This is a genomic window from Streptomyces sp. NPDC042336 (assembly GCF_055581985.1).
The window spans coordinates 331,079-531,042 of sequence record NZ_JBVJEA010000001.1; the positions used below are offsets into that span (position 1 = coordinate 331,079).

General features: G+C 72.8%; 163 protein-coding genes, 3 tRNA genes and 4 pseudogenes (1 of these 170 cut by a window edge). 88 read left to right on the forward strand and 82 right to left on the reverse strand.

Translation table 11 applies throughout. The features are described from left to right. A protein-coding gene (locus ACZ6IM_RS01690) for a beta-N-acetylhexosaminidase (RefSeq protein WP_469553794.1) crosses the window boundary here: on the forward strand, positions 1-895 show its 3' portion. It extends 713 nt beyond the left edge of the window; the window shows 895 of its 1,608 coding nt (coding positions 714-1,608); its start codon lies beyond the left edge, outside the window; its stop codon occupies positions 893-895. Positions 896-974: 79 nt separating this feature from the next. On the opposite strand, the gene ACZ6IM_RS01695 is transcribed toward ACZ6IM_RS01690, so the two are convergent. From ACZ6IM_RS01695 to ACZ6IM_RS01740, 10 genes are all read right to left on the reverse strand, one after another. After that, the gene (locus ACZ6IM_RS01695; RefSeq protein ID WP_052838020.1) at positions 975-2,747 is read right to left on the reverse strand and encodes an IucA/IucC family protein; all 1,773 of its coding nucleotides are present in this window, start codon (positions 2,745-2,747) and stop codon (positions 975-977) included. Then, positions 2,744-3,298, reverse strand: coding sequence for a GNAT family N-acetyltransferase (locus ACZ6IM_RS01700; RefSeq protein ID WP_052838021.1), 555 nt, complete (start codon positions 3,296-3,298; stop codon positions 2,744-2,746). The genes ACZ6IM_RS01695 and ACZ6IM_RS01700 overlap by 4 nt, the downstream gene beginning before the upstream one ends. Next, a complete protein-coding gene (locus ACZ6IM_RS01705; protein ID WP_469553797.1) occupies positions 3,295-4,575 on the reverse strand; it encodes a lysine N(6)-hydroxylase/L-ornithine N(5)-oxygenase family protein in 1,281 nt (426 codons plus the stop codon). Before ACZ6IM_RS01705 ends, ACZ6IM_RS01700 begins: the two co-directional genes overlap by 4 nt. Then, a complete protein-coding gene (gene desA, locus ACZ6IM_RS01710; protein ID WP_469553799.1) occupies positions 4,559-6,001 on the reverse strand; it encodes a lysine decarboxylase DesA in 1,443 nt (480 codons plus the stop codon). Before desA ends, ACZ6IM_RS01705 begins: the two co-directional genes overlap by 17 nt. A gap of 146 nt (positions 6,002-6,147) precedes the next feature. After that, positions 6,148-7,017 (reverse strand): siderophore-interacting protein, encoded by an 870-nt coding sequence (locus ACZ6IM_RS01715; protein WP_469553801.1) that lies wholly within the window; start codon positions 7,015-7,017, stop codon positions 6,148-6,150. Between the two features lie 26 nt (positions 7,018-7,043). Then, positions 7,044-8,093, reverse strand: coding sequence for a siderophore-binding protein DesE (gene desE / locus ACZ6IM_RS01720; protein ID WP_052838024.1), 1,050 nt, complete (start codon positions 8,091-8,093; stop codon positions 7,044-7,046). A gap of 140 nt (positions 8,094-8,233) precedes the next feature. Beyond that, complete coding sequence (locus tag ACZ6IM_RS01725) at positions 8,234-9,394, reverse strand: acyl-CoA dehydrogenase family protein (RefSeq protein ID WP_469554237.1); 1,161 nt, start codon at positions 9,392-9,394, stop codon at positions 8,234-8,236. 5 nt (positions 9,395-9,399) lie between these two features. Beyond that, the gene (locus tag ACZ6IM_RS01730; protein WP_469553803.1) at positions 9,400-10,347 is read right to left on the reverse strand and encodes a hydroxymethylglutaryl-CoA lyase; all 948 of its coding nucleotides are present in this window, start codon (positions 10,345-10,347) and stop codon (positions 9,400-9,402) included. After that, on the reverse strand, positions 10,344-12,299 hold the full coding sequence (locus ACZ6IM_RS01735) for an acetyl-CoA carboxylase biotin carboxylase subunit (protein ID WP_052838279.1): 1,956 nt from the start codon (positions 12,297-12,299) through the stop codon (positions 10,344-10,346). The genes ACZ6IM_RS01730 and ACZ6IM_RS01735 overlap by 4 nt, the downstream gene beginning before the upstream one ends. A gap of 38 nt (positions 12,300-12,337) precedes the next feature. After that, positions 12,338-13,954 (reverse strand): carboxyl transferase domain-containing protein, encoded by a 1,617-nt coding sequence (locus ACZ6IM_RS01740; RefSeq protein ID WP_052838026.1) that lies wholly within the window; start codon positions 13,952-13,954, stop codon positions 12,338-12,340. Positions 13,955-14,059: 105 nt separating this feature from the next. On the opposite strand from ACZ6IM_RS01740, the gene ACZ6IM_RS01745 reads away from it, so the two are divergent. The 4 genes from ACZ6IM_RS01745 to ACZ6IM_RS01760 all read left to right on the forward strand — a co-directional run bounded on the left by ACZ6IM_RS01745 (position 14,060) and on the right by ACZ6IM_RS01760 (position 17,818). Beyond that, positions 14,060-14,689, forward strand: a complete 630-nt coding sequence (locus tag ACZ6IM_RS01745; protein WP_469553804.1) for an SACE_7040 family transcriptional regulator — start codon at positions 14,060-14,062, stop codon at positions 14,687-14,689. Between the two features lie 99 nt (positions 14,690-14,788). Then, positions 14,789-15,946: an acyl-CoA dehydrogenase family protein gene (locus ACZ6IM_RS01750; protein ID WP_052838028.1), complete on the forward strand. Its 1,158-nt coding sequence runs from the start codon at positions 14,789-14,791 to the stop codon at positions 15,944-15,946. 10 nt (positions 15,947-15,956) lie between these two features. Continuing rightward, entirely contained in the window at positions 15,957-16,829 is an 873-nt protein-coding gene (locus ACZ6IM_RS01755) for an acyl-CoA thioesterase (RefSeq protein WP_052838029.1), read from the forward strand. A 5-nt stretch (positions 16,830-16,834) separates the two neighbouring features. Next, on the forward strand, positions 16,835-17,818 hold the full coding sequence (locus ACZ6IM_RS01760; protein ID WP_052838030.1) for a cation diffusion facilitator family transporter: 984 nt from the start codon (positions 16,835-16,837) through the stop codon (positions 17,816-17,818). A 23-nt stretch (positions 17,819-17,841) separates the two neighbouring features. On the opposite strand, the gene ACZ6IM_RS01765 is transcribed toward ACZ6IM_RS01760, so the two are convergent. Further along, positions 17,842-18,630 (reverse strand): phosphatase, encoded by a 789-nt coding sequence (locus ACZ6IM_RS01765; RefSeq protein ID WP_030179842.1) that lies wholly within the window; start codon positions 18,628-18,630, stop codon positions 17,842-17,844. Between the two features lie 209 nt (positions 18,631-18,839). Here ACZ6IM_RS01765 and speB point away from each other — a divergent pair, with 209 nt between their 5' ends. From speB to ACZ6IM_RS01785, 4 genes are read left to right on the forward strand one after another with little or no spacing between them, the layout of a single operon-like run. Beyond that, entirely contained in the window at positions 18,840-19,808 is a 969-nt protein-coding gene (gene speB, locus ACZ6IM_RS01770) for an agmatinase (protein WP_052838031.1), read from the forward strand. Next, entirely contained in the window at positions 19,805-21,490 is a 1,686-nt protein-coding gene (locus ACZ6IM_RS01775; protein ID WP_469553806.1) for a thiamine pyrophosphate-binding protein, read from the forward strand. The genes speB and ACZ6IM_RS01775 overlap by 4 nt, the downstream gene beginning before the upstream one ends. Positions 21,491-21,549: 59 nt before the next feature. Next, positions 21,550-21,969, forward strand: a complete 420-nt coding sequence (locus tag ACZ6IM_RS01780; RefSeq protein ID WP_052838033.1) for a hypothetical protein — start codon at positions 21,550-21,552, stop codon at positions 21,967-21,969. Next, the gene (locus ACZ6IM_RS01785; RefSeq protein ID WP_469553808.1) at positions 21,966-24,239 is read left to right on the forward strand and encodes a tetratricopeptide repeat protein; all 2,274 of its coding nucleotides are present in this window, start codon (positions 21,966-21,968) and stop codon (positions 24,237-24,239) included. Before ACZ6IM_RS01780 ends, ACZ6IM_RS01785 begins: the two co-directional genes overlap by 4 nt. On the opposite strand, the gene ACZ6IM_RS01790 is transcribed toward ACZ6IM_RS01785, so the two are convergent. Then, positions 24,202-25,014 carry an endonuclease I family protein gene (locus ACZ6IM_RS01790; RefSeq protein WP_469553810.1) on the reverse strand — a complete coding sequence of 271 codons (813 nt, stop codon included), beginning with the start codon at positions 25,012-25,014 and terminating at the stop codon, positions 24,202-24,204. The two genes, ACZ6IM_RS01785 and ACZ6IM_RS01790, sit on opposite strands and share 38 nt — an antisense overlap. A 135-nt stretch (positions 25,015-25,149) precedes the next feature. Then, positions 25,150-25,524 (reverse strand): hypothetical protein, encoded by a 375-nt coding sequence (locus ACZ6IM_RS01795; protein ID WP_469553812.1) that lies wholly within the window; start codon positions 25,522-25,524, stop codon positions 25,150-25,152. Positions 25,525-25,614: 90 nt separating this feature from the next. On the opposite strand from ACZ6IM_RS01795, the gene ACZ6IM_RS01800 reads away from it, so the two are divergent. From ACZ6IM_RS01800 to ACZ6IM_RS01815, 4 genes are all read left to right on the forward strand, one after another. Continuing rightward, on the forward strand, positions 25,615-26,613 hold the full coding sequence (locus ACZ6IM_RS01800; protein WP_469553814.1) for an esterase-like activity of phytase family protein: 999 nt from the start codon (positions 25,615-25,617) through the stop codon (positions 26,611-26,613). 100 nt (positions 26,614-26,713) lie between these two features. Further along, a complete protein-coding gene (locus ACZ6IM_RS01805; protein ID WP_469553815.1) occupies positions 26,714-30,454 on the forward strand; it encodes an ABC transporter ATP-binding protein in 3,741 nt (1,246 codons plus the stop codon). Positions 30,455-30,538: 84 nt separating this feature from the next. Next, the gene (locus tag ACZ6IM_RS01810; protein ID WP_469553817.1) at positions 30,539-30,931 is read left to right on the forward strand and encodes a hypothetical protein; all 393 of its coding nucleotides are present in this window, start codon (positions 30,539-30,541) and stop codon (positions 30,929-30,931) included. A 63-nt stretch (positions 30,932-30,994) separates the two neighbouring features. After that, complete coding sequence (locus tag ACZ6IM_RS01815) at positions 30,995-32,419, forward strand: S28 family serine protease (RefSeq protein ID WP_052838039.1); 1,425 nt, start codon at positions 30,995-30,997, stop codon at positions 32,417-32,419. A 37-nt stretch (positions 32,420-32,456) separates the two neighbouring features. On the opposite strand, the gene ACZ6IM_RS01820 is transcribed toward ACZ6IM_RS01815, so the two are convergent. From ACZ6IM_RS01820 to ACZ6IM_RS01830, 3 genes are all read right to left on the reverse strand, one after another. Beyond that, positions 32,457-33,080 (reverse strand): hypothetical protein, encoded by a 624-nt coding sequence (locus ACZ6IM_RS01820; RefSeq protein ID WP_469553819.1) that lies wholly within the window; start codon positions 33,078-33,080, stop codon positions 32,457-32,459. A gap of 150 nt (positions 33,081-33,230) precedes the next feature. Beyond that, positions 33,231-35,078: a glycoside hydrolase family 3 protein gene (locus tag ACZ6IM_RS01825; protein WP_469553821.1), complete on the reverse strand. Its 1,848-nt coding sequence runs from the start codon at positions 35,076-35,078 to the stop codon at positions 33,231-33,233. A 197-nt stretch (positions 35,079-35,275) separates the two neighbouring features. Further along, a complete protein-coding gene (locus tag ACZ6IM_RS01830) occupies positions 35,276-36,217 on the reverse strand; it encodes a LysR family transcriptional regulator (protein WP_052838042.1) in 942 nt (313 codons plus the stop codon). Positions 36,218-36,326: 109 nt separating this feature from the next. On the opposite strand from ACZ6IM_RS01830, the gene ACZ6IM_RS01835 reads away from it, so the two are divergent. Further along, positions 36,327-37,262 (forward strand): EamA family transporter, encoded by a 936-nt coding sequence (locus ACZ6IM_RS01835; RefSeq protein WP_469553823.1) that lies wholly within the window; start codon positions 36,327-36,329, stop codon positions 37,260-37,262. Beyond that, positions 37,259-37,906, forward strand: coding sequence for a GNAT family N-acetyltransferase (locus tag ACZ6IM_RS01840; protein WP_052838044.1), 648 nt, complete (start codon positions 37,259-37,261; stop codon positions 37,904-37,906). Before ACZ6IM_RS01835 ends, ACZ6IM_RS01840 begins: the two co-directional genes overlap by 4 nt. On the opposite strand, the gene ACZ6IM_RS01845 is transcribed toward ACZ6IM_RS01840, so the two are convergent. Further along, positions 37,890-38,690, reverse strand: a complete 801-nt coding sequence (locus tag ACZ6IM_RS01845) for a sugar phosphate isomerase/epimerase family protein (RefSeq protein WP_469553825.1) — start codon at positions 38,688-38,690, stop codon at positions 37,890-37,892. The genes ACZ6IM_RS01840 and ACZ6IM_RS01845 overlap by 17 nt on opposite strands. A 169-nt stretch (positions 38,691-38,859) precedes the next feature. Beyond that, the gene (locus tag ACZ6IM_RS01850) at positions 38,860-39,906 is read right to left on the reverse strand and encodes a LacI family DNA-binding transcriptional regulator (RefSeq protein ID WP_469553827.1); all 1,047 of its coding nucleotides are present in this window, start codon (positions 39,904-39,906) and stop codon (positions 38,860-38,862) included. Positions 39,907-40,111: 205 nt separating this feature from the next. Here ACZ6IM_RS01850 and ACZ6IM_RS01855 point away from each other — a divergent pair, with 205 nt between their 5' ends. The 3 genes from ACZ6IM_RS01855 to ACZ6IM_RS01865 are packed head-to-tail and all read left to right on the forward strand — an operon-like array spanning position 40,112 to position 43,280. Next, positions 40,112-41,263, forward strand: a complete 1,152-nt coding sequence (locus ACZ6IM_RS01855) for a Gfo/Idh/MocA family protein (protein ID WP_469553829.1) — start codon at positions 40,112-40,114, stop codon at positions 41,261-41,263. Then, a complete protein-coding gene (locus ACZ6IM_RS01860) occupies positions 41,260-42,429 on the forward strand; it encodes a dihydrodipicolinate synthase family protein (RefSeq protein ID WP_469553831.1) in 1,170 nt (389 codons plus the stop codon). The genes ACZ6IM_RS01855 and ACZ6IM_RS01860 overlap by 4 nt, the downstream gene beginning before the upstream one ends. Then, entirely contained in the window at positions 42,426-43,280 is an 855-nt protein-coding gene (locus ACZ6IM_RS01865; RefSeq protein ID WP_469553833.1) for a sugar phosphate isomerase/epimerase family protein, read from the forward strand. The genes ACZ6IM_RS01860 and ACZ6IM_RS01865 overlap by 4 nt, the downstream gene beginning before the upstream one ends. A gap of 167 nt (positions 43,281-43,447) precedes the next feature. Here ACZ6IM_RS01865 and rbsD read toward each other — a convergent pair whose 3' ends face one another. From rbsD to ACZ6IM_RS01895, 6 genes are all read right to left on the reverse strand, one after another. Then, entirely contained in the window at positions 43,448-43,837 is a 390-nt protein-coding gene (gene rbsD, locus ACZ6IM_RS01870) for a D-ribose pyranase (protein WP_052838049.1), read from the reverse strand. Continuing rightward, on the reverse strand, positions 43,834-44,754 hold the full coding sequence (locus ACZ6IM_RS01875; protein WP_052838050.1) for a ribokinase: 921 nt from the start codon (positions 44,752-44,754) through the stop codon (positions 43,834-43,836). Before ACZ6IM_RS01875 ends, rbsD begins: the two co-directional genes overlap by 4 nt. A 48-nt stretch (positions 44,755-44,802) precedes the next feature. Beyond that, positions 44,803-46,758, reverse strand: a complete 1,956-nt coding sequence (locus ACZ6IM_RS01880) for an ABC transporter permease/substrate-binding protein (RefSeq protein ID WP_469553835.1) — start codon at positions 46,756-46,758, stop codon at positions 44,803-44,805. After that, entirely contained in the window at positions 46,748-48,283 is a 1,536-nt protein-coding gene (locus ACZ6IM_RS01885) for a sugar ABC transporter ATP-binding protein (RefSeq protein WP_052838052.1), read from the reverse strand. The genes ACZ6IM_RS01880 and ACZ6IM_RS01885 overlap by 11 nt, the downstream gene beginning before the upstream one ends. Continuing rightward, positions 48,280-49,323, reverse strand: coding sequence for a LacI family DNA-binding transcriptional regulator (locus tag ACZ6IM_RS01890; protein ID WP_052838053.1), 1,044 nt, complete (start codon positions 49,321-49,323; stop codon positions 48,280-48,282). The genes ACZ6IM_RS01885 and ACZ6IM_RS01890 overlap by 4 nt, the downstream gene beginning before the upstream one ends. Before the next feature lie 160 nt (positions 49,324-49,483). Beyond that, positions 49,484-49,969: a carboxymuconolactone decarboxylase family protein gene (locus ACZ6IM_RS01895; protein WP_052838282.1), complete on the reverse strand. Its 486-nt coding sequence runs from the start codon at positions 49,967-49,969 to the stop codon at positions 49,484-49,486. 134 nt (positions 49,970-50,103) lie between these two features. Between ACZ6IM_RS01895 and ACZ6IM_RS01900 the strand changes: the two genes are divergently transcribed. Then, positions 50,104-51,051, forward strand: a complete 948-nt coding sequence (locus tag ACZ6IM_RS01900) for an RNA polymerase sigma-70 factor (protein WP_469553838.1) — start codon at positions 50,104-50,106, stop codon at positions 51,049-51,051. A gap of 9 nt (positions 51,052-51,060) precedes the next feature. Here ACZ6IM_RS01900 and ACZ6IM_RS01905 read toward each other — a convergent pair whose 3' ends face one another. Continuing rightward, positions 51,061-51,852: an ArsR/SmtB family transcription factor gene (locus tag ACZ6IM_RS01905; protein WP_469553840.1), complete on the reverse strand. Its 792-nt coding sequence runs from the start codon at positions 51,850-51,852 to the stop codon at positions 51,061-51,063. 41 nt (positions 51,853-51,893) lie between these two features. Beyond that, entirely contained in the window at positions 51,894-52,322 is a 429-nt protein-coding gene (locus tag ACZ6IM_RS01910; protein WP_052838056.1) for an ATP-binding protein, read from the reverse strand. A 212-nt stretch (positions 52,323-52,534) separates the two neighbouring features. Here ACZ6IM_RS01910 and ACZ6IM_RS01915 point away from each other — a divergent pair, with 212 nt between their 5' ends. After that, positions 52,535-53,374, forward strand: coding sequence for a helix-turn-helix domain-containing protein (locus tag ACZ6IM_RS01915; RefSeq protein WP_469553843.1), 840 nt, complete (start codon positions 52,535-52,537; stop codon positions 53,372-53,374). 6 nt (positions 53,375-53,380) lie between these two features. Beyond that, on the forward strand, positions 53,381-53,578 hold the full coding sequence (locus tag ACZ6IM_RS01920) for a DUF397 domain-containing protein (RefSeq protein WP_052838058.1): 198 nt from the start codon (positions 53,381-53,383) through the stop codon (positions 53,576-53,578). Here the strand turns inward: ACZ6IM_RS01920 and ACZ6IM_RS01925 are convergent. Together ACZ6IM_RS01925 and ACZ6IM_RS01930 are read right to left on the reverse strand one after the other, a co-directional pair. Beyond that, positions 53,535-54,086: a hypothetical protein gene (locus ACZ6IM_RS01925; RefSeq protein ID WP_052838059.1), complete on the reverse strand. Its 552-nt coding sequence runs from the start codon at positions 54,084-54,086 to the stop codon at positions 53,535-53,537. The genes ACZ6IM_RS01920 and ACZ6IM_RS01925 overlap by 44 nt on opposite strands. 32 nt (positions 54,087-54,118) lie before the next feature. Further along, complete coding sequence (locus ACZ6IM_RS01930; RefSeq protein ID WP_469553845.1) at positions 54,119-54,691, reverse strand: Uma2 family endonuclease; 573 nt, start codon at positions 54,689-54,691, stop codon at positions 54,119-54,121. Positions 54,692-54,757: 66 nt separating this feature from the next. Here ACZ6IM_RS01930 and recD2 point away from each other — a divergent pair, with 66 nt between their 5' ends. Together recD2 and ACZ6IM_RS01940 are read left to right on the forward strand one after the other, a co-directional pair. Further along, positions 54,758-57,019 carry an SF1B family DNA helicase RecD2 gene (gene recD2 / locus ACZ6IM_RS01935; RefSeq protein WP_469553847.1) on the forward strand — a complete coding sequence of 754 codons (2,262 nt, stop codon included), beginning with the start codon at positions 54,758-54,760 and terminating at the stop codon, positions 57,017-57,019. Between the two features lie 237 nt (positions 57,020-57,256). Further along, positions 57,257-58,555, forward strand: a complete 1,299-nt coding sequence (locus ACZ6IM_RS01940; protein WP_052838062.1) for a citrate synthase — start codon at positions 57,257-57,259, stop codon at positions 58,553-58,555. 637 nt (positions 58,556-59,192) lie between these two features. On the opposite strand, the gene ACZ6IM_RS01945 is transcribed toward ACZ6IM_RS01940, so the two are convergent. Continuing rightward, on the reverse strand, positions 59,193-60,239 hold the full coding sequence (locus ACZ6IM_RS01945; protein WP_469553849.1) for a LysR family transcriptional regulator: 1,047 nt from the start codon (positions 60,237-60,239) through the stop codon (positions 59,193-59,195). 138 nt (positions 60,240-60,377) lie between these two features. Here ACZ6IM_RS01945 and ACZ6IM_RS01950 point away from each other — a divergent pair, with 138 nt between their 5' ends. Together ACZ6IM_RS01950 and ACZ6IM_RS01955 are read left to right on the forward strand one after the other, a co-directional pair. Further along, the gene (locus ACZ6IM_RS01950; RefSeq protein WP_052838284.1) at positions 60,378-61,217 is read left to right on the forward strand and encodes an NAD(P)H-binding protein; all 840 of its coding nucleotides are present in this window, start codon (positions 60,378-60,380) and stop codon (positions 61,215-61,217) included. Further along, a complete protein-coding gene (locus tag ACZ6IM_RS01955) occupies positions 61,214-61,813 on the forward strand; it encodes an anthrone oxygenase family protein (protein ID WP_469553851.1) in 600 nt (199 codons plus the stop codon). The genes ACZ6IM_RS01950 and ACZ6IM_RS01955 overlap by 4 nt, the downstream gene beginning before the upstream one ends. A gap of 12 nt (positions 61,814-61,825) precedes the next feature. On the opposite strand, the gene ACZ6IM_RS01960 is transcribed toward ACZ6IM_RS01955, so the two are convergent. The 4 genes from ACZ6IM_RS01960 to ACZ6IM_RS01975 all read right to left on the reverse strand — a co-directional run bounded on the left by ACZ6IM_RS01960 (position 61,826) and on the right by ACZ6IM_RS01975 (position 65,302). Further along, a complete protein-coding gene (locus ACZ6IM_RS01960) occupies positions 61,826-64,093 on the reverse strand; it encodes a heavy metal translocating P-type ATPase (RefSeq protein ID WP_052838064.1) in 2,268 nt (755 codons plus the stop codon). 34 nt (positions 64,094-64,127) lie between these two features. Continuing rightward, positions 64,128-64,370: a heavy-metal-associated domain-containing protein gene (locus ACZ6IM_RS01965; RefSeq protein ID WP_052838065.1), complete on the reverse strand. Its 243-nt coding sequence runs from the start codon at positions 64,368-64,370 to the stop codon at positions 64,128-64,130. Between the two features lie 117 nt (positions 64,371-64,487). Further along, positions 64,488-65,051 (reverse strand): GNAT family N-acetyltransferase, encoded by a 564-nt coding sequence (locus ACZ6IM_RS01970; protein ID WP_469553854.1) that lies wholly within the window; start codon positions 65,049-65,051, stop codon positions 64,488-64,490. A gap of 59 nt (positions 65,052-65,110) precedes the next feature. Continuing rightward, entirely contained in the window at positions 65,111-65,302 is a 192-nt protein-coding gene (locus tag ACZ6IM_RS01975) for a helix-turn-helix transcriptional regulator (protein ID WP_052838066.1), read from the reverse strand. Between the two features lie 564 nt (positions 65,303-65,866). Here ACZ6IM_RS01975 and ACZ6IM_RS01980 point away from each other — a divergent pair. The 7 genes and pseudogenes from ACZ6IM_RS01980 to ACZ6IM_RS02010 all read left to right on the forward strand — a co-directional run. Then, positions 65,867-66,073, forward strand: a pseudogene (locus ACZ6IM_RS01980) (hypothetical protein); the annotation flags it as partial. A gap of 14 nt (positions 66,074-66,087) precedes the next feature. Continuing rightward, entirely contained in the window at positions 66,088-67,590 is a 1,503-nt protein-coding gene (mmsA, locus tag ACZ6IM_RS01985; protein ID WP_052838068.1) for a CoA-acylating methylmalonate-semialdehyde dehydrogenase, read from the forward strand. Positions 67,591-67,903: 313 nt separating this feature from the next. Then, on the forward strand, positions 67,904-69,325 hold the full coding sequence (locus ACZ6IM_RS01990; RefSeq protein ID WP_052838069.1) for an APC family permease: 1,422 nt from the start codon (positions 67,904-67,906) through the stop codon (positions 69,323-69,325). A gap of 182 nt (positions 69,326-69,507) precedes the next feature. After that, positions 69,508-72,159 (forward strand): alpha/beta fold hydrolase, encoded by a 2,652-nt coding sequence (locus ACZ6IM_RS01995; protein ID WP_052838070.1) that lies wholly within the window; start codon positions 69,508-69,510, stop codon positions 72,157-72,159. Next, positions 72,156-73,052 carry an ABC transporter permease gene (locus tag ACZ6IM_RS02000; protein WP_052838071.1) on the forward strand — a complete coding sequence of 299 codons (897 nt, stop codon included), beginning with the start codon at positions 72,156-72,158 and terminating at the stop codon, positions 73,050-73,052. The genes ACZ6IM_RS01995 and ACZ6IM_RS02000 overlap by 4 nt, the downstream gene beginning before the upstream one ends. Positions 73,053-73,198: 146 nt before the next feature. Further along, positions 73,199-74,809, forward strand: a complete 1,611-nt coding sequence (locus tag ACZ6IM_RS02005) for a vWA domain-containing protein (RefSeq protein WP_052838072.1) — start codon at positions 73,199-73,201, stop codon at positions 74,807-74,809. A gap of 119 nt (positions 74,810-74,928) precedes the next feature. Beyond that, positions 74,929-76,857 (forward strand): AMP-dependent synthetase/ligase, encoded by a 1,929-nt coding sequence (locus tag ACZ6IM_RS02010; RefSeq protein ID WP_469553858.1) that lies wholly within the window; start codon positions 74,929-74,931, stop codon positions 76,855-76,857. Positions 76,858-76,929: 72 nt separating this feature from the next. Here the strand turns inward: ACZ6IM_RS02010 and rdlB are convergent, their stop codons facing one another. Next, positions 76,930-77,331, reverse strand: a complete 402-nt coding sequence (gene rdlB, locus ACZ6IM_RS02015) for a rodlin RdlB (protein ID WP_003976081.1) — start codon at positions 77,329-77,331, stop codon at positions 76,930-76,932. Between the two features lie 262 nt (positions 77,332-77,593). Between rdlB and rdlA the strand changes: the two genes are divergently transcribed. The 3 genes from rdlA to chpA all read left to right on the forward strand — a co-directional run bounded on the left by rdlA (position 77,594) and on the right by chpA (position 79,435). Next, a complete protein-coding gene (rdlA, locus tag ACZ6IM_RS02020) occupies positions 77,594-77,989 on the forward strand; it encodes a rodlin RdlA (protein ID WP_052838074.1) in 396 nt (131 codons plus the stop codon). 287 nt (positions 77,990-78,276) lie between these two features. After that, complete coding sequence (gene chpD / locus ACZ6IM_RS02025; RefSeq protein ID WP_052838075.1) at positions 78,277-78,504, forward strand: chaplin ChpD; 228 nt, start codon at positions 78,277-78,279, stop codon at positions 78,502-78,504. Between the two features lie 151 nt (positions 78,505-78,655). After that, a complete protein-coding gene (chpA, locus tag ACZ6IM_RS02030) occupies positions 78,656-79,435 on the forward strand; it encodes an LAXTG-anchored chaplin ChpA (RefSeq protein WP_469553860.1) in 780 nt (259 codons plus the stop codon). A gap of 89 nt (positions 79,436-79,524) precedes the next feature. Here the strand turns inward: chpA and ACZ6IM_RS02035 are convergent, their stop codons facing one another. After that, positions 79,525-80,835, reverse strand: coding sequence for an ATP-grasp domain-containing protein (locus ACZ6IM_RS02035; protein ID WP_052838077.1), 1,311 nt, complete (start codon positions 80,833-80,835; stop codon positions 79,525-79,527). Positions 80,836-81,008: 173 nt separating this feature from the next. On the opposite strand from ACZ6IM_RS02035, the gene ACZ6IM_RS02040 reads away from it, so the two are divergent. Beyond that, entirely contained in the window at positions 81,009-82,196 is a 1,188-nt protein-coding gene (locus ACZ6IM_RS02040; RefSeq protein WP_052838078.1) for a glycoside hydrolase family 26 protein, read from the forward strand. A gap of 37 nt (positions 82,197-82,233) precedes the next feature. Here ACZ6IM_RS02040 and ACZ6IM_RS02045 read toward each other — a convergent pair whose 3' ends face one another. The 8 genes from ACZ6IM_RS02045 to ACZ6IM_RS02080 are packed head-to-tail and all read right to left on the reverse strand — an operon-like array spanning position 82,234 to position 92,247. Further along, entirely contained in the window at positions 82,234-83,382 is a 1,149-nt protein-coding gene (locus ACZ6IM_RS02045) for a GNAT family N-acetyltransferase (RefSeq protein ID WP_052838079.1), read from the reverse strand. Next, the gene (locus ACZ6IM_RS02050; protein ID WP_469553863.1) at positions 83,379-84,092 is read right to left on the reverse strand and encodes a YveK family protein; all 714 of its coding nucleotides are present in this window, start codon (positions 84,090-84,092) and stop codon (positions 83,379-83,381) included. The genes ACZ6IM_RS02045 and ACZ6IM_RS02050 overlap by 4 nt, the downstream gene beginning before the upstream one ends. Next, the gene (locus tag ACZ6IM_RS02055) at positions 84,089-85,267 is read right to left on the reverse strand and encodes a glycosyltransferase (protein ID WP_052838286.1); all 1,179 of its coding nucleotides are present in this window, start codon (positions 85,265-85,267) and stop codon (positions 84,089-84,091) included. The genes ACZ6IM_RS02050 and ACZ6IM_RS02055 overlap by 4 nt, the downstream gene beginning before the upstream one ends. Positions 85,268-85,277: 10 nt before the next feature. Continuing rightward, complete coding sequence (locus ACZ6IM_RS02060) at positions 85,278-85,967, reverse strand: polysaccharide deacetylase family protein (RefSeq protein ID WP_052838287.1); 690 nt, start codon at positions 85,965-85,967, stop codon at positions 85,278-85,280. A 31-nt stretch (positions 85,968-85,998) separates the two neighbouring features. Beyond that, complete coding sequence (locus tag ACZ6IM_RS02065; protein ID WP_469553865.1) at positions 85,999-88,227, reverse strand: lipid II flippase MurJ; 2,229 nt, start codon at positions 88,225-88,227, stop codon at positions 85,999-86,001. Next, complete coding sequence (locus ACZ6IM_RS02070; protein ID WP_052838080.1) at positions 88,224-89,540, reverse strand: O-antigen ligase family protein; 1,317 nt, start codon at positions 89,538-89,540, stop codon at positions 88,224-88,226. The genes ACZ6IM_RS02065 and ACZ6IM_RS02070 overlap by 4 nt, the downstream gene beginning before the upstream one ends. A gap of 5 nt (positions 89,541-89,545) precedes the next feature. Further along, a complete protein-coding gene (locus ACZ6IM_RS02075) occupies positions 89,546-90,994 on the reverse strand; it encodes an exopolysaccharide biosynthesis polyprenyl glycosylphosphotransferase (protein ID WP_469553867.1) in 1,449 nt (482 codons plus the stop codon). Then, a complete protein-coding gene (locus ACZ6IM_RS02080) occupies positions 90,991-92,247 on the reverse strand; it encodes a glycosyltransferase (protein ID WP_469553869.1) in 1,257 nt (418 codons plus the stop codon). Before ACZ6IM_RS02080 ends, ACZ6IM_RS02075 begins: the two co-directional genes overlap by 4 nt. 277 nt (positions 92,248-92,524) lie before the next feature. Here ACZ6IM_RS02080 and chpG point away from each other — a divergent pair, with 277 nt between their 5' ends. The 6 genes from chpG (at position 92,525) to ACZ6IM_RS02110 (ending at position 96,480) form a co-directional block, all read left to right on the forward strand. Next, a complete protein-coding gene (chpG, locus tag ACZ6IM_RS02085; RefSeq protein WP_030179666.1) occupies positions 92,525-92,764 on the forward strand; it encodes a chaplin ChpG in 240 nt (79 codons plus the stop codon). Between the two features lie 277 nt (positions 92,765-93,041). Further along, positions 93,042-93,776: a hypothetical protein gene (locus ACZ6IM_RS02090; RefSeq protein ID WP_052838083.1), complete on the forward strand. Its 735-nt coding sequence runs from the start codon at positions 93,042-93,044 to the stop codon at positions 93,774-93,776. A 191-nt stretch (positions 93,777-93,967) separates the two neighbouring features. Further along, positions 93,968-94,270 (forward strand): hypothetical protein, encoded by a 303-nt coding sequence (locus ACZ6IM_RS02095; RefSeq protein ID WP_052838084.1) that lies wholly within the window; start codon positions 93,968-93,970, stop codon positions 94,268-94,270. Positions 94,271-94,356: 86 nt separating this feature from the next. Then, complete coding sequence (locus tag ACZ6IM_RS02100) at positions 94,357-94,872, forward strand: hypothetical protein (protein ID WP_052838085.1); 516 nt, start codon at positions 94,357-94,359, stop codon at positions 94,870-94,872. A 119-nt stretch (positions 94,873-94,991) separates the two neighbouring features. After that, positions 94,992-95,630, forward strand: a complete 639-nt coding sequence (locus ACZ6IM_RS02105) for a tyrosinase family oxidase copper chaperone (RefSeq protein ID WP_052838086.1) — start codon at positions 94,992-94,994, stop codon at positions 95,628-95,630. Continuing rightward, a complete protein-coding gene (locus ACZ6IM_RS02110) occupies positions 95,614-96,480 on the forward strand; it encodes a tyrosinase family protein (RefSeq protein WP_052838087.1) in 867 nt (288 codons plus the stop codon). Before ACZ6IM_RS02105 ends, ACZ6IM_RS02110 begins: the two co-directional genes overlap by 17 nt. 113 nt (positions 96,481-96,593) lie before the next feature. Here ACZ6IM_RS02110 and chpF read toward each other — a convergent pair whose 3' ends face one another. Next, on the reverse strand, positions 96,594-96,866 hold the full coding sequence (gene chpF, locus ACZ6IM_RS02115; RefSeq protein WP_052838088.1) for a chaplin ChpF: 273 nt from the start codon (positions 96,864-96,866) through the stop codon (positions 96,594-96,596). A gap of 373 nt (positions 96,867-97,239) precedes the next feature. Between chpF and ACZ6IM_RS02120 the strand changes: the two genes are divergently transcribed. Then, positions 97,240-97,818, forward strand: coding sequence for a DUF2087 domain-containing protein (locus tag ACZ6IM_RS02120; RefSeq protein ID WP_052838289.1), 579 nt, complete (start codon positions 97,240-97,242; stop codon positions 97,816-97,818). Between the two features lie 6 nt (positions 97,819-97,824). Here ACZ6IM_RS02120 and ACZ6IM_RS02125 read toward each other — a convergent pair whose 3' ends face one another. Continuing rightward, positions 97,825-98,802, reverse strand: coding sequence for a D-2-hydroxyacid dehydrogenase family protein (locus tag ACZ6IM_RS02125; RefSeq protein ID WP_052838089.1), 978 nt, complete (start codon positions 98,800-98,802; stop codon positions 97,825-97,827). 197 nt (positions 98,803-98,999) lie between these two features. Beyond that, a tRNA-Arg gene (locus ACZ6IM_RS02130) sits at positions 99,000-99,072 on the reverse strand. Between the two features lie 330 nt (positions 99,073-99,402). Between ACZ6IM_RS02130 and ACZ6IM_RS02135 the strand changes: the two genes are divergently transcribed. From ACZ6IM_RS02135 to ACZ6IM_RS02165, 7 genes are all read left to right on the forward strand, one after another. Beyond that, positions 99,403-101,010: a dynamin family protein gene (locus ACZ6IM_RS02135; RefSeq protein ID WP_052838090.1), complete on the forward strand. Its 1,608-nt coding sequence runs from the start codon at positions 99,403-99,405 to the stop codon at positions 101,008-101,010. 3 nt (positions 101,011-101,013) lie between these two features. Then, the gene (locus ACZ6IM_RS02140; RefSeq protein WP_469553873.1) at positions 101,014-103,440 is read left to right on the forward strand and encodes a YfjP family GTPase; all 2,427 of its coding nucleotides are present in this window, start codon (positions 101,014-101,016) and stop codon (positions 103,438-103,440) included. A gap of 181 nt (positions 103,441-103,621) precedes the next feature. Further along, positions 103,622-104,137 (forward strand): single-stranded DNA-binding protein, encoded by a 516-nt coding sequence (locus tag ACZ6IM_RS02145; RefSeq protein ID WP_052838290.1) that lies wholly within the window; start codon positions 103,622-103,624, stop codon positions 104,135-104,137. A gap of 271 nt (positions 104,138-104,408) precedes the next feature. Next, a complete protein-coding gene (locus ACZ6IM_RS02150) occupies positions 104,409-105,827 on the forward strand; it encodes a Cys-Gln thioester bond-forming surface protein (RefSeq protein WP_052838092.1) in 1,419 nt (472 codons plus the stop codon). Positions 105,828-106,106: 279 nt separating this feature from the next. Further along, positions 106,107-107,771 (forward strand): energy-dependent translational throttle protein EttA, encoded by a 1,665-nt coding sequence (ettA, locus tag ACZ6IM_RS02155; RefSeq protein WP_052838093.1) that lies wholly within the window; start codon positions 106,107-106,109, stop codon positions 107,769-107,771. Between the two features lie 2 nt (positions 107,772-107,773). Then, the gene (locus ACZ6IM_RS02160; RefSeq protein ID WP_052838094.1) at positions 107,774-108,184 is read left to right on the forward strand and encodes an acyl-CoA thioesterase; all 411 of its coding nucleotides are present in this window, start codon (positions 107,774-107,776) and stop codon (positions 108,182-108,184) included. Beyond that, the gene (locus ACZ6IM_RS02165) at positions 108,181-108,882 is read left to right on the forward strand and encodes a DUF8185 domain-containing protein (protein WP_052838095.1); all 702 of its coding nucleotides are present in this window, start codon (positions 108,181-108,183) and stop codon (positions 108,880-108,882) included. The genes ACZ6IM_RS02160 and ACZ6IM_RS02165 overlap by 4 nt, the downstream gene beginning before the upstream one ends. A gap of 18 nt (positions 108,883-108,900) precedes the next feature. Here the strand turns inward: ACZ6IM_RS02165 and ACZ6IM_RS02170 are convergent, their stop codons facing one another. The 4 genes from ACZ6IM_RS02170 to ACZ6IM_RS02185 form a co-directional block, all read right to left on the reverse strand. Beyond that, the gene (locus tag ACZ6IM_RS02170; protein ID WP_052838096.1) at positions 108,901-109,860 is read right to left on the reverse strand and encodes an ABC transporter ATP-binding protein; all 960 of its coding nucleotides are present in this window, start codon (positions 109,858-109,860) and stop codon (positions 108,901-108,903) included. 52 nt (positions 109,861-109,912) lie between these two features. Next, positions 109,913-112,645 carry an ABC transporter permease gene (locus ACZ6IM_RS02175; RefSeq protein ID WP_052838097.1) on the reverse strand — a complete coding sequence of 911 codons (2,733 nt, stop codon included), beginning with the start codon at positions 112,643-112,645 and terminating at the stop codon, positions 109,913-109,915. 178 nt (positions 112,646-112,823) lie between these two features. Continuing rightward, positions 112,824-116,132, reverse strand: a complete 3,309-nt coding sequence (locus ACZ6IM_RS02180; protein ID WP_469553876.1) for an FtsX-like permease family protein — start codon at positions 116,130-116,132, stop codon at positions 112,824-112,826. Between the two features lie 165 nt (positions 116,133-116,297). Beyond that, positions 116,298-116,711 carry a globin gene (locus ACZ6IM_RS02185; protein ID WP_052838099.1) on the reverse strand — a complete coding sequence of 138 codons (414 nt, stop codon included), beginning with the start codon at positions 116,709-116,711 and terminating at the stop codon, positions 116,298-116,300. Positions 116,712-116,797: 86 nt separating this feature from the next. Between ACZ6IM_RS02185 and ACZ6IM_RS02190 the strand changes: the two genes are divergently transcribed. Further along, on the forward strand, positions 116,798-117,772 hold the full coding sequence (locus ACZ6IM_RS02190) for a methyltransferase domain-containing protein (RefSeq protein ID WP_052838100.1): 975 nt from the start codon (positions 116,798-116,800) through the stop codon (positions 117,770-117,772). A gap of 15 nt (positions 117,773-117,787) precedes the next feature. On the opposite strand, the gene ACZ6IM_RS02195 is transcribed toward ACZ6IM_RS02190, so the two are convergent. The 14 genes from ACZ6IM_RS02195 to ACZ6IM_RS02260 all read right to left on the reverse strand — a co-directional run bounded on the left by ACZ6IM_RS02195 (position 117,788) and on the right by ACZ6IM_RS02260 (position 137,183). Next, complete coding sequence (locus tag ACZ6IM_RS02195) at positions 117,788-119,353, reverse strand: FHA domain-containing protein (RefSeq protein ID WP_052838101.1); 1,566 nt, start codon at positions 119,351-119,353, stop codon at positions 117,788-117,790. A gap of 46 nt (positions 119,354-119,399) precedes the next feature. Then, positions 119,400-120,746 (reverse strand): vWA domain-containing protein, encoded by a 1,347-nt coding sequence (locus ACZ6IM_RS02200; RefSeq protein ID WP_052838102.1) that lies wholly within the window; start codon positions 120,744-120,746, stop codon positions 119,400-119,402. 114 nt (positions 120,747-120,860) lie between these two features. Further along, entirely contained in the window at positions 120,861-122,267 is a 1,407-nt protein-coding gene (locus ACZ6IM_RS02205) for a PP2C family protein-serine/threonine phosphatase (RefSeq protein WP_052838103.1), read from the reverse strand. A 3-nt stretch (positions 122,268-122,270) separates the two neighbouring features. Beyond that, positions 122,271-124,967, reverse strand: a complete 2,697-nt coding sequence (locus ACZ6IM_RS02210) for a serine/threonine-protein kinase (protein ID WP_469553880.1) — start codon at positions 124,965-124,967, stop codon at positions 122,271-122,273. A 22-nt stretch (positions 124,968-124,989) separates the two neighbouring features. After that, entirely contained in the window at positions 124,990-126,324 is a 1,335-nt protein-coding gene (locus ACZ6IM_RS02215) for a coiled-coil domain-containing protein (protein WP_052838105.1), read from the reverse strand. A gap of 55 nt (positions 126,325-126,379) precedes the next feature. After that, complete coding sequence (locus ACZ6IM_RS02220; protein ID WP_052838106.1) at positions 126,380-127,426, reverse strand: glutamate ABC transporter substrate-binding protein; 1,047 nt, start codon at positions 127,424-127,426, stop codon at positions 126,380-126,382. 92 nt (positions 127,427-127,518) lie between these two features. Next, positions 127,519-128,883 carry a hypothetical protein gene (locus ACZ6IM_RS02225; RefSeq protein ID WP_052838107.1) on the reverse strand — a complete coding sequence of 455 codons (1,365 nt, stop codon included), beginning with the start codon at positions 128,881-128,883 and terminating at the stop codon, positions 127,519-127,521. A 190-nt stretch (positions 128,884-129,073) separates the two neighbouring features. Continuing rightward, positions 129,074-130,045 (reverse strand): BadF/BadG/BcrA/BcrD ATPase family protein, encoded by a 972-nt coding sequence (locus ACZ6IM_RS02230; RefSeq protein ID WP_052838108.1) that lies wholly within the window; start codon positions 130,043-130,045, stop codon positions 129,074-129,076. Next, positions 130,036-131,301, reverse strand: a complete 1,266-nt coding sequence (locus tag ACZ6IM_RS02235; RefSeq protein WP_052838109.1) for a 6-phospho-beta-glucosidase — start codon at positions 131,299-131,301, stop codon at positions 130,036-130,038. Before ACZ6IM_RS02235 ends, ACZ6IM_RS02230 begins: the two co-directional genes overlap by 10 nt. A gap of 7 nt (positions 131,302-131,308) precedes the next feature. Beyond that, positions 131,309-132,199, reverse strand: coding sequence for a carbohydrate ABC transporter permease (locus tag ACZ6IM_RS02240; protein WP_052838110.1), 891 nt, complete (start codon positions 132,197-132,199; stop codon positions 131,309-131,311). Then, positions 132,196-133,140: a carbohydrate ABC transporter permease gene (locus tag ACZ6IM_RS02245; RefSeq protein ID WP_469554240.1), complete on the reverse strand. Its 945-nt coding sequence runs from the start codon at positions 133,138-133,140 to the stop codon at positions 132,196-132,198. Before ACZ6IM_RS02245 ends, ACZ6IM_RS02240 begins: the two co-directional genes overlap by 4 nt. 17 nt (positions 133,141-133,157) lie before the next feature. Then, positions 133,158-134,495: an ABC transporter substrate-binding protein gene (locus ACZ6IM_RS02250; protein ID WP_052838112.1), complete on the reverse strand. Its 1,338-nt coding sequence runs from the start codon at positions 134,493-134,495 to the stop codon at positions 133,158-133,160. A 72-nt stretch (positions 134,496-134,567) separates the two neighbouring features. After that, on the reverse strand, positions 134,568-135,785 hold the full coding sequence (locus ACZ6IM_RS02255) for an ROK family transcriptional regulator (RefSeq protein WP_052838113.1): 1,218 nt from the start codon (positions 135,783-135,785) through the stop codon (positions 134,568-134,570). 222 nt (positions 135,786-136,007) lie between these two features. Continuing rightward, complete coding sequence (locus ACZ6IM_RS02260; RefSeq protein ID WP_469554242.1) at positions 136,008-137,183, reverse strand: mechanosensitive ion channel family protein; 1,176 nt, start codon at positions 137,181-137,183, stop codon at positions 136,008-136,010. A gap of 256 nt (positions 137,184-137,439) precedes the next feature. On the opposite strand from ACZ6IM_RS02260, the gene ACZ6IM_RS02265 reads away from it, so the two are divergent. After that, positions 137,440-137,976, forward strand: a complete 537-nt coding sequence (locus ACZ6IM_RS02265; protein WP_030399972.1) for an HNH endonuclease — start codon at positions 137,440-137,442, stop codon at positions 137,974-137,976. Positions 137,977-138,014: 38 nt separating this feature from the next. Here ACZ6IM_RS02265 and ACZ6IM_RS02270 read toward each other — a convergent pair. The 5 genes and pseudogenes from ACZ6IM_RS02270 to ACZ6IM_RS02290 form a co-directional block, all read right to left on the reverse strand. Beyond that, a pseudogene (locus ACZ6IM_RS02270) lies at positions 138,015-138,254 on the reverse strand (Uma2 family endonuclease); the annotation flags it as partial. 11 nt (positions 138,255-138,265) lie between these two features. Beyond that, the gene (locus tag ACZ6IM_RS02275; RefSeq protein WP_469553885.1) at positions 138,266-138,931 is read right to left on the reverse strand and encodes a class I SAM-dependent methyltransferase; all 666 of its coding nucleotides are present in this window, start codon (positions 138,929-138,931) and stop codon (positions 138,266-138,268) included. Beyond that, entirely contained in the window at positions 138,928-140,289 is a 1,362-nt protein-coding gene (locus ACZ6IM_RS02280) for an FtsX-like permease family protein (RefSeq protein ID WP_469553887.1), read from the reverse strand. Before ACZ6IM_RS02280 ends, ACZ6IM_RS02275 begins: the two co-directional genes overlap by 4 nt. Then, positions 140,286-140,999 carry an ABC transporter ATP-binding protein gene (locus ACZ6IM_RS02285; protein ID WP_469553888.1) on the reverse strand — a complete coding sequence of 238 codons (714 nt, stop codon included), beginning with the start codon at positions 140,997-140,999 and terminating at the stop codon, positions 140,286-140,288. The genes ACZ6IM_RS02280 and ACZ6IM_RS02285 overlap by 4 nt, the downstream gene beginning before the upstream one ends. Continuing rightward, the gene (locus tag ACZ6IM_RS02290; RefSeq protein ID WP_052838117.1) at positions 140,996-141,529 is read right to left on the reverse strand and encodes a PadR family transcriptional regulator; all 534 of its coding nucleotides are present in this window, start codon (positions 141,527-141,529) and stop codon (positions 140,996-140,998) included. Before ACZ6IM_RS02290 ends, ACZ6IM_RS02285 begins: the two co-directional genes overlap by 4 nt. A gap of 338 nt (positions 141,530-141,867) precedes the next feature. Here ACZ6IM_RS02290 and ACZ6IM_RS02295 point away from each other — a divergent pair, with 338 nt between their 5' ends. The 3 genes from ACZ6IM_RS02295 (at position 141,868) to ACZ6IM_RS02305 (ending at position 144,667) form a co-directional block, all read left to right on the forward strand. Continuing rightward, a complete protein-coding gene (locus ACZ6IM_RS02295) occupies positions 141,868-142,173 on the forward strand; it encodes a hypothetical protein (RefSeq protein WP_052838118.1) in 306 nt (101 codons plus the stop codon). 9 nt (positions 142,174-142,182) lie between these two features. Next, positions 142,183-144,294, forward strand: a complete 2,112-nt coding sequence (gene malQ / locus ACZ6IM_RS02300) for a 4-alpha-glucanotransferase (RefSeq protein ID WP_052838119.1) — start codon at positions 142,183-142,185, stop codon at positions 144,292-144,294. 85 nt (positions 144,295-144,379) lie between these two features. Then, positions 144,380-144,667: a hypothetical protein gene (locus ACZ6IM_RS02305; RefSeq protein WP_052838120.1), complete on the forward strand. Its 288-nt coding sequence runs from the start codon at positions 144,380-144,382 to the stop codon at positions 144,665-144,667. Between the two features lie 132 nt (positions 144,668-144,799). Here the strand turns inward: ACZ6IM_RS02305 and ACZ6IM_RS02310 are convergent, their stop codons facing one another. Beyond that, a complete protein-coding gene (locus ACZ6IM_RS02310) occupies positions 144,800-145,318 on the reverse strand; it encodes a MarR family winged helix-turn-helix transcriptional regulator (protein WP_052838121.1) in 519 nt (172 codons plus the stop codon). 116 nt (positions 145,319-145,434) lie between these two features. On the opposite strand from ACZ6IM_RS02310, the gene ACZ6IM_RS02315 reads away from it, so the two are divergent. Genes ACZ6IM_RS02315 through ACZ6IM_RS02325 form a run of 3 tightly spaced genes read left to right on the forward strand, consistent with a single transcriptional unit; the run spans position 145,435 to position 148,278 of the window. After that, positions 145,435-146,388 carry an EamA family transporter gene (locus ACZ6IM_RS02315; protein ID WP_052838122.1) on the forward strand — a complete coding sequence of 318 codons (954 nt, stop codon included), beginning with the start codon at positions 145,435-145,437 and terminating at the stop codon, positions 146,386-146,388. A gap of 33 nt (positions 146,389-146,421) precedes the next feature. Further along, a complete protein-coding gene (locus ACZ6IM_RS02320) occupies positions 146,422-147,363 on the forward strand; it encodes a DMT family transporter (protein WP_052838123.1) in 942 nt (313 codons plus the stop codon). Between the two features lie 9 nt (positions 147,364-147,372). Beyond that, positions 147,373-148,278, forward strand: coding sequence for a LysR family transcriptional regulator (locus tag ACZ6IM_RS02325; protein WP_052838124.1), 906 nt, complete (start codon positions 147,373-147,375; stop codon positions 148,276-148,278). Between the two features lie 91 nt (positions 148,279-148,369). On the opposite strand, the gene pepN (ACZ6IM_RS02330) is transcribed toward ACZ6IM_RS02325, so the two are convergent. Beyond that, positions 148,370-150,943: an aminopeptidase N gene (gene pepN, locus ACZ6IM_RS02330; protein ID WP_469553890.1), complete on the reverse strand. Its 2,574-nt coding sequence runs from the start codon at positions 150,941-150,943 to the stop codon at positions 148,370-148,372. Positions 150,944-151,056: 113 nt separating this feature from the next. Here pepN (ACZ6IM_RS02330) and ACZ6IM_RS02335 point away from each other — a divergent pair, with 113 nt between their 5' ends. Next, positions 151,057-151,536, forward strand: coding sequence for a DUF1203 domain-containing protein (locus tag ACZ6IM_RS02335; protein ID WP_052838126.1), 480 nt, complete (start codon positions 151,057-151,059; stop codon positions 151,534-151,536). Between the two features lie 8 nt (positions 151,537-151,544). Here the strand turns inward: ACZ6IM_RS02335 and ACZ6IM_RS02340 are convergent, their stop codons facing one another. Beyond that, positions 151,545-152,561, reverse strand: coding sequence for an aspartate-semialdehyde dehydrogenase (locus ACZ6IM_RS02340; protein ID WP_052838127.1), 1,017 nt, complete (start codon positions 152,559-152,561; stop codon positions 151,545-151,547). Between the two features lie 356 nt (positions 152,562-152,917). Here ACZ6IM_RS02340 and ACZ6IM_RS02345 point away from each other — a divergent pair, with 356 nt between their 5' ends. Both ACZ6IM_RS02345 and ACZ6IM_RS02350 read left to right on the forward strand, forming a co-directional pair. Continuing rightward, complete coding sequence (locus ACZ6IM_RS02345; RefSeq protein ID WP_052838128.1) at positions 152,918-153,448, forward strand: RNA polymerase sigma factor; 531 nt, start codon at positions 152,918-152,920, stop codon at positions 153,446-153,448. Between the two features lies 1 nt (position 153,449). Further along, positions 153,450-154,193: a hypothetical protein gene (locus ACZ6IM_RS02350; RefSeq protein ID WP_052838129.1), complete on the forward strand. Its 744-nt coding sequence runs from the start codon at positions 153,450-153,452 to the stop codon at positions 154,191-154,193. Positions 154,194-154,289: 96 nt separating this feature from the next. Here ACZ6IM_RS02350 and ACZ6IM_RS02355 read toward each other — a convergent pair whose 3' ends face one another. Continuing rightward, a complete protein-coding gene (locus ACZ6IM_RS02355) occupies positions 154,290-157,586 on the reverse strand; it encodes a S8 family serine peptidase (protein WP_469553892.1) in 3,297 nt (1,098 codons plus the stop codon). Positions 157,587-157,918: 332 nt separating this feature from the next. Here ACZ6IM_RS02355 and ACZ6IM_RS02360 point away from each other — a divergent pair, with 332 nt between their 5' ends. After that, complete coding sequence (locus ACZ6IM_RS02360; RefSeq protein ID WP_469553893.1) at positions 157,919-159,058, forward strand: serine hydrolase domain-containing protein; 1,140 nt, start codon at positions 157,919-157,921, stop codon at positions 159,056-159,058. A 7-nt stretch (positions 159,059-159,065) separates the two neighbouring features. Here ACZ6IM_RS02360 and ACZ6IM_RS02365 read toward each other — a convergent pair whose 3' ends face one another. Together ACZ6IM_RS02365 and pepN (ACZ6IM_RS02370) are read right to left on the reverse strand one after the other, a co-directional pair. Then, positions 159,066-160,136, reverse strand: a complete 1,071-nt coding sequence (locus ACZ6IM_RS02365) for a hypothetical protein (RefSeq protein ID WP_052838132.1) — start codon at positions 160,134-160,136, stop codon at positions 159,066-159,068. A gap of 227 nt (positions 160,137-160,363) precedes the next feature. Beyond that, positions 160,364-162,946, reverse strand: a complete 2,583-nt coding sequence (pepN, locus tag ACZ6IM_RS02370) for an aminopeptidase N (RefSeq protein WP_052838133.1) — start codon at positions 162,944-162,946, stop codon at positions 160,364-160,366. 171 nt (positions 162,947-163,117) lie between these two features. Between pepN (ACZ6IM_RS02370) and ACZ6IM_RS02375 the strand changes: the two genes are divergently transcribed. Continuing rightward, positions 163,118-163,756 (forward strand): mycothiol-dependent nitroreductase Rv2466c family protein, encoded by a 639-nt coding sequence (locus ACZ6IM_RS02375; protein ID WP_052838134.1) that lies wholly within the window; start codon positions 163,118-163,120, stop codon positions 163,754-163,756. Positions 163,757-163,873: 117 nt separating this feature from the next. Here the strand turns inward: ACZ6IM_RS02375 and ACZ6IM_RS02380 are convergent, their stop codons facing one another. Next, a complete protein-coding gene (locus ACZ6IM_RS02380; RefSeq protein WP_052838135.1) occupies positions 163,874-164,515 on the reverse strand; it encodes a superoxide dismutase in 642 nt (213 codons plus the stop codon). Between the two features lie 155 nt (positions 164,516-164,670). Next, positions 164,671-166,056, reverse strand: a complete 1,386-nt coding sequence (locus ACZ6IM_RS02385) for an amino acid permease (RefSeq protein WP_469553896.1) — start codon at positions 166,054-166,056, stop codon at positions 164,671-164,673. Between the two features lie 331 nt (positions 166,057-166,387). Here ACZ6IM_RS02385 and ACZ6IM_RS02390 point away from each other — a divergent pair, with 331 nt between their 5' ends. Next, on the forward strand, positions 166,388-166,972 hold the full coding sequence (locus ACZ6IM_RS02390; protein ID WP_052838137.1) for a biotin transporter BioY: 585 nt from the start codon (positions 166,388-166,390) through the stop codon (positions 166,970-166,972). 76 nt (positions 166,973-167,048) lie between these two features. Here the strand turns inward: ACZ6IM_RS02390 and ACZ6IM_RS02395 are convergent, their stop codons facing one another. Beyond that, complete coding sequence (locus tag ACZ6IM_RS02395) at positions 167,049-168,491, reverse strand: amino acid permease (protein WP_052838138.1); 1,443 nt, start codon at positions 168,489-168,491, stop codon at positions 167,049-167,051. Positions 168,492-168,698: 207 nt separating this feature from the next. Here ACZ6IM_RS02395 and ACZ6IM_RS02400 point away from each other — a divergent pair, with 207 nt between their 5' ends. Together ACZ6IM_RS02400 and ACZ6IM_RS02405 are read left to right on the forward strand one after the other, a co-directional pair. Beyond that, a complete protein-coding gene (locus ACZ6IM_RS02400) occupies positions 168,699-169,184 on the forward strand; it encodes a ribose-5-phosphate isomerase (RefSeq protein WP_469553898.1) in 486 nt (161 codons plus the stop codon). Positions 169,185-170,045: 861 nt separating this feature from the next. Continuing rightward, complete coding sequence (locus tag ACZ6IM_RS02405; protein ID WP_469553899.1) at positions 170,046-170,876, forward strand: Fpg/Nei family DNA glycosylase; 831 nt, start codon at positions 170,046-170,048, stop codon at positions 170,874-170,876. 16 nt (positions 170,877-170,892) lie between these two features. On the opposite strand, the gene ACZ6IM_RS02410 is transcribed toward ACZ6IM_RS02405, so the two are convergent. Then, a complete protein-coding gene (locus ACZ6IM_RS02410; protein WP_469553900.1) occupies positions 170,893-172,164 on the reverse strand; it encodes a GNAT family N-acetyltransferase in 1,272 nt (423 codons plus the stop codon). A 162-nt stretch (positions 172,165-172,326) separates the two neighbouring features. On the opposite strand from ACZ6IM_RS02410, the gene ACZ6IM_RS02415 reads away from it, so the two are divergent. Next, entirely contained in the window at positions 172,327-173,514 is a 1,188-nt protein-coding gene (locus ACZ6IM_RS02415) for a SpoIIE family protein phosphatase (RefSeq protein ID WP_052838141.1), read from the forward strand. A 23-nt stretch (positions 173,515-173,537) separates the two neighbouring features. Then, positions 173,538-174,029, forward strand: a complete 492-nt coding sequence (locus ACZ6IM_RS02420) for an HD domain-containing protein (protein ID WP_052838142.1) — start codon at positions 173,538-173,540, stop codon at positions 174,027-174,029. Between the two features lie 10 nt (positions 174,030-174,039). Here the strand turns inward: ACZ6IM_RS02420 and ACZ6IM_RS02425 are convergent, their stop codons facing one another. Further along, positions 174,040-175,212 carry an acyltransferase family protein gene (locus tag ACZ6IM_RS02425; protein WP_469553902.1) on the reverse strand — a complete coding sequence of 391 codons (1,173 nt, stop codon included), beginning with the start codon at positions 175,210-175,212 and terminating at the stop codon, positions 174,040-174,042. Between the two features lie 723 nt (positions 175,213-175,935). Between ACZ6IM_RS02425 and ACZ6IM_RS02430 the strand changes: the two genes are divergently transcribed. Beyond that, the gene (locus ACZ6IM_RS02430) at positions 175,936-176,130 is read left to right on the forward strand and encodes a hypothetical protein (protein ID WP_052838144.1); all 195 of its coding nucleotides are present in this window, start codon (positions 175,936-175,938) and stop codon (positions 176,128-176,130) included. Between the two features lie 111 nt (positions 176,131-176,241). Here ACZ6IM_RS02430 and ACZ6IM_RS02435 read toward each other — a convergent pair. Further along, positions 176,242-176,312 (reverse strand) — tRNA-Gly (locus ACZ6IM_RS02435). Positions 176,313-176,476: 164 nt separating this feature from the next. On the opposite strand from ACZ6IM_RS02435, the gene ACZ6IM_RS02440 reads away from it, so the two are divergent. From ACZ6IM_RS02440 to clpX, 5 genes are all read left to right on the forward strand, one after another. Beyond that, positions 176,477-176,553 (forward strand) — tRNA-Pro (locus ACZ6IM_RS02440). 169 nt (positions 176,554-176,722) lie between these two features. Next, entirely contained in the window at positions 176,723-178,129 is a 1,407-nt protein-coding gene (tig, locus tag ACZ6IM_RS02445; protein ID WP_052838145.1) for a trigger factor, read from the forward strand. 361 nt (positions 178,130-178,490) lie between these two features. Then, a complete protein-coding gene (locus ACZ6IM_RS02450) occupies positions 178,491-179,096 on the forward strand; it encodes an ATP-dependent Clp protease proteolytic subunit (protein WP_030186848.1) in 606 nt (201 codons plus the stop codon). A gap of 50 nt (positions 179,097-179,146) precedes the next feature. Continuing rightward, positions 179,147-179,827 carry an ATP-dependent Clp protease proteolytic subunit gene (locus ACZ6IM_RS02455; protein ID WP_052838146.1) on the forward strand — a complete coding sequence of 227 codons (681 nt, stop codon included), beginning with the start codon at positions 179,147-179,149 and terminating at the stop codon, positions 179,825-179,827. Between the two features lie 191 nt (positions 179,828-180,018). After that, positions 180,019-181,305, forward strand: a complete 1,287-nt coding sequence (gene clpX / locus ACZ6IM_RS02460) for an ATP-dependent Clp protease ATP-binding subunit ClpX (RefSeq protein WP_052838147.1) — start codon at positions 180,019-180,021, stop codon at positions 181,303-181,305. Positions 181,306-181,381: 76 nt separating this feature from the next. Here the strand turns inward: clpX and ACZ6IM_RS02465 are convergent, their stop codons facing one another. After that, positions 181,382-182,389, reverse strand: coding sequence for a hypothetical protein (locus ACZ6IM_RS02465; protein ID WP_052838148.1), 1,008 nt, complete (start codon positions 182,387-182,389; stop codon positions 181,382-181,384). Positions 182,390-182,527: 138 nt separating this feature from the next. On the opposite strand from ACZ6IM_RS02465, the gene ACZ6IM_RS02470 reads away from it, so the two are divergent. The 14 genes and pseudogenes from ACZ6IM_RS02470 to ACZ6IM_RS02535 form a co-directional block, all read left to right on the forward strand. Further along, entirely contained in the window at positions 182,528-185,152 is a 2,625-nt protein-coding gene (locus tag ACZ6IM_RS02470) for a valine--tRNA ligase (protein WP_052838149.1), read from the forward strand. A 283-nt stretch (positions 185,153-185,435) separates the two neighbouring features. Continuing rightward, on the forward strand, positions 185,436-186,959 hold the full coding sequence (gene folC, locus ACZ6IM_RS02475; protein WP_052838150.1) for a bifunctional tetrahydrofolate synthase/dihydrofolate synthase: 1,524 nt from the start codon (positions 185,436-185,438) through the stop codon (positions 186,957-186,959). A gap of 6 nt (positions 186,960-186,965) precedes the next feature. Next, entirely contained in the window at positions 186,966-187,322 is a 357-nt protein-coding gene (locus ACZ6IM_RS02480; protein WP_052838151.1) for a DUF4233 domain-containing protein, read from the forward strand. A 115-nt stretch (positions 187,323-187,437) separates the two neighbouring features. Beyond that, positions 187,438-187,851 (forward strand): nucleoside-diphosphate kinase, encoded by a 414-nt coding sequence (gene ndk / locus ACZ6IM_RS02485; protein WP_402547949.1) that lies wholly within the window; start codon positions 187,438-187,440, stop codon positions 187,849-187,851. Between the two features lie 319 nt (positions 187,852-188,170). Further along, positions 188,171-189,190 carry a rod shape-determining protein gene (locus ACZ6IM_RS02490; RefSeq protein WP_052838153.1) on the forward strand — a complete coding sequence of 340 codons (1,020 nt, stop codon included), beginning with the start codon at positions 188,171-188,173 and terminating at the stop codon, positions 189,188-189,190. A 236-nt stretch (positions 189,191-189,426) separates the two neighbouring features. Continuing rightward, positions 189,427-190,470: a rod shape-determining protein MreC gene (mreC, locus tag ACZ6IM_RS02495; RefSeq protein WP_469553906.1), complete on the forward strand. Its 1,044-nt coding sequence runs from the start codon at positions 189,427-189,429 to the stop codon at positions 190,468-190,470. A gap of 13 nt (positions 190,471-190,483) precedes the next feature. Continuing rightward, positions 190,484-191,155 (forward strand): rod shape-determining protein MreD, encoded by a 672-nt coding sequence (gene mreD, locus ACZ6IM_RS02500; RefSeq protein ID WP_052838155.1) that lies wholly within the window; start codon positions 190,484-190,486, stop codon positions 191,153-191,155. A gap of 67 nt (positions 191,156-191,222) precedes the next feature. Beyond that, positions 191,223-193,523: a penicillin-binding protein 2 gene (gene mrdA, locus ACZ6IM_RS02505; protein WP_469553908.1), complete on the forward strand. Its 2,301-nt coding sequence runs from the start codon at positions 191,223-191,225 to the stop codon at positions 193,521-193,523. After that, entirely contained in the window at positions 193,520-194,716 is a 1,197-nt protein-coding gene (gene rodA, locus ACZ6IM_RS02510) for a rod shape-determining protein RodA (RefSeq protein WP_052838157.1), read from the forward strand. The genes mrdA and rodA overlap by 4 nt, the downstream gene beginning before the upstream one ends. 89 nt (positions 194,717-194,805) lie before the next feature. Beyond that, the gene (locus ACZ6IM_RS02515) at positions 194,806-196,764 is read left to right on the forward strand and encodes a TIGR03960 family B12-binding radical SAM protein (RefSeq protein ID WP_052838158.1); all 1,959 of its coding nucleotides are present in this window, start codon (positions 194,806-194,808) and stop codon (positions 196,762-196,764) included. Between the two features lie 90 nt (positions 196,765-196,854). Next, entirely contained in the window at positions 196,855-196,980 is a 126-nt protein-coding gene (locus ACZ6IM_RS02520) for a hypothetical protein (RefSeq protein WP_469553911.1), read from the forward strand. 208 nt (positions 196,981-197,188) lie between these two features. Continuing rightward, positions 197,189-198,259 (forward strand): annotated as a pseudogene (locus ACZ6IM_RS02525) (hypothetical protein). A gap of 48 nt (positions 198,260-198,307) precedes the next feature. Then, on the forward strand, positions 198,308-199,084 hold the full coding sequence (locus tag ACZ6IM_RS02530) for a TIGR03936 family radical SAM-associated protein (RefSeq protein WP_052838159.1): 777 nt from the start codon (positions 198,308-198,310) through the stop codon (positions 199,082-199,084). Positions 199,085-199,354: 270 nt separating this feature from the next. Beyond that, positions 199,355-199,964 (forward strand): annotated as a pseudogene (locus ACZ6IM_RS02535) (Rne/Rng family ribonuclease); the annotation flags it as partial.

Genomic DNA, 199,964 nt, shown 5'->3' on the forward strand with positions numbered 1-199,964 from the left:
CGGCTCCACCGAGGTCGGCGGCGGACCCGGCGGTTACTACACCAAGGCGGACTACAAGGAGATCGTCCGCTACGCGGCCTCCCGCCACCTGGAGGTCGTGCCCGAGATCGACATGCCGGGCCACACCAACGCCGCCCTCGCCTCCTACGCCGAGCTGAACTGCGACGGGGTGGCACCCCCGCTCTACACGGGCACCAAGGTCGGCTTCAGCACGCTGTGCGTGGACAAGGACGTCACCTACGACTTCGTGGACGACGTCCTCGGCGAACTCGCCGCGCTCACCCCCGGCCGCTACCTGCACATCGGCGGCGACGAGGCGCACTCCACGCCGAAGGCCGACTTCGTGACGTTCATGAAGCGCGTGCAGCCGATCGTCGCCAAGTACGGCAAGACGGTCGTCGGCTGGCACCAGCTGGCGGGCGCCGAACCGGCCGAGGGCGCGCTGGTCCAGTACTGGGGCCTGGACCGCACCAGCGACGCGGAGAAGGCCGAGGTCGCCGAGGCCGCCAGGAACGGCACCGGGCTGATCCTCTCCCCGGCCGACCGGACGTACCTGGACATGAAGTACACCAAGGACACCCCGCTCGGCCTGTCCTGGGCCGGCTACGTCGAGGTGCAGCGGTCCTACGACTGGGACCCGGCCGCCTATCTGCCGGGCGCCCCGGCCGACGCGGTGCGCGGGGTCGAGGCCCCGCTGTGGACGGAGACCCTGTCCGACCCGGACCAGCTGGACTTCATGGCCTTCCCCAGGCTGCCGGGCGTCGCCGAGCTGGGCTGGTCCCCGGTGTCGACGCACGACTGGGACACCTACAAGGTGCGGCTCGCCGCGCAGGCACCGCACTGGGAGGCGATGGGGATCGACTACTACCGCTCGCCGCAGGTGCCCTGGACCTGATCCGACGCCACGACGGGCACCCCGGAGGACCGTCTCCGGGGTGCCCGCCCGTCTGCTGGGGCCCTTGGGGCCCGGCCGCCTACAGGCCGGCTATCGGGTTCCTCAGGTTCCCGATCAGCTGGAGCGCGCCGGACGGGTCGGCCAGGTCCACCATCTGCCGGTTGTCGCGCAGCTGGAGCCGGTTGAGGCAGGACAGCGCGAACTCCGGCGCGAACATGTCGTACCGCTCGAACTTGTCGGCCAGCTCGGGCACCGACTCCTGGTACTCGCGGGTGGCCTCCGCGACCGTCCGCCAGAAGGTGTCCTCCTCCACGATCCCCTCGTCCGCGAGGTTGGCGGCGAGGAACCGGAAGAAGCAGTCGAAGACGTCCGTGAAGATCGACAGCAGCTTCTTGTCGTCCGGTACGTCCACCGCGATGCGGGAGACCTCCGGCGGCAGCACGGCGTCCGGGTCCATCACCGCGATCTCCTCGGCGATGTCCTTGTAGACCGCGCGCCGCACCACGCCGTCCGCCAGCACGAGGATCACGTTCTCGCCGTGCGGCATGTACACCAGGTCGTAGGCGTAGAAGCTGTGCAGCAGCGGGACGTAGTAGGCGCGCAGGTAGTGCCGCAGCCACTCGGCCGGCGTGAGCCCGGACCGCTCGATCAGCGCGCCCGCGAAGGAGGCGCCCTCGTGGTCCACGTGGACGAGGGAGGCCATGGTGGCGAGCGTCTCGCCCTCCTGGAGGGACGGCACCGGGCTCTCCCGCCACAGCGCCGCCAGCATCTTGCGGTACGGCGAGTAGCGGTCGGTGGCCTGCTCGTACTCCAGGTGCCGGTAGCCCACGGCAGCCCGCTCCCGGATGATGCTCAGCCCCGTCCCCTTCAGCACCGGGTCGCCCTCGATCAGCCGGGCGAGCCAGTCGTTGATGGCCGGGGTGGCCTCCATGTACGCCGCCGACAGACCGCGCATGAAGCCCATGTTGAGGACGGACAGGGCCGTCTTCACATAGTGCTTCTCGGGGTGCGAGGCGTTGAAGAAGGTGCGGATGGACTGCTGGGCCAGGTACTCGTCGTCGCCCTCGCCCAGGCACACCAGATACCCGCGGGCGACCTCGGCGGCGAAGGTGACGGTGAGCTTGTTCCACCACTGCCAGGGATGGACCGGGATGAGGAGGTAGTCGTCCGGGTCCAGGCCGCGCTCGCGCAGCACGCCGTGGAAGCGCTCGACGGTGGCCGCGCCCAGTTCGCCCCGGACGAAGGACTCGTACTCGATGCCCACGCCCGCCGTGAACGCCGCCCGCGAGCGGTGCGCCGCCAGCCACACCAGCCGGACCGGGCTCGCGGTCTCGGGCGCGTACGACAGGTACTCGTGGACGCCGAAGCCGAGGCGGCCGTTGTTGGCGACGAAGCAGGGGTGGCCCTCGGTCATGCCGGTCTCGACGGCCTGGAAGTCGCTCCGGGCCAGCTCGGCGGAGGTGAGCTGCGGCTTGGTCAGCTTGTAGCAGGTCCCGGAGAGGGTGGAGGAGATCTCCTCCAGGTAGACCGGGAGGATCTCGTCGCTCAGACCCAGGGTCTGCTTCAGTTCGACGAAGAAGTCCAGGGCGGCGAGCGGTAGTTCGGCGCCCTCGCGGTGGCGGGTGATCGAGGCGGCGTCCACCTGCCAGTGGTCCAGGGCGCGGACGGTGGCGGTGAAGCGGTAGGCGGTCTTGCCGTCGTCGCTGCGAACGGCGTACGCCCCCTGCCCCTCGGACTCGGGGGTCAGCAGCCGCTCGTGCGTGAACTCGGCCAGCGCCTTGCGGACCAGCAGGCGGTTGGCCCGCTCCCAGCGCTCGGGGGTCAGATGGGCGACGGCGTCGGCGAGGCTCATGCGGACACCGCCTTCTCGAACTGCTCGCGGGTGCAGAAACTCAGCAGGGCCTTCTTCTCCGGCTTCTGGATCTCGCGCTCGGGCACGAATCCGACGGCCGCGTTCAGGGCGTGGACGGCGGTGTTGGCGACGTCCGGTTCGACGACGACCCGCCGGGTCGCCGGGTCGGCGAACAGCTCGGCCATGACGGTGGTGATGACGGCCCGGGTGAAGCCGTGCACGGGCCGGTCGGTCGGCGCGACCAGGAAGTGCATGCCGACGTCGCCCGGCTCGGGCTCGTACAGCCCGACCAGCTCGCGGTGGGCGGGGTCGTAGCGCTCCGTCAGGAAGGCCGGGACACCGTCGTGCAGACCGAGGTGGGCCTGCTGGTGCTCGTCGGCGGCCAGCTCCATGTACGCCCGCTCCACGTCCACCAGCGAGGCGTCCTGCATCATCCAGAACGCGGACTTGGGGTGGGTGAGCCAGCCGTGCAGCAGCACGGCGTCCTCGAGGGGGTCGACGGGGCGCAGGGTCAGTGCCCCGACGGCGGTGCCGGTGCTCATACGGCTCATACGGCGAACTCCTGGAACGCGATCGTCTTCTCCACCGGGTAGTACTCGCGGCCGAGCAGCTCCCGGACGATGCAGCTGTTGCGGTAGGCGCCCATGCCCAGGTCGGGGCTGGTGACGCTGTGGGCGTGGACTCCCGCGTTCTGCAGGAACACGCCGCCTCCCGTGACGTCCACGGCGTAGTTGCGGGCGATGTCGAAGTTGCCCCGGGAGTCGTAACGCAGCCGGTCGCGGACGGGCTTGAGGAACTCCGGCTCGGTGTACCGGTAGCCGGTGGCCAGCACCAGGCCCTCGGTCTCGATCTCGAAGTCCTCGCCCTGCTCCTCCTGGCGGAAGCCGAGCGTGTAGGTGCCGTCCGCGTACCGGGCCTGTCTCAGCGCCGAGTTGGTCAGCAGACGGGTGGGGACGGGACCGGCGAGTCCCTTCTGGTAGAGCAGGTCGAAGATCTCGTTGATCAGGTCGCCGTCGATGCCCTTGAAGAGGCCCTTCTGCTCGGCCGTGAGGCGGTAGCGGGTGTCCTCGGGCAGCGCGTGGTAGTAGTCCACGTATTCCGGGGAGGTCATCTCCAGGGTGAGCTTGGTGTATTCGAGGGGGAAGAAGCGGGGGGAGCGGGTCACCCAGTTCAGCCGGTAGCCGTGGACGTCGATCTCGCTCAGCAGGTCCTGGTAGATCTCGGCGGCGGACTGGCCGCTGCCGACCAGCGTGATCGACTTCTTCTTCACCAGCTCGGCCCGGTGCCGCATGTACCTGGAGTTGTGGAGGAAGTCGCCCGCCAGGCCCCGGCAGGCCTCCGGGATGTGCGGCGGGGTGCCGGTGCCGAGGACGAGGCGGCGGGCGCGGTAGGTGTCGCCCGAGGTCGTGGCGACGGCGTACAGCTCCGCCCGCTCGTCGTACGTGACCTCGGTGACCGTGGTGGAGAAGCGGACGCTGCCCAGCTTGTGCGCGGCCCAGCGGCAGTAGTCGTCGTACTCGACGCGCAGCGGGTAGAAGTTCTCCCGGATGTAGAACGAGTACAGCCGGCCCTTCTCCTTCAGGTAGTTGAGGAAGGAGTACGGCGAGGTCGGGTCGGCGAGGGTGACCAGGTCCGACATGAACGGGGTCTGGAGGTGGGCGCCGTCCAGGAACATCCCGGCGTGCCACTCGAAGTCGGGCTTGGACTCCAGGAAGACGCCGTTCAGCTCGGCGATGGGCTCGGTGAGGCAGGCGAGGCCGAGGTTGAAGGGGCCGAGGCCGATCCCCACGAAGTCGTACGCGGCGCTGGCTTCAGGAAGCGCGGTCAAGGGAGTCTCCCAGGTACTGCTCGGCGTGGCCGGCGATCAGGTCGAGGACGGCGGCGATGTCGGCCGTGGTCGTCTCGGGGTTGAGCAGGGTGAACTTCAGGTAGTGGCGTCCGGCCACCTTGGTGCCCGCGACCACGGCGTCGCCGGAGGCGAACAGGGCCTTGCGGGCGTACAGGTTGGCGCGGTCGATCTCGGCGGGGCCGGTGACGGCCGCCGGGACGTAGCGGAAGACCAGGGTGGAGAGGGACGGCTGGACCACGACGTCGAAGCGCGGGTCGGCGGCGAGCAGTTTCCAGCCCTCGGCGGCCAGGTCGCAGACCTCGTCGAAGAGCTGCCCGATGCCGTCGGCGCCCATCACGCGCAGGGTCATCCACAGCTTGAGCGCGTCGAAGCGGCGGGTGGTCTGCAGGGACTTGTCCACCTGGTTGGGGATACGTTCCTGCACCATGCGGCGGGGGTTGAGGTACTCCGCGTGGTAGGTGGCGTGGCGCAGCGTGGCCGCGTCCCGGACCAGCACGGCCGACGAACTCACCGGCTGGAAGAAGGACTTGTGGTAGTCCACGGTGACCGAGTCGGCCCGCTCGATGCCGTCGATGCGGTCCCGGTACTTCAGGGAGGCCAGCAGCCCGCAGCCGTAGGCCGCGTCGACGTGCAGCCACACGCCGTACTGCTCGCACAGCCCGGCGATCTCCGGAAGGGGGTCGATCGAGCCGAAGTCGGTGGTGCCGCCGGTGGCGACGACGGCCATGGGGACCAGGCCGTCCGCCGCGCAGCGCTCCAGCTCACGGGCGAGGGCGACGGTCCGCATGCGCTTGTCCCGGTCGACGGGGACCGACACGACGGCGTCGGGGCCGAGGCCGAGCAGTTTCGCGGACTTCCTCACGCTGAAGTGGCTGACCTCGGAGGCGAAGATCCTGAGGTCGGCGAGTGATTCGGCTTTCGCCTCCTCGCGGGCCAGAAGCAGCGCCTGGAGGTTGGACTGGGTGCCGCCGGAGGTGAACACGCCGTCGGCGGCCGGGCCGAGGCCGATGCGGGCGGTCGTCCAGTCGATGAGCTTGCGCTCGATGAGGGTGCCGCCGGCCGACTGGTCCCAGGTGTCCAGGGAGGAGTTGACGGCGGACAGGACCGCCTCGCCGAGCACCGCCGGTATGGCCACCGGGCAGTTGAGGTGCGCGAGGTAGCGGGGGTGGTGGAAGTAGACGGCGTCGCGCAGGTAGACGTCCTCCAGCTCGTCGAGGACCGCGGCCGTGTCGTGCAGGGGCCGGTCGAGATCGATCCCGTCGATGCGGGGGGAGAGGGCGTCGACCGTGACACCGGTGAACGGGCGGTCGGTGGTGGCGATTCTGGCGGCCACCCGCTCGACTCCTTCGGTCACGGAGCGGCGGTACTGCTCCGCGGTGGTGTCGTTGAGCAGGTGCGAGCGCATGTGGGGGTCCTCCGGTGGGGACGGTCCGAGAGGGGCGGAGAGGGGCGGAGCCCTCGCTTCGACTTAGGTTAGCCTAACCTAAGGCAAGTCGATCAAACGCGCACCGGTGGGTGACCGCTGTCACTGCGGCTTCATGGGGCCGGAGGTCAGCTCCGCTCGCGGAGTTGCTCCTCCGTCAGGCCCCGGCGCCAGTAGCCGACGAAGGTGACGCGCCGGCGGTCGATGCCGCGCTCACCCACGAAGTGCCGCCGCAGCTCCTTGACGCACCCGGACTCGCCCGCGATCCAGACGTAGGGGTGGCCGGCGGGCGGGAGCCGGGCCTCGCGGAGAGCGGCGAGGGTCGCCCCGGGGCCGCCGGCGGCGTCCCTGACCAGCCAGGTGACCTCGGCGTCCGCGGCCGTCTCCAGGTCCTGCACGTCCTCGGCGTGCGGCACCTCCAGCCAGACCCGGGCGGGGGTGCCGGCCGGCAGCGCCTCCACGATCGCGCAGGCGGCCGGTACGGCGGTCGCGTCGCCCCAGATCACCACCAGGTCGGTGTCCTCGGGCGGCCGGAAGCGGATCGCCCGGTTGTCGGCCACCGCCGGGCCGAGCAGCAGTACGCGGTCGCCGGGGGCGGCGTCGGCGGCCCAGCGGGCGGCGGGACCGGGCTCGCCGTCCGTGCCGGTCCCGGCCGGGCCGACGCCGTGCAGGACGAAGTCGACGTCGATCTCGGCGGTGTGCCCGTCAGCGTCCCGGCGCAGCGCCCGCAGGGTGTACGAGCGCATCACCGCCCGTACGTCGTCCGGCAGTTCGCGCCAGCCCTGCCACCAGCCGTCGCCCAGCTCGACGGGCACCGCGGGCTCCGCCTGCCCCGGGTGCGGCAGGAACAGCGACAGCGACTGGTCGAGGCCGTCGGAGTGGAAGGCACGCAGATCGGGTCCGGCGAAGGTGACCCGGGCCAGGGACGGGCCGAGCCGCCTCGTCCGTACGACCCGGAGGGAGAAGAAACGGAACGGGGCGGCGACGGCCGTCGTCATGAGGGGCTCCGGGGAAGGGTGGTGGGTCAGCCGACCTTCTTGGCGTTCTCGATCGCCTCTGCCAGGTTGTCCAGCAGGGGAGTGCACTTGTCGTAGGACAGGATCGGCTCGGGGGAGCGGGAGATGACCTGGCCGGCCTTGACCGCGGGGAGCTTCTTCCAGGTGCCCTCGGTGATGTCCGCGGGCTGGATGGTCGAGGCGCGGTCGTCCATGATGATGACGTCGGCGGGGTACTTGTCGACGTTCTCCCAGCTCAGGCTCTCGAACCAGCCGCCGGTCGCCTTCTTGGCCGCCTCGGAGGGCTCGACGAAGTTCACGCCGAGGGCCTTGAAGTACTCCAGGTCCACCGAGAGGTTGGTGCCGGAGACGTAGAACAGGTCGGGGCTCGCGGAGCCGGCCAGCACCCGGATCTCGGGCCTGGCCTTGGCGGCGGCGCGCAGCCGGGCGGCGGCCTTGTCGAAGGCGGCCTTGGCGTCGGTGACCTTCTTGGCCTTCATGTCCCCGCCGAGCGACTCGGCCAGCTCCCACATGCGCTGGAGCGGTTGGGTGAGCTGGCGGTCGAAGACCGAGATCGCCACGCTCGGGGCGAGCTTGGCGATCTTGTCCTTCGACTCCTCCGGGACGGACCACAGGGTGCCCGCGGTGTCGAAGGTCGTGGTGATGAGCACCTCGGGGGCGAGCGAGGCGTACTTCTCGACGTTGAGCTTGCCCCACTCGTTGCCGAGGACGGTGACCTTGTCCACGTCGAGGTCGCCGGCCTGCACGTCGGGCTTGCCGTCCTTGGTGGTGGTCGGGCCGAAGACGCCCTTGACCTGGACGCCGTAGTCGAAGAGGGCGGCGGCGACGCCGGTGAAGGCGACGATGCTCGCCGGCACCCGGTCCAGCTTCACGGTCGTACCGCGGTCGTCCTTGAAGGACCAGGGGCCGGACTTGCCGGCGCCGCCCGACCCGTCGCCCGAGCCACCGCTCTTGCCGTCGTCGTCCCCGCAGGCCGCGAGCACGGCGCCGAGGCCGAGGGCGCCGCCGGCGGCGAGGATTCCGCGGCGGGTCGGGTGGGTAGCGCTGGCGTTGGACATGGTGGTGGCTGCCTTCGAACGGTGCGGAGCGTCGTGCGCTGCGGGACAATTCGAAGGTAGGTTAGCCTAACCTCAGATCTTGTCCAGGGGCGGGGTCCGCGCGACCCCGACCCCACGGACTTCCGCGCGGCGTCCGGGTCTCAGCTCACCAGCCCCAACTCCCGTGCGATCAGCATCCGCTGGACCTCGCTGGTGCCCTCGCCGATCTCCAGGATCTTCGCGTCCCGCCACATGCGGGCCACCGGGTACTCGTTCATGAAGCCGTATCCGCCGTGGATCTGGGTGGCGTCCCGGGCGTTGTCCACCGCGACCGTCGACGAGTACAGCTTCGCCAGCGCCGCCTCCTTCTTGAACGGCTCGCCCGCCACCAGCCGCGAGGCCGCGTCCCGCCAGGCGAGGCGGGCCGTGTGGGCCTTCATCTCCATGTCGGCGATCTTGAACTGGATGGCCTGGTTGGCCCCGATCGGCTTGCCGAAGGCGTGACGTTCCTTCGCGTAGGCGACCGACTCGTCCACACAGCCCTGTGCGAGCCCCGTGCCCAGCGCGGCGATGGCGACCCGGCCCTCGTCCAGGATGCGCAGGAACTGCGCGTAGCCGCGCCCCCGCTCGCCCAGCAGGTTCGCCGCCGGCACCCGGACGTCGGCGAAGGACAGCTCACGGGTGTCCGAGGCGTTCCAGCCGACCTTCGAGTACGGGGCGGCCACCGTGAAGCCGGGGGTGCCCGACGGGACGATGATCGACGAGATCAGGGGCCGGCCGTCGGGCTTGCGGCCGGTGACGGCCGTGACCGTGACCAGGCCCGTGATGTCCGTGCCGGAGTTGGTGATGAAGCACTTGGTGCCGTTGATGACCCACTCGTCGGTGGCCTCGTCCAGCCGGGCCGTCGTCCGGGTCGCGCCCGCGTCGCTGCCGCCGTCCGGCTCGGTGAGGCCGAAGGCGCCCAGTATCTCGCCCGAGCACAGCCGGGGCAGCCACTGACGCTTCTGCTCCTCGGTGCCGAACAGGTGGAGCGGCATCGCGCCCAGCGAGACGCCCGCCTCCAGCGTGATCGCCACCGACGAGTCGACCCGGGCCAGCTCCTCCAGGGCCACGCCGAGGGCGAAGTAGTCGCCGCCCATGCCGCCGTACTCCTCCGGGAACGGCAGCCCGAACAGGCCCATGCGGCCCATCTCGCGGACGATCTCGTACGGGAACTCGTGCCGCTCGTAGAAGTCGCCGATCTTCGGCGCCACCACGTCGTGCGCGAACTGTTCGACCGTGCGGCGCAGTTCTTCCAGTTCGGGGGAGAGCTTGTGGTCCATGGTGTTCACGACTCCTGGTGGGAGAGGGCTCGAACGGTGCGGGACGGGCTCGGCCGGCCCAGATGCGCGGCCATCCAGACGCTTGTGGCGACGAGACGGCCGAGGTCGACCCCGGTGTCGATGCCGAGGCCCCGCAGCATCCACACGAGGTCTTCGGTGGCGAGGTTGCCGGTGGCGGACTTGGCGAAGGGGCAGCCGCCGAGGCCGCCGGCGGAGGCGTCGACCGTGGTGACGCCCTGCTGGAGCGCGGCCAATGTGTTGGCCAGGGCCTGGCCGTAGGTGTCGTGGAAGTGCACGCCCAGCGCGGAGACCGGCACGCCCGCCCCGGTCAGCGCGGTGAGCAGGGCCGTCACATGGCCCGGGGTCGCCACACCGATGGTGTCGCCCAGGCTCAGCTCGTCGCACCCCAGGTCCAGCAGGGCCCGGCAGACCCGCACCACCTGGGGGACCGGGACCGGGCCCTCCCAGGGATCGCCGAAGCACATGGAGAGGTAGCCGCGGACGTGGACGCCGCTCGCCTTCGCCCGGGACACCACCGGCTCGAACATGGCCAGCGATTCGTCCACCGTGCGGTTGAGGTTGGCCTTGGCGAAGGACTCCGTGGCGCTGGCGAAGACCGCGACGCGGCGCGCGCCGAGCGAGAGGGCCCGGTCCAGGCCGCGTTCGTTCGGCACCAGCACCGGCAGCTCGACGGGCAGGTCGGCCACCGCCGGGAACAGCTGCTCCGCGTCCGCCAACTGGGGGACCCACTTGGGGTGGACGAAGCTCGTCGCCTCGATGGTGGTCAGGCCCGTGCCGGCCAGGCGGCGGACGAACTCCGCCTTGACGGCCGTGGGCACGGTCGCCTTCTCGTTCTGCAGTCCGTCGCGCGCGCCGACCTCGTGGACGCGGACCCGGGCGGGCAGGCCCTCGGCCGGCACGGGCATGGGCAGACCCTGTTCCGGGGTGTTCACGCCGTCTCCTCCTTCGGGTCCGTCGCGTCGTCGGCGGGTGCGATGACCGCGAGCACCTGGTCCATGGCGACGGTCGTGCCCGGCGCCACGTCCAGCTCGGTGACGGTCCCCGCGTGCGGGGCGGAGATGACGTGCTCCATCTTCATCGCCTCCACCACCAGCAGGCTCTGCCCGGCGCTCACCTCGTCGCCGACGGCGACCTTCACCACCGTCACCGTGCCCGGCATCGGCGCGGTCAGCGAGTCGGCGCCCGCGTGGGCGGCCCGGTCGAGGGAGGCGGCGACCGGGTCGTGGTCGCGCACCTGCCAGGCGTCGCCGTCGCGGCCCAGCCAGTCGGCGGCGCGGTGGAAGGTGTGCCGGACGCCGTCCAGCGTCACGGCGACCTGGTCGTCGGTGACGGTGTGGGTGCCGCGCGGGGTGTGCGTGACGGGTTCGAGTCCCGGCGCACGCAGCGGGAAGGAGACCGGCTTCGGCTCACCGCCGGTGCGCCAGCCGCTGGGCACCGAGAACGGGTCCGTCCAGCCGTCGCCGCCGGGGCGCAGCGCCTGAAGCCGTACGGCCGCCGCCGCCTCGTACACCGCCTCCGGTACGCCGGTGGTGACCAGGCCGTCGACCTCGCGCTCCACCAGCCCCGTGTCCAGCTCGCCCGCGACCACCGCCGGGTGCGCGAGCAGCCGCCGCAGGAACCCGGCGTTGGTCTGCACGCCCAGGGTGACCGTCCCGGCGAGCGCCGCCCGGAGTCTGCGCAGCGCGGTCTCCCGGTCGGGGCCGTACGCGATCACCTTGGACAGCATCGGGTCGTACAGGCTGCCGACCTCGGTGCCCTCGCTGAGCCCGGAGTCGGTGCGCACGCCGTCGCCCTCGGGCTCGCGCAGCCGCAGCACCGTGCCTCCGGAGGGCAGGAAGCCACGGGCCGGGTCTTCCGCGCACAGGCGGGCCTCGATCGCGTGCCCGGTCAGCCGTACGTCCTCCTGCGTGAACCCCAGCGGCTCACCGGCCGCCACCCTCAGCTGCCACTCCACCAGGTCCAGGCCCGTCACCAGCTCGGTCACCGGGTGCTCGACCTGGAGGCGGGTGTTCATCTCCATGAAGTAGTACTGGGAGGGGTCGCTGCCGGGGACGATGAACTCCACCGTGCCCGCGCCCCGGTAGCCGCAGGAGCGGGCCGCCTGCACGGCCGCCTCGCCCATCGCCGCCCGCGTCGCCTCGTCCAGCAGGACGCTCGGCGCCTCCTCGATCACCTTCTGGTGCCGGCGCTGGAGCGAGCACTCGCGCTCGCCCAGGTGCACCACGTTCCCGTGACCGTCGGCCAGCACCTGGATCTCGATGTGCCGGGGCCGGTCGATCCACCGCTCCACCAGCAGCGTGTCGTCGCCGAAGGAGGCGCGGGCCTCGCGCCGCGCGGCGGCGATCTCGTCGGCCAGCACGGCCGTGTCCCGCACCAGCCGCATGCCCTTGCCGCCCCCGCCCGCCGAGGGCTTGAGCAGCACCGGTGTGCCGATCTCGCGGGCGGCGTCGGCGAGCTGTTCGTCGGTGAGCCCGCTGCCGCTGCTGCCGGGGACGACCGGCACCCCGGCCGCCCGCACCGTCTCCTTGGCCCGGATCTTGTCGCCCATCAGGGCGATGGCGTCGGCGGACGGCCCGATGAAGACCAGCCCCGCCTCCTCGCAGGCCCGCGCGAAACCCGCGTTCTCGGCGAGGAAGCCGTACCCCGGGTGGACCGCCTGCGCGCCCGTCCGGGCAGCCGCCTCCAGCAGCCGCTCGACGGACAGATAGCTCTCCGTCGCCGGCGCCGGGCCGATCCGTACCGCCTCGTCGGCCTCCCGCACGTGCCGCGCGTCCGCGTCGGCGTCGGAGAAGACCGCCACCGAGCGCACGCCCATCGAGCGCAGGGTCCGCACGACGCGGACGGCGATCTCACCGCGGTTGGCGACGAGCACGGTCTCGAACATGCGCGGCGTGTCGTTCGTGTTCTCCATAAGTCCCCTCCTCACATCCGGAAGACGCCGAACCGGGGCTCGCCCAGCGGCGCGTTGGCACACGCGGTCAGGGCCAGGCCCAGCACCTGCCGGGTGTCGGCGGGCTCGATGACCCCGTCGTCCCACAGGCGGGCGGTCGCGTAGTAGGCGTTGCCCTGCCGCTCGTACTGGGCGCGGACCGGCGCCTTGAAGGACTCCTCCTCCTCGGCCGGCCACTCCTCCCCGCGCGCCTCCAGCTGGTCCCGCTTGACCGTGGCCAGTACGGAGGCGGCCTGCTCGCCGCCCATCACGGAGATCTTGGCGTTGGGCCACATCCACAGGAAGCGCGGCGAGTACGCCCGCCCGCACATCGAGTAGTTCCCCGCGCCGTACGACCCGCCGACGACCACCGTCAGCTTCGGCACGCGCGTGCACGCCACCGCCGTCACCATCTTGGCGCCGTGCTTGGCGATGCCCCCGGCCTCGTAGTCCCGGCCCACCATGAACCCGGAGATGTTCTGGAGGAACACCAGCGGGATGCCGCGCTGGTCGCACAGCTCGATGAAGTGGGCGCCCTTCTGGGCCGACTCGGAGAACAGGATGCCGTTGTTGGCGACGATCCCCACCGGGTGGCCGTGGATGCGGGCGAAGCCGGTGACCAGGGTCTGCCCGTACTCGGACTTGAACTCGGCGAAGCGGGAGCCGTCCACCACGCGCGCGATGACCTCGCGCACGTCGTAGGGGGTGCGGGAGTCGACCGGCACCGCGCCGTACAGCCCCTGCGGGTCGACCTTGGGCTCGACCGCGGGCTCCACGCCCCAGGGGAGCGCGCCGCGTTCCGGCAGGGTGGAGACGATCTGCCGGACGATGCGCAGGGCGTGCGGGTCGTCCTCCGCGAGGTGGTCGGTCACGCCGGACACGCGGGAGTGGACCTCGCCGCCGCCCAGCTCCTCCGCCGTGACCACCTCACCGGTGGCCGCCTTCACCAGCGGCGGGCCGCCCAGGAAGATCGTGCCCTGGCCCCGGACGATGACCGCCTCGTCGCTCATCGCCGGGACGTACGCGCCGCCCGCCGTGCAGGAACCGAGGACGGCGGCGATCTGCGGGATGCCCGCGCCCGACATCCGGGCCTGGTTGTAGAAGATCCGCCCGAAGTGGTCGCGGTCGGGGAAGACCTCGTCCTGCATCGGCAGGAAGGCACCCCCCGAGTCGACCAGGTACAGGCACGGCAGCCGGTTCTCCAGCGCCACCTCCTGCGCCCTCAGGTGCTTCTTCACGGTCATCGGGTAGTACGTGCCGCCCTTGACGGTGGCGTCGTTGGCGACGATCACGCACTCCCGGCCGCTGACCCGGCCGATGCCGGCGATGACGCCGGCGGCCGGGGCGGCTCCGTCGTAGAGCCCGTCGGCGGCGAGCGGCGCCAGCTCCAGGAACGGCGAGCCCGGGTCGAGCAGCGTGTCCACGCGGTCGCGCGGCAGCAGCTTGCCGCGCGCGGTGTGCCGGGCCCGCGCCCGCTCGCCGCCGCCCAGCCGGGCCGCCGCGAGCTTGGCGCGCAGTTCCTGAACGAGGACGGCGTGCGCCTCCTCGTTGGCCCGAAAGGCCTCCGACGCGGGATCCGCCGCCGTCGTCAGCTCCGGTGCCTCGTGCATCCTGCGGTCCCCTCACCCGATGGTCGATCGGTCGATCGGTTAATGAGCGTTAACGCATTTCCCTCAGGTTAACGACCGCTAACCGCCCTGTCTAGAATTGGTCCCATGGCCACCAGAACCGACGCCCCCACCCGCCGCGAGCAGATCCTCAAGGAGGCTGCCCGGCTCTTCGCCGAGCGCGGCTTCCACGGGGTGGGCGTCGACGAGATAGGCGCCGCGGTCGGCATCAGCGGCCCCGGCCTGTACCGGCACTTCCCCGGCAAGGACGCGATGCTCGCCGAGCTGCTGGTCGGGATCAGCGACTCGCTGCTGACCGGGGCGAAGCGGCGGCTGGCGGAGGCGGACGGGGCGGCCGGGTCCGGGGCGGGTGCCGGTGCGGCCGGACCCGAGGCGGTCCTCGACTCGCTCATCGAGGGGCACATCGACTTCGCGCTCGACGACCGCCCGCTCATCACCCTGCACGACCGCGAGCTGGACCGCCTCCGGGACGCCGACCGCAAGATGGTGCGCCAGTTGCAGCGGCAGTACGTCGAGCTGTGGGTCGGGGTGCTCCGGGAGGTCTACCCGGCGGTCGCCGAGCCCGCCGCCCGCTCCGCGGTCCACTCGGTCTTCGGCCTCCTGAACTCCACCCCGCACCTGGGCCGCCCCGGCTCCCTGCCCGGCCGCGCGGTGACGGCGTCCCTGCTGCACCGGATGGCACGGGGGGCCTTCGCGGCGGTGGGAGCCGGGGAGTGACGAGCGTTACCCGCGTCCCGGTCTGGACGCCCCTGGCTACCCGCCGGTACCGTTGAGTCTGAGCAAGCGCTTAGATATTCGTACCCTGGAGGTGGCGCGGTGCGCCGTACGGTGTTCAACGAGGACCACGAGGCGTTCCGGGAGACCCTCCGCGCCTTCATCGAGGCCGAGGTCGTCCCCGTCTACGACGACTGGTTCGCCGCGGGCCAGGCGCCGCGCGAGTTCTACTACAAGCTCGGCGAGCTGGGCATCTTCGGCATCAACGTGCCCGAGGAGTTCGGCGGCGCCGGCATGGACAGCCACAAGTTCGAGGCCGTCCTCTACGAGGAGACCGCCCGCGCGGGCGTCCAGTTCGGCGGCTCCGGCGTCCACGTGCTGCTCGCCCTGCCGTACATCAACATGCTGGCGACCGACGAGCAGAAGAAGCGCTACCTGCCGAAGTTCGTCACCGGCGAGGAGATGTGGGCCATCGCGATGACGGAGCCCGGCACCGGCTCCGACCTCGCGGGCATGAAGTCCACCGCCAAGCTCTCCGAGGACGGCACCCACTACGTCCTCAACGGCGCCAAGACCTTCATCACCGGCGGCGTGCACGCCGACCGCGTCATCGTCTGCGCCCGCACCGCCGCGCCCACCGCCGAGGACCGCCGCCACGGCATCTCCCTGTTCGCCGTGGACACCAAGTCCGAGGGCTACTCGGTCGGCCGCAAGCTGGACAAGCTGGGCCTGCGCACCTCCGACACCGCCGAGCTGGCCTTCGTCGACGTCAAGGTCCCCGTCGAGGACCTGCTCGGCGAGGAGAACAAGGGCTTTTACTACCTCGGCCACAACCTGGCCTCCGAGCGCTGGGGCATCGCCTTCGGCGCCTACGCGCAGGCCAAGGCCGCCGTCCGGTTCGCCAAGCAGTACGTGCAAGACCGCACCGTCTTCGGCAAGCCGGTCGCCCACTTCCAGAACACCAAGTTCGAGCTGGCCGCCTGCCAGGCCGAGGTGGACGCCGCCGAGGCCGTCGTCGACCGCGCCACCGAGGCCCTGGACGCCGGTGAGCTGACCCCCGCCGAGGCCGCGTCCGCCAAGCTGTTCTGCACCGAGGTCGCCCACCGCGTCATCGACCGCTGCCTCCAGCTGCACGGCGGCTACGGCTACATGAACGAGTACCCGATCGCCCGCCTGTACGCGGACAACCGCGTCAACCGCATCTACGGCGGCACCAGCGAGATCATGAAGTCGATCATCGCGAAGAACATGGGCCTGTAGACCACAGGACATGAGCGAAGCACTCCAGTCCCTCCTCGATCTGCTCGACCTCGAGCGGATCGAGGAGGACATCTACCGCGGCCGCTCCCGGTCCGCCGTCGTCCCCCGGGTCTTCGGCGGGCAGGTGGCGGCCCAGGCCATGGTCGCCGCCGGCCGCACGGTCCCGGCGGACCGGCACGCGCACTCCCTGCACGCGTACTTCCTGCGCCCCGGCGACCCGGGCGCGTCCATCGTCTACAACGTGGACCGCCTGCGCGACGGCCGCTCCTTCACCACCCGCCGCGTCGTCGCCGTCCAGCACGGCAAGCCGATCTTCACCCTGTCGGCGTCCTTCCAGACGTACGAGGAGGGCCTCGACCACCAGGCCCCGATGCCGCCCGCACCGGACCCGGCGACCCTCCCCACCGGCGAGGAGCGGCTGCGGAGCTACCCGCACCTGCCCGCCGAGACCGTGGAGCGCTTCCTGGAGGCGCGCGCGGCCGTCGACCTGCGCTATGTCGACGACCCGCCCTTCGGGAACTTCGGCGAGCCGCGCGAGCCGCACTCCCAGGTGTGGTTCCGCACCAACGGCAAACTCGCGGACGACCCCCTGCTGCACGTCGTCCTCGCCACCTACGTCTCCGACATGACCCTGCTCGACTCGGTGCTGCTCGCGCACGGCCGCGGCGGCTGGGCCGTCGGCGACGTCGTCGGAGCCTCGCTGGACCACGCCATGTGGTTCCACCGGCCCTTCCGCGCCGACGAATGGCTGCTGTACGACCAGCAGTCCCCGTCCGCGTCCGGCGGCCGGGGCCTCGGCCAGGCCCGCATCCACACCCAGGACGGACGGCTCGCCATATCGGTCGTCCAGGAAGGCGTGGTCCGCGTCCCTCGGGAACACTGAGGAGCATGGCGGACACAGGGGACACGGCGGACGGGAAGAACGGCGGCGGCGACAGCACCTTCACGGTGCTCGTCGCCGCCTTCGCCAATCTGGGCATCGCCGTCGCCAAGGCGGTGGCCGGCGTGATCAGCGGCTCCAGCGCCATGCTGTCCGAGGCCGCGCACTCGGTCGCCGACACCGTCACCGAGGTCCTGCTGCTGACCTCGCTCAAACGCAGCGTGCGCCCCGCCGACGAGGACCACCCCCTGGGCCACGGCCCCGAGCGCTACATCTGGGCGCTGCTCGCCGCCGTCGCCACCTTCGTCGGCGGCGCCGTCTTCTCCCTCTACGACGGCATCCACACCCTCACCCACGGCGAGGACCTCGGCGACCCGCTGGTGTCGTACATCGTCCTGGCCGTGGCCTTCGTCCTGGAGGGCTACTCGCTGCGCACCGGCCTCAGACAGGTCCGCGGCGAGGCCGCCCACCACCGGGTGTCCTTCGGCCGCTATCTGCGCCGCACCCCCGACACCGCCGTGAAGGCCGTCGTCATGGAGGACTCCGCCGCGCTGGCCGGACTGCTGCTGGCCGCGGGCGGGCTGCTCGGCGGGCAGCTCACCGGCTCAAGCGTCTGGGACGCCGTCGCCTCGCTGTGCATCGGCGCCCTGCTGCTGTACGTCGCCTGGGTGCTGGGCCGTTCCAACGCCGAGTTCCTGGTCGGCCGCCCGCTGCCGCGCTCCGTCCGGGACCGGATCAGGGCGGAGCTGGTGGCCGTCGAGCACATCGAGGCCGTACTGGAGCTGACCACCCTCGTGCAGGGACCACGGGAGGCGCTGGTCGCCGCCAAGGTCGACTTCCGGGACGTGTCGACGGCGGCGCAGATCGAGTGGGCCTGCGAGCGGGCCGAGCAGCGGCTGCGTGCCCGGTTCCCGAACGTGCGCCGGGTCTACCTGGACCCGACGCCGGGCTTCGCGCAGCGCCGCTCGGAGGGGCTGAACCCCTGGCCGTAGGAGCCGGGCCGCGGGGGCGCGGGCTACTTCAGCCCGGCCTCCGTCAGCAGGTACGCCGTCATCGGGTCGTAGTGGCGCGGGCTGACCACGTGGTCGTCCAGCGGCACCGCCACCTGGAGGGTGCCCTCGGACTCGGCGAGGAAGAGGGCCGGGTCGTTGCAGTCCGCGTAGCCGACCGAGTCCACGCCGTGCTGGGCGGCGTAACCGGCCCAGCCGTGGTCGGCGACGACCAGGTCGGGCAGGGGACGGCCCTCGCGCTCCAGACCGGTCAGGATCGCCTTCATCGGCTCGCCGGAGTGGGTGTGCCACAGCGAGGCCCCGTGCTCAAGGACCGAGACGTCCGCGAACTGCTGGACGTACCCCTCCTCCGTGGTCAGCCCCTCCGGGATCACCACGATCTCGCAGCCCGCGGCCCGCAGCGCGGCGGCCGTGGCGCGGTGCACGTCGAGCAGCCCGCCGGGGTGACCGGTCGCGAACAGCACCCGTTGTCCGCCGTCCGCCGCCTTGCGCAGCCGCCCCGCCATCCGCTCCAGCGCCGAGACGGTCAGCTCGGGGTCGATGGTGTCCTGCCCGTAGCGGTGCTCGGGGTCGTCGTTGACACCGACCCGCTCCGCCATCACCGCGAGCACGTCCTGCTCGTCGCTCCAGCGGTCGCCCAGCTCCAGACCGAGCCAGAAGCCCCGGTCGCCGTTGGCCAGTTTCCGGTAGTGGGAGAGGTTGTTCTCGCGGGGCGTGGCGACGTCGCCCGCGATACGCGTCCTGACGAGGTGCTCGGCGAGTTCGGCGCGGCTGGGTGTCCCGGGTATCGGCATGGCTCCATTGTGGGGCAGCCGGGCGGCGGGCAGCAGCCGGTCCCGGCGGGATAGCCGATTCCTCCAGTCCCCGGTGCCCGTATGGACGGAATGTACATATCGCGGCCGCGTTTGGGCCATCTAGTCTGCGAGGACCGGCTGCCCGGCCCACCAGTACAGTCGGACAGAAGCAGTACATGCGCGACGAAGCGCACGAAGGAAGGCAGTGCATGAGCGGCAACGAGACGCCCCGCGGTCCCGTCGACTCCTCCCGGATCCCGCGCTACGCCGGGCCCGCGACCTTCGCCCGGCTCCCGCGCCTGGACGAGGTCGGCGCCGCCGACGTCGCCGTCGTGGGCGTGCCGTTCGACTCGGGCGTCTCCTACCGGCCCGGCGCCCGCTTCGGCGGCAACGCCATCCGCGAGGCCTCCCGCCTGCTGCGCCCCTACAACCCGGCGCAGGACGCCGCCCCCTTCGCCCTCGCCCAGGTCGCGGACGGCGGCGACATCGCCGTGAACCCGTTCAACATCCACGAGGCCGTCGAGACGATCGAGGCCGCCGCCGACGACCTCCTCGGCACCGGTGCCCGCCTGATGACCCTGGGCGGCGACCACACCATCGCCCTCCCGCTGCTCCGCTCGGTCGCCAAGAAGCACGGGCCCGTCGCCCTGCTGCACTTCGACGCCCACCTGGACACCTGGGACACCTACTTCGGCGCCGAGTACACGCACGGCACCCCCTTCCGTCGCGCGGTCGAGGAGGGCGTCCTCGACACCTCCGCGCTCTCCCACGTCGGCACCCGCGGCCCCCTGTACGGCAAGAAGGACCTCACCGACGACGAGAAGATGGGCTTCGGCATCGTCACGTCGGCCGACGTCTACCGCCGCGGCGCCGACGAGGTGGCCGACCAGCTGAGGCAGCGCATCGGGGACCGCCCGCTGTACATCTCCATCGACATCGACTGCCTCGACCCGGCCCACGCCCCCGGCACCGGCACCCCCGAGGCCGGCGGCATGACCTCCCGCGAGCTGCTGGAGATCCTGCGCGGCCTGGCCTCCTGCAACCTGGTCTCCGCCGACGTCGTCGAGGTCGCCCCGGCCTACGACCACGCGGAGATCACGTCGGTGGCCGCGTCCCACACCGCCTACGAACTGACCACCATCATGTCCCGCCAGATCGCCGAGGCCCGTTCGCGGTGACCCACGACCACGACCTGGTGCTCCGTCCCACCGCCGCCCAGACGGAGGCCGCGCTGAACCCGCCCGGCGGGCGCACCGGCGGGGACCTGGTCGTGGAGTCCCTGGCCGCGCTCGGCGCGACCACCGTCTTCGGCCTGCCCGGCCAGCACGCCCTCGGGGTGTTCGACGCCCTGCGCCGCTCCGGCCTGCGCTACATCGGCCTGCGGGTGGAGAACAACGCCGGGTTCGCCGCCGACGCCTACGGCCGCGTCACCGGCGAGGCGGCCCCGCTGCTGCTGTCGACCGGCCCCGGCGCGCTCACCTCGCTGGCCGCGCTCCAGGAGGCGCGGGCCGCCTCCGCGCCCGTCCTGGCCATCGGCAGCCAGGTCCCCGCGGCGGGCCTCGGCGGCGGCCGCCACGGCTACCTGCACGAACTCCCCGACCAGGCCGCCTCCTTCCGGGGCGTGGTCAAGTCCGTGCACACCGTCCGCACCCAGTCCCAGATCCCGTCCGCGATCGCCCAGGCGTGGACGTCGGCGCTGACCGTCCCGCACGGCCCGGTCTGGGTGGAGATCCCGCAGGACGTCCTGCTGGCCGAGACCTCGATCCCGGTCGTGTCCGGCGGCGACACCTTCCCCGAGGAACTGCCCCCGCGCCCCGAACTCACGGCCGTGGCCGGCGACCTGCTCACCCGCGCCGAGCGCCCGGCGATCATCGCGGGCGGGGGAGTGGTCCGCGCGGACGCCGCCAAGAAGCTGCGGCAGTTGGCCGAGCGGCTCGACGCCCCCGTCGTCACCACCTTCGGCGGCAAGGGCGCGTTCCCCTGGACGCACCCCCTCTCCCTCCAGTCCTGGCTGGAGGACCGCCACACGACGGACTTCCTCCAGGACGCGGACGTCCTCCTCGTGATCGGCTCGGGCCTCGGCGAACTCTCCTCGAACCACCACACGTTCACCCCCCGCGGCCGGGTGATCCAGATCGAGGCCGACCTCGGCAAACTGGAGTCCAACCACCCGGCCCTCGGCATCCACGCCGACGCCCGCCTCGCCCTCCAGGCCCTGCTGGAGACGGCGGGGGAGCGCACCGACCCGGCCGCCCCGGAGCGCGTACGGGAGGTGCTGGACCGGGTCCGCGCACGCATCGCCGCCCAGGGACTCACCCTGGAACAGGACGTCCTGGCCGCCGTACGCAAGGCACTCCCGCCCCGGGCCCCCTCCTTCTGGGACATGACCGTCCTGGCCTACTGGGCCTGGTCCGCCTTCGACCCGAAGGCCCCGAACACCATGCACTCCGCCCAGGGCGCGGGCGGCCTCGGCTACGCCTTCCCGGCGGCCCTGGGCGCCGCCGCCGCCGACCCCACCCACCCGGTGCTGGCCGTCTCCGGCGACGGCGGCGCCCTGTACTCGATCGCCGAGCTGGCCACCGCCCGCCAGTACGGCCTGAACGTCACCTGGCTCGTCGTCGACGACGGCGGCTACGGCATCCTGCGCCAGTACATGACCGACGCCTTCGGGCAGCCGACGGCGACGGACCTGCCGGGACCCGACTTCGTCGCCCTGGCGGAGTCGTTCGGGGTGCCGGGGGTGCGCACTCGCCCCGAAACGCTGGAGCAGGACCTCGCGAGGGCCCTGAGCGCGCCGGGCCCGGCGGTCGTCGTACTCCCGGCCGTCCTGCGGATGTTCGCGCCGACGCACGTGGACTGAAACCCTGTGCCGCAGGCCGCCCGGGAGCCTAGGATCGGGAGCCGGCCGTAGGGGGGACCGTGGATCCGGAGATCGCCGCACTCGCAGGGACGGCGGGCACGACCGTCGTCACGCTGATGGTCACGAACGCCTGGGAAACGGCGAGGGACGGCATGGTCGCCCTGTGGCGCCGTGTCCAGCCCGCCAGGGCCGAGAGCGTCGGCGAGGAGCTGGAAGCGGGCCGCGAGGAGCTGCTCCTCGCGCGCCAGGCCGGTGATGACGACGCCGAGGCCGAGCTGACCGCCGAATGGCAGGGACGCGTACGGCGCCTGCTCCTGGCCCGCCCCGATGTCGCCGACGAACTGCGCGCCCTCCTGGACGAGTTGGCGCCGTCGGTGCCGGAGGAAGCGGACGCCCGGCACATCCGCCTGCGGGCCCGCGCGTCGGGCAGCGCCCGGATCTACCAGGCCGGCCGCGACCAGCACATCAGCGAACGATGAGCGTGCCGCGGCCGATGGAGGGCCGTGCCTCCGGCAGCGCCCGGATCTACCAGACCGGTGGCGACCAGTACATCGAGGAGCACGTCCACCACTGGGCCCCGGGCTCGGCCCCGATCTTCGGACAGCCGTGGACGGGCCCGGCCGACCCCCGGGAGTCCGCCCCCGACTCCGTCCGCATGCCCCTGGTCGGTCGCGCTCCCGGCGTCCTGCGGGACCGCACCGACCTCATGGCGCGTCTGCGGGCCGCCGTGGCCGGACCCGGCGGCGACATCCAGGTCCTGCACGGCCTGGGCGGCTGCGGCAAGACGGCCGTCGCCCAGGCCCTGTTCCACGAGGCCGTACGGGACCACGGCCGCGTCGGCCTGTGGGTCAACGCCTCCGAACGCGTCTCCCTGCGCGCGGGCATGCTCGCCGTCGCCGGTGACCGCGGTGCCACCGCCGGCGAACTGGCCGCGGCGGCCGGCGGCCGGCGCGCCGCGGCCGACCTGGTCTGGCACTACCTGGACCACTCGGCTCAACCCTGGCTGCTGGTCCTCGACAACGCCGACGACCCCGCCGTCCTGGAGGAGGGCGCCTGGCTGCGCCCGAGCCCCTCGGGCACGGTGCTGGTCACCACCCGCCACGCGACCTCTCCGCTGTGGCGCGCCCCGGCGACGAGCAGTCACCGGCTCGGGGTGCTGCCCCTGGAGGACGCGACCCTGGTCCTGTGCGATCTGGCTCCGGACGCGGGCACGCGGGAGGCCGCGCGGAAGGTCGCCCGGCGCCTGGGCTGCCTGCCCCTGGCGCTGACCCTGGCCGGGGCCCATCTGGCCCACCAACTGCTGGAGTCGTGGTCCATGGACGAGTACGACCGGAAACTGACCGAGGAGTCGACGGCCCTGGTCGACCGGGGGGCGTCGGCGACCGGCGGGGGACCGTCCCGCCACCTCGTGGGCCGCACATGGCAGCTGTCGCTGGACAGCCTGGCGGAGGGCGGCCTGCCGGAGGCCACGGCGCTGCTGCGGCTGCTGTCCTTCTGGGCGGCGGACCCCGTGCCGCTGTCCCTGCTCATGCCTGCGGCACAGGGCGGGGCCGGCCTCGAACGCCTCGAACCGCCGCTGGCCGCGCCCCGGGTCGAACCGGCCCTGCGCGCGCTTCTCGACCATTCGCTGATCGAGACGGTGGAGACGGACGGGCACCGCTGTGTGAAGGCCCACGGGGTCCTGCTGGACAGCGTCGCCGCGGGCGTGCCCGACGCGGAGCGCGGACTCCTGGCGGCAGCGGCGGGCCGGCTGCTGCGGGCGGCACTGCCGCAGGAGGGCGCCGGGTCGCCGCGGGCCCGCTCCCAGGTGCTCCTCCTGGCACCGCACGCGAGGGGCCTGCTGCACCGGTCCGGTCGCCACGGCCTGGTGACGGCGGACTCCGTGGGGATCGCGGTCCGTGTCGCTCGGCTGGTGTACGAGGCGGGGGACTGGACCGCCGCGCTGGCCCTGGCCTCCACCGCCGCGAGGACGGCCGCGGAGCACCTGGGGGACGAGCACCCCGCCACGATCGAGGCCCGGTCGGGGCAGGGCACCGTCCTGTTCCGGCTGGGCCGGTACGCCGAAGCCGCCGACCTGCTGCGGCCGGTCCACCAGGACGCGCTGCGCACGCTCGGCCCGCATGACGCGCGCACCCTGGACGCGGCTTACGAACTGCAGCGGGTACTGCACCGCCTGGGCGACCTGGAGCAGGCGCGTACGCTGCTGGACACCGTCCTGGACGGCCGCCGCCAGGCGCTCGGCGAGGACCATCTCGCCACCCTCAAGACCCGCTGCGAGATGCTGGAACTCCGCCTCGCACGGGACGAGTTCGACGGCTACACGGTGGCGGCCGGGGAACTGGCGGAGGACTGCGAACGCCGTCTCGGCCCCGACCATCTGGTGACGGTCTGGGCGCGCGACGCGCTGGCGCGAGGGCTCCTGCGCTCCGGCCGGGGCGCCGAGGCCGAGGACCTCTTCCGCCGGGTGCTGGCCGGGCAGCGGGCGGGGTACGGGGACGACCACCCCCTGGTCCTCGGGGTGCTCATCCAGCTCAGCCGCGCCCAGTATGCGCAGGGCAAGCGGGAGCGGGCCGCCGGGACCGCGCGCGAGGTGGCCGACGGGCGGGCCCGGGTCCTGGGCGAGGACCACCCCGAGACCGTCGCGGCCCGCGCCTGGTACACCGAGGTCCTGGCGATGCCGCCCGAGCCGGACGACGCCGTGGGCCGACCGCCTACCAGATCGACTCCACCCACTCCGGGTGGTCGATGAACGGGTTGCGGTTGTGCTGGTAGTCGTCGTAGACGACCTGGTTGCGGTGTTCCTCGAAGGCGTCCGGCGGGTCCTCGTCGTTCCAGGCCTTCAGTACGGAGAGCTTGCCGATGTACGGGTTGCTGCCGTTGTCGACCCGGCCGTTGACCTCCAGGTCGGCGAAGCCGTCGCCGCCCTCGTAGCGGACCGCCATGTAGAAGATCATGCGGGCCACGTCGCCCTTGACGGCGTCGCGGGGCTCGAAGGAGTCGGAGTCGGTGAGGCTGCCGCCGCCCTCGCTGACGGCGCTGCCGCCGTTGTCGAAGTCCTTGTTGCCCCGCACGCTGTTGACACCGACGTCCGAGGGGCGCAGGTGGTGCAGGTCGGTGCCCGGACCGGTGGCGGTGCCGAAGTCGCCGTGGGACTTGGCCCACACGTGCTCGCGGTTCCAGTCGCCGGTGTCGCCGCCGTTGAGTGACTTGCTGCGGGAGACGCCCGAGTAGAGCAGGATCACGTTGCCGGTGTTGTCCGGGTCCTCGTCGGTGGCTTTCAACGCGTCCCAGACCGCCGAGTACGACAGCTTCGTCTGGTCGCTGATGATCGTGTGGAGGGACGACTTGAGGCTGGTGCCGGTCTTGCCGACGGCGTCCTTGTAGTACGTCGAGTCGTAGTCCGTGTTCGTCGTCGTGGTCGCCGTGGCGGGGCTCGCCGTGAGGGAGGGTGTGGCGAGTCCGGCCAGGACGGCGGCCGTGGCGAGGACGACCGCCTTCCGGCGCAGGGTGCGTATCGCGAGCATGTGGGGTGTCCGATCTACGCGTGTGGAGTCGTGCGGTAGATCGAGCGTGACATGGACATGTAGGAGGTGGGGTGTGCAGAGGGTGACGATTGCGTGACGGTGGCCGCGCGCCGGCTCGGTCGACGGGCGCGGGGTTCAGCCGAGCAGTCGGGGCAGCGCCTCCTTGAGGGCCGCGAGCTGGGCCCGGTAGCCCGCGTTGAACTCGGCCAGTTCGCGCACGCCGAGGTTGTGTCCCAAGTCGCCCTCCCGCAACGGCACCATGGCGGGCATCGCGCCGAACACCTCGGCCATCGCCTTGGCGTGCCGGCCCTTCTGCACGGCGGTCACCAGGTCCTCGAAGAGGTCGAGCTTCAGGGCCTGGATCCGTTGCCGCGGACTGTCCTTGTCCTTGAACTCGTCCCGCACGGTCGGCTTGGGACTGCCCCCGGGGTCCGCGATGAACTTCAGCACCCGCAGCGTCGCGTACAGCCGCCCGGCCAGCCTCTGACCGTTTTCCTTCTGCTCTGGCATGAGGCATTACTTGCCATCCCGGCGCTCCCGCATCCCAGCTTTCGAAAAGCGGTCAACTTCCGTCCATCCCACCGCCCTAGGGTGACCGGCATGCGCTCGAGAACCTTCCGTACCGCCCTCGCCACCCTCACCGCGGGCCTCGCCGCGGCCGGCTGCCTGACCGCCGCGGGGCCGGCCACCGCCGCGCCGGAGCGGCACCCGGCGAACGCCTGCTCGTCCGCCGTCTCCCTCACCGGCTTCACCGACGCCCTCGACAAGACGGCGTACGACGGCACCTACGTCGGCAACCTCTCGGCCCTCGCCCCGGACCGGCACGGCGCTCTGGCCGCCCTCTCCGACCGCTCGTCCCTCTTCCGGCTGGACGCGCGCACCCTGAAGCCGCGCGACGTGATCACACTCGCCGACGAGAAGGGCGCCGCGCTCGACTCCGAGGCACTGGTCGCGGACCGGGACGGCGGCTACCTGGTCTCCTCCGAGACCGAGCCGTCCGTCCGCCGCTACTCCCGCACCGGCGAACTGCTCGGCCGCCTGCCCGTGCCGGAGGACCTGCGTACGGCCCCCGCGGGGCGGGCCCGGGCCAACGGAAGCTTCGAGGGGCTCACGCTGCTCCCCGGCGGCCGGACCCTGCTCGCCTCGATGGAGTACCCGCTCGACGGCGACCCCGCCGACCTGGTCCGCTTCCAGACCTGGCAGCGGACGCGGCACGGCGACTTCCGGCCGGGCGCCCGGTACACCTACCGGACCGACCCCGGCCTCGGCGTCTCCGAGGTCACCGCGACCCCCGACGGCCGCCTCCTCGTCCTGGAGCGCGGCTTCACCGCCGGCGTCGGCAACACCGTCCGCCTCCAGCTGGCCGACCGGCCCGGCCGCGGCACCGCGCTGCACAAGAGGCTCCTCGCCGGCCTCGTCGACTGCCCTTCCCTCGGGGCCACCGCCAGGCAGCCGCAGCCCAATCCGCTCCTCGACAACTTCGAGGGGATGGCCGTGACCGGTCGTACCGGGGGCCGCCTGGAGGTCCTGATCGTCAGCGACGACAACCAGAACGACGCACAGACCACCCGCTTCCTCAGGCTCCGCGTACGCGCCTGATCACCCGGCCGATTGTTTCGGCGGGATGAAATCCCCGCTCGCACGCGTTGGTGCCTTCCGGTAGATCAGGTGAGCAGGACGACCGACCGGAGGGCACGGCGTGGAAGCGCAACGGGGCTGGGTGCGACGACTGGCGGGCTACGCCTGGCGGAATCCCAAGGATGTCGTCCTCGCACTCGGGGCCTCGCTGGGCGGCATGGCCGTCATGGCCTTCGTCCCGTTGATCACCAAGGTGATCATCGACGACGTGATCGGCACCAAGACCCGGGACATGGCCGTCTGGGCCGGCCTCCTGATCGCCGCCGCGCTCGTCGTCTACGTCCTGACCTACATCCGCCGCTACTACGGCGGCCGGCTCGCCCTCGACGTCCAGCACGACCTGCGCACCGACATGTACGGGACGATCACCCGGCTCGACGGCCGGCGGCAGGACGAGCTGTCCACGGGACAGGTGATCGGGCGGGCGACCAGCGACCTCCAGCTGATCCAGGGCCTGCTCTTCATGCTCCCGATGACCATCGGGAACGTCCTGCTCTTCCTGATCTCCCTGGTGATCATGGCGTGGCTGTCCCTGCCGCTCACCCTGGTCGCGCTGGCCGTCGCCCCCGCGCTGTGGTTCATCGCCCGCCGCAGCCGCACCCGGCTGCACCCGGCCACCTGGTACGCGCAGGCGCAGGCCGCCGCCGTCGCCGGGGTGGTCGACGGTTCGGTGAGCGGCGTGCGTGTGGTGAAGGGCTTCGGGCAGGAGGAGCAGGAGACCGGCAAGCTCCGGGAGGTCGGACGCAGGCTCTTCGCCGGGCGGCTGCGCACGATCAGGCTGAACGCCACCTACACCCCGGCCCTCCAGGCCGTTCCCGCGCTCGGGCAGGTCGCCATGCTCGCCCTCGGCGGCTGGCTGGCCGTACGCGGGCACATCACCCTCGGCACCTTCGTCGCCTTCTCCACCTACCTCGCCCAGTTGGTCGGCCCGGTGCGGATGCTGGCCATGGTGCTCACCGTCGGCCAGCAGGCCCGGGCCGGCACCGAGCGCGTCCTGGAGCTGATCGACACCGAGCCGGCCATCGCGGACGGCACCAAGACCCTGCCGGCCGACGCGCCCGCGACCGTCGAGTTCGACGACGTCGCCTTCGGCTACGACACCGGCGACGGGGAGCCGCGGACCGTACTGGACGGGCTCTCCTTCGAGATCCGCGCCGGTGAGACCCTCGCCGTCGTCGGCTCCTCGGGCTCCGGCAAGTCCACCGTCTCGCTGCTCCTGCCGCGCTTCTACGACGTGACGCGCGGCGCCGTCCTCGTCGGCGGCCACGACGTGCGCGAGCTGACCCTCGACTCGCTGCGGGCCGCCGTCGGCCTGGTGCCCGAGGACTCCTTCCTCTTCTCCGACACCGTCCGCGCCAACATCGCCTACGGCCGCCCGGACGCCACCGACGAGGAGATCGAGGCCGCCGCGCGGGCCGCCCAGGCGCACGGATTCATCACCGAACTGCCCGAGGGCTACGACACGACCGTCGGCGAGCACGGGCTGACCCTCTCCGGCGGCCAGCGCCAGCGCGTCGCGCTCGCCCGGGCGATCCTCACCGACCCCCGGCTGCTGGTCCTCGACGACGCCACGTCCGCCGTGGACGCCAGGGTGGAGCACGAGATCCACGAGGCGCTGAAGCAGGTCATGCGGGGCCGCACCACGCTCCTGATCGCCCACCGCCGCTCCACCCTCGGCCTCGCCGACCGCATCGCCGTCCTGGACCGGGGCCGCCTCGCCGACCTCGGCACCCACGAGGAGCTCCAGGCCCGCTCTGCCCTCTACCGGCGGCTGCTCACCGACCCCGACGAGCTGGGCGGCGTCTCGCCCGGCCACACACGCCCCGCCGCGAAGACGGAGGACACGTCGGTACGCGACGAGCTGGACGCCGAGTTCGACGCCGAGCGCGGGGTCACGCCCCGGCTGTGGACCGGCGACCGCGCGCCCAAGGACACCGCTCTCGCCGGCACCCCGGCCACCCCGGAGCTGCTCGCCCAGGTCGACGCGCTGCCCCCGGCGAACGGCACCCCGGACATCGACGAGGCGCGGGCGGTCCGGCCCGAGTCGTCCTACGGCCTGCGACGTCTGCTGCGCGGCTTCCGTACGCCGCTGCTGATCAGCCTCGCCCTGGTGGCGATCGACGCGGGCATGGGCCTGCTGCTGCCGGTGCTGATCCGCAACGGCATCGACGACGGCGTCACCCAGGTCGCCCTCGGCGCGGTGTGGGCGTCCTCGTTGCTCGGCCTGGTCGCCGTACTCGCCCAGTGGGCGGCCCAGACCGGCGAGATCCGGATGACCGGCCGGACCGGCGAGCGGATCCTGTACTCGCTGCGCCTGAAGATCTTCGCCCAGCTCCAGCGGCTCGGCCTCGACTACTACGAGCGCGAGCTGACCGGCCGGATCATGACCCGGATGACGACGGACGTGGACGCGCTGTCGACGTTCCTGCAGACCGGACTCGTCACCGCGTTCGTCTCGGTCGTCACCTTCTTCGGCATCATGGTCGCCCTGCTTGTGATCGACGTGCAGCTCGCGCTGATCGTCTTCGCGACCCTGCCGCCGCTGATCATCGCCACGTACTACTTCCGCCGGGCCAGCGTGAAGGCGTACGAACTCGCCCGCGAGCGGGTGTCCACGGTCAACGCCGACCTCCAGGAGTCGGTGGCGGGCCTCAGGATCGTGCAGGCCTTCCGGCGCGAGCGGGACGGCGGGCGGCGGTTCGCCGAGCGCAGCGACAGCTACCGGCAGGCCCGCATCCGCGGACAGTGGCTGATCTCGGTCTACTTCCCGTTCGTGCAGCTGCTCTCCTCGGCCGCCGCCGCGGCCGTGCTGGTCGTGGGCGGCGGGCGGATCGACGACGCCACGCTGACGACCGGCGCGCTGGTGGCGTACCTGCTCTACATCGACCTGTTCTTCGCGCCGGTCCAGCAGCTCTCCCAGGTCTTCGACGGCTACCAGCAGGCGTCCGTCTCGCTGGGCCGCATCCAGGAACTGCTGCGCGAGCCGACCTCGACCCGGGCCGCCGACAAGCCGTCCGAGGTCACCTCGCTGCGCGGCGAGATCGCCTTCGAGGACGTGCACTTCTCCTACGGCGGCGAGGACGCGGCGGACACCGCGCTCACCGGCATCGACCTGCGCATCCCGGCCGGGCAGACCGTCGCCTTCGTCGGCGAGACCGGAGCGGGCAAGTCGACCCTGGTGAAGCTGGTGGCCCGGTTCTACGACCCGACCGCGGGCCGGGTCACCGTCGACGGGCGGGACCTGCGCACCCTAGACCTCACCTCCTACCGGCACCGGCTGGGCGTCGTGCCGCAGGAGGCGTACCTCTTCCCCGGCACCGTCCGGGACGCCATCGCCTACGGCCGTCCGGACGCCACCGACGCCGAGGTGGAGGCGGCGGCGCGGGCGGTCGGCGCGCACGAGATGATCGCCACGCTCACCGGCGGCTACCTCCACGAGGTCGCCGAGCGGGGCCGCAACCTCTCCGCCGGGCAGCGGCAGCTGATCGCGCTGGCCCGCGCCGAGCTGGTCGGCCCGGACGTGCTGCTCCTCGACGAGGCGACCGCGGCCCTCGACCTGGCCACCGAGGCACAGGTCAACCGGGCCACCGACCGCGTCGCGGGACGCCGTACCACGCTCGTCGTCGCGCACCGGCTGACCACGGCCGCCCGCGCGGACCGGGTCGTCGTCATGGACGGCGGGCGGGTCGCCGAGGACGGCACGCACGACGAACTGCTGGCCCTCGACGGGCGGTACGCGCGGCTGTGGCGGACCTTCGTGGGCGCGTCCGAACCCGAGGAGCCGGTCGGCGCGCTGCACTGACGCGTTCGCGCAACCGTGCGACACGTGTCCTGCGTCCGTACATCCGTACGTCGTCAGTGATCGCCCGAGGGAGGGGGACCGCCAGTGGGCCGGGCCGGTGCCGCAACCCGCCGTCGGCTGGCGCTCGGCACGGCCGTGCTGAGCGTCACCGCGCTGCTCGCCGTCGCGATGCCGCAGGAGGCGCAGGCCGCCGCGGGCTGCGCCGGCCGCAAGGTGCGCACCCTCCACTTCGCCACCGGCTCCGTCCTGGTGCACAAACGCGGTGGCTACGTCTGCGCCGTCACCGTCCCCGGGAAGCCGGGCACCAAGCGGCAGATGTCCGTGAGCGTGCGGGCCCGCGGCGGCCGGGCGGTCGTGGACGCGGGCCGGTTCGCCTACCGCGCCGGTCCGGTGACCGTGCACGCAGGGAAGCGCTGCGTGTGGGTGACCGGAAAGGTGGCCGGTGGCTCGGTCAGCTCCGGCTGGATCCTCTGCTGACTCTGGTGTCGCGGGAGTTGCTCCGATAGCTTCCGGCGGACATCGGTTTCACAGGGAGGGTGCATGCGCAAGGCGCTCAGATGGCTGCTGGCGCTCGTGGTGCTCATAGGCACCGTCAGCACGGCGGGGGCGGCCACCGCCGCCGAGCCGAAGGCCGTCGACATCAAGGACCGGCTGCTGTCCGTACCGGGCATGAGCCTGATCGAGGAGAAGCCGTACCCCGGCTACCGCTTCTTCGTCCTCAACTACACCCAGCCGGTGGACCACCGGCACCCGTCCAAGGGCACGTTCCAGCAGCGGATCACCGTGCTGCACAAGGACGTGAACCGCCCGACGGTCTTCTACACCGGCGGCTACAACGTCTCCACGAACCCCAGCCGGCGCGAGCCGACCCAGATCGTGGACGGCAACCAGGTCTCCATGGAGTACCGCTACTTCACGCCGTCCCGGCCCGCCCCGGCCGACTGGTCCAAGCTGGACATCTGGCAGGCCGCCAGCGACCAGCACCGCATCTTCGAGGCCCTGAAGCCGGTCTACTCGGAGAACTGGATCTCCACCGGCGGCTCCAAGGGCGGCATGACCGCCACCTACTACGAACGCTTCTACCCGCGGGACATGGACGGCGTCGTCGCCTACGTCGCCCCCAACGACGTGGTGAACAAGGAGGACTCGGCCTACGACCGCTTCTTCGCCCGGGTCGGCACCGAGGAGTGCCGCGAGAAGCTGGGCGGCGTGCAGCGCGAGGCGCTGGTGCGCCGCGCGCCGCTGGAGAAGAAGTACGCGGCGTACGCGGCGGAGAACGGCTACACCTTCGACACCATCGGCAGCCTCGACCGCGCCTACGAGGCCGTCGTCCTCGACTACGTCTGGGGCTTCTGGCAGTACAGCACCCTCGCCGACTGCGCGGACATCCCGGCCGACGCCGAGAACGCCACCGACGAGGCGATCTGGGACTCCGTCGACACGATCTCCGGCTTCTCCGCCTACACGGACCAGGGCCTGGAGACCTACACGCCGTACTACTACCAGGCGGGCACCCAGCTGGGCGCGCCGACGATCCACTTCCCGCACATCGAGAAGAAGTACATCCGCTACGGCTACCAGCCGCCGCGCAACTTCGTGCCCCGCTCGATCCCGATGAAGTTCGAGCCGTGGGCGATGCGGGACGTCGACACCTGGGTGAAGCACAACGCCCGTCAGATGCTGTTCGTGTACGGCGAGAACGACCCGTGGGGTGCCGAGCCCTTCCGACTCGGCCACGGTGCCCGTGACTCCTACGTCATGACCGCGCCCGGCATGAACCACGGCGCGAACGTGGCCGGTCTGGTGCCCGACCAGAAGGCCCTGGCCACGGCCCGCATCCTGGACTGGGCGGACGTCGCCCCCGCCAAGGTCCAGGAGAACCCGTCGGCGGCCAGGCCGCTGGCGGCGTTCGACGCCAAGCTCGACGCGCGGGACGTCCAGCGCGAGCCGGCGCTGCGCCCGTAAGGGCGTCCCGTCCACCGCGGTGACCGTGCCCGGCCGCTCACAGCGGCCGGGCACAGCCCACCGGGCGCGCGCCGCCGAGCCGGACGTACAGACCCGTCGAGGCGGGGCAGTCCGCCCGGTCGGCGACCGCGTCGACCACCTTGAACCGCACCCCGCGCCCGCCCTCACCGTCGCACACGGCCTCGCGGACCCTGCCCGCGCCGGTCTCGCGGACGCAGTCGCCGACGATCGTGCGCGGGCCGCCCCCGCCGCCCGGATCGCCGGGGTGCGGCGGTCGCAGCTTGCGCATGCAGGCGTAACCCCGGGGCACGGCCCCGTCGCCGTCCTCGTCGGCGGACGGCCGCCGCTCACTGATGTGCAGGACGAAGTCGGTGGTGGCGGGGCACGGCGGGCCGTTGCTCGCGCGCCCGTCCTCCCGGGCCACCACCCGGGCCGCCGCCCGCTCGCTGGCGCAGGGCACCTCGGTGGGGGCGACGGCGCCGAACGAACTGCACTCGCCGACCGCCAGGAACACCGCCCCGTACCCGGACGGCCGTACCGGGGCCGCCGCGGAGCCCGCCACCTCGCCGCTTCCTGACGGGCCGTGACAGCCCGTGAGGAGGGTGGCACCCAGCACGGCACACAGCAGGGCGTGCACCCCCGCGGCCCCTCGCTCACGCATCGCCGTCCCCCCGGATTCCCCCGCCCAGCGTGGCCCGCCGGAGCGGGCGCACGCCAGACGCGCGGGAGGCTTTGGGCGCGGCCGCCGGGGCGCCCCCGGCGCGTGTGGCGGGCCGCGCTACGACCGGCCGCGACCGGACCGCGACCCGGGCTACGACCGGTAGGTCAGCCCGTGCCCGAGCGGGAGGAGCACCGTGTCCGGATCGTTGGCCCGCACCACCGGCACCGGCAGCTTCCCGCGCGGCCGCACCCGCCCGGCGATCACCCGGGCCGCCGCCCGCACCTCCACGTCGGTCCAGGAGTAGGCGGCGAGGAAGGCGGGGACGCCGGGCAGCTGGGCGACGTCGTACGGATTGCGGACGGCGACCGCGACGACCGGCTTCCCGGTCTCCAGCAGCCGCGTGACCAGGGTGCGCTGGCTGCTGCCCGCGGTCACGTTGTACGTGGCGACCACCACCGCGTCGGCGTCCCCGGCCGCCGCGACGGCGCGGTCGATCACGGTGGCCGACGGCGCGGTGCCGGTGGACAGGGCGGTGGCCGTGAAGCCCAGCTCCGTCAGCGCGCCCGCGAGGACGCCGGTGGGCGGCCCGGTGGTGCCCGACGGCGAGGCGGGGTCGGCGCCCACGACCAGCAGCCTGGGGTGCTCCCGGCGCGAAAGCGGCAGCAACTGCCCCTCGTTGACCAGCAGCGTGGTGCTCCGCTCGGCGATCCGGTCGGCCGCGGCCAGGTGCGCCCGGGTGCCGACGGTCCGGTCGACGTCCCGGCGGCTGGTGTACGCGTCCCGGAACAGCCCCAGCTTGGCCTTCAGCCGCAGCACGCGCAGGATCGATTCGTCGAGCCGCGCCTCGGTCAGCTCGCCGTCCTTCACGGCCGTCAGGACGGCGTTCCAGGCGAGCGGCAGGTCGGGCGGGTTGAGCAGCTGGTCGACCCCGGCCTTCAGCGCCAGCACCGGCACCCGCTCGTCGCCGTACTTCGTGCGTACGCCCTCCATGCCGAGGGAGTCGGTGACCACGACCCCGTCGTAGCCCAGCTCCTCGCGCAGGATGCCGGTCAGGATGGGACGCGAGAGGGTGGCCGGGTCGCCGGAGTCGTCGAGCGCCGGGACCACCAGGTGCGCGGTCATGATCGCGTCGATGCCCGCCTCGATCGCGGCGCGGAAGGGCGGCGCGTCCAGCTCCTCCCACTGCTCGCGGCTGTGCGTGATCACCGGGAGGCCGGTGTGGCTGTCGGTGGCGGTGTCGCCGTGCCCGGGGAAGTGCTTGGCGCACGCGGCGACCCCGGACCGCTGGAAGCCCGTCACCTCGGCGGCCACCAGCCCCGCCACGGCCTGCGGGTCGGCGCCGAAGGACCGTACGCCGATCACGGGGTTGGCCGGGTTGACGTTGACGTCGGCGTCGGGGGCGTAGTCCTGGCGGATGCCCATGGCGTGCAGCTCGGCGCCCGCGATCCGGCCGAGGGTGCGGGCGTCGGAGCGCGACCCGCCCGCGCCGACGGCCATGGCGCCCGGGAAGAGGGTGGCGGGCTCGCCCACGCGAGCCACTATCCCGTGCTCCTGGTCGGTCGAGATGAGCACCGGGAGGCCGCGCGGCTGCTCCAGGGAGGCCTTCTGGATGCCGTTGGACAGGTCGGCGATCTGGTGCGGGTCGCGGGTGTTGTGCGCCCAGGCGAAGTAGATGACGCCGCCGACCCGGTACCTGGCGACCAGCTCGGCCGCGGTGCGGACGCCGATCTCCTTCAGGTTGGCGTCGATGTCGGCCTGGTCGGGGTCGGTGGCGGAGTGGCCGTAGACCCGCATGACGAAGAGCTGGCCGACCTTCTCCTCCAGCGTCATGCGGGAGATCAGGCCGCGGAGCTTGTCGTCGTCGGGCCTGCGGGCGTCGGCGTACGCGGTGCCGCCCCCGGCCGCGAGGGCCGCGGTGACGACCGCGGTGGCGGTGAGGACGGTACGTCTGGAGGGCTGTGCGGTGCTTCCCGTGCCGGCCGTGCTGCTGTGGTGCACGTGCGCTCCTTCCGGAGGGCTGGTGAAGGAAACTGCCAAGGAGTCACCAATATCCGGGAAGTTTCTGCCAGTCAAGGGACCGCACAGGAGTCACCCGAAGCGAGGGCGGGACGCCCGCCGGGGAGACCGCGGGCGCGGTCGAGCGCTCGGAAGGCACCTGCTCCGCGAAGCTCTGCCGGGTGCGCGCCCGGTGCGGGTCAGGCTGGGCCGGCGGCCTGGAGTGTCGGGACTCCGTGGGCCGAGGCGGCCGGCCAGTGGGCGCGCAGGGTGCGGACCGTTTCGGCGATGGCCGGGCGGCGGGCCGCGCCCGTGCGCCACAGGGCGTACAGGCGCCGTACCGGCATCGGGTCGAGCGGGACCTCCACCACCCCGGGCGGCAGCGGCCCCCGTCCCAGCCGGGGGATGAGGGCGACGCCGAGACCGGCCGCGACCAGCGCGACCAGCGTCGGGTTCTCGTCCGCCTGGTGGACGACGTCCGGCTCGTGCCCGGCGCCCCGCAGGGTGCGCATCAGCCAGTCGTGGCAGACCCGCCCGGGCGGCTGGCAGATCCACCGCTCCCCGCCCAGCTCCGACCGCCGTACGGCGCTCCTGCCCGCGAGGCGGTGCCCCTCGGGCACCAGCAGGTCGCACAGGTCCTCGCCGATCGCCGCCTGCTCCACCCCGGCCGGGGCCGGCAGCGGGGCGATGTCCCAGTCGTGCGCCACCACCAGATCGACGGCCCCCTTGGCCACCAGGTCCACGGACAGGTGCGGGTCGACCTCGGTGAGCCGCGCGTCGAGGGCCGGATGGCGTACCGCCAGGTCGGCCAGCACCGACGGCAGCAGCCCGCGCGCCGCGGACGCGAACGCGGCGACGGTCAGCCGCCCCGAGGGCAGCCCGCGCCGCTCCTCCAGCCGGGTCTCCGCCCGCTCCACCAGGGCCAGCAACTCACCCGCCACGCCGACCAGGTGCCAGGCCTCGTCGGTGAGCCGCACCCCACGCCCCTCCCGCTCCAGGAGCACCGTCCTGGTCTCCCGCTCCAGCTTGGCGATCTGCTGGGACACGGCGGACGGGGTGAAACCGAGCGCGGCGGCGGCCGCCCCGACGGTCCCGTGCACGGACACGGCATGCAGGGCGCGCAGACGCTGGAGGTCGAGCACGGCGGCTCCCGGGAACGAGACGGCGAGTGGAAACAGTTAGCAACGCTTCATCCAACCATGCAGCAATCATCGCTGGTGCTACACAGTCCTTTCGGTCGATCCTCGACGCATGCGACCTTCCCACCTCCTCCTCGCCGTGCTCGTCGCCGCCGTCTGGGGCGTGAACTTCACGGTCATCGAGATCGGCCTCGACCACTTCCCGCCGCTCCTCTTCTCCGCCCTGCGCTTCCTGGCGGCCGCGCTCCCGGCCGTCTTCTTCGTGGGCCGCCCGAAGGTGGCGTGGAAGTGGATCGTGGCGGTGGGACTGGTACTGGGTGTGGCCAAGTTCGGCCTGGTCTTCGTGGGCATGGACGCGGGCATGCCGGCCGGCCTGTCGTCCCTCGTCCTGCAGATCCAGGCGGTGTTCACCGCGGTGACCGCCGCCGCGGTCCTCGCCGAACGCCCCTCCCGCGTCCAGGCCCTCGGCATGCTGGTCGCGCTGGCCGGCATCGGCGTGGCGGCGCTGGACGAGGGCACCTCGGGACCGCTGGGCGCGTTCCTGATGGTCGTCGGCGCGGCGGCGGCCTGGGGCGTGTCCAACGTCCTCACCCGCAAGGCGTCCCCGCCCGACGCGCTGAACTTCATGGTGTGGGTCTCCACCGTCCCCGTGCTCCCCCTGCTGGCCCTCTCCCTGCTCACCGAGGGCCCCGCCGAGGACCTCGCGGCCCTGCGCGCCCTGGACTGGCAGGGGACGGGCACGATCCTCTTCGTCGCCTGGGTCTCTACCGTCTTCGGCTTCGGCGCCTGGGGCTGGCTGCTGCGCCGTCACCCCGCCTCGACGGTCGCGCCGTTCTCCCTCCTGGTCCCGGTCTTCGGCATGTCGTCGGCGGCCCTCTTCCTGGGCGAGTCGGTGACGCCCCTGCGCTGGTGCGCGGCGGCCCTGCTGGTGGGCGGGGTGGCGCTGACGACGCTCACCGCCCGCAGGCGGATGCCGGGGATCACCGTGCGCACGTCCCCGGAATTCACTGGACGGCCCCCCGCCCCGGCTGAAGAATCCCTCCGGTGACGTTCACACTGAAGTCCCCGGTCCTCGAAGGCACGCTGGTACGACTGGAGCCGCTGGGCCACCGGCACGCGGCCGACCTGGCGAGGGCGGCGGAGGAGGACCGCGGCACCTACGCGTTCACCTGGGTCCCGGGAGCCGACGAGGTCGGCGCCTACATCGACGCCCAGCTGGCCAGGGCGGCCACCGGACGGCTGGCACCCTACGCCCAGGTGTCCCTCGCCACCGGCCGGGCCCTGGGCACCACCGCCTACTGGGAACCCCGCTGCTGGCTCACGGAGGACGCGCTCGACGCCGTCGAGGTCGGCTTCACCTGGCTGGCCCGGTCCGCGCAGGGCACGGGTGTGAACGCCGAGGCCAAGCTGCTCCTGTTCCGCCACGCCTTCGAGGTCTGGGACGTGTCCCGCGTCGACCTCAAGACCGACGCCCGCAACCAGCGCTCCCGCGCCGCGATCGAGCGGACCGGCGCCCGCTTCGAGGGCGTGCTGCGCAACTGGTCCCGCTCCTGGACGCCGGGCGAGGAGGGCCGGCTGCGCGACTCCGCGATCTACTCGATCACGTCGGACGAGTGGCCGCGGTGCCGGGAGCGGCTGGAGGAGAGAGTGCGCTCCGCCGCGGCGCCGCCCGCGCTCACGCCGCGTCCGTGAGCAGCCGGGCGAGGTGCTCGCGCCCCTGCTCCAGCAGTTCGGGCAGCGGGGCCGCCGACTCGTACCACCGCTTCTCGTACTCCCAGCACAGCCAGCCGTCCCAGCCGTGCCGGGACAGCACGTCCACCACCTCGGTGAGCGGCAGCACCCCGGTCCCCAGCGGCAGCGGGGTGGTGTCCTCGGCGGAGGCGATGTCCTTGACCTGGACGTAGCCGAGGTGCGGGGAGAGCGCCGCGTAGGTGTCGGAGGGCTGCTCGCCGCCCAGCCAGGTGTGCATCACGTCCCACAGGGCGCCGACCTGCCGGTGCCCGACCAGTCCGAGGACGCGCATCGCGTCGGCGCCCGTGCGGTGCGAGTCGTGGGTCTCCAGGAGGATGCGCACGCCCAGCTCGCCGGCGTACTCGGCGGCCGTGCCCAGCCGTCGCGCGGCCACCGCGTCGGCCTCCTCCGCGCTCTGCTCGGTGCCGCCGCCGGGGAACACCCGGACGTACGGGGCGCCCAGATCCCGGGCGAGGTCGAGCAGGCCCCGCATCTCGGCGATCACGGCGTCGTCGTCACCGGGCGCGGCGACCCGCGCGTACCCCGCGAGCCCCAGCGGCTCGACACCGGCCGCCTTGAACTCGGCGGCCACCGCGGCCCGTTCGTCCGGGCCCAGGCCCGGGTGGACCGGTTCCTCCGGATGGGCGCGCAACTCGACGCCGTGGTAACCGTGCGCGGCAGCGAGCCCCAGCACGTCGTTCAGGGGCAGTCCGGGAACACCGAGGGTGGAGAACGCCAGCTTCATGCCCACGGAGCGTACCCGCGATCACGCGTTTTACCTGTCGACGCGGGCAGCGCCTCTTAGCCGTCCGGCGTTTGAGGACGAGGCCGTCCAGGCCGAAGCGGGGTCTGGGGGCGCAGCCCCCAGGGCGGCCCACACCGACGCGGGCCCACCGTGTCACCAACGGTCCGTCTCAAGACCGCGGCCGTCCGGAGGACCCCCGCACCATCAACTCCCCCCGCACCGTGGCGATCCCGCCCACCGGCGCCTCCTCGCGCCCCATCGCGACCCGCCCCGCCCGCGCCCCCGCCTCCGCCAGCGGCAGCCGCACCGTCGTCAGCGCGGGCACCGCATCGATGCTGAACGGCAGGTCGTCGAAGCCGGCCACGGACACGTCGTCCGGGATCCGCAGCCCCGAGTCGCGCAGCGCCGCGCACGCGCCCAGCGCGACGGTGTCGTTCGCGGCGACGACCGCGGTCAGCGTCGGGTCCCTGCGCAGCAGCTCCAGCGTCGCCTCGTACCCGGCCTGCCGGTCGTAGCGGCCGTGGACCGTCCAGCGGGGGTCCTCCTCGATGCCGTGCGCGGCGAGCGCGGTGCGGTGGCCCTCCAGCCGGTGCCGGGTCGTGGTCCGTTCCTCCGGCCCGGCGATGTAGCCGAGCCGCCGGTGCCCGAGCCCGATCAGGTGCTCGGTCAGCTCCCGGCCGCCCCCGCGGTTGTCGAAGGTGAGCGCGATCGCCCCGGTGCCGGGCGCCGGCGGCCGCCCGCACAGCACCACCCGCGTACCGGCCTCCGTGAGCCTGCGCAGCTTCGCCGCCACGGCCGTCTGGTGGGCCTCGTCCTCCATCGCGCCGCCGGTCAGCACGACCGCGGCCGCGCGCTGGCGCTGGAGCAGCGTGAGGTAGGTCAGCTCGCGCTCCGGGGTGCCGCCGGTGTTGCAGACCACGGCGAGTCTCTCGCCGCCCGCTCTGCCGCCCGGCCCGCCGATCTCGGACTGGACGGCGCCGGCCATGATGCCGAAGAAGGGGTCGGCGATGTCGTTGACGAGGATGCCCACCAGGTCGGACGTGGCCGCCGCCAGCGCGCTCGCGGGGCCGTTGAGCACGTAGTCCAGCTCGTCGACGGCCTTGAGCACCCGCTCCCGGGTGGAGGCGGCCACCGGGTAGTTGCCGTTCAGTACGCGCGACACCGTCGCGGGGGAGACCTGGGCGCGGGCCGCCACGTCCGCCAGTGTCACCGTCATGTCCTCGTCCTCCGCCTCGCGCGTGTCCGAACGCCGTCCCGGGTGACCTTACGGCCACCGCCCGCCGTCGTTCGTCCCCTCGAACAACTCGCCCCGATCGCGGTCTTGTCCAGACCACCGTTCACAGGCTAGCTTCGTTCTACATAGAAAGCGCTTGCTGTGTGGCTCGGGCGACGTGCCGTACGGCTCGTACGAAGGGAATGACGTGACACGCAAGACGGTGCGTATCGCCATGAACGGTGTGACCGGGCGCATGGGCTACCGCCAGCACCTCGTCCGCTCCATCCTGGCCCTGCGCGAACAGGGCGGCCTCGACCTCGGCGACGGCACCGTGCTGTGGCCGGAGCCGGTCCTGGTCGGCCGCCGTGAGCACGCGCTGAAGGCGCTGGCGGAGCGGCACGGACTCGCGAACGTCTCCACGGACCTCGACGCGGTCCTCGCCGACGACACCATCGACATCTACTTCGACGCCCAGGTGACCTCGGCCCGCGAGGAGGCGATCAGGAAGGCGATCGCCGCGGGCAAGCACGTCTACACCGAGAAGCCGACGGCCACCGGCCTCGACGGCGCCCTGGAACTGGCCCGCCTGGCGAACGCGGCCGGCATCAAGCACGGCGTCGTCCAGGACAAGCTCTTCCTCCCCGGCCTGCTCAAGCTGAAGCGCCTCATCGACGGCGGCTTCTTCGGTCGGATCCTGTCCGTGCGCGGCGAGTTCGGCTACTGGGTCTTCGAGGGCGACTGGCAGGAGGCCCAGCGCCCGTCCTGGAACTACCGCAGCGAGGACGGCGGCGGCATCGTCGTCGACATGTTCCCGCACTGGGAGTACGTCCTGCACGAGCTGTTCGGCCGGGTGAAGTCCGTCCAGGCCCTCACCGCCACCCACATCCCCGAGCGCTGGGACGAGAAGGGCAAGCCCTACGACGCCACCGCCGACGACGCGGCCTACGGCGTCTTCGAACTCGACGGCGGCGCGATCGCCCAGATCAACTCCTCCTGGGCGGTCCGCGTCAACCGCGACGAACTGGTCGAGTTCCAGGTCGACGGCACCGAGGGCTCCGCCGTCGCGGGGCTGCGCAACTGCCGCGTCCAGCACCGCTCGGCCACCCCGAAGCCGGTCTGGAACCCGGACATCCCCGCCACCGAGGTCTTCCGCGACCAGTGGCAGGAGGTCCCGGACAACGGCGAGTTCGACAACGGCTTCAAGGCCCAGTGGGAGCTGTTCCTCAAGCACGTCTACGCCGACGCCCCCTACCACTGGGACCTGCTGGCCGGCGCCCGCGGCGTCCAGCTCGCCGAGCTGGGCCTGAAGTCCTCGGCCGAGGGCCGCCGCCTCGACGTACCGGAGATCGCGCTGTGACCCTCCACCTCCCCGACGCGCACGGCACCCTGCGCGCCTACGAACCGCGCACCGAACCCCTGCCCGTCGCCCGGCCGGGCGCGGGAAGCGCTTTCACCTCCCGTACGGTCTTCTCGGCCGCGCACGTCGTCGCCGACCCGTACGCGGATACCACCCCCGACGGGCCGGCCGCCGTCGACTGGGACGCCACCCTCGCCTTCCGCCGCCACCTGTGGTCCCACGGGCTCGGCGTCGCCGAGGCGATGGACACCGCCCAGCGCGGCATGGGCCTGGACTGGGCCGGAGCCGCCGAGCTGATCCGCCGCTCCGCCGCCGAGGCGAAGTCGACCGGCGGCCGCATCGCCTGCGGCGTCGGCACGGACCAGCTGACCGCGACCGCCGGCACCACCCTCGCGGAGGTCCGCGCGGCCTACGAGGAACAGCTCGCCGTCGTGGAGGAGTCGGGCGCCCAGGCCATCCTCATGGCCTCCCGCGCCCTCGCCGCCACCGCCGAGGGCCCGGACGACTACCTGGAGGTCTACGGCCACCTCCTCCGCCAGGCCGCCGAACCGGTGATCCTGCACTGGCTGGGCCCGATGTTCGACCCGGCCCTGGAGGGCTACTGGGGCACCTCCGACCTGGACGCGGCGACCGACACCTTCCTGGAGGTCATCGCCGCCCACCCCGACAAGGTCGACGGCATCAAGGTCTCCCTCCTGGACGCCCAGCGCGAGATCGACCTGCGCCGCCGCCTCCCGCAGGGCGTGCGCTGCTACACCGGCGACGACTTCAACTACCCGGAGCTGATCGCGGGCGACGACCAGGGTTTCAGCCACGCCCTGCTCGGCATCTTCGACCCGCTGGGCCCGCTGGCCGCCGAGGCGGTCCGCGTCCTCGACACGGGGGACACGGACGGCTTCCGCGCCCTGCTCGACCCCACCGTGGCGCTCTCCCGGCACCTCTTCCAGGCGCCCACCCGCTACTACAAGACGGGCGTGGTCCTGCTGGCCTGGCTGTCCGGCCACCAGAGCCACTTCACGATGGTCGGCGGCCTCCAGTCGGCCCGTTCCCTGCCGCACCTGGCCCGCGCCTACCAACTCGCCGACCGGATCGGCCTGTTCCCGGACCCGAAGCTGGCCGAGGAGCGGATGCGGAACCTGCTCGCGCTGTACGGAGTGAACCGATGAACGACCCCGGCCTGACGCGTTGCAGCATCAACCAGATGACGGTCAAGCAGCTCTCCCTGCCCGAACTGACCGCCGCCTGCCGCGACCTGGGCGTCGGCAACGTCGGCCTGTGGCGCGAACCCGTGCAGGCCTACGGCGTCGAGGCGGCCGCCAAGCTGGTCCGCGACGCGGGCCTGACCGTCACCACCCTGTGCCGCGGCGGCTTCCTCACGGCCGTCGACCCCGGCGAACGCGCCAAGGCCCTCGCCGACAACCGCCGCGCCGTCGACGAGGCCGCCACCCTCGGCACCGACACCCTCGTCCTGGTCTCCGGCGGCCTCCCGGCCGGCGACAAGGACCTGCGCGCCGCCCGCGAACGCATCGCCGACGCGCTGGCGGAGCTGGGCCCGTACGCCGAGCGGCACGGTGTACGCCTCGCCATCGAGCCGCTCCACCCCATGTTCGCCTCGGACCGCTGCGTGGTCTCCACCCTCGCCCAGGCCCTGGACCTGGCCGAACGCTTCCCGGCCCAGCAGGTCGGCGTCACCGTCGACACGTACCACATCTGGTGGGACGACCGGGCGCCCGAGCAGATCGCCCGGGCCGGCGCGGGCGGCCGCATCCACACCTTCCAGCTCGCCGACTGGACGACGCCGCTGCCCGAGGGCGTCCTCAACGGCCGCGGTCAGATCGGGGACGGCGCGATCGACATGCGGGAGTGGAAGGGATACGTCGAGGCGGCGGGGTACACCGGTGCCATCGAGGTCGAGCTGTTCAACGAGGGGCTGTGGGCGCGCGACGGACGGGAGGTGCTCGCCGAGACGGCGGCCCGGTTCGCCGCACACGCCGGGGACACGCCGCCCGGAAAATAATCCCGGCGCCCCGTGCAACCCTTCCGCCCTCCGGTGGGTCGTACCTGGCATCGGAACTCCCGTGGGGGTACCCGGGGGGGGAAAATCCACGGAGTCCCGAAGGGGAGGGGAACCCGGGAGGGCCCGGTCGACGACCGGGCCCTCCCGAGCTTTTTCCACGCAGGCCCTCAGAAGAAGACCCCGCACCGCAGCAGCACGTTGGCGTACGGCCGCGCCTCCCCGGTGCGCACGATCAGCCGCGCGCCCGCCGACAGCTCCTTGAGCCGCTCGTGCGGGACCAGTTCGAGGGCGGGGAAGAGCCCGTCGAGCAGCTCGGCGCACGCGGCGTTCGCCGCCCGGACCTCCGTCGCGGCCGTGGCGCCCTCGACGACCAGCTCGGCCAGCAGGCCGTCCAGCACCTCGGCGAAGGCCGGCACTCCGGCGCGGAAGGCCAGGTCGACGACGCGCGGCCCGTCCGGCACGGGCATGCCCGCGTCGCAGACCAGCACGCCGTCCCCGTGCCCGAGTTCGGCGAGGGCGCCCGCGAGGTGGCGGTTGAGTATGCCCGTCTTCTTCACAGCGCCCCGGCCTCCAGTGCGTCGGCCTCGGCCGCCGTCGGGTACGACTCCTGCGCCCCCGCCTTCGTGACCGCCGCCGCGCCCACCCGGGCCGCGTACGCCGCCGCCCCGGCGAGCGACTCGCCGGTGCCGAGCCGCCAGGCCAGCGCCGCGGTGAAGGCGTCGCCCGCGCCCGTCGTGTCCACCGCCGCCACCTTCACGGACGGCACCCGCACCACGCCCTCGGCCGCCGACGCGACCAGCGCGCCCTCGGCGCCCAGCGTCACGACCACCGAGCGCGGCCCCTTGGCCAGCAGCACGCGGGCCCAGTCCTCGGGACGCTCGCCGACCAGCGAGTCCCCGAGGATCACCTTCGCCTCGTGCTCGTTGACGATCAACGGGTCGCAGGCGGCCAGCACCTCCTGGGGAAGCGGCCGGGGCGGCGACGGGTTCAGCACGAAGCGGCTGTCCGGCGCGAGCGAGCGGACCACCTCCACGACCGTCTCCAGCGGGATCTCCAACTGCGTGGAGACCACCCGGGAGGCGTGGAAGAGGCTCGCCGCGGCGCGGACGTCACCCGGTGCCAGCCGGCCGTTGGCGCCCGGCGAGACCACGATGCTGTTGTCCCCGGACGGGTCGACGGTGATCAGCGCGACGCCGGTCGGGGCGCCACCCACCAGCACACCGACCGTGTCCACACCGGCCGCCCGCTGCGAGTCCAGCAGCAGCCGGCCGTAGTCGTCGTCGCCGACCCGGGCCAGCAGGGCCGTACGGGCGCCGAGCCGGGCGGCGGCGACGGCCTGGTTGCCGCCCTTGCCGCCCGGGTGGACGGCCAGGTCGGAGCCGAGCACCGTCTCGCCGGCCGCCGGCCGCCGCTCGACACCGATCACCAGGTCGGCGTTGGCCGACCCGACGACCAGCAGGTCGTAGTCGTACATCAATCGTTCTCCGATTCGAGTGGTTCCCGCTGGTTGCCGGGGCCGGTCTCAGCCCTCGAAGCCGGCCACGTTCTCCTGGGTGACGACCTTCACGGGCACCTTCACCGTCCGCTCCACCTTCTTGTCCTCGGCAGCCCGCAGCGCGTTCTGTACGGCGATCCTGCCCAGTTCCTTCGGCTGCTGCGCCACGGACGCGTACAACGTGCCGTCCTGGACCGCCTTCAGCCCGTCCGGGGTGCCGTCGAAGCCGACGACCTGGACCGACTTGCCGGCCTTCGAACCCAGCGCCTTGATCGCGCCCAGTGCCATCTCGTCGTTCTCCGCGAAGACGCCGTCGACGTCCGGGTGTGCCTGGAGCAGGTTGGTCATCACGTCCAGGCCCTTGGTGCGGTCGAAGTCCGCGGGCTGCTTGGCGACGACCTTGATGCCCGGGTACTCCTTCAGCCCGGCCGCGAAGCCCGCCCCGCGCTCCCGGCTGGCGGAGGTGCCGGCCTGGCCCTGGAGGATGACGATGGTGCCATTGCCGCCGAGCTTCTCGGCGAGCGCCCGGGCGCCCAGCTTGCCGCCCTCGACGTTGTCGGAGGCGACCAGCGCGGACGTGTCCGCCTTGTTGACGCCGCGGTCCACGGCGATGACGGGGATGTCGTCCTTGTTCGCCGAGCGCACCGAGGGGCCGGCCGCGTCGGAGTCCACCGGGTTGACGACGACCGCGGACAGGCTGCCGCTGACGAAGTTCTGCAGCTGGTTGGCCTGCTGGGAGGCGTCGTTCTGGGCGTCCGTGACCGTCAGGTCCACGCCCAGCTTCTTCGCCTCCTCCTGCGCGCCGTTCCTGATCTGCACGAAGAACGGGTTGTTGAGCGTGGACAGCGACAGCCCTATCTTCTGGTCCTTGCCGCCGGAGGAACCGTTGTGCAGCAGCGAGGTGGCGCCGACGACGGCCACCGCGACGACGGCCGCGATCACGTACGTGAGTGCCTGCTTGCCCCGGCCACCGCCGCCGGACGCCCCGGCCGCCGGTGTGACCGCGCCCGCCTTGCGGCGCAGCGTGTCGAAGAGCACCGCCAGCGCGATGACGACACCGATGACGACCTGCTGCCAGAACGCGGAGACGGACAGCAGGTTGAGGCCGTTGCGCAGCACGGCGAGGATCAGCGCGCCGATCAGCGTGCCCGAGGCCTTGCCGGTGCCGCCCGCCAGCGAGGCACCGCCGATGACGACGGCGGCGATGGCGTCCAGCTCGTAGCCCTGCGCGGCCTGCGGCTGTGCGGAGGAGAGCCGGGAGGCGAGCACGATGCCCGCGGCGGCGGCGAACAGCCCGGAGAAGGCGTAGATGGCGAGCTTCTGCCGCTTCACCCGCAGGCCGGACAGCCGCGCGGCCTCCTCGTTGCCGCCGATGGCGTACACGGAGCGGCCGATGTAGGTCCGACCGAGGACGAACGCGGTGATCAGACCCATCACGATCATCACGAGGACCGGCACCGGCAGCCACCCGCCGAGCGTGTCACCGAGGTGGGAGACCGAGTCCGGGAAGGCGATCGGCGAGCCCTGCGAGATGACCAGCGACAGACCGCGGCCCACCGACAGCATGGCGAGCGTCGCGATGAACGGCGGCAGTTTCCCGTACGAGATGAGGAAGCCGTTCACCAGACCGCAGGCGATGCCCGTCAGGACGGACAGCAGCACCGCGAGGACGACCGGCATGCCGGCCTCGGTGGCGCTCCAGGCCAGCACGGTGGCCGACAGCGCGGCGACCGAGCCGACCGACAGGTCGATGCCCGCCGAGACGATGACGAAGGTGACGCCGAAGGCGAGGATCGCGGTGACGGCGGCCTGCACGCCGACGTTGAGGAGGTTGTCGGCGGTCAGGAAGTCCCCGGACAGCGCCGACATGGCGATGACGAGGACGATCAGCGCGGTCAGCGCGCCGTTGTCGAGCAGCAGGCGGCGCAGACCGCCCGTGGCGCCCTGCGCGCCCGGCTTGCTCTTGAGCGTGTCAGTGGCCACGGGGGGCCTCCGTTCCGGTTCCGTTGGTGTGGGGGGTGCTGACGGCGAGCGCCATGACGGCGTCCTGGGTGGCCTGTTCGGCGGTGAGTTCACCCGCGACCCGACCCTGCGCCATGACGACCACGCGGTCGCTCATGCCGAGCACCTCCGGCAGATCGCTGGAGATCATGAGCACGGCGGCACCGGCGGCCGTCAGTTCGTTGATGAGCTGGTAGATCTCGACCTTGGCACCGACGTCGATGCCGCGCGTCGGCTCGTCGAGGATCAGCACCTTGGTGTCGGCCAGCAGCCACTTGCCGATGACGACCTTCTGCTGGTTGCCGCCGGACAGCGTCCGCACGTGCTGCCCGAGCCCGGCCATCCGCACCCCGAGCTGCCCGGCGATCCGCTCGGCCGCCGCGTGCTGCCCCTTGAGGTCGACGAGCCCGGCGCGGGCGCTGGAGCGCAGGGTGACGAGTCCGAGGTTCTCCTCGACGGACGCGTCGAGGACGAGACCCTGCCCCTTGCGGTCCTCGGGGACGAGACCGATCCCGGCGGCCATGGCGGCGTTCACGTCGTGCCGCCGCAGCGGCGCGCCCGCGACCCGCACGGTTCCGGCGTCGTACGGATCGGCGCCGAACACCGCCCGCACCACCTCCGTGCGTCCGGCCCCGACCAGCCCCGCGATGCCGACGACCTCACCGGCCCGCACCTCGAAGCCGACGTCGTGGAAGACACCGTCCCTCGTCAGCCCCTCGACCTTGAGCAGCGCCTCACCGGCGTCGGTGCGCTCGCGCGGGTACTGCTGCTCGATCGACCGACCGACCATGAGCCGGACCAGTTCGTCCTCGGGCGTGGAGGCGGGCACCTGCCCGACACTCCGGCCGTCCCGGATGACGGTGACCCGGTCTCCGAGGGCGGCGATCTCCTCCAGGTGATGGGTGATGAAGACGATGCCGACGCCGTCCTCGCGCAGCCGCCGCACGATGGCGAACAGCTTCTCGACCTCGTCGGAGGTGAGGACGGCGGTCGGCTCGTCCATGATGAGCACCCGCGCGTCCAGGCTGAGCGCCTTGGCGATCTCGACCATCTGGAGCCGGGCGATGCCGAGTTCCCGCACCCGCGCCCGCGGGGAGACCTTGACCCCGACCCGCTCCAGCAGCACCTCGGCGTCGGCGTCCATCCTCTTCCGGTCGATCATGCCGAACCGGCGGGGCTGGCGCCCCAGGAAGATGTTCTCGGCGACCGTCAGGTCGGGGACGAGGTTGAACTCCTGGTAGATGGTGGCGATCCCGAGGCGCTCGGAGTCCTGCGCACCGTGGACGCGCACCTCCTCACCACCGGCCAGGATCCGCCCGGCGTCGGGCGTGTAGGCGCCGGAGAGCATCTTGATGAGCGTGCTCTTTCCCGCGCCGTTCTCACCGAGGAGCACGTGCACCTCGCCCCGGCGCAGGTCGAAGTCGACGCTGTCGAGCGCGACCACGCCGGGGAAGGTCTTGCGGATGCCCTCGATGCGCAGCAACTCGTCCGGACTGCGGCTGCTCACGGCGTACTCCTTCGTACGGGGGACGGGGACGGGGGGTGTGGTGCGGGGGGCGGCTCGCCGCATGAGCGGCGTACGACGAGCCGGGCCGGAAGGGCGACGGACTCACCGGCGCGCCCCGCGATCCGCTCCACGAGGGCGCGTACGGCGGCCCGCCCCAGCTCGCGGGTCGGCTGGGCGATCGCGGTGACCGGCGGATCGGTGTGCACGAACCACGGGATGTCGTCGAACGCGGCCAGCCCGATGTCCTCGGGGACCCGCAGCCCGCGCGCGCGTACGGCGTCCAGCGCGCCGAGCGCCATCAGGTTGTCGGCGGCGAAGACGACCTCGGGCGGCTCGGGCAGGTCGAGGAAGCCCTCGGTGACCCGGCGTCCGCTGCCGGCCTGGAAGTCGCCCTGGCCGATGTAGGCGTCCGGGAGGGGGAGCCCGTACGCGGCGAGCGCCTCGCGGAAGGCGTCGACGCGCTCGCGTCCGGTCGTGGTGGCGGCGGGCCCGGCGATGATCGCGAGCCGCCGGTGCCCGAGCCCGTGCAGATGCGCGACGAGGTCCCGTACGGCCGCCCGCCCGTCCGACCGCACCACGGGCACGTCCACGCCGGGGATCCAGCGGTCGACGAAGACCATCGGCGTCCCGGCCCGCGCGGCGTCCAGCATGCGCGGCGAGCCGCCGTCGGTGGGGGAGACGAGGAGCCCGTCGATCCGCCGGTCCAGCAGCGTGGTGACGTGGTGGTCCTGGAGGTCGGGCCGCTCGTCGGCGTTGCCGATGATGACGCTGTAGCCGAGCGCGCGGGCCTCCTCCTCGACGGAACGGGCCAGCTCGGTGAAGTACGGGTTCATGACGTCGCTGATGACCAGGCCGAGGGTGCGGGTCTGGTCGGTGCGCAGCGACCGGGCGACGGCGTTGGGGCGGTAGCCCAGCGTCTCGACGGCGGCCAGCACGCGGGCGCGTGCGGCGGCGCTGACCGACGGGTGGCCGTTGAGCGCCCGCGAGACCGTCGCGACGGACACACCCGCCTCGGCGGCGACGTCCTTGATGCTCGCCATCGTCGTTCCACCTCCTCGTGGAATCGATTACACGGAGGATTGGAAACGATTACACGGGCGGATTCAAGGGGTCGGCCGGGGCCGAGACGGAATCGTGACCGGAGAAAAGGGCGGCACCCGGGGATGTCACCCCGGGTGCGGCCCCTACCGCTTGCGGCGCTCAGCCCACCGCCGCCGCGAACATCCCCGCCTCGTACGAGCCGCCCTTCTGGTGGGTGATCACGGCGAGCCGGTTGGCCGCGTTGATCATGGCGACCTCGCAGACCAGCGCGGCGACCTCGTTGTCGTCGTAGTGCTTGCGCACCTGGGCCCAGGTCTCGTCGGACACGCCCTGGTGGGCGTCGGCGAGCCGGGTGCCCTCCTCGGCGAGGGCCAGTGCGGCCCGCTCGGCCTCCGTGAACACGGTCGACTCGCGCCAGGCGGCGACCAGGTGGAGCCGTACCGCGCTCTCGCCCGCGGCCGCGGCCTCCTTGGTGTGCATGTCGATGCAGTGCCCGCAGCCGTTGATCTGGCTGGCCCGCAATGCCACCAGTTCCTGCGTGGAGTGCGGCAGGGTCGACTGCTGGAGGATCATCGCGGTGCCCGCGAACCGCTTGGCGAACCGGCTGCCGACCTCGTTCTCGAACAGGTTGAATCGGGTGTCCATGGTCTCGTCCTCGCTCGCTCTCGGTGTCTCGGTGACGAACACAAGACGCCGCCGCCCCGCACCCTGTGACAGGGCGGGAACGTGACCCAGGACACCACCGGCGGGTGTCACAGAACCCCGGCGGCCGGTGTCCCGTGCACGAGACACCGCCGGAACCGAACGAACGGGAGAAGCTGGTGACCAGCGAGAACAGCGGCCGCGAACAGGACGGCGCCACGGAGGCCTTCGTTGCCCACCGCAATCTGCTCTTCACCGTCGCCTACGAGATGCTCGGCTCGGCCGCGGATGCCGAGGACGTCCTCCAGGAGACCTGGCTGAAGTGGGCGGGAGTCGACCTCGACACGGTGCGCGACCGCCGCGCCTACCTGGTGCGCATCACCACCCGCCAGGCCCTGAACCGGCTGCGCACGCTCGGCCGCCGCAAGGAGTCCTACGTCGGCTCCTGGCTGCCCGAGCCGCTGCTCACCGCGCCCGACGTGGCCGAGGACGTCGAGCTGGCCGACAGCGTGTCGATGGCGATGATGCTGGTCCTGGAGACGCTGACGCCGACCGAGCGGGCGGTGTTCGTGCTGCGCGAGGTGTTCGACCTCGGCTACGACGAGATCGCCGAGGCGGTGGAGAAGAGCCCCGCCGCCGTCCGCCAGATCGCCCACCGGGCCCGCGCGCACGTCGCGGCACGCCGCCCGCGCGGGGAGGTCTCGGCGACCGAGTCCCGCGAGGCGCTCACCGCGTTCCAGCGGGCCGTGGAGACGGGCGACCTGCAAGGGCTGCTGGACGTGCTCTCCCCGGACGTGGTCCTGCTCGGCGACGGCGGCGGCATCAAGCAGGCGGTGCTGCGGCCCGTCGTCGGCGCCGACAAGGTGGCCCGCCTCATGCTGGGCGGCCTGGTCAAGCTGGACATGGAGATGAGGATGGACCCGGCCCAGGTCAACGGACACCCGGCCCTGGTCATCCGGCTCGACGGCGAGCTGGACACGGTGGTGGCGGTCCGTTTCGAGGCCGGGCGCATCACGGGGCTCTACGCGGTGCGTAATCCGGAGAAGCTGTCGCGCATGCGTGAGGAGACGGCCCTGAGCCGCTGAACGATCGGCTCACCGAGGTTCCGGGAGCGTCTCGCCGGTCTCCAGCAGCGTCTTGAGGCTGGAGACCAGGGCCGGCCAGCCGTGCCGGATCATCTCGCGGGCGGTGCTGCCGGGCTCGAACCCGTCATGGACGACGGTCAGTCTCACCGACCCCCCGAGGTCCTCGATCTCGAAGGCGACCTTCGAACGCCGCTCGGCGGAGAGCCTGGCGAAGGTGTCGCCGTCGATCCCGTTGGCCGCGGCCCACTCGGGCGTGAAGGTGTGCCAGGTGTACGACAGCCGCCGGTACGGGTCGGACTCGAGCACGACCTGCTCGGGGTCGGCGGTCTCCGCCCCCCGCTCCCGCCACACCACCGGCGACCCCACCGCCCAGTCGGTACCGAACTCCAGCCCCCAGTAGCGGCGCGTGAACGCCGGGTCGGTCAGGCCCTGCCACAGCTTCTCGGGCGTGGTCCTGACGTAGGTCGTGTACACGAACGCGTTGCTGTCCATGGCGGTGTTCTCCAGCGCGTGCTTGAGGTCGGCGAGTGCGTGCACCCGCTCCCGGTCGTAGCGGCTGATCCAGCGTTCGGTGATGGCGTTGATCGGTTCGGCGTTGAGGTAGTGCAGCTTCTCCCGGCCCCGCCGCACGGTGGTGACCAGGCGGGCCGCCTCCAGCACCGCCAGATGCTTGCTGACCGACTGCCGGGCCATGTCCAGCCCGGCGCACAGCTCGCGCAGGCTCTGCCCGTTGTGCGCGTTGAGACTGTCCAGCAGCCGACGCCGACTGCCGTCCGCCAGCGCCTTGAAGACCTCGTCCATCTCCGCCCCTCTGACATGCAGCCCATTGGCTGCCTATTACGTTAGGCAGCCAGGTGGCTGCCTGTCAATCGCAACTCGCACCACACGTACTTGCCCCGGTTGCCGTGCCTGGCCAGCGGGTGCCAGCCCCACACGTCCGCACAGGCCCGCACGAGCGCCAGCCCGCGGCCCTCCTCCAGCTCCGTCACCTTCTCGAACCGCGCCGGCGGCTCGGGCGGTTCCGGGTCCGCGTCCCACGCCCCGATCCGCAGGGTGCCCGGCGGCGACCAGCGGATACGGAGGGCGGCGGGGCCCTTGGTGTGCCGTACGGCGTTGGAGACCAGCTCCGTCGCGAGCAGCTCGGCGACGTCGACGAGGCGGATCAGTCCGTGCATGGTGAGGACCAGACGGAGGGTGCGGCGGCTGATGGTGACGGCGCGCAGGTCGTTGGGGATGTAGAGGGAGTACTCCCAGGGTTCGTTTTCGGGCATGCGTAATTTCCTTGTCTATGGGGGAAGTTGGGGGCGGGTCGGTGTCATTGCCGGAGCCGTCGTGGCAGGACGGAACGGTGCGCTTCCGGTTTCGCACGGTGTGCGCCGCGTCACTGACGGTAGACCTGAAAGTTTCGGCGAGGCAAGCTGATCGCGTAATCTTCACCCCGAACGAGTCGTGTCTGTAGACGCGTTGAGGTGAGGAGCCGTCATTGCCCACGAGGCGCGAACCAACGGCGCGTCAACTGCGCCTGGCTGTGGAGCTGCGCAAACTCCGTGAGGCGGCCGGCCTCACCGCTCGGCAGGCCGCGAGCATGCTTGGTGTCAGCAACGTCCAGATCAGTCAGATCGAGGCAGGACTGTCGGGAGTCAGCGAGCAGCGGCTCAGGCGGCTCGCTTCCCATTACGCCTGCACGGACGAGGAACTCGTCGATGCCCTGGTGGAAATGGCCACCGACCGCACAAGGGGTTGGTGGGAGGAGTACCGAGAGCTGCTTCCCACGCCGTTTCTAGATCTGGCCGAACTGGATCACCACGCCACCTTCCAGCAGGATGTGGCCATCTTGTATGTGCCGGGGCTCTTGCAGACGGAGGACTACGCCCGGGCCGTCTTCTCGTCGAGGATTCCCGAACTGACCGACGAGGAGTTGGAGCTGTGGGTGCGTCATCGGCTGACGAGGCAGGGGAGAGCCACGTTCCCCCACGAAATCGTGATCCACGAGTCCGCCCTCCGCATCAGGGTCGGTGATCGCGCTGCCACGCGGGCCCAACTCGTCCACCTTCTGGAGATGTCCGAGGCCGACCGAATCACCTTGCGGGTTATCCCGTTCGACCTGGACGGGTTCGCAAGGGCCTCAAGCACGATGACGTACATCGGTGGGCCTGTACGCAAGTTGGATACGGTCGCGCGCGATGCGCCGCACGGTGCGTTCCTCATTGACTCCGAAGCCCAGCTCGGCGCCTATCGAACGCGCTTCCGTAAGGTAGAAGCAGTCTCGCTCGACCCGGATCGATCGCGTGTCTTCATCCACCGGCTGACGAAGGAGCTGTGAGCACCCATGGACAACTGGCGCAAGTCGTCCTACTCCGGCGAGGGCGACGGCAACAACTGCGTGGAGATCGCAACCCGCCCAGCCCACGTCGCCGTCCGCGACTCCAAAGCCCCCGCCCGAGCCACTCTCACCTTCCCCCGCGCCGCCTTCACGCGCTTCCTCACGACGGTGGAGGACCCGGAGGGAACCCCGCGTCCCCGCTGACCCAGCACACCTCCCCGGGGCCGCCGTCGCCCACGTCGAACTGGCAGCACTCGGCGTCGACGGCGGCGGCGAGGTCGGTGAACGTCCTCCTGATGCTCGCCGACCGCTCGAACAGGCGGCTCATGCCCGACGTCGCCGCCCAGAACTCCATGGAGGTGTACCGGGGATCGAGGAAGGAACGGAACCGGACCGTCAGGTAGACGTACCCGATCCGGACCCGTCCGTCCTCCTCGGGCGGCAGACCGTACGCCTCCCCGTACTCCCGCACCGCGTCGTCGACCGGGAACATGAGGGACGTGTCCAGGTCGAACGTGTCGATCGAGGAGCAGTCGACCGGCTCGCTGCGGAAGCCGGACGTGAACGGGAGGGTGATCCGCTCGCCGCCGGGCAGCGTGACGTCGAGCGGCGGCACGTCACGGGACGGCGCCGCCAGCTCTGCCACGGCGGCCAGCGCCCCCGCGACGTTCCGCGGACGCAGATAGACGTCGTAGCCGTAGGTCAGCCCCATGTTCCCCTCCGCCGCCCCATGGACAACTGGCCTCAGCCGTCCCTGCCGTACCGGCGGAACTCCGACGTCTCCACCGTCCACGGACCGAACGGCACCGTGTCGCCGAAGATGTACGGCTCCTTGCTGCTGTAGCGGCCCTTGCACGGCTCGGAGTGCACCTCGATCGTGCCGGTGCGAGGGTCGACGATCATGTAGTGCGGGATGCCCATGGCCGGATAGTCGGCCAGCTTCTCGTCGTAGTCGTTACTCGGGTTGGACGGCGAGACGATCTCGACGGCAGCCAGCACCTGCGTCGCGTCGACGGCCAGGCCCTCTTCGTCAAGGGTGGCTTCGGGGATCACGACGGCGTCCGGGCGGCGCATGCGGCCGAGTGCGGGGTGCTCGATCTCGGGGCCGTTCGGGCAGATGTAGCCGGGGTGGGTGCCGGGCAGTTGCGCGTCCAACTGCTTGTAGATGCGGCGGACCGTGCCCTCGTGTCGTTTCGACGAGCACATCATCGCCAGTACCGGACCGGAGGGCCCGATCTCGACGCTCCACGCCCCCTCGAGCTGCTCCGAGTAGGCCCCGAGCTCCGCGGCGATGGCGCGCATCTTGGCGTACTCCATGAGCCCAGAGTACTGAGAAGGCGACTCTCCGACCTCCCTGTCAGTCCCCACCGGTACCGTCGGATCATGCCCAACCAGCCCCCCGCGGCCCCCGGTGAGAGGCGGCTCGCCACCCTCGAAGGCGTCCTGGAGCGTGTCACGTACGCCAACGAGGAGAACGGCTACACCGTCGCCCGCGTCGACACCGGCGGAGGCGCCGGCGACCTGCTGACCGTCGTCGGCGCGCTGCTCGGCGCGCAGGTGGGGGAGTCGCTGCGGATGGAGGGGCGCTGGGGGTCGCACCCCCAGTACGGCAAGCAGTTCCACGTGGAGAACTACACGACGCTGCTGCCCGCCACCGTGCAGGGCATCCGGCGCTATCTGGGGTCCGGGCTGGTCAAGGGCATCGGGCCGGTCTTCGCGGACCGGATCACGCAGCACTTCGGGCTGGACACGCTCACCATCATCGAGGAGGAGCCCAAGCGGCTCATCGAGGTGCCCGGTCTCGGGCCCAAGCGGACCAAGAAGATCGCCGACGCCTGGGAGGAGCAGAAGGCGATCAAGGAGGTCATGCTCTTCCTCCAAACTGTCGAGGTGTCCACCTCCATCGCCGTGCGGATCTACAAGAAGTACGGCGACGCCTCGATCTCCGTCGTGAAGAACCAGCCCTACCGGCTCGCCGCCGACGTCTGGGGCATCGGCTTCCTCACCGCCGACAAGATCGCCCAGTCCGTCGGGATCCCGCACGACAGCCCGGAGCGGGTCAAGGCCGGGCTGCAGTACGCGCTGTCGCAGGCCACCGACCAGGGGCACTGCTACCTCCCCGAGGAGAAGCTGATCGCCGACGCGGTCAAGCTGCTCCAGGTGGACACCGGGCTCGTCATCGAGTGCCTGGCGGAGCTGGCCGCCGAGCCGGAGGAGCCGGACGGCGACCCCGGGGTCGTGCGGGAGAAGGTGCCCCATCCCGAGGGCGGGGAGCCCGTCACCGCCGTCTACCTCGTGCCCTTCCACCGCGCCGAGCTGGCCCTGGCCGGACAGCTGCGGCGCCTGCTCCACACGGACGAGGACCGGATGCCCGGCTTCCGGGAGGTGGCCTGGGACAAGGCGCTCGGATGGCTGAAGCGGCGCACGGGCGCCGACCTCGCGCCCGAGCAGGAGGAGGCCGTCAAACTCGCGCTCAGCGAGAAGGTCGCCGTGCTCACCGGCGGACCTGGCTGCGGCAAGTCCTTCACCGTGCGGTCCATCGTGGAGCTGGCGCGGGCCAAGAAGGCGAAGGTCGTGCTGGCCGCGCCCACCGGCCGGGCCGCCAAGCGGCTGTCCGAGCTGACCGGCGCCGAGGCGTCCACCGTGCACCGGCTGCTGGAGCTGAAGCCCGGCGGCGACGCCGCCTACGACCGGGAGCGGCCGCTCGACGCGGACCTGGTGGTGGTGGACGAGGCGTCGATGCTCGATCTGCTCCTCGCCAACAAGCTCGCGAAAGCCGTCCCGCCCGGCGCCCACCTGCTGCTCGTCGGCGATGTAGACCAGTTGCCCAGCGTGGGGGCGGGGGAGGTGCTGAGGGACCTGCTGGCGCCCGGCAGCCCGGTTCCCGCCGTCCGTCTCACGCGCGTCTTCCGGCAGGCCCAGCAGTCCGGCGTGGTCACCAACGCGCACCGGATCAACGCCGGACAGCATCCCGTCACCGACGGGATGAAGGACTTCTTCCTCTTCGTCGAGGACGACACGGAGGAGGCCGGGCGGCTCACCGTCGACGTCGCCGCCCGCCGCATCCCCGCGAAGTTCGGGCTCGATCCGCGCCGGGACGTCCAGGTGCTGGCGCCCATGCACCGGGGCCCCGCCGGCGCCGGGACGCTGAACGGGCTGCTCCAGCAGGCCGTCACGCCGGGCCGCCCGGACGTGCCGGAGAAGCGGTTCGGCGGACGGGTGTTCCGGGTCGGCGACAAGGTCACCCAGATCCGCAACAATTACGAGAAGGGCGAGAACGGCGTCTTCAACGGCACCGTGGGCGTCGTCACCTCGCTCGACCCGGTGGACCAGCGCCTCACGGTGCTGACCGACGAGGACGAGGAGGTGCCGTACGACTTCGACGAACTCGACGAGCTGGCCCACGCCTACGCGGTCACCATCCACCGTTCCCAGGGCAGCGAGTACCCGGCGGTGGTGATCCCCGTGACGACCGGCGCCTGGATGATGCTCCAGCGGAACCTGCTGTACACGGCGGTCACCCGGGCGAAGAAGCTGGTCGTCCTCGTCGGCTCGCGCAAGGCGATCGGGCAGGCGGTGCGCACGGTCTCGGCCGGAAGACGCTGTACGGCGCTCGACTTCCGGCTTGCCGGGCCCCGGCCGTGAAACCTTGCGGTAAACCTCTCCGCCCGTGTGAAAAAAATGATCGATCAAACGAGTCGGAAAGGTCACACAGCACTTCCGGATGGGCCCCGAAGGGGGCAGGATGAGCAAGTTGGCGGCACTGAGTGCCGCCGATAGGCCCGATGGTCGACCCCGAGTGCACTCTCCTGAGCCAAGTGGGGGATGGTAGAGACAGTCAGGGCACCTCGAAGATGAGGCACTACGTCGGTGAGGGAAGACGTGAGCGAGCACACCAACAACTCGGTAGTACTGCGGTACGGCGACGGCGAGTACACCTACCCGGTGATCGACAGCACCGTCGGTGACAAGGGCTTCGACATCGGGAAGCTCCGCGCCCAGACCGGTCTGGTGACGCTGGACAGCGGTTACGGCAACACCGCCGCCTACAAATCCGCCATTACCTATCTGGACGGCGAAGCCGGCATCCTCCGGTACCGCGGCTACCCGATCGAGCAGCTGGCCGAGCGCTCCTCCTTCGTGGAGGTGGCCTACCTGCTGATCAACGGTGAGCTGCCGACCGTCGACGAGCTGTCCGCGTTCAAGGACGAGATCACGCAGCACACCCTGCTGCACGAGGACGTCAAGAACTTCTACAAGGGCTTCCCGCGCGACGCCCACCCGATGGCCATGCTGTCGTCGGTGGTCTCGGCGCTGTCCACCTTCTACCAGGACAGCCACAACCCGTTCGACGAGCGGCAGCGCAACCTCTCCACGATCCGGCTGCTCGCGAAGCTCCCGACGATCGCGGCCTACGCGTACAAGAAGTCCATCGGCCACCCGTTCGTCTACCCGCGCAACGACCTCGGCTACGTCGAGAACTTCCTGCGCATGACGTTCTCGGTGCCGGCGCAGGAGTACGAGCTGGACCCGACGGTCGTCGCGGCGCTCGACAAGCTGCTGATCCTGCACGCGGACCACGAGCAGAACTGTTCGACCTCCACGGTCCGCCTGGTCGGCTCCTCGCAGGCGAACATGTTCGCCTCGATCTCGGCCGGTATCAACGCCCTGTGGGGCCCGCTGCACGGCGGCGCCAACCAGTCGGTGCTGGAGATGCTGGAAGGCATCCGCGACGCGGGCGGCGACGTCGACTCCTTCATCCGCAAGGTGAAGAACAAGGAGGACGGCGTCCGCCTGATGGGCTTCGGCCACCGGGTCTACAAGAACTTCGACCCGCGCGCCAAGATCATCAAGGCCGCCGCGCACGACGTGCTCTCCGCCCTGGGCAAGTCCGACGAGCTGCTGGACATCGCCCTGAAGCTGGAGGAGCACGCGCTCTCCGACGACTACTTCGTCTCGCGCAGCCTCTACCCGAACGTGGACTTCTACACCGGCCTGATCTACCGGGCCATGGGCTTCCCGACCGAGATGTTCACGGTCCTGTTCGCCCTCGGCCGGCTGCCGGGCTGGATCGCCCAGTGGCACGAGATGATCAAGGAGCCGGGTTCCCGCATCGGCCGCCCGCGCCAGATCTACACGGGCGTCGTCGAGCGCGACTTCGTCCCCGTCGAGGAGCGCTGAGCCGCAAGACACCCCCGCGGCGCACCTGGTGAGTCCCGTATCGCCCCGAGCGGTACGGGACTTCTCCGTGCCGTGGGCCTGCCGGCCGCGCGGACCCGGACAGCAGAAGGCGCCCTGGCGCCGGTCCCCCCACGGGCCGACGAACCAGGGCGCCTTCCCATGTCCCGGTGCGGATTCCCCCCACGGGATCCGGCCGGGCGTCTGTGAGGACAGCGCCTGAATCGCTGTTGTGTCGTACTCGTCGTGCTCTTCGTACTCGTCGTGCGGTCTGCCGGGACAGCGCACGCCCGGGAGGGCCGCTCAAAGCTTCCCGGTGTACGTGTCCCGGCAACGCAGCTCTGGGAAAGTCCCCCAAGACATCCCCAGATGCCAGGTGGCGCCCCCCAAGACGCTGCCTGACATCGCCAACTTAGACCTTCGAACCCCTTAGATGGTTACGTTCGCATCACTGTGATCTGCGTCTCTTGCACGTGTCCGTTAAGTGCGCAAGAGCCCCGTACGTCGCGCGGGACTCAAGCGTAAGGAAGATGCGCGAGCCTTGTGAAGAGCTTATGTGAGGTGAGTGCCGGACTCCATAGGCGCAGCCCCTCGACCTGCGTGAAATGCGGACCACCGCCGCGGTACGCGCGGCCCGGCCTCAGTTCGCCCGTGCGGCCCGCGTCAGCGGATCGGGATGGGCCGCCGCGTAGTCGCGGGCCGCCTCGGAAAAGGCGCGGATACGGTGGTTGTCCGCCGCGGAGAGCCAGATCAGGCGCCACTCGTACGCCGGAGCGCCCTCGACCGGGACGAAGGCGACGTCGGGGCGGGCGTCGTACACGCTCGCGTGCGACGGGACGGGGAAGACCCCGTGACCCGCGCCGACCAGCGCCCACATCTCCTGGACACTGCCGAACTCCGTGTTCCGCCCGGCCCCCCGGCCCCCCGGCGCTCCGCCGAGCCCGGACGGCGACTGCGGGCGTCCCGCGGGGAACAGCCGCTCCGCGCCCTCGGGAGCGGCCCACCGTGGCGTCTGCCCGGGGACGGAACTCCCGGCCGCCTGCCCGGGGGCGGAAGTCCGCTCCGCCCCTTCCGAGGACGCCCGCGGCCGCAGCATCTCGTACCGCGCGAGCTCGGACACGTCCACCGCCTCCCGCCGCGCCAGCGGATGCCGCGCCGAGACGGCGAGCACGGGCGCCTCCCGGAACAGCACCGGGCCCGCGCTGTGGCCGGGTGCGAGCGTCGACACCGGTGCCGCGAAGTTGTCGATGAGCAGGACGTCGATCACGTCGTCGCGCAGCGGCGCCGTCCCGTCCGTGAAACGGCTCTCGTGCAGCCGCACCTCGCATCCCGGATGCCGGGTCCGCAGCAGCTCCGCCGCACGCATCACGAACTCCGCGGTCACCGTTCCCAGGAACCCGACCCGCAGCACGCCGTCCAGTCCCCGGCCCGCGGCCACCGCCCGCGCGAAGGCGTCCTGGATCTCCTGGTACGCGGGCTTCAGGTCCTCGAACAGGCGCCGGCCGGTCGCGGTGAAGGCCACCCGTCTGCTGGTCCGCTCGAAGAGGTTCGTGCCGACCGAGCGTTCCAGTTTCCGCACCGTCTTGCTGACCATGGCCACCGAGACGTGCAGCCGCTCGGCGCTGCGTCCGAAGTGCAGCTCCTCGCCGACCGTCAGGAAGATCTCGATCTCACGCCGCTCCACCACGCCCCCCCATCGACAACCCAGAGGTCAACGATCCTTGCAGGAATGGCCGTTGATGACCACACGCGGACGGCCGAGGCTGGGACCACACCACAGAAGGCGGGCACCGAAGCGCCCACCACGAAAGCCGAGGCGATCACCATGACATCCCCCGCACTCACCCTGGTCCTGGGCGGAACCGGAAAGACCGGACGCCGTGTCGTACGTCGGCTGACCGATCGCGGCCACCAGGTCCGGATCGGCTCACGGAACGGCGGAATCCCCTTCGACTGGAACGACGCCACGACATGGCAGCCGGCCCTGGCCGGCGTCGACGCCGTCTACGTGTCCTACCAGCCGGACCTCGCCGTGCCGGGCGCCCCCGAGGCGATCGGCGTCTTCGCCGAACTCGCGGTGCGGACCGGAGCACGCCGTCTGGTGCTGCTCTCCGGGCGCGGCGAGCCGGAGGCCGAGGCCTGCGAGAGGGCGCTGGCGGCCCAGGGCGCGCAGTGGACGGTCCTGCGTGCCTCCTTCTTCGCGCAGAACTTCAGCGAGGGCGACTTCCTCGGCCCGATCCTCGACGGGGAGCTCGCGCTGCCGGTCGGGGACGTCGAGGAGCCGTTCGTCGATGCCGACGACATCGCGGAGGTCGCCGCCACCGTCCTGGCCGAAGGCGGACACACCGGCCGGACCTACGACCTGACCGGCCCGCGGCTGCTCACCTTCGCGCAGGCCGCGGCCGAGATAGGAGCGGCGACCGGACGCGAGATCGGCTACGTCACCGTCCCCGCGGAGGCCTACGCCGCCGAACTCGCCGCGCACGGCGTCCCCGCCGACGTCACCGGCCTGCTGACGTACCTGTTCACGGAAGTCCTCGACGGCCGCAACGCCCATCTCGGCGACGGCGTCCGCCAGGTCCTCGGCCGCCCGGCCCGCGACTTCACCGAGTATGCCGCCGAGGCCGCGGCCACCGGCGTCTGGAGCCCGGGAGCCACCTCGTGAAAGCCACCCAGACCGGCACCCTGCTCGCCTCGGTCATCGCCTCCGGCCTGATGGCGGGGCTCTTCGCGGCCTTCGCCTACGCCGTGATGCCGGGACTGCGCGGTACCTCCGACCACACGTTCACGGCGACGATGCAGGGCATCAACAAGTCGATCGTCAACCCCGTGTTCATGCTCCCGTTCATGGGGTCGATCCCACTGATCGCCCTGGCGGTGTTCCTCGCCTGGCGCGGACACGGCCGGCCCGCGTTGCCCTGGCTCGTGGCCGCGCTCGCGCTCTACCTGGTCGCGTTCGCGGTGACCGTCACGGTGAACGTGCCGCTCAACGACCAGCTGGAGCGGGCCGGCGACCCGGACTCCATCGGCGATCCGGCCGCCGTCCGCGAACGGTTCGAGGCGGCCTGGGTCACCTGGAACATCGTGCGCGCGCTGCTGCACACGGCGGCCTTCGCCTGCCTGGCCTGGGCCCTGGTCCTGTACGGCGCGGACCGGCTCTCCGCCGACCGGGCGGCGGCGTCCACCTCCCGCGAGACCGGCGCCCCGTTCCGGACGGCCACCCCGCAGTACGCGTACGACGGTCGCGGGGCCGGCCACTGACAGGGCCGGGCGTCAGCGAAAGGCGCGCAGCCGGAGGCTGTTGGTGACCACGAAGACCGAGGAGAAGGCCATCGCCGCCCCCGCGATCATCGGGTTCAGCAGCCCGGCGGCGGCCAGCGGCAGCGCGGCCACGTTGTAGCCGAAGGCCCACACGAGGTTGCCCTTGATCGTGGCCAGGGTGCGCCGGGACAGCCGGATCGCGTCCGCCGCCACCCGCAGGTCCCCGCGCACCAGCGTCAGGTCGCCCGCCTCGATCGCCGCGTCCGTCCCCGTGCCCATCGCCAGCCCCAGATCGGCGGTGGCGAGGGCGGCCGCGTCGTTGACGCCGTCCCCGACCATGGCGACCGTACGGCCCTCGGCCCGCAGCCGCTCCACCACCGCGACCTTGTCCTCGGGCAGTACCTCGGCGATCACCTCGTCGATGCCGACGGCCGCCGCGACCGACTCGGCCACCCGGCGGTTGTCGCCGGTCAACAGGACGGGGGTCAGGCCGAGGCGGCGCAGTCCGGCCACCGCCTCGGCGCTGGTCTCCCTGACCGCGTCGGCCACGGCGACGACCCCGCGCGCCTCACCGTCCCAGCCGACGACGACGGCCGTACGGCCGTTCCTCTCCGCCTCGTCCCCGGCCCGGGCGATCTCGGGCGGCAGGGTGTCGTAGAGGCGCCCCACGGCCACCTCGCGGCCCTCCACGCGGGCGCGTACACCGCGCCCGGGAACGTTCTCGAAGTCCTCGACGCCCGGCAGCGCGCCGAGCCGTTCCTCGGCCCCGGCCGCGACGGCGCGGGCCACCGGGTGCTCGGAGGCGTGCTCGACGGCGCCCGCGAGCCGCAGCAGCTCCTCCTCGTCGACGCCCTTCGCGGCGTACACCTCGTGCAGGGTCATGCGGCCGGTGGTGACGGTGCCGGTCTTGTCCAGGACGACGGTGTCGACGCGCCGGGTGGACTCCAGCACCTCGGGGCCCTTGATGAGGATGCCGAGCTGGGCGCCGCGCCCGGTGCCGACCAGCAGCGCGGTCGGGGTGGCCAGCCCCAGCGCGCACGGGCAGGCGATGATCAGGACGGCGACTGCGGCGGTGAACGCGGCGACCGTGTCACCGGTCGCGCCGAGCCAGCCGCCGAAGGTGGCGACCGCGATCAGCAGCACGACGGGCACGAAGACGCCGGAGATCCGGTCGGCGAGCCGCTGCACCTCGGCCTTGCCGCTCTGCGCGTCCTCCACCAGCTTCGCCATCCGCGCCAGCCGGGTGTCGGCGCCGACCCGGGCCGCCTCGACCACCAGCCGGCCCCCGGCGTTCACCGTGGCGCCGGTGACGGCGTCGCCGACGGTGACGTCCACCGGCACGGACTCGCCGGTCAGCAGGGAGGCGTCCACGGCCGAGGCGCCCTCGGTCACCGTGCCGTCGGTGGCGATCTTCTCGCCGGGGCGGACGACGAACCGGTCGCCCACCGCGAGCCGGGCCACCGGTATCCGCACCTCGCGCCCGTCCCTCAGCACGGCCACGTCCTTGGCGCCCAGCTCCAGCAGCGCCCGCAGCGCGGCCCCGGCACGCCGCTTGGAGCGGGCCTCCAGCCAGCGGCCGAGGAGGAGGAAGGCGGTGACCCCGGCCGCCGCCTCCAGGTAGATCGTGGAGGCGCCGTCCGTGCGGGAGACGGTGAGGTCGAAGCCGTGCCGCATGCCCGGCATGCCCGCGTCGCCGAAGAACAGCGCCCACAGGGACCAGCCGAACGCCGCGAGCGTGCCGAGTGAGACCAGCGTGTCCATGGTGGCCGCGCCGTGCCGCACGCCCGTCCAGGCGGCGCGGTGGAAGGGCAGCCCGCCCCACACCACGACGGGCGCGGCCAGGGTGAGCGAGAGCCACTGCCAGTTGTCGAACTGGAGCGCCGGGACCATCGCCAGCAGGACCACGGGGGCGGCCAGGAGCACCGAGACGACCAGGCGCTGACGGAGGGCCGACAGCTCCGGGCCGTCGCCGCGCTCCCCGGGGCCGTCCTCGTCCGGGTCCGAGGGCTCCGGGGGCGGCGCGGGCTCCTCGGCGGTGTACCCGGTCTTCACGACGGTGGCGATCAGGTCGGCGACCTCGGTGGTCGCCGGGTAGCTGACCCGGGCCTTCTCCGTCGCGTAGTTCACCGTGGCGGTCACACCGTCCATGCGGTTGAGCTTCTTCTCGACGCGGGCCGCGCAGGAGGCGCAGGTCATCCCGCCGATGAGCAGCTCGACCTCGGCGAGGCCGGGGTCGGCGGCCGTCGCGGTGGTGCGGGTGTCCGCGGTGGTGCTGGTCATGGTCCTGACTCCGCAACGGTGGGTGCGCCGGGGCTCAGACCCGGCCGACGAGCTCGAAGCCCGCCTCGTCCACGGCGGCGCGCACGGCCGCGTCGTCGAGGGGGGCCTCGGAGACGACGGTGACCTCGCCCGTGGAGGCGACGGCCCGCACCGAGCCGACGCCCGCGATCTCGGAGATCTCGCCGGAGACGGCGCCCTCGCAGTGGCCGCAGCTCATCCCGCTCACCTTGTAGACGGTGGTGACGGAGCCCTGGGCGGTGTCGGTCTGGGCGGTCATGTCGTTACTCCTCGTCGGGGGACGTGCGTGGGCGGGTACCCGTGGCCCGCGGTCCGGACCACACAACCCACCTTACCCCTAGGGGGTATAAAGGCGAGGTTCGCCCCGTCACCCGCGTCACCCCGCGTCGCGTCCGTGTGCGGCCCACTCGTGGTCGAGGACCGCCATCAGCACGTCGTCCACCCACACGCCGTACCGCAGGGCGGCCTCCCGCCGCACGCCCTCCACCACGAAACCGGCCTTCTCGTACACCCGCCGCGCCCGCGGGTTGTCGGCGTAGACCTCCAACTGGACGCGGTGCAGGCCGACCTGCTCGAAGGCGTGCCCGACGATGAGCCGCGTCGCCTCGCTGCCCAGCCCGCGGCCGCGGCCCCGGGGCCCGATCAGGGTGCGGAAGGTGCAGCTGCGGGCCGACGGGTCCCACTCGTACAGGACGACCTCGCCGACGAGTTCCCCGGTGGCCCGGTCGGTGACGGCCAGGTCGAGCCGGTCGGGGGCGGCGGTGCGCACGCCGTACCAGGAACGCAGTCCGTCCAGGGTGAGTTCGGTGGTCGGCTCGAAGGTGAAGCGGACGACCTCGGGGTCGTTGACGATCTCCCACATCGCGTCGGCGTCCTCGGCGGTGAACGGGCGCAGGACGGCTTTGTCGCCGGTGAGGACGGGTTTCACGGAGAAGTCCATGCACGGCACTGTGCCCCACGCCGGCGTGGGGCACAGAACGGTTTTCCGGCGGTGCCCCGCTACTTGTTCCGGTTGCGCGGGCGGGACGCCACCCAGGTCCGGACCGTGTCCGCGTACCAGTACGGCTTTCCGCCCTCCACGTGGTCGGGCGGCGGCAGCAGCCCGTGCTTGCGGTACGACCGCACGGTGTCCGGCTGGACGTGGATGTGGGCCGCGATGTCCTTGTAGGACCAGAGCCTTCGGTCGGTCACTCGTTGCACCTCCCCGCGCGCGCCGCGGCGGCGACCGGGGACGGCCGCCGGGGGGAGCCGGGCGCTGCGCTGGCGATCACCAAGCCTGTTCCGGGTGAACGACGCGGGGTGAGGGGCGGTCAGGGGCCGTGCCCGGGTGTGACGGAAGCCCCGTGCGCCCGTGACATGTGTGACGCGGAGGGTGCTTTTGTGACACGAGTGCCACACAGGCGTACGCCGTCGTTCAGGCGTGGCGCGTTGACTGTGGCGACCGGCCGCGTTCCGCCGTACGTCCCCCTGCGCCCGCGGGCGGCCCCCGGACCGCCACTCGGACCAAGTCGTCCGAATGTCCGGACAAAACATTGACAGGCCGCACGCGCGGGGCTAGAAACCGGGGTGACGCAAGGGCGCGGGCAAGAAGGGAACGCGATGGCGCACGACCCGATGGCACACGGCCCGGTCGCCGGTTCCCCCACCGAACGCCTCCGGCGCGGGAAGGCGGCCTCGCCCTGGCAGGAGCGAGGCACGAGCGCCAACTCCCCGCTCGCACCGGCTCCGCGCCGGAGGTTCCCGCGTCGCGTCCCGGCGCGGACCGACCACACTGCCCCACGTGTCTACGCGGACGCCCAAACCGCAGACACAGTGTCGGGCGCGCCCGCGGCACCCGGCTGCTGGGATGGAGTCATGGCCGAGACCGCGACCCGACCGGCGCCGGTCCCGGCCCGTGAGCAGCAGCACGAGCAGCGCGAGCTGCACCAACGGCACGTCTCGACCCGTCGCCGCCATCTGTGAAGGAGTTCTCGGTCATGACGAACATCGTCAACCACTGGATCGGCGGCAAGACCGCCGAAGGCGCCTCGGGCACGTACGGTCCGGTGACGAACCCGGCGACCGGCGAGGTCACCACCAAGGTCGCCTTCGCCTCCGTCGACGAGGTGGACGCCGCGGTCGCCGCCGCCAAGGAGGCGTACCTGACGTGGGGTCAGTCCTCGCTGGCCCAGCGGACCTCCATCCTCTTCAAGTTCCGGGCGCTGCTGGACGCCCACCGCGACGAGATCGCCGAGCTGATCACCGCCGAGCACGGCAAGGTGCACTCCGACGCGCTCGGCGAGGTCGCCCGCGGCCTGGAGATCGTCGACCTGGCCTGCGGCATCACCGTGCAGCTCAAGGGCGAGCTGTCGACGCAGGTCGCCACCCGCGTCGACGTGTCCTCCATCCGGCAGCCGCTCGGCGTGGTCGCCGGCATCACGCCGTTCAACTTCCCGGCGATGGTGCCGCTGTGGATGTTCCCGATCGCCATCGCCTGCGGCAACACCTTCGTGCTCAAGCCGAGCGAGAAGGACCCCTCGGCCGCCGTGAAGGTCGCCGAGCTGCTCTCCGAGGCCGGTCTGCCGGACGGCGTCTTCAACGTCGTGCACGGCGACAAGGTGGCCGTGGACCGCCTCCTGGAGCACCCGGACGTCAAGGCGGTCTCCTTCGTCGGCTCGACCCCGATCGCCCGCTACATCCACACCACCGCCTCCGCGGCCGGCAAGCGCGTGCAGGCGCTCGGCGGCGCCAAGAACCACATGCTGGTGCTGCCCGACGCCGACCTCGACGCGGCGGCGGACGCGGCCGTGAGCGCCGCCTACGGCTCGGCCGGGGAGCGCTGCATGGCGATCTCCGCGGTCGTCGCGGTCGGTGCCGTCGGCGACGAGCTGGTGGAGAAGATCCGCGAGCGCGCCGAGAAGATCAAGATCGGTCCCGGCACCGACCCGTCCTCCGAGATGGGCCCGCTGATCACCAAGGCGCACCGCGACAAGGTCGCCTCCTACGTCGCGGGAGCGGCGGCCGAGGGCTGCGAGGTCGTCCTGGACGGCACCGGCTACACGGTCGACGGCCACGAGGACGGCCACTGGATCGGCATCTCCCTGCTCGACCGGGTGCCGACCACCGCCAAGGCGTACCAGGACGAGATCTTCGGCCCGGTGCTGTGCGTGCTGCGCGCCGACACCTACGAGGAGGGCCTGGCCCTCATCAACGCCTCGCCGTTCGGCAACGGCACCGCGATCTTCACCCGGGACGGCGGCGCGGCCCGCCGCTTCCAGCTGGAGGTCGAGGCCGGCATGGTCGGCGTGAACGTGCCGATCCCGGTCCCCGTGGGCTACCACTCCTTCGGCGGCTGGAAGGACTCGCTCTTCGGCGACCACCACATCTACGGCAACGACGGCACGCACTTCTACACCCGCGGCAAGGTCGTCACCACCCGCTGGCCGGACCCGGCCGACGCCCCGGCGGGCGTGGACCTGGGCTTCCCGCGCAACCACTGAAGCAGCCGTGGCTCCAGGGTGCCGTGGTCCCGCCGGGACCGCGGCACCCTCGTGCGTGGCAGGTTTTTTTGCCCCGCCCCCTACGGTTCCCGCACGGCCCAAAGCCCCGTCGCGTCAAGGAGCATGTTGCCGTTTCCGGATGTACCGACGGTAGCGATCAACGGTTTCCGTAGGTAAACACCCATTGACGCAGCGGTTTTCGTCGCGATTCCATGCGGCGTCGGGAGCGAAACAGAACGACGTACGACCCAGCCTCCGGAGGCGATAGCGCTCCCTCGCGAACCACGCCGCACGAGTCGATCGGAACCGCTCCATGACCGACACGCTCCGCCCCGTCGAGACCGCCGCCGCGCCCCCGGACACCCCGGCACCTCCGGAGCCGAGGACGCTCAAGCGTTCCATCGGGGTCGTCGGCGGCACACTGCTCACCCTCTCGTGCGTGACCCCCGCCTCCACGCTGTTCGTGGTCGTCCCCGACCTCTTCGGCTCGCTCGGCACCGCCACCGCGCTGACCATCGCCATCGGCTCCCTGCTCTGTGTCGCCGTGGCGTTCTGCTACTCGGAGCTGGGCACCCTGGTCCCCAGCGCGGGCGGCGAGTACGCCATGGTGTCGACGATGGCCGGGCGCCTGGCGGGCTGGCTGGTCTTCGTGCTGTCCCTGCTGGTCGTCATGATCGTGCCGCCGGTGATCGCCATGGGCACGGCCGACTACCTCGAACCGGTCCTGCACCTCGACCCCTCCCTGGCGGGCGCCGGCGTCATGCTGCTCGCCACCCTCGCCGGACTGCTCGACCTGCGTGCAAACGCCTGGATCACCGGCGTCTTCCTGGTCCTGGAGGTCATCGCCGCGGCCGTCGTCGCGGTGCTGGGCTTCACCCACGCCGAGCGCGGACCCGGCAGCCTCGTGTCGATGGAGGTGGGCGGCGCCGGCGGCGGAGTGGACCCCGTGACCGCCATGCTGGTCGTCTCCGGCCTCGCCATCGCCCTCTTCATCACGCAGGGCTTCTCCACCGCCGTCTACCTCTCCGAGGAACTGGAGAACCCGCGCCGCAACGTCGCCCGCACGGTGCTGGCCACCCTCGCCATCTCCACGGTGATCATCCTGGTCCCGGTCGTCGCCATCACCTTCGGCGCCTCCGACCTGACCGAGCTGACCGGCGGCGACATCGGCGCCATGGTCACCGCCTGGTCCAACTCGGCCGTCGGCACCTTCGTGAGCCTCTGCGTGGCGCTCGCCATCGTCAACGCCGGCATCGTCATGGTCATCCAGAACTCACGCGTGCTGTTCGCCTCCGCCCGCGACAAGGCCTGGCCCGCCCCGGTCAACGGGCTCTTCGCGAGGCTCGGCCGGTTCGGCTCACCGTGGGTCGCCACCCTCGCCGTCGGCGTGCCGGGCGCCGCGCTGTGCTACGTCAACCTCGACACCCTGTACGGCGTCACCGGCGTCTCGGTGACCGCGATGTACCTGCTGGTCGCGGTCGCCGCCCTGCTGTCCCGGCGCGGCGCCCACCGGCACGCGCACGCGTGGCGCATGCCCCTGTGGCCGGTGGTGCCGGTCCTGCTGATCGCGGTCCTCGCCTACATCCTGACCCAGCAGGAGGCGGGCCACCTGCTGCTGACCGGCTCCATCGCGGCCGTCGCCACCCTGTACTGGGCCCTGTACCTGCGCCCGCGCCGCGACACCCGCTGGCTGGTCACCGTCCCGCAGGACGTCCGCGAGCCCGCGGGACAGTGACCGGCCGCGGGACCCGTGACCGCCGCCGGGCCTGACGGCCCGCACGACGTGACGGCCCTGCGGACCCCGGCCGGCCTACCGCGTCCGTGGTACGCGCGAGTGGCGCCGTACTTCCGTGGGAGGGCCGCCGGTTCAGCCCCGGGGCGGCCTCCGTTGTCGGCGGCGGCCCGTACCGTTGACACATGGATCTTCGACTGCCCCGCGTGCGAGGGCTGCTACGGGGGCCGCGGCGGTTGCTCTCCGCCGCGGCCGCCGTCGTCGTGCTCGCCGGCGCCGGGACGTGGACGGCCGTCGCCGGTGACGACCCGGCCCAGGTGCGGCGCGCCGACCAGGTCATGGCGGTGGGCGACGGCGTGCGCCTGGACACCTCGTACTTCACGGCGGGCCCCGGCGGCCGCCGCCCGGCCGTCCTGCTCGCGCACGGCTTCGGCGGCAGCAAGGACGACGTACGGGAGCAGGCCGAGGACCTGGCGAGGGACGGGTACGCGGTCCTGACCTGGTCGGCGCGCGGCTTCGGCAGGTCCACCGGGAAGATCGGGCTGAACGCGCCGGACGGCGAGGTCGCCGACGTGTCCCGGCTGATCGACTGGCTCGCCCGGCAGCCCCAGGTGCGGCTGGACAAGGACGGCGACCCCCGCGTCGGCGTGGCGGGCGGCTCCTACGGCGGCGCGGTCGCGCTGCTCGCGGCGGGGCACGACACCCGGGTGGACGCCGTCGCCCCGGCGATCACGTACTGGAACCTGGCGGACGCGCTCTTCCCGAACGGCGTCTTCAAGAAGCTGTGGGCCGGCATCTTCGTCAACTCCGGCGGCGGCTGCGACCGGTTCGAGGCGGACCTGTGCCGCATGTACCAGCGGGTCGCCGAGTCCGGCACGCCCGACGCCGCGGCCGCGAAGCTCCTGGAGGAGCGCAGCCCGCAGGCGGTGGGCGAGCGCATCAAGGTGCCCACCCTGCTGGCGCAGGGCCAGACCGACTCCCTGTTCCCGCTCGGCCAGGCCGACGCCGCGGCGAAGGCGATCCGGGCCAACGGCGCCCCCGTCGACGTCGACTGGATCGCGGGCGGGCACGACGGCGGCGACCTGGAGGGCGACCGCGTCCAGGCACGCGTCGACGACTGGTTCGACCGCTACCTGAAGGACGACGAGGGCGCCGACACCGGCCCGGCCTTCCGTGTCACCCGCACCGGGGGCGTCGACTCCACCGACGGACAGGCCCAGTTGCGCGGCGCGAGCGCCGACCAGTACCCGGGTCTGGCCGACGGGCAGCGGTCCGTGCCCCTGCGCGGCCGCGAGCAGAGCGTCGACAACCCGGCCGGGGCCAACCCGCCCGCCGTCTCCGCCCTCCCCGGCATCGGCGGCGCCGGAGGACTCTCCCAGCTCTCCTCGCTCGGCGTCGGGATCTCCCTGGACTTCCCCGGCCAGTACGCCGCGTTCGAGTCCGCCCCGGTCGGCGACGACCTGCGGATCACCGGCTCGCCGACGGCCACCGTCCACGTCCGCTCCACCACCGAGGACGCCGTCCTCTTCGCCAAGGTCTACGACGTCGGCCCCGGCTCCACCGCGCCCGTACTGCCGTCGCAGCTGGTCGCCCCCGTCCGCGTCGAGGACGCCAAGGCGGGCAAGGACGTGACGGTCACCCTCCCGGCCATCGACCACGAGGTGGAGAAGGGCCACCGCCTCCGCCTGGTGCTCGCCTCCACCGACCTCGGCTACGCCTCCCCGGCCGCCCCGGCGACCTACACCGTCTCCCTCAAGGGCGGCCTGTCGGTGCCCACCGCCCCCGGCGTGACGACCGCCGCCGCGCCGCTGCCCGCCTGGGTGTGGTGGCTGCCGCCGGCCGGTGCCGCCGTCGCCCTGGCCCTGCTGTGGACCGGCCGCCGCCGCACCGCCGCACCCGCACCCGACCCCGCGCTGACCGACGTACCCCTGCAGATCACCGGCCTGAGCAAGCGCTACGCCGGGTCCGCCGAGCGGTACGCGGTGCGGGAGCTGTCGTTCCGCGTCGAGAAGGGGCAGGTGCTCGGCCTGCTCGGACCCAACGGCGCGGGCAAGACGACCACCCTGCGGATGCTGATGGGCCTGATCAAGCCGGACGACGGCGAGATCCGCGTCTTCGGCCACGCCATCCGTCCCGGTGCCCCGGTGCTGTCCCGGGTCGGCGCCTTCGTCGAGGGCGCGGGCTTCCTGCCGCACCTGTCCGGCCGGGAGAACCTGGAGCTGTACTGGCGGGCGACGGGCCGCCCGCCCGAGGACGCCCACCTGGACGAGGCCCTGGAGATCGCCGGTCTCGGCGACGCGCTCGCCCGCGCCGTGCGCACCTACTCCCAGGGCATGCGCCAGCGCCTGGCCATCGCCCAGGCCATGCTCGGCCTGCCCGACCTCCTCATCCTCGACGAGCCGACCAACGGCCTGGACCCGCCGCAGATCCGCGAGATGCGCGAGGTGATGATCCGCTACGCGGCGGCCGGGCGCACCGTGATCGTCTCCAGCCATCTGCTGGCCGAGGTCGAGCAGTCCTGCACCCACCTCGTGGTCATGGACCGGGGCCGGCTGGTCCAGGCGGGCCCGGTCGCCGAGATCATCGGCTCCGGCGACACCCTCCTCGTCGGCACCGGCCTGCCCGTGGACGAACCCCTGGTGGACAAGGTCGCCGCCCTGCCCGGCGTGGCCTCGGTCGTGCACACCGACGACGGGCTCCTGATCCGCCTCGACCCCGGCGGCACCGCGCCGGGCCTGGTCGCCGAACTGGTCCGGCTGGAGATCCCGGTGGCGTCGGTCGGACCGCACCGCCGCCTGGAGGACGCCTTCCTCACCCTGATCGGAGGTTCCGCATGAGCACGCCCACCAAGCCGGCCACGACCGGGCCCGCGCCCGGAGCGGCGGCGTCCGACTCCGCGTACGGCTACCGGGCGGGCCGCACCCTCCCCCTGCGGGTGGAGCTGGTGCGCCAGCTCAAGCGGCGCCGCACCCTGGTCATGGGCGCGATCCTCGCCGTGCTGCCGTTCGTCCTCGTCGTCGCCTTCGCGATCGGCGGCGAGCCGGAGGGCCCCGGCGACCGCATCACCCTGATGGACACCGCCACCGCCTCCGGCGCCAACTTCGCCGCGGTCAACCTCTTCGTCTCGGCGGGCTTCCTGCTCGTCGTCCCGGTCGCCCTGTTCTGCGGGGACACCGTGGCGTCCGAGGCGAGCTGGTCCTCCCTGCGCTACCTGCTCGCCGCGCCGGTGCCGCGCGCCCGGCTGCTCGCGTCGAAGCTGGCCGTCGGGCTCGGGCTGAGCCTGGCCGCGATGGTGCTGCTGCCCCTGGTGGCGCTGGCCGTGGGCACGGTCGCCTACGGCTGGGGGCCGCTGGCCATCCCCACCGGCGGTTCGCTCTCCCCGGGCACGGCCGCGCAGCGCCTGGTGGTGGTCGTGGCGTACATCTTCGTGTCCCAACTGGTCACCGCCGCCCTCGCGTTCTGGCTGTCGACCAGGACCGACGCACCGCTCGGCGCGGTCGGCGGCGCCGTCGGCCTCACCATCGTCGGCAACGTCCTGGACGCCGTGACCGCGCTGGGCCACTGGCGCGACTTCCTGCCCGCGCACTGGCAGTTCGCCTGGGCGGACGCCGTCCAGCCGAACCCGGAGTGGTCGGGCATGATCCAGGGCACGGCGGTCTCGGTCACGTACGCGCTGGTGCTGTTCGCCCTGGCCTTCCGCGGTTTCGCACGCAAGGACATCGTGTCGTAGGCCGGCGCAGGACCACCCACCGGTCTCGGCGCCCCGCCCCGTGCCCGCTTCGAGACCCAGCCGTAACACCCCGTGCCGCACGTTTCGCCCCGCCGCGCCGTCACAGTCACGTACACCGGCGCCGACGAAGCACAGGGGGACGGACGATGAACCGGTACGGGACCGACGGGAAGCGGGGGCGGCACGGCGCGACCGCGCTGCTCGCGCTGACCCTGGCGGGCGGCCTGCTGCTCACCGGCTGCGGAGGGACGGACGACGCGTCGCACGGGGCGAAGGACACCGCGGCCGACTCCCGGGACGGCTCGGCCCCGATGCCCGCACCCGACCGCCCGCGCGGCGAGGGCGAGCAGCGCCACGACGGCGGCACGAGCAGCGGCGAGGGCGAAAAGAACGGCGACTCCCGCGAGATCGCGCCCGACCCGGACTACCTGTCCACCTTCGCCCTCGACGTCGACACCGCCTCCTACGGCTACGCCCGCCGCACCCTGGCCGAGGGCCGGCTGCCCGACCCGGCCACGGTCCGCCCCGAGGAGTTCGTCAACAGCTTCCGCCAGGACTACGACCGCCCCGACGGCGACGGCTTCTCGGTGTCCGTGGACGGCGCCCGCACCGAGGACGAGGACTGGTCCCTGCTCCGCGTCGGCCTGGCCACCCGCACCGCCGCGCGGGAGGACGAACGCCCGCCGGCCGCCCTGACGTTCGTCATCGACACCTCCGGCTCCATGGGCGAACCCGGCCGCCTCGACCTCGCCCGGGAGGCCCTCGGCACCATGACCGACCGGCTGCGCGACGACGACTCCGTCGCGCTCGTCACCTTCAGCGACGAGGCCGAGACCGTCCTGCCCATGACCCGGCTCGGCGACCACCGCGACCGCGTCCACGACGCGATCGACGGCCTGGAGCCGACGGATTCCACCAACCTCGGCGCGGGCGTGGAGACCGGCTACGAGACCGCCGTCGAGGGCCGCCGCGAGGGTGCCACCAACCGCGTCGTCCTCGTCTCCGACGCCCTCGCCAACACCGGCGACACCGACGCGGACACCATCCTCGAACGCATCGCCGCCGAGCGCCGCGAGCACGGCATCACCCTCTTCGGCGTCGGCGTCGGCAGCGACTACGGCGACGCCCTGATGGAACGCCTCGCCGACAAGGGCGACGGCCACACCACGTACGTCTCCACCACCGAGGACGCCCGCGAGGTGTTCTGCGAGCAGCTCCCGCGCCACATCGAGCTGACCGCGCGCGACGCCAAGGCCCAGGTCGCCTTCGACCCGGAGACCGTCGCCGAGTTCCGCCTCGTCGGCTACGACGACCGCCAGGTCGCCGACGAGGACTTCCGCGACGACCGCGTCGACGGCGGCGAGGTCGGCCCCGGCCACACCGTCACCGCCCTCTACGCCGTCCGCACCAGGCCCGGCGCCGACGGCCACCTCGCCACGGCCACCGTCCGCTGGCTCGACCCCGACAGCCGCACCCCGCACGAGGAGTCCGGCGCCGTGGAGAGCGACGCCCTCGACGACTCCGTCTGGGAGTCGGACCGCGGACTGCGCGTCACGGCGACCGCGGCCTACTTCGCCGACGCGCTGCGCTCCTCGGGCGGCGGCCACGGCGACGACCACGGCGACGGCGGCTCCCTGCCCGGAGCGCCCGGCCTCGCCGAACTGTCCGAGCGGGCCGACGGCCTGGCGGACCGCACGCGGGACGAGGACCTGCGCGAGCTGGCCGAGGCGATCGAGGAGGCGGACCGGCTGGCCTGAACCGGCGGGGTGCGTCCGCCCATTGACGTTTCCTTACGCGTGGGTAAGTTTACTCTGAAGTAAGTTCGCAGCGAGTACACGCGACAGCGCATCAGTCCGATCCGCGACCGGGAGCCGTCATGGGCGTACGCAGGGACCTGAAACGGGCGAGGGGACGCGGTGACCTGGCGTCCCGCACGAGGACGGAGACCGTCAGGGACGCGCACGGCACCGTCCGCGAGGCCCGCACCGCCGCCCTCGCGCCCCGCCCCACCGAGGGCAGCACCGCCGACATCCCGTTCACCAACGCGGCCGAGGCCCCCGACGCGGTGGTCCTGCGCCGCGAGGTGGACGGGGCCTGGCGGCCCGTCACCGCCGCCGAGTTCGCCCGCGAGGTCACCGCCGTGGCCAAGGGCCTGATCGCGGCCGGCCTGGAACCCGGCGGCCGGGTCGCCGTCATGTCCCGCACCCGCTACGAGTGGACGGTTCTGGACTTCGCGATCTGGGCGGCCGGCGGCCAGACCGTCCCGGTGTACGCCACCTCCTCGGCCGACCAGGTCGAGTGGATCGTGCGCGACTCGGGCGCCCGGTACGCCGTCACCGAGACCGCCGCGAACACCGCCATCGTCCGGACCGGCACGGCCGGGCACCCCGAGCGCCCACAGGTCTGGGAACTGGACGCCGGTGCCCTCGCCGACCTCACCGCCCTCGGCCGGGGTGTGAGCGACGACGAGGTCACCAAGCGCCGCACCGCCCTCACCCCGGACACGGTCGCCACCGTCTGCTACACCTCCGGCACCACCGGCCGCCCCAAGGGCTGCGTCCTCACCCACGCCAACCTGCACGCCGAGGCCGCCAACACGGTCGAACTGCTGCACCCGATCTTCAAGGAGGTCACCGGCCAGCGGGCCTCGACCCTCCTCTTCCTGCCGCTCGCCCACATCCTGGGCCGCACCATCCAGATCTCCTGCCTGCTGGCCCGCATCGAGATCGGCCACTTCCCGAGCATCAGGCCCGACGAACTGCGCCCCGCGCTCAAGTCGTTCCGCCCGACCTTCCTGGTCGGCGTCCCCTACCTCTTCGAGAAGATCCACGACACCGGCCGGGCGACCGCCGAGAAGATCGGCCGCGGTGCCTCCTTCGAACGCGCCCACCGCCTCGCCGTCCGCTTCGGCGCCGCGCACCTGGAACGCTTCCTGGGCCGCGGCAAGGGCCCCACCCCGGGCCTGTGGGCGGGCTGGGCCCTGTACGACCTGCTGGTCTACCGCCGGGTTCGGAGGGAACTGGGCGGCCGGATGCGCTACGCCATCAGCGGCGGCTCCCCGCTGGAGCGCGACCTCAACCTGTTCTTCTACGCCGCCGGAATCATGGTCTACGAGGGCTACGGCCTCACCGAGACCACCGCCGCCGCCACCATCGTCCCCCCGCTCGGCCCCCGCCCCGGCACCGTCGGCCCGCCGGTCCCCGGCACCGCCGTGCGCATCGCGGACGACGGCGAGGTGCTGGTCAAGGGCGGCATCGTCTTCGGCTCCTACCGCGGCAACCCCGAGGCCACCGACGCGGCCCTCACCGACGGCTGGTTCGCCACCGGCGACCTCGGCTCCCTCGACGCCGACGGCTACCTCACCATCACCGGCCGCAAGAAGGACCTCCTGGTCACCTCCGGCGGCAAGAACGTCTCCCCGGCCGTCCTGGAGGACCGCCTGCGCAGCCGCCCGCCCGTCGCCCAGTGCCTGGTCGTCGGCGACAACCGCCCCTTCGTCGCCGCCCTGGTCACCCTCGACCCGGACGCAGTCGCCCACTGGCTGGCGGTGCGCGGGCTGCCCCCCGGCACACCGATGTCCGAGGTCGTAGGGGACCCGAGGATGCGCGCCGACGTCCAGAAGGCCGTGGACCATGCCAACGCGGCCGTCTCCCGGGCCGAGTCGATCCGGGCCTTCCGGCTGGTCGAGGGCGAGTTCACCGAGGAGAACGGGCTGCTGACCCCGTCCCTGAAGGTGAAGCGGCACGCGGCCGTCGCGGCGTACGCGGACGAGATCGAGGCGCTGTACGCGACACCGCGCGACTGACCCGGGCGACGGCCCGGGCATGCGAAAGGGGCGGGCCGCCGAAGTGCTCGGCGGCCCGCCCCCGGGGCGATGTCAGCCCTTGCCGCCCTCACCGTTGGACGACAGGATCGAGACGTCCTCCAGCAGGTGGGCCAGCGCACCGTCGCGCTTGGCCTGCGTCGAGTTCTCGGCACACTGCTGGTTCATGTCGTCGCCCAGGACGTTGAGGTCCTGGATCGGCACCAGACCGATGACGCTGACCGGGATGTCGCTGACCGCGATGCACGGCTTGTTGAACGAACCCTGGATGAGCGCCATCTGCGGGCTCATGTTGCCCGTGGTCATCGAGTTGCCGAAGTACTGCGAGGCGCCGTTCCCGTTGGCGGAGACGGGCCCGCTGTCGTCGCCGATCGCCATCGCCTGCGGTGCCGCGGCAGCGGAGGCGCCCATGACGGAGGCGGCGATCGCCGCGTAGGCAACTACCTTCTTGATCACTGGCAAGTCCTTTCTGAGGAAACCCCGTCCACCGGAGCGCTCTGGTCAACTCCGTGAGTCCGGTCGGGTTTCTCCCGTTCACTCCGTCGGCGGACTACGGGAAATGTGTACGGGTCCGCGTTTTCCCCCGGGATTCCGGCGATTCCTGCTGCCTTTTGGCGACCCCGTGCGGGCCAACCGGGTGAACGCCCGCAACCAATCATGGCGCACCGGGTTGATGAGGCCGTAGGACAGTGCGTCGCTACGACGAAAGGAACGCGAAGTGCTCAAGAAGGCAATGGTCGCCGCGGCGGCTGCCGCTTCTGTGATCGGCATGTCCGCCGCTGCCGCCCCCCAGGCCCTGGCCATCGGGGACGACAACGGGCCGGCCGTGGCCAACGGCAACGGCGCCGAGTCGGCGTTCGGCAACTCGGCCACCAAGGGCGACATGAGCCCCCAGCTGTCGCTGGTCGAGGGCACGCTGAACAAGCCGTGCGTCGGCCTCGAGGACGTCAACGTCGCCGTCATCAACCTCGTCCCGATCCAGGACGTCAACGTCCTGGCGGACGACCTGAACCAGCAGTGCGCGGACAACTCCACGCAGGCCAAGCGGGACGGCGCCCTGTCGCACGTCCTGGAGGACCTGTCGGTGCTGTCGGCGAACGGCGAGGGCCGCTGAGCCCAGCCCAGCCCGGTGCGGGCGGCCCGCTGACTTCCGCGTGGGCCGCCCGGCCGTGAACGGGACGGGATTTCGCCGGGGAGCGGAACGACGTCGTCGCTCTCCTGGGGGAACGGCCGGGCCGTGTCGTGAGGCATCCGAGTGAATTCCGGGGTGTCCCACGTTCGGTAGTTTCCCCGGCTGTCAATTCCTCGTTTGCAGGCTGCAGGTCATGGTGCGAGCCGTCAATGCTGTGCTCGCGCGGTTTCGGCCGTCATTCAGGCATGACCGCAGAGAAGGGAAAGTTCATGAAGAAGAGCGCTGCTGTCGTCGCGGGCGCGATCATGGCCCTCGGCATGGCCGCCCCGGCCTTCGCCGACGCCGGCGCCGAGGGTGCCGCCGTAGGCTCCCCGGGCCTCCTGTCCGGCAATGTCGTCCAGGTTCCCGTGCACGTTCCCGTCAACGTGTGCGGCAACAGCATCAACGTCGTTGGTCTGCTGAACCCGGCGTTCGGCAACAAGTGCGAGAACGACTGACGTCGTTCCGCACCGACCGGCTGCGTCACGGCCGGCCTTGGCCAACTCGTTTGGTTCGGGGCCGGCTTTTCCCCTTTCTGCAGCAGGTCCCCCCGGATCGTTCTCCGGCCATCTCTCATCTCTCATCTCTCCAAGCAGGAAGACAACCAGAGTGCGACAGACCCTGAGCAGGGGGATGGTCGCGGCTGCCGCCGCGACCGGCATCCTTTCCCTGTGCGGCAGCCCCGCCCTTGCCGACTCACACGCGGACGGAGCCGCCACGAACTCGCCGGGCGCCGTGTCCGGAAACGCCCTCCAGGTCCCCGTCGACGTGCCCGTGAACGCCTGCGGCAACACCGTCGACGTGATCGCCGCCCTGAACCCGGCCTTCGGCAACGAGTGCGAGAACACCTCGGACGAGCAGACCGACGGCAACGGCAAGGGCGGCGGGTACGGCGAGGACACCTCGTCGACGTCCTCGTCCACGTCCTCGTCGTCCGGTGCCCACGCGGACGGGGCGACCGAGGGCTCGCCCGGCGTCGATTCCGGCAACACCACGCAGATCCCGGTCGACGTGCCGGTCAACCTCTGCGGCAACACCGTCGACGTGATCGCCGCGCTGAACCCGGTCTTCGGCAACGAGTGCGAGAACGCCTCCGAGGAGCCCCCCGGCTACGGCGAGGAGGAGCCGCCGCCCCCGACCACGCCGCCCGGCTACGGCGAGGAGGAGCCCCCGCCGCCCACCCACGAGGAGCCGCCGCCCTCCGGTGAGGAGGAGCCCCCGCCGCCGTCCGAGGAGGAGCACACCCCGCCGGCTCCCCAGACGGAGCAGCCGCCCGTCCTGGCCGAGACCGGCAGCGAGGGCACCCTGGGCGCCGCGGCCGCCGGCGCCGTCCTGATCGCGGGCGGAGCGATCCTGTACCGCAGGGGCCGGGCCCTCTCGGGCCGCTGAACCCACCTCCGCTCACCCCGGCGCCCCCGCCGGCCCTCTCCACGGGCCGCCGGGGGCGCCGTTGCGACAGATGCCGGGCGCGCGGGGCCTCAGTGGCTGCCCGCCCGGTCCTCGTCCGGGCGGTCGAGGGCGCCGGTGCGGTCCGTGGCGGGGGCGGAGGCCTGGCGTACGACGCGGGCGCGGGCCGGGGGCGCGGTGTCCGGGCGGCCGTCACGGCCCCGGTGGACGCGGTCCCGGAGCCGGGCGCCCACATGGCGGCCCCACAGCGCCCACAGCGCCCGGCCCGGCGCCCGGTCGTCCCGGGCGTGCCAGGCCAGCTCGCGACCCCCCTGTGCCTCGCGGGCCGGACGCAGGGCACTCAGCGGCGCGTAGTTCTCCACCACGAACACCCGCCCCGGCCGCGGCAACCCCTGAGGCAGCGGGCGGTGCGTCAGATCCAGGTGCAGGGCCCGTACGACGTCCAGTCCCGCGGTGTCGGTGAACAGCCGGAACTGGGCGCCGGGGCGCGGGTTGAAGTCGAGCAGGTGATAGCGGCCCGTCGTGCCGCAGCGGCGGAAGTCGAGGTCGAAGACGCCCCGGTAGCCCAGCTCCACGGTGACCCGCTCGGCGAGCGCCCGCACCCGCGGGTTCGGCGTCCAGCGGCCCACCGCCGTCAGACCGGCGCCGCGCGGCCTGGCCCGCGTCTTGCGGCCGGGACCGCCCGCCCGGACCGCGCCCGAGCGGTCGGCGTATCCGTGGAAGAACCAGTCCCGGTCGACACCCGGCGGCAGGAACGCCTGGAGCAGCAGCCGGCTGCCCGCCTCCTCCGCCCGCAGGTACAGCTCCCCGGCCTCCCGGGCGGAGCGCACCAGCACCGTGCTGCGCAGCCCGCCGCCCGGGGGCACCAGCCAGGGCCGGCTCCACTTCGCCACCACCGGCAGGCCCAGCCGCCACGCCGCCCGCGCCGCCTCCGCCGCGCCGTCCGGCACCAGGGTCTGGGGGTGCGGGACGTCCAGGGCCGCGCACACACCGGCCAGTTCCGCCTTGTCGGCCACGCGGGCGGGCAGCTCGCCCGGCTGGTCGGGCAGCAGGTAGGCGGGCGCCAGTTCCGCCCGCGCCCGGCCCACCGCCACGGCGCACGCGTCGTCCATCGCAATCAGCACGGCGGGCCGCCCGATCCGCCCGGCGACGCGGCGCAGGACCGCCGCGATCTCGGCGGGCGACGCGCCGGGCGGCGGCGGGGTGTGCAGCCCGCTCAGGTAACGGGAGGCGCGGACCGGGCTCTGATCGCAGTCGGCGACCACGTGCACGTCCACCCCCGCGCGGCCGAGCGAGCGCACGGCACCCAGCGTTCCGTGGTGAAAGGGGTTCCGGTCGGTCCGCAGCACAACGGCGGGGACACGGGTGTCGAACAGCGACACGGGAGACTTCCTTCGGATTCGGATGAGGTTCACCGGTGCGGGCGATCGGCGCACTCGAAAGCCGTAACAGCGGTGGCGTGATGGCAGGTCATATGACTGAGTGTCAGTAAGAAGGAGCGATTCACGGCGACCGAAGACCGGACGACGGACCACAGACCACTAAGGAGGCCGGCATGGCCGCACGGCAGTCACGGACCCGGTCCAGGCGGCGTCCGGCGCACGCCGCGGCCGCGGCGATCGCGGCGGCGGCGTTCCTCGCCGCGGGCCCCGGTGTCGCCGCCGGCGAACCGGCCGCGCCCGAACCCACCCCCGCCTTCGGCGCGTACCTCGACTACGGCCCCCGCGGCGTGGCCCGGATGGCCGCGCTGAGCCGCTGGCTGGGCGGCGCCGAGCTGCGCGTCGGCCACACCTACCTGCCCGGCGACCGCTGGAGCAACATCGAGGGAGCCCCCGGCTTCCTCGACGTGTGGGCCGACTGGCGCACCCGCGAGGCCGACCGGATGCTCGTCCTCAACGTGCCCATGATGGAGCGCAACGAGGAGCACGTCGACGACGACGAGGTGCGCGAACTGCTGCGCCAGGGCGCCGCCGGACGCTTCGACCACCACTTCCGCGCCCTCGCCGAACGCCTGGTCGCCCTCAAGGTCCCGGACACGGTCCTGGTGCTCGGCTGGGAGATGAACGGCACCACTTACACCCACCGCTGCGGACCGGACCCCGAGGCGTGGAAGACGTACTGGAACCGGATCGTCACCACCATGCGCGCGGTGCCCGGCCAGAAGTTCCGGTTCGACTTCGCGCCGAGCCGCGGCCGGGACGCCGTGCCCTGGACGCAGTGCTATCCCGGCGACGCCACCGTCGACATCGTCGGCATGGACTCCTACGACCAGCCGCGCGGGATGTCGTTCGACGAACAGGTGAAGGAACCCTACGGACTCCAGGCGCACGTGGACTTCGCGAAGGCGCACGGCAAGCCCGTCTCCTACCCGGAATGGGGACTGTTCCGCAACGGCGACAACGCCGCCTACATGCGGCGCATGCTCGCCTGGATGGACGAGCACAAGCCCGTGTACAACACGGTCACCGACTACTGCCCGCACGGCGTGTGGCAGTGCGACGACAATCCCCGGTCCACGGCCGTCTACCGGTCCGTGCTCTTCGGCCGCACCGACGCACCCGAGCCGACGGTCCCCACACCCACGGAACCCACCACGCCCACCGCGCCGCCCGTGCCCCCGGAGCCGTCCACGACACCCGAGCCCCCGGCCGGCTGCTCGCCGCTGGAGCTGGGCGACTGGGTCGAGTACTGGCTCGGCGGGAAGCTGTGCATGCGCCTGGACTGGTACGCGCGCGACAAGTAGCGGCACCCGCAGGGCGCCACGGTGGCGGCGGGCCCGGTCAGGCGCCGCCACCGTCGCACCCCTTCCGCTCCGCCCGCCGCCGCAGCAGCTCCTTGCCCCGCCGCCGGGCGGCGGCGTCGGCCAGGGCCGCCGCCAGCAGCGGTGCCGTGCGGCGGCGGGCCAGCAGCAGCCGCTGGTTCGGCACCGGCTCCGGGCGCCAGCGGTGCTTGTACGGCTCGTCACCCCGCAGCAGGCTCAGCGTGGAGCGCCCCGGGGCGCGGGCGAGCTGGGCGCACGCGGCCAGCAGCATCACCGCCACGTCCGCCTTCGACTCCCGCAGCCGGGGGTGCGCGCCGTACAGGTAGCCCCCGGCCAGCCGGTGCGACAGCAGCGTCACGTCCACGGCCACCACCTCGTCGGCCATCCGGAACTCGGTGACCACCGCGTCCCCGTTCCGGACCATCGGCCCCACCGCCCGCACCAGGTGCTCGCGGAAGCGGGGGCGCAGGTGTTCGCCGGTCACCTTCCGCCCCTGCCACTGCATCCGGTGCAGGTCGAGGAGCCGGCGCAGCGCCGCGTCGGTCTCGTCGGGCAGGACGGGCCGGGCCTTGACGCCGAGCGCGTCCAGCCGGCGCAGCTGGGCGCGGACCCGCTGCCTGGCCTTGGCCGAGGGCAGCCGGGCGGCCAGTTCGTCCACGGGGAGGGCGGGCAGCTCCAGGCAGAGCGAGTCCGCGAGCCGGTGCCGGGGGCCGCGCCAGCGTGCGTAGACCCGTTCGGCGGCCGCGCCCGGCCGGACCTCGCGCAGGTCGACCAGCGCGGTGCGGGCCGCCGCGGCCAGGCCCGCGGCGAGCGCGGTCTCCGCGTCCGGGCCCCGCTCGTCGTCGAGCAGGACGTCCCCGTAGTCCGAGATCGCCCCGCCCAGCGGCACCAGCGCGGGCACCGGGCGCCGTACGAGCGTCAGCGGCGCCGCGGCGACCAGTTCGCCGCCCGCGCGGGCCAGCACCAGCCGCAGCCGCCCGGCCGCACCGTACGAGCGCCACCAGGAGAGCAGCCAGGCGTGGCTCTGGAACGGGGTCGCGGCGGCGCACCGGTCGTACAGCCGCCTCCACTGCGGGGCCAGCTCCGCGAAGGCGGCCTCGTCGGTGACCAGTTCGAGGGTGTGACCGGGCGGGAGCGCGCCCGGGTGCGGCGGCCTCGGGTACGTCACAGCTGTCCGCGGCCGTCGGCCGCCGACGCCGGTCCGGGCACCGCCGCGCGACCGGGCTCCCGTACGCCGCGGCGCGGCCGGACCAGCAGGGCCAGCCCGCCCAGCAGTCCGCCCGCGCTCGCGCCCACCAGGCCCGTCACGGCGGCGGACGCCGAGGACGCCTCGGTGGGTTCGGTGGCCCGGGCGAACTGCCGCAGCTCCACGTGGGTGTCGTCGGCGGACGCCGCCGCGTGCCGGGTCAGGGCCCGGGTGACGGCGTTGGCCATGTCGGCGGCCTCCTCGGGGTCGGCGGAGGTGGCCGTCACGGAGACCATCGGCGCGTCCGGCGAGGTCGCGGTGCGGACGCTCCGCTCCAGGGTCGCCACCGGTACGTGGGCCCACATCTGCGCGTCCCCGAGCACCGCGAGCTGGGTGGCGACCCGGCCGTAGGCCTGCGCGAAGCCCAGCGCGGACGCCGGGTCGGAGGCGTCGGCGGGGACGGCGACGACGTAACTCGTCGCCGTGTACTGCGGGGTGGCGAGCAGGCCGTACCCGGCGCCGAGCAGCCCGCCGGCGAGGACGCCGGCCGCCAGCGGGGACCAGGGCGGCAGGGAGCGCAGTCGGCCAGGGACGCGGCGCAGGGCGGCCCGGACGCGGTGCCGGCGCGCGGGGGGTGCGGGCCCGTCGTCCGTCGCGGTCTCGGCCGGGGACTGGGTGAGGGGCTCGGTCATGTGGAGGTGACTCCCTGGGATGCCGGGGACGAGGACGGGGGCGGGGGCAGCGGTTGCGCGAGGGTGGTCGCGTACACGTCCATCAGCCGGGCGGCGCTGCGGGTGACGCAGTAGTGGCGGGCCGCTTCGGGCGCCGGGCGCCTGCCGGGGACCGGGCCGTGGGCCGCGCGGGCCCCGGCGAGGGCGCGTGCGAACTCCCCGGCGCCGCCCACGACCCGCCGTGCCGTGGGCGCGGACCCGGGGGGCAGGTCCTCGATCGCCGGGCAGGAGGCGTACAGCACGGGCAGCCCGGACGCGAGCCCCTCCACGGCGGCCAGGCCGAAGGCCTCCTCCGGGGACGGCGACGCGAGGACGTCCATCGCGGCGGCGAGGGCGGGCAGGTCGGGGCCGGGGGATCCGTCGGGGAGGTAGGGGCGTTCGCCGGTGAGCAGGACGCGGTCGGCGACCCCTGCCTCGTGGGCGGTGCGGCGCAGCAGGTGCTCCTGGGGGCCGCCGCCGACCAGCAGCAGCCAGCAGTCCGCCGGCAGCAGGGCCAGCGCGCGGACCAGGACGTCGAAGCGCTTGGCCGCCGTCAGCCGGCCGACGCCGCCCACGACGTACGCGCCCTCGGGCAGGCCGAGGCGGCGCCGGGTGCGCAGCCGCAGCACCGGGTCGAAGCGGAAGCGCTCCAGGTCGATGCCGTTGGGCACGACCTCGATACGGGGCGCGGGCACGCCCCAGCGGCGCAGCCGGTCGGCGACTGTGGGGGAGACGGCGACCGTGGCGCTGCCGAGGCGCTCCCCGGCCAGGTACAGGGCGCGGACGCCCGGGGTGAGCGGGCGGCCCTCCATCTGGGAGTCGCCGAGGGAGTGTTCGGTGGCGACGACCGCGCGTACCCCGGCCATGCGGGCGGCGAGGCGGCCGTAGAGGCAGGCGCGGTAGAGGTGGGTGTGCACGAGGTCGTAGCCGCCGGTGCGGATCAGGCGGGCCAGGCGGGGCAGCGCGGACAGGTCGCGGTTGCCGGTCATGCCGAGGTGGACGACGTGCACGCCGTCGGCCAGCAGCCCGTCGGCGACCGGACCGGGGTTGGTGAGCGTCACGACGTCGCAGTCGACGGGGAGGTGACGCAGGAGCAGCCGCAGCTGCTGCTCGGCGCCGCCGACGCCGAGACCGGTGATGATGTGCAGGGCCTTCACGTCGGTCACCTCACACTCCCGCCGGGGCCCGGCGGCGCAGGCGGTGCAGCCGCATCTTCAGCAGTAGCCGTACGGAGGTGTCGTTCTGGCCCACGTGCACGCGCGGCAAGGCGTACGGGCCGGTCAACGGCCCGGGATCGATGGCGCATGCGTAGGTGTAGCCGGCGGCGCGCACGGCGTCGGCGGCGCGGGCGTCGACCGTGCCGTACGGGTAGCAGAAGCCGGCGACCTCGGCGCCGGTCAACTCCGCGAGCAGGGCCCTGCTCCCGGCGGTCTCGGCGGTCAGCGTGGCGTCGTCCGCCGTGGTGAGGTCGACGTGGGTGAGACCGTGCGAGCCGATCTCGACGCCCTCGGCGGCGGCGCGGCGGACGCCGTCGGCGGTCAGCAGGGGCTTGCGCGGGCCTAGCGGGTCCCAGGCGTTGTCGCCGCCGAGCCGTCCGGGCAGCACGAAGAGGGTCGCCCCGCAGCCCCAGCGGCGCAGGCACGGCAGCGCGTGCTCGACGAAGTCGGCGTAGCCGTCGTCGAAGGTCAGCCCCACCAGGTCCCGGCCGCCGCCCCGGGCGCGGGCGGCCAGCAGCTCGCCGACCGGCACGCCGCGCAGCCCGCGCCGCCGCAGCCAGCCCAGCTGCGCGTCCAGCCGGCCGGGCGTGACCGTGATGCGGTACGGGTCGTCCGAGCAGTCGCCGACGGAGTGGTACATGGCGACCCAGGGGACGGGGCCGGGGCGGGGGTCAGCGATGGTGGTGGCGGAAGGGGAACCGGTAGCGGGAACGGCCATGAGGGAGCCTTCGTGTGACGGGGTGGGGGAAACGTACGGAGCGGACCGACCCCAGAGCGGGACCGAGACCCTGGACGCCCAGGGCGAGGCCCAGGACGACGAAGACGCCGCCGACGGTCGCGGCGCCGGCGGCCAGCGAGAGACCGGCCCGCGTGACGTCGGCCGCCGGGCCCCCGGAGCCGGTGACCCGGTCCGCGGCCAGCGCGCCCGCGCCGGTCGCCACGACCGCGGCCAGCAGCGGCCGGCCCAGGTCGGCCAGGACCCGCCGGACCCGCACCGGCACGCTGCGCGGGCCCATCCCGGCGAGCAGCAGGGCGGCGGTGACGGTGATGCCGGCGGCGTTGGCGGCGGCGATGCCGGACACGCCCCACGGGCCGACCGCGCGGACGCCCACGACGCCGGTGACGACGACGCCAACGGCCATCGCGCCGAACGGGTACCAGGAGGCGTGGCCCGCCGAGAAGTAGGAGCGGGCCAGCGCGCCCACCACCGTCTGGCCGAGCAGCCCCAGCGCGTACACGCGCATGACGTCCGCGGTCGCCGCCGTGTCGGCCGCCGTGAACGCGCCGCGCTGGAAGAGCAGATGGACGATCTGCGGCGCGCAGGCGACGACGGTGGCCGCGCCGACGAGCACCAGACCGGCGGCCAGCGCCACGTCCCGCTCGACCCGGTCGCGGGCCCGCTCCGTGTCGCCGTCGGCCAGCGCGCGGGCCACCACCGGGAAGGTGACCGTGCACAGCATCAGCGACAGCGTCATCGGGATCTGGGCGACCTTCTGCGCGTAGTTGAGGTGCGAGATGGCCCCGGAGGGGAGCCCGGAGGCCAGGAAGCGCTCGATGAGGACCTGGGACTGACGGCACAGGGCGAACAGCAGCACGGTCCCGAACAGAGCGAGGGCGAGGGGACGCGCACCGTCCACGACGCCCGACGGGCGTGCGCTGTCCGTGGTGCCCGACGGGTGTGCGTTGTCCGTGGTGGCTGATGGGCGGGTGCTGTGCGTGGTGGCCGATGGGTGTGCGCTGTGCGTGGTGGCTGATGGGTGTGCGCTGTGCGTGGTGGCCGATGGGTGTGCGCTGTGCGTGGTGGCTGATGGGCGGGTGCTGTGCGTGGTGGCCGACGGGTGTGCGCTGTGCGTGGTGGCTGATGGGCGGGTGCTGTGCGTGGTGGCCGACGGGTGTGCGTTGTCCGTGGTGGCTGATGGGCGTGCGCTGTGCGTGATGGCTGGAGGGGGTTCTCCGGCCGCGGCGCCCACTGCGCCCGCGCCGTCCGTGGTGACCGGCGGGTGCTCCGCGTCCGTGATGCGCGGCCGCGGGTGCTCCGCGTCCGTGGTGCGGGGCGCGCACTCGTCGCCGTCCCGGCGTCGCATCTGGCCCAGCAGCGACGGCAACTGGGCCGCCACCATCAGAACCCCGCCCACCGCGACACCGGCCGCCGCCGAGCGCACCCCCCAGCGCCCGCCGAGCACGAACATCGCCGTGATGATGCCGGTGTTGTAGGCGACGTAGATCGCCGCCGGTGCGGGGAACCGGCGGTGCGCCCGCAGCGCGGCGCTGCAGTACCCGGCGAGCCCGAAGCTGACGACGCAGGTGGCGGTGAGCCTCGTGCAGTCCACGGCGAGGGCGTGGTCGGCCAGCCCCGGCGCCAGGGCCCGCACCAGCACCGGCGCGGCGGCGGCGACCAGCGCACCGGCCGCGGCGAAGGCCAGGGCCAGCCGGGGCAGGGTCGAGGCGACCAGCGCGCGGACCGGGTCACCGGGGGCGCCCCGCGCGCGGCGGGCCAGCGCCAGGCTGAACATCGGGACCAGCGCGAAGGCCAGCCCGTCCTCGATCAGCAGCGTCGCCGCGAACTCGGGCACCGTCCACGCCACCAGGAAGGCGTCCGTCTCGCTCCCGGCCCCGAACAGCCGGGCCAGCGCCTGGTCCCGGGCCAGCCCGAGCACCGACCCGGCCACCGAGAACACGGCCGTGACGAAGGCGGCGCGGGCGAGGAAACGCCCCGAGGAGCGGCTCTCCACGCCGGGTGCGGTCTCCGCCTGCGGGGCCTCGGTCCGGGGGCCCGCGTGCCGCGTGGAGGCCGCGGTATCGGGAGCCCGCGCGGGTGCCCAGGCCGGTGGGGAGTCGGCCGGGCCCGCACCGTGGGGTGCGCCCGCTTCGCCCGTCGTGTGCGGCGAGGCCGTGGTCACCGCTCCGGCACCTCCCGCGCGGCGGAACCCAGCGCCCACCAGGCCGCGAGCCCCAGGCACACCGCCGTCAGCACGGTCGACGGGCCGCCGATGTCGGCGTACGCGAAGTCGGTCAGCTGCCACACGAGCAGCCCGCAGGCGACGAACGCGCAGTCCGGCACCGAGCCCCGGTCCCGCCGCACGGCGATCAGCCCGCGCAGGCCCAGCACGAGCAGCGCCAGCCAGCTCCCGGCCAGCGCCACCAGCCCGATCAGCCCCTGCTCGGCCAGCACCAGCAGGTACATGTTGTGCGGGGACAGCAGCGGCTGCCTGCGGTACCCGGCGCCCGCGCCGTCGGTCTCGCTGCCCGAGGACAGCGCCAACGAGGCGTGCGCGTCCCGGTGTTCGGGAAAGCCCTTCAGCCCCACCCCGGTCAGCGGCCGCTCCCGCCACATCCCGGCCGCCGCCGCCCACATCGTGTAACGGTCGGTCACCGACTGGTCGGGGGCGTCGGTGACCTCCGTGATGCTGCCGACCCGCTCCTGGAGCATCGCCGTACCGACCCCGAAGCCGCCCACCAGCACCACCGCCGCCGCGACCACGGCCGCGCCCACCGCCAGCGCCCTGCGCGCCCCCGCGAGCAGCAGCTGCACCGCGCACGTCACCGCCGTCGCGATCCACGCCCCGCGGCTGAACGACAGGGCGAGCGGCAGCAGCAGGGCGAGCGCGCACCCGGCGGCGAGCAGCCGCTGCCGCACCGGTGTCCGGCCCAGCGCCAGCCCCACCGCGCAGACCAGCCCCAGGGAGACCACGGTCGCCATCCCCATCACGTCCTGCGGCCCGAAGGTGCCCACCGCCCGGATCCGCTCGCCCTGGTAGGAGGCGCCGGTCCCGGTCACGTACTGGTGCGCCCCGACCGCCCCCTGCCACAGGGCCAGCCCCACCATCGACCAGGTGAGCAGCCGTACGTCGCCCCGGTCGCGGACGAGCAGCAGTACGGCCGCCGGGACCAGGACGAAGACCTGGAGGTAGCGGCCGAGTCCGGCCGGCCCCGCCCCGGGCGACAGCGCGCCCGCGGCGGCGACGGCCAGGCCCAGCACGGGCAGACCGAGCACCACGGCCGCCGTACGGGACAGCGGGCGCCGCCGGTCCCGCACCAGCCGCAGCGCGCAGTACAGCACGGCCAGCGCCGAGACCGCGTCGGCCGGGTGCGCGCCGCCCCCGTCGTCCGGGGCGAGGGGCAGCGCGAGCAGCGCGACGACGGCGACCACGGCCAGCACGGGCGGCGGCCGCCGTACGCGCGCCGTCGGCCGCAAGGGCAGGGCGTGGGCCACCTGGGTCAGCTCCCCGTGGGGCGCACGAGCGCGGCGGCCGTGCGCAGCAGGATGCACACGTCCCGCCACAGCGACCAGTCGTCGATGTAGGCGTTGTCGAAGCGGGCCCGGTCCTCGATGGACGTGTCCCCGCGCAACCCGTTGATCTGAGCCAGGCCGGTGATCCCGGCCGGCATCCGGTGGCGGGCCGCGTAGCCGGGGTGGGCCTGGCTGAACCGGGCCACGAAGTACGGGCGTTCGGGCCGCGGGCCGACCAGGCTCATGTCGCCCCGGAAGACGTTCCACAGCTGGAGCAGCTCGTCCAGCGAGGTGCGCCGCAGGAAGCGGCAGAACCACGGCATCCGGCGTTCGTCCGCCACGCTCCACCGGGTCGCCGACTCGTGCTCGTCCGCCGGTCGGTGGGTACGGAACTTCAGCAGCGTGAACGGCCTGCCGCCCTCCCCGACGCGCTCCTGCCGGAACAGCACGCCGGGACCGCCCACCACCCGCAGCACCGCGGCACAGGCCAGCAGCAGGGGGCTCAGCAGCAGCAACAGCGCCCCGGACACCGTCACGTCCAGGACCCGCTTGCCGGCGCCGCCCGGCCGCCGCGCCGCCGGTTCCAGACGCCGGCAGGAGAACCCGGCGATCCGGTCCCCGCCCGGGCGGGCGGGAGCGTCGGCGTACGCGGGGGCCTCGGCGTCCAGCTCCCACACCGCGCAGCCCGACTCGGCCGGCGCCCGCAGCAGCGCCGCCTGCCCGGGCCGTGCCGAGGGGGCCACGGCCAGGACGTCCCGTACGCCGTTCTGCACGACCGCCCGCCGCACCTCCTCGCCCGTGGACAGCACAGGCAGGCCCGCGGTGCCACCCGGGTCGTCGGTGACGATCCCGACCGGGCGCATCCCGCAGCGCGGGTGGCGCAGCAGCGCCGAGGCCACGCGCTGCGCGGTGGCGGCGGGGCCGACGACGAGGACGGCGCGGGGGTGGTCCAGCAGCGCCGTACGGCGTCTGCGGTGCACGGCACCCCGCCCGGCGCAGCCCGTCACCGTGTGCAGCAGGAAACCGGCGCACAGGGTGCCCACGGACAGCGCGTGCGGCGGGGCGTACGCCGCGACGAGCGCCGCGAGCGCCAGCCACACCACCGCGGTCCGGCCGCACAGGGCGGGCAGGTCGTCCAGCGCGCCGGTCGTCCAACGGGCCGGGCGCGGCCGGGGACGCAGCAGCAGCGAGGCGGCCACCAGCAGGACCGCGAGCAGTGGTTGGTGCGGGGCGCCGGTGAGGACCAGCGAGCCCGGCAGGGCCGCCGTGCCGTCCGCGAGGAGCAGCGGCAGCGGTGAGTCCGGCCGTGGGGCGGGGCGCCGGGCGGGCTGCCGCGGGCCCGCGGTGCCGTCGCGCCGCGGCAGCACCGCGACGGGGGAGGAGCCGAGGTCGCGCGACTGGCCGGCGGGGGAGGGAACGGTGCTTTCCGCGGTCACGGGTGGGTGGACTCCCTGCACTCGATGGGCACGACGGCCGACCGCCCCGCGGCCGCGGGCCGGTCGCCGATGTCGCCGATGCGGTCGGCGACGCCGTCGCCGGTGTCCGCCGCGGTCGTGGGCCGTACGCCGGCCAGGAGGTCGCCGTACAGGCCCGCGACCGCCGCGGCCGTGTGCCGTACGTCGTGCGCGGACCGGACGTGTGCCCGCGCCCGGCGGCCGAGCGAGGCGCGCAGCGGCGCGTCGAGCAGGAGCGCGGCGGTGGCGTCGGCCAGCGCCGCGGGATCCTCGGGCGGCACCAGGCAGTGCGGTACGAGAGCGGGCGACAGACCCTCGCGGGCGCCGTCCACGTCGGTCACCACGACGGGCCGCCCGCAGGCCATCGCCTCCAGCGGGGCCAGCGCCATGCCCTCCCAGCGCGACGGCAGGACGACCAGGTCGGCGGCCCGGTACCAGGCGGCGGCGTCGGCGACGGCCCCGGTGAACAGCACGGACGCGGGGGCCCGTGCGGCCAGCCGGGCGCGGTCCGGGCCGTCGCCGACGAGGACCAGCCGGGCGCCCGGCACCCGCGCGAGGACCGGTTCCCAGGCGCTCAGCAGGACGTCCTGCCCCTTCTGCCGGCACAGCCGCCCCACGCAGACCACCAGCGGGGTGCGGGAGCCGACGCCGTGCCGCTGCCGCACACCGGCCACGTCGCCGGGGGCGTCGGCGGACACGCGGGTGACGTCGACGCCGTTCGGGATCACCGCCCAGGGCCCGCGCAGCCCGACCCGCACCCCCCGCAGCCGTTCGGCCTCGCTCACGCACACCGTCCGCGCCGTCCACCGCGCCGACCACCGCTCCCAGCCCAGTGCGAGGCGCGCGGCGGCCCCACCGACCGCCTCGAACGACCAGGCGTGCGGCTGGAACACGGTCGGGACCCGGCCCCGCACGGCGAGCCGCCCGGCCAGGCCGGCCTTGGCGCTGTGCGCGTGCACCAGGTCGGGCCGTACGTCCTCGACCACGCGGACGAGCCGCCGTACCTCCGGCACCAGCGACGGGCCCGGCGAGCGGGTCGCCGGCCAGTGCCGTACGTCGGCGCCGAGCGCACGCAGCCGGTCGGCGAGGTCCCCGCCGGGGCAGGCGACCGCGACGCGCAGTCCGGAGGCGAGCTGAGCCCGCGTCAGATCCGTCACCACCCGGGCGACCCCGCCGTCCACCGGTTGGGTGAGGTGCAGAACCCGTGGCCGTAAGCCGGTCGGTGGCAGGTGCATGCGCGTTTCCTCGCTCACGGAGAATGCTCGGGACGGGCGGGAACGCGCCCGGCCGCGGGGCGCCGGCCGCGACGCGGCATACGGGTGCGTCGAATGGTGTGGGACTCTAGCTGCTATCCGTACTAATACGGCGAAACCGGGTAACTGTGTTGGATTTGTGAACGCCGGTCCTTCGCGAGATCACCCCTTTGGCGGCACAACTCGCGCCCGTGCCACGCGTTGACACTGCGCCGGGCAGCCGCCCGGATGTGTGTACAACCCCAAGGAGCACTTCTCCATGTCGCGTATCGCGAAGGGCCTGGCCCTGACCTCCGTCGCCGCCGCCGCGGTGGCGGGCACCGCCGGTGTCGCCGCCGCCGACAGCGGCGCGCAGGCCGCCGCCGCCCACTCCCCGGGCGTCCTGTCCGGCAACGTGGTGCAGGTCCCGGTCCACATCCCGGTCAACGTCTGTGGCAACACCATCGACATCATCGGCCTGCTGAACCCGGCGTTCGGCAACGAGTGCGAGAACGACTGACGTCGGCTCACCACTTGCCGCACCGGCCGTCCGCACCGCGGTTCCTCCGCGAGCGGGCGGCCGGTTCGCGTTGCCGCGCGGACGGCGGTGTGCTGCCCCGAATGGGGGGACCCGGCCGCGACACGGCGCACGGACCTTGACAGGGCGTCTCACCAGGTAAGACGCGGCCCGCGAGCAGGGTGGCCGGGGCGCACGGAGTGGGCGCCTGCGTTGCAGAGCGCCGAGGGCGATTCCACGGTGGGCACAACATCCGACGCACCACCGAAAGGAACCCCCCATGCGTCTGCCCGCACGGCGAATCGCCACCTCCGCTCTCTGCGCCGGCCTGCTGATCGGCCTCTCCGGCCCGGCGGTGATGGCGGCCGACGGCGACTCGGTCCGGGAACGCACCCACACGGCGTCCCGCGCCCCCCTCCCCGACGCCGAGGAACTGCAGAGCCAGGTCGGCAGCCTGGCCGGCCTGGGCGGGGTGCTCACGCCCGTCACCGACATGCTCAGCGCCGTCCTCAAGGCCGACAACGGCCGGCTCTCCGCCACGGACGCCGACAAGCTCTCCGCCGCCGTCAAGGACGCCCTCGCCAAGGCGGAGGCGGCGGACACGGACGCCGGCGACGCGGCGACCACCCCCGGCACGAGCACCCCGGCCCAGCCGCCGGCCGCGACCACGCCGGAGGCCGGCACCGACACCCCGGTCACCCTCCCCGCGCCTGTCACGGCGCAGAGCGACGACGGCACGGTGGCGGCGTCCGACCTGTCCGCGGCCGCGAACGCCGCCCTGCAGAAGCAGGTCGACGCCCTGGTCAAGGCCACCACCTCCGGCACCGCCGAGCAGGTGAGCCCGGCCGTCAAGGACCTGATGACCGGCGTCGTGAACGTCGTCGCCGCCACGCTGGTCGGCAACGGGCTGCCCGCCGCGGACCTGGCAGGGCTGCCCGGCGTAGCCACCACGCCGGAAGCCACCACGCCGGATGCCGCGGCGCCGGATGCCGCCGCGCCCGCGGACCCGTCCTGACGCCGAGCAGGCCACCGGGCCGTCGCGCCTCCCCTCCCGGAGGTGCGGCGGCCCTTTCGGTGTCCGGAGATCTCATATGTCTTCCGGTGTCTTCCGGACGGCGGAGTTTCCGGGTCCGGCGCAGGTCGTTAGGGAGGGCGTCAGCAACACCTCCGGTGACACGGATCGCCGGGAGAAAGGAAAGGAACACGATGAAGTCCCTCAAGGCCGCCGCCGTCGTCGCCGGTTCCCTGGTCGCCGCCGGCTCCGCCGTGCCGGCGTTCGCCTACGACGCCTCCGACGCCGCCGCGCTCACGCCCACCAGCCTCAACGGCGCCGTGAACGCGCTGACCGCCGAGCCCATCGACGTCATGCCGATCAAGCACCAGTCGGAAGCGCGGTCCGACGCGCTGGACACCGAGAACAAGGACTCCGTGCTGCACACCGTGAAGGGTGCGACCACGAAGCTGAACTCCGCGAGCGGCCTGCTGGGCGGCCTCCCGCTCGGCGGCTGAGCCACCCCGCTCCCCGCCGTACCGAAGCCGTACCCCCGCCCTCCCGAAGCCGTACCCCCGCCTTCTCGAAAGGGACCGTGCCTGTCATGAAGCCGACCACCAGACGAACCCTGGCCGCCGTCGTCACCGGTGTGGCCGCCGCCGTGGGCGTGGCCGCGACCCCCGCCGCCGCGGCACACGCGGTTCCCGTGCCGGTGCCGCTGGGCGGCGCGGAGACGGCGCTCGGCATGGAGCTGCCCGAGGTGGCCGGCGAGCTGCCCGTGCCGACGGCGGGCGCGCCGGAGGGGCCGCAGTACGTCGAGGGACGGCTGCTGCCGGAGCGGACGCTGCCGCAGCTGCCGGTGCGCGGCGGGCTGCCCGGCGCCGACGTGCGCCAGCCGCTGCCGCACGTCCTCGGCGACGAGTTCGACCACGCCGGCGTCGACGCCCCCGCCGCCGAGGTGCGCACCCTGGCGCCGGGGCTGTCCCTGGACGCCCCGCTCACCGCGCCGAACCCCGAGACCCTCGGCCTGCCCGCGCCCAAGCTTCCGGAGGTCGGCGTGCTCGCCCCGGTGGTCCAGACGGTCCCGGTGGCCGACCTGGGTGTCGGACCGGGGCTGTAACCCTCCGGCGACCTCGCCCGGCCGAGCGGCCGTGCTCCGACTGGCCCTGCGCGCGGTGACCGCGGGGCCCGCCGCTCGGTTAGCGGTGCGGACCAACGGAACCTGACGAGGAGTGAGCCATGGTCGGCAACGCGGGCACGACAGCGAACGAAGCGCCGGGGAGCGGCGCGGAGCGGAAGCGGGAACACGCGGCGGACGATTCGGCGAGAGGCGGGCCGGGGTCCGGCGCCCCCGGCACCCGGCGGCAGGTGATGCGGGGGCTGCTCGCCCCCGCCCTCGCCGTCGGCCTGGCGCCCCTGATCGCCGCCTCGCGCCCCTCCCGGGCGGCGGAGGCCGCCGAGACCGCCGAGGGCGCACAGGCCGCCCTCGCCGGACCGCGCCCCGCCCACCCCGGACCGCGCCCCGCCCACCCCGGACCGCGCCCCGCCCACCCCGGGCCGCACGCCGCCGAGCCCGTCGAGGGAGCCGCCTTCGACGAGACCTACCGCGGCCGGCGCATCCGGGGCATCCGCTCCGCCGCGGGCCGGGCCGTGGGCGCCGGCACCTGGCAGGTCACCGTGGACGGCCGCCCGCTGCACCTGATGCGCCGGGCCGACGGCAGCTGGCTGAGCATGGTCGACCACTACCGCTCGTACCCCACGCCGCTCGAAGCGGCCCGCGGCGCCGTCGACGAACTCGGCCCCGGCGAGCACCTGCGCGACACACCGTCCACCGGTCACGGCCGGCACTCCGGGGGGCGGCATGGCGTACACGCGTAAGGACGTCAGCACGCTGACCCGCACCGAGAAGCGACGGTTCGTCAACGCGCTGCTGGAGATCAAACGACGCGGCGAGTACGACGAGTTCGTGCGCACCCACATCGAGTACTACGTCTCCGACGGCGAGGACGGACTGCGTACGGCGCACATGGCCCCGTCCTTCCTGCCCTGGCACCGCCGGTTCGTGCTGGACCTGGAGGAGGCGCTCCGCCGGGTCGACTCGTCGGTCACCGTGCCGTACTGGGACTGGACGAAGGACCGCAGCGCCAAGTCGACGCCCTGGACCGCGGACCTCCTGGGCGGCACCGGGCGGCGTTCCGACCACCGGGTCACCACCGGTCCGTTCGCCCACGCCGGGGGCAAGTGGACCATCAAGGTGAATGTCACCGACACGGAGTACCTCACCCGGGACCTCGGACGCGCCGGCGACCCCCTCGCCCTGCCCTCGAAGAGCGACCTGGAGTGGGCGCTGGACGACCCGACGTACGACACCTCGCCCTACGACTCCACGGTCCGCAAGGGGTTCCGGAACAAGCTGGAGGGGTGGGGGTCCGGCCGGGGCAGCGTCTCCTGGCGCAACCACAACCGCGTGCACCGCTGGGTCGGCGGGGCCATGGTCGGCGGCGCCTCCGTCAACGACCCGGTGTTCTGGCTGCACCACGCCTTCGTCGACCTCCAGTGGTCGCGCTGGCAGGCCCGTCACCGCGGCGCCCGCTACCTGCCCGCCGAGCCGCCCGGCCGGGGCAGCGCGCAGCGCGGGCGGATCGTCGCACGGCACGAGCGGCTGCCGCCGTGGGACGTGACGCCGGACGAGCTGGAGGACGTCGGCCGGATCTACCGGTACGCCTGAGCCGACCGCCCGGCGTCCGGCGCCGGGACCGTCGGTCCCCGGGGCCGTCGGTCCCCGGACACGGGAGGAGCCCCGGCTGGGAAGGCCGGGGCTCCTCGGGTGCCTTTGCGGACTCAGCCGCCGTAGCCGCCGCTCTTGTCGTCGTCGTCGCCGTTTTCGCAGCTGTTGCCGAATGCCGGGTTCAGCAGGCCGATGACGTCGATGGTGTTGCCGCAGACGTTGACCGGCACGTGCACGGGGACCTGGACGACGTTGCCGGACAGGACACCGGGCGAGCCGACGGCCGCGCCCTCCGCGCCCGCGTCCGCCATGGCCATGCCGGTGCCGCTGAGCACTACGGCACCGGCGCCGAGGGCGATGCCGGCGGCCTTCGCGATGCGAGACATCACGTTCTCCTTCTGACTCGGGGAGCACGGCGGCAGGACGCGCCACCGCACTGCCGGTTCAACGCACTCGGTCGCAGCGAGTCACGGGGGGAATGTACGGATCACCCTTTTTGAGCGGGCGGGATACGGCGGATGGCGGCCCGCGGAAAACCGTTCCCGTGCGCGCCGGTGTGTCCACTAGCCTCCCGGCATGCCGAATGACCGATCCGACTCGTCCGCCGAGGATTCCGAGTCTTTCCAGCCGTCTCAGTTGCCCCAGCCGTCTCAGTCGTCGCCTCAGCGGTCTCCGTCGCCTCAGCGGTCTCCGTCGCCCCAGTCGGGCCGGTGGCCTCAGCGGGCTCAGCCGTCCCGGTCGGCTGCGGAGGGTTCGCCACTGCCGTCCGCGCTCGCCGCGCTGCCCGCCCTCTTCGCCGAGGAGAGCCGGGTCCGGGCCTTCGCGGCCGTGGCGCTGGGCGCGGGCGACGCCGCGCAGGTGGCCCGGGCGGCCGGCCTCTCCGCGAAGGAGACGTCCGGCGCGCTGCGCCGACTGCGGGAGCAGGGCGTGGTGGCCTCCGGGGAGGACGGCGGACTCGTCGTCGTCCACGACCGCTTCAGGGAGCTGGCCCGCGCCGGCCGCCCGGCGTCGCAGGCGTCCGAGGACCCCGCCGCGGCGGACGACGACGGCCGGGCCGGCATGATCGTGCGGACCTTCGTCAGGAACGGCCGGCTGGTCCGCCTCCCCGCGCGCTGGACGCGCAAGAAGGTGGTGCTGCGGCACATCGCCGAGCAGACCTTCGCACCCGGTGTGGAGTACCCGGAGCGCACCGTCGACGAGAAGCTGCGCGCCTGGTGCGAGGACGGCGAGGTCGACCATGTGACGCTCCGGCGCCACCTGGTGGACTTCGGCCACCTGCGCCGGAGCGAGGGCATCTACGCGCGCCCGGCGGACGCCGCCCGGACGGGCACCGCCTGAGCCTCTCTACGCCGGGGCGGGAGGCACGGGCAGCCGCCGTACGGGGGAGCCCGCGAGGTAGGCCGCGATCGCCTCGACGGCCTGGCCGTAGTACGTGGCGTAGTTGGCGTGCGAGACGTAGCCCAGGTGGGGGGTCGCGAGCAGGCGCGGAGCGGTGCGCATCGGGTGACCGGCGGGCAGCGGCTCGGTGTCGAAGACGTCCACGCCCGCGCCGGCGATGCGGCCCCCGTGCAGCGCGGCGAGCAGCGCCTCCTGGTCGACGATCGCCGCGCGCGAGGTGTTGACCAGGTAGGCGGTCGGCTTGAGCAGGGCCAGTTCGGCGGGGCCCAGCAGGCCGCGGGTGCGCTCGCCCAGCGCCAGGTGGACGGAGACGAAGTCGGCGCTCCGCAACAGCTCCTCCTTGGAGGGGGCCAGTTCGACGCCGACCTCGTCGGTGCGCTCCCGGGTGAGGTTCTGGCTCCAGGCGCTCACCCGCATGCCGAAGGCCAGGCCGACCCGGGCCACCCGGCCGCCGATCCTCCCCAGGCCCAGCAGTCCGAGCCGGCGGCCGTGCAGGTCGGCGCCCACCGTCTGCTGCCAGGGCCCGCCCTCGCGCAGTCCGTTGCCCTCCTGGACGATGCCGCGGGCCAGAGAGAGCAGCAGGGCCCAGGTCAGCTCGACGGGCGGGGTCGAGGAGGAGGCCGTACCGCAGACGGTGACGCCGTGCGCCTCGGCGGCGGCGTAGTCGATCACGCTGTTGCGCATGCCGGACGCGACGATCAGCTTCAGCCGGGGGAGCCGGGCGAGCAACGAGCCCGGGAACGGCACGCGTTCGCGCAGGGTGACCACGATGTCGGCGTCCGCGAGGGCCGCGGCGAGGGTGTCCTCGTCCGGGAAGTGGGTGTCGTGGGACACGACGTCCACGGAGTCCGCGACCGGCGACCAGTCGGCCATCTCGGTGGCCACCCGCTGATAGTCGTCGAGCACGGCGCAGCGCAGTCGCACGGTGGGGGTCCCTCTCGCCGAACGGGCAGTGGCGGCCGCCGAGTCTACCGAGGCGGGCGGGACGCCGGTGGGCGAGCGGTGCGGGTGGCGGGCGGGACGCCGGTGGGCGAGCGGGGCTCCGGTGATCGACGCCCGCGCCGAAGGGACCGGTGGTGCCCGCGCCGGAGAAGGGGCCCTCCCGGAGGGAGGGAGTCCGGCGCCCCCGGCAGGACTCGAACCTGCGGCCAAGCGCTTAGAAGGCGCCTGCTCTATCCACTGAGCTACGGGGGCCAGATGTGGTGGCCTCGGTCGTGGTGCCCGGGTGTGGGCCGGTCCGTGACCTCGCCGGGGACAAGGATAGGGCTCCCGGCTCCATGTCCCGGATGCTTCCCCTCCGTGGCTCGATGTGGAGGTTCGGTGAAGCGATCCCGATAATCGCAGGCAGTTACGAATCGTGCATCGCTTTTGGTGCCTCGCGCATCGGGTGTTGTCCACTCGTTATGCCTGGACTGTCCTCGCGTCCCAGTAGTCCCTTCCGTCCGGAGTGTCCGGTCAGGGCGCAGACATGCTCATCATGCTCATATGCTTCAGAATTCCCTCAAAATTGGGCATTCTTCACATGTGGTGACCTTGGACGTACGGCCTCAGCTGCTCGACGCACTCTCCGCCCTGCGCGACCGTGTCGCGGCCGCACGCTTCCCGCTGCCTCTCGCGGGGGCTCCACGCGCGCGTGCCAACCGCGACGAACTGCTCGCGCAGCTCGACGACTACCTGATGCCCCGCCTGAAGGAGCCGGAGGCGCCCTTGCTGGCCGTGGTGGGCGGGTCCACCGGTGCCGGGAAGTCGACCCTGGTGAACTCCCTGGTGGGACGCCGGGTCAGCGAGGCGGGTGTGCTGCGGCCCACGACCCGCACGCCGGTCCTGGTGTGCCACCCGGAGGACCACCACTGGTTCAGCGGCATGCGGGTGCTGCCCGACCTCACGCGCGTGTGGGTGCCCCACCGGGACCCGGACGACGATCTGCTGCTGCCCGGCGAGAACCCCGCGCGCGTACTCCGGGTCGAGACCGCCGACACCCTGCCGCCCGGCATCGCCCTCCTGGACGCGCCCGACGTCGACTCCCTCGTCGCCGACAACCGGGTCCTGGCGGCCGAGCTGATCTGCGCCGCCGACATCTGGGTGATGGTCACCACGGCCGCGCGGTACGCCGACGCGGTGCCCTGGCACCTGCTGCGCACCGCCAAGGAGTACGACGCCACCCTGGTCACCGTGCTCGACCGGGTGCCCCACCAGGTGGTGTCCGAGGTGTCGCGGCAGTACGGGGCGCTGCTCACCAAGGCCGGACTCGGCGACGTCCCCCGCTTCACGGTCCCCGAGCTGCCCGAGTCGGCCTGGGGCGGCGGCCTGCTGCCGGCCAGCGCCGTGGCGCCGCTGCGCTCCTGGCTCGTCCACCGGGCGCAGGAACTCGAGGCCCGGCACCACGCCATGGCCCGCACGGCGCACGGCATCCTGGACTCGCTCAAGTCCCGGATGCCGGAGCTGGCCGGTGCCACCGCCGCCCAGTACGCCGCCGCCTTGCGGCTCACCGCCGCCGTCGACGGCGCCTACGACGGGGAGCTGGCGCGCGTACGGGGCCGGCTGCAGGCGGGCGCCGTGCTCGCCGGGGACGCGCTGAAGCGCTGGCGGGCCTTCCCCCTCGACTGCACTCCGGAAGAGCTCCTCGACTCGCTGGTGGAGAGCCTGACCGCCCTGCTGCTGTGCGCCGTCACGGCGGCCGACGAACGCGTCGACGAAGCATGGCGGCACGAACCGGCGGCGGACGCCCCCGAACTCGCGGAGCGCGCCCCCGCCCCGGAGAGCGCCGAGCATCGCATCGGGATGGCCGTACGGCGCTGGCGGCGCGAACTGGAGGAGTACGCCGAGGACGAGGTCCGCGAGCTGGACCGGAACCTGGCACCGGACCCCGGGGTGGTGGCCGGACTGGTCGCCACCGTGCTGCTGGGCGGGCGGCGCGCGCGCGTCGCCGGGGAGCGGCTCGCCGAGCGGATCGGCGCCCACGGCGCGCTGCGGCTGCGCGACCGGGGCGGGCGGCTGCTCGAAGAACACGTCGACCGGGTCATGCACGTCGAGCGGGAGCGCAGGCTGGCGCCGCTCGACGGTCTCGAGGTGCACCCCGAGCCGCAGGCAGAGCTCATCGCCGCGCTGTCCGTACTGCAGAAGGAGAGGTGACCGGTGACCGCCGTCACTGACCAGGACCCCACCGAGCACACCGAGCACACCGACCCCGCGCCGAAGGAGGCGGAACGCGCGGACCGGGCGGCCGACACACCGGACTCCCGGGACGACCGCGACGACCGGGGCCGGCGGACTGCTGCCGGGGAGGGGCGGGACCGCCGGGAGGGGGACGACCGGGACCGCACGGACGGCCAGAGCGGGCGGGGCTCCCGCGAGCGGCGAGACGGCCGGGACGGGCAGGACGACCGGGACCACTGGGACGATCAGGAACCGCGCGACGGCCAGAGCCGGCGGGGCGACCGGAGGCAGCGAGACGGCTGGGACCAGCGGGGCCGGCCGGACGAGCGGGATCAGCGGGACCGACAGGTCCGGCAGGATCGCCGGGACGGGCAGGACGGCCGGAGTCACCGGGACGGTCAGGGCGGGCAGGACGGCCGGGGCCGGGAGGACACCGCCGGGCAGGCCGCGGCCCGCGAGCGCGCCGCCCGTGAGCGTGCCCCGCGTGAGGACGCGGAGGGCGAGGCGGGCGAGGCCGAGGACGCGGGGCGCGGGAGGCGTCGGCGGGAACGCGGGAGCGACCGCTCGGGCGGCTCTCACGCGCGCGTGGAGGACGGGGCCATCGGGGCGCATCCCCGCGCGGACCGTACCGAGGGCTCGACCGGCGGTGCGGGAGGTTCGGGCGGTGCGGGCGGTTCCGGGGACGGGGAGGCCGCCTGGGGCGACGGACTGATCGCACGGCGGGTGGACGAGAACGCCCCGGCCGAGCAGTTCGCCGTCCTGCCGAGCAGGCCCGCCGCCTCCTCGGCGGCCCTGATGCCGCTCGCCTACGACGGGAACCTCAGGTCGCGCCTGGACGCGCTGCGCGAACTGGTGGGACTCTCCCGGACCCGGCTCGACAGCGGCACCCTGGCCGAGGCGGGCCGGGTGCTGGACGAGGCCGCCGCGCGGCGCAGGCTCTCCGGACAGCACACCGTCGTCGCCATCGCCGGTGCGACCGGCAGCGGCAAGTCCCAGCTGTTCAACACCCTCGCCGGGGTGACGATCTCCGAGACCGGCGTCCGCCGGCCGACCACCGCCTCGCCCATCGCGTGCAGTTGGAGTGACGGCGCCGCCAGCCTCCTCGACCGACTCGGCATCCCGGGCCGGCTGCGCCGACGTCCGCTCCAGCACCCGGACTCCGAGTCGCCGCTGCGCGGGCTGGTCCTGATCGACCTGCCCGACCACGACTCGGCGGCCGTGCAGCACCGCGAGCAGGTGGACCGCATCCTGGCGCTGGTCGACGCCGTCATCTGGGTCGTCGACCCGGAGAAGTACGCCGACGCCCTGATCCACGAGCGCTATCTGCGGCCGATGGCGGGCCACGCCGAGGTCACCTTCGTCGTCCTCAACCAGGTCGACCGGCTGCCCGGGGAGGCCGCCGAGCAGGTCCTCGACGATCTGCGGCGCCTGCTCGACGAGGACGGCATCGCGCTGGGGGAGTACGGCGAACCGGGGGCGACCGTGCTCGCCCTGTCCGCGCTCACCGGCGAGGGCGTCGGCGAACTGCGCGAGACGCTCGGCCAGTTCGTCGCCGAACGGCAGGCCCCGGCCCGCCGGATCGCGGCCGATGTGGACGCCGCCGCCCGGCAGCTGCGCCCCGTGTACGTCACGGGGCGGCGCACCGGGCTCAGCGAGGAGGCGCGGGACGAGTTCGCGGACCGGCTGGCCGACGCGGTGGGCGCCACCGCGGCGGGCGAGGCCGCCGAACGCGCCTGGCTGCGCAACGCCAACCGCGCGTGCGGGACTCCCTGGCTGCGGCTGTGGCGCTGGTACCACGACCGGCGCGATCCCGTCACGGGACGGCTGTCCGCCCGCGCCCAGGCGGACGAGGAGATCACGGCCCGTCAGCGCGTCGAACAGGCGGTGCGTACGGTCTCGGACCGGGCGTCGGCCGGGCTGCCGGCGCCGTGGGCCCTGGCCATGCGCGAGGCGGCCGTCCGCGGCGCCCAGGGGCTGCCCGAGGCCCTCGACGAGCTGGCGGTGCGCGCGGGCCTGCCCCCGGGACGCCCGCCCCGGCCCGGATGGTGGCCGGTGGCCGTCCTCGCCCAGGCGACCATGACCCTGCTCCAGGTGGTGGGCGGCCTGTGGCTGCTGGGCCAGATCATCGGCGTCGTGCCGCCGAACCTGGGGGTGCCCGTGCTGCTGATGCTGGCCGGCATCGTCGGCGGCCCCCTCATCGAGTGGAGCTGCCGTCTGGCGGCCCGCGGACCCGCCAGACGCTACGGCCACGAGGCGGAGCGCCTGTTGCGGGAAGCGGCCGCGGGGTGCGGCCGGGCCAGGGTGCTGGACCCGCTGGCGGCGGAACTGCTGCGGTACCGCGAGGTGCGCGAACAGTACGCGCGGGTCACGGGGGCGGGGCTGGGGGTCGGAGCGGCGACGAGGTAGCGGCGCCCGTCCACGGCTGCCACCCGCGCGGGTGGCGGAGTTCTCCACAGGCGCTGGGCCGGTCCACAGCCCTCAGCGGACCGGCCCGGCCGCGGGCAATCTGGCCTTCACGGCGATCGCGACGGACGCGGTCGCCCCGGCCGCCGTACGGGACACGCCCGTGCGGGAGGGAGGACTCGCGATGAACGAGACGATGATCTGCGCGGTGGGGAACGTGGCCACCCAGCCGGTCTTCCGGGAACTGGCGAACGGACCGTCGCTGCGCTTCCGGCTCGCGGTCACCGCGCGCTACTGGGACCGCGAGAAGAGTGCCTGGACGGACGGACACACCAACTTCTTCACGGTGTGGGCCAACCGGCAGCTCGCCGCCAACGCCTCGGGGTCACTGGCGGTGGGCGACCCCGTCGTCGTGCAGGGCAGGCTGAAGGTGCGCACCGATGTGCGCGAGGGGCAGAGCCGGACCTCGGCCGACGTCGACGCGGTGGCGATCGGCCACGATCTGGCCCGCGGCACGGCGGCGTTCCGGCGCACCGGCAGGGCGGAGGCCTCGGCCTCCCCGCCCCAGCCGGAACCCAACTGGGAGGTCGCGTCCGGGGGACGGTCCGGGGAACCGGCAGGGGAAGCCACGGGGGAGCCGGCTGGGCAGGCGGCCGGTCAAGTCCCCGAACAGCGGCCGGAGCCCGTCCCGGTGGGATGACACAGAGGCCGGCCGGCCCCGCCGAAACCGCCCGAAGTGCGGCTTGTCCCCGCTTGCGTCCGGTGCGAGGGCGGGTGGATTTGTCGATAAGTCCTGCTCGAAGAGGCTCTCGGCGATAACGATTCCGATTCGGATCACCGCGCGGGCGACGATCACCGGCAAGCCCGGTCCGCCACGTCCTTAGGATGCCGAACGAGCCTTGTGTGGCTGCTGATTCTGCTGGTGGGACCGTTCCCCCCACGCCAACGGGTCCTGCTCGAAGGGGAATTTGGTGTTTTCTTCGCTCGCTGCGCCGTCTCTGCCCGGTCGAGGGGCGGCACGTCTCGCCGCCGGGGCGCTGGCGTCCGCGCTCGCCGTCGCCGGTGTGGTGACCGGTGCGGCACCGGCCGCCGCCGCCCAGGACGGCGCGCGGGACGGAGTGCGGGGACAGGGCGGGGCGACGGCCACGATAGGCGGCCTGAAGGCGCACGGCACCGCGGTCATCCACGGGGAGGACGGCGACCAGCAGGTGTCGGCCGGCCTGTTCGAGATGTCCGTCGAGGGCGGCGGCATGCTGCAGACGTACTGCGTCGACATCCAGAACCCGACGCAGAAGGACGCGAAGTACCAGGAGACTCCCTGGAGCGGCACGTCGCTGGGCACCAACAAGGACGCAGGCCGCATCCGCTGGATCCTGGGGAACTCCTACCCGCAGGTCAACGACCTGGCCGCGCTCGCGAAGAAGGCGGGCGTGCGGGGCGGGCTCACCGAGGAGGACGCGGCGGCCGGTACCCAGGTCGCCATCTGGCGGTACTCGGACGACACGGACGTCGAGGCCGTCGACCCGCAGGCCGAGCGGCTCGCCGACTACCTGGAGAAGAACGCCCGCGACCTGGCCGAGCCCGCGGCCTCCCTCGCCCTCGACCCGCCGGCCGTCTCGGGCCGCCCCGGTGAGCGGCTCGGCCCGGTGACGGTCCACACCAACGCGGGCGGCGTGACGGTGACGCCCCCGGTGGACGCCGCCGCCAAGGACGCCGTACGGATCGTCGACAAGAAGGGCGAGCCCGTCACCGACGTCACCGACGGTACCCAGATCTTCTTCGACGTTCCCGAGGACGCGGAGGCCGGCACCGCCCGGCTGTCCGTCCAGGCGTCGACGACCGTGCCGGTCGGCCGCGCCTTCGCCTCCGAGAGCCGCAGCCAGACGCAGATCCTGGCCGGTTCCAGCGAGTCGACGGTCGCGGCGACGGCGACCGCCACCTGGGCCGCCGAGGGCGCGGTACCCGCCCTGTCCGCCGAGAAGAACTGCGCCGAGGGCACCCTCGACATCACCGCGCTCAACAAGGGCGACGAGCCCTTCACCTTCGAACTGCTGGACGCCGAGTACACCATCGCGCCGGGCGAGACCCGGACGGTACCGGTCCCGCTGCCGGAGGACCGCGCCTACGACTTCACGATCCGGGGCCCGGCCGGCTTCGAACAGCGTTTCAGCGGCGTCCTCGACTGCCGCACCCAGAGCGCCACCCTGTCCGACACCACCCACACCCTCAGCGAACCGGCCCCCGCCACGGTCGTCACCCCCTCCGCCGGCCCCAACCTCGCCGAAACCGGCAGCTCCGACGCGACCCCTCTGATCGGCGGCGCGGCCATCGGCCTCGTGGTCATGGGCGGCGCGGTCCTGCTGTTCGTCCGCCGAAGGAACGAGCAGTGACGGCGAGCACGGTGAAGTCGGCGCCGGTGAGACCCTCCGCCGGATCGACGCCGTGGAACAGATACGGACCGGGCTGCGTTGGCCTCCTCCATCCACGTCGTCGCCCAGATGAGGTCACAGCCCAACGCCATGAGGCGCGCCCCACGGCGGCACGGTAGCGCGGCGTACGAAACCCCAGGTCACAGGCCCCGCCCGGAACGCGTTTCCTCCCAGGGGTGGCGGTGCGGCAAGATGGGGTGTATCTGCCCACTGCCTGATCAAGCTGCCGGACGGTTTCTCTTGGCTGAGTACATTTACACCATGCGCAAGGCGCGCAAGGCGCACGGCGACAAGGTGATCCTTGATGACGTCACCCTGAGCTTCCTGCCCGGCGCGAAGATCGGTGTGGTCGGACCGAACGGTGCCGGTAAGTCGACCGTTCTGAAGATCATGGCGGGGTTGGAGCAGCCGTCGAACGGGGACGCCTTCCTGTCTCCCGGTTACACCGTCGGCATCCTGCTCCAGGAGCCCCCGCTCAACGAGGAGAAGACCGTCCTGGAGAACGTCCAGGAGGGTGTCGCCGAGGTCAAGGGCAAGCTCGACCGGTTCAACGAGATCGCCGAGCAGATGGCGACCGACTACTCGGACGCGCTGCTGGAGGAGATGGGCAAGCTCCAGGAGGAGCTGGACCACGCCAACGCCTGGGACCTCGACGCCCAGCTGGAGCAGGCCATGGACGCGCTGGGCTGCCCGCCCGGCGACTGGCCCGTGGTCAACCTGTCCGGTGGTGAGAAGCGGCGTGTGGCGCTGTGCAAGCTGCTGCTGGAGGCCCCCGACCTGCTGCTGCTCGACGAGCCCACCAACCACCTCGACGCCGAGTCGGTGAACTGGCTGGAGCAGCACCTCGCCAAGTACGAGGGCACCGTCGTGGCCGTCACCCACGACCGGTACTTCCTGGACAACGTCGCCGGCTGGATCTGCGAGGTCGACCGCGGCCGCCTGCACGGCTACGAGGGCAACTACTCCAAGTACCTGGAGACCAAGGCCACCCGCCTCAAGGTCGAGGGCCAGAAGGACGCCAAGCGGCAGAAGCGCCTCAAGGACGAGCTGGAGTGGGTGCGCTCCAACGCCAAGGGACGCCAGGCCAAGTCCAAGGCCCGCCTCGCGCGGTACGAGGAGATGGCCGCCGAGGCCGACAAGATGCGGAAGCTGGACTTCGAGGAGATCCAGATCCCGCCGGGCCCGCGCCTCGGCAACGTCGTCGTCGAGGTGAACAACCTCAGCAAGGCCTTCGGGGAGAAGGTCCTCATCGACGACCTCTCCTTCACGCTGCCGCGCAACGGCATCGTCGGGGTCATCGGGCCCAACGGCGCCGGCAAGACCACCCTGTTCAAGATGATCCAGGGCCTCGAGGAGCCGGACTCCGGCGAGATCAAGGTCGGCGACACGGTCAAGATCTCCTACGTCGACCAGAGCCGCGAGCACATCGACCCGAAGAAGACGCTGTGGGCCGTCGTCTCCGACGAGCTGGACTACATCAACGTCGGACAGGTCGAGATGCCCTCCCGCGCCTACGTGTCCGCCTTCGGGTTCAAGGGGCCGGACCAGCAGAAGGCGGCCGGCGTCCTCTCCGGCGGTGAGCGCAACCGCCTGAACCTCGCGCTCACCCTCAAGCAGGGCGGCAACCTGCTGCTCCTCGACGAGCCGACCAACGACCTCGACGTCGAGACGCTCTCCAGCCTGGAGAACGCGCTGCTCGAGTTCCCCGGGTGCGCCGTGGTCGTCTCCCACGACCGGTGGTTCCTGGACCGGGTCGCCACCCACATCCTCGCCTACGAGGGTGAGTCCAAGTGGTTCTGGTTCGAGGGCAACTTCGAGTCGTACGAGAAGAACAAGGTCGAGCGGCTCGGCGCCGACGCCGCCCGCCCGCACCGCGCCACCTACAAGAAGCTGACCCGGGGCTGATCTTGCGGCACATCTACCGCTGCCCACTGCGCTGGGCGGACATGGACGCGTACGGCCACGTCAACAACGTGGTCTTCCTCCGCTACCTGGAGGAGGCCCGTATCGACTTCCTGTTCCGCCCGGAGAAGGACTTCAAGCAGGGGTCCGTGGTGGCACGCCATGAGATCGACTACAAGCGGCAGCTCGTCCACCGGCACCACCCGGTCGACATCGAGCTGTGGGTAACGGAGATCAGGGCCGCCTCCTTCACCCTCACCTACGAGGTCAAGGACGGGGACGAGATCTACGTCCGCGCCTCCACGGTGATCGTGCCGTTCGACTTCGAGGCGCAGCGGCCCCGGCGGCTCACCGCCGAGGAGCGGGAGTTCCTCCGGGAGTACACCGACGCCAAGGAGGAGGCCGTCGCCGCATGACGGTGCTCCACCTCGCCGACGAAGGGGAGGCCGCGGATCTCGCGGCCTTCCTCTCCCGGCTGCTCCACTACGACCGTTCCGCCGCGGTACGCCTCCAGGCGGCCGGCACCGCCCTGGCCGTCTTCGGGCGGCCGCCCTCCTTCGAGGTGCTGGCCGTGCGCGCGGTACGGCTGGCCAAGCCGTACGAGAACGGGCTCGACGCCACTCTCGACGTGACCGTCTCCGCCGGTGAGCTGCTGGAGACCGTGGACGAGCGGACGGCCACCTCCGGCGTGCCGGACACGGTGACCGGGCCGCCCTGGGCCGGGGTGCTGCCCCCGCGCGGGGGCTGGCGGACCGAGGTGGGACTGCCCGCTCCGGACGCGCTGCGCGCGCTGGTCGCCGCCGCGGTGGCGGAGTTCCGCACGCGGACGGGCGAGCTGGCCCCCGAGGCCCGTACGCGGGCCGAGCTGGACCGGGTCGGGCGGGAGATCTGGTCCCGGAGCGTCGGGGACACCGGGCTGCCGGTGCGGGCCGTGCACGCGGCCCAGTCGCTCGGGTTCCTGCGGCCGCGCGGAGCACCGGCCTCCGGTTCCGGTTCCGGCGAGGACGCGCCGAAGCTGCTGTCCTCCGGTGCGTGGCTGCGGCTGCGCACGCCCTTCGGGTCCGTCGCGCTGCGGCGGGCGGGGACCGGAGCCCTGGGCATCAGCGTGCGCTGAGGCCGTCCGGGCCGCCGCTCAGTGCTGTGGCTCGCTGTCGTCCGGCCGTACGGCGATGTGGTCCGACTCCAGTTCCAGGGCGACGCGGTCGCGCATGCCGAGGGCCGCGGTGTAGTCGGCGGGCAGCTGGAGCCGGCCGGCCCGGTCCAGCATGGCGTACTCGCGGGCCACCACCGTCTCGTGGCCGGTCTCCGCGTCCACCTCGCTGCGGCGCAGCACCTCCGTGGAGGTGCGGCCGTCGCGGATGGCGACGGTGCGGCGGACCTCACCGGCCACCGCCTGGTCGTGGGTCACGATGACGACCGTGGTGCCCAACTGCTCGTTCGCCGTACGGAACGCGGCGAAGATCTGTTCCGCGGTGTGGGAGTCCAGCTCGCCCGTCGGCTCGTCCGCGAGCAGCACGGACGGGTCGCTCGCGAGGGCCACGGCGATGGCGACCCGCTGCTGCTGCCCGCCGGACAGCTCCCGTGGGCGCCGGTCGCGGCAGTCCGCGACGCCCATCAGGTCCAGGAGTTCCAGCGCGCGCTCGGTGCGTGCCGCCCGGCGTCCGCCGGTGCCGGCCAGCTGCATGGGCAGCGCCACGTTCTGCGCGGCCGTCAGGTACGGCATCAGGTTCCGGGACGTCTGCTGCCACACGAAGCCGACCACCGTGCGGCGGTAGGCCAGGCGGTCCTTCGCCGTCATCGTGAGCAGGTCGCGCCCCGCGACCCGGGCCGCCCCGGCGGTCGGTGTGTCCAGACCGGCCAGGATGTTCATCAGCGTGGACTTGCCGCTGCCCGAGGCGCCGACCAGCGCCATCAGCTCGCCCTCCCGGACCAGCAGGTCGAGTCCCTGGAGGGCCTGCACCTCCACCCCGTCCGCGCTGAAGATCCGTACCAGGCGGTCGCAGGTGATCAGGGCGTCGTGGCCGTACGCGGGCCGGTCCCGGGACGCCGCGACGCGGTCGGCCAGGTCCGCGAGGGTGGGGTCGGTCGTCATCGGGTCTCCTCCGTGTCTGCGTCCGCGGTCCGCCGCGTCGTCGGCCGGGCCTTCACCGGGCGTCACCCGCCCGGAGCTCCGCCACCGCTCCGCGCCGGCCCGACCACCATGCCTGGAGCGCCGCCACCCCCACCGTCAGGACCAGCACCGCCACCGCCGGGACGGCCAGCGACCAGGGGTCGGCGCTCAGTTCCGCGCGCCCCGCCGGGGACGTCGCTGCCGACACCGCGATGGTCGTCAGGTCGATGCCGGGGGAGAGGAGCCGGACGGCCGCCCAGCCGGTCAGGATGCCGCCCAGTGCCGCGGGCAGGGCCTGTGGGAGGGACTCCAGGACGAGCAGGCGGCGGCCCTGGGCGCGGGTGAGGCCCATGGTGCGCAGCCGGGCGAGGAGCGCGGCGCGTTCGGGCGCGGTGCCGGCCAGGGACAGCAGCAGGGCCAGGGCGGCGTAGCCGGCGGCGGCGGCCACGGCGGCCGTGTAGATGTGCTCCGCGCCGGACTGCAGCGGCGAGTCCACGTACCTGCCGCGCTCCTCGGACCGCAGCTCGACGGTGCCGGCGTCGTCCGCCGCCCGGTGCACCGCGCCCGCGTCCAGGTCGTCGCCGGTGAGCAGCAGGACGTTCGGCCGGACGGCCCCGGCCGGCAGCCCGGCCCGGTCCACGACGAGGAAGTCGTCGCCGGTCACGGCGGGGGTGTGGTCGCGGACCAGCACGATCCGCAGTGTGGCGACGCTGCCGTCGGCCACGCGCACCTGGAAGGTGTCGTTGCCGAACCGTTCGGCGACCGTCGGCGAGGCCAGCGCGGGCAGCACGGCGTCCTCGGAGCCGCCCTCGGCGCCGTCCGGCCGCGTCAGCTTCCCCGCGGGGAACGCGCCGAGGTCCGTCCGCCCGGCCAGCGCCGCGTAGTCGCCGGGGTCCACCGTCGCGAGCGGCAGCGACTGGCGGCCGTCGTTCGTCCTGGCCTGGTAGTCGAGGCCGACCTCGGTGACCTCCCGCACCCCGGGCGCCTTCCCGAGCCGGCCGGACAGCCCGGCGGGCAGCGCGGCCTCCGCCTCCACCCGGCCGTCGGCGCCGACGGAGAGCAGCGCCGCCCGGTCGCGCGCGTCGGCGACGCCGCTGAGGACCGAGCCGCCGAACGCCGCCACGGTGAACGCCGTCAGCAGCGCGAGCAGGGGCAGTACGGCGGAGGCGGAGCCGCGCCCGGCCCGGGCCAGCGCGAGCGGTCCGACGGCACCCCGCAGTCGCCGGGCCGGGCGGGCCAGCCCGCGCAGCGGCAGCGGATACAGCCGCACCAGCACCAGCGCGGCGATCACCCCGACCAGCACCGGAGCCATCGCCACCAGGTCACCGGCGCCGTTCGTAGCCCCGCGCCGGCGCAGCATCTCGACCGCGCCGAGGGCGAGGACCACGACGGTCAGTTCGGCGACCGTACGGCGCCGGGAGGCGCGCGGGGAGACCGCGTCCCGGCGGCCGTCGTGGACCCGTACGGCGTGGTGCGCGGCGGCGGCCCGCAGCGGCAGCGCCAGGCAGGCCACGGCGGTGACCGCGACGGCGGCCCAGAGCGCGGGGAGCAGCCGGCCGCCGGGCAGCGCGAGCAGGGCCACGGCGCATCCGAGGGCGCCCGCGGGCACCGCGACGACCGCCGTCTCGGCCAGCAGCCGGCCGATCAGGCCCCGTACGGAGGCGCCGCGGGCCCGCAGCAGGGCCAGTTCGGCGCGGCGCCGTTCGGTGGCCAGGCCGCCCGCCATCAGCAGGACGACCGCGGCGACCGTGCCCGCGCCCGAGGCGGCGACGACGATCAGCGGGCCGATGTCGCCGCGGAGTTCCTCGTACGTGGTGAAGGCCGAGTCGAGTCCGGTCGCGACGTCGGTGAGCGGGCTGATCGACGAGTGCAGCTTCTCCAGACCGGGACCGGACTCCAGGGAGGCCACGGCGGAGGCGAGTTCGTCGAGGTCGCGGCTGTGCAGGGCGTCCGGGTCCGGGGTCAGGTGCCAGTAGCGGACCGTGGGGGTCGTGCTCAGCAGCGCGGGGGCCGCCTCGGGGGCGAGCAGCAGGCCGCCGACCCAGTAGCTGGGGTTGGACGCTCCCATCGGTCCCGGCGTGCGCCGCAGGGAGGGGGTGCGCAGCAGGGAGTCGACGGACCAGTAGGGGCTGTCGGGTTCCTCGGGAGTGACGATGCCGGTGACGCGGACGGTGAGGCCCTGGCGGCCGGGCAGGTGGATGACCGAGCCCGCCTCGATGTGCAGGGTCCGGGCCGTCTCCTCGGTCACCGCGGCCTGCACCTCGGAGGTCGAGGCGGTCGCCTCCTTGCCGGGGACCTCGGGCAGCCGGCCGGAGCGCAGCCGGGTGTGGTCGGCGAGACCGTGCGGGGCGGCGAGGAGCATCTCCGCGGGGAGGCCGTCGGGCCGGGGCAGCCACTTGTCCGGCGAGGGCAGGGTCTCGGTGGTGCGGACGCCGTAGGAGGAGCGCTTCTCGTCGATGACGAGCGGACGCTCGACCGTGCCGAGGGCGGACTCGTAGAGGCTGGTGAGGCGTTCGGGCCGGACGCTGTCCTCCGCGTGGGCCACCTCTCCGTCGAGGTCGGGCCCGGCGGTCACCAGGATGCTGCTCTCGTCGACCGGGGCGTGCTCGACGGCCTGGCGCAGACCGGCGTCCGTGTACCGGTCCAGCGCCCGGGGGAACGCGGCGGCCAGACACGCGGTCAGCGCCACCAGCACCGCCAGCGCCACGGCGGCGCCGGGCGCGGCCCGCAGCCGGGTACGCACCCAGGGCGCGGTCACGGGGTTCACCGGCCGGTACCTCCCTGTCCTTCGGGGGTCGCCGTCGTGCGGGTGGAGTGCGGTGCCCGTGCGGTGGCGGTCGTCGGCGTGGTCGTCCCGGACGGGGACGGCGGGGTCGTCGTCGCGGGCGCCGGCGGGGTGGTCCGGTGGCGCGGGCGGGTGGGGGTCCGGGGCGCGGTCACGGGGTTCACCGGCCGGTACCTCCGTCCTTGAGGGTCACCGTCGTGTCGGTGCGGCGCAGGGCCAGTGCCGCGGTGACCAGGAGCGGGACGACGGCCATGCCGGCCAGCAGCAGGGCGATGCGGTCGCCCGGCAGGGACACGTGGACGTCCGGCACGGGGCGGGTGGCCTGCGGGGTCAGTACGGTCAGCGGGATCACCGCCCGGGTCAGGACCGCGCCCAGGGCGGCGCCGGTCAGCAGGGCCAGGCCGGTCAGCACGCCCTGCTCGGCGGCGACCGTGCGGGCCAGCCGGCGGCGCGAGGCGCCCAGGGCGCGCAGTACGGAGAACTCGGTGCCGCGCTCGCGCAGCGACCCGGCCGCGCTCACCGCGAAGCCGACCGCGGCGAGCGCCGCCGCCACCAGGGTCGCCGCGGCGAACGCCGCCCCGGGACCGGCGCCGAACGGGTCGTCACGCAGCCGCTCGGCGACCTCGTCGCGGACCAGGACCTGGGCCGGCGCGGTGTCCGGGAACGCCCGCAGGCCGGCCGCCGCCTCGTCGGTCTTCCCGGGCCCGGTCCGCAGCCACCACTCGGTGGGCGCGACGGCGGCGCCGTACTTGCCCTGCAACTGCCGGTTGACCGCCGGCAGGTCGACCAGCAGGGCGCCGCCGAACTGCGCCGAGGGGGTCTCGGGACCGGTGCCCGGCAGCTCGCGCACCGAGCGGACGATCCGCACCGGGACGTCGTGGCCGCCGATCAGCACCGGGACGCGCTGCCCGGTGCGGGCGCCCGAGGAGTCGAGGAAGCGGTCGGTGGCCACGGCGGTCACCTCGGCCGGCTTCGGCTGCGCGACCCGCAATCGCACGGACAGCGTGGTGATCTTCCAGCCGGCCTCCGAGCGGCCCGTGGCGTACTCGACGGCGAGCGGACCCGAGCCGAGCACACGCGGCTCGGAGGGGGCGCCGCCCGGGACCGGTGCTGCCGGCGGCGGCGCCAGTTCCGAACCGGCCGTCCAGGCGCCGGGCAGCGGGACCGGGCGTACGGTCCCGTCGGCGGCCGTGGCCGTCACCCGCCGTACGGTCAGCCGGTGTTCCTCGCCCCGGCCGCCGGGCTGGACCACCGTGGACTCGACGCCGGTCAGGGTGAGCGGACCGGCGGAGACGTCCAGGCCGAGCGTGTGCTCCCGGCCGTCGGCGGCCAGCGAACCGGCCTCCAGCCGGTACGGGGTGCCCCAGCGGTCCTCGACGGTGACCGCCACGTCCGCCGACTGGGAGCCGGCCGGGGCCGGGCCGGCGCCGCGGACGGTCAGGGTCGCCGCCAGCGCGAGGCGGGCCGTGCCCGCCGGGATCCTCGCGCCCTTCGACGGCTGACCCGGCGCCATCCCGGACAGCAGCGCCCCCGGCGACTCGTCGGCCAGGTCCGGCCGCATCAGCATCAGACCCGCCGCGTGCGAGGTGTCCAGCGCGAGCACCGTCGCCGTCCGGTCGCCGGACAGGGAGACCTCGGACCGGGCCACGGGGGCGACCTCCGCCACCCCCGGGACGCCCGCGACCAGGTCGGTGCGGCCCGGGCCCGGCGTTCCCGAGGCCTGCACCCGGACCGGCGCCCCGGTACGGAAGTCGGCCTGGTCGTCCTGCGAGCGGGACCACGAGGCGCCCTGCCCGATCGCCATCGTGCCCAGCGCCACGGCGAGCACCAGCAGCAGCACCGGACCCGCCCCGCGCATCGGACGGCGGCTCAGCTGCCAGCCCGCCAGCGCCGCCGCGAGACCGCGCCCGCTCGCCGCCCGGCGCTCCGCGAGCCGCGCCACCAGCGGCAGCAGCCGCAGCGCCAGCACCGTCCCGGCGAGCAGGGCCAGCGTGGGCGTCGCCACGAACAGCGGATCGACCCCCAGGCCGCTCGCGCCGTCGGCCTCGCCCGTCCCGGCGGCGGAGGAGGTCTGCTGGTCCAGCTGCCAGTAGGCGATACCGGCGATCACCAGCAGACCCACGTCGGCGCCGGCCCGCAGCCAGCCCGGCAGCGCCCGGGGCCGTCCGCCGGCCTCCGGCGCGAGGGTCAGCGCGGGCAGCGTCACGGCCAGCGTGCACCCGAGCGCCGCGACCGCCGCCACCAGCCACACCGTGCCGCCGCCACCGGCCGCCGGTTCCCAGCCGAGCCCGATCCGGGCCAGCGCCCCGTGCCCGGCCAGCAGCCGGACCAGCGGCCCGGCCAGCAGCGGCGCGCAGACCAGCGCGGGCACGGCCAGCAGCAGCGCCTCCAGCGCCGAGCCCGCCGCCAGCCGGGCCCGGGAGGCGCCGCGCGCCCGCAGCAGCCGCAGCTCGCCCGCCCGCTCCGCGCTCAGCAGCCGTGCCACCAGCAGCAGCGCCCCGCCCGCGAGCAGCACCAGCTGCAAGGCGATCACCAGGAGGGTGGAACGGGAGACCTCCAGCGAACGGTCGAGACGCTCCAGGATCGTCGGCAGCTCGGTGGTCGCCGCGGTGGTGCCACTGAGCACCTGCTGCTCGCGCAGCCACGCCAGGCCGCCCCGGGCCGCCTCCCCGAGGGCCTGCGTCCGTCCGGTCGTCAGCGAGGAGTAGTCCGCCGTCACCAGCCACCCGGAGGACCCCGCGCTCACCCGCCCACCGCTCAGCGCACCGGGCGGGGCGAGCAGCGGCCCGTACGTCGTGAAGCCGCCCTGCTGGAGGCCGCGCCCGGCCAGGTCGTCCAGGCGCCAGTACGGTGACCCCGCGTCGACCGGCCGGTACAGGCCGCTCACCACGATGTCGACGGCCGGGCCGTCGAGCCGGTCGGTGAGGGTGAGCCGGTCGCCGGTACCGACGCCGATGCGTTCGGCGGCGGCCACCGGCACCGCCACCTCGACGGCGCCGTCGGCGTCCCCGCCCGCGCCCTCGCCTCCGTTCGCGGGCATCCGGCCCTCGTCGATGCGGACCTGCGCCGGGTCGAGCGCCGCGAAGAACGTCAGATCGGGGTCGCCGGACCGCTCGGTGGGCGGCCGCAGGGAGCCGGGCAGCGCGTACGGGCCCGAGCGCACCAGGGTCCGTACGGTACGCGGCAGGCCCTCGAAGGTCTTGGCGGCGCCCTCGCGCACGGTGGCGCCGGCGGCCGACCGCTGCTCGGCGGGTACGTCGGCCTTCACGACCAGCGCGGCGTCCGCCCCGGTGCGCGGGTCGGCGAGGGCGTGCCGCAGGGCCGCGTCGCCGATGGCGCCCGAGTAGGCGGTCAGGGTGGCCAGCACCGTGGTGGTCAGCAGGACGGTGAGCAGGGCCGCGGCCAGCAGCAGGCGGTGCGCCCGCGCACGCAGCAGCACGAACCCGACGAGCCCCCCGTACCCTGCCACCCGGCCCCCCGCCGCTGTTGTCCAGACCTCTCCCGGATGTTGTCAGAGGTGGAGGTGCGGAAGTAAGCGCTCGGGAGGTGTACTTGACCGGATCGTGACCGGATTCCGGCGTCGGCTGACCGGAATGCGCCCGTCAGCCAGTCAACCCTGTCAGCCGGTCCGGTATCAGCCCTGGGTGTTGATCATCGAGGCCGCCGCGTACGTCAGGTACTTCCACAGCGTCTGCTCGTGCTCCTCCGAGAGGCCCAGCTCGTCGAGCGCGACCCGCATGTGCTTCAGCCAGGCGTCGTGCGCGGCCCGGTCGACGGCGAAGGGCGCGTGCCGCATCCGCAGCCGCGGATGGCCGCGGTTGTCGCTGTACGTCGTCGGGCCGCCCCAGTACTGCATGAGGAACAGCGCGAAGCGGTCCTCGGCCGGGCCGAGGTCCTCCTCCGGGTACATCGGCCGCAGGATCGGGTCCTCGGCGACCCCCTCGTAGAAACGGTGGACGAGCCGGCGGAAGGTCTCCTCCCCGCCGACCTGCTCGTAGAAGGTCTGCTCCTGAAGCGTGCCGCGCCGAATCTCGTTCACGCCGTCCATGGTCTCAGACAGGGGGGCATAGGACTCAAGACCTAGGACCGCTCCGGGACCCTGCCCGCCGTGCGCCCGGCCCGTACTGTGGACGCATGGGCGGGTACGAGGACCTGGACAGCCTCGCCGCCTCCGCGCGGGCGGAGCTGGTGCGGGAGATCGAGCTGAGCGGCGCCTGGGCGGCCGACCCGGTGTGGCGGGAGGCGTTCCGGGAGGTCCCGCGCCACCTGTTCGTGCCGTACTACTACGTCGGCGTCCGGGGTGGCTACGAACGCCGGTGGGGCGAGGACCCCGACCCCGGCGCCCGCGAGCGCTGGGTGCGCGGCGCGTACGCCGACGCCCCGCTGGCGACCCGGATGCGCGACGGCGAACTGCTCTCGTCCAGCAGCCAGCCCTCGCTGATGGCGATGATGCTGGTGGAGCTGGACGTGCGGGACGGCGACCGGGTCCTGGAGATCGGCGCCGGCACCGGCTACAACGCCGCCCTGCTCGCCCACCGCCTGGGCGACGACGACCTGGTCACCACCGTCGACCTGGAGCCCGAGATCACCGAGTCGGCCCGCCGGCACCTGGACACCGCCGGGTACCACCCGGCCGTCGTCACGGGCGACGGCGCCCGCGGCGTCCCCGAGCGCGCCCCCTACGACCGGATCCTCGCCACCTGCACGCTGCCCTCGGTACCGCGCGCCTGGCTCGCCCAGTGCCGTCCCGGTGGCCGGATCCTGACCCCGCTGGCCACCGGCCTCGTCGTCCTCACCGTCCGCGACGCAGGGCACGCCGAGGGGCGCTTCCTGCACACGCCCGCGTACTTCGTGCCGCTGCGCGGCGCGGACCGCGCCGAGCCCGAGACGCCGGGACTGGGCGGCGTACCGCGCCGGGCCCGCGAGAACGACCGGTTCCGCTTCCTGCTGGCGCTGAGCCGGGGCGGACTCGACCCGCAGGAGGCGTACGCGCTCTGGGACCGCGAGGACGCCCCGGGCCGCGAGCGCTACGGCATCACCGTCAGCGGCGAACGGGCCTGGGCGTGGCTGGACGACCCCGAGGGCCCCTACGCCTGGCCGTTCGCCTGACGGTGCGTGCCGCGCCTAGCCCCGGCGGATCGTGATCGTCGTCCAGGCGCCCACGTGCACCCGGTCGCCGTCCTGGAGCGGCACCGGTACGAAGGGCTGGATCGGCTCCTCGCCGCCGTTGACCGTGGTGCCGTTCGTCGAGTTCTGGTCGACGACCGCCCAGCTGCCGTCCGGCTGCTGCACCAGCACCGCGTGCTGGTGCGAGACGCCCGGGTCCTCCGGCGGCACGGCCAGATCGATGTCCGGGGTGTCGCCGGTGGAGTGCCGGCGGCGGCCGATGGTGATCTGGTTGCCGGTGAGCGTGCGCTGCTGCTCGGGCGAGTACGCGGGCAGGTTCAGGCCCGCGGCCTCGGGACCGGAGCGCTGCATCATCGCCATGAAGTACTCGCGGTCCGGACCGATCGTCGCCGACCAGGTCGTCGGCTGCTGGGGCCGCTGCGGCTGCTGCGGGAAGCCCGGTCCGGGGCCGGGCGGTGCCTGGGTGGCGCCGGGCTGCGGGTAGCCGTAGCCGCCGCCCTGGGCCGGGCCCCGGCCGTTCGGCCCGCCGGGGCCCGCCGGGCCGCCGGGGCCCCCCGGGCCGGTGGACGACGGCGGGGAGAGCACCCAGTCGTCGTCGCCGCCGAAGGACGGGCCGCCCTGCTGCGGGCGGTTGGTCTCCTGTGGGAAGGCGGGCGGGGCCGGAGGACCGGACTGGAACCCCTGCGGGGCGCCACCGGGGCCACCGGGGCCGCCGGGCGGGGGCCCGGGCGGCGGCGGAACCGGCCGCGAGGGATCGCCACCGAAACCGGGAGGGGCCGGGGGACCGGAGGGACCGCCCTGACCACCGGGACCGCCGGGACCGTTCGGGCCGCCGGGAGCGTGCGGGTTGGCGGGCCCGCCAGGGCCGCCGGGCCCACCGAAGCCGCCACCGGGTCCACCAGGACCATTGGGCCCACCAGGCCCACCCGGACCGCCGAAGCCGCCGGAGGGACCACCCGGGCCACCAGGCCCGCCGGGTCCACCGGGACCACCAGGCCTGCCAGGACCACTGGGGCTGTAGGGGCCGTTCGGACCGCCGGGGCCGCCCGAGGGGCCACCGGGGCCACCGGGGCCGCCAGGGCCACCGCGGCCCGACGGGTCGGCGCCGAAGGGCGGCGGACCCGGGGGGATCGGTTCTGCGGGACGGTTCATCTGGGACGGGCGGGAGCCCTGGTAGTCGTACGAGTCACCGCCGCCGTACGACGGACCGGCCTGAGGCGGCTGGAAGTGCGGCGCCGGGCCGCCGGAGGCCGGCGGGCGCGGGGCGGCCGGGGTGTACGAGGTGGCGGTGTTGGTCAGGAAGTTCCACCGGCACTCCTCGCAGAACGGCGCACCGCCCTCACGCGGCGTGCGGCACTGCGGGCACAACTGCGGCTCGCCGCCGGGACCGCCGGGACCGCCCGGCCCACCCTGCCCAGCCGGACCGGCGGGCGGAGGGAAGCCGTAGCCGCCGCCGGGCGGCGGGGGCGGCGGAGGGGGCGGCACGGCACCGGCCATGCGGTGACCGCAGACCTCGCACCAGTCGTCGGAACCCGACTGGTGTCCGTTCGGGCAGGTCGGCATGTCGGAGCTTCCCTCTCTTGCGGGCGTGTCGCGCGGTTGTTGTGCGTCACTTCTTTACACGAACTGTCTTGGTCGACCGGGTCTCGAGAGTCATCTCGTCGGCCTCCTCGACCTTCGCTTTCAGTCGCACAGTACCTGCCGCCGCGTCCACTACGTCCACCACCTTCGCAAGCAGTTTCGCCGTATCGGCGTTTCCGGAGGCTCCGGCGAGCTGAACCGCGCGGCCCAGTTTGGCCGTTGCTCCGTCGATGTCTCCCGCTTTGCGCAGATCCAGCCCTTGCTGGATGGCTTGTGCCAGTTCGGCCTGCCCGGTGTAGTGGGCGACTTGCGGGTTGATCGACGTGGAGGCCGTCATGTCGTCCGTCCACACGGCCCGTACGAGACCCTGCGCGCCGAGGTTCTGGACGGACCCGTCGGGCTCCGGGATGACCAGCGAGACGCGGGCGGCCAGCATCTCCTGGCCGATGCCCGCGGCCGGTACCTCCACGCAGACGTGGTAGTCACGGGACTCGTCGCCCCAGGAACCGGTGGGGTAGTCGCCGGCCCGCGGTCCCGCCTCGGTGCGCCGGCCGGTCAGCTCCTCGACCGTAGGGGCGACCTGCTTGACGAACTTCACCGTGGTGCCGACCGGGGTCCACAGGCGCAGCGCGACGTCCGCGACCTCCTTGCCCATGGCCGTCTCCATCATCCGCGTGAAGTCGGCGGCCAGGCCCGCCGGATCGGCGACGATGTCGGCGGTGCCGAGCAGGGCGGAGGCGATCCCTGTGACTTCTTTCACTTCCCAGTCGGTGCCCACGCCACGGGCGTCGCAGGTGAATCGCCCCGCGCAGGCGTCGAGCGCGGCCCTGAGGTCCTCGGGCGACTCGTGCTCGTTGCGGCCGTCGGTGAGCAGGATGCCGTGCCGGATGGCGACGTCCGCGGTGGACAGCAGCCGGTCGGCCAGCCGCAGCCAGGTGCCGATGGCGGTGCCGCCGCCCGCACCGAGTCCGCGCAGCGCCTGCTTGGCCTGCGCCCGGGTGGTGGCGTCGGCGACCGCGAGCCGGCCGCCGCCCGGGTAGACCTCCTTGGCCACGTGCGTGCCGCCGACCACGGCGAAGTGCACGCCGTCGCGCAGGGTGTCGATCGCGGCGGACGTGGCGTCGCGGGCGTTGCGCATCTTGGTCGGCGGGTAGTCCATCGAGCCCGAGCAGTCGACCATCAGCGCCACGGCGGCGGACGGGCCCTGACCGGGCGAGTACAGGTGGGGCGCGGCGACCGCGCTCCCGACCGTGCCGCCGCCGGTCGCGGTGACCGTGACGATGGCGTTGACCTCACGGCCGCCCTCGGGCAGGTACTCGTTCTGGTAGACGTCCACCGCGAACTGCGGCACGTTCGACTTCGAGAAATTGGCCATGCCGGATCGCATCCCCCTCTACGTCCCCACAGCGGTGGGGGTCTTGGCTTGCTGGCGCGGACCGCCCCCTGCGGTCCGCGAGGCCGCCCCTCCACCCGTGTCCGTGCGGGGGCCTCAGGCCGATCCTGCCCCCTGCGGCGGGGCCGGGAACGGCAGGAGGGCCACTGTTACGTTGTCGTGGCCCCCGCCGTCCAGGGCGTGACCGACCAGGACGCGGGCGCCGTGCAGCGGGCGGGCGGCCGCGTCCAGGGGCATCGCCTCGGCCATCTCCTCGGCGGACTCCGCGTAGTTCCACAGGCCGTCCGTGCAGACCACGACCACACCGGCGCGGTCCGGCTTGAAGGACGCGGTGTGCGGCTCCAGTTCGTAGGCGTCGGCGCCCAGCCAGCCGGTGATCGCGTGGGCGCGCTCGTCGGCGTAGGCCTCCGCCTCGCTCATCAGACCGGCGGCGACCATCTGCGCGGCCCACGAGTCGTCCTCGGTGAGCCGGGCGGGCGGGGTGGTGCGGTCCGCCGGGACCCAGTAGACGCGGCTGTCGCCGACCCAGCCGACGACCAGCAGGCCCGCGGTGACCACGGCACCGACCAGGGTGCAGGCGGGCGCGTTCTGGTGCGGGGCCTGCTCGCGGGCGGTGGCGGGCTCGTCGGCCAGCGCGTTGACGGCCTGCGAGGCGGCGAGGATGGCGTCGTGCATGGCCTGCTGCGGATGCGTGCCGCGCGGCAGGGCGCCGAGCAGCGACTCGCCGGCCGCCCGGGACGCGGCGAGGGAGGCGTCGTCGGGGCGGGTCGCCGAGGACACGCCGTCGCAGACGATCGCCACGGAGGCGGGGGCCCCGTCGGGCAGCGCGGTGCAGCCCACCGAGAACGCGTCCTCGTTGCGGTGGTGGCGCAGGCCGCGGTCGCTGACGGCCGCCACGGGACCCGACTCCTGCTCCATGTGGTCGCGTTCGCGGGGCTGGGCGTGCCCGCAGTTCTCGCAGTAGCCGTCGTCGTCGACCCGGCCCGCGCGGCAGGCCACGCAGGCCTTCTCGGCCGCGGCCGGAGCGGCGGGAGCGAACTGGGGCGGAACCGCGGGCGGTTCGGGCGCCGGGGCCTGTTCCGCGGTCAGCCGCGGGTCGGGCGCCTGCAAAGGGTACTCGTCGGGCTCGCCCGGCCGGTCGAACCGCACCCCGGGCGCGGACGACCCGGCCGGAGCCGCCGGAGCCGAGGGCGGCGCCGCGGGCGGGGGCGGCGGGGGCGATGGCAGCAGCGGGGAGCCGCCCGAGTCGGTACCCGGCAGTTCGGCGGCCGCGTGCACCGGGGCGGGACGGCCGTGGCCGTCCGAGTCCCGGGCCACCGGCCAGTCCACGCCGTCCGGCGCGGGCACCGCGCCGTTGACGGCGAGCGTCGGGCTGTCCTCGGGCCGCGCGGGCACGACGGACAGGTCGTATCCGCACGCACCGCAGAAACGGTCACCCGACTCGAGGGGTTCCTCGCAGCTCGGGCACTTCGACACAGCGGCCTGCTGGGGCATCTGCGACATCAACTACACCCACGTTCGGGGGCGGTAACGATTGGCACGTTCCACCAGGTCGATCCTCTCCTCGCCGCCCCGCGCCAGCCGGGCCAGCGTGCGGTACGAACGCTCCAGGCCGAAGCGCAGGCCGCGTTCGTCCAGGCCGCTGCCGAGCAGCGTCCGTCCCCCGGCGGCGGGAGGGACGGAACCCCGACCTCCGGAGAGTACCCAGTCCAGCGCGCAACCGAGGACCTCGACCGACAGCTGCTCGCGCCGCGCCGGATCCAGACCGTACACGTCCAGCGCCTCGACCTGCCGCGCGGCGGCGATCAGATCGTCCAGGAACTCCAGGTCGCCCGCCGCCGCGGTGCGCTGCCGCAGCCGCGCCCGCACGGCCGCCACGCGCGCCGCGGTGCAGTGCACGGACGACTCCGGCACCGACTCCAACGTCCGTACGGCGGCGGCCCGGTCACCGGCGGCCAGCTGCACCCGGGCAAGACCGAACGCCGCGCTGACGTGGCTCGGGTCGGAGGACCACACCAGCCCGTAGTACTCGGCGGCGTTGTCGAGCTGCCCCAGCACCTCCGCGCACAGGCCGAGCGCCAGCTTGGGCGCGATCTCGCCGGGGAAGGCGTCGTAGACCGCGTCGAAGGCCAGCGCGGCGTCCTCGTGGGCGCCTGTCACCAGCGCGGCCAGACCGCGGTACCAGACCACCCGCCAGTCGTCGGGGCGCTCACCCTCCAAGGACCCCAGCGCCTCCAGCGCGCCGGACGCGTCGCCGGTCTCCAACCGGGCCCGGATCTGCCGCAGCCGGGTCTCGGCCGACGGCGCCGGGGCCGCGGCCAGCGCGGTCAGCAGCTCGGCCGGCGCGGACGCCATGAGGCCCGCCAGGAAGCCCGCGTTGGGGTCACCGGCGTCGACCCGGGGGACCGGCAGCGCCAGCGACGCGGTGGGCGCGTCGGCCCCCTTGACCAGGCCGCCGGACCCGGAGCCGAGACCGCCGACCGAGCTGACCGCACCCGGCAGCGAGGCGCTCGCGCCCCCGGACGCGGCCACCGGCGCACCCGCGCCGACCGGCGGTGCGTGCGCGACGGTCCCGCCCGGCGCACCCACGGCGGGGCCGGACGTGCCCGGCAGCGTGGGCGCGGCGCCCGGCCCGCCCGGCAGGGCCGCACCGGAGCCGCCCCGGCGTCCTCTCGGACTCGGCACCCTGGCCCCAAGCCGCGACACCTCGCCGTCCAGACGCGGGAACAGCTCCGTGTCCGTGACCCGGACCTCGGGCCCGAACAGGGTGGAGACGGCGGGCCTGGCGCGGCCCGTCTGGAGCGAGACCACCTCGCGCAGCACGCCCGTCAACTGCTCCGCCATCTCCTGCGCGGAGGCGAACCTGCGGGCCGGGTCCGGGTCGGTGGCCCGCACCAGCAGCCGGTAGAACGACTCGTAGTGCCGGAAGACCTCGATGCTGTCGGGGTCGGGCAGCGAGTCCGCGTAGACGGTGGTGTAGCCCTGGAAGTCGAACGACAGCACGGCGAGCGTCCGCCCGACCGTGTACAGGTCGGACGCCACCGACGGGCCGACGTCGGCGACCTCCGGGGCCTGGTAGCCCACCGTGCCGTAGATGGCGGACTCGTCGTCGTCCATGCGGCGCACCGCGCCCATGTCTATGAGCTTGAGCTGGTCCTCGGTCTGGATGGCGTTGTCGACCTTGAAGTCGCAGTACAGCAGCTTGCGGCTGTGCAGGTGGCCGAGCGCCTCCAGCGCCTCGATGCCGTACGCGCAGGCCTGCTCGACCGGCAGCGGGTCGCGCCGGCCCTGCGGGGAGCGCCGGGCGTTGGCGATCTCCTTGAGCGACTTGCCGCCGACGTACTCCATGACGATGTAACCGTCGAGGGAGCCGGTGCGCTGGTCGAGGTGCTCGACGAAGTTGTAGATCCGCACGATGTTGGCGTGCTCGATCTCGGCGAGGAAGCGCCGCTCGGAGATCGCCGCCGCCATCGCGTCCTGGTCGCCCGTGTCCAGCAGGCCCTTGAGGACCACCCAGCGGTCGGAGACCGCCTTGTCGACGGCGAGGTAGACCCAGCCGAGGCCGCCGTGCGCGAGGCAGCCCACCACCTCGTACTGGCCGTGCACCACGTCCCCGGCCTTCAGCTTGGGCACGAACGAGTACGGGTGGCCGCACTTGGTGCAGAAGCCCTCCGTGCGGCCCGGCCGCTCGCCGCGCGCCCGCCCGACCGGCGCCCCGCAGTCCGAACGGGAGCAGAACCGCTTGCGCTCGGGCACCTCCGGGTGGTCCATCACCATCTCGCGCGGGTCGGGCCGCGGCACCGCCGGTACCTCGACGAGACCGACGCCGAGGCGCCCGCGCCCGGTGGAACCCGCGCCCGAACCGGAGCTGCGCACCGACACCGAACGCCCCGTGGAGCGGCCCGAGACCGCCCGGGAGAGCCGGCCGGACACCGAGCGCCTGGACTTCGACGAGCGCGACGACTGGGACGACGTACGCGAACTGCGGGCGCTGGAGCGTGAGCTGCCGCTGCCCGGTGAACCGCGTGAGCCCCGGCCCGCGCCTCCGCCTCCGGTGACGCCGGTCGGCGCGGAGCCGAGCGCGCCGCCCGCCGCGACGACCGGCGCGAGACCGCACGTGTCGCAGTACAGCTCGCCGCCGCCCATGTCCTCGTAGGTCCCGCCGCAGCCGGGACGCTGACACGTCCGCCCTGCCTCACTCATGACGCTGCCTCCCCCTCGTCCCTCATGCGCCGGGCCCCGTCCGGTCCATCGGTCCGCCCTGACCGGGCACGCGCCGTTCGGTGCCGAGCAGTTCGGCCGCCGCGTGCTGGTAGCGCAGCACGGCCTGTTCGGCGACGCGCAGGTCGCAGGGCGCGCTCCACAGCATGCGGCGCGCCCTCTCGTACTTCTCGGCCAGCTCGGGGTCCTCGGCGTGGCCCAGCCGGGCCATCTTCGCCTTGTACGCGTCGAGCCGGCCGCGCAGCTCGGCACGGACCGCGAGCGGCGCGGTGACCGCCGTCAACGACTCCCGGGCCCGCAGCAGTTCGTCCTCCGCCTTCTCCTCCAGGGACTCCAGGAGCGGCGACAGCCGGTGCCACTGGGCGTGCCTGCGGTACTCGGCGGCCGCCGCGAGCTGCTCCTGGAGCGCGATCGGCGGCCCGCCGACGACCGGCACCTCCGTCGCGGCGATCTTCGCCAGCACCTCGCCGCGCGCGGTACGGGCCTCGGCCAGCGTGCGGTCCGCGCGCGAGAGCACGTCCCGCAGCCGCACGATCCGCTGCTCGGCGTCCTGGCGCACGGCCAGCACCGCGTCGATCTCGCGGCGCACCTCCTCCAGGGCGCGCGCCTCCCGGTCGTACACCGTGGTGTCGGGACGGCCGCCGCCCGGTGCCGAACTGCCCTGGGAGGGCGTCCAGAAGGCCAGCGGGTCGGAGACCACCTGTTCCCGCAGCCGCGTCAGGGTGCGGGTGATCCGCTCCAGGTCGTCGCCGGCCGGGTGCTCGCCGGGGCGCACGCCCACGGAGTGGGCCAGCTTGCGGGTGCGCTGGAGCTCGGCGGCGAGTAGATCGATCCGCGCGGGCAGCGCCGACCACACCGCGTCGGCGGCGACCACCATGTCCAGGGAGGTCGCGTAGAGCTGGTTCATCCGGTCCACCAGCGTCACCAGCGAGTACCGCTCGCTGAGCCGGCCAGGGCCGCCGTTCGCGGTGGGCGCGTTGGCCGTGGCGGCGGCGCCGCCGGACACCGTGACGGCCTCGCCGCGCAGCAGTTCCGTCAGCTCCGCCAGGTCCTCGCGGCTGGACCAGCGGCGCCGGGAGCGGATCTCCCGGGCGGTGCGCAGCGCGCTCGTGTAGGCGTCGAAGTAGGTCCACAGCAGCGTGATCGACGCCTCCGCGGCACTCCAGCGCTCGGCGGTGACGCCGGTCAGCTCGGCGCCCTCCAGGAGTCTGCGCCCCGCGTGGTCCTGGAGGGCGAGGAGCGAGGTCTCGATCGCCTCGTGCTCCGCGCCGAGCCGCGCCAGCGCACGGTCCACCTCGTCCCGGTCCATCACCGGCCCGGTGGGTCCCGTGTCGCCCATCGATCACCTCTCGCCGTCGCGGACTTGCGTGTGCTCTGCCTTCGCCTGCGCCGCCTCAGCTCCTGCGCAGGTACCGCGGGGTCGGGGGCAGCGACTTCGCCGGGTCGTCCATGGTCTCCGACAGCCACTTCTCGTACGAGTGCTGCCACCCGTCGGCCCGGTCCGCGCGCCACTCCTCCAGGACCCGGTTGACCCGGCGTACCAGATCGTCGGCGTCCTTCTTCATCGCCACGCCGTAGTACTCGGTCGTGAAGTCGTCGCCCTTCAGCTCGACCGTCGGGTCCTGCGCGGCCTGGCTCGCGGCGAGGGCGCCGTCGGTGACCACCGCGTCCACCTCGCCGAGCTGGAGCCGCACCAGGCAGTCCAGTTGGTTGGGGACGGTGGTGCGCAGGTCGACGCCCTCGGCGAGGCTGCCGTCCTGCCGGCCCTGCTCCAGCGTGCTCAGCGCCGTCGAACCCGCCGCCGTGCAGATCTTCTTGCCGGCCAGCGTGCCGTCGTACCCCGTGATCTTCGAGGACTTGGGCGCCAGCACCTGCTGGCCGGTCCTGAAGTAGGGGGCGGAGAAGGCGACGTCCTCCAGCCGGTCGCAGTTGACGGTCATCGTGCGCACCACCATGTCGACCCGGCCGTCCTGGATCGCGGGGATGCGCTGGTCGGTGGGTATCGCCTTGAACTGCACCGCGTTCTCGTCGCCGAGAATGTCCTTCGCGATCCGGTGCGCCAGGTCGATGTCGAAGCCCTCCAGTTCGGCGTCGCCGCCGCTGTTCGGGTCGCGGTAGCCCCAGCGGTAGCTGTTCTGGTCGACGCCGACGATCAGCTTGCGCTTCTCGCCCTCGCGGGCGCGGATCGCGTCGATGGTGGGCCCGTCGTCCCCGGACGGGGCGAGGGTCTGCTTCTCCGGGTCCGTGCACTCCCTGGCGGCCCGCGCCTGGCTGCCGTGGGCGACGCCGTGGCCGTCGTCGTCCCCGCCGCCACCGCCCGTGCCGTGCCAGGGGACCATCGGCAGGAGCAGGGCCGCCAGCACGGCGAGGACGCAGGCGAAGGCCATCGCACCTACGCCGCCCCAGCCCTTCAGGCCGGTCCGCAACCGTCCCGCACGCATCCTCACGCCTCCTCTCACGGGTCCTGCCTCCACGGGCCTCGCGGGCTTCACGGGCACCCCTTCCCACCGGTCCGCCGGGTCCACACCCCGCCTCACCGGTACTCCGACAGCCTGCGGCCGATGCCTATGAGCGCGCCGGCCGCGCCCAGCGCGGCGAGCACGCCCGCGCCCTGGGGCAGGTAGCCCATGGCGTCCAGGCCGTCGCCCGCCGCCTGCTCGAACTCCGCCTTCTCGTGCTTCAGGGCGGTGGCGAGGGCCTCGTCGACGCCGTCGAAGCACTCCACCGTGGCGCCGTCGCCGCCGATCACCAGGTTCAGCGCCTGCTGGTAGTTGCCGTTCTCGTCCTGCGTACGGGCCGAGGTGTGGCGCTTCTTCCACTCCGCCATGTCGCCGTTCGCCGTGTCGACCGGCTGTTCGCCCGCCTTGTCGTCGGCGAGGCGCGCGGCCTCGGCCAGCGCCTTGCCGAGGCCGTCCATGTTCTTGCCGAAGGCCAGGTCGTAGGAGTCGTACGTCGTGTCGCCCACCTTGGTCGTCTCCGCGCCGCGGGAGACCAGGGTCAGGTTCTCGTTGCCCCTCGCCTTGAGGGAGGCGATGCGGGCCTCGTTCAGCGCGTTGAGGGAGCGCACGCCGTGCTCGTAGGAGTCGGTCAGGTTCGACCGCGCGACGCTGTGGCCGACGACCAGCCAGAGCAGCACCACCGTGGAGGCGGCGGTCGCGGCGACCAGGCCGTGGTTCAGGACGCGGTTGGTGCGCCGGTAGTTCCGGTGCTGGGCCCAGGCCAGCGTGGCGAGCAGGACGACGCCGAGGGCGATCGCCGCCCAGGGGTAGGGCTTGGCGTCGCCGTAGTCGGCGCCCAGCCGCTGGTTCTCCTTCTTGTAGAGGTCCTCCGCCGCCGGGAGCATCTCCTTCTGCATCTTCTCGTTGGCGTAGCGCAGATAGGCGCCGCCGACCGGGAAGCCCTGCCGGTTGTAGGTGCGGGCGCGCTCGACCAGGCCCTTGTACTCCGGCAGCAGGCGGTTGAGCTTCGCGATGGTCGCCGCCGCCGGTGACTTCGGCTCGGAGTTGGCGGCGGCCGTCACCAGTCCGTCGGCGGCCGTACGGATACCGTTGTCGTAGCGCGTGCGGGAGTCCTGCGTCTCCTGGCCGCCGGCCAGGAAGCCGCTGGAGGCCGCGGTGTTGGCCTCGGCCAGGGAGCGGTAGATGTCGGCCGCGGCGGAGCTGAGCGGCTGGCTGCGGGTCAGCACGTCGTCGGCCGCCGCGGCCCGCTCGTTCATCTGCCAGGCGGTGACGGTGCCGAAGGCGACGACGAGCACGGCGAGCACCGCGCCGATGATGCGCAGCCGCCCCGGCTCGGTGACCGCCGCCGCGCGCAGCCGGTCCACGCCCTCGGCGAAGGCGGTACGACGCGGCGCCGTGTCCGGCGGCGGTGGCGCGCTGATCTTCGGCGCTTGAGTCACTGCTGACCTCCCCCGTGGTCATCCGTCGCCGCAAGTATCGCTGTCCGCACCGACATTCGCACCGGCCTTCGCCCGATCTTGATGTGATCCCGGTGCAACGCACCACCCCTGCCCATGAATACGCCACGGGAACCGGTTCGGTTCCCCGTACCGGTTCCCGGTCGTCGTCACGGCGGGCGACGCGGACGGCTCAGGCGGCGAAGTGCTCCCGGACCCGCTCACGGGCCCCGGGCGCCGCACCCATGTGGTCGAGGCCCAGCAGCACCGCGCCCAGGACGGGCGGGGCCGTCACCACCCGGGGCACGGCCTTGGGGGCACGGGCCGCCAGCAGCTCCCGTATCCGCTCGTCGAGCCGCGGATGCCGGGCCGCCAGCACACTGCCGCCCAGCAGGACCGGCGCGGGTTCGGCCAGCAGGTCGAGGCGGGTCAGCGCGACGGTGGCCATGGCCACCACCTCGTCGGCCTGCCGGTCCACGACGGAGCGGGCGAGCGGGTCGCCGCCGGCCGCCGTGGCGAACAGCACCGGGGTCAGCTCGTGCCGCCGTACCGGCTCGATCCGCCGCAGGTGGAGGGCCTCGATGAGGGCGTACATCGAGTCGAGGCCGAAGTGGGCCGGCAGGGTGCGGGCCAGTTCCGTGGGCCCGCCCCGGCCGTCCTCCGCGCGTGCGGCGTGCCACAGCGCCTCCTCCGCCAGCCCCCAGCCGCCGCCCCAGTCGCCGGAGATGCGGCCGATGGCCGGGAAGCGGGCGGTGCGGCCGTCGGGGCGCATGCCGACGCAGTTGACGCCCGCCCCGCACACCACGGCGACCCCCAGCGGCTCGGCGACGCCCGCCCGCAGGATCGCGAACGTGTCGTTGCGCACCTCGACGCTCGTGCCCCACGCGCGCGCGTGCAGCGCGGCGGCCAGCTGCTCCTCCTCCACCGGCAGGTCGGCGTTGGCCAGGCACGCCGACACGTGGTCGACGGAGGTGACCCCGGCCGCCGCGAAGGCCCGGGCCACCGCGTCCGCCAAGGCGTCCACGGCCCGTTCGACGCCGACCGCGGGCGGCCGGAAGGCCCCGCCGCGGGCCGTGCCGAGGACCTTCCCGTCGGCCGCCACCACGGCCACGTCGGTCTTGCTGTTGCCCGCGTCGACGGCGAGGACGCTCCCGGTCAGGCCCACGCCAGGTGCTCCCGGTTGTGCGCGATCAGCCGGTCGGTGAGCTGCTCGGCGTACGCGTGCTGGCCGACGAGGGGGTGGGCGAGCAGCGCCCGGAAGACCCGGTCCCGGCCGCCGCGCAGGGCCGCGTCCAGGGCCAGGTCCTCGTACGCGGTCACGTGCGCCATGAGCCCCGCGTACAGCGGGTCCACCCGCGCCACCGGCAGCGGGGAGGCGCCCTTGCCGCCCACCGCCGCCGGCACCTCGATCACCGCGTCGTCGGGGAGGAAGGGCAGCGTGCCCCGGTTGCAGGTGTTCACCACCTGGTACGGCGAGCCCGCGCCGCCGAGCAGGGCGGCGGCGAGGTCGACGGCGGCCTCGGAGTAGTAGGCGCCACCGCGCTGGGCGAGCAGCGCGGGCTTCTCGTCCAGGGCCGGGTCGCCGTACATCCGAAGCAGCCGCCGTTCCATCTCCGCCACCTCGGCGGCCCGGGACGGCTTGGTGCGCAGCTCGTCCACGACCTCGTCGTGGGCGTAGTAGTAGCGCAGGTAGTAGGAGGGGACGACGCCCAGGCGGTCCAGCAGCGGCCGGGGCAGGCGCAGGTCGGCGGCGACCGTCTCCCCGTGCTCGGCCAGCAGCCGGGGCAGCACGTCCTCGCCCTCAGGACCGCCGAGCCGTACGCCGGTCTCCCAGGTGAGGTGGTTGAGTCCCACGTGGTCCAGGTGGACGTCGGCGGGTGCCACCCCGAGCAGCGCGGCGAACTTGCGCTGGAGCCCGATCGCCACGTTGCACAGCCCGACCGCGCGGTGCCCGGCCCGGAGCAGGGCGCGGGTGACGATGCCGACCGGGTTGGTGAAGTCGATGATCCAGGCGTCCGGGTTGGCCCGGCGCACCCGCTCGGCGATGTCGAGCACCACCGGCACCGTGCGCAGCGCCTTGGCGAGGCCGCCCGCGCCGGTCGTCTCCTGGCCGACGCAGCCGCACTCCAGCGGCCAGGTCTCGTCCTGCTGCCTGGCGGCCTGGCCGCCGACGCGCAGCTGGAGCAGGACCGCGTCGGCGCCGTCGACGGCCGCGTCCAGGTCGGAGGTGGTGACCACGCGGCCGTCGTGCCCCTGCTTGGCGAAGATGCGTCGGGCGAGGCCGCCCACCAGCTCCAGCCGGTCCGCCGCCGGGTCGACGAGGACCAGCTCCTCGACGGGCAGCGTGTCCCGCAACCGGGCGAAGCCGTCGATCAGTTCGGGCGTGTAGGTCGAACCGCCGCCGACCACGGTGAGTTTCATGCAGACATCAACCCTTTACTCCAGTCAGCGTGACACCCTCGACGAACGCCTTCTGCGCGAAGAAGAACACGAGGATCACGGGCGCCATGACCAGCACGGTCGCGGCCATGGTGAGGTTCCAGTCGGTGTGGTGGGCGCCCTTGAAGGACTCCAGGCCGTAGGAGAGCGTCCAGGCGCCGGGATTCTCGGAGGCGTAGATCTGCGGGCCGAAGTAGTCGTTCCAGGCGTAGAAGAACTGGAAGAGTGCCACGGCAGCGATACCCGGCCTGGCCATCGGCAGGACGACCTTCAGCAGCGTGCGCAGCTCCCCGCAGCCGTCGACCTTCGCCGCGTCCAGGTACTCGTCCGGGATGGTCAGCAGGAACTGGCGCAGCAGGAAGATGGAGAAGGCGTCACCGAAGGCCATCGGCACGATCAGCGGCCACAGTGTGCCGGACAGGTCCAGCTGCTTCGCCCAGAACAGGTACATCGGGATGACGATCACCTGCGGGGGCAGCATCATCATCGAGATCACCAGCATCAGGGACAGGTGCCGGCCCCGGAAGCGGAACTTGGCCAGCGCGTACGCCACCGGGACCGACGACGCCACGGTCAGCACGGTGCCGAGCCCCGCGTACAGCAGCGTGTTCTTCCACCAGGTGAGGAAGCCGGGCGTGTCCAGGACCGCGCGGTAGTTGCCCCACTCCCAGGTGTGCGGCCACAGGTCGCGGGTGAGCGCCTGCTGGTCGCTCATCAGCGAGGTGAGCACCACGAAGACGAACGGCAGCGCGAAGAAGAGGGCGGCGGCCACGCCGAGGGAGTGGACGGCGATCCAGTGCAGCAGGACGCGCCGGCGGGCGGTGCGTTCCCCGGTGGGCGGGGTGCCGGCCACCACGGGCTGGTCCAGTACCTGGGTCATCGGTCACCTGCCTGGAGGAGCCCGCCCCGGCGGCGCATCAGCAGCGCCGTGAACGCCATGGCCAGCGCGAACAGCACGAGCGCGACCACACAGGCGGAGCCGTAGTCGAAGCGCTGGAAGCCGAGGTTGTAGACGAGCTGGGGGAGGGTGAGGGTGGACTTGTCGGGATAGCCGGGCTCGAAGGACTGGCCGGAGCCGCCGATGATCCCGGAGGCGACCTTCCCGGCGACCAGCGGCTGCGTGTAGTACTGCATGGTCTGGATCACGCCCGTGACCACGGCGAACAGCACGATCGGCGAGATGTTCGGCAGTGTCACGAACCGGAAGCGCTGCCAGGCCGACGCCCCGTCCAGCTCGGCCGCCTCGTACTGCTCCCTCGGCACGTCGAGCAGCGCGGCCATGAAGATGACCATCAGGTCGCCCACGCCCCACACCGCGAGCGCGGTGAGCGCCGGCTTGGACCAGGCGGCGTCCGTGAACCAGCCGGGCGCCGGTACACCGAGGCCCTCCAGGACCGAGTTGACCGGCCCCGTACCGGGGTTGAGGAGGAAGACGAAGGCGAGTGTCGCGGCGACGGGCGGGGCGAGGTAGGGCAGGTAGAAGAGGGTGCGGAAGACACCGGCCCCCGTCTTGATCTTCGTGATCAGCAGCCCGGTCCCTAGCCCGAACACCACCCGGCAGGTCACCATCACCAGGACCAGCCAGAGGGTGTTGCGCAGTGCGGGCCAGAACAGGGGGTAGTCCTGGAAGACGTACACCCAGTTGTCCAGGCCCCGGAACTCGGGGACGCCGAAGCCGTCGTACTTCATCAGCGAGAAGTACACGGTGGACACCAGGGGATAGGCGAAGAAGACGCCGAACCCGACGAGCCACGGTGACATGAAGGCCAGCGTCCGAAGCGCCGAGGACCGGCGCTTGGCGCGGAGGGTGTTCGCGGTCATGGACGTGGTCATGTGCGCTACTTCGCCTGAGCGATGTCGCGGTCGATCTGCGCGGCGGTCTTCTCCAGGCCCGCCTTGAGGTCCTTCACCTTGCCCGACTCGTACTGGTAGCCGAAGTCCTGGAGGGTCAGCTGGTACGTGGCGCCGTTGACGGAGGCCGGCGGGGAGTTCGACTCGGGGTGCTGGGCGATGTCCAGGAAGGTCTTGAACGCCGGGTCGGTCTTCAGGCCGGGCGACTTGAGGGCCGGGAAGGTGGAGGGCACGTTGCGGATGGCGTTGGCGAAGGCGACGACGGCCTCGGTGTCGGTCGTCATGTACTTCACCAGCTCCCAGGCGGCGTTCTGCTTCCTGCTCTGCGGGGCGATGCCCATGACGGTGCCGGACAGGAAGCCCTTGCCGTACTCGGCCACCTCGTCGTCGGCGACGGGCATCGGCGCGGTGCCGATCTCGAAGCCGACGCCCGCGTCCTTCGCCATGCCGAGCCGCCACTCGCCGTCCAGCTGCATGGCGACCTGGCCGGTCTGGAAGGGGTGCTTGGCGCCCCACTCGTCACCGAAGGTGTTGCGGTACCTCTCCAGTTTCCCGAAGCCGCCGAGGTCGTCGACGAGCTTCTTCTGGTACGTGAACATCTCGGCGAACGCCGGGTCCTCGGCGACGCTGGACTTGCCGTCCTCGTCGAAGTAGGCGTGGTCCCACTGGGACATGTAGTGATCGACGACGGTCTCGTAGCCGTGGTAGTTCGGCATGAAGCCGAGCTGCTCGTACCCGTCGCCCTTGGGCTTCGTCAGCTTCTTCGCCACCTGGGCGAACTGCGACCAGGTCTTCGGCGGGGCCTTGATCCCGGCTGCCTCGAAGGCGTCCTTGTTGTAGTAGAGGCCGTAGGCGTCGCCGAGCAGCGGCAGGGCGCAGCGGGTCCCCTCGAACTGGGTGTAGTCCAGCATCGGCTTCGGGATGAGCGCGTCCAGGTCGAGCTTCGACTTCTCGATGAAGGGCTTCAGGTCGAGGAAGGCGCCCGAGGAGCAGAATTTGCCGATGTTGGAGGTGGTGAACGAGGACACCACGTCGGGGCCGCTCGAACCGCCCGCGCGCAGGGCCTGGTTGAGCTTGTCGTCGTTGATGTTGCCGACGACCTTCACCTTGATGTTGGGGTGCGCCTTCTGGAAGCGGTCCACGTTGGCCTGTACGGCCTTCACCTCGGCGGGCGCGCTCCAGCCGTGCCAGAAGGTGATGGTCGTCTCGGCGTCGGGGTCGTCGGAGGCACCGGCGTCGGACTGGCCGGTGCAGGCGGTGGCGAGCAGGGCGAGGGAGGCGGAGGCGGCGATCGCGAGGGCCGCTTTTCTGGATATTCCGGGCATGGCGAAGCTCCCAGGGACAGGGCGGGGCAGGGACGGGTGGTGCGGGGGTGGGACCGGTGCGGTGGCGCGGGGTCAGCGCGAGGTGTCGAAGACCTCGTCGCGGGTGGTCGCGAGCGCGCTCTCCAGGGCGCCGCGCAGGACGGGGTCCTCGGTCACGTCACCGACGGCGAGCCGGGGCCGGGAGGCGGCCAGTTCCTCCAGCTCGTCGCGGACCAGGTCGCGCAGCGCCTCGCCGCCCGCGGTGAGGGAGGTGCCGCTCAGGACCACCAGCTCGGGGTCGAGCACCGAGACGAGGGAGGCGAGGCCGGTGGCCAGCCGGGTGGCGTAGGTCTGGAGCAGCCGGCGCCGCGGGACGTCGTCGGGGCCGGCCTGTGCGGCGCGGGCGACCAGGGCGCCGGCGGCCTCGGTGTACGGCCCCGGGGGCACGTCGGCGACGCCCAGCTCCCGGGCCAGTGCCGGCAGCGCCTGGGAACCGGCCAGCTCCTGGAAGCCGCCGCTGCCGGTGCGGCTGACCTTGCGGACCAGCGGGGCGCCCGGCACCGGCAGGAACCCGACCTCGCCGGCGCCGCCGGTCCAGCCGCGGTGCAGCCGGCCGCCGAGGACCAGGGCGGCGCCCAGGCCCTCCTGGTTCCACAGCAGGACGAAGTCCTCGTGCCCCCGGGCGGCGCCGAGGCGCTGCTCGGCCACGGCGGCGAGGTTCACGTCGTTCTCGTACTCGACCGGCATCGGCAGGGCGGCGGCGAGTTCCTCCAGGAGGGCGGGGGAGTGCCAGCCGGGCAGGTGGGAGGCGTAGCGCAGCCGGCCGGTGCCGGGGTCGAAGGCACCCGGGGTGCCGATGACCAGCCGGTGCACGTCGCTCCGGTCCAGCCCGGCCGCCTTCACCGCGCCGTCGAGGGCGTCGGTGACCTGCTGGACGACGGGGGCGGCGGGGTGCCGGCCGGGGGTGGGCAGCTCGTGCCGGCCGACCGTGCGCCCGGTGACGTCGGCGACCGCGGCCAGGACGCGGCCCGGGGTGACGTCGATCCCGGCGGCGTACGCGGCGGCCGGGTTGACCTCGTAGAGCTGGGCGCCGGGCCCCGGGCGCCCCTCGGTCGTACCCCCCGCCAGGACCAGCCCCGCCGCCTCCAGGCGGGCCAGCAGCTGCGAGGCGGTCGGCTTCGACAGGCCGGTCAGCTTGCCGATCCGGGTCCGGGACAGCGGCCCGTGCTCCAGCAGGAGGTCGAGCGCGGCCCGGTCGTTCATGGCGCGCAGGACGCGCGGGGTGCCCGGCGTGCCGGCGGTTCCTGCCATGCGTGTCCACACCTGCCTCTCGACCGCTCAGCCTTTCAGGGCGCGGTGCGGGAAGTCCACCGCGCGGATCACGGGAAACGGCCCGTAGGAACGCCTGGAAGGCGTCTGTTAGGAAAGTTTCCTGTTGGCTGGAGAACGTAGGCCCGCCGCACGGAGCCGTCAAGAGACCGCCCCCGAGGCAACGCAGTCGTTACCTCGGGGGCGGGAAGAGCGCGGGACGGGCTACTTGCTGGTGCTGGGCGGCGGAATGGGCGACGCTGCCATGGACTGCGGCGACGCGCTGCTCGCGTACGCCGACGGCGCCGCGACGCCCGCCGTCGGGTCGGCGGCGGCCGGGGCTCCCTCCATCGGGACGGTGGCACCGCCGACGATCGCGATGCCGGCCGCGTCGAAGGCCCGCTTGATGCGCCAGCGCAGCTCACGCTCGACGGTGAGGGACTTGCCGGGCATGGTCTTCGCGGAGACCCGCACCACCATCGAGTCGAGCAGTACGGAGTCCAGGCCGAGCGTCTCGATCGGCCCCCAGAGCATCTCGTTCCAGGGCTCCTCCTTGCTCATCCGCTCGCCGACCGCGGTGAGCGTCTCCTTCACCTTGTCCAGGTCCTCGTCGGAGCGGACGGTCACGTCGACCCCGGCCGTGGACCAGCCCTGGGAGAGGTTGCCGATGCGCTTGACCTCGCCGTTGCGGACGTACCAGATCTCGCCGTCGACGCCGCGCAGCTTGGTCACCCGCAGCCCGACCTCTATGACCTCGCCGGAGGCCACGCCCGCGTCGATGCTGTCGCCGACGCCGTACTGGTCCTCCAGGATCATGAAGACGCCGGACAGGAAGTCGGTGACCAGATTGCGGGCGCCGAAGCCGATCGCGACGCCGGCGACACCGGCGGAGGCCAGCAGCGGGGCCAGGTTGATCTGGAAGGTGCCGAGCACCATCAGTGCGGCGGTGCCGAGGATGAGGAAGCTGGCCACCGAGCGCAGGACGGACCCGATCGCCTCCGACCGCTGCCGGCGCCGCTCGGCGTTGACCAGCAGCCCGCTCAGCGCGGTACCGCCGGACCCCCCGCTCCTGCGGTTCATCCGGTCTATCAGCTTGGTGATCGCCCGCCGCACCACCGCGCGCAGCACCACCGCGATCACCACGATCAGCAGCACCCGCAGCCCGATCGCGAGCCACGTCGACCAGTTCTCCTCGACCCAGCCCGCGGCGTTGGTCGCGCTCTCGTGGGCCTCCCTCAGCGAGGGCACGGTCGGGGCCGTCGGAGACGGCGACGGCGAGGGCGACGCGGACGACGCAGACGACGAACCGGCGGCCGGCAGGACGGCGGCGGACAGGGACACGGCGGAAACCTCCAGGTGCGGCGGCCCGTCCTGCGCGGTCCGGTCCGAGGTCCGGTCCAAGGTCACGGAAAGGTCACCGGACGGGCAGATGCACCACACTAACGGGGCACCGGACGCGGTTCGGCCCGAAACGGGCGGGGGAGACACTGCTCACCCGCGCTTGAACTGGTCACGCCCGGGAGTACGGGCCCCGTGTGGTCGAAAACACTCCCAGCCCGTTACCGGGACATGGTGGCGCTACGACCAGGCATGAGGGGAGACTGAACCAGATCGTCCCGGCGCGAGCCACGTGCCGCCGACGCCCAAGGAGGCACCCGTGCCGCATGTCCTGGTCCTCAACGCGTCGTACGAGCCACTCGGCGTCGTACCGCTCCGCCGCGCGCTCGTCCTCGTCCTGGAGAACAAGGCCGTGTGCCTCGAGGAGTCCGGCGCCTATCTGCACAGCGCGACCGTCACCGTGCCCGCACCCAGCGTGGTCCGGCTCAAGCGATTCGTGCGGGTGCCCTACCGTGGCCCCGTCCCGCTCACCCGCCGTGCCCTCTTCGCCCGCGACGGAGGCCGCTGCATGTACTGCGGCGCCGTCGCCACCAGCGTCGACCACGTCGTCCCGCGCAGCCGCGGGGGTCTGCACGCGTGGGACAACGTGGTGGCGTCCTGCCGCCGCTGCAACCACGTCAAGGCCGACCGCCACCTGGTCGAGCTGGGCTGGCGCCTGCGCCACAAACCGGCCCCGCCCACCGGCCTGGCCTGGCGCATCATCGGCACCGGCCACCGGGACCCGCGCTGGCTGCCGTACTTGCAGCCGTACGGCGCGGAGGACGCCATGGCCCGGATCGACGGCATCTCCGCCTGACGCTCCGGGCCTGCGCCTGCGCCTGCTCCCGCTCCGGGTCAGCGCACCCAGTTCTTCAGCGGCCCGGTGTCGAGGACGATCCCGACCGGCTCGGGCAGCGCGGCCTCCTTGCCGAAGGGCAGCGTCTGCACGGTCTCGTACCGTCCCCCGTCCGGGCGGCTGTGCACCTTGACCTCGCAGGTGTCCCGTTCGATGAGCAGGTACACGGGGATGCCCGTCTCCGCGTAGGCCCTGGGCATGTCGACACGGTCACGCCGGTCGGTGTCCGAGTCGGCGGAGATCCGGCCGGTCAGGGGCGGCGCCAGGTGAGTGTGTAGCGCCAGAACAGACGACGGCGCAGCCGGGCGCCCGGCAGCACCGTGCGGGCCGCTTCGGCGATGGCGGTGAAGGGCATGCCGGCCGGTCGGGTCCGGGCGGTCATCGAGGTGGGTGGGGCGGAACGCCGGCCCCGGTTCCGGAGCCACCCGACGGCGGCGTTCGGGACGACGGCGGCGGCGGACAGCAGGTGGTCCGTGACGGTCAGCGGCCGGTAGAGGCCGACGACGACCAGGGTGCCGCCGGGGGCCAGGTGCCGGCGGAAGGCGTCGAGGGCCTCGGTGAACGGCAGGTGGTGGAGGGTGGCGACGCAGGTGATGACGTCGTGGGGTCCGGCGGGAAGTTCCGCCGGGGCGTCCGCGACGCCGAAGGCCGCGGCCGTCCCCTTGGGGGTCAGCAGGCGCGCCCGCGAGGTGATCACGGGGTCGGAGTCCACGCCGTGGACCTCGTCGGCCCGGGTGGCGAGCAGACGGACCAGGTCACCGGCGCCGGAACCGACGTCCAGCGCGCTGCCGAACCGGTTGGGGAGCTGTCGCAGGATCCAGCGGTGGTAGTGGGCGTTGTGGTCCCAGGGATGAGCGGCGTTGAAACGGTCGAGCGCCCCGAGGAGCCGCCGCGGCAGTGGCGTCGTGCGCTTCACGCGTACCGCAGCTCCCCGGGCCGTACCGATCGGCCCAGCAGGGGCAGGGACGCCGCCGCCGACAGGAGGCAGGCCGCGTGTACGGCGGGGGCGACCAGGAGGGCCGTCCACGGGAGCGAGCCGTCGCTGGTGCGGGCGGAGTACCAGACGCCGATGCCCATGCCTCCGGCGCCGGCCAGCAGCAGGGCGGGGGCCAGGGGGAGGGCGGTCTCCAGGAGGAGGGCGCGGTTCAGGACCGTGCGGGGCACGCCGGCGGCGACCTGGGCGGCCAGCGTCCGGCGGCGGGTGACCAGGGACTCGGCGGTGCCCACGGCGAGGCCGGACAGGGCGATCGCCAGGGCGACGAGGACGGCCGCGCCGGTCAGGTCCAGGCCGGTGGTGTAGTACCCCATGTCGGCGGCGCGGTGCTCCGGACCGGCGGCGAGCAGGTCGGTGAGCAGCGCGTCCCGGACGCACAGGAAGGCCGTACCGGCGATCGTCACCAGCAGGACGGCGGCGTGGGTGCGGGCCGGGGCCCACGGGTCGTCGCGCAGCCGTTCCGCCGCGATGAGCGGCGCCGCCGTACGGGCCCGCGCGGCGAGCAGGCTGCCCGTGAGCCGGGCCGTGGCACCGGCCAGCCACACCACACCCGCGCCCAGCGCGACCACCAGGCAGAAGACGGCCAACGGCGGCTGCCAGGCGAACCGGTTGCCCGCCACGTGGCCTCGGTTCAGGGCGAGCGGCGCCACCGCGACCAGCACCACCAGCCCGGTCAGGAACAGCAGACCCGGTCCGCGCCCCGTCCGCTGTCCCGCCCGGCGCACCCGGCCCAGCGGCGAGGCCACCACCCGGCGCAGCGCCAGCGCACCGGCCGCCGCGCCCAGCACCGGCACGCCGGCCGCGACGAGCGCGAAGCCCACCCAGGTCACCGGGGTCGGGCCGCTCCACAGGCGCAGCACGAAGAGGGTGGTGAAGACGGTCGCCACCGCCGAGCCCAGCAGACACGCCAGTCCGGTCTCCAGCGCGGCGATCCTGCGCACCTGCCACGGGGCCGCTCCGGCCAGCCGCAGCCCGGCCAGGCGCCGGTCGCGGTGCACGGCGCCGATCCGGGCGCACTGGCCGAGGAAGGCCAGGACCGGCACCAGCAACAGCAGCAGGCCGCTGATCACCCCGCCGCGGGTGCCGGTTCCGGTCAGCAGGCCGTGGAAGTGGGAGACGGTGTAGCCGTCCGGGACCGACGCGAGGGTGACCGCCGCCAGCGCGAAGCCGGTCGCCAGGGCCGCGCCCGCCGCCGTCAGGGCGATCCGCCACCACTCCCGCCGGTCGGAGCCCCGCACCAGTTCCCGGGCCAGCCGCAGGTCGGAGGTCATCGTGCTCATGCCGTCACCTCCAGCGGGGACACCGCGCCGTCCCGCAGCCGGACCTCGCGGTCCGCGTAGGCGGCGACCTGTGCGTCGTGCGTGACCAGCAGCACCGCGGTGCCCGACTCGCGGGCCGTGTGCGCCAGCGCCGTCATCACCTGCTCGGTCGCCAGCGAGTCCAGCGCGCCGGTCGGCTCGTCCGCGAACACCGCCTTCGGCCCGGTGACCAGCGCGCGGGCCAGCGCCACCCGCTGCGCCTGCCCACCGCTCAGCTCGCCCGGCCGCAGCTCCTCCTGCCCGCGCACCCCGAACTTCTCCAGCCACTCCCCGGCCCGCACCCGGGCCTCGGCGCGGGCGGTGCCGGCCAGCAGCAGCGGCAGCGCCACGTTGTCCAGCGCCGTCAGCTCCGGGATCAGCTGACCGAACTGGAAGACCACGCCGAAGTCGGTGCGGCGCAGCTCGCTCAGCCGCTTCTCCGGCAGCTCCTCCAGCCGCAGGCCGCCGTAGGCCACCGAACCGGCGTCCGGCCGGACGATCCCGGCCAGGCAGTGCAGCAGCGTCGACTTCCCGCTGCCGCTGGTGCCGGTGACGGCGAGGATCTCCCCGGCCCGCAGGTCGAGGGAGGCGCCGCGCAGGGCCTCGGTCCTGCCGTGTGCCTTCACCAGTTCGCGGGCGGTGAGCAGCGGCGCCGTCGTCGTCGGGCGCGTGTCCGTGTCCCCGTGCGTCATGCCGTGCGGACCTCCGTGGTCAGGGTGGTGAGCCGGGCCGCCGTGGTGGTCATCCAACGGAGGTCGGCGTCGAGGTGGTTGAGGGCGTAGTCGGCCGAGAGCACGGTCGTCAGGTCCGTGCCCGGGGCGGTCTTGAGCCCCGTGAGTTCCCGCATCCGGGCCATGTGGGCGGCGCGCTGGGCCAGCAGATAGGCGCCCGCGTCGCCGCCGGTGAGGATCGACACGACGACCTTGGCGAAGATCTCGTTCGTCACGAAGGGCGCCGGCGGTGCGATCTCGCCCGCCCACCGCGCCAGTTCGCGCGTCCCCTCGTCCGTGGCGCGGTACGCGGTCCGCTCCGGGCCGCCCTCCGACGCGGTGCCGTCGACCTCGGCGAGCCCGTCCCGGACCAGGCGCTGGAGGGTCGTGTAGACCTGGCCGTACGCCAGCGGGCGGGCCTGGGGGAAGCGTTCGTCGTGGCGTCGCTTGAGGTCGTAGCCGTGGCTCGGCCCCGCAGCGAGCAGACCCAGGAGGAGGTGACGGGTGCTCATGGGGAACCAGTATTCACCGAGTACATGTACTGAGTGAATAGCTGAGCGGGATCCGTCGGGGCGAGCGTGCCCAGGTGACCGGTTTGGGCGATCCGCGCGCGGGTTAGGTGATTTTTTGGCCGGATCTGTATGCGTTCGGGAGGGGAGGGTGTGACCAGGAGCACGTTGTTGGTGTCGGGGCGTCTGTCCTCGCGCGGACTGGGTAGGGGCTGCCGTAACCCGCCACAAGCGTGCTCGACACCACGCCCGAACCCGAGCTTGCTCCAGAGCCCGACCCGAAGCCTCATCCAGAGCTTGATCCACCGTCCGACCCAGAGCCTGAACCAAAGGAGACCCCCGTGGCTGCACTGGCACCCCTTCTGCTGCCGGCCCCCTCCAAACCCGTGGCGGAGCCGTCCACTCCCTGGGCGGAGCCCTCCGCCGCCTCCGAGACCCCGCACTACTGCGTCTTCGGCGCCACCGGCAGCTGCGCCGAGACCCCGCTGACCAGCGAACCGCCGCTGCCCGACGCCGAACCCCTCACCAGCGAGTCGCCGTTCGCCGACGCCGTACCGCTGACCAGCGAGTCCTCGCCCGAACTCACGGCCGACGTGCCGGAGCAGGGCGGCCCCTCCTTCGCCGTCCCGGAACCCACGAGGTCGTAGAGGAAGCAGATGCCCGCAGACCGGCCGGCCGAGCCCCCCGCCGAGGACCTTCCCGAGGATCTGACCAGGCTCGCCGCCCTGCACGGCGTCGCCACCTCCTACCGCCCCTCCCCGGACCGCACCGTCCCGGCCTCGGCCACCGCCGTCACCCTCGCGCTGGCCGCCCTCGGCGTGGACGCGAGCACCTCCGGGGCCGTACGGGCCGCGCTCGCCGCCCGCGAGAGCGAGCTGCGCGAACGGCTGCTGCCGCCCACCGTCGTCCGCTGGGACGGCGGCGGCACCCCCGCCGCGCTGGCCGCCCTGCCCGCGGGCACCCGACTGCGCGTCGACACCGAGCAGGGCGAGCGCCGCGACGGCGCCGGACCGCTCCCGCCCGGCGTCCACCGGCTGACCGCCACCGCGCCCGACGGCCGGACCGCCGAGGCCCACCTGATCGTCGCGCCCGCCCGGCTGCCCACCCCCGACGCCCGCTGCCACGGACTCCTCGTCCAGCTCTACTCCCTGCTCTCCCGCCGCTCCTGGGGCATGGGCGACCTGGGCGACCTGGGCGAGCTGGCCGCCTGGGCCGGACGCTCCCTCGGCGCCGGATTCGTCCAGGTCAACCCGTTGCACGCGGCCGTACCCGGCGCCCCCACCGACCCCTCCCCGTACCGGCCGTCCTCGCGCCGCTTCCCCGACCCGGTGCACCTGCGGATCGAGGACGTGCCCGAGTTCGCCCACGTCACCGACCCCGAGCGCGCCCGGGTCCTGCGGGAACGGGCCGGGCGGCTGCGCGAGGGCGTCCTGGACAAGGGCGCCCTGATCGACCGGGACGCCGTGTGGGAGCTGAAGCGCGAGGCCCTCGAACTGCTCCACGAGGTCCCCCTCGGCCCCGGCCGCCGCGCCGCCTACTGCGACTACCTCGCCGAACAGGGCACTGCCCTGGAGGACCACGCCACCTGGTGCGCCCTCGCCGAGGTCCACGGCTCCGACTGGCACCGCTGGCCCGAGGGCCTGCGCGACCCCCGCTCGGCCGAGACCGACCGCGCGCGCGGCGAGCTGATGGACCGCGTCCACTTCCACTCCCGGCTCACCTGGCTCACCGACACCCAGCTCACCGCCGCCCAGCTCACCGCCCGCGAGGCGGGCATGCCGGTCGGCATCGTCCACGACCTCGCCGTCGGCGTGCACCCGCGCGGCGCCGACTCCTGGGCCCAGCAGGAGTACTTCGCCGCCGGGATGTCGGTGGGCGCGCCACCGGACGCCTTCAACTCCCGCGGCCAGGACTGGGGTCTGCCGCCCTGGCGCCCGGACCGCCTGGCCGAGTCCGGGTACGCGCCCTTCCGGGAGCTGCTGCGCGGTCTCTTCCGGCACGCGGGGGCCCTGCGCGTCGACCACGTCATGGGCCTGTTCCGGCTCTGGTGGGTGCCCGAGGGCCACCCGCCCACCGAGGGCGCGTACGTCCACTACGACGCCGAGGCCATGCTCGCCGTCCTCGTCCTGGAGGCGGGCCGGGCCGGTGCCGTCGTCATCGGCGAGGACCTCGGCACCGTGGAGCCCGGGGTGCGCGAGGCGCTGCGCGAGCGCGGGGTGCTGGGCACCTCGGTGCTGTGGTTCGAACGGGACTGGACCGGCGACGGCCGCCCCCTGCCGCCCGAGCGGTGGCGCTCCGACTGCCTGGCCACCGCCACCACCCACGACCTGCCGTCCACCGCCGCCCGCCTCACCGGCGAACACGTCGAACTCCGCCACCGGCTCGGCCTGCTCACCCGCCCGCTGGAGGAGGAACGCGCCGAGGCCGCCGCGGACACCGCTCAGTGGCTCGACGTCCTGGCCCGGCTCGGGCTGCTGAGCGGCACCGGCGGCGACAGCGGAACGCCCGCCGAGGAGGCGGAGATCCAGGCCGTGCACCGCTTCCTGCTGCGCACCCCCGCCCGCATGGTCGGCATCTGGCTCCCGGACGCCGTCGGCGACCGCCGCCCGCAGAACCTGCCCGGCACCTGGGACCAGTACCCGAACTGGCGGCTGCCCGTCGCCGACGCCGAGGGCCGCCCGGTGACGCTGGAGGACCTGGCCGCCTCGCCCCGCCTGCACGCCCTGATCGACGTCGTACGGGAAGGCGGCACCGTCCGGGACGGCTGAGCGGGGCGGCCGCGCCGGGCGCCCGCGGGCCCCGTACGGGCACCCCGGGCGCGCGGTCGCCCGGACCGTTCGCTAACTTTGCACCGTGGACAAGAAGAACGCCCTGCGCGCCGGCGCCCTGGCAGCCGGTACGACGCTGATGATGCTGCTCATGTCGTCCCCCGCGCTCGCGCTGACGCGCGACGACGGCGACGACCCCGGCACCGGCCTGAGCGTCGTCGAGACGCTGGGTCTCTACGTCCTGGCCCCGCTCGCGCTGTTCGCGGTCATCGCGGGCCTGGTCATGGTCCTGGACCGGTCCCACCCGGACCACCGGGTGTCGACTCCCGGCACCAGGACCAAGGCCAAGGCCAAGGTCGGCGCGAAGGCCTGACCCGACGTCCGGCCTCCCGCACACGCTTCACCGAGGGCGCCGCCCCCACCGCACGTACGCGCGTCAGCCGTACGCGGACGGGGACGGCGCCCTCGGGCGTTTCCCGGGTTTCCCGCGCTTTCGCGGGCCGCCCTACTGCTCCGTGCCGGCGAGGAGGTCCCGCAGCAGGTCGGCCAGCTGACCCGCCCGTTCGGCGTCGAGGGAGGCCAGCGCCTCGGTCTGGGCGTCGAGACCCGCGCCGACCGCCTCGTCGATCAGCTCCAGACCCCGTTCGGTGAGCGTGACCTGCAGTCCCCGGCGGTCGTGCGGGTCGGGGGAGCGGCGCAGCAGTCCCGCCCGTTCCAGCTTGTCCAGCCGGCCGGTCATGCCGCCGGTGGTGAGCATCAGCGTGGCCGAGAGCTGCCGGGGGGAGAGCGTGTAGGGCTCGCCGGAGCGGCGCAGGGTGGCCAGGGCGTCGAACTCCCCGCGCGAGATGCCGAAGCGGGCGTACGCCCGCTCCATCCGGTCGCCCATCGCGCGCGCCAGCCGGAAGACCCGGCCGAACACCTCCATGCCGGCCGTGTCCAGGTCGGGCCGGACCGCGGCCCACTGGTCGATGATCACGTCGACGGGGTCCTTGCGGGGTTCGGGCCGGGGGGGACTTTCAGTCATGGGACGAGTATCGAGGCGATTCCGCTCGGCCGCAAGAAAGTGGCTTGACGGAAACTTGCTTAGAAGTAAGCTACTTGCAACCGAGTTGCTTCTCCTGTCCGCCGAAGGGTGCCCTCATGGCCGCCACCCGCCCCGCCGTCATCGCGCTCACCGCCCTCGCCCCCGTCGGCTGGGGCAGCACCTACGCCGTGACCACCGAGTTCCTGCCGCCCGACCGGCCCCTGTTCACCGGGCTGATGCGCGCCCTGCCCGCCGGGATGCTGCTGCTCGCCCTCGCCCGGGTGCTGCCGCGCGGCGCCTGGTGGGGGAAGGCGGCGGTGCTGGGCGCGCTGAACATCGGGGCCTTCTTCCCGTTGCTGTTCCTCGCCGCCTACCGGATGCCCGGCGGGATGGCCGCCGTCGTCGGCTCGATCGGCCCGCTCCTCGTCGTGGGGCTCTCCGCCCTGCTGCTCGGGCAGCGCCCCACCGCCCGGTCCGTGCTCACCGGCGTCGCCGCCGCGTTCGGCGTCAGCCTGGTGGTGCTGGAGGCGGCCGGGGGGCTGGACACGGTCGGCGTGCTGGCGGCCGTCGCGTCCACCGCCTCCATGTCCACCGGCACCGTGCTCGCCGGGCGTTGGGGCCGTCCCGACGGCGTCGGCCCGCTCGCCCTCACCGGCTGGCAGCTGACCGCGGGCGGCCTGCTCATCGCGCCGCTCGCCCTGCTGGTGGAGGGTGCCCCGCCCGCCCTGGACGCTCCGGCCGTCGGCGGCTACCTGTACCTGGCGCTGGCCAACACGGCACTGGCGTACTGGCTCTGGTTCCGCGGCATCGGCCGGCTCTCCGCCACCCAGGTCACCTTCCTCGGCCCGCTCTCGCCGCTCACCGCCGCCGTGATCGGCTGGGCGGCCCTCGGCGAGGCGCTCGGTCCGGTGCAACTGGCGGGCATGGCGGTGGCGTTCGGGGCGACTCTCGCGGGGCAGCGGGTGGCGCGCACGCGGCCGGCCGTGGCGGTCGGAGGACCTTTCAGTTCTGCTTCACAGAAGGGTCGGGAAGATTCGATGGACCTGACGGGTCCTGCCCTGCGACGGTAGGCCCGCCAGGCCTCCGCCCAGGAAAGGACCTTCGTGGCCACAGCCACCCGCCGCACCACCGCCCACTCCACCGCAACCCCCGCCCCGCGCACCGGCCCGGGACGACCGCCGGCGCCCGTCGCCCTCGGGCTCGCGCTCGCCGTCCTCGCCACCCTCGTCTGGTCCGGCAGCTTCGTCACCTCGCGGGCCCTGGGCGACAGCGTGCCGCCCGTCCAGCACGCGTTCTGGCGCTGGGTGGTGGCCCTCGCCGTCGTCGCCCCCTTCGGAGCGCGGCGGGCCTGGCGGCAACGCGCGCTGATCCGGCGCCACCTCGGCTTCGTGCTCCTCGCCTCCCTGCTCGGCGTGACCGTCTACAACACCCTGGTCAACCAGGCCGGAGTCACCACCCCCGCCGCCAACATGGGCATGATCATGGCGGCGTCCCCGGTGCTCATGGCCCTCTACGAACGGGCGGGCGGCGTGCGGCTCGGCGGCCGCCGGATCGCCGGGCTGGCCGTCGCCTGTGCGGGCGTCCTGCTGCTGGTCGGAGGCGACGGGGCGTCCTTCTCGGCCGGCGACCTGTGGATGATCGCCGCCGCCTGCTGCTTCGGGTCCTACAGCGCGCTGCTGCGCCGCAGGCCCGCGGGACTGGACGGGGCGGGGTTCCTGTTCACCACGTTCCTGTTCGGCACGGTCCTGCTGCTGCCCGCGCAGGGCGTCAGCCTCGCCGTCCAGGGCGGCTTCCACCCGACACCGGGCACCGTGTGGCCGCTCCTCTACGTCGGCGTCGCCTCCTCCGCCGTCGCCTTCTTCGCCTGGAACAAGGCGATCTCCCTGATCGGACCCTCCCGCGCCGGGGTCGTCTACTACCTCCAGCCGGTGTGCGTCGCCCTGCTGTCCTGGGCGCTGCTCGCCGAACCGACCGGCTGGACGCAGGCGGGCTGCATGGCGCTGATCCTCGGCGGCGTCGTCCTCGGCGCGGGGGCCCGCCGGTAGGTTGCCGCCATGGCCGACTGGGACATCCGCAAGCTGCAGATCCTGCGCACCCTGCGCGAGAGGGGCACGGTGACCGCGACGGCCGAGGCGCTGCACATGACGCCGTCCGCCGTCTCCCAGCAGCTGACGAACCTCGCCAAGCAATTGGGGGTGGAACTGCTCCAGGCCCACGGCAGAAGGGTCCGGCTGACGGACGCGGCGCGGCTGGTGCTGCGGCACGCCGAGGCGGTGTTCGAACAACTGGAGCGCGCCGACGCCGAGTTGGCGGCCCACATCCGCGGGGAGGCGGGCGAGGTCCGGGTCGGCGCCTTCTCCACCGCCGTGCCCGCCCTCGTCGTACCGGCCGTCACCGCCCTGCGCACCACGCGTCCGGGACTCGCGGTGCGGGTGCGGGAGGCCGAGGCGCAGGAGGCGTACGAGCTGCTGGCCGCCGGGGAGGTGGACCTCGCCCTGTCGCTGGCCGCGCAGGCGCCGAGCGTCGTCGACCCGCGCTTCACCCGCGTCCCGCTGCTCACCGACCCGCTGGACGTCGCCCTGCCCGGCGACCACCCGCTGGCCCGCGCGGAGCGGCTGCGGCTGGCCGACCTCGCCGCCGAACCGTGGATCTTCGGCGGCAGCGGGCCCTGGTCCGACATCACCCGCGGGGCCTGCGAGGCCGCCGGGTTCCGGCCGCACCGGGGCCACGCGGCGGCCGGCTGGCCGGCGATCCTCGCCATGGTCGGGGCGGGCATGGGCGTCGCCCTGGTACCGCGCATGGCGGCCGTGCCCCGGGACGGCGTGGCGATGCGCGAACTGCACGCGGACCGCCCCGTCCGGCACGTGGTCGCGGCCGTGCGCAAGGGCGCGGAGGAGGCCCCCGCCGTCGCCACGGTGCTGAGAGCCCTGCGGACGGCGGCGGACCAACGAGCGACGTGACCCCCGAGGGGGCGCCGCCGGGCCCGGCCGGACACACGCGAGGGGCGCCCGGTGCGACGCGCGTACCGGACGCCCCCCTTGCACGTACCGCCTACTCGGCCGCCGCCGCGTCCGCCGCCTGGGCCTTCAGCGCGCGCTCGATGCCCGAACGGGACTCCGAGACCAGGCGGCGCAGCGCCGCGTTCGGCTCGGCGGAGGCCAGCCAGGCGTCCGTGCGGTCCAGGGTCTCCTGGGACACCTGCACGGCCGGGTACAGGCCGACCGCGATCTGCTGGGCCATCTCGTGCGAACGGGACTCCCAGACGCCCTTCAGCGCCTCGAAGTACCGCTCCGTGTACGACGCCAGCAGCTCGCGCTGGTCGGTCTGGACGAAGCCGGCGATGACCGCCTCCTGCACGGCGTTCGGCAGCTTGTCGGACTCCACGACCGACTCCCAGGCCTCCGCCTTGGCCGCCTCGGTCGGCCGGGCGGCCCGCGCGGTGGCCGCGTGCCGCTCACCGGCGGCCGTCTTGTCCCGCTCGTACTCGCTCTGGATCTCCGCCCCGCCGAACCGGCCCACGGCCGCCAGCCGCTGCACGAACGCCCAGCGCAGCTCCGTGTCGACGGCCAGGCCCTCGATGGTCTGCGTGCCGTCGAGCAGCGCGTCCAGCAGGTCCAGCTGCTCCGGCGTCCGGGCCGTCGCCGCGAACGCCCGCGCCCACGCCAGCTGGTGGTCGCTGCCCGCCTCGGCGGCCCGCAGGTGGGCCAGCGTGGCCTCGGTCCAGCGGGTGAGCAGCGCCTCGCGGGCGGTCGGGGCGGCGTACTGGTCGATCGCCAGCTTCACCTGGCGGTGCAGCGACTGCACGACACCGATGTCGGACTCCTTGCCGATGCCCGACAGGACGAGGGACAGGTAGTCCCGCGTGGCCAGCTCCGCGTCGCGGGTCATGTCCCAGGCCGACGCCCAGCACAGGGCGCGCGGCAGCGACTCGGTGAAGTCGCCGAGGTGCTCGGTGACCACCGCCAGCGACTGCTCGTCCAGCCGCACCTTGGCGTACGACAGGTCGTCGTCGTTCAGGAGCAGCACCGCCGGGCGGGCCTTGCCGGCCAGCTGCGGCACGGGCGTCAGCTCGCCGTCCACGTCCAGTTCGACGCGCTCGCCCCGCACCAGCTTGCCGTCGCCGTCGAGGTCGTAGGCGCCGATCGCGATGCGGTGGGGCCGCAGCGTCGGCTCGCCCTTCGCACCGGCCGGCAGCGCCGGGGCCTCCTGGCGGACGGCGAAGGAGGTGATGACGCCGTTCGCGTCCGTCTCGATCTCCGGGCGCAGCACGTTGATGCCGGCCGTCTCCAGCCACGCCTTCGACCAGGTCCTCAGGTCGCGGCCCGAGGTCTCCTCCAGCGCGCCCAGCAGGTCGGACAGGCGGGTGTTGCCGAACGCGTGCCGTTTGAAGTACGCCTGCACGCCCCGGAAGAACGCGTCCTCACCGACGTACGCGACGAGCTGCTTGAGCACGCTCGCGCCCTTGGCGTACGTGATGCCGTCGAAGTTGACGAGCACGTCGTCCAGGTCGCTGATGTCCGCCATGATCGGGTGCGTGGACGGCAGCTGGTCCTGCCGGTACGCCCAGGTCTTCATCTGGTTGGCGAACGTCGTCCACGAGTGCGGCCACTTCGACCCCGGCGCGGCGGCCTGGCAGGCGGCCTCGGCGTAGGTGGCGAACGACTCGTTCAGCCACAGGTCGTTCCACCACTCCATGGTGACCAGGTCGCCGAACCACATGTGCGCCAGCTCGTGCAGGATCGTCGCCGCCCGCACCTCGTACGCGGCGTCCGTCACCTTGGAGCGGAACACGTACTGGTCCCGGATGGTCACCGCGCCCGCGTTCTCCATCGCGCCCGCGTTGAACTCCGGCACGAAGAGCTGGTCGTACTTCTTGAACGGGTACGGGTAGTCGAACTTCTCCTGGAACCAGTCGAAGCCCTGCCGGGTGACGTCGAAGACGGCGTCCGCGTCGAGGTGCTCGGCCAGCGACGGACGGCAGTAGATGCCGAGCGGCACCGACTGGCCGTCCTTCTCGTACACGCTGTGCACCGAGTGGTACGGGCCGACGATCAGCGCCGTGATGTACGACGAGATCCGCGGGGTCGGCTCGAACTCCCAGACGTTGTCCTTCGGCTCGGGCGTCGGCGAGTTGGAGATGACCGTCCAGCCCTCGGGGGCCTTCACGGTGAACTGGAACGTCGCCTTCAGGTCCGGCTGCTCGAAGCTCGCGAAGACCCGGCGCGCGTCCGGCACCTCGAACTGCGTGTACAGGTACGCCTGGTCGTCCACCGGATCGACGAACCGGTGCAGACCCTCACCGGTGTTGGTGTACGCGCAGTCCGCGGCCACGCGCAGGATGTTGCGCCCCGGCAGCAGCCCCGGCAGGGCGATGCGGGAGTCCTGGAACACCTCGGCCACATCGAGGGCGTCGCCGTTCAGCGTCACCTCGTGGACCGTCGGCGCGACCAGGTCGATGAAGGACTCGCCGCCGCCCTCGGCGACATCGAAGCGCACCGTGGTCACGGACCGGTAGGTGCCGCCCTCCTGCGCGCCGGTGAGGTCGAGATCGATCTCGTACGAGTCAACGGTCAGCAGCGTCGCCCGCTGCCGCGCCTCTTCGCGAGTCAGGTTTGTGCCAGGCACGCGGTCATCTCCTCGTTATGTGTGGGTTGCGCCATCCTTCCACGTGACCTGTGTCCAACGCGATGTCCGTTTCCCGCCGGTGCCCGGGGCCCGCGCGCGCGAGCCTGGACCCCATGAACGGCTACTGCGCACACCCCGTCCCGCCCGTCGCCCTCAAGGAACTGCGCGCCACCGACGACGCGGGCCGCGTCCCCGCCCCCTTCACCGACGACGAGGGCGGCGCACCCCTGCGCTGCTGCCTGCGCCACAGCCGCGCCGGCGAGCGCATCGCCCTGGTCTCCTACGCCCCGCTGCGCCGCTGGGCGGCGGAGACGGGCGCCGACCCGGGCGCCTACGACGAGCAGGGCCCCGTCTTCATCCACGCCGACGACTGCGCGGGACCGGAGGAGACGGAGGGCCTGCCCTTCACCAACTCGCACCGCACCGTGCGTCGCTACTGCGCCCAGGGGCGCATCCTGGGCGGACGCCTGGTCGCGTCCGCCGACGGCTTCGCACCCGCCCTCCGGGAAGCGTTCGACGACCCGGCCGTGGCGTTCGTCCACGTCCGGGCCGTCGAGTACGGCTGCTTCCTCTACGAGGTCAGGCGGGGCTGACCCGGTCGTCAGCCCTTCAGCTCCGCCGCCACCAGCTCCGCGATCTGCACCGCGTTCAGGGCCGCGCCCTTGCGCAGGTTGTCGTTGGAGACGAACAGGGCGAGGCCGTTGTCCACGGTCTCGTCCTGGCGGATGCGGCCCACGTACGACGGGTCCTGGCCGGCCGCCTCCAGCGGGGTCGGCACCTCGGTGAGCGCGACGCCGGGGGCGCCGGCCAGCAGCTCCTTGGCGCGCTCGACGCTGATCGGGCGGGCGAATCGGGCGTTGATCTGCAGGGAGTGGCCGCTGAAGACGGGCACGCGCACACAGGTGCCCGACACCTTCAGCTCCGGGATCTCCAGGATCTTGCGAGACTCGTTGCGTAGCTTCTGCTCCTCGTCCGTCTCGTGCAGACCGTCGTCGACGATGGAACCGGCCAGCGGCAGCACGTTGTACGCGATCGGCGCCACGTACTTGTCCGGCTCCGGGAACTGAACGGCCGAGCCGTCGTGGGTCAGCTTGGGGGCGTCCGCGCCCACCTTCTGGACCTGCTCGAACAGCTCGTCCACACCGGCCAGGCCGGAACCGGACACCGCCTGGTAGGTGGCGACGACGAGGGCTTCGAGGCCCGCCTCCGCGTGCAGCGGACGCAGCACCGGCATCGCGGCCATCGTGGTGCAGTTCGGGTTGGCGATGATGCCCTTGGGGCGGTCGGCGATCGCGTGCGGGTTCACCTCGGAGACCACCAGGGGCACCTCGGGGTCGCGGCGCCAGGCGGAGGAGTTGTCGATCACGACGGGGCCCTGCGAGGCGACCTTTTCGGCCAGCGCCTTGGAGGTGGCGCCGCCCGCCGAGAACAGCACGATGTCGAGCCCGGAGTAGTCGGCGGTGGCCGCGTCCTCCACCGTCACGCCGTCCAGCTCCTTGCCGGCACTGCGCGCCGAGGCGAACAGGCGCAGTTCGGTGACCGGGAAGTCGCGCTCCGTGAGGATCCTGCGCATGACCGTGCCCACCTGACCGGTGGCTCCGACGATTCCGACCCTCACGGTGACTCCTTCTCCGTTCGTGCGCGTGTCCTCACGCGCGCTTTGCTCGGCCGAGACTTTTCCATCATGGGGCGAAGCCCGGCCCGCCTGTCCAATCCTTTGCGCGGTGTGCCCGCGCACCGGGACGCGGCGACCGGGGCGATGGGTGTGGTCCTTGCGCACGAAGCCCGGCTGAGCTGCAGAAATTCCGTCGCCTCGCCCCCGCGCCGCAAGCTGTGCTGTTCCGCCCCTGCCCATCCCTTCCCACCGCACACGACGATGTGACGTACGCCTCGCACCGAAAGGCGGCCGCACGGGCGAACGTTTCGGGCGCCTCGCGCGTCCTAGGGGAAACGTGGCCCGGGGGAGGGGTGGCTTTGCTGCGCGGACGGATCCGCCGCGGCCAGGAGGACGGCGTACGCGACGACCCCCTGGACGCGGCACAGGAACGCCGGGTGCGGGCGGTGCTGGCGCTCGGCGGGGTGCCGCAGGCGGACCTGCCGGACGGGGTGCAGCAGGTCCGGCTGCGGCTGCTGGAGCGGACGGCCAGTGGCCGCGAGGCGCCGCGCGACGTGTCCGCCTGGGCGGCGGTCGTCGCCTCCAACCTGGCCATGGACTGGCACCGGGCCAGGCGCCGCCAGGACCGGCTCGGGGAACGCCTGGCCGCGCTGCGCCAGACGGAGCACCCCGGCGACGAGGACAGCAGCGTCCTGTCCCTTGCGATCGCCCAGGGCCTGGACGAGCTGCCGGACGCCCAGCGCCAGGTCCTCGTCCTGCGCTTCTACGCCGACCTTCCGGTGCGCGGCATCGCCGAGGAGCTGGGCATCCCCGAGGGCACGGTCAAGAGCAGGCTGCACGCGGCGGTACGGGCCCTGCGCGCCCGCCTGCACGAGGACGAGGTGGTGTGAGATGGCCGCCGAACAGCACCCCGGTGGGTACGACGCGCTGATGGCCGCGATCACGGGCGAGCCGCTGCCGCCGGACGCGGGCGCGGACGCCCGCGGCGAGTACCGGTCGGCGACGGCCGACGTGGCGCTGCTGCGGGAGCAGCTGAACCTGCTGGGCGACGCCCTGGGCGACGCGGTTCCGGAAGAGCGCCCGGCTCCGGTTCCGGCCCGGCTCCCGGCCCCGCGCCGCCACCGCCCCTTCCGCCTCGCCCTCGGCGTCCTCGCGGCGGCCTGCGCGGGAGTCGTCGTCACGGGCCTGGGCTGGCTGGTCGTGCAGAGCGGCAGTGGTGCCTCCGACGACGCGGCGAGCGGCAGCGCGGCCGACAAGTCCGCGGCCCGGCCGGACGGTCCGTCGGCGGGCCAGGAGGCCGCCGCGGTCTTCGGCACCCCCCGCTACCTCGCCTGCGCCCGGCTGGTCGCCGAGGGCACGGTGACCGCCGCCGAACCGGTGCCGGGGGCGGCACGGCACCGGATCACGCTCCGCGTGACACACGCCTACGCGCCGCAGGGGAGTCCCGCGCCGACGACGACGTTCGTCCTCGACGACCACCTCGCCCGGCTCGGCCCCGGCGACCGGGTCCTGGTCGGCGGCCTCCGGGACCGGCCCACCGCGGACACGGTGATCACCGGTGACCGGAACATCGCCACCGCCCGCGCCCGGGTCACCGCCTCCCTCCCCGAGGCCCGCACCCTCACCTGCGACTGACCGCGCCGAGAGGCACACCGAGCAGCACAGCGAGGAGCACGCGGAAGGGACGGACGCCCGACCCGGCACGCCCGCCCCTCCCCGTACCGCACCGGACTACGGCACGACCTTCCCGATCCGCACGCTGCCGAGGCCCGCGACCGTGCCGTGGGCGTTGACCAGCCGGACCCGGCCGAAGAACTCGCGGCCCTCGGGGGCGGCGGCCAGGGCCGTGACGCTGCCGGAGACCGTCGCCGAGTCGCCGGTGCCGAGCTTCACCGGCGCCGAGCCGTCCACGGTGACGGAGCCGAGGGTGTCGGCGAAGTACACGTCCCGGTAGTCGTACTGAGTGCTGCCGGAGGGCACCGAGTAGCCCGCGACCTCGACGGTGTACGTACCGGCGGCCGGCTTCGCGACGGAGACCGACTCCTCCGAGTCGCCGTCGGCGGACTGGGCGACGACGGCGCCGTCCTCGCCGTAGACCGTCAGGTCCAGGTCGGCGGCCGCGTCGGAGACGCCCCCGATGGCGACGTCCAGCGACTCGGCGCCCTCGGGCACCTCGATCGTGGAGGTGGCCGTGTCACCCTGCTCGATCGTCGGACGGGACGTCTCGGAGGAGCCGAGCGGGCCGCCGACCAGCTTGCCGTCGAGCGGGGCGTACCGGTTGGTCACCGTCCAGGAGGCGTCGGCCGGGGTGCCGGCCTTGGCCTCGGGCACGGTGACGACCTCCGGGTCGAAGGACGCGCCGAGCACGGTGACGTCGAGCTGGTAGGGGTTGTCCAGGAGCGGCGAGGTGCGCCGGGCCTCGACCTCGACCTCCCAGACGCCGGGCTGCGGGTCGGCGTACGCCCGCACGTCGGGGCGGCAGCCGTTGCCGTCGAGGTAGTTGTTGTAGCAGTACGGCGTGGAGGTGTTGTCGACCGGGACGCCGTAGGGATGCAGGGAGATGAACCGGGTCTGGCTCCCGCCCTTGAGCCCGCCGATCGCCACCTCCAGCGCCTTCGCGCCCTCGGGGACGGTCACGAAGTAGGACCTGGTGGCGTTGCGCTGCACCGAGCCCTTCGCGGAGAAGTCGTACTTCAGCGGGGCCGAGACGACGACCGTGGTCAGGACCTGCTTGTCGACGCCCTGGGTGCGCGGGTCGTCGACCTCCAGGATCGCGCTCTTGAGACCGGCGGAACCCGGCCGTGCCTCGACCTTGACCGTGACCGGCTTGTTCAGCGGCAGGTACACCTCGTCCCGTCCGGCGATCCGGAAGGTGTGTTCCGCGTTGTTCTCGAGGTCCAGCTCGTGCCGGACCGGCCGGTCGGCGCCGGTGGTGCGGGTGAGCGTGATCTCGTACGTCTTCTTCTGCCCGGCCTTCAGGCCGCCCTCGCGGTCGTAGAGGCCGGTGCCGCGGCCCGGGGTCGCCAGGGCCTGGTCGATCGCGGTGTCGACCGGCGCCTCGACCGTGTACTCGTGGGCGGTGGCGCCGCGCCGGACCGCCTTCCAGGCGTCGGGGACGTCGATCAGGCCCGCGCCCTCCTCGTACGCCTGCGCGCCCTTGATGTGGTCGGCGGTGGAGGTCAGCGCCGTCCGCAGCTTCGCCGGGGTCAGGTCGATGCGGGCCTGCTTCGCCGCCGACAGCAGCAGCGCCGAGGCGCCGGCGGCCTGCGGCGACGCCATCGAGGTGCCCTGGAGCATGCCGTAACCGGCGGGCAGGTCGTAGCCCGCCTCCGGGACCGGGGCGCCGGGCATCCAGGTCTGGATGGAGTTGACCGCCGCGCCGGGCGCGGTCAGCGTCGGTGTGAAGCCGCCGTCCTCACGTGGGCCGCGCGAGGAGAACGGCATCATCGCGTACTTGGTCTGCACCGCGGAGCCGTAGTTGGCGGCCCAGGTCTCGCGGGAGATGGACGCGCCGACCGAGATCACCTTGTCGGCGAGGCCGGGGTCGCCGATGGTGTTGGCGCCGGGGCCGGAGTTGCCCGCGGAGATGACCAGCTGCACGCCGTAGGTGTCGATGAGGCGGGTGTACAGCAGGGCGCGCGCGTTGGCACCGTCGTTGAGGGCGGGCAGGCCGCCGATCGACATGTTGACGATGTCGACGCCGCGGTTGATGACGAGGTCCGCCATGCCCTCGGTGAGCGCGACGTTGGTGCAGCCGCCGCTCCAGGTGCAGGCGCGGGAGGAGACGATCTTCGCGCCGGGCGCGGCGCCGTCCATCTTGCCGCCGAACAGCCCGTTGGCGGCGGCGAGTCCGGCGACGTGCGTGCCGTGCTCGGACTCGATGACGCCGATGTTGACGAAGTCGGCCTTGGCGCCCGCGGCGTTGTAGGTGACGTCCTTGCGGATCTCGACCACGAAGGGCTGGCGCTCGGCCACGTCCGTCGTGGGGTCGTCGGTGCCGAAGTACCCGACCTGGAAGCCGTCCTTGTAGGGCTTCATCGGGGTGTCGTCGGAGAAGTCGTGGTTGTTGTTCAGGTCGACACGGACCGTGCCGGCCTGCGCGTCGTACAGGACGCCCCAGGAGTCGGTGGTGTCGCCGTCCCGGTTGGCGTCGCCCTTGGCGTCACCGCCGGTGGTGTACGACTCCAGGAAGGTGCTGACCCGGTAGGAGCCGGCGGGCGCCGTCCAGGTGCGGCCGTCGTAGGTGAAGGCCGGCCCGGAGACGGAGGTGGTCATCGGGCGCCAGGTGCGGTCGGCGTCGGCGACCGGGTCGGTGGCGGTGACCCAGTCGACGATCTTGCGCTCGCCGGTGGTGGTCTTCTGCAGCGCCGGATGGGCGAGGTCGACGCCCGAGTCGAGGATGCCGATGGTGACGCCGCGCCCGTCCGACTTCGGGTTCTTCTTCACGAAGTCGACGGCGCCCGTCTCGAAGGACGGGTTGTACGGGTTCTCGGCCGGGGTCGAGCGGTTCGGCGCCGGATAGGAACGGCCCTGGTGCGAGGCGCCCTCGGCCATGTCCGCGCTCGGCGTCGGGTCGTCCAGCGGGATCTCGTCGCGCAGGTCGATGCCGTTCACCGAGGAGAGCTTCACGGCGGCGGCGATGGCCGAGTCCGCCTCGGCGGTGGGCACGGTGGCACGGACGTAGCCCAACTTGTCGTAGGTGCGGCCGACGCTGCCGCCGTCGACCGCGTCCAGCTCCTTCGCCACCTGCTCGGTCCGGCCCGGCGCGGTGGCGACCATCATCGTGATGTTCTTCGCGCCGTCGGCCTTCGCCTCGGCGAGCAGGTCCGCGTCGTGGGAACCGAGCTTGTCGTGGGCGGACTTGACGGAGGCGTCGACGGGAGGCGCGGTCGTCACCGGGCCGTCGGCGGCGAGGGCCACGGGCACGGGCCCGATCGCGGCGAGCGCGGCGACGAGGCCCGTGGCGACGGCCAGGCGGGCCGCGCGTCTCGCGCCCGGTATCGGTTCGCGCTGGGGGCTGTTGGTCATCGGCATCCCTTGGGGTGAAGGAACGAGCGGTACGACCGAGGCCGATCGACCCTGGCCGAGGCAGTCCGGAATCCGATCCCGGACGACCGCTCAGCTTTACTCAAGGGATCACTGATTGGGGAGAGTTGTCCGGGGCGAGAAGAGGGCATGGCGTACTTCCGCCATACGCCATCGGGGACACAAGGGGCGGGCCGTGACAATCCCATGGCCCGTACGGCACCGGTGCGGGTGAAATGGGGCCGAATCCTGTTCAACCGTCGCGGACCATGGCAACCCTCATGCGGTCGGTGCGGTCTCTCCCGGGACCGAGCAGTACCGAGGATGGGGAAGACATGACCGTACGCGTACGTTCCGCCCTGCTCGCGGCCACCGCCCTGGCCCTGTCGGCGGCCCTCGCGGGCCCCGCCGTGGCCGCGCCCGCCGCCACCGACGGCCACGACGCGACCCGCCGCGCCCTCCAGGCCGCCGTCGAGGACGGAGTGCCGGGGGTCACGGCGACCGCCCGCGACGGCCGCGGCACCTGGTCCCAGACCGCGGGAGTGGGCGACCTGCGCACCGGCGAGCCGCGCTCCGAGCGGGACCGCTACCGGGTCGGCAGCATCACCAAGACCTTCGTCGCCACCGTGCTGCTCCAACTGGAGGCCGAGGGCCGGCTCTCGCTCGACGACACGGTGGACGAGTGGCTGCCGGGCCTGGTCACGGGCCACGGCCACGACGGCGGCCGGATCACCCTGCGCCGGCTCCTCAACCACACCAGCGGCGTCTACGACTACACGGCCGACAAGGGATTCGCCCGTGACCACTTCCTCAAGGACGGCTTCTTCGAGCACCGCTACGACACGGTGACACCGCGTGAGCTGGTCGCGATCGCCATGGCCCACGAGCCGGACTTCGTATCCGGCGCCTCCTGGAACTACTCCAACACCAACTACGTCCTGGCCGGCCTGGTGATCGAGGAGGCCACCGGCCGCCCGTACGGCGATGAGGTGCGCCGCCGGATCATCGAGCCGCTGGGGCTGCGCGCCACCTCCATCCCGGGCACCCGCACCGGCCTGCCCGAGCCCAGCAGCCGGGCCTACTCCAAGCTGGCGCCGACGGCGACCGGCCCGACGTACGACGTCACGCGGCTCAACCCGTCCATCGCCGGCGCGTCGGGCGAGGCGGTCTCCAGCTCGGCCGACCTGAACCGCTTCTACACCGCCCTGTTCCGGGGCAGGCTGCTGCCCGCGAAGCAGCTGGCCGAGATGACGACCACGGTCCCCGCGCGGGAGGGCGCCGACTACGGACTCGGCCTGATCAAGCGCCGGCTGGACTGCGGAGTGACGGTCTGGGGGCACGCCGGGGGCATCCACGGCTCCTCCTCGGAGGCGGTGACGACCCGGGACGGCAGGCACGCGCTCGCCTTCAACTTCAACGGCGACTGGGCCGGCGACGCCGAGGCGGTGATCGAGGCCGAGTTCTGCGCCCGGTGAGCGGGACCTACCGGGGCAACACCACGACGTAGGCCGCGGGTTCCCGGTCCCCGGCCGCCATCAGAGCCGTGCGCACGACGGCCGCCTGGTGCTCCGGGCAGTCCCGCAGCTTGCGCGGGGTCAGGTGCACGACCGTGATCCCCAGCCGCTCCAGGTGCTCGCGCTTGCGGGCGTGCTCCGCCCAGGCGGCGTCGTCCTCGTGCTGCCGGTGCGCCCGGGTGTCCAGCTCCAGGGCCACCGCCTGCTCGGGCCAGAAGGCGTCCACGCCGCCCAGGTGGGGGCCGCCGGGCAGGCGCAGGTCGACGTTCCAGACCGGCTCGGGCAGGGCGTGCTCGCGCACCATCCGGTACAGCCGCTGCTCGGCCAGCGCCCGCCCCTCGGCGACCAGCGAGTCCACGGCGTCCACCACGTGCGGGCGGCTGAGCAGCCGGGCCCGGTTCAGCTCCCGCACCACCGCGGCCGGTTCGCAGTGCCCGCCGCGCACCGCCTCCGTCAGAAGCCGGCGGACCGTGCCCGGGTCGGTCAGCTCCGCCACCGCGTCCGCCAGGGCCCGGGCCACCGGTGCCACCGGGACCCCGGTCAGCTCCACGGCGGTGGGCAGCGCGGCCGTGCGGACGACGCGCGCACACCCCGTCGTGCGCAGCCGGCGCAGCCGCGGGACCAGGACGTCGATGAGGTCCAGGGACGACAGCGGGGGAGCGGCGGAGAAGCCGTGCAGCGTCAGCGCGGCCAGGCCGGTGATCATCGCCTCCGCGTAGGCCGGCACGGGTGGGTGCTCCCCGCCCGGCTGGACCGGCACGGAGGCGCTCACGCCGGGTGCCGCACCGGAGGCGCGGTCCCGCGCCGCGTAGAGCAGCACCGCGTGCAGGCGCTCGTCGCTGGTCGGCGGACCCGGGTGCAGCAGGACGACGTTCGGGAGGAGCTGCTGCCAGGGGCCGCCGGGCCGGCACTGCTCGTTGGTCTCCGCGACGGAGACACCGTGCGCCCGCAGCTGGGCGGCCGTCATCAGCCGGCGCCGGCCGCCGGCCAGTTCGTGGAGCGGGCGGGGGCGCGGGGTGAGCGGGGTGTTGTGCGTCATGACCGGCAATCTCCCGCGCCCGATCCGCCCCTTAACCCCTGTTACACGCCCATCGCCGAACCGGGACAGGGCCGCCCTGAAGGACGGGTGTTCGGATGCCGAAAACCCCTGGTCCGAATGGGTGGGACCAGGGGTTACGGCTGCTCTTGACCGAATTCCGTAACGACGACGGAACGCTCAATCGTTGGCCAAGGCGGCAGTGCTCATGTCACGCCGAGCCCCACCGCTCACCGCCCGCCGCAGGCCCCGTCACAAGCCTGCGCCCGCAGGGCCCGCGCCAGATCGTCCCGCGCCTCCAGCACCAGCCTGCGCAGCGCCGGCGCCGCGTCCTCGTGCGCCGACAGCCACGCGTCGGTCGCGTCCAGCGTCTCCTGGGAGTCCCGCAGCGACGGGAACAGGCCCCGGACCACGTCCATCCCGATCTGGATGGACCGCTCGGCCCACACCCGCTCGATCGCCGCGAAGTACTTCTCGGTGTACGGCGCGAGCAGCTCCCGCTGCGAGGGCTGCGCGAAGCCGGCGATGGTCGCCTCGACGAGGGCGTTGGACAGCTTGTCCGACTCGACGACCTGCGCCCAGGCCTGCGCCTTGACCACGTCGGAGGGCCGCGAGGCCAGGCAGCGCACCTGGTGCCGCTTGCCGGAGGCCGTGTCGTCGCGGGCCAGTTCGGCCGCCAGGACGCCCTCGTCGGCCGCGCCGTGGGCCGCGAGCGGGGCGAGGAAGACCCACCGCAGCTCCTGGTCCACGTCCAGCCCGTCGATCTTCTCCGTGCCCTCCAGCAGACCCCGGAGCACCGCCAGGTCCGCCTCCTCGGACGCCACCGACGCGAAGAACCGCGCCCACGCCAGCTGCTGCTCGCTGCCCGGCGCCGCGTCCCGCAGCTCGCGCAGCGCACCCTCGGCGAGCAGCCGCCCGCCCGTCTCCCGCCACTCGGGGGCGGCGTAGTGCACCAGCGCCGAGTCGGTCCAGGCGTGCAGCATCTGCAGGACGCCGATGTCGGACTCGCGCCCCGCGAACCGCAGCACCAGCTCCGCGAAGTCCCGGGCCGGCAGCAGCGCGTCCCGCGTCATGTTCCACAGCGCCGACCAGCACAGGGCACGGGCCAGCGGGTCGGTCAGCGCGCCCAGGTGCTCGCGCAGCGTCGCCAGCGAGGTGTCGTCGAAGCGCGTCTTGCAGTACGTGAGGTCGTCGTCGTTCACCAGGACCAGCTCCGGCGCCTGGGCACCGGCCAGCTCCGCCACCACCGTGCGCGGCCCCTCGACGTCCACCTCGGCGCGTGCGTACCGCTCCAAGGCGCCCTCGGCCGTACGCCGGTACAGGCCCACCGCGACGCGGTGCGGGCGCAGTTCGGGGTGCGACTCGACCGCCTCCTGCACGACCGCCAGCTCGTCCACGCGGCCCTCGGCGCTCAGCAGCACCTGCGGGGTCAGCGAGTTGACGCCCGCCGTCTGGAGCCAGGAGCGCGACCAGGCGGCCATGTCCCGCCCACTGGTCTCCTCGAGGACGGACAGCAGGTCGCCCAGGCGGGTGTTGCCGTACGCGTGACGCTTGAAGTAGCGCCGCGCGCCCTCCAGGAACGCGTCCTGCCCGACGTACGCCACCAGCTGCTTGAGCGCGGAGGCGCCCTTGGCGTAGGTGATGCCGTCGAAGTTGAGCTTGGCGTCCTCCAGGTCACGGATGTCGGCCGTGATCGGGTGGGTGGAGGGGAGCTGGTCGGCGCGGTACGCCCAGGCCTTGCGGCGGTTGGCGAAGGTGATCCAGGCGTCCTTGAACCGGGTCGCGTTGACGTTGGCGAACGCGCCCATGAAGTCCGCGAAGGACTCCTTCAGCCACAGGTCGTCCCACCACTCCATGGTGACCAGGTCGCCGAACCACATGTGCGCCATCTCGTGCAGGATCGTGTTGGCACGGCCCTCGTACGACGCCCGCGTCACCTTCCCGCGGAAGATGTACTCCTCCCGGAAGGTCACCATCCCCGGGTTCTCCATCGCGCCGAGGTTGTACTCGGGCACGAAGGCCTGGTCGTACTTCCCGAAGGGGTAGGGGTAGTCGAAGTGGTCGTGGAAGAAGTCCAGGCCCTGCTTGGTGATCAGGAAGACGTCGTCGGCGTCGAAGTGCGGGGCGAGCCCCTTGCGGCACAGGGCGCCGAGCGGGATCTCCAGCCGGGTGCCGTCCTCGAAGGTCCGCTCGTAGGAATCCGTCACGTAGTGGTACGGACCGGCCACCACACACGTGATGTACGTCGAGATCGGCTTGGTCTCCGCGAACCGCCACACACCGTCGGCGCGCTCACCCGCGCCGTTGGACCACACCGTCCACTCCTCGGGCGCGCGCACCTCGAAGCGGAAGGGCGCCTTGAGGTCGGGCTGCTCGAAGCCCGCGAAGACCCGGCGCGAGTCGGCCGGCTCGTACTGGGTGTACAGGTACACCTCGCCGTCCTCGGGGTCGACGAAGCGGTGCAGGCCCTCGCCGGTGCGGGAGTACGCGCACTGGGCGTCGACCACCAGCTCGTTGTCGGCGGCCAGGTCCTCCAGGGCGATCCGGGAGCCGTCGAAGACCTCGCTCGGGTCGAGGTCGCGGCCGTTCAGGGAGACGGCGGTGACACTCGGGGCGATCAGGTCGGCGAAGCTGCTCGCGCCGGGCTCGTTGCAGCGGAAGCGGATCGTGGTGACGGACCGGAACGTGCGCGGCCCCTCGCCCTGCGCGTCACCGACGGCCGAGCGCACGTCGAGGGACACGTCGTACCCGTCGACGGACAGCAGGGCGGCCCGCTCCCGGGCCTCGTCGCGGGACAGATTCTCACCGGGCACGGGCGGCACTCCCTCGGATGGTGTTCGGTACAGGCGGTGTCACGTGGTGTTCAGTATGCGGACAGCACCGATCCTGCCATGCACCCCTGACGCCCGGCAGCCGGGAATGGGTGGGCCGGGAAGCCGGTTGCCGGGAGAAAGGCCCGATCGCGCCGCCTCATGAGGAGAGACATGTCGGAGAAGACGCCCGTCGACTTCTGGTTCGACCCCCTGTGCCCCTGGGCCTGGATGACCTCCCGCTGGGTCCTGGAAGTGGAGAAGGTCAGGGACATCGAGGTCCGCTGGCACCTCATGAGTCTCGCCGTCCTCAACGAGGACAAGCTCGACGAGCTGCCCGCGGAGTACCGCGAGATGCTGGAGGTCAAGGCCTGGGGCCCGGTCCGCGTCGTCATCGCGGCCCAGGAGGAGCACGGCCCCGAGGTGCTCGGCGACCTCTACACCGCGCTCGGCACCCGCATCCACAACCAGGACGAGGGCCCGGGCCGGGACACGGTCGCCGCCGCCCTGAAGGACGTCGGCCTGCCCGAGTCGCTCATGGACCACTGGGACGACACCCCCTACGAGCCCCAGCTGCGCGCCTCCCACAAGGAGGGCATTGACAAGGTCGGCCAGGAGGTCGGCACCCCGGTGATCGCCGTGCCCGGCGCCGACGGCGGGCAGCTCGCCTTCTTCGGCCCGGTCGTCACCCCGGCCCCCAAGGGCGAGGACGCCGCCAAGCTCTGGGACGGCACCCTCGCCGTGGCCTCCGTGCCGGGCTTCTACGAGATCAAGCGGACCCGCACCAAGGGCCCGGACTTCAGCAACCTGTAGGTCCCCCGCGCACAGGAAGCCCCCGCGAGTCACGTCCTCGCGGGGGCTTCCCTCATTCCGCCTGCCCGGTGAAGGCTGAGAAGACGATCACGAGGCAGGGCGATCGGGGGCCGGCGCTCAGGGGGCCAGCAGCAGGGTGCCGGTGCGGGACTTGGCGGCCGCGTAGCGCCTGGCCACGTCCTGCCAGTTGACGACGGCCCACATGGCGTCGATGAAGTCGACCTTCTGGTTCCTGTACTGGAGGTAGAAGGCGTGCTCCCAGGCGTCGAAGACCAGGATCGGGGTGGAGCCCTGGCCGACGTTGCCCTGGTGGTCGTAGATCTGCTCGACGATCAGCCGGCCGCTCAGGGGCTCGTGGGCCAGCACGCCCCAGCCCGAGCCCTGGGTGGTCGCGGCGGCCTTGGTGAGCTGCGCCTTGAATCCGGCGAAGGAGCCGAAGGACTCGGTGATCGCGTCGGCCAGCTCGCCCACGCCGTCCTCGGCCAGGGGCTCTCCGCCGCCGTCACCGGTCATGTTGTGCCAGTAGATCGAGTGCAGGATGTGACCGGAGAGATGGAAGGCCAGGTTCTTCTCCAGGCCGTTGATCGAGCCCCACGTCTCCTTGTCCCGCGCCTCGGCGAGCTGCTCCAGCGTGTCGTTGGCGCCCTTGACGTAAGCGGCGTGGTGCTTGTCGTGGTGCAGCTCGATGATCTCGGGGCTGATCACGGGAGCCAGCGCGGAGTAGTCGTACGGCAGTTCAGGAAGCGTGTAGACGGGCATGGCGGGTCCCCTCCGACCTCTTATTGCAAAAGGCTTGCAAGTGCACGCTAGCAGCAAGAGCCTTCGGAGGAGTGGAGGGGCGCGGTCCGGCGCACACGGAAGGGCCCCCGCACACGTCCGTGCGGGGGCCCTCGGGTCGGTCCGTGCGCCGGGAGCTAGCCGCGGGCGGCTCCCCGTCGCTGCCGGGCGTAGCCGACGGCCGCCAGGGCCAGCGTCATCCCGCCCGTCGAGTACAGCTGCACCCGGGTGTCCGGCTCACGGGCCATCAGCACGAACACCGCGGCCATGCCCGCCAGCGCCACCCAGGTCAGCCACGGGAAGCCCCACATGCGCACGACCAGCTTCTCGGGCGCCTCCCGCTCCAGGCGGCGGCGCAGCCGCAGCTGCGAGGCGGCGATGAAGATCCAGACGACCAGGATGACGGCGCCGATCATGTTCAGCAGCCAGGAGAAGACGTCGTCCGGCCGCCAGTAGCTGAGCAGGACGCAGCCGAAGCCGAAGAGGGAGGAGACCAGCACCGCGATCCGCGGCACCCCGCCCGACACCCGGCCCAGCACCTTCGGTCCCTGGCCCCGCTCGACCAGCGAGTAGCCGATGCGCGAGGCGCCGTAGATGTTGGCGTTCATCGCGCTCAGCAGCGCCACCAGCACCACGACGTTCATGAGCTGGCCCGCGCCCGGGATGCCCAGCTCGTCGAGGGCGGCGACGTACGGGCCCTTCTCGACGACCTCGGGGGAGTCCCACGGGACCAGGGTCACGATGACCGCCATCGAGCCGATGTAGAACAGCGCGATGCGCCACATCGCCGTCTGTACGGCGCTCGCCACGCCCTTGACCGGGTTCTCCGACTCGGCCGCCGCGATGGTGACCGTCTCCAGGCCGCCGTAGGCGAACACGGATGCGAGCAGGCCGATGATCAGGCCGTTGCCGCCGTTCGGCAGGAAGTCGTCCAGGTGGGAGGCGCCGGGGGAGTCGGTGCCCGGCAGGACGCCGCAGATCGCCAGCACGCCCAGCACCAGGAACAGCGAGATCGCACCGACCTTGAGGGCGGCGAACCAGAACTCGAACTCGCCGAAGTTCTTCACCGCGGCCAGGTTCGTCCCGCAGAACACCACCATGAACAGCGCCACCCACGCCCACTCGGGCGTGCCCGGCAGCCAGCCGTGCACGATCTGCGCGGCACCGATGCCCTCCAGGCCGACGGCCGTGCACAGCAGCACCCAGAACGCCCAGCCCGCCGTGAAACCGGCCCACGGTCCGATCGCCCGCTCGGCGTGCGCGGAGAAGGAGCCCGAGGAGGGATACGCGGCGGACATCTCGCCCAGCATCCGCATCACCAGCATCACGAGGAGACCGGAGAGGGTGTAGGCGACCACGATCGAGGGCCCGGCGGCGGCGATGCCGGCCCCGGAGCCGACGAACAGCCCGGCGCCGATCACCCCGCCGAGGGCGATCATCGACAGGTGGCGCTGCTTGAGGCCGTGGGAGAGGGAGGAGTCCACCGGCTGCCGGGGCGCCTCGGTGGTGGTGCTGTTGGACATGGAGCGGCTCGTCCAATGCGTGGGGGGACGTGGGCAGGGCAAAAGCGCCCACAGTTTCCGGTCTCGCGCCGCCCGGCGACAGCGGATGCCCACGATACGGACGGACCGGATACGGAACGTGATCATCCGAATGCGGGGTTCCGTTTACGGGTGACGCCCGCCTCACCCCCTCGGTGACCGGTGTCACCCGAGCCCAGGTGTAAGGCGCGCCCTTTGTCGGGAGCCCACCAAGCCGACGAGCTGGCCTTTGTCGAGCGCTGCTGGTGATCGGCCCCGGCCGCTGGGATAGCGTCGCGGTGTCCCGACATGTCCACACCACCGCGGAGTCCCCATGAGCACCGCTGCCGTATCCGCCCGCCGCTCCGGGCAGGTCCTCGCCGACCTCATCCCCTCCTCCCGAGTCCGGGACGTCGCGCTCGTGGCGGGCGGCGCCGTGCTCACCGGCGTCGCGGCCCAGATCGCGGTGCCCGTGCCCGGCTCCCCGGTGCCGGTGACCGGCCAGACCTTCGCGGCACTGCTCGTCGGCACCGCGCTCGGCGCCCGCCGCGGCCTGCTCTCCCTCGCGCTGTACGCCCTGGTCGGCATGGCGGGCATGCCGTGGTTCGCGGAGGGCGGCTCCGGCACCGCGGCCCCCTCCCTCGGCTACGTCTTCGGCATGCTGCTCGCCGCCGCGGTCGTCGGCGCCCTGGCCCGCCGCGGCGCCGACCGCTCGGTGCTGCGCACGGCCGGCACCATGCTGCTGGGCGAGGCGATCATCTACGCCGTCGGCGTGCCCTACCTGGCCCTCGCCGCCGACATGTCCCTCACCGCCGCCGTCGCGGCCGGCCTCACCCCGTTCCTGATCGGCGACGCGCTGAAGGCCGCGCTGGCGATGGGCGTCCTGCCGACCGCCTGGAAGCTGGTCGACAAGCGGTAACACGCCGCAGGCCCACGAGAGGGGCCCGCCGGAGCGCAGCAGCTCTCCGGCGGGCCCCTCTCACGTCCCGGGGCGGTCAGCCCTTCCCGGCGACGGCCCCGCGCGCGGCGATCCGCTGCTTGACGAAGGCGACGACGAGGACCAGCGCGGCGACGAGCAGCGACAGCAGCACGGTGGTGCGGCCGTCGTGCTCGGTGTCGGTCAGCATGTAGCCCAGCACGAAGACGATCAGGGCGGCGGCGGCCCAGGTCAGATACGGGAACAGCCACATCCGCACCACCAGCTTCTCCGGTGCCTCGGCCTGGATGATCCGGCGCATCCGCAGCTGGGAGAAGCAGATCACCAGCCACACGAAGAGGGCCACGGCGCCGGAGGAGTTGACCAGGAAGAGGAAGACGGAGTCCGGGAACTCGTAGTTGAAGAACACGGCGACGAAGCCGAACACCACGGAGACCAGGATGGCCGTCCGCGGCACCCCGCGCCGGGTGGTCCGGGCGAAGGCCTTCGGCGCGTCACCGCGCTCACCGAGCGAGAAGGCCATGCGGGAGGCGGTGTACAGCCCGGAGTTCAGACAGGACAGCACGGACGTCAGCACGATGAAGTTCATGATCTGACCGGCGTTCGCGATGCCGAGCGAGTCCAGCGCGGCGACGTAGGAGCCCTTGTCGATGATCGACTGCGAGTCCCAGGGCAGCAGCGCGACCACGACGAAGATGGATCCCAGGTAGAAGACGGCGATGCGCCAGATGATGCTGTTGGTCGCCTTGGTGACGGCCCGCTGCGGGTCCTCGGACTCACCGGCGGCGAGGGTGGGGATCTCGCTGCCCATGAAGGAGAAGACGACGAGCAGCACGCCGGTGAGGATGGCCCCGGCCCCGTTCGGCAGGAACCCGCCGTGTTCCGTCAGGTTCCCCAGCCCCGCCTGCTCGCTGTCCACGCCGGGCAGCACACCGAAGACGGCCAGCCCGCCGACGACGATGAACGCGGCGATGGCCACGACCTTGATCCCGGCGAACCAGAACTCGAACTCGCCGTAGGAGCCGACGGAGGCGAGGTTGGTGGCGGTCAGCACGACCATCACGATCAGCGCCCACCCCCACTGCGGCACGGCGGGGATCCACCCCTCCAGGATCTTGGCCCCGGCCGTCGCCTCCACGGCCAGCACCACGACCCAGAAGAACCAGTAGAGCCAGCCGATGGAGAACCCGGCCCAGGGGCCGAGCGCCCGGTCGGCGTGGGCGGAGAAGGAACCGGAGGTCGGGTTGGCGGCCGACATCTCCCCGAGCATCCGCATCACCAGCACCACGAGCGTGCCGACGAGGGCGTACGAGAGGAGGATGCCGGGTCCCGCGGTGGCGATGCCGGTACTGGAACCCACGAACAGCCCGGCCCCGATGACGCCGCCGATGGCGATCATCGAGAGATGGCGGTTCTTGAGCCCGGCCTGAAGCCCGGACCCCGGTCCGGAGGGGCCCGCGGGCCCCTCCTCGGGCTTGGTCAAGGTCGGCTGCGAAGTCATGGGGGAGGTTTTCCTTTGCGCCGGTCGTGCACTTTCCCGTACGAGCGGTGTACGAGCCGGACCAGTGAAACGGAGGTGAACAGATTCGGGAACCTTTGAATCCGGATCGTTACTTGAGCTTTTCCTGAGCTTCCATAGCTTCACGAGCCGTTCTCATGGCCACCACCCGGAGCGTCCGCCGCTCGGCCCGCGTGTCACACTCGACGCATGCGCGTGTATCTCGGCTCGGACCATGCGGGCTTCGAACTCAAGAACCACCTCGTCGAATGGCTTGAGGCGGCGGGCCACGAGCCCGTCGACTGCGGCCCGCACATCTACGACGCCCAGGACGACTACCCGCCCTTCTGCCTGCGCGCCGCCGAGCGCACGGCCGCGGACCCCGACGCCCTCGGCATCGTGATCGGCGGCTCCGGCAACGGCGAGCAGATCGCGGCGAACAAGGTGAAGGGCGTGCGCGCGGCGCTGGCCTGGAGCGAGGAGATGGCGTCGCTGGGCCGCCAGCACAACAACGCCAACGTCGTCGCGGTCGGCGCCCGCATGCACACGCAGGACGAGGCGACGAAGTTCGTCGAGACCTTCCTCGCCACCCCGTTCTCCGGCGACGAACGCCACATTCGCCGCATCGACATGCTCACGTCCTACGAGACGACGGGCGACCTCCCTCCCATCCCGCCCCACCACCCCCAGCAGTAGCCCCGCGTCCCCCGTGGCCCGCCCCGGTCCCCACCGGCCGGGGCGCACCCCAACACCCGTCAGCAGAGCAAGCCTCCCGGACGGCACCACAAGCCTGCCGCGCGCCGACCCGCAGGCGAGGACGCGAGCCCGCCGGTACGGCACGCGCCCCGACGGGGTGGGCACCGGCCCGCAGCCGGCGACGTGAGCCTGCTGGGCGGGGACGTGGGTCCGCTGGGCGGGACGCGACCCTGTCGGCGTGGCCCGCATCCTGTCGGGGCGAGCACCAGCCCGCAGGCGGGGACATGGGCCTTGCTGAGCCGGGACGGGAGCCTACTGGGCGAGGGCGCGAGCCTGAGGAGGCGAGTGCCGGCCCGCGGGTGGGGACGTGAGCCCGCCGGGCGGCGGCGTGGGCCTGCTGAGCGGGGCCCCGGGAGCCTGCTGGGTGGGGACACGACCTTGTTGGCGTGGCCCGGGCCTGTCGGGGTGAGCGTCGGCCGGGGATGTGGGCCTGCTGTGTGCGGACGCGAGCCCGTCGGTGTGGCGCGAGCCTGGCCCGCAGGCGGGGATGTCGGCCTGCTGAGCAGGGGCGTGAGCCTGCTGTGTGGGGACGCGAGTCCGTCGGTGTGGCGCGAGCTTGCCGGGGCGAACGCCGGCCCGCAGGATGTGAGCCCGCTGGGCGGGGCGCGAGACCGTCCGGGTTGGGACACCGGCCCGCAGGCGGGACGCCAGACCGCCTGGCGGGTGGGGGACAGGGCGCGCAGGGGCGCAGGGGACGGAGTCCCCGGCGGGGTGTGGGGCGGAGCCCCGCGATGAGTCGAGCCTCTTGACCCACCGAGTCGGGTGGGCGGGTGGGCAGAAGTCACCGAAAGGACAGAACCCGTGCCAGAGGGCCACACGATCCACCGCCTGGCCCAGGACTACACCGCCGCCTTCGCCCGGACGGCAGTCCACGTGACCAGCCCCCAGGGCAAGTTCGCCGACTCCGCCGCCCTCCTCGACGGCACCGTCCTGACCACCGCCGACGCCCACGGCAAACACCTCTTCCTGGGCTTCGGCGCAGCCGAGGACGCTGCCGAGGACCCCGCCTGGGTCCACATCCACCTCGGCCTCTTCGGCAAGGTCACCTTCGGCCCGACCCCCGCGCCCCCGCCCACGGACACCGTCCGCCTCCGCCTCGCGAACGACACCGCGTACGTCGACCTCCGCGGCCCCACCACCTGCGCCCTGATCACGGCCCCGGAGAAGCAGGCGATACACGACCGCCTCGGCCCCGACCCCCTGCGCCCGGACGCCGACCCCGCGGCCGCCCACCGAAGGATCTCCCGCAGCCGCACCACCATCGCCGCCCTGCTCATGGACCAGAAGGTCATCGCCGGCGTCGGCAACGTCTACCGCGCCGAGGTCCTCTTCCGGCACGGCATCGACCCGTACCGCCCCGGCAAGGACCTCACCCGCGCCGAGTGGGACGCGATCTGGCAGGACCTCACCGCCCTCATGCGCGAGGGCGTGCGGAACAACCGCATCGACACCGTCCGCCCCGAGCACACCCCCGAGGCCATGGGCCGCCCGCCCCGCGTCGACGACCACGGCGGCGAGGTGTACGTCTACCGCCGGGCCAACCAGCCCTGCCACCTGTGCGGCGGCCCGGTCAGAACCGCCGGCCTGGCCGCCCGCAACCTCTTCTGGTGCCCCACCTGCCAGCGGCGTTAGCCCCCCGCGCCCGCGCTCAGAACCCGTGCGGCAGCCACGGCGCCACGTCCGACCCGAACCCCACCGACGCCGCCGCCAGCGCCCCCTCCCGTACCTCGCGCACCCGCCCGGCCGCGCCCAGCGAACCGAGGCTCACGCCTCCGAGGTACGCCGCTCCCAACTCCCGTACGGACAACACGAGATCGGCGGCGTCCGGCGTACGTTCGCACGACGCCCCCTTCGCGTCGCCGCTCAGCCGCCAACGCCCCGCGTTCCAGGGGCAGAAGGCGTCCTCGACCTCGAACACCACGTCCACCGGCGCCTGGTAGGTCCGCGCCGCGAGCGCCTCCCCCACGTCCACCAGCCGCACGTACAACGCGTCCCGCAGCTCCGGCCGGCACCGCCGGATGTCCGACACCTGGTGCTGCCACGCCTCGTCGACCGGCCGCCCCCGCACCGTCAGCGTGGAGGTCAGGTCGATGTCGTACAGGAAGCGCCAGAGCGCCGCGTCGGTCGCCGGATCGAGGCCGGCCAGGTCGTCGAGGACCACCGTGCCCTGGGGACCCCCGGGCCCCCAGGCCGACCGGACCCGGAACCGCGCGTACCCGGTGACCTCGCCGCCCCGCCGGGCGACCACGCACTGCAGGGGCGAGGCGCCGTCCCGCCCGCTCTCCGGGTCCAGCAGCGCCATCCGCTCCCAGCCGGGCCGCCGGGCCAGCATCCCGGGCCGCCCCGCCACCAGCCGCGCGTACACCGCCTCACACGCGTCGAGCACGTCCGCGGGCGCCTCGTACCGCAGCCGTACGTCATCCGTGCCGGCCGGCACCGACAGCCGCACCCGGCTCGTGTCGATCTCCGCGTTGAGCGCGAAGGTCGCGGCGCCGTACCCGAACCGGCCGTAGATCGCCGGCTCGGAGGCCGTGAGCACGGCCAGCGGCTCGCCCCAGGCCCGTACGTCGTCCAACTGCCGCCGCATCATCGACGTCAGCACACCCCGGCGCCGGTGCGTGGCGGCGACGCTCACCATCGTCACGCCGGCGGCGGCCACCCGCGCGCCGCCCGGCACGGTCATCCGGAAGGCGAACGCCCCGGCCGTCCCGACCCACGCGCCGTCCTCGCCGTCGCCCTCCCGGACACCGATCGACCGGTCGACCTGCGTCAGCTCCCGGTACAGCTCCAGCACCTCGGCGGCCTCCGGGACCCCGCCGAAGGCACGGATCAGCGTCCCGTACCACCCGTCCCACTCGTCGCGCCGCAGCACCCGCGGCTCCGCCTTCACCCTGCCGTCATCACCCGTGGCGCGTTCCATGCAGCATGCGTACCAGGGCCGCGCGAGAGGGGCGAGGCAATTTCCCCGGGGTTGCGGCGCGGGAGCCGTTCGTGAAGTTCACTGTGAAGTCCGGCCTCGGACGGGGGACAAGTGGGACCTCCCGTGCCAAGCGGCCGGTTCGATGGATAGGGTCCCGAACTAATGGCAGCAGGACGACAGCGGCGCGCGGAGGCCGAGACGTTCGCGGCCCGGTGGAAGAAGCAGTGGCACCGGGTCCGCGTCGGCGTGCGCCGAGCCGCCGTCGACTACTTCCGCGGCGACGGTTCGGACTGGATCGCGCTCGCCGGCCTGCTGCTGACGATCCCCGTCATCGCGGCCACCACGATGGCCAACTCGGTGTGGTGCTCGCCCTCCGCGCTCGTCATCCCGATCGTCGCGGGCGGCCTGCTGCTGCGCCCGGCGAGCCTGCTCGGCCTGTACGCCGCGGCGGCCACCGCGCTGATCGTGGAGTCCGTGCAGCTCGGCCCGTACACCGAGGGCCCCTCCCGGGTCACGCCCGGTGTGGTCCTGGTGGTCGCGGCCTGCGGCTTCTTCGGACTCCTCGTCGCCCAGTTCCGCAGCCGGGTCGGCGTGCCCTGGCGGCGCGGCGGCACCATGCTCTTCGACCTGCGCGAACGCATCCGCGTCCAGAGCAAGCTGCCCAAGCTGCCCAAGGGCTGGCACCGCGAGATGGCGCTGCGCCCGGCGGGCGGCCAGTCCTTCTCCGGCGACTTCGTCGTCGCGGCGCGCACCAACGGCGGCCGGACCCTGGAGGTCGTGCTCACCGACGTCTCCGGCAAGGGCATGGACGCGGCCTCGCGCGCCCTGCTGCTGTCGGGGGCCTTCGGCGGACTGCTCGGCAGCCTGCCGCCGCACGCCTTCCTGCCGGCCGCCAACGGCTACCTGCTCCGCCAGGACTGGGACGAGGGCTTCGCCACCTCCATCCACCTCGTCCTGGACCTCGACTCCGGCGACTACGAGCTGTACTCGGCCGGGCATCCGCCGGGCCTCCAGCTCAGCGCGGGCACCGGCCGCTGGGAGGAGAAGTCGGCGGAGGGGCCGCTGCTCGGCGTGTACGACGGTGCGCAGTTCGACCAGGTGAAGGGCTCACTGCGGCCGGGGGACGTGCTGATGCTGTTCACGGACGGCCTGGTGGAGACCTCCGAGCGGGACATCGCCGAGGGCATCGACCGCCTCACCGGCGAGGCCGACCGCTATGTCGCGGGCGGCTTCCACGGCGCGGCCTGGCACCTGATCGAGGCGGTGGCCAAGGACGTCAACGACGACCGGGCGCTGCTGCTGATCTGCCGGGAGGGCCCGACCGCCCAGTCCGCGTCGGCCACGGACTGAGGCCGCGCCGACATACTGGGCCCATGTCGCCCACGCCGCCCATGCCGCCGCCCCACGACTCCGGATCGCCCGCCCCGCCGCTCTCCCTGGCCGAGGTCGAGGCCACCGCACGCGCCGCCCACGCCGGACAGACCGACAAGGCGGGACGGCCGTACGCCGAACACCTGCTGGCCGTCGCCGAGGGCGTGCGCCGGCGCGGTGGCGACGACGAGCAGATCGCGGCCGCCTGGCTGCACGACGCCGTCGAGGACGACGCGCTGAGCGAGCGCCGGCTGGAGGAGGCGCCGCTGAGCCGCCGTACCAAGGACATCGTCCTGGCCCTCACCAAGCGTCCGGGGGAGCCGCCCGAGGCGTACGCCGCGCGGATCCTCGCCACCCCCGGCGCGCGGCTGGTCAAGGAGGCGGACCTGGCGCACAACGCCGACCCCGCGCGGCTGGCCGTCCTCGACGAGGCCACCCGCACACGACTGGCCGAGAAGTACACGCGGATGCGCGCACTCCTCGGCCAGGGGTGAGCCACCGGTCCTAGACGGAGACCTTCTCGCCGCTGCCGTTCGGCGCGGCGGGCGCGGTGGCCGCCCCGCGTGCTCCGGTCCCGGTCCCGGTCTCGTCCCGCGTCGCACGGCCCCGGGCGGCGTCACCGGGATCCCGCTTGAACGCCCATTCCATCTTCGGTTCGACCACGTACCGCAGGACCCGCTGGACGGGCTTGGTGCACAGCAGGGTGACGACGGCGGCGCCGAGGACGGTGAGCCCGATCTCGCCGAGCGGCCGGTCCAGGAACGGGTGTTGGAACCAGCCGGTGTAGCTGCCCTCCTTCACCAGGAAGCCGTGCAGCAGGTAGCCGTAGATCGTGCCGGCGCCGAGTGCCGTGAACCACATGCGGCGGCCGGGCACCCAGGCGAAGAAGCACGCGGTGAGCACCACGGAGCAGCCGAAGAGCGCGAGCGTCAGGACGGGCCCGGACCACCAGGGGGCGCCCGTGTCCTGCATGGCGGCGTTGCGGTAGAACCAGCCGGTCTCCATGCGCGGCACCGACCACCAGGCGATCACCAGCGCCGCCGCGACCACCGGCACGGACAGGATCCGCACCGAGCGGCGCCGCACCATCCGGAAGTGCTCGGGACGCAGCACCAGACCCAGCACGAAACACGGCAGGAACTGCAGCACCCGCTGCATGTTCAGGTCGTTGCCGACGCTGGGCGTCACGGAGGCCAGCGCGGCGATGGCGAGGGAGATCGGAAGCGGCCAACGGACCGTCTGCCAGATCGGGGTGGTCAGCCGCCAGACGAACAGCGCGCACAGGAACCACAGGAGATAGGTGGGGTCCAGCAGGCTGAAGTCGCCCTGCGGGTCCTCGCTGACGCGGCGGTGCAGGGTGTAGGCGACCTCGAAGACGAGGTAGGGGACGGCGACTCCGGTGATCAGCCGCTTGACGCGCTTGGGGCTCAGGTCGAAACTGCGCGAGAAGTAGCCGGAGATGACGATGAAGGCCGGCATGTGGAACGTGTACAGGACCCGGTAGAGGGTCTCCACGGTCCGGTTCCCGTCCAGGATCTGGCCCCAGGCGTGGCCCACACCGACCAGCACGATCGCCAGGTACTTGGCGTTGTCGAAGAAGGCGTCGCGCTGCCGGCTCGGCGGGGAGGGCGGGGACGGCGACTTCCGGTCGCCGTGAGTTAGCAGCGAGCTAGTCATGCAACCCCCCGCCGAGAACTCGGCGAGCGGTCACAGGACCTCGCTGCTCTGGTGGGGGACGAGGCAGCGTAGAACATCTGAGGCACCCTAGCGTTCTCCGTGGGATTCCGTAAAACCCTCGACGTCATTCCTGCATTTCGGGTCTTGACCATGGCGTGAGTACGGTGTGAGTGCCGTTCGTGTACCCCCGTATTTCGGGAACTCGGCCTCTCCGGCCGCGTGACGGCCCCCACATCCCGGGCCCGTCGCCACGCGTCCAAGCCCCTCCCGGAGCACCCCACTTGTCATGACACGTCGTGACTAAACAGCGCATAAGACCGGCGGGCGACTCCACTGGAATGTCCGCTTCAATGCCCTTACGGGCCTCATGGGTGATCCTGTGATCTCCCTGTGATGACCCTGTCGGCGTACTCGTCGATGGGCCCGCCGATGTCCTGGTCGACGTGTCCGCCGCGACAATTCGAAATATCTGCGAACGCGTTGTGTGGACATGGAAACGAAGTGGGTCGAATTCCTCGTACGGGTGCACGGTCGAAATTCTGTACGGGGCGCGGCAGTGGCCTGCGCCCGCGTGCGCGGGGAGCGCGCCACCCACGGAACCGGCCGGACGATGTGTCACCTGCCGCATGACGGGGCCCGGTTGGTGGCACGATGGTTCTGGCGGGGGTGTGCGGTGCCGCACCTCCGGGCGGGAGTGCGGACCGACCGAGGGTGTGATCAGTTGTGGCCATTTCACTGTCAGTGGTGCTGCTCTTGGGGATCATCCTGGTGGTGCTGCTGCGGGGAGGCTCCATCAAGGCGGGGCCGGCGGTCGTCGCGGTCCTCTTCGGCTTCTTCCTCGCCTCGACCGGCATGGCCGACGACATCCAACGCTTCCTGGACTCGATAGCGGAGACGATCAACTCGATCCAGTTCTAGCCGCCCCGCCGCTTCCGGACCCCCGTGAGGGCGCTGGCGGCCCGGGCGGCCCGGACCGCACAAAGACCTCCGGCCCGACCCCCTGGGGGGACCGGGCCGGAGGCCTCTCGGAGCGGGCGACGGGAATCGAACCCGCGTAGCCAGTTTGGAAGACTGGGGCTCTACCATTGAGCTACGCCCGCACGGCTGGCGCCGCAGGTCGGTGACCGCGGCACTGCACGCATCGTAGCGGGTCGTCCCCCTTCGCCGCACACCCCTTCCGGTCCGTGCCGGGACCTTTCACGGACGCTCGGGAAACTCTGCGGTCCGGGCGCCCGGCGGCATGTACCCTACGTGTCGCACCAGACGGGGTGTGGCGCAGCTTGGTAGCGCGTCCGCTTTGGGAGCGGAAGGCCGTGGGTTCAAATCCCGCCACCCCGACCATCGACCGACCACCGAGTGATCGCCTTTTGGGCCGTGTAGTCGCTGCCGTTACTATGCAAGCTGCACGCCCGTGTGTCATCAGCGTATGAAGTCTCCGGGCGGCGAAATTTGCCGGACACTCTCTGGTTCCGGCAGAACCCAAGAAGTCAGCCACCAAGGAGACCGAACCGTGAAGAGCGCCGTGGAGACCCTGAACCCGACCCGGGTTCGGCTCACTGTCGAGGTGCCCTTCGAGGAGCTCAAGGACAGCCTCGACGCGGCGTACAAGAAGATCAACCAGCAGGTCACGGTGAAGGGCTTCCGCAAGGGCAAGATCCCGGCCCGGGTCATCGACCAGCGGTTCGGCCGCGGTGCGGTTCTGGAGGAGGCGGTCAACGACGCGCTTCCGAAGTTCTACACCGACGCGGTCAACGAGGCCGAGCTGAACCCGCTCGGCCAGCCCGAGGTCGACATCACGGAGCTGAAGGACGGCGAGACGCTGAACTTCACCGCCGAGGTCGACATCCGCCCCGCCATCGAGATCCCGGACTACTCCGGCATCGAGGTCGAGGTCGACGCCGTCGAGGTCAGCGACGAGGACGTCGAGAAGTCGGTGGAGCAGCTGCGCGAGCGCTTCGCTTCGACGACCCCGGTCGAGCGCGCCGCCGCGGACGGCGACGTGATCACCATCGACCTGCAGGCCAAGGTCGACGGCGAGGTCCTCGAGGACGGCGTCGCCGACGGCGTGTCCTACACCATCGGCTCCGGCGAGCTGCTGGATGGCATCGACGACGCCGTGAAGGGCCTGGAGGCCGGTGGCGAGGCCACCTTCACCTCCGAGCTCAAGGGCGGCTCGGCGGCCGGCAAGGAGGCCGAGGTCACCGTCAAGGTCACCCAGGTCGCCGCGCGCGAGCTGCCCGAGCTGGACGACGACTTCGCGCAGCTCGCGTCGGAGTTCGACACGCTGGAGGAGCTGCAGGCCGACAGCCGCAAGCGCCTCGCCAACATGAAGCAGTACGACCAGGCCACGCAGGCCCAGGAGCGCGTCCTGGACAAGCTGCTCGAGCTGGTCGAGGTCCCGGTCCCCGAGAAGCTCCTCGAGGACGAGATCAACACCCGCAAGCACAACCTCGAGCACCACCAGCTCGGCCAGATGGGCCTGGACCTCGAGAAGTACCTGGAGCTCCAGGGCAAGACCGCCGAGGAGTTCGAGACCGAGACCCGCGAGGCCGCGGTCAAGGGCATCAAGACCCAGTTCGTCCTCGACGAGCTGGTCAAGCAGGAGAAGCTCAACGTCAGCCAGGAAGAGCTGACCGAGCACCTCATGCGCCGCGCCGCCTCCTCCGGCATGTCCCCCGACCAGTTCGCCCAGGCCGTCGTCGAGCAGGGCCAGGTCCCGCTCCTCGTCGGCGAGGTCGCCCGCGGCAAGGCCCTGGCCGCCGTGGTCGAGAAGGCCACGGTCAAGGACACCAACGGCGAGATCGTCGACCTGGACGACGAGGAGGACGAGGAGACGGAGGCCACCGAGGCCGCCGCCACCGAGTCCGCCGACGCCGAGAAGGCCGACGACAAGGCCGAGGAGAAGACCGAGGGCTGATCACCCTCGCGCCGTCCCCGACGGATGTGAAACGGGCCCCGGTCGTTCCGACACCGGGGCCCTTTCGCTTACGGCTGGACAGCGCCGGTAAGGGGCGCGGGGAACTGCGCGACCGGCCACAGACGGCCCGCACCCGGCAGTGAACACTTACCGCGATGGCGAGATCCCGCAACCACACCCCCGCGGAGCGCTACGCCCCCGGCGAACACCCGCGGAACCGGGATGGCACCGCAAGCCCACCGCGTTAGGGTCCATGAATACGAGGGCAGGGGAGTCCCCGAAAGCGGCTCCAGCCCCGCAGGGAAACGTGAGACGGCCCGGCGCCGTCGTAAGACGAGCAGGTGGATACGTGACGAATCTGATGCCCTCAGCCGCCGGCGAGCCCTCTATCGGTGGCGGCCTCGGCGACCAGGTCTACAACCGACTGCTCGGCGAGCGGATCATCTTCCTCGGCCAGCCGGTCGACGACGACATTGCGAACAAGATCACCGCACAGCTGCTGCTCCTTGCCTCCGACCCGGACAAGGACATCTTCCTGTACATCAACAGCCCGGGCGGTTCGATCACGGCCGGCATGGCGATCTACGACACCATGCAGTACATCAAGAACGACGTGGTGACGATCGCGATGGGTCTCGCGGCCTCCATGGGACAGTTCCTGCTCAGCGCGGGCACCCCCGGCAAGCGCTTCGCGCTGCCGAACGCCGAGATCCTGATCCACCAGCCCTCCGCCGGCCTCGCCGGTTCGGCCTCGGACATCAAGATCCACGCCGAGCGGCTGCTGCACACCAAGCGGCGCATGGCCGAGCTGACCTCCCAGCACACCGGCCAGACGATCGAGCAGATCACCCGCGACTCGGACCGCGACCGCTGGTTCGACGCCTTCGAGGCCAAGGAGTACGGCCTCATCGACGACGTCATCGCCACGGCCGCCGGCATGCCGGGCGGCGGCGGCACGGGCGCCTGAGCCATCCCCCGCCCCGAGCCGACCGCCTCAGCCCCTTTACAGGAGACACTGTGAACGACTTCCCCGGCAGCGGCCTGTACGACCGCTCGCGTGCCGAGTACACCGGCCCGTCCGCCGAGTCCCGCTACGTCATCCCGCGCTTCGTCGAGCGCACCTCGCAGGGCGTGCGCGAGTACGACCCGTACGCGAAGCTCTTCGAGGAGCGGGTGATCTTCCTCGGCGTCCAGATCGACGACGCCTCCGCCAACGACGTCATGGCGCAGCTGCTGTGCCTGGAGTCGATGGACCCCGACCGGGACATCTCGGTCTACATCAACAGCCCCGGCGGCTCCTTCACCGCGCTCACGGCCATCTACGACACGATGCAGTACGTGAAGCCGGACGTCCAGACGGTCTGCATGGGCCAGGCCGCCTCCGCCGCCGCCGTCCTGCTGGCCGCCGGCACGCCGGGCAAGCGCATGGCGCTGCCGAACGCCCGCGTCCTGATCCACCAGCCGTACAGCGAGACCGGCCGCGGTCAGGTCTCCGACCTGGAGATCGCCGCCAACGAGATCCTGCGGATGCGCTCGCAGCTGGAGGAGATGCTGGCCAAGCACTCCACCACGCCGGTCGAGAAGATCCGCGAGGACATCGAGCGCGACAAGATCCTCACGGCCGAGGACGCGCTGAGCTACGGCCTGATCGACCAGATCATCACCACCCGGAAGATGGACAACTCCTCTCTCCGCTAGGCGGGAGGCTGTATCGTCTGCCGCTCCTTGGCACGGTTTGACGCGATTCACGTCAAAGGGAACCGTGCCAAGGGGGGCCCGGACGAGGGGCCCGGCAAGGTACCGTCGGACATAAGGCAGCACCAGGAGTCCGCCCGCCGTTGACGTGACGTCGACGACCGGGAGTCTCCCAGGCGAAGGGGAAGCACACCGTGGCACGCATCGGTGACGGCGGCGATCTGCTCAAGTGCTCGTTCTGCGGAAAGAGCCAGAAGCAGGTCAAGAAGCTCATCGCAGGGCCCGGTGTGTACATCTGCGACGAGTGCATCGACCTCTGCAACGAGATCATCGAGGAGGAGCTGGCCGAGACCAGCGAGGTGCGCTGGGAGGAGCTCCCGAAGCCCCGCGAGATCTACGAGTTCCTCGAGAGCTACGTGGTCGGCCAGGAAGCGGCCAAGAAGGCCCTCTCCGTCGCGGTGTACAACCACTACAAGCGGGTCCAGGCCGGCGAGAACGGCGGCGCCCAAGGCCGCGAGGACGCCATCGAGTTGGCGAAGTCCAACATCCTCCTGCTGGGCCCCACGGGCTCCGGCAAGACCCTCCTCGCCCAGACCCTGGCCCGCATGCTGAACGTCCCGTTCGCGATCGCCGACGCCACGGCGCTCACCGAGGCGGGGTACGTCGGCGAGGACGTCGAGAACATTCTGCTCAAGCTGATCCAGGCGGCCGACTACGACGTCAAGAAGGCCGAGACCGGGATCATCTACATCGACGAGATCGACAAGGTCGCGCGGAAGAGCGAGAACCCCTCCATCACGCGCGACGTGTCGGGTGAGGGCGTCCAGCAGGCCCTGCTGAAGATCCTGGAGGGCACCACCGCGTCCGTCCCGCCGCAGGGCGGCCGCAAACACCCCCACCAGGAGTTCATCCAGATCGACACGACGAACGTCCTGTTCATCGTGGGCGGCGCCTTCTCCGGCCTGGAGAAGATCATCGAGGGCCGGGCCGGCGCCAAGGGCATCGGTTTCGGTGCGACGATCCGCTCCAAGCGGGAGATCGAGTCCAAGGACCAGTTCGAGCAGGTCATGCCGGAGGACCTGGTCAAGTTCGGCATGATCCCCGAGTTCATCGGCCGGCTCCCGGTCATCACCTCCGTCCACAACCTGGACCGCGAGGCGCTCCTCCAGATCCTGGTCGAGCCGCGCAACGCCCTCGTCAAGCAGTACGAGCGCCTCTTCGAACTCGACGGCGTGGAGCTGGACTTCGAGCGCGAGGCCCTGGAGGCCATCGCCGACCAGGCCATCCTCCGCCAGACCGGCGCGCGCGGCCTGCGCGCCATCATGGAGGAGGTCCTCCAGGGCGTGATGTACGAGGTCCCGTCCCGCAAGGACGTGGCCCGCGTCGTCATCACCGCCGACGTGGTCCTCTCCAACGTCAACCCGACGCTCATTCCCCGGGATTCGCGGGGGCGCGGCCCGGGCGAGCAGAAGACGGCGTAGCCGGTCACGCACCACGCACGCGGGAGGGGCCCGGTCGAATCGACCGGGCCCCTCCCGCGTTGCGGTCGTCCGCGTGTCAGGCCTTGACGCGGATCTCCTTGCGGAGCTTGGTGGTGATGTCGGCGGCGACGTCCTTCGTCACACCCTTGGTGGCGTCACCCGGGGAGATCAGGGCGATCGTGCTGTAGTCGGCCCAGGCACAGATCCAGTCGGTCTTTTCCTTCTTGGTGACCGGGTTGGTGCCCTCGACGCCCTGGCACTTCATGACCGCGCCGTCGATGTCGACCGACTCGGGTTCGCCCACGACCTTGCCGCCACCTCCTGTCTCGGAGGAGGAAGAGGAGTTCTTCTCGGACTCCTTCTTGAACTCGGCGAAGAACTTGTCGAGCACGGCCTCCGGGTCTGAGATCTTCCCGTACGCGCCGATGTAGGTGATGCCCTTGGCGGTCGCCATTTCACTGGGGTCGGGGGCGGTGCTCGGGTCCGAAGGGTCGTAACCGGTGAGGTCCGCGGTGGTGTAGAACCCGGTCACGCTCGTGCCGTCCTTGACGCCACTCTTCTCGAGGTCCTCGACCGTGTCCTTGTCGGTCTCGGCGGCCTCGTCGCTGGCGCGCTTGTAATCGGTGAGCACCGTCGCCGGCGTCGTCAGCTTGTGGGCGCCGTCGTCCTCCAGGCCGCCCGCGCCGCCGCCCCCGCCGATCACGAAGTAGGCCCCCACGCCGATCGCCGCCACGACGGCGACCGCGCCGATGATCAGGCCGGCCTTCTTCTTGCCGCCGCCGCCCGGCGCCGGGGGCTGCGGCATGCCGTACGGCTGCTGACCGTAGGGCGGCTGCTGGCCGTACGGGGGCTGCTGGCCGTAGCCGGGCTGCTGGCCGTACGGGGGTGCCTGCGGCGGGACGCCGCCCTGCTGGGGCTGCTGCGGGTAGCCGTAGCCCGGCTGCTGCGGGGGAGGGGCCTGCTGGGGGTAGCCGTAGCCGGGCTGGGGGGCCTGCGGCGGCTGCTGGCCGTACGGTCCCGGCTGGCCGTAGGGTCCGGGCTGCTGGGGCTGCCCGCCGTACGGGCCCGGCTGGTTGTGACTCATTCCTGGGTTCCCCCTCAGATGCTTTACGTGGTGCTGACATCCTGACTCAGACCTGGCGTGCGCAGGTCACCGGGGGCCGCACCGTTACAGAAGAAACGCGTTTAGGGACAGGGCCGTGACGCCCGTAAACTGACCCCCGTGACCGAGAACTCTCAGCAGCCGCAGCCAGCGCCCACCACCGATCTGCCGACCCAGTACACGCCGGCCGAGGTAGAGGGGCAGCTGTACGAGCGCTGGGTAGAACGGGGTTACTTCGAGGCCGACGCGAAGAGCGACAAGCCGCCGTACACCGTCGTCATCCCGCCGCCGAACGTCACGGGCAGCCTGCACCTCGGGCACGCCTTCGAGCACACGCTCATCGACGCCCTGACCCGCCGCAAGCGGATGCAGGGCTACGAGACGCTGTGGCAGCCCGGCATGGACCACGCCGGCATCGCCACGCAGAACGTCGTCGAGCGCGAGCTGGGCAAGGAGGGCAAGTCCCGGCACGACCTCGGCCGGGAGGCCTTCGTCGAGCGGGTCTGGCAGTGGAAGAGCGAGTCCGGCGGCCAGATCAGCGGTCAGATGCGCCGCCTCGGTGACGCCGTCGCCTGGTCGCGTGAGCGCTTCACGATGGACGAGGGCCTGTCCCAGGCCGTCCAGACCATCTTCAAGCGGCTCTACGACGACGAGCTGATCTACCGCGCCGAGCGCATCATCAACTGGTGCCCGCGCTGTCTGACCGCGATCTCCGACATCGAGGTCGAGTACCAGGACGACGACGGCGAGCTGGTCTCCATGAAGTACGGGGAGGGCGACGAGACCATCGTCGTGGCCACCACCCGCGCGGAGACCATGCTCGGCGACACCGCCGTCGCCGTCCACCCCGAGGACGAGCGCTACAAGCACCTGGTCGGCAAGCAGATCAAGCTGCCGCTGACCGAGCGCTCCATCCCGGTCGTCGCCGACGAGCACGTCGACCCCGAGTTCGGCACCGGCGCCGTCAAGGTGACGCCCGCCCACGACCCGAACGACTTCGAGATCGGCCAGCGGCACGGCCTGCCCTCCATCGCCGTGATGGACGAGCACGCCGTCATCACCGCCCACGGACCCTTCCAGGGCCTGGACCGCCTGGAGGCACGCTCCGCCATCGTCGCCGCGCTGCGCGCCGAGGGCCGGATCGTCGCCGAGAAGCGGCCCTACGTCCACTCCGTCGGCCACTGCTCGCGCTGCAAGACCACCATCGAGCCGCGCCTGTCCATGCAGTGGTGGGTCAAGGTCGGCCCGCTGGCCAAGGCCGCCGGTGACGCGGTCCGCGACGGCAAGGTCAAGATCCACCCGCAGGAGATGGAGAAGCGGTACTTCGACTGGGTCGACAACCTCCACGACTGGTGCATCTCGCGCCAGCTGTGGTGGGGCCACCGCATCCCCGTCTGGTACGGCCCCGAGGGCGAGGTCGTCTGCGTCGGCCCCGACGAGCAGCCGCCGACCGGCGAGGGCTGGTACCAGGACCCCGACGTCCTGGACACCTGGTTCTCCTCCGGCCTGTGGCCCTTCTCCACCCTCGGCTGGCCCGAGCAGACCGAGTCGCTCGCGAAGTTCTACCCGAACTCCGTCCTGGTCACCGGCTACGACATCCTCTTCTTCTGGGTCGCCCGGATGATGATGTTCGGCCTCTACGCGATGGACGGCACCCCGCCGTTCCACACCATCGCGCTGCACGGCATGGTCCGTGACCAGAACGGCAAGAAGATGTCCAAGTCCTTCGGGAACGTCGTGAACCCGCTGGACTGGATGGACAAGTACGGCTCCGACGCCCTGCGCTTCACCCTGGCGCGCGGCGCCAACCCGGGCGTCGACGTCCCGATCGGCGAGGACTGGGTCCAGGGCTCCCGCAACTTCGCCAACAAGATCTGGAACGCCACCCGCTTCGCGCTGATGAACGGCGCGACGGTGGACGGCCCGCTGCCGGACGCGTCGAAGATGTCCTCGACCGACCGGTGGATCCTCTCCCGCCTCAACTCGGTGGTCGCCGAGGTCGACGCGTACTACGAGGACTACCAGTTCGCGAAGCTCTCCGACGCCCTGTTCCACTTCGCCTGGGACGAGGTCTTCGACTGGTACGTCGAGCTGTCCAAGACCACCTTCCAGGCGGGCGGCGAGGCCGCCGAGGTCTCCAAGCGCGTCCTGGGCGAGGTCCTGGACGTCACGCTGCGCCTCCTCCACCCGGTCGTCCCCTTCGTCACCGAGACGCTGTGGACGACGCTCACGGGTGGCGAGTCGGTCGTCATCGCCGAGTGGCCGCAGGATTCCGGCTTCCGGGACGCGGACGCCGAGCGGGAGATCGATACCGTCCAGTCGGTGATCACCGAGGTGCGGCGCTTCCGTGCGGACCAGGGGCTCCAGCCCGGCCAGCGGGTCCCGGCCCGGCTGACCCTGGCGGGCAGCGCGCTCGCGGCGCACGAGGCGGCCGTCCGGCAGCTGCTGCGGCTCCAGCCGGAGGGCGAGTCCTTCACGGCGACGGCGACGCTGCCGGTGGCGGGTGTCGAGGTGGCCCTCGACCTCTCCGGGGTCATCGACTTCGCCGCCGAGCGCAAGCGGCTGGCGAAGGACCTCGCCGCGGCGGAGAAGGAGAAGGCCCAGGCGAACGCCAAGCTCGGCAACGAGGCGTTCCTCGCGAAGGCGCCGGACCACGTCGTGGACAAGATCCGCGGCCGCCTGGCCAAGGCGGACGAGGACATCGCCCGCATCGCCGCCCAGCTGGAGAAGCTGCCGGAGGCATAGGCGCCGTGACGCCGGCGAAGGTCCTCGGAGCATTTCTGCGCCGGGGACCTTCGTTACTCAGGGGCGCGGGGAACTGCGCGACCAGCCACGACGGCGCTGCACTCGCCGTTGAACCTGAGCAGCCCGTCTCCGTGGGCGCTAGGGGGCGGGTCGCGCAGCCCGGCGCCGACGGGGTGCCGCCGTGCCCACCCTCCCTCACTCTCGGCTTCGCCCGAGCGGGGGGACCTCCATCGCCCCAGCGGCACGTCTGCCCGCGGCTGGGCGGGTACGTAGACTGGTCCCCGTGAGCGACAACCCCGGCGAGAACGACCAGCCCGACCCCTCCGACCCCCTCGACTCCTTCGACGAGATCATCGACGCGGAGACCACCCGCGACCCCGACCTCGCCGTCATCGAGGCCGGCAGCCGCACTCTGCGCACCCAGGGCGGCCCCCCGGAGGCCGACGTTCCCGGGCGCCCCGAGGACCCCGAGGTGGACGCCGCGCTGCGTGCCGTCGAGACGGAGCTGGCGACCCGCTGGGGCGAGACCAAGCTGGAGCCGTCCGTCACCCGGATCGCCGCGCTGATGGACGTACTGGGCGAGCCGCAGCGTTCGTACCCCTCCATCCACATCACGGGGACCAACGGCAAGACCTCCACCGCCCGCATGATCGAGGCCCTGCTCGGCGCCTTCGAGCTGCGCACCGGGCGGTACACCTCGCCGCACGTGCAGTCGATCACCGAGCGGATCACCCTGGACGGGGCACCGATCTCCGCCGAGCGCTTCGTCGAGACGTACGACGACATCAAGCCGTACGTCGAGATGGTCGACGCGCAGCAGGAGTACCGGCTGTCGTTCTTCGAGGTGCTGACCGGCATGGCCTACGCCGCCTTCGCCGACGCGCCCGTGGACGTGGCCGTCGTCGAGGTCGGCATGGGCGGGTCCTGGGACGCCACCAACGTCATCGACGGGGACGTCGCCGTGGTCACCCCCATCGACCTGGACCACACCGACCGGCTCGGCGAGACGCCCGGCGAGATCGCGACCGAGAAGGCCGGCATCGTCAAGCAGGACGCCACCGTCATCCTGGCCCAGCAGCCGGTGGACGCGGCGCAGGTGATGCTGAAGAAGGCCGTCGACGTCAACGCCACCGTGGCCCGCGAGGGGCTGGAGTTCGGCGTCGTCGCCCGCGAGGTCGCCGTCGGCGGGCAGCTGGTCACCCTGCGCGGACTCGGCGGCGAGTACCCCGAGGTCTACCTGCCGCTGCACGGCGCCCACCAGGCGCACAACGCGGCGGTGGCGCTGGCCGCCGTCGAGGCGTTCTTCGGCGTCGGCGCGCAGCGTCCCGAGTCGCTGGACGTGGACACCGTGCGCAAGGCCTTCGCCTCCGTCGCCTCTCCGGGGCGGATGGAGGTGGTGCGGCGCTCGCCGACCGTGGTCCTCGACGCCGCGCACAACCCGGCCGGCGCCCGGGTCACCGCCGAAGCGGTGGGGGAGGCCTTCCAGTTCAGCCGCCTCATCGGGGTGGTCGGCGCCAGCGGCGACAAGAACGTACGGGGACTCCTGGAGGCCTTCGAGCCGGTCTTCGCCGAGGTCGTCGTCACCCAGAACTCCAGCCACCGCGCGATGGACGCCGACGAGCTGGCGGCGGTCGCCGTCGAGGTCTTCGGTGACGACCGCGTCCAGGTCGAGCCGCGGCTGCCGGACGCCCTGGAGGCCGCGATCACGCTGGCCGAGGAGGAGGGCGAGTTCGCGGGCGGCGGTGTGCTCGTCACCGGTTCCGTCATCACCGTCGGCGAGGCCCGACTGCTCCTGAGGAGGGGCTGAGAAACCGTGCGTACGCTCTGTGCTTCGACTCTGATCGGCGAGTTCTTCGTGATTGGCTTCGCCGGGCTGGTCGCGATGAAGGACCCGGACCTGTCCGTGGGGACGGTGTGGACGGTCAGCGGCATCGCCATGTTCCTCAGCGTGCTGCTGTGCGGGGTCATCACGCGGCCCGGCGGGATCGCCCTCGGCTGGGCGTTGCAGGTCGCGCTGATCGCCGCCGGCTTCGTGGTGCCGACCATGTTCTTCCTCGGCGCGATCTTCGCCGCCCTCTGGTGGGCCTCCGTGCACTACGGCCGGAAGATCGACGAGGCGAAGGCGAGGTTCGCCGCCCAGGCCGACGCCTCCGCGCCCGACCCCGCCTGACGCGGCCGGCGGGGTGGACGGGACCGGATTGCCTGACGCTGCGTGACGGGCGCCGCGACACGCCCGGTAACCTCATTCATCACCCGCACGACCGCACATCTCCAAGGGAGCCCTCGTGACCCAGCGCAGCCTCGTCCTCCTCAAGCCCGACGCCGTCCGTCGTGGCCTGACCGGCGAGATCATCAGCCGTATCGAGCGCAAGGCCGGCTGGCAGATCACCGCGCTGGAACTGCGCACCCTGGACAGCGAGACGCTGGAGCAGCACTACGGCGAGCACAAGGGCAAGCCCTTCTACGAGCCGCTGGTCGAGTTCATGGCGTCCGGGCCGGTCGTCGCGATGGTCGTCGAGGGCGAGCGGGTCATCGAGGGCGTGCGCGCGCTGGCCGGCCCGACCGACCCGATCGCCGCCGCCCCGGGCTCCATCCGCGGGGACTACGGTGTGATCGTCCGCGAGAACCTGATCCACGCCTCCGACTCCGAGGAGTCCGCCGAGCGTGAGCTGAAGATCTTCTTCCCGGGCCGGGTCTGATCCTGCTTCGGGACACGCCGGGAGCGCCTTTTTTCTGACGTCATGTCAGCCGAATGGACCGGGTGGAGCCGGGGCGGTCGCGCGAAAGCGGCCGCCCTGTGGCATATGCGCGCCTGATCGGGGGAACGGATCCCACCGTTGGCCCGTCTCCACAGGCGAGGCGGTGCGCCATCTGCTGACAATGGCGGAGACCCTCGCGCAGTGTTCGCGAAAGCGCGTCTACGATGGAAGCCTCCACGCGTCACTGCACCCACTTCGCCTACCTGAAAAGCCCTCAAAAGCTCCTGGGAAGGCCAGTCGAATCCTGATGGGGAACTCAATGTCGTTCATCGGCCGTGACATGGCTGTCGACCTCGGGACCGCCAACACGCTGGTGTACGTCAGGGGTCGCGGGATCGTACTCAACGAGCCGTCCGTCGTCGCGATCAACACCAACACCGGTGGCATCCTCGCGGTCGGCGCCGAAGCGAAGAAGATGATCGGGCGCACGCCCGGCAACATCGTTGCCGTGCGCCCGCTGAAGGACGGCGTCATCGCCGACTTCGAGATCACCGAGCGGATGCTCCGCTACTTCATCCTGAAGATCCACAAGCGGCGTTATCTGGCTCGGCCGCGGGTCGTCGTCTGTGTGCCCTCGGGCATCACCGGCGTCGAGCGCCGCGCCGTCATCGAGGCGTCGTCCCAGGCCGGCGCCCGGCAGGTGCACATCATCGAGGAGCCCATGGCCGCGGCCATCGGTTCCGGCCTGCCGGTCCACGAGGCCACGGGCAACATGGTGGTGGACATCGGCGGCGGCACCACGGAGGTCGCGGTCATCTCGCTCGGCGGCATCGTCACGGCCCAGTCCATCCGCGTCGCGGGTGACGAGCTGGACAACGCGATCATCCAGCACGTGAAGAAGGAGTACAGCCTTCTGCTGGGTGAGCGCACGGCCGAACAGATCAAGATCACGATCGGTTCTGCGTACGACCTCGACGCTGACGAGCACACCGAAATCCGCGGCCGGGACCTCGTCTCCGGGCTGCCCAAGACCGTCGTCATCTCCGCCGCCGAAGTGCGCAAGGCGATCGAGGAGCCGGTCAACGCCATCGTCGACGCCGTCAAGACGACCCTCGACAAGTGTCCGCCGGAGCTGTCCGGCGACATCATGGACCGGGGCATCGTGCTGACCGGCGGCGGTGCGCTGCTGCGCGGGCTCGACGAACGGCTGCGCCGGGAGACCGGGATGCCGATCCACATCGCCGAGGACCCGCTGGACAGCGTGGCGCTCGGCAGCGGCAAGTGCGTCGAGGAGTTCGAAGCGCTCCAGCAGGTGCTGGACGCCTCGCCCCGCAGATGACGTAACACTTCGGTTCCGCCGTACGAGACGATCTCCTCTCGTGCAGCGGATCGTTGATATAGAGGGTTCCGGTACCGGATGCGCGTGAAGTGCGCGATGCACCGCACGCACTCGATGTGCGGCACGCACCCGATGGGCCGAACACGCCCGGCGTACCGAATCAGCTGAATTCCTGAACACCGCCACGTACATTCCGAGATTCCCGAATTTCGACGAGGAAGGCACGGCCGCCGCACGTGAGGGACACGAAAGAGAGCCGGCTGCTCCTGGTGCTGCTGATCGCCATCGCGTTCGCACTGATCACGGTGGACATCCGCGGTGGGGAGGACTCACCGGTCGACGGTGCCCGGCAGGCCGCGGCCGACGTCTTCGGTCCGATCGAGAACGGGGTCTCCTCCGCGGTCGACCCGGTCGGCAACGCGGTCTCCGCGATCCGCGACTCCGGCGACCGGCACGACCGGCTCGCGCGGCTGGAGACGGAGAACGCGGCCCTCAAGGCGAAGCTCGGCAGCGACGAGCGCGGCCGCAGCCGGCTGGAGCAGTTCGACAAGATGCTGGGGCTCGCCGGCGCCGGGCAGTACGGCATCAAGGGCGCCCAGGTCATCGCCATAGGAGCGGCCCAGGGCTTCTCCTGGACCATCACGATCGACGCGGGCGCCAACGACGGCGTCAAGCGCGACATGACCGTCCTCAACGGCGACGGCCTCGTCGGACGCGTGACCACCGTCGGCCCCAACACCGCCACCGTGCTGCTCGCCAACGACCCGGACTTCACCGTCGGCACCCGGATGGAGTCCGGCGACGAACTCGGCTTCGCCTCCGGCCAGGGCAGCCGCCCCCTGCGCGTCGAGCTGCTCAACGGCAAGGCCGACGTCAAGAAGGGCGACCGCCTCGTCACCTTCGGCTCCCAGGCCGACAAGCCGTTCGTGCCGGGCGTGCCCGTCGGCACCATCACCCGCGTCGACCCCAACGGCGGCGACCTGACCCGCATCCTCGACGTCACGCCGTTCGTCAGCTTCACCAAGCTCGACATCGTCGGCGTCGTCGTCCAGGCCCCGCAGAAGGACCCGCGAGACACGGTGCTCCCGGAGAAGAAGCAGCCCAAGCCCACGCCGACCGTGACGGTCACCGTCACCCCCGGCGCCGACCCCGAGGGCCAGGCCAGGAACGACGAGGCCGGTCAGAACGACGCGGCCGGCCAGGACGACACCACCGGTCAAGGCGACGCGACCGGCCAGAACGACCAGACAGAGCAGCAGAACGAGCAGCCCGAGCCGTAGGAGCCTTCCCCCCATGCGCGTCAACCGGATCCTGCTGTCCGTCGCCCTCGTCGTCGTCGCCCTGGTGATCCAGGTCAGCGTCCTCGCCCGCCTCCACCTGCCCGGCGCCGTCCCCGACCTGCTGCTGCTCACCGTCCTCGGCCTCGCCCTGGTCTACGGCCACGTCGGCGGCGCCCTTGTCGGCTTCGGGGCCGGACTCCTCGCCGACCTCGCCCCGCCCGCCGACCACGCCGCCGGCCGCTACGCCCTCGTGCTCTGCGTCATCGGCTACCTCGCCGGCCTCGCCAGACCGGACAACGGACGGCTCCGCTCGGCCACCGGCCCCATGGTCGTCGTGGCCGCCGCCGCCATCGGCACCACCCTGCTCTACGCGGGCGTCGGCGCCCTCGTCGGCGACACCGCCGCCCGCCATGTCGGCCTGCCCAGCCTGCTGTTCACGGCCGCCCTGTACGACCTGCTGCTCGCGCCCTTCGTCGTCCCCGGCATCATGGCGCTCGCCCGGCGTGCCGAGCACGACCCGCTGGCCGACACCAACTCCGCCGCCCAGAGCCCCGACATCTCCTCCGGCTGGCTCTCCGGAGGCACCGGCCTGCGCATCGGCAGACAGCGCAACGCACTGCGGGTGAAGACGGCCCGGGCCCGCGTGGCCCGCGCCGGACGCATCAAGGGGGTCAAGCGGCTGTGACGGCACGACCCCAGCCACCGACCCGAGAGCACACAAGGAGCACGCCACACGTGAGGGGGAGGCAGCAGTGACCAACATCCCCGAGACCGGCCGCAGCACCCGCGTCCAGACCCGGCTCGTCGTCATCCAGATCCTCGTCCTCTCGCTCCTGGCCACCCTCGGCGGCCGGCTCTGGTACCTCCAGATCCGCCAGGGCGACGAATACGCCGAGGAGGCCTCCGGCAACCACGTCCAGCAGGTCGTCCAGCCCGCCACCCGCGGCTCGATCCTGGACGCCCGCGGCGTCGCCCTCGCCGACAACGAGACCCGGCTCGTCGTCTCCGCCTCCCGCACCGACCTGCTGAAGATGAAGGACGACGGCAAGGCCGTCCTCACCAAGCTCGCCGGCGTCCTCGGCATGAAGCCCCAGGACGTCATCGACAAGGTCCGGCTCTGCGACGCCAAGACCCCGCAGCCCTGCTGGAACGGCTCGCCCTACCAGCCGATCCCCGTCACCGACGAGGCCACCGTCAAGCAGGCCCTGCAGATCCGCGAGCGCGCCGAGGACTTCCCCGGCATCACCGCCGAACCCATGGCCGTACGCCGCTACGCAGCCCCCGGCAAGTCCAACACCGCCCAGGTCCTCGGCTACCTCTCGCCGGTCACCGACGAGGAACTGCAGAAGGCCCAGGACACCGACTCGCCCTACCTGCGCTCCGACCAGGTCGGCCGCTCCGGCCTGGAACGCCAGTACGACAAGGCGCTGCGCGGCAAGGCCGGCGTCACCCGCTACGAGGTCGACAACCTCGGCCGCGTCATCGGCGAGGCCGAGTCCGACGCGGGCACCCCCGGCTCCAACCTCGTCACCAGCATCGACTCCCGCGTCCAGCGGGTCGCCGAGTACGAGCTGAACGAGGCGATGAAAGCCGCCCGCAAGGAGATGGACCGCAACACCAACCGGACCTACGAGGCCGACTCCGGCGCGGTCGTGGTGATGGAGGCCAAGACCGGCCGGGTCGTCGCCATGGCCTCCAACCCCGACTACGACCCCAACGCCTGGGTCGGCGGCATCTCCGCAAAGGACTACAAGAAGCTCACCGGCAAGGACTCCAACTACCCGCTGCTCAACCGCGCCATCCAGGGCCAGGCGGCCCCCGGCTCCATCTTCAAGGTGGTCTCCTCGGCCGCCGCCGTCGAGGCCGGCTACGACTTCGACGGCAACTACGACTGCTCCAGCGCCTACGACGTCGGCGGCCAGGTCTTCAAGAACTTCGAGTCGGCCAACGAAGGCATGATCACCATCGGCCGCGCCCTGGAACTCTCCTGCGACACCGTCTTCTACCGCCTGTCCCACCAGGAGTGGAAGAAGGACGGCGGGATGAACCCCAAGAAGCCCCACGACTACTTCTACAAGGCCGCCCACCAGTTCGGCCTCGGCGCCAAGACCGGCGTCGACCTCCCGAACGAGGTCACCGGCCGCGTCCCCGACCGCCAGTGGAAGCAGGACTACTGGGAGGCCAACAAGGACGCCTGGTGCAAGTCCGGCAAGAAGGACGGCTCCTACGTCGAGAAGATCGCGTACGAGAACTGCCTCGAAGGCAACAAGATGCGCGCCGGTGACTCCATCAACTACTCCATCGGCCAGGGCGACACCCTCGTCACCCCCATCCAGATGGCCACCATCTACGCGGCCATCTCCAACGGCGGCACCCTCTACGACCCGACCATTGGCAAGGCCGTCGTCAGCCCCGACGGCAAGAACGTCCGCGAGATCCAGCCCGCGGCCCACGGCAAGCTGCCCATAAGCAAGACCACGCTGGCCAAGATGGACGAGGCCCTCGCCGGCGTCGCCAGCCGCGGCACCGCCGCCTGGCGGTTCGCCCAGGTCGGCTGGCCGCAGGACAAGATCCCGATGCACGCCAAGACCGGTACCGCCGAGGTCTACGGCAAGCAGACCACGTCCTGGTTCGCGACGTACACCAAGGACTACTCGATCGTCATGACGATCTCCCAGGGCGGCACCGGCTCCGGCGCCTCCGGACCCGCCGTCCGCAACATCTACGACGCGCTGTACGGCGTCTCCGACGACGGCGACATCGACCCGAAGAAGGCACTGCTGCCCAAGCCGCAGGCGAGCCTCCCGAAGATCAAGACGGACGGCACCATCCTCTCCCCGAAGATGCCCAAGGACGTCGTCAAGGAACTCCAGCCCGACGAGAAGGCCTCCCCGGACGAGGAGTACGCCCCCGTCGAGGACGGGAACCAGCCCGCGACCACCCCCAACCAGAACGGGGACAACCGCGACACCCGCCGTCAGCGACGGCGCGGCGGCGCACGGCGTGGCACCCGGCGCGGCGGCGACGGAAGAAGCCGGAGGGCACACGCATGACCGGCAACAGCTTCCAGGTCTCCGGCTACGGCCCCGACAAGGCCGGCTGGACCCGCCTCTTCGCCCGCGACTCGATGGCCCGGCGGCTCGACTGGCCGATACTGCTGGCCGCCGTCGCCCTGTCCCTGATGGGCTCGCTGCTCGTCTACTCCGCGACCCGCAACCGCACCGAACTCAACCAGGGCGACCAGTACTACTTCCTCACCCGGCACCTCCTGAACACCGGCATCGGCCTCGCCCTGATGGTCGCCACCGTCTGGCTCGGCCACCGCGCCCTGCGCACCGCCGTGCCGGTCCTCTACGGCGCCTCCGTCTTCCTGATCCTGCTGGTGCTCACCCCGCTCGGCTCGACCATCAACGGCGCCCACTCCTGGATCAAGCTCCCCGGCGGCTTCTCCCTCCAGCCCTCGGAGTTCGTGAAGATCACGATCATCCTGGGCATGGCGATGCTGCTGGCCGCACGCGTCGACGCCGGCGACCGGCCCCACCCCGACCACCGCACCGTCCTCCAGGCCCTGGGCCTGGCCACCGTGCCGATGCTCATCGTGATGCTCATGCCCGACCTCGGGTCGGTCATGGTCATGGTCATCATCGTGCTCGGCATCCTGCTCGCCTCGGGCGCCAGCAACCGCTGGATCTTCGGACTGCTCGGCGCCGGCACCGCCGGGGCGCTCGCCGTCTGGCAGCTCGGCATCCTGGACGAGTACCAGATCGCCCGCTTCGCCGCCTTCGCCAACCCCGCCCTCGACCCCGCGGGCGTCGGCTACAACACCAACCAGGCGCGCATCGCCATCGGCTCCGGCGGACTCACCGGCTCCGGCCTCTTCCACGGCTCCCAGACCACCGGCCGGTTCGTCCCCGAACAGCAGACCGACTTCGTCTTCACCGTCGCCGGCGAGGAACTGGGCTTCCTCGGCGCGGGCCTCATCATCGCCCTGCTCGGCGTGGTCCTCTGGCGCGCCTGCCGCATCGCCCGCAGCACCCCCGACCTGTACGGCACGGTCGTCGCCGCCGGGATCGTCGCCTGGTTCGCCTTCCAGACCTTCGAGAACGTCGGCATGACGCTCGGCATCATGCCGGTCACCGGCCTGCCCCTGCCCTTCGTCTCCTACGGCGGCTCCTCCATGTTCGCCGTGTGGATAGCGGTGGGCCTCCTCCAGTCGATCACCGTGCAGAGACCGATGTCGGCGTAACCCGGCGCCCGGGGCGAGCGGTAAGGGGGACCGGTCCGGCCGGGTTAGGCTGGATGGTCCCCCTTGTCAGCACACAAAGGTCCCGTGAGATGCCTGCCGAAGCCGCCGAGTCTGTGCCTTCTGTGTTTCCGCAGCTCGAAGCCCTGCTCCCGCATGTGCAGAAGCCGATCCAATACGTCGGCGGAGAGCTGAACTCCACGGTCAAGGACTGGGAATCCTGCGACGTCCGCTGGGCCCTGATGTACCCCGACGCCTACGAGGTCGGCCTGCCCAACCAGGGCGTCATGATCCTCTACGAGGTGCTCAACGAGCAGCAGGGCGTCCTCGCCGAGCGCACCTACAGCGTCTGGCCGGACCTCGAGGAGCTGATGCGGGAGCACTCCGTCCCGCAGTTCACGGTCGACAGCCACCGCCCGGTCGGCGCCTTCGACGTGTTCGGCCTCTCCTTCTCCACGGAGCTGGGCTACACCAACATGCTCACCGCCCTGGACCTGGCGGGCATCCCGCTGGAGGCGAAGGACCGCGGCATCGACGACCCGATCGTGCTGGCCGGCGGCCACGCCGCCTTCAACCCCGAGCCGATCGCCGACTTCATCGACTGCGCGGTCATCGGCGACGGCGAGCAGGCCGTCCTGGAAGTCACCGCGATCATCCGCGCCTGGAAGGCCGAGGGCCGCCCCGGCGGCCGCGAGGAACTCCTCCTCCGCCTCGCCAGGACCGGCGGCGTCTACGTCCCCGGCTTCTACGACGTCGAGTACCTCCCCGACGGCCGTATCGCCCGCGTCGTCCCCAACCGCTCCGGCGTCCCGTGGCGGGTCAGCAAGCACACCGTCATGGACCTCGACGAGTGGCCCTACCCCAAGCAGCCCCTCGTCCCGCTCGCCGAGACCGTCCACGAGCGCATGTCCGTGGAGATCTTCCGCGGCTGCACCCGCGGCTGCCGCTTCTGCCAGGCCGGCATGATCACCCGCCCGGTGCGCGAGCGCTCCATCACCGGCATCGGCGAGATGGTCGACAAGGGCCTCAAGGCGACGGGCTTCGAGGAGGTCGGCCTCCTCTCCCTCTCCTCCGCCGACCACTCGGAGATCGCCGACGTCGCCAAGGGCCTCGCCGACCGGTACGAGGAGGACAAGATCGGCCTGTCCCTCCCCTCCACCCGCGTCGACGCCTTCAACATCGACCTGGCCAACGAGCTGACCCGCAACGGCCGCCGCTCCGGCCTCACCTTCGCCCCCGAGGGCGGCTCCGAGCGCATCCGCAAGGTCATCAACAAGATGGTCTCCGAGGACGACCTCATCCGGACCGTCGCCACGGCCTACGGCAACGGCTGGCGCCAGGTGAAGCTCTACTTCATGTGCGGCCTGCCCACCGAGACCGACGACGACGTCCTCCAGATCGCCGACATGGCCACCCGCGTCATCGCCAAGGGCCGCGAGGTATCCGGCTCCGGCGACATCCGCTGCACGGTCTCCATCGGCGGCTTCGTCCCCAAGCCGCACACCCCCTTCCAGTGGGCCCCGCAGCTCTCGGCGGAGGAGACGGACGCCCGCCTCCAGAAGCTGCGCGACAAGATCCGCGGCGACAAGAAGTACGGCCGCTCCATCGGCTTCCGCTACCACGACGGCAAGCCCGGCATCGTCGAGGGCCTCCTCTCCCGCGGCGACCGCCGCCTCGGCGCCGTCATCCGCGCCGTCTACGACGACGGCGGCCGCTTCGACGGCTGGCGCGAGCACTTCTCCTACGACCGCTGGATGGCCTGCGCCGACAAGGCCCTGGAACCGACCGGCGTCGACGTCGACTGGTACACCACCCGCGAGCGCGGCTACGAGGAGGTCCTGCCCTGGGACCACCTCGACTCCGGCCTCGACAAGGAGTGGCTCTGGGAGGACTGGCAGGACGCCCTCGACGAGACCGAGGTCGACGACTGCCGCTGGACCCCGTGCTTCGACTGCGGGGTGTGCCCGGCCATGGACACCGAGATCCAGGTCGGTCCGACCGGCAAGAAGCTGTTGCCGCTGACGGTCAAGAACACCGCTCCGGCCGGCTGAGGCCTGGCAGCCGGGGTGCCGCGGGGCACCCCGGTGCAGCGAGGGTCAGCCGGCGGATGTCCGCGCGGTCCCGAGGGCGCTGGCGTGGGCATGCGCCGGGCCAGGGCCGCGGCGGTCGTGAGTCCCGCCCTGACCTGGGTCGTGGCCGGGTACACCGTCACCGGTGGCGGGACGCTGATGCTCGGCGGCCGGATGGGCGACCTGCTCGGGCGGTAGCGCGTACTACTGCTCGGCACCGGCCTGTTCGGCCGTCGACGTCGAACGCCCCGCCGCTAGCGGACGCCCTGGTCACCGCGGCGCAAGCGGCCGCGCATGAGGCACCGGACATGCCGGCGACGCTGCCAGGGAGCGGGGTGCGAGGGCGCACGCCGGGAAGAACGGCGCTCACGGGATCCGAATCGGCTTCCTCGGCGTCTTCACGGGCATGGTGGATCTGGAGAAGGCACCCGGCGCGGTCCCGCAGCGGGGGCAGGGGGAGCCGGCGCGCCGGTCGGACGCCGAGGGGTGTCTCGCGGTGGCGATCCGGATCCCGGTGCGGATCGTGGTGCTGGTGCTGGTCGTGCCGGTGCGCATGGTGTGGGACGCGCTGGTCGTCGCGGGGCGGTTCCTGCGGGACGCGGTACTGCGTCCCGTCGGGCGGGCGCTGGCGTGGCTCGGCCGGGCCGTCTTCGTGTGGCCGCTGGTCGCGCTGTGGCGGTACGTCGTGGTGCCGCTCGCCAAGGGCGTGGGGTGGCTGGGACAGGTGCTGCTCGTGGTGCCCGCGGTGTGGCTGTACCGGTGGGTGCTGACGCCGGTCGGGCACGGGCTCGCCTGGTTCTTCACCCGGGTGGGCGCGGTGCTCGCGGCGACCGGGCGGGGGCTGTACGCAGCTCTGGCGTGGCTCGGGCGGTAACTGGCCGTCGTACCGGCGGTGTGGCTGTACCGGTGGGTGCTGACGCCGGTCGGGCACGGGCTCGCCTGGTGCGGCAGGCAGGTGGCGCGGGGGGTGGGGCTGGTCGTCACCGGTGTCGGGTTCGTTCTGTACTGGACCGTCCGGGTGCTGCTGGTGCTGCCGGCCCTCGCCGTGTGGCGGTGGGTGCTCACTCCGGTCGGCCGGGTCCTGGCGGTCGTCGGGCGGGAGGTGGCGGACGCCCTCGGGCACGCCTGGCGGATCGCCGGGCACCTCTCGCGCGCCGTCGGGCGGTTCCTCGGCGCCGTCCTGCGCCGGACCGTGGCCGAACCGGCGCGCTGGGTGTACCGGAGTGTGCTGACCCCGGTGGGGCATGCCGTGCGGGACGCCGTCCTGCGGCCCCTCGCCGAGGCGGGGCGCAGCGTGGGGCGGGCGACCCGGCAGGCGCTGGCGTCGGCCCGGCTCTCCGTGCGTCAGGCCCGCGCCGACGTACGCCGCATGCTCTTCGGGGAGCCCGCCGTGCGGCAGCCGGTGGACCGGCGGGAACCATCCGCCGCCGAGGCACGTACTCTTGGTAGCAGTACGACCGCTCTCACGAAGGACTGAACGACACTGGGCAAGCGACAGCCCGTAGGCCCGCCGCCCGTTCCCGCGGTGCAGCGCATCCGACTGCGTTACACCAAGCGCGGCCGCCTCCGGTTCACCAGCCACCGTGACTTCCAGCGCGCCTTCGAGCGTGCGCTGCGCCGCGCCGAGGTGCCGATGGCGTACTCGGCGGGGTTCACCCCGCACCCGAAGGTGTCGTACGCCAATGCCGCACCCACCGGCACGGGCAGTGAGGCGGAGTACCTGGAGATCGCGCTCACCGAGGCGCGCGACCCGGAGCGGCTGCGGCTGCTCCTCGACGAGTCGCTGCCCGCCGGGCTCGACGTCGTCGAGGCGGTCGAGGCCCGGACCTCCGGGCTCGCCGACCGGCTGACGGCCTCCGTGTGGGAGCTGCGGCTGGACGGTGTGGAGTCCGCCGAGGCCGAAGCCGCCGTCGCGGCGTTCAACGCGGCCCCGGCGGTGGAGGTGCAGCGCCGTACGAAGAACGGCGTCCGTACCTTCGACACCCGCTCCGCGGTCGCGCACCTCGAGAGCGTCACCACGCACGGTTCACCGGCTGATAGGCCGACCGACCGGCCCTGTGCGATACTGCGGCTGGTTGTTCGGCACGTGACGCCTGCCGTACGACCCGACGACGTCCTGTCCGGTCTTCGCGCCGTGGCCGACCTGGCGCCGCCGGTCCCCGCAGCGGTGACCAGGCTGGCGCAGGGGCTGTTCGATGAAGAGACCGGTGCGGTGACCGACCCGCTCGCGCCCGACCGCGAGGCAGAAGCGCCCGTGCCGCATCCGGCCGCCGCTTCCGCCGCCGCGAAGGCGCCGGCGTAAGGAAGTTCCGCCAGGGACGACGTCGTAGCGCCGCCCTCGAACTCGGGAGCCACCTGGGTCGGGCAGCGCACCGACCACAAGACTTTCGCCAGGCCGTGCACGACAAGGGGTACGGAACCGGCGAGACAAGACACGGAGAGCTTCCGAGCGGCGCCCGCGCCCCGGACGGCGGCGACCGCGCATCGCGCGAGCCGCGGACGTCACCGGTCGTCGACATGTCGATGCCGGACCAGGCGCGGCGCCCGGGAGCCTGACGGGAGAAACCCCCGCATGCTCGAACCGACCGAACCCACCGAGTCGTCGACCACTTCGACGGACTCCGCATTCGACACCCCCAGCGACACCCTGCCCCCGCGCCGCCGGCGTAGGGCCGCGTCCCGCCCGGCGGGTCCGCCGTCCGGTGCCTCCGAGGCGCCGGCCGAGACCGTCGCGCCGGCCGAGGCGGCCCCCGCAGAGATGACCGAGGTCGCCGAGCCGGCCGCGGAGCCCGCGGCCCCCGCCCGGCCGCGCCGCCGTGCGGTACGCCGTGCCTCGGCGCCCGCCGGGGCTCCCGCCGCGGTGGAGGCGGCCGAGACCGTCGTGCCCGCGGTTCCCGCCGCCGAGGCACCGGCACCGGCCGAGGAGCCGGTCGCCGAGTCGGTCGAGTCCGAGAGTGCCGCGCCCAAGGGGCGTACTCGCCGTCGTGCCACGCGTAGCGTGACCTCGGCCGCCGAGCCGGCGGTCACCGAGCCGGCCGCCGCCGTGGCGCCGGAGCCCGCCGAGGCCGAGGCGGAAGAGGCGGAGGTCGAGAGTGCCGCGCCCAAGGGGCGTACTCGCCGTCGTGCCACGCGTAGCGTGACCTCGGCCGCCGAGCCGGCGGTCACCGAGCCGGCCGCCGCCG

Excerpts from the sequence above, each read along its gene's own strand:
- ACZ6IM_RS01695 (WP_052838020.1), bottom strand. The coding sequence starts at position 2,747 with ATGAGCCTCGCCGACGCCGTCGCCCATCTGACCCCCGAGCGCTGGGAG.
- ACZ6IM_RS01700 (WP_052838021.1), bottom strand. The coding sequence starts at position 3,298 with ATGAGCCGTATGAGCACCGGCACCGCCGTCGGGGCACTGACCCTGCGC.
- desA (WP_469553799.1), bottom strand. The coding sequence starts at position 6,001 with ATGCGCTCGCACCTGCTCAACGACACCACCGCGGAGCAGTACCGCCGC.
- ACZ6IM_RS01715 (WP_469553801.1), bottom strand. The coding sequence starts at position 7,017 with ATGACGACGGCCGTCGCCGCCCCGTTCCGTTTCTTCTCCCTCCGGGTC.
- desE (WP_052838024.1), bottom strand. The coding sequence starts at position 8,093 with ATGTCCAACGCCAGCGCTACCCACCCGACCCGCCGCGGAATCCTCGCC.
- ACZ6IM_RS01725 (WP_469554237.1), bottom strand. The coding sequence starts at position 9,394 with ATGGACCACAAGCTCTCCCCCGAACTGGAAGAACTGCGCCGCACGGTC.
- ACZ6IM_RS01735 (WP_052838279.1), bottom strand. The coding sequence starts at position 12,299 with ATGTTCGAGACCGTGCTCGTCGCCAACCGCGGTGAGATCGCCGTCCGC.
- ACZ6IM_RS01740 (WP_052838026.1), bottom strand. The coding sequence starts at position 13,954 with ATGCACGAGGCACCGGAGCTGACGACGGCGGCGGATCCCGCGTCGGAG.
- ACZ6IM_RS01745 (WP_469553804.1), top strand. The coding sequence starts at position 14,060 with ATGGCCACCAGAACCGACGCCCCCACCCGCCGCGAGCAGATCCTCAAG.
- ACZ6IM_RS01755 (WP_052838029.1), top strand. The coding sequence starts at position 15,957 with ATGAGCGAAGCACTCCAGTCCCTCCTCGATCTGCTCGACCTCGAGCGG.
- ACZ6IM_RS01760 (WP_052838030.1), top strand. The coding sequence starts at position 16,835 with ATGGCGGACACAGGGGACACGGCGGACGGGAAGAACGGCGGCGGCGAC.
- ACZ6IM_RS01765 (WP_030179842.1), bottom strand. The coding sequence starts at position 18,630 with ATGCCGATACCCGGGACACCCAGCCGCGCCGAACTCGCCGAGCACCTC.
- speB (WP_052838031.1), top strand. The coding sequence starts at position 18,840 with ATGAGCGGCAACGAGACGCCCCGCGGTCCCGTCGACTCCTCCCGGATC.
- ACZ6IM_RS01785 (WP_469553808.1), top strand. The coding sequence starts at position 21,966 with ATGAGCGTGCCGCGGCCGATGGAGGGCCGTGCCTCCGGCAGCGCCCGG.
- ACZ6IM_RS01790 (WP_469553810.1), bottom strand. The coding sequence starts at position 25,014 with ATGCTCGCGATACGCACCCTGCGCCGGAAGGCGGTCGTCCTCGCCACG.
- ACZ6IM_RS01795 (WP_469553812.1), bottom strand. The coding sequence starts at position 25,524 with ATGCCAGAGCAGAAGGAAAACGGTCAGAGGCTGGCCGGGCGGCTGTAC.
- ACZ6IM_RS01800 (WP_469553814.1), top strand. The coding sequence starts at position 25,615 with ATGCGCTCGAGAACCTTCCGTACCGCCCTCGCCACCCTCACCGCGGGC.
- ACZ6IM_RS01815 (WP_052838039.1), top strand. The coding sequence starts at position 30,995 with ATGCGCAAGGCGCTCAGATGGCTGCTGGCGCTCGTGGTGCTCATAGGC.
- ACZ6IM_RS01820 (WP_469553819.1), bottom strand. The coding sequence starts at position 33,080 with ATGCGTGAGCGAGGGGCCGCGGGGGTGCACGCCCTGCTGTGTGCCGTG.
- ACZ6IM_RS01835 (WP_469553823.1), top strand. The coding sequence starts at position 36,327 with ATGCGACCTTCCCACCTCCTCCTCGCCGTGCTCGTCGCCGCCGTCTGG.
- ACZ6IM_RS01845 (WP_469553825.1), bottom strand. The coding sequence starts at position 38,690 with ATGAAGCTGGCGTTCTCCACCCTCGGTGTTCCCGGACTGCCCCTGAAC.
- ACZ6IM_RS01850 (WP_469553827.1), bottom strand. The coding sequence starts at position 39,906 with ATGACGGTGACACTGGCGGACGTGGCGGCCCGCGCCCAGGTCTCCCCC.
- ACZ6IM_RS01865 (WP_469553833.1), top strand. The coding sequence starts at position 42,426 with ATGAACGACCCCGGCCTGACGCGTTGCAGCATCAACCAGATGACGGTC.
- ACZ6IM_RS01875 (WP_052838050.1), bottom strand. The coding sequence starts at position 44,754 with ATGTACGACTACGACCTGCTGGTCGTCGGGTCGGCCAACGCCGACCTG.
- ACZ6IM_RS01890 (WP_052838053.1), bottom strand. The coding sequence starts at position 49,323 with ATGGCGAGCATCAAGGACGTCGCCGCCGAGGCGGGTGTGTCCGTCGCG.
- ACZ6IM_RS01895 (WP_052838282.1), bottom strand. The coding sequence starts at position 49,969 with ATGGACACCCGATTCAACCTGTTCGAGAACGAGGTCGGCAGCCGGTTC.
- ACZ6IM_RS01905 (WP_469553840.1), bottom strand. The coding sequence starts at position 51,852 with ATGGACGAGGTCTTCAAGGCGCTGGCGGACGGCAGTCGGCGTCGGCTG.
- ACZ6IM_RS01910 (WP_052838056.1), bottom strand. The coding sequence starts at position 52,322 with ATGCCCGAAAACGAACCCTGGGAGTACTCCCTCTACATCCCCAACGAC.
- ACZ6IM_RS01920 (WP_052838058.1), top strand. The coding sequence starts at position 53,381 with ATGGACAACTGGCGCAAGTCGTCCTACTCCGGCGAGGGCGACGGCAAC.
- ACZ6IM_RS01925 (WP_052838059.1), bottom strand. The coding sequence starts at position 54,086 with ATGGGGCTGACCTACGGCTACGACGTCTATCTGCGTCCGCGGAACGTC.
- ACZ6IM_RS01930 (WP_469553845.1), bottom strand. The coding sequence starts at position 54,691 with ATGGAGTACGCCAAGATGCGCGCCATCGCCGCGGAGCTCGGGGCCTAC.
- recD2 (WP_469553847.1), top strand. The coding sequence starts at position 54,758 with ATGCCCAACCAGCCCCCCGCGGCCCCCGGTGAGAGGCGGCTCGCCACC.
- ACZ6IM_RS01950 (WP_052838284.1), top strand. The coding sequence starts at position 60,378 with ATGACATCCCCCGCACTCACCCTGGTCCTGGGCGGAACCGGAAAGACC.
- ACZ6IM_RS01960 (WP_052838064.1), bottom strand. The coding sequence starts at position 64,093 with ATGACCAGCACCACCGCGGACACCCGCACCACCGCGACGGCCGCCGAC.
- ACZ6IM_RS01965 (WP_052838065.1), bottom strand. The coding sequence starts at position 64,370 with ATGACCGCCCAGACCGACACCGCCCAGGGCTCCGTCACCACCGTCTAC.
- ACZ6IM_RS01970 (WP_469553854.1), bottom strand. The coding sequence starts at position 65,051 with ATGGACTTCTCCGTGAAACCCGTCCTCACCGGCGACAAAGCCGTCCTG.
- mmsA (WP_052838068.1), top strand. The coding sequence starts at position 66,088 with ATGACGAACATCGTCAACCACTGGATCGGCGGCAAGACCGCCGAAGGC.
- ACZ6IM_RS01990 (WP_052838069.1), top strand. The coding sequence starts at position 67,904 with ATGACCGACACGCTCCGCCCCGTCGAGACCGCCGCCGCGCCCCCGGAC.
- ACZ6IM_RS01995 (WP_052838070.1), top strand. The coding sequence starts at position 69,508 with ATGGATCTTCGACTGCCCCGCGTGCGAGGGCTGCTACGGGGGCCGCGG.
- ACZ6IM_RS02000 (WP_052838071.1), top strand. The coding sequence starts at position 72,156 with ATGAGCACGCCCACCAAGCCGGCCACGACCGGGCCCGCGCCCGGAGCG.
- ACZ6IM_RS02005 (WP_052838072.1), top strand. The coding sequence starts at position 73,199 with ATGAACCGGTACGGGACCGACGGGAAGCGGGGGCGGCACGGCGCGACC.
- ACZ6IM_RS02010 (WP_469553858.1), top strand. The coding sequence starts at position 74,929 with ATGGGCGTACGCAGGGACCTGAAACGGGCGAGGGGACGCGGTGACCTG.
- chpD (WP_052838075.1), top strand. The coding sequence starts at position 78,277 with ATGAAGAAGAGCGCTGCTGTCGTCGCGGGCGCGATCATGGCCCTCGGC.
- ACZ6IM_RS02040 (WP_052838078.1), top strand. The coding sequence starts at position 81,009 with ATGGCCGCACGGCAGTCACGGACCCGGTCCAGGCGGCGTCCGGCGCAC.
- ACZ6IM_RS02050 (WP_469553863.1), bottom strand. The coding sequence starts at position 84,092 with ATGACCGAGCCCCTCACCCAGTCCCCGGCCGAGACCGCGACGGACGAC.
- ACZ6IM_RS02060 (WP_052838287.1), bottom strand. The coding sequence starts at position 85,967 with ATGTACCACTCCGTCGGCGACTGCTCGGACGACCCGTACCGCATCACG.
- ACZ6IM_RS02080 (WP_469553869.1), bottom strand. The coding sequence starts at position 92,247 with ATGCACCTGCCACCGACCGGCTTACGGCCACGGGTTCTGCACCTCACC.
- chpG (WP_030179666.1), top strand. The coding sequence starts at position 92,525 with ATGTCGCGTATCGCGAAGGGCCTGGCCCTGACCTCCGTCGCCGCCGCC.
- ACZ6IM_RS02090 (WP_052838083.1), top strand. The coding sequence starts at position 93,042 with ATGCGTCTGCCCGCACGGCGAATCGCCACCTCCGCTCTCTGCGCCGGC.
- ACZ6IM_RS02095 (WP_052838084.1), top strand. The coding sequence starts at position 93,968 with ATGAAGTCCCTCAAGGCCGCCGCCGTCGTCGCCGGTTCCCTGGTCGCC.
- ACZ6IM_RS02100 (WP_052838085.1), top strand. The coding sequence starts at position 94,357 with ATGAAGCCGACCACCAGACGAACCCTGGCCGCCGTCGTCACCGGTGTG.
- ACZ6IM_RS02105 (WP_052838086.1), top strand. The coding sequence starts at position 94,992 with ATGGTCGGCAACGCGGGCACGACAGCGAACGAAGCGCCGGGGAGCGGC.
- ACZ6IM_RS02110 (WP_052838087.1), top strand. The coding sequence starts at position 95,614 with ATGGCGTACACGCGTAAGGACGTCAGCACGCTGACCCGCACCGAGAAG.
- chpF (WP_052838088.1), bottom strand. The coding sequence starts at position 96,866 with ATGTCTCGCATCGCGAAGGCCGCCGGCATCGCCCTCGGCGCCGGTGCC.
- ACZ6IM_RS02145 (WP_052838290.1), top strand. The coding sequence starts at position 103,622 with ATGAACGAGACGATGATCTGCGCGGTGGGGAACGTGGCCACCCAGCCG.
- ACZ6IM_RS02165 (WP_052838095.1), top strand. The coding sequence starts at position 108,181 with ATGACGGTGCTCCACCTCGCCGACGAAGGGGAGGCCGCGGATCTCGCG.
- ACZ6IM_RS02170 (WP_052838096.1), bottom strand. The coding sequence starts at position 109,860 with ATGACGACCGACCCCACCCTCGCGGACCTGGCCGACCGCGTCGCGGCG.
- ACZ6IM_RS02185 (WP_052838099.1), bottom strand. The coding sequence starts at position 116,711 with ATGGACGGCGTGAACGAGATTCGGCGCGGCACGCTTCAGGAGCAGACC.
- ACZ6IM_RS02190 (WP_052838100.1), top strand. The coding sequence starts at position 116,798 with ATGGGCGGGTACGAGGACCTGGACAGCCTCGCCGCCTCCGCGCGGGCG.
- ACZ6IM_RS02195 (WP_052838101.1), bottom strand. The coding sequence starts at position 119,353 with ATGCCGACCTGCCCGAACGGACACCAGTCGGGTTCCGACGACTGGTGC.
- ACZ6IM_RS02200 (WP_052838102.1), bottom strand. The coding sequence starts at position 120,746 with ATGGCCAATTTCTCGAAGTCGAACGTGCCGCAGTTCGCGGTGGACGTC.
- ACZ6IM_RS02205 (WP_052838103.1), bottom strand. The coding sequence starts at position 122,267 with ATGTCGCAGATGCCCCAGCAGGCCGCTGTGTCGAAGTGCCCGAGCTGC.
- ACZ6IM_RS02210 (WP_469553880.1), bottom strand. The coding sequence starts at position 124,967 with ATGAGTGAGGCAGGGCGGACGTGTCAGCGTCCCGGCTGCGGCGGGACC.
- ACZ6IM_RS02215 (WP_052838105.1), bottom strand. The coding sequence starts at position 126,324 with ATGGGCGACACGGGACCCACCGGGCCGGTGATGGACCGGGACGAGGTG.
- ACZ6IM_RS02220 (WP_052838106.1), bottom strand. The coding sequence starts at position 127,426 with ATGCGTGCGGGACGGTTGCGGACCGGCCTGAAGGGCTGGGGCGGCGTA.
- ACZ6IM_RS02235 (WP_052838109.1), bottom strand. The coding sequence starts at position 131,301 with ATGAAACTCACCGTGGTCGGCGGCGGTTCGACCTACACGCCCGAACTG.
- ACZ6IM_RS02240 (WP_052838110.1), bottom strand. The coding sequence starts at position 132,199 with ATGACCCAGGTACTGGACCAGCCCGTGGTGGCCGGCACCCCGCCCACC.
- ACZ6IM_RS02245 (WP_469554240.1), bottom strand. The coding sequence starts at position 133,140 with ATGACCGCGAACACCCTCCGCGCCAAGCGCCGGTCCTCGGCGCTTCGG.
- ACZ6IM_RS02250 (WP_052838112.1), bottom strand. The coding sequence starts at position 134,495 with ATGCCCGGAATATCCAGAAAAGCGGCCCTCGCGATCGCCGCCTCCGCC.
- ACZ6IM_RS02255 (WP_052838113.1), bottom strand. The coding sequence starts at position 135,785 with ATGGCAGGAACCGCCGGCACGCCGGGCACCCCGCGCGTCCTGCGCGCC.
- ACZ6IM_RS02280 (WP_469553887.1), bottom strand. The coding sequence starts at position 140,289 with ATGAGCACGATGACCTCCGACCTGCGGCTGGCCCGGGAACTGGTGCGG.
- ACZ6IM_RS02285 (WP_469553888.1), bottom strand. The coding sequence starts at position 140,999 with ATGACGCACGGGGACACGGACACGCGCCCGACGACGACGGCGCCGCTG.
- ACZ6IM_RS02290 (WP_052838117.1), bottom strand. The coding sequence starts at position 141,529 with ATGAGCACCCGTCACCTCCTCCTGGGTCTGCTCGCTGCGGGGCCGAGC.
- malQ (WP_052838119.1), top strand. The coding sequence starts at position 142,183 with ATGCCCGCAGACCGGCCGGCCGAGCCCCCCGCCGAGGACCTTCCCGAG.
- ACZ6IM_RS02310 (WP_052838121.1), bottom strand. The coding sequence starts at position 145,318 with ATGACTGAAAGTCCCCCCCGGCCCGAACCCCGCAAGGACCCCGTCGAC.
- ACZ6IM_RS02315 (WP_052838122.1), top strand. The coding sequence starts at position 145,435 with ATGGCCGCCACCCGCCCCGCCGTCATCGCGCTCACCGCCCTCGCCCCC.
- ACZ6IM_RS02325 (WP_052838124.1), top strand. The coding sequence starts at position 147,373 with ATGGCCGACTGGGACATCCGCAAGCTGCAGATCCTGCGCACCCTGCGC.
- ACZ6IM_RS02335 (WP_052838126.1), top strand. The coding sequence starts at position 151,057 with ATGAACGGCTACTGCGCACACCCCGTCCCGCCCGTCGCCCTCAAGGAA.
- ACZ6IM_RS02350 (WP_052838129.1), top strand. The coding sequence starts at position 153,450 with ATGGCCGCCGAACAGCACCCCGGTGGGTACGACGCGCTGATGGCCGCG.
- ACZ6IM_RS02355 (WP_469553892.1), bottom strand. The coding sequence starts at position 157,586 with ATGACCAACAGCCCCCAGCGCGAACCGATACCGGGCGCGAGACGCGCG.
- ACZ6IM_RS02360 (WP_469553893.1), top strand. The coding sequence starts at position 157,919 with ATGACCGTACGCGTACGTTCCGCCCTGCTCGCGGCCACCGCCCTGGCC.
- ACZ6IM_RS02365 (WP_052838132.1), bottom strand. The coding sequence starts at position 160,136 with ATGACGCACAACACCCCGCTCACCCCGCGCCCCCGCCCGCTCCACGAA.
- ACZ6IM_RS02375 (WP_052838134.1), top strand. The coding sequence starts at position 163,118 with ATGTCGGAGAAGACGCCCGTCGACTTCTGGTTCGACCCCCTGTGCCCC.
- ACZ6IM_RS02380 (WP_052838135.1), bottom strand. The coding sequence starts at position 164,515 with ATGCCCGTCTACACGCTTCCTGAACTGCCGTACGACTACTCCGCGCTG.
- ACZ6IM_RS02385 (WP_469553896.1), bottom strand. The coding sequence starts at position 166,056 with ATGTCCAACAGCACCACCACCGAGGCGCCCCGGCAGCCGGTGGACTCC.
- ACZ6IM_RS02390 (WP_052838137.1), top strand. The coding sequence starts at position 166,388 with ATGAGCACCGCTGCCGTATCCGCCCGCCGCTCCGGGCAGGTCCTCGCC.
- ACZ6IM_RS02395 (WP_052838138.1), bottom strand. The coding sequence starts at position 168,491 with ATGACTTCGCAGCCGACCTTGACCAAGCCCGAGGAGGGGCCCGCGGGC.
- ACZ6IM_RS02400 (WP_469553898.1), top strand. The coding sequence starts at position 168,699 with ATGCGCGTGTATCTCGGCTCGGACCATGCGGGCTTCGAACTCAAGAAC.
- ACZ6IM_RS02410 (WP_469553900.1), bottom strand. The coding sequence starts at position 172,164 with ATGGAACGCGCCACGGGTGATGACGGCAGGGTGAAGGCGGAGCCGCGG.
- ACZ6IM_RS02415 (WP_052838141.1), top strand. The coding sequence starts at position 172,327 with ATGGCAGCAGGACGACAGCGGCGCGCGGAGGCCGAGACGTTCGCGGCC.
- ACZ6IM_RS02420 (WP_052838142.1), top strand. The coding sequence starts at position 173,538 with ATGTCGCCCACGCCGCCCATGCCGCCGCCCCACGACTCCGGATCGCCC.
- ACZ6IM_RS02425 (WP_469553902.1), bottom strand. The coding sequence starts at position 175,212 with ATGACTAGCTCGCTGCTAACTCACGGCGACCGGAAGTCGCCGTCCCCG.
- ACZ6IM_RS02450 (WP_030186848.1), top strand. The coding sequence starts at position 178,491 with ATGCCCTCAGCCGCCGGCGAGCCCTCTATCGGTGGCGGCCTCGGCGAC.
- ACZ6IM_RS02465 (WP_052838148.1), bottom strand. The coding sequence starts at position 182,389 with ATGAGTCACAACCAGCCGGGCCCGTACGGCGGGCAGCCCCAGCAGCCC.
- ACZ6IM_RS02490 (WP_052838153.1), top strand. The coding sequence starts at position 188,171 with ATGTCGTTCATCGGCCGTGACATGGCTGTCGACCTCGGGACCGCCAAC.
- mreD (WP_052838155.1), top strand. The coding sequence starts at position 190,484 with ATGCGCGTCAACCGGATCCTGCTGTCCGTCGCCCTCGTCGTCGTCGCC.
- rodA (WP_052838157.1), top strand. The coding sequence starts at position 193,520 with ATGACCGGCAACAGCTTCCAGGTCTCCGGCTACGGCCCCGACAAGGCC.
- ACZ6IM_RS02515 (WP_052838158.1), top strand. The coding sequence starts at position 194,806 with ATGCCTGCCGAAGCCGCCGAGTCTGTGCCTTCTGTGTTTCCGCAGCTC.
- ACZ6IM_RS02520 (WP_469553911.1), top strand. The coding sequence starts at position 196,855 with ATGCGCCGGGCCAGGGCCGCGGCGGTCGTGAGTCCCGCCCTGACCTGG.